This window comes from Rhizobium sp. G21 (assembly GCF_014158035.1).
GTDB lineage: Bacteria > Pseudomonadota > Alphaproteobacteria > Rhizobiales > Rhizobiaceae > Rhizobium_E.
Map to the genome: position 1 here is coordinate 1,471,237 of NZ_JACFXW010000001.1, position 229,602 is coordinate 1,700,838.

The 229,602-nt window shown below is 62.2% G+C and carries 201 protein-coding genes, 2 tRNA genes, 35 pseudogenes and 1 riboswitch (1 of these 239 only partly in view); of the genes and pseudogenes, 83 read left to right on the forward strand and 155 right to left on the reverse strand.

Annotated features, from left to right (window positions below):
- The 5 genes in view from H2O14_RS07575 to aroC are tightly spaced (at most 10 nt apart) and all read right to left on the reverse strand, a layout consistent with a single transcriptional unit that may run on beyond the window.
- Positions 1-833 carry the 5' portion of a hypothetical protein gene (locus tag H2O14_RS07575; RefSeq protein ID WP_182827163.1) on the reverse strand. The gene continues 247 nt to the left of window position 1, outside the view, so only the first 833 of its 1,080 coding nucleotides appear in the window; it begins with the start codon at positions 831-833; its stop codon lies beyond the left edge, outside the window.
- A gap of 3 nt (positions 834-836) precedes the next feature.
- Entirely contained in the window at positions 837-1,181 is a 345-nt protein-coding gene (locus H2O14_RS07580; RefSeq protein ID WP_182827164.1) for a hypothetical protein, read from the reverse strand.
- 4 nt (positions 1,182-1,185) lie between these two features.
- Positions 1,186-1,926, reverse strand: coding sequence for a hypothetical protein (locus tag H2O14_RS07585; protein WP_182827165.1), 741 nt, complete (start codon positions 1,924-1,926; stop codon positions 1,186-1,188).
- Positions 1,926-3,026 (reverse strand): 3,4-dihydroxy-2-butanone-4-phosphate synthase, encoded by a 1,101-nt coding sequence (gene ribB, locus H2O14_RS07590; RefSeq protein WP_182827166.1) that lies wholly within the window; start codon positions 3,024-3,026, stop codon positions 1,926-1,928. Before ribB ends, H2O14_RS07585 begins: the two co-directional genes overlap by 1 nt.
- 10 nt (positions 3,027-3,036) lie before the next feature.
- Positions 3,037-4,134: a chorismate synthase gene (aroC, locus tag H2O14_RS07595; RefSeq protein WP_182827167.1), complete on the reverse strand. Its 1,098-nt coding sequence runs from the start codon at positions 4,132-4,134 to the stop codon at positions 3,037-3,039.
- Between the two features lie 264 nt (positions 4,135-4,398).
- On the opposite strand from aroC, the gene H2O14_RS07600 reads away from it, so the two are divergent.
- The 3 genes from H2O14_RS07600 to H2O14_RS07605 all read left to right on the forward strand — a co-directional run bounded on the left by H2O14_RS07600 (position 4,399) and on the right by H2O14_RS07605 (position 5,710).
- On the forward strand, positions 4,399-4,659 hold the full coding sequence (locus H2O14_RS07600) for a DUF1344 domain-containing protein (RefSeq protein ID WP_182829300.1): 261 nt from the start codon (positions 4,399-4,401) through the stop codon (positions 4,657-4,659).
- Positions 4,660-4,730: 71 nt separating this feature from the next.
- Positions 4,731-5,012 (forward strand): hypothetical protein, encoded by a 282-nt coding sequence (locus tag H2O14_RS29345; RefSeq protein ID WP_409526906.1) that lies wholly within the window; start codon positions 4,731-4,733, stop codon positions 5,010-5,012.
- Entirely contained in the window at positions 4,952-5,710 is a 759-nt protein-coding gene (locus H2O14_RS07605; RefSeq protein WP_409526907.1) for a polysaccharide deacetylase family protein, read from the forward strand. Before H2O14_RS29345 ends, H2O14_RS07605 begins: the two co-directional genes overlap by 61 nt.
- 74 nt (positions 5,711-5,784) lie before the next feature.
- Here H2O14_RS07605 and pdxH read toward each other — a convergent pair whose 3' ends face one another.
- Positions 5,785-6,399: a pyridoxamine 5'-phosphate oxidase gene (gene pdxH, locus H2O14_RS07610; protein ID WP_182827168.1), complete on the reverse strand. Its 615-nt coding sequence runs from the start codon at positions 6,397-6,399 to the stop codon at positions 5,785-5,787.
- A 117-nt stretch (positions 6,400-6,516) separates the two neighbouring features.
- Here pdxH and H2O14_RS07615 point away from each other — a divergent pair, with 117 nt between their 5' ends.
- From H2O14_RS07615 to H2O14_RS07635, 5 genes and pseudogenes are all read left to right on the forward strand, one after another.
- A complete protein-coding gene (locus tag H2O14_RS07615) occupies positions 6,517-6,906 on the forward strand; it encodes an RT0821/Lpp0805 family surface protein (protein ID WP_312858566.1) in 390 nt (129 codons plus the stop codon).
- A gap of 53 nt (positions 6,907-6,959) precedes the next feature.
- Positions 6,960-7,142, forward strand: a pseudogene (locus H2O14_RS27240) (DnaJ domain-containing protein); the annotation flags it as partial.
- Between the two features lie 92 nt (positions 7,143-7,234).
- Positions 7,235-8,035 (forward strand): J domain-containing protein, encoded by an 801-nt coding sequence (locus H2O14_RS27245; RefSeq protein ID WP_246697320.1) that lies wholly within the window; start codon positions 7,235-7,237, stop codon positions 8,033-8,035.
- Positions 8,036-8,257: 222 nt separating this feature from the next.
- Positions 8,258-9,031 (forward strand): enoyl-ACP reductase FabI, encoded by a 774-nt coding sequence (fabI, locus tag H2O14_RS07630; protein WP_409526908.1) that lies wholly within the window; start codon positions 8,258-8,260, stop codon positions 9,029-9,031.
- Between the two features lie 19 nt (positions 9,032-9,050).
- Positions 9,051-9,635: a histidine phosphatase family protein gene (locus tag H2O14_RS07635; RefSeq protein WP_182827170.1), complete on the forward strand. Its 585-nt coding sequence runs from the start codon at positions 9,051-9,053 to the stop codon at positions 9,633-9,635.
- A gap of 13 nt (positions 9,636-9,648) precedes the next feature.
- On the opposite strand, the gene H2O14_RS07640 is transcribed toward H2O14_RS07635, so the two are convergent.
- Positions 9,649-10,566 carry a hydrogen peroxide-inducible genes activator gene (locus H2O14_RS07640; RefSeq protein ID WP_182827171.1) on the reverse strand — a complete coding sequence of 306 codons (918 nt, stop codon included), beginning with the start codon at positions 10,564-10,566 and terminating at the stop codon, positions 9,649-9,651.
- 94 nt (positions 10,567-10,660) lie between these two features.
- Between H2O14_RS07640 and H2O14_RS07645 the strand changes: the two genes are divergently transcribed.
- Positions 10,661-10,885 carry a YdcH family protein gene (locus H2O14_RS07645; protein ID WP_182827172.1) on the forward strand — a complete coding sequence of 75 codons (225 nt, stop codon included), beginning with the start codon at positions 10,661-10,663 and terminating at the stop codon, positions 10,883-10,885.
- Between the two features lie 115 nt (positions 10,886-11,000).
- Here H2O14_RS07645 and H2O14_RS07650 read toward each other — a convergent pair whose 3' ends face one another.
- Both H2O14_RS07650 and H2O14_RS07655 read right to left on the reverse strand, forming a co-directional pair.
- The gene (locus tag H2O14_RS07650) at positions 11,001-12,251 is read right to left on the reverse strand and encodes a class I SAM-dependent RNA methyltransferase (protein WP_182827173.1); all 1,251 of its coding nucleotides are present in this window, start codon (positions 12,249-12,251) and stop codon (positions 11,001-11,003) included.
- Positions 12,248-12,979, reverse strand: coding sequence for a TlyA family RNA methyltransferase (locus H2O14_RS07655; protein WP_182827174.1), 732 nt, complete (start codon positions 12,977-12,979; stop codon positions 12,248-12,250). Before H2O14_RS07655 ends, H2O14_RS07650 begins: the two co-directional genes overlap by 4 nt.
- A 261-nt stretch (positions 12,980-13,240) precedes the next feature.
- Between H2O14_RS07655 and H2O14_RS07660 the strand changes: the two genes are divergently transcribed.
- From H2O14_RS07660 to H2O14_RS07690, 7 genes are all read left to right on the forward strand, one after another.
- On the forward strand, positions 13,241-15,187 hold the full coding sequence (locus H2O14_RS07660) for a methyl-accepting chemotaxis protein (RefSeq protein ID WP_182827175.1): 1,947 nt from the start codon (positions 13,241-13,243) through the stop codon (positions 15,185-15,187).
- A gap of 284 nt (positions 15,188-15,471) precedes the next feature.
- A complete protein-coding gene (locus tag H2O14_RS07665) occupies positions 15,472-15,975 on the forward strand; it encodes a hypothetical protein (RefSeq protein WP_182827176.1) in 504 nt (167 codons plus the stop codon).
- Positions 15,894-17,429 (forward strand): methyl-accepting chemotaxis protein, encoded by a 1,536-nt coding sequence (locus H2O14_RS07670; RefSeq protein WP_182827177.1) that lies wholly within the window; start codon positions 15,894-15,896, stop codon positions 17,427-17,429. The genes H2O14_RS07665 and H2O14_RS07670 overlap by 82 nt, the downstream gene beginning before the upstream one ends.
- 120 nt (positions 17,430-17,549) lie before the next feature.
- Positions 17,550-18,473 (forward strand): pirin family protein, encoded by a 924-nt coding sequence (locus H2O14_RS07675; RefSeq protein WP_182827178.1) that lies wholly within the window; start codon positions 17,550-17,552, stop codon positions 18,471-18,473.
- Positions 18,474-18,625: 152 nt separating this feature from the next.
- Positions 18,626-20,539 (forward strand): 1-deoxy-D-xylulose-5-phosphate synthase, encoded by a 1,914-nt coding sequence (gene dxs, locus H2O14_RS07680; protein ID WP_182827179.1) that lies wholly within the window; start codon positions 18,626-18,628, stop codon positions 20,537-20,539.
- A 170-nt stretch (positions 20,540-20,709) separates the two neighbouring features.
- On the forward strand, positions 20,710-21,081 hold the full coding sequence (locus H2O14_RS07685) for a DUF930 domain-containing protein (RefSeq protein ID WP_246697321.1): 372 nt from the start codon (positions 20,710-20,712) through the stop codon (positions 21,079-21,081).
- 75 nt (positions 21,082-21,156) lie between these two features.
- Positions 21,157-21,396, forward strand: a complete 240-nt coding sequence (locus tag H2O14_RS07690) for a type II toxin-antitoxin system ParD family antitoxin (RefSeq protein ID WP_182827180.1) — start codon at positions 21,157-21,159, stop codon at positions 21,394-21,396.
- A gap of 53 nt (positions 21,397-21,449) precedes the next feature.
- Here H2O14_RS07690 and H2O14_RS07695 read toward each other — a convergent pair.
- From H2O14_RS07695 to H2O14_RS07705, 3 genes and pseudogenes are all read right to left on the reverse strand, one after another.
- Positions 21,450-22,488, reverse strand: a pseudogene (locus H2O14_RS07695) (DUF4424 domain-containing protein).
- A 74-nt stretch (positions 22,489-22,562) separates the two neighbouring features.
- Positions 22,563-22,814, reverse strand: coding sequence for an exodeoxyribonuclease VII small subunit (locus H2O14_RS07700; RefSeq protein ID WP_182827181.1), 252 nt, complete (start codon positions 22,812-22,814; stop codon positions 22,563-22,565).
- Positions 22,811-23,740 carry a histone deacetylase family protein gene (locus tag H2O14_RS07705; protein ID WP_182827182.1) on the reverse strand — a complete coding sequence of 310 codons (930 nt, stop codon included), beginning with the start codon at positions 23,738-23,740 and terminating at the stop codon, positions 22,811-22,813. Before H2O14_RS07705 ends, H2O14_RS07700 begins: the two co-directional genes overlap by 4 nt.
- 154 nt (positions 23,741-23,894) lie before the next feature.
- Here H2O14_RS07705 and H2O14_RS07710 point away from each other — a divergent pair, with 154 nt between their 5' ends.
- Positions 23,895-24,491, forward strand: coding sequence for a biotin transporter BioY (locus tag H2O14_RS07710; RefSeq protein WP_182827183.1), 597 nt, complete (start codon positions 23,895-23,897; stop codon positions 24,489-24,491).
- 25 nt (positions 24,492-24,516) lie between these two features.
- Entirely contained in the window at positions 24,517-24,948 is a 432-nt protein-coding gene (locus H2O14_RS07715) for a DUF1284 domain-containing protein (RefSeq protein ID WP_246697552.1), read from the forward strand.
- Between the two features lie 4 nt (positions 24,949-24,952).
- On the opposite strand, the pseudogene H2O14_RS07720 reads toward H2O14_RS07715, so the two are convergent.
- Positions 24,953-25,710, reverse strand: a pseudogene (locus tag H2O14_RS07720) (crotonase/enoyl-CoA hydratase family protein).
- 10 nt (positions 25,711-25,720) lie between these two features.
- Positions 25,721-27,499, reverse strand: a complete 1,779-nt coding sequence (locus tag H2O14_RS07725) for an acyl-CoA dehydrogenase (RefSeq protein WP_182827185.1) — start codon at positions 27,497-27,499, stop codon at positions 25,721-25,723.
- 195 nt (positions 27,500-27,694) lie between these two features.
- Between H2O14_RS07725 and H2O14_RS07730 the strand changes: the two genes are divergently transcribed.
- The 3 genes from H2O14_RS07730 to H2O14_RS07740 all read left to right on the forward strand — a co-directional run bounded on the left by H2O14_RS07730 (position 27,695) and on the right by H2O14_RS07740 (position 30,904).
- Entirely contained in the window at positions 27,695-28,774 is a 1,080-nt protein-coding gene (locus H2O14_RS07730; RefSeq protein WP_182827186.1) for a cache domain-containing protein, read from the forward strand.
- On the forward strand, positions 28,734-29,834 hold the full coding sequence (locus tag H2O14_RS07735) for a neurotransmitter-gated ion-channel ligand-binding protein (protein WP_182827187.1): 1,101 nt from the start codon (positions 28,734-28,736) through the stop codon (positions 29,832-29,834). Before H2O14_RS07730 ends, H2O14_RS07735 begins: the two co-directional genes overlap by 41 nt.
- 74 nt (positions 29,835-29,908) lie before the next feature.
- Positions 29,909-30,904 carry a transporter gene (locus H2O14_RS07740; protein WP_182829303.1) on the forward strand — a complete coding sequence of 332 codons (996 nt, stop codon included), beginning with the start codon at positions 29,909-29,911 and terminating at the stop codon, positions 30,902-30,904.
- A gap of 4 nt (positions 30,905-30,908) precedes the next feature.
- On the opposite strand, the gene H2O14_RS07745 is transcribed toward H2O14_RS07740, so the two are convergent.
- The gene (locus H2O14_RS07745) at positions 30,909-31,502 is read right to left on the reverse strand and encodes a short chain dehydrogenase (protein WP_182827188.1); all 594 of its coding nucleotides are present in this window, start codon (positions 31,500-31,502) and stop codon (positions 30,909-30,911) included.
- A 211-nt stretch (positions 31,503-31,713) separates the two neighbouring features.
- Here H2O14_RS07745 and H2O14_RS07750 point away from each other — a divergent pair, with 211 nt between their 5' ends.
- The 6 genes from H2O14_RS07750 (at position 31,714) to H2O14_RS07775 (ending at position 36,862) form a co-directional block, all read left to right on the forward strand.
- Entirely contained in the window at positions 31,714-32,223 is a 510-nt protein-coding gene (locus H2O14_RS07750) for a cupin domain-containing protein (protein ID WP_246697553.1), read from the forward strand.
- A 73-nt stretch (positions 32,224-32,296) separates the two neighbouring features.
- Positions 32,297-33,328, forward strand: a complete 1,032-nt coding sequence (locus H2O14_RS07755) for a glycoside hydrolase family 25 protein (RefSeq protein WP_182827190.1) — start codon at positions 32,297-32,299, stop codon at positions 33,326-33,328.
- 48 nt (positions 33,329-33,376) lie between these two features.
- Positions 33,377-33,979, forward strand: a complete 603-nt coding sequence (locus tag H2O14_RS07760; RefSeq protein ID WP_182829304.1) for a DUF6656 family protein — start codon at positions 33,377-33,379, stop codon at positions 33,977-33,979.
- Positions 33,980-34,043: 64 nt separating this feature from the next.
- Positions 34,044-35,015, forward strand: coding sequence for an L-threonylcarbamoyladenylate synthase (locus H2O14_RS07765; RefSeq protein ID WP_182827191.1), 972 nt, complete (start codon positions 34,044-34,046; stop codon positions 35,013-35,015).
- Positions 35,016-35,042: 27 nt separating this feature from the next.
- On the forward strand, positions 35,043-36,464 hold the full coding sequence (locus H2O14_RS07770) for an FAD-binding oxidoreductase (protein ID WP_182827192.1): 1,422 nt from the start codon (positions 35,043-35,045) through the stop codon (positions 36,462-36,464).
- Positions 36,461-36,862 (forward strand): winged helix-turn-helix domain-containing protein, encoded by a 402-nt coding sequence (locus tag H2O14_RS07775; RefSeq protein ID WP_182827193.1) that lies wholly within the window; start codon positions 36,461-36,463, stop codon positions 36,860-36,862. The genes H2O14_RS07770 and H2O14_RS07775 overlap by 4 nt, the downstream gene beginning before the upstream one ends.
- Here the strand turns inward: H2O14_RS07775 and modC are convergent.
- The 5 genes and pseudogenes from modC to H2O14_RS07795 form a co-directional block, all read right to left on the reverse strand.
- Positions 36,847-37,926, reverse strand: a complete 1,080-nt coding sequence (modC, locus tag H2O14_RS07780) for a molybdenum ABC transporter ATP-binding protein (RefSeq protein ID WP_182827194.1) — start codon at positions 37,924-37,926, stop codon at positions 36,847-36,849. The two genes, H2O14_RS07775 and modC, sit on opposite strands and share 16 nt — an antisense overlap.
- Positions 37,923-38,618, reverse strand: coding sequence for a molybdate ABC transporter permease subunit (modB, locus tag H2O14_RS07785; RefSeq protein ID WP_182827195.1), 696 nt, complete (start codon positions 38,616-38,618; stop codon positions 37,923-37,925). The genes modC and modB overlap by 4 nt, the downstream gene beginning before the upstream one ends.
- A 7-nt stretch (positions 38,619-38,625) precedes the next feature.
- Positions 38,626-39,410 (reverse strand): annotated as a pseudogene (gene modA, locus H2O14_RS07790) (molybdate ABC transporter substrate-binding protein).
- A 96-nt stretch (positions 39,411-39,506) separates the two neighbouring features.
- The gene (locus H2O14_RS29350) at positions 39,507-39,734 is read right to left on the reverse strand and encodes a hypothetical protein (RefSeq protein WP_409526909.1); all 228 of its coding nucleotides are present in this window, start codon (positions 39,732-39,734) and stop codon (positions 39,507-39,509) included.
- Positions 39,658-41,678 (reverse strand): annotated as a pseudogene (locus H2O14_RS07795) (DUF1217 domain-containing protein). The gene H2O14_RS29350 and the pseudogene H2O14_RS07795 overlap by 77 nt, the downstream one beginning before the upstream one ends.
- Positions 41,679-42,009: 331 nt before the next feature.
- Here H2O14_RS07795 and H2O14_RS07800 point away from each other — a divergent pair.
- A pseudogene (locus H2O14_RS07800) lies at positions 42,010-42,575 on the forward strand (DUF6101 family protein).
- 51 nt (positions 42,576-42,626) lie between these two features.
- Here the strand turns inward: H2O14_RS07800 and H2O14_RS07805 are convergent.
- The 4 genes from H2O14_RS07805 to H2O14_RS07820 form a co-directional block, all read right to left on the reverse strand.
- Complete coding sequence (locus H2O14_RS07805; protein WP_182827197.1) at positions 42,627-43,241, reverse strand: calcium-binding protein; 615 nt, start codon at positions 43,239-43,241, stop codon at positions 42,627-42,629.
- Complete coding sequence (locus H2O14_RS07810; RefSeq protein WP_182827198.1) at positions 43,162-45,792, reverse strand: calcium-binding protein; 2,631 nt, start codon at positions 45,790-45,792, stop codon at positions 43,162-43,164. Before H2O14_RS07810 ends, H2O14_RS07805 begins: the two co-directional genes overlap by 80 nt.
- A 146-nt stretch (positions 45,793-45,938) precedes the next feature.
- A complete protein-coding gene (gene ubiA, locus H2O14_RS07815; RefSeq protein WP_182827199.1) occupies positions 45,939-46,892 on the reverse strand; it encodes a 4-hydroxybenzoate octaprenyltransferase in 954 nt (317 codons plus the stop codon).
- A 51-nt stretch (positions 46,893-46,943) separates the two neighbouring features.
- Entirely contained in the window at positions 46,944-47,750 is an 807-nt protein-coding gene (locus H2O14_RS07820; RefSeq protein ID WP_182827200.1) for a MipA/OmpV family protein, read from the reverse strand.
- A gap of 188 nt (positions 47,751-47,938) precedes the next feature.
- On the opposite strand from H2O14_RS07820, the pseudogene purD reads away from it, so the two are divergent.
- Both purD and H2O14_RS07830 read left to right on the forward strand, forming a co-directional pair.
- Positions 47,939-49,208, forward strand: a pseudogene (purD, locus tag H2O14_RS07825) (phosphoribosylamine--glycine ligase).
- An 80-nt stretch (positions 49,209-49,288) separates the two neighbouring features.
- Complete coding sequence (locus H2O14_RS07830) at positions 49,289-49,756, forward strand: plant virulence effector HPE1-like domain-containing protein (RefSeq protein WP_182827201.1); 468 nt, start codon at positions 49,289-49,291, stop codon at positions 49,754-49,756.
- On the opposite strand, the pseudogene H2O14_RS07835 reads toward H2O14_RS07830, so the two are convergent.
- The 5 genes and pseudogenes from H2O14_RS07835 to H2O14_RS07860 form a co-directional block, all read right to left on the reverse strand.
- Positions 49,757-50,244, reverse strand: a pseudogene (locus H2O14_RS07835) (DUF523 domain-containing protein).
- Positions 50,237-50,785 (reverse strand): molybdenum cofactor biosynthesis protein B, encoded by a 549-nt coding sequence (moaB, locus tag H2O14_RS07840; RefSeq protein WP_182827202.1) that lies wholly within the window; start codon positions 50,783-50,785, stop codon positions 50,237-50,239. The pseudogene H2O14_RS07835 and the gene moaB overlap by 8 nt, the downstream one beginning before the upstream one ends.
- 1 nt (position 50,786) lies before the next feature.
- Positions 50,787-51,691, reverse strand: a pseudogene (locus H2O14_RS07845) (4-(cytidine 5'-diphospho)-2-C-methyl-D-erythritol kinase).
- A 335-nt stretch (positions 51,692-52,026) separates the two neighbouring features.
- A pseudogene (locus H2O14_RS07855) lies at positions 52,027-53,885 on the reverse strand (tetratricopeptide repeat protein); the annotation flags it as partial.
- A gap of 177 nt (positions 53,886-54,062) precedes the next feature.
- Positions 54,063-55,079 carry a polyprenyl synthetase family protein gene (locus H2O14_RS07860; protein ID WP_182827203.1) on the reverse strand — a complete coding sequence of 339 codons (1,017 nt, stop codon included), beginning with the start codon at positions 55,077-55,079 and terminating at the stop codon, positions 54,063-54,065.
- Positions 55,080-55,209: 130 nt separating this feature from the next.
- On the opposite strand from H2O14_RS07860, the gene H2O14_RS07865 reads away from it, so the two are divergent.
- The 4 genes from H2O14_RS07865 to H2O14_RS07880 all read left to right on the forward strand — a co-directional run bounded on the left by H2O14_RS07865 (position 55,210) and on the right by H2O14_RS07880 (position 57,381).
- Positions 55,210-55,416 carry a DUF2007 domain-containing protein gene (locus H2O14_RS07865; protein WP_210275519.1) on the forward strand — a complete coding sequence of 69 codons (207 nt, stop codon included), beginning with the start codon at positions 55,210-55,212 and terminating at the stop codon, positions 55,414-55,416.
- Positions 55,413-56,237, forward strand: coding sequence for a tRNA1(Val) (adenine(37)-N6)-methyltransferase (locus H2O14_RS07870; RefSeq protein ID WP_182827205.1), 825 nt, complete (start codon positions 55,413-55,415; stop codon positions 56,235-56,237). The genes H2O14_RS07865 and H2O14_RS07870 overlap by 4 nt, the downstream gene beginning before the upstream one ends.
- 70 nt (positions 56,238-56,307) lie before the next feature.
- A complete protein-coding gene (locus H2O14_RS07875; protein ID WP_182827206.1) occupies positions 56,308-57,171 on the forward strand; it encodes a S49 family peptidase in 864 nt (287 codons plus the stop codon).
- Between the two features lie 9 nt (positions 57,172-57,180).
- On the forward strand, positions 57,181-57,381 hold the full coding sequence (locus tag H2O14_RS07880) for a hypothetical protein (protein ID WP_182829471.1): 201 nt from the start codon (positions 57,181-57,183) through the stop codon (positions 57,379-57,381).
- Here the strand turns inward: H2O14_RS07880 and H2O14_RS07885 are convergent.
- Both H2O14_RS07885 and H2O14_RS07890 read right to left on the reverse strand, forming a co-directional pair.
- Complete coding sequence (locus H2O14_RS07885; protein WP_182827207.1) at positions 57,378-57,698, reverse strand: type II toxin-antitoxin system RelE/ParE family toxin; 321 nt, start codon at positions 57,696-57,698, stop codon at positions 57,378-57,380. The genes H2O14_RS07880 and H2O14_RS07885 overlap by 4 nt on opposite strands.
- Before the next feature lies 1 nt (position 57,699).
- Positions 57,700-57,993, reverse strand: coding sequence for a type II toxin-antitoxin system ParD family antitoxin (locus tag H2O14_RS07890; protein WP_182827208.1), 294 nt, complete (start codon positions 57,991-57,993; stop codon positions 57,700-57,702).
- 122 nt (positions 57,994-58,115) lie between these two features.
- Here H2O14_RS07890 and H2O14_RS07895 point away from each other — a divergent pair.
- The 3 genes and pseudogenes from H2O14_RS07895 (at position 58,116) to aroA (ending at position 60,886) form a co-directional block, all read left to right on the forward strand.
- Positions 58,116-58,498 (forward strand): annotated as a pseudogene (locus H2O14_RS07895) (VOC family protein).
- 95 nt (positions 58,499-58,593) lie between these two features.
- Positions 58,594-59,541, forward strand: coding sequence for a glycine--tRNA ligase subunit alpha (locus H2O14_RS07900; protein WP_182827209.1), 948 nt, complete (start codon positions 58,594-58,596; stop codon positions 59,539-59,541).
- Between the two features lie 86 nt (positions 59,542-59,627).
- Positions 59,628-60,886: pseudogene (gene aroA / locus H2O14_RS07905) on the forward strand (3-phosphoshikimate 1-carboxyvinyltransferase).
- Between the two features lie 3 nt (positions 60,887-60,889).
- Here the strand turns inward: aroA and H2O14_RS07910 are convergent.
- Both H2O14_RS07910 and H2O14_RS07915 read right to left on the reverse strand, forming a co-directional pair.
- The gene (locus tag H2O14_RS07910; RefSeq protein ID WP_182827210.1) at positions 60,890-61,291 is read right to left on the reverse strand and encodes a response regulator transcription factor; all 402 of its coding nucleotides are present in this window, start codon (positions 61,289-61,291) and stop codon (positions 60,890-60,892) included.
- Positions 61,288-63,339 carry a PAS-domain containing protein gene (locus H2O14_RS07915; protein ID WP_182827211.1) on the reverse strand — a complete coding sequence of 684 codons (2,052 nt, stop codon included), beginning with the start codon at positions 63,337-63,339 and terminating at the stop codon, positions 61,288-61,290. Before H2O14_RS07915 ends, H2O14_RS07910 begins: the two co-directional genes overlap by 4 nt.
- Before the next feature lie 208 nt (positions 63,340-63,547).
- Here H2O14_RS07915 and glyS point away from each other — a divergent pair.
- Positions 63,548-65,663, forward strand: a pseudogene (gene glyS / locus H2O14_RS07920) (glycine--tRNA ligase subunit beta).
- A 66-nt stretch (positions 65,664-65,729) separates the two neighbouring features.
- Here glyS and H2O14_RS07925 read toward each other — a convergent pair.
- The gene (locus H2O14_RS07925; protein ID WP_182827212.1) at positions 65,730-67,541 is read right to left on the reverse strand and encodes a methyl-accepting chemotaxis protein; all 1,812 of its coding nucleotides are present in this window, start codon (positions 67,539-67,541) and stop codon (positions 65,730-65,732) included.
- 128 nt (positions 67,542-67,669) lie between these two features.
- Positions 67,670-68,200, reverse strand: a complete 531-nt coding sequence (locus H2O14_RS07930) for a glycosyl transferase (protein ID WP_182827213.1) — start codon at positions 68,198-68,200, stop codon at positions 67,670-67,672.
- Positions 68,201-68,320: 120 nt separating this feature from the next.
- On the opposite strand from H2O14_RS07930, the gene H2O14_RS07935 reads away from it, so the two are divergent.
- From H2O14_RS07935 to bluB, 3 genes and pseudogenes are all read left to right on the forward strand, one after another.
- Positions 68,321-69,478, forward strand: a complete 1,158-nt coding sequence (locus H2O14_RS07935) for a PA0069 family radical SAM protein (protein WP_182827214.1) — start codon at positions 68,321-68,323, stop codon at positions 69,476-69,478.
- Between the two features lie 165 nt (positions 69,479-69,643).
- Positions 69,644-70,287, forward strand: a pseudogene (locus tag H2O14_RS07940) (ribonuclease HII).
- 40 nt (positions 70,288-70,327) lie between these two features.
- Positions 70,328-70,504: riboswitch (cobalamin riboswitch) on the forward strand.
- A 42-nt stretch (positions 70,505-70,546) separates the two neighbouring features.
- Positions 70,547-71,272 carry a 5,6-dimethylbenzimidazole synthase gene (gene bluB / locus H2O14_RS07945; protein WP_182827215.1) on the forward strand — a complete coding sequence of 242 codons (726 nt, stop codon included), beginning with the start codon at positions 70,547-70,549 and terminating at the stop codon, positions 71,270-71,272.
- A gap of 79 nt (positions 71,273-71,351) precedes the next feature.
- Here the strand turns inward: bluB and H2O14_RS07950 are convergent.
- The 10 genes and pseudogenes from H2O14_RS07950 to H2O14_RS07995 form a co-directional block, all read right to left on the reverse strand.
- Positions 71,352-71,844, reverse strand: a pseudogene (locus H2O14_RS07950) (F0F1 ATP synthase subunit B).
- An 11-nt stretch (positions 71,845-71,855) separates the two neighbouring features.
- A complete protein-coding gene (locus H2O14_RS07955; protein WP_182827216.1) occupies positions 71,856-72,458 on the reverse strand; it encodes a F0F1 ATP synthase subunit B in 603 nt (200 codons plus the stop codon).
- A gap of 82 nt (positions 72,459-72,540) precedes the next feature.
- Entirely contained in the window at positions 72,541-72,765 is a 225-nt protein-coding gene (locus tag H2O14_RS07960; RefSeq protein ID WP_137156613.1) for a F0F1 ATP synthase subunit C, read from the reverse strand.
- A gap of 87 nt (positions 72,766-72,852) precedes the next feature.
- Entirely contained in the window at positions 72,853-73,611 is a 759-nt protein-coding gene (locus tag H2O14_RS07965) for a F0F1 ATP synthase subunit A (RefSeq protein WP_182827217.1), read from the reverse strand.
- Between the two features lie 34 nt (positions 73,612-73,645).
- Positions 73,646-74,007 (reverse strand): annotated as a pseudogene (locus H2O14_RS07970) (AtpZ/AtpI family protein).
- A 245-nt stretch (positions 74,008-74,252) separates the two neighbouring features.
- Positions 74,253-75,422, reverse strand: a complete 1,170-nt coding sequence (locus H2O14_RS07975) for a cell wall hydrolase (protein WP_182827218.1) — start codon at positions 75,420-75,422, stop codon at positions 74,253-74,255.
- A gap of 175 nt (positions 75,423-75,597) precedes the next feature.
- Complete coding sequence (locus H2O14_RS07980) at positions 75,598-77,508, reverse strand: potassium transporter Kup (RefSeq protein WP_409526910.1); 1,911 nt, start codon at positions 77,506-77,508, stop codon at positions 75,598-75,600.
- 14 nt (positions 77,509-77,522) lie between these two features.
- Positions 77,523-78,503 carry a magnesium transporter CorA family protein gene (locus tag H2O14_RS07985; protein WP_182827219.1) on the reverse strand — a complete coding sequence of 327 codons (981 nt, stop codon included), beginning with the start codon at positions 78,501-78,503 and terminating at the stop codon, positions 77,523-77,525.
- A gap of 214 nt (positions 78,504-78,717) precedes the next feature.
- Positions 78,718-79,866, reverse strand: a complete 1,149-nt coding sequence (gene apbC, locus H2O14_RS07990; protein ID WP_182827220.1) for an iron-sulfur cluster carrier protein ApbC — start codon at positions 79,864-79,866, stop codon at positions 78,718-78,720.
- A 623-nt stretch (positions 79,867-80,489) separates the two neighbouring features.
- Positions 80,490-81,227, reverse strand: coding sequence for a helix-turn-helix transcriptional regulator (locus H2O14_RS07995; RefSeq protein WP_182827221.1), 738 nt, complete (start codon positions 81,225-81,227; stop codon positions 80,490-80,492).
- Positions 81,228-81,643: 416 nt separating this feature from the next.
- Between H2O14_RS07995 and H2O14_RS08000 the strand changes: the two genes are divergently transcribed.
- The 5 genes from H2O14_RS08000 (at position 81,644) to H2O14_RS27250 (ending at position 87,957) form a co-directional block, all read left to right on the forward strand.
- The gene (locus tag H2O14_RS08000) at positions 81,644-82,408 is read left to right on the forward strand and encodes an SDR family NAD(P)-dependent oxidoreductase (RefSeq protein WP_182829307.1); all 765 of its coding nucleotides are present in this window, start codon (positions 81,644-81,646) and stop codon (positions 82,406-82,408) included.
- On the forward strand, positions 82,408-83,325 hold the full coding sequence (locus H2O14_RS08005; protein ID WP_182827222.1) for a 2-dehydro-3-deoxygalactonokinase: 918 nt from the start codon (positions 82,408-82,410) through the stop codon (positions 83,323-83,325). The genes H2O14_RS08000 and H2O14_RS08005 overlap by 1 nt, the downstream gene beginning before the upstream one ends.
- Positions 83,326-83,337: 12 nt before the next feature.
- Positions 83,338-83,970 (forward strand): 2-dehydro-3-deoxy-6-phosphogalactonate aldolase, encoded by a 633-nt coding sequence (locus tag H2O14_RS08010; protein WP_182827223.1) that lies wholly within the window; start codon positions 83,338-83,340, stop codon positions 83,968-83,970.
- A gap of 2 nt (positions 83,971-83,972) precedes the next feature.
- The gene (locus H2O14_RS08015) at positions 83,973-84,866 is read left to right on the forward strand and encodes an SMP-30/gluconolactonase/LRE family protein (protein WP_182827224.1); all 894 of its coding nucleotides are present in this window, start codon (positions 83,973-83,975) and stop codon (positions 84,864-84,866) included.
- Positions 84,867-85,026: 160 nt separating this feature from the next.
- Entirely contained in the window at positions 85,027-87,957 is a 2,931-nt protein-coding gene (locus H2O14_RS27250; protein ID WP_246697324.1) for an FG-GAP-like repeat-containing protein, read from the forward strand.
- A 15-nt stretch (positions 87,958-87,972) separates the two neighbouring features.
- Here the strand turns inward: H2O14_RS27250 and H2O14_RS29355 are convergent, their stop codons facing one another.
- From H2O14_RS29355 to H2O14_RS08055, 8 genes and pseudogenes are all read right to left on the reverse strand, one after another.
- On the reverse strand, positions 87,973-88,365 hold the full coding sequence (locus tag H2O14_RS29355; RefSeq protein ID WP_182829308.1) for a M10 family metallopeptidase C-terminal domain-containing protein: 393 nt from the start codon (positions 88,363-88,365) through the stop codon (positions 87,973-87,975).
- Positions 88,284-88,643, reverse strand: coding sequence for a hypothetical protein (locus H2O14_RS27260; protein ID WP_246697697.1), 360 nt, complete (start codon positions 88,641-88,643; stop codon positions 88,284-88,286). The genes H2O14_RS29355 and H2O14_RS27260 overlap by 82 nt, the downstream gene beginning before the upstream one ends.
- A 99-nt stretch (positions 88,644-88,742) precedes the next feature.
- A pseudogene (locus H2O14_RS29360) lies at positions 88,743-88,874 on the reverse strand (calcium-binding protein); the annotation flags it as partial.
- Positions 88,875-88,927: 53 nt separating this feature from the next.
- A pseudogene (locus tag H2O14_RS29365) lies at positions 88,928-89,029 on the reverse strand (hypothetical protein); the annotation flags it as partial.
- A 123-nt stretch (positions 89,030-89,152) separates the two neighbouring features.
- Positions 89,153-89,968 carry a transglutaminase family protein gene (locus tag H2O14_RS08040; RefSeq protein WP_182827226.1) on the reverse strand — a complete coding sequence of 272 codons (816 nt, stop codon included), beginning with the start codon at positions 89,966-89,968 and terminating at the stop codon, positions 89,153-89,155.
- Positions 89,969-90,079: 111 nt separating this feature from the next.
- The gene (locus H2O14_RS08045) at positions 90,080-90,220 is read right to left on the reverse strand and encodes a hypothetical protein (RefSeq protein ID WP_182827227.1); all 141 of its coding nucleotides are present in this window, start codon (positions 90,218-90,220) and stop codon (positions 90,080-90,082) included.
- Between the two features lie 21 nt (positions 90,221-90,241).
- A complete protein-coding gene (locus H2O14_RS08050; RefSeq protein WP_182827228.1) occupies positions 90,242-90,577 on the reverse strand; it encodes a hypothetical protein in 336 nt (111 codons plus the stop codon).
- A 226-nt stretch (positions 90,578-90,803) separates the two neighbouring features.
- Entirely contained in the window at positions 90,804-92,792 is a 1,989-nt protein-coding gene (locus H2O14_RS08055; RefSeq protein WP_182827229.1) for an acetoacetate--CoA ligase, read from the reverse strand.
- A gap of 134 nt (positions 92,793-92,926) precedes the next feature.
- Between H2O14_RS08055 and H2O14_RS08060 the strand changes: the two genes are divergently transcribed.
- The gene (locus H2O14_RS08060) at positions 92,927-93,181 is read left to right on the forward strand and encodes a hypothetical protein (protein ID WP_182827230.1); all 255 of its coding nucleotides are present in this window, start codon (positions 92,927-92,929) and stop codon (positions 93,179-93,181) included.
- A 14-nt stretch (positions 93,182-93,195) separates the two neighbouring features.
- On the opposite strand, the gene H2O14_RS08065 is transcribed toward H2O14_RS08060, so the two are convergent.
- The 5 genes from H2O14_RS08065 to H2O14_RS08085 all read right to left on the reverse strand — a co-directional run bounded on the left by H2O14_RS08065 (position 93,196) and on the right by H2O14_RS08085 (position 98,885).
- Positions 93,196-94,011: an ABC transporter permease gene (locus tag H2O14_RS08065; protein WP_182827231.1), complete on the reverse strand. Its 816-nt coding sequence runs from the start codon at positions 94,009-94,011 to the stop codon at positions 93,196-93,198.
- Between the two features lie 10 nt (positions 94,012-94,021).
- The gene (locus H2O14_RS08070) at positions 94,022-94,927 is read right to left on the reverse strand and encodes an ABC transporter permease subunit (RefSeq protein ID WP_182827232.1); all 906 of its coding nucleotides are present in this window, start codon (positions 94,925-94,927) and stop codon (positions 94,022-94,024) included.
- An 11-nt stretch (positions 94,928-94,938) separates the two neighbouring features.
- A complete protein-coding gene (locus tag H2O14_RS08075; RefSeq protein ID WP_182827233.1) occupies positions 94,939-96,099 on the reverse strand; it encodes an ABC transporter ATP-binding protein in 1,161 nt (386 codons plus the stop codon).
- A gap of 120 nt (positions 96,100-96,219) precedes the next feature.
- Positions 96,220-97,287, reverse strand: a complete 1,068-nt coding sequence (locus H2O14_RS08080) for a polyamine ABC transporter substrate-binding protein (RefSeq protein WP_246697326.1) — start codon at positions 97,285-97,287, stop codon at positions 96,220-96,222.
- Between the two features lie 188 nt (positions 97,288-97,475).
- Positions 97,476-98,885, reverse strand: a complete 1,410-nt coding sequence (locus H2O14_RS08085; RefSeq protein ID WP_182827235.1) for a short-chain fatty acyl-CoA regulator family protein — start codon at positions 98,883-98,885, stop codon at positions 97,476-97,478.
- 219 nt (positions 98,886-99,104) lie between these two features.
- Here H2O14_RS08085 and aceA point away from each other — a divergent pair.
- Both aceA and H2O14_RS08095 read left to right on the forward strand, forming a co-directional pair.
- A pseudogene (gene aceA, locus H2O14_RS08090) lies at positions 99,105-100,393 on the forward strand (isocitrate lyase).
- Between the two features lie 196 nt (positions 100,394-100,589).
- Positions 100,590-100,823 (forward strand): hypothetical protein, encoded by a 234-nt coding sequence (locus H2O14_RS08095; RefSeq protein WP_182827236.1) that lies wholly within the window; start codon positions 100,590-100,592, stop codon positions 100,821-100,823.
- 66 nt (positions 100,824-100,889) lie between these two features.
- Here H2O14_RS08095 and H2O14_RS08100 read toward each other — a convergent pair whose 3' ends face one another.
- From H2O14_RS08100 to H2O14_RS08110, 3 genes and pseudogenes are all read right to left on the reverse strand, one after another.
- On the reverse strand, positions 100,890-103,418 hold the full coding sequence (locus H2O14_RS08100) for a HAMP domain-containing methyl-accepting chemotaxis protein (RefSeq protein ID WP_182827237.1): 2,529 nt from the start codon (positions 103,416-103,418) through the stop codon (positions 100,890-100,892).
- A gap of 260 nt (positions 103,419-103,678) precedes the next feature.
- Positions 103,679-104,550 (reverse strand): annotated as a pseudogene (locus tag H2O14_RS08105) (LysR family transcriptional regulator).
- 299 nt (positions 104,551-104,849) lie between these two features.
- Positions 104,850-106,290: pseudogene (locus H2O14_RS08110) on the reverse strand (glutamine synthetase family protein).
- A gap of 183 nt (positions 106,291-106,473) precedes the next feature.
- Here H2O14_RS08110 and H2O14_RS08115 point away from each other — a divergent pair.
- The 12 genes and pseudogenes from H2O14_RS08115 (at position 106,474) to H2O14_RS08165 (ending at position 123,763) form a co-directional block, all read left to right on the forward strand.
- The gene (locus tag H2O14_RS08115; protein ID WP_182827238.1) at positions 106,474-106,614 is read left to right on the forward strand and encodes a hypothetical protein; all 141 of its coding nucleotides are present in this window, start codon (positions 106,474-106,476) and stop codon (positions 106,612-106,614) included.
- 299 nt (positions 106,615-106,913) lie between these two features.
- On the forward strand, positions 106,914-109,439 hold the full coding sequence (locus tag H2O14_RS08120) for a methyl-accepting chemotaxis protein (protein WP_182827239.1): 2,526 nt from the start codon (positions 106,914-106,916) through the stop codon (positions 109,437-109,439).
- Positions 109,440-109,575: 136 nt separating this feature from the next.
- The gene (locus H2O14_RS27275) at positions 109,576-110,292 is read left to right on the forward strand and encodes a Cache 3/Cache 2 fusion domain-containing protein (RefSeq protein WP_246697327.1); all 717 of its coding nucleotides are present in this window, start codon (positions 109,576-109,578) and stop codon (positions 110,290-110,292) included.
- A 2-nt stretch (positions 110,293-110,294) separates the two neighbouring features.
- The gene (locus tag H2O14_RS28815; RefSeq protein ID WP_312858570.1) at positions 110,295-111,422 is read left to right on the forward strand and encodes a methyl-accepting chemotaxis protein; all 1,128 of its coding nucleotides are present in this window, start codon (positions 110,295-110,297) and stop codon (positions 111,420-111,422) included.
- Between the two features lie 249 nt (positions 111,423-111,671).
- Positions 111,672-114,200 carry a methyl-accepting chemotaxis protein gene (locus tag H2O14_RS08130; RefSeq protein WP_182827240.1) on the forward strand — a complete coding sequence of 843 codons (2,529 nt, stop codon included), beginning with the start codon at positions 111,672-111,674 and terminating at the stop codon, positions 114,198-114,200.
- A 159-nt stretch (positions 114,201-114,359) separates the two neighbouring features.
- Positions 114,360-116,921 carry a HAMP domain-containing methyl-accepting chemotaxis protein gene (locus H2O14_RS08135; RefSeq protein WP_210275428.1) on the forward strand — a complete coding sequence of 854 codons (2,562 nt, stop codon included), beginning with the start codon at positions 114,360-114,362 and terminating at the stop codon, positions 116,919-116,921.
- Between the two features lie 156 nt (positions 116,922-117,077).
- Entirely contained in the window at positions 117,078-118,364 is a 1,287-nt protein-coding gene (locus H2O14_RS08140; protein WP_182827242.1) for an NAD(P)/FAD-dependent oxidoreductase, read from the forward strand.
- Between the two features lie 127 nt (positions 118,365-118,491).
- Entirely contained in the window at positions 118,492-119,961 is a 1,470-nt protein-coding gene (gene zwf, locus H2O14_RS08145) for a glucose-6-phosphate dehydrogenase (protein ID WP_182827243.1), read from the forward strand.
- Between the two features lie 22 nt (positions 119,962-119,983).
- Positions 119,984-120,681, forward strand: a pseudogene (gene pgl / locus H2O14_RS08150) (6-phosphogluconolactonase).
- Between the two features lie 56 nt (positions 120,682-120,737).
- Positions 120,738-122,555: a phosphogluconate dehydratase gene (gene edd, locus H2O14_RS08155; RefSeq protein WP_182827244.1), complete on the forward strand. Its 1,818-nt coding sequence runs from the start codon at positions 120,738-120,740 to the stop codon at positions 122,553-122,555.
- A 171-nt stretch (positions 122,556-122,726) separates the two neighbouring features.
- Positions 122,727-123,227 (forward strand): GNAT family N-acetyltransferase, encoded by a 501-nt coding sequence (locus H2O14_RS08160; protein ID WP_182827245.1) that lies wholly within the window; start codon positions 122,727-122,729, stop codon positions 123,225-123,227.
- Between the two features lie 20 nt (positions 123,228-123,247).
- Entirely contained in the window at positions 123,248-123,763 is a 516-nt protein-coding gene (locus H2O14_RS08165) for a GNAT family N-acetyltransferase (RefSeq protein WP_182827246.1), read from the forward strand.
- A 21-nt stretch (positions 123,764-123,784) separates the two neighbouring features.
- Here H2O14_RS08165 and H2O14_RS08170 read toward each other — a convergent pair whose 3' ends face one another.
- The 40 genes and pseudogenes from H2O14_RS08170 to flgF all read right to left on the reverse strand — a co-directional run bounded on the left by H2O14_RS08170 (position 123,785) and on the right by flgF (position 156,913).
- On the reverse strand, positions 123,785-124,684 hold the full coding sequence (locus tag H2O14_RS08170; protein WP_182827247.1) for a bifunctional methylenetetrahydrofolate dehydrogenase/methenyltetrahydrofolate cyclohydrolase: 900 nt from the start codon (positions 124,682-124,684) through the stop codon (positions 123,785-123,787).
- Between the two features lie 130 nt (positions 124,685-124,814).
- On the reverse strand, positions 124,815-125,417 hold the full coding sequence (locus H2O14_RS08175) for a hypothetical protein (protein WP_182827248.1): 603 nt from the start codon (positions 125,415-125,417) through the stop codon (positions 124,815-124,817).
- Between the two features lie 73 nt (positions 125,418-125,490).
- Positions 125,491-126,336 carry a WecB/TagA/CpsF family glycosyltransferase gene (locus H2O14_RS08180; RefSeq protein ID WP_182827249.1) on the reverse strand — a complete coding sequence of 282 codons (846 nt, stop codon included), beginning with the start codon at positions 126,334-126,336 and terminating at the stop codon, positions 125,491-125,493.
- A 453-nt stretch (positions 126,337-126,789) separates the two neighbouring features.
- The gene (locus tag H2O14_RS08185; protein ID WP_182827250.1) at positions 126,790-127,326 is read right to left on the reverse strand and encodes a hypothetical protein; all 537 of its coding nucleotides are present in this window, start codon (positions 127,324-127,326) and stop codon (positions 126,790-126,792) included.
- A 6-nt stretch (positions 127,327-127,332) separates the two neighbouring features.
- On the reverse strand, positions 127,333-127,713 hold the full coding sequence (locus H2O14_RS08190) for a hypothetical protein (RefSeq protein ID WP_182827251.1): 381 nt from the start codon (positions 127,711-127,713) through the stop codon (positions 127,333-127,335).
- Between the two features lie 37 nt (positions 127,714-127,750).
- Positions 127,751-128,299 (reverse strand): rod-binding protein, encoded by a 549-nt coding sequence (locus tag H2O14_RS08195; RefSeq protein WP_182827252.1) that lies wholly within the window; start codon positions 128,297-128,299, stop codon positions 127,751-127,753.
- A 94-nt stretch (positions 128,300-128,393) separates the two neighbouring features.
- Positions 128,394-128,798, reverse strand: a complete 405-nt coding sequence (locus tag H2O14_RS08200) for a hypothetical protein (RefSeq protein WP_182827253.1) — start codon at positions 128,796-128,798, stop codon at positions 128,394-128,396.
- 3 nt (positions 128,799-128,801) lie between these two features.
- Entirely contained in the window at positions 128,802-129,548 is a 747-nt protein-coding gene (locus H2O14_RS08205) for a flagellar biosynthetic protein FliR (protein WP_182827254.1), read from the reverse strand.
- Positions 129,545-131,517 (reverse strand): annotated as a pseudogene (flhA, locus tag H2O14_RS08210) (flagellar biosynthesis protein FlhA). The gene H2O14_RS08205 and the pseudogene flhA overlap by 4 nt, the downstream one beginning before the upstream one ends.
- A gap of 210 nt (positions 131,518-131,727) precedes the next feature.
- The gene (gene fliQ / locus H2O14_RS08215; protein ID WP_182827255.1) at positions 131,728-131,994 is read right to left on the reverse strand and encodes a flagellar biosynthesis protein FliQ; all 267 of its coding nucleotides are present in this window, start codon (positions 131,992-131,994) and stop codon (positions 131,728-131,730) included.
- A 24-nt stretch (positions 131,995-132,018) separates the two neighbouring features.
- On the reverse strand, positions 132,019-132,549 hold the full coding sequence (flgD, locus tag H2O14_RS08220) for a flagellar hook assembly protein FlgD (RefSeq protein ID WP_182827256.1): 531 nt from the start codon (positions 132,547-132,549) through the stop codon (positions 132,019-132,021).
- Complete coding sequence (gene flbT / locus H2O14_RS08225) at positions 132,540-132,989, reverse strand: flagellar biosynthesis repressor FlbT (RefSeq protein WP_182827257.1); 450 nt, start codon at positions 132,987-132,989, stop codon at positions 132,540-132,542. The genes flgD and flbT overlap by 10 nt, the downstream gene beginning before the upstream one ends.
- Positions 132,986-133,333, reverse strand: a complete 348-nt coding sequence (gene flaF, locus H2O14_RS08230; RefSeq protein WP_182827258.1) for a flagellar biosynthesis regulator FlaF — start codon at positions 133,331-133,333, stop codon at positions 132,986-132,988. Before flaF ends, flbT begins: the two co-directional genes overlap by 4 nt.
- Positions 133,334-133,465: 132 nt before the next feature.
- The gene (locus tag H2O14_RS08235) at positions 133,466-134,524 is read right to left on the reverse strand and encodes a flagellar hook-associated family protein (RefSeq protein ID WP_182827259.1); all 1,059 of its coding nucleotides are present in this window, start codon (positions 134,522-134,524) and stop codon (positions 133,466-133,468) included.
- 8 nt (positions 134,525-134,532) lie between these two features.
- Positions 134,533-134,730, reverse strand: coding sequence for a flagellar basal body rod C-terminal domain-containing protein (locus H2O14_RS08240; RefSeq protein ID WP_182827260.1), 198 nt, complete (start codon positions 134,728-134,730; stop codon positions 134,533-134,535).
- Complete coding sequence (flgK, locus tag H2O14_RS08245; RefSeq protein ID WP_182827261.1) at positions 134,685-136,022, reverse strand: flagellar hook-associated protein FlgK; 1,338 nt, start codon at positions 136,020-136,022, stop codon at positions 134,685-134,687. Before flgK ends, H2O14_RS08240 begins: the two co-directional genes overlap by 46 nt.
- Positions 136,023-136,047: 25 nt before the next feature.
- Complete coding sequence (locus H2O14_RS08250) at positions 136,048-137,334, reverse strand: flagellar hook protein FlgE (RefSeq protein WP_182827262.1); 1,287 nt, start codon at positions 137,332-137,334, stop codon at positions 136,048-136,050.
- A gap of 115 nt (positions 137,335-137,449) precedes the next feature.
- Entirely contained in the window at positions 137,450-138,124 is a 675-nt protein-coding gene (gene rem, locus H2O14_RS08255; RefSeq protein ID WP_182827263.1) for a transcriptional activator Rem, read from the reverse strand.
- Positions 138,125-138,404: 280 nt separating this feature from the next.
- Positions 138,405-138,965, reverse strand: coding sequence for a transglycosylase SLT domain-containing protein (locus H2O14_RS08260; protein WP_182827264.1), 561 nt, complete (start codon positions 138,963-138,965; stop codon positions 138,405-138,407).
- A complete protein-coding gene (locus H2O14_RS08265; protein WP_312858663.1) occupies positions 138,910-140,040 on the reverse strand; it encodes a flagellar hook-length control protein FliK in 1,131 nt (376 codons plus the stop codon). Before H2O14_RS08265 ends, H2O14_RS08260 begins: the two co-directional genes overlap by 56 nt.
- Positions 140,041-140,293: 253 nt before the next feature.
- A complete protein-coding gene (locus H2O14_RS28820) occupies positions 140,294-141,358 on the reverse strand; it encodes a hypothetical protein (RefSeq protein ID WP_312858571.1) in 1,065 nt (354 codons plus the stop codon).
- A gap of 8 nt (positions 141,359-141,366) precedes the next feature.
- Positions 141,367-141,786 (reverse strand): hypothetical protein, encoded by a 420-nt coding sequence (locus H2O14_RS08270; RefSeq protein WP_182827266.1) that lies wholly within the window; start codon positions 141,784-141,786, stop codon positions 141,367-141,369.
- A 3-nt stretch (positions 141,787-141,789) separates the two neighbouring features.
- Complete coding sequence (locus H2O14_RS08275; RefSeq protein ID WP_182827267.1) at positions 141,790-143,223, reverse strand: MotB family protein; 1,434 nt, start codon at positions 143,221-143,223, stop codon at positions 141,790-141,792.
- Positions 143,220-143,870: a hypothetical protein gene (locus H2O14_RS08280; protein WP_182827268.1), complete on the reverse strand. Its 651-nt coding sequence runs from the start codon at positions 143,868-143,870 to the stop codon at positions 143,220-143,222. The genes H2O14_RS08275 and H2O14_RS08280 overlap by 4 nt, the downstream gene beginning before the upstream one ends.
- Before the next feature lie 306 nt (positions 143,871-144,176).
- On the reverse strand, positions 144,177-145,139 hold the full coding sequence (locus tag H2O14_RS08285; protein WP_182827269.1) for a flagellin: 963 nt from the start codon (positions 145,137-145,139) through the stop codon (positions 144,177-144,179).
- A gap of 353 nt (positions 145,140-145,492) precedes the next feature.
- Positions 145,493-146,458, reverse strand: coding sequence for a flagellin (locus tag H2O14_RS08290; RefSeq protein WP_182827270.1), 966 nt, complete (start codon positions 146,456-146,458; stop codon positions 145,493-145,495).
- 257 nt (positions 146,459-146,715) lie between these two features.
- Positions 146,716-147,681, reverse strand: a complete 966-nt coding sequence (locus tag H2O14_RS08295; protein ID WP_182827271.1) for a flagellin — start codon at positions 147,679-147,681, stop codon at positions 146,716-146,718.
- 273 nt (positions 147,682-147,954) lie between these two features.
- Positions 147,955-148,710 carry a flagellar type III secretion system pore protein FliP gene (fliP, locus tag H2O14_RS08300; RefSeq protein WP_182827272.1) on the reverse strand — a complete coding sequence of 252 codons (756 nt, stop codon included), beginning with the start codon at positions 148,708-148,710 and terminating at the stop codon, positions 147,955-147,957.
- A pseudogene (locus H2O14_RS08305) lies at positions 148,707-149,212 on the reverse strand (flagellar basal body-associated FliL family protein). Before H2O14_RS08305 ends, fliP begins: the two are co-directional and overlap by 4 nt.
- 40 nt (positions 149,213-149,252) lie before the next feature.
- Entirely contained in the window at positions 149,253-149,963 is a 711-nt protein-coding gene (gene flgH, locus H2O14_RS08310; RefSeq protein ID WP_182827273.1) for a flagellar basal body L-ring protein FlgH, read from the reverse strand.
- The gene (locus H2O14_RS08315) at positions 149,960-150,499 is read right to left on the reverse strand and encodes a MotE family protein (RefSeq protein ID WP_182829309.1); all 540 of its coding nucleotides are present in this window, start codon (positions 150,497-150,499) and stop codon (positions 149,960-149,962) included. Before H2O14_RS08315 ends, flgH begins: the two co-directional genes overlap by 4 nt.
- A 5-nt stretch (positions 150,500-150,504) precedes the next feature.
- Positions 150,505-151,620 (reverse strand): flagellar basal body P-ring protein FlgI, encoded by a 1,116-nt coding sequence (locus H2O14_RS08320; RefSeq protein ID WP_182827274.1) that lies wholly within the window; start codon positions 151,618-151,620, stop codon positions 150,505-150,507.
- Positions 151,617-152,087 (reverse strand): flagellar basal body P-ring formation chaperone FlgA, encoded by a 471-nt coding sequence (flgA, locus tag H2O14_RS08325; RefSeq protein ID WP_246697328.1) that lies wholly within the window; start codon positions 152,085-152,087, stop codon positions 151,617-151,619. Before flgA ends, H2O14_RS08320 begins: the two co-directional genes overlap by 4 nt.
- A 28-nt stretch (positions 152,088-152,115) precedes the next feature.
- Positions 152,116-152,904, reverse strand: coding sequence for a flagellar basal-body rod protein FlgG (gene flgG, locus H2O14_RS08330; RefSeq protein WP_182827276.1), 789 nt, complete (start codon positions 152,902-152,904; stop codon positions 152,116-152,118).
- A 9-nt stretch (positions 152,905-152,913) separates the two neighbouring features.
- Entirely contained in the window at positions 152,914-153,234 is a 321-nt protein-coding gene (locus H2O14_RS08335) for a flagellar hook-basal body complex protein FliE (protein ID WP_182827277.1), read from the reverse strand.
- Positions 153,231-153,650 carry a flagellar basal body rod protein FlgC gene (flgC, locus tag H2O14_RS08340; RefSeq protein ID WP_182827278.1) on the reverse strand — a complete coding sequence of 140 codons (420 nt, stop codon included), beginning with the start codon at positions 153,648-153,650 and terminating at the stop codon, positions 153,231-153,233. Before flgC ends, H2O14_RS08335 begins: the two co-directional genes overlap by 4 nt.
- Positions 153,651-153,653: 3 nt before the next feature.
- Positions 153,654-154,037 (reverse strand): flagellar basal body rod protein FlgB, encoded by a 384-nt coding sequence (gene flgB / locus H2O14_RS08345; RefSeq protein WP_182827279.1) that lies wholly within the window; start codon positions 154,035-154,037, stop codon positions 153,654-153,656.
- Positions 154,038-154,209: 172 nt separating this feature from the next.
- Complete coding sequence (locus H2O14_RS08350; protein ID WP_182827280.1) at positions 154,210-154,773, reverse strand: flagellar protein; 564 nt, start codon at positions 154,771-154,773, stop codon at positions 154,210-154,212.
- A gap of 2 nt (positions 154,774-154,775) precedes the next feature.
- The gene (gene fliI, locus H2O14_RS08355; RefSeq protein WP_246697558.1) at positions 154,776-156,128 is read right to left on the reverse strand and encodes a flagellar protein export ATPase FliI; all 1,353 of its coding nucleotides are present in this window, start codon (positions 156,126-156,128) and stop codon (positions 154,776-154,778) included.
- Between the two features lie 59 nt (positions 156,129-156,187).
- On the reverse strand, positions 156,188-156,913 hold the full coding sequence (gene flgF / locus H2O14_RS08360) for a flagellar basal-body rod protein FlgF (RefSeq protein ID WP_182827282.1): 726 nt from the start codon (positions 156,911-156,913) through the stop codon (positions 156,188-156,190).
- A 219-nt stretch (positions 156,914-157,132) separates the two neighbouring features.
- On the opposite strand from flgF, the pseudogene motA reads away from it, so the two are divergent.
- The 6 genes and pseudogenes from motA (at position 157,133) to H2O14_RS08390 (ending at position 162,222) form a co-directional block, all read left to right on the forward strand.
- Positions 157,133-158,007 (forward strand): annotated as a pseudogene (gene motA / locus H2O14_RS08365) (flagellar motor stator protein MotA).
- A gap of 17 nt (positions 158,008-158,024) precedes the next feature.
- Entirely contained in the window at positions 158,025-158,957 is a 933-nt protein-coding gene (locus tag H2O14_RS08370) for a FliM/FliN family flagellar motor switch protein (protein ID WP_182827283.1), read from the forward strand.
- Between the two features lie 48 nt (positions 158,958-159,005).
- The gene (fliN, locus tag H2O14_RS08375; protein WP_182827284.1) at positions 159,006-159,584 is read left to right on the forward strand and encodes a flagellar motor switch protein FliN; all 579 of its coding nucleotides are present in this window, start codon (positions 159,006-159,008) and stop codon (positions 159,582-159,584) included.
- Between the two features lie 43 nt (positions 159,585-159,627).
- Positions 159,628-160,659, forward strand: a complete 1,032-nt coding sequence (locus tag H2O14_RS08380; protein ID WP_182827285.1) for a flagellar motor switch protein FliG — start codon at positions 159,628-159,630, stop codon at positions 160,657-160,659.
- Positions 160,660-160,674: 15 nt separating this feature from the next.
- Positions 160,675-161,756 (forward strand): annotated as a pseudogene (gene flhB, locus H2O14_RS08385) (flagellar biosynthesis protein FlhB).
- Positions 161,722-162,222, forward strand: a complete 501-nt coding sequence (locus tag H2O14_RS08390) for a hypothetical protein (protein ID WP_182827286.1) — start codon at positions 161,722-161,724, stop codon at positions 162,220-162,222. The pseudogene flhB and the gene H2O14_RS08390 overlap by 35 nt, the downstream one beginning before the upstream one ends.
- 17 nt (positions 162,223-162,239) lie before the next feature.
- On the opposite strand, the pseudogene visR reads toward H2O14_RS08390, so the two are convergent.
- The 13 genes and pseudogenes from visR to H2O14_RS08455 all read right to left on the reverse strand — a co-directional run bounded on the left by visR (position 162,240) and on the right by H2O14_RS08455 (position 174,235).
- A pseudogene (gene visR, locus H2O14_RS08395) lies at positions 162,240-162,949 on the reverse strand (transcriptional regulator VisR).
- Between the two features lie 33 nt (positions 162,950-162,982).
- Positions 162,983-163,636, reverse strand: coding sequence for a transcriptional regulator VisN (gene visN / locus H2O14_RS08400; protein ID WP_182829310.1), 654 nt, complete (start codon positions 163,634-163,636; stop codon positions 162,983-162,985).
- 314 nt (positions 163,637-163,950) lie between these two features.
- Complete coding sequence (fliF, locus tag H2O14_RS08405) at positions 163,951-165,660, reverse strand: flagellar basal-body MS-ring/collar protein FliF (RefSeq protein ID WP_182827287.1); 1,710 nt, start codon at positions 165,658-165,660, stop codon at positions 163,951-163,953.
- A gap of 156 nt (positions 165,661-165,816) precedes the next feature.
- Entirely contained in the window at positions 165,817-166,206 is a 390-nt protein-coding gene (locus H2O14_RS08410; protein WP_182827288.1) for a hypothetical protein, read from the reverse strand.
- A gap of 17 nt (positions 166,207-166,223) precedes the next feature.
- Positions 166,224-166,772 (reverse strand): chemoreceptor glutamine deamidase CheD, encoded by a 549-nt coding sequence (gene cheD, locus H2O14_RS08415; RefSeq protein ID WP_182827289.1) that lies wholly within the window; start codon positions 166,770-166,772, stop codon positions 166,224-166,226.
- Positions 166,769-167,158, reverse strand: a complete 390-nt coding sequence (locus tag H2O14_RS08420) for a response regulator (protein WP_137156717.1) — start codon at positions 167,156-167,158, stop codon at positions 166,769-166,771. The genes cheD and H2O14_RS08420 overlap by 4 nt, the downstream gene beginning before the upstream one ends.
- A pseudogene (locus tag H2O14_RS08425) lies at positions 167,158-168,217 on the reverse strand (chemotaxis response regulator protein-glutamate methylesterase). The gene H2O14_RS08420 and the pseudogene H2O14_RS08425 overlap by 1 nt, the downstream one beginning before the upstream one ends.
- Positions 168,218-168,224: 7 nt before the next feature.
- Positions 168,225-169,114, reverse strand: a pseudogene (locus tag H2O14_RS08430) (protein-glutamate O-methyltransferase); the annotation flags it as partial.
- 2 nt (positions 169,115-169,116) lie between these two features.
- Positions 169,117-169,584, reverse strand: a complete 468-nt coding sequence (locus H2O14_RS08435) for a chemotaxis protein CheW (protein WP_182827290.1) — start codon at positions 169,582-169,584, stop codon at positions 169,117-169,119.
- A gap of 30 nt (positions 169,585-169,614) precedes the next feature.
- Positions 169,615-171,924, reverse strand: coding sequence for a chemotaxis protein CheA (locus H2O14_RS08440; protein WP_182827291.1), 2,310 nt, complete (start codon positions 171,922-171,924; stop codon positions 169,615-169,617).
- Between the two features lie 13 nt (positions 171,925-171,937).
- Positions 171,938-172,303 (reverse strand): chemotaxis response regulator CheY1, encoded by a 366-nt coding sequence (gene cheY1 / locus H2O14_RS08445; RefSeq protein ID WP_137156722.1) that lies wholly within the window; start codon positions 172,301-172,303, stop codon positions 171,938-171,940.
- Complete coding sequence (locus H2O14_RS08450; protein WP_182827292.1) at positions 172,300-172,593, reverse strand: STAS domain-containing protein; 294 nt, start codon at positions 172,591-172,593, stop codon at positions 172,300-172,302. The genes cheY1 and H2O14_RS08450 overlap by 4 nt, the downstream gene beginning before the upstream one ends.
- 43 nt (positions 172,594-172,636) lie before the next feature.
- Positions 172,637-174,235, reverse strand: a complete 1,599-nt coding sequence (locus H2O14_RS08455; protein ID WP_210275429.1) for a globin-coupled sensor protein — start codon at positions 174,233-174,235, stop codon at positions 172,637-172,639.
- 481 nt (positions 174,236-174,716) lie between these two features.
- Here H2O14_RS08455 and H2O14_RS08460 point away from each other — a divergent pair, with 481 nt between their 5' ends.
- The 3 genes from H2O14_RS08460 (at position 174,717) to H2O14_RS08470 (ending at position 176,430) form a co-directional block, all read left to right on the forward strand.
- Positions 174,717-175,175 carry a YbaK/EbsC family protein gene (locus H2O14_RS08460; protein ID WP_182827293.1) on the forward strand — a complete coding sequence of 153 codons (459 nt, stop codon included), beginning with the start codon at positions 174,717-174,719 and terminating at the stop codon, positions 175,173-175,175.
- A 19-nt stretch (positions 175,176-175,194) separates the two neighbouring features.
- Positions 175,195-175,587, forward strand: coding sequence for a hypothetical protein (locus tag H2O14_RS08465; protein ID WP_182827294.1), 393 nt, complete (start codon positions 175,195-175,197; stop codon positions 175,585-175,587).
- Between the two features lie 90 nt (positions 175,588-175,677).
- Positions 175,678-176,430 (forward strand): Crp/Fnr family transcriptional regulator, encoded by a 753-nt coding sequence (locus tag H2O14_RS08470; RefSeq protein WP_312858573.1) that lies wholly within the window; start codon positions 175,678-175,680, stop codon positions 176,428-176,430.
- A 26-nt stretch (positions 176,431-176,456) separates the two neighbouring features.
- Here H2O14_RS08470 and H2O14_RS08475 read toward each other — a convergent pair whose 3' ends face one another.
- The 4 genes from H2O14_RS08475 to H2O14_RS08490 all read right to left on the reverse strand — a co-directional run bounded on the left by H2O14_RS08475 (position 176,457) and on the right by H2O14_RS08490 (position 179,213).
- On the reverse strand, positions 176,457-177,464 hold the full coding sequence (locus H2O14_RS08475; protein ID WP_182827295.1) for a sensor histidine kinase: 1,008 nt from the start codon (positions 177,462-177,464) through the stop codon (positions 176,457-176,459).
- A 90-nt stretch (positions 177,465-177,554) separates the two neighbouring features.
- Entirely contained in the window at positions 177,555-178,364 is an 810-nt protein-coding gene (locus H2O14_RS08480; protein WP_182827296.1) for a response regulator, read from the reverse strand.
- Between the two features lie 92 nt (positions 178,365-178,456).
- Entirely contained in the window at positions 178,457-178,768 is a 312-nt protein-coding gene (locus tag H2O14_RS08485) for a hypothetical protein (RefSeq protein ID WP_182827297.1), read from the reverse strand.
- A 118-nt stretch (positions 178,769-178,886) separates the two neighbouring features.
- The gene (locus H2O14_RS08490; protein WP_182827298.1) at positions 178,887-179,213 is read right to left on the reverse strand and encodes a DUF883 family protein; all 327 of its coding nucleotides are present in this window, start codon (positions 179,211-179,213) and stop codon (positions 178,887-178,889) included.
- Between the two features lie 443 nt (positions 179,214-179,656).
- Between H2O14_RS08490 and H2O14_RS08495 the strand changes: the two genes are divergently transcribed.
- From H2O14_RS08495 to H2O14_RS08505, 3 genes are all read left to right on the forward strand, one after another.
- Complete coding sequence (locus H2O14_RS08495) at positions 179,657-180,790, forward strand: PQQ-dependent sugar dehydrogenase (protein ID WP_246697329.1); 1,134 nt, start codon at positions 179,657-179,659, stop codon at positions 180,788-180,790.
- 103 nt (positions 180,791-180,893) lie between these two features.
- Complete coding sequence (locus H2O14_RS08500) at positions 180,894-181,097, forward strand: NepR family anti-sigma factor (protein WP_281409981.1); 204 nt, start codon at positions 180,894-180,896, stop codon at positions 181,095-181,097.
- A 2-nt stretch (positions 181,098-181,099) separates the two neighbouring features.
- Entirely contained in the window at positions 181,100-181,666 is a 567-nt protein-coding gene (locus tag H2O14_RS08505; protein WP_137156732.1) for an RNA polymerase sigma factor, read from the forward strand.
- A gap of 102 nt (positions 181,667-181,768) precedes the next feature.
- On the opposite strand, the gene H2O14_RS08510 is transcribed toward H2O14_RS08505, so the two are convergent.
- From H2O14_RS08510 to H2O14_RS08530, 6 genes are all read right to left on the reverse strand, one after another.
- A complete protein-coding gene (locus tag H2O14_RS08510) occupies positions 181,769-182,800 on the reverse strand; it encodes a histidine kinase dimerization/phosphoacceptor domain -containing protein (protein ID WP_182827299.1) in 1,032 nt (343 codons plus the stop codon).
- 13 nt (positions 182,801-182,813) lie between these two features.
- Positions 182,814-183,251 carry a response regulator gene (locus H2O14_RS08515; RefSeq protein ID WP_182827300.1) on the reverse strand — a complete coding sequence of 146 codons (438 nt, stop codon included), beginning with the start codon at positions 183,249-183,251 and terminating at the stop codon, positions 182,814-182,816.
- Positions 183,248-184,051, reverse strand: coding sequence for a HAMP domain-containing sensor histidine kinase (locus tag H2O14_RS27285; protein WP_312858574.1), 804 nt, complete (start codon positions 184,049-184,051; stop codon positions 183,248-183,250). The genes H2O14_RS08515 and H2O14_RS27285 overlap by 4 nt, the downstream gene beginning before the upstream one ends.
- Before the next feature lie 77 nt (positions 184,052-184,128).
- Positions 184,129-184,743 carry a CHASE3 domain-containing protein gene (locus tag H2O14_RS27290; protein ID WP_246697330.1) on the reverse strand — a complete coding sequence of 205 codons (615 nt, stop codon included), beginning with the start codon at positions 184,741-184,743 and terminating at the stop codon, positions 184,129-184,131.
- Between the two features lie 162 nt (positions 184,744-184,905).
- Positions 184,906-187,506, reverse strand: a complete 2,601-nt coding sequence (locus H2O14_RS08525) for an EAL domain-containing protein (RefSeq protein ID WP_246697331.1) — start codon at positions 187,504-187,506, stop codon at positions 184,906-184,908.
- Between the two features lie 242 nt (positions 187,507-187,748).
- Positions 187,749-188,060, reverse strand: coding sequence for an SH3 domain-containing protein (locus H2O14_RS08530; protein WP_182827302.1), 312 nt, complete (start codon positions 188,058-188,060; stop codon positions 187,749-187,751).
- Between the two features lie 191 nt (positions 188,061-188,251).
- Here H2O14_RS08530 and H2O14_RS08535 point away from each other — a divergent pair.
- Positions 188,252-188,915 (forward strand): annotated as a pseudogene (locus H2O14_RS08535) (sulfite oxidase-like oxidoreductase).
- Between the two features lie 3 nt (positions 188,916-188,918).
- Here the strand turns inward: H2O14_RS08535 and H2O14_RS08540 are convergent.
- The 4 genes from H2O14_RS08540 to H2O14_RS08555 all read right to left on the reverse strand — a co-directional run bounded on the left by H2O14_RS08540 (position 188,919) and on the right by H2O14_RS08555 (position 194,097).
- Positions 188,919-189,110, reverse strand: a complete 192-nt coding sequence (locus H2O14_RS08540) for a hypothetical protein (RefSeq protein ID WP_182827303.1) — start codon at positions 189,108-189,110, stop codon at positions 188,919-188,921.
- Positions 189,111-189,181: 71 nt separating this feature from the next.
- Positions 189,182-190,294 carry an ABC transporter permease gene (locus H2O14_RS08545; protein ID WP_182827304.1) on the reverse strand — a complete coding sequence of 371 codons (1,113 nt, stop codon included), beginning with the start codon at positions 190,292-190,294 and terminating at the stop codon, positions 189,182-189,184.
- Between the two features lie 3 nt (positions 190,295-190,297).
- Entirely contained in the window at positions 190,298-193,033 is a 2,736-nt protein-coding gene (rbbA, locus tag H2O14_RS08550; RefSeq protein WP_182827305.1) for a ribosome-associated ATPase/putative transporter RbbA, read from the reverse strand.
- On the reverse strand, positions 193,030-194,097 hold the full coding sequence (locus tag H2O14_RS08555) for an HlyD family secretion protein (RefSeq protein ID WP_182827306.1): 1,068 nt from the start codon (positions 194,095-194,097) through the stop codon (positions 193,030-193,032). Before H2O14_RS08555 ends, rbbA begins: the two co-directional genes overlap by 4 nt.
- A gap of 340 nt (positions 194,098-194,437) precedes the next feature.
- Between H2O14_RS08555 and H2O14_RS08560 the strand changes: the two genes are divergently transcribed.
- A complete protein-coding gene (locus H2O14_RS08560; RefSeq protein WP_182827307.1) occupies positions 194,438-194,734 on the forward strand; it encodes a DUF6894 family protein in 297 nt (98 codons plus the stop codon).
- 6 nt (positions 194,735-194,740) lie between these two features.
- On the opposite strand, the gene H2O14_RS08565 is transcribed toward H2O14_RS08560, so the two are convergent.
- The 24 genes and pseudogenes from H2O14_RS08565 to H2O14_RS08675 all read right to left on the reverse strand — a co-directional run bounded on the left by H2O14_RS08565 (position 194,741) and on the right by H2O14_RS08675 (position 212,799).
- Positions 194,741-195,367 (reverse strand): hypothetical protein, encoded by a 627-nt coding sequence (locus tag H2O14_RS08565; protein WP_182827308.1) that lies wholly within the window; start codon positions 195,365-195,367, stop codon positions 194,741-194,743.
- 41 nt (positions 195,368-195,408) lie between these two features.
- Complete coding sequence (locus H2O14_RS08570) at positions 195,409-195,873, reverse strand: MarR family winged helix-turn-helix transcriptional regulator (protein ID WP_182827309.1); 465 nt, start codon at positions 195,871-195,873, stop codon at positions 195,409-195,411.
- A gap of 2 nt (positions 195,874-195,875) precedes the next feature.
- Positions 195,876-197,240, reverse strand: coding sequence for a hypothetical protein (locus H2O14_RS08575; RefSeq protein WP_182827310.1), 1,365 nt, complete (start codon positions 197,238-197,240; stop codon positions 195,876-195,878).
- Positions 197,241-197,331: 91 nt separating this feature from the next.
- Entirely contained in the window at positions 197,332-198,033 is a 702-nt protein-coding gene (locus tag H2O14_RS08580) for an ABC transporter ATP-binding protein (RefSeq protein ID WP_182827311.1), read from the reverse strand.
- Positions 198,033-198,764 (reverse strand): ABC transporter ATP-binding protein, encoded by a 732-nt coding sequence (locus H2O14_RS08585; protein ID WP_182827312.1) that lies wholly within the window; start codon positions 198,762-198,764, stop codon positions 198,033-198,035. Before H2O14_RS08585 ends, H2O14_RS08580 begins: the two co-directional genes overlap by 1 nt.
- Positions 198,752-199,102 carry an ABC transporter permease subunit gene (locus H2O14_RS28430; RefSeq protein ID WP_281409982.1) on the reverse strand — a complete coding sequence of 117 codons (351 nt, stop codon included), beginning with the start codon at positions 199,100-199,102 and terminating at the stop codon, positions 198,752-198,754. Before H2O14_RS28430 ends, H2O14_RS08585 begins: the two co-directional genes overlap by 13 nt.
- Before the next feature lie 122 nt (positions 199,103-199,224).
- Positions 199,225-199,710: pseudogene (locus tag H2O14_RS28435) on the reverse strand (ABC transporter permease subunit); the annotation flags it as partial.
- Positions 199,707-200,588 (reverse strand): branched-chain amino acid ABC transporter permease, encoded by an 882-nt coding sequence (locus H2O14_RS08595; protein WP_182827313.1) that lies wholly within the window; start codon positions 200,586-200,588, stop codon positions 199,707-199,709. The gene H2O14_RS08595 and the pseudogene H2O14_RS28435, both read right to left, overlap by 4 nt.
- A 106-nt stretch (positions 200,589-200,694) precedes the next feature.
- Positions 200,695-201,980, reverse strand: a pseudogene (locus H2O14_RS08600) (ABC transporter substrate-binding protein).
- A 580-nt stretch (positions 201,981-202,560) separates the two neighbouring features.
- The gene (rfbA, locus tag H2O14_RS08605; RefSeq protein ID WP_182827314.1) at positions 202,561-203,424 is read right to left on the reverse strand and encodes a glucose-1-phosphate thymidylyltransferase RfbA; all 864 of its coding nucleotides are present in this window, start codon (positions 203,422-203,424) and stop codon (positions 202,561-202,563) included.
- A 41-nt stretch (positions 203,425-203,465) separates the two neighbouring features.
- A complete protein-coding gene (rfbD, locus tag H2O14_RS08610) occupies positions 203,466-204,353 on the reverse strand; it encodes a dTDP-4-dehydrorhamnose reductase (protein WP_312858575.1) in 888 nt (295 codons plus the stop codon).
- Positions 204,350-205,405: a dTDP-glucose 4,6-dehydratase gene (gene rfbB / locus H2O14_RS08615; RefSeq protein WP_182827316.1), complete on the reverse strand. Its 1,056-nt coding sequence runs from the start codon at positions 205,403-205,405 to the stop codon at positions 204,350-204,352. Before rfbB ends, rfbD begins: the two co-directional genes overlap by 4 nt.
- Before the next feature lies 1 nt (position 205,406).
- Complete coding sequence (rfbC, locus tag H2O14_RS08620; protein ID WP_182827317.1) at positions 205,407-205,985, reverse strand: dTDP-4-dehydrorhamnose 3,5-epimerase; 579 nt, start codon at positions 205,983-205,985, stop codon at positions 205,407-205,409.
- Positions 205,986-206,529: 544 nt separating this feature from the next.
- Positions 206,530-206,757: a hypothetical protein gene (locus H2O14_RS08625; RefSeq protein WP_182827318.1), complete on the reverse strand. Its 228-nt coding sequence runs from the start codon at positions 206,755-206,757 to the stop codon at positions 206,530-206,532.
- A gap of 139 nt (positions 206,758-206,896) precedes the next feature.
- Positions 206,897-206,972 (reverse strand) — tRNA-Phe (locus tag H2O14_RS08630).
- Positions 206,973-207,115: 143 nt separating this feature from the next.
- Positions 207,116-207,346 carry a DNA gyrase inhibitor YacG gene (yacG, locus tag H2O14_RS08635; protein WP_182827319.1) on the reverse strand — a complete coding sequence of 77 codons (231 nt, stop codon included), beginning with the start codon at positions 207,344-207,346 and terminating at the stop codon, positions 207,116-207,118.
- Positions 207,325-207,948 (reverse strand): Maf-like protein, encoded by a 624-nt coding sequence (locus tag H2O14_RS08640; protein WP_182827320.1) that lies wholly within the window; start codon positions 207,946-207,948, stop codon positions 207,325-207,327. Before H2O14_RS08640 ends, yacG begins: the two co-directional genes overlap by 22 nt.
- Before the next feature lie 27 nt (positions 207,949-207,975).
- Positions 207,976-208,194, reverse strand: a complete 219-nt coding sequence (gene infA, locus H2O14_RS08645) for a translation initiation factor IF-1 (protein ID WP_004435948.1) — start codon at positions 208,192-208,194, stop codon at positions 207,976-207,978.
- Between the two features lie 151 nt (positions 208,195-208,345).
- A complete protein-coding gene (locus H2O14_RS08650; RefSeq protein ID WP_182827321.1) occupies positions 208,346-208,810 on the reverse strand; it encodes a low molecular weight phosphatase family protein in 465 nt (154 codons plus the stop codon).
- A 5-nt stretch (positions 208,811-208,815) separates the two neighbouring features.
- On the reverse strand, positions 208,816-209,292 hold the full coding sequence (locus H2O14_RS08655; RefSeq protein ID WP_182827322.1) for a UPF0262 family protein: 477 nt from the start codon (positions 209,290-209,292) through the stop codon (positions 208,816-208,818).
- 2 nt (positions 209,293-209,294) lie between these two features.
- Positions 209,295-210,593, reverse strand: coding sequence for a histidinol dehydrogenase (gene hisD, locus H2O14_RS08660; protein ID WP_182827323.1), 1,299 nt, complete (start codon positions 210,591-210,593; stop codon positions 209,295-209,297).
- A gap of 45 nt (positions 210,594-210,638) precedes the next feature.
- Positions 210,639-211,076 carry a DUF2948 family protein gene (locus H2O14_RS08665; RefSeq protein ID WP_210275430.1) on the reverse strand — a complete coding sequence of 146 codons (438 nt, stop codon included), beginning with the start codon at positions 211,074-211,076 and terminating at the stop codon, positions 210,639-210,641.
- Between the two features lie 91 nt (positions 211,077-211,167).
- The gene (murA, locus tag H2O14_RS08670) at positions 211,168-212,460 is read right to left on the reverse strand and encodes a UDP-N-acetylglucosamine 1-carboxyvinyltransferase (protein ID WP_182827324.1); all 1,293 of its coding nucleotides are present in this window, start codon (positions 212,458-212,460) and stop codon (positions 211,168-211,170) included.
- Between the two features lie 165 nt (positions 212,461-212,625).
- Positions 212,626-212,799, reverse strand: a complete 174-nt coding sequence (locus H2O14_RS08675; protein ID WP_182827325.1) for a hypothetical protein — start codon at positions 212,797-212,799, stop codon at positions 212,626-212,628.
- A gap of 204 nt (positions 212,800-213,003) precedes the next feature.
- Here H2O14_RS08675 and H2O14_RS08680 point away from each other — a divergent pair.
- Positions 213,004-213,078, forward strand: a tRNA-Thr gene (locus tag H2O14_RS08680).
- A gap of 252 nt (positions 213,079-213,330) precedes the next feature.
- Here the strand turns inward: H2O14_RS08680 and H2O14_RS08685 are convergent.
- On the reverse strand, positions 213,331-214,380 hold the full coding sequence (locus H2O14_RS08685) for a porin (protein ID WP_182827326.1): 1,050 nt from the start codon (positions 214,378-214,380) through the stop codon (positions 213,331-213,333).
- 327 nt (positions 214,381-214,707) lie between these two features.
- Positions 214,708-215,769 (reverse strand): porin, encoded by a 1,062-nt coding sequence (locus H2O14_RS08690; RefSeq protein WP_182827327.1) that lies wholly within the window; start codon positions 215,767-215,769, stop codon positions 214,708-214,710.
- Positions 215,770-216,321: 552 nt separating this feature from the next.
- Between H2O14_RS08690 and treZ the strand changes: the two are divergent.
- Positions 216,322-218,102, forward strand: a pseudogene (treZ, locus tag H2O14_RS08695) (malto-oligosyltrehalose trehalohydrolase).
- 3 nt (positions 218,103-218,105) lie between these two features.
- On the opposite strand, the gene H2O14_RS08700 reads toward treZ, so the two are convergent.
- The gene (locus tag H2O14_RS08700) at positions 218,106-218,243 is read right to left on the reverse strand and encodes a hypothetical protein (RefSeq protein ID WP_182827328.1); all 138 of its coding nucleotides are present in this window, start codon (positions 218,241-218,243) and stop codon (positions 218,106-218,108) included.
- Positions 218,244-218,354: 111 nt separating this feature from the next.
- Here H2O14_RS08700 and H2O14_RS08705 point away from each other — a divergent pair, with 111 nt between their 5' ends.
- The 6 genes and pseudogenes from H2O14_RS08705 to H2O14_RS08730 all read left to right on the forward strand — a co-directional run bounded on the left by H2O14_RS08705 (position 218,355) and on the right by H2O14_RS08730 (position 229,479).
- The gene (locus H2O14_RS08705) at positions 218,355-219,218 is read left to right on the forward strand and encodes an SDR family oxidoreductase (protein WP_182827329.1); all 864 of its coding nucleotides are present in this window, start codon (positions 218,355-218,357) and stop codon (positions 219,216-219,218) included.
- A gap of 27 nt (positions 219,219-219,245) precedes the next feature.
- Positions 219,246-222,481, forward strand: a pseudogene (locus H2O14_RS08710) (maltotransferase domain-containing protein).
- A 10-nt stretch (positions 222,482-222,491) separates the two neighbouring features.
- Positions 222,492-225,770 carry a maltose alpha-D-glucosyltransferase gene (gene treS, locus H2O14_RS08715; protein ID WP_182827330.1) on the forward strand — a complete coding sequence of 1,093 codons (3,279 nt, stop codon included), beginning with the start codon at positions 222,492-222,494 and terminating at the stop codon, positions 225,768-225,770.
- Positions 225,767-227,973 (forward strand): annotated as a pseudogene (gene glgB, locus H2O14_RS08720) (1,4-alpha-glucan branching protein GlgB). The gene treS and the pseudogene glgB overlap by 4 nt, the downstream one beginning before the upstream one ends.
- Before the next feature lie 78 nt (positions 227,974-228,051).
- Positions 228,052-228,885: a TIGR02587 family membrane protein gene (locus tag H2O14_RS08725; protein ID WP_182827331.1), complete on the forward strand. Its 834-nt coding sequence runs from the start codon at positions 228,052-228,054 to the stop codon at positions 228,883-228,885.
- Positions 228,886-228,909: 24 nt separating this feature from the next.
- Positions 228,910-229,479 (forward strand): hypothetical protein, encoded by a 570-nt coding sequence (locus H2O14_RS08730; protein WP_182827332.1) that lies wholly within the window; start codon positions 228,910-228,912, stop codon positions 229,477-229,479.
- The last annotated feature ends 123 nt before the right edge of the window (positions 229,480-229,602 follow it).

The window sequence follows — 229,602 nt, forward strand, 5'->3', positions numbered from 1 at the left end:
GAGAACCACGGCGCGGACCGCTCGAAGCGCAAGAAGCTGCGACTGTCGGCGCCGAGGCGCGCCACCGTTTCAGCGATCTTCGCCATATCCGTCGCATCATGCGAGCGCAGGAATCGTCGCCAATAGAGGATGTCGCGGGGTCCTGAATCGGCTCCGCCCGCCTTGGAGAGGATGCGCAGATAGTCATAGATCTCCGGGGCAAGCCGTTCGTTGCGCGTCGCCGGCGCCGCCGGTCGGAGACCCTCGATATCGAGAATTTCGGCGCAGAACGCCGTGAAGATGTCGATCTTTTCTTTCCGGATTTGCTCGAAATCGAGCACGGTCAGCTTAAGGCGCGGCTCGGCCAGGAGGGGACCGAGCTCCACCAGGCAGTTGAGCGCCATGGACGTTTCGGGAGACGCGACTTGCCGCTCGGCATAGGCCGACAACGACCGCGTGGCGCCGCCCTTGACCGCTTCCGCCCAGAGGGACGGCATCAACGACAACGGGTCGCGCAAAACATAGGCGATGCGGACATCGTCCTGTCCGAACAGCGCCCCGAGCGCCAGAAAATCCGCCGGGCTCCAGCGAAAGAAACTTTCGGTCGAGACGAGAATATTCGCGTCGTGCGCGGCGGCGCGGCGGCCCGCCTTGCGGATCGCCTCCACCATCGGTCCTCGGCCGGAGCGGATATCCTCGACGCTGGAGCCGATTTCGTGATGGGCGTTGCGAACCTTCAGCGACAGGACGGGATAGAGCCAACCCTTCCGCCAGAGCAGCTTGCGGCTGCGGTAGAAATTGGCCTGCAGATAGGTCGAAGCCGTCTTTCTCGGACCGACATGGATGACCAGCATGGCTCAGCCTCGCAGGCGCTTGACGAGGCGGCGCCAGCCTATCAATCCGCCCCGGGCGGCGTTGGCGAGCACGACCCGCGGCCCTGACGGTCGAAACACATGGCTCATGCGATCCAGAAGCGCGGCGACGCCGGGATCGGCCAGCAATTTATCCTCCCGGTAGAAATCGCAGACCTGCACTCCGTCGAGAAACAACCGATCGCCGGCGGGCTGGGGGATCAGCCGGTGGCGATGCTCGGCCAGCAATCGTTTTTCAACCCGCCTGAATACGAGATGCCGGCGCGGCACCTTGGTGCTCATACGCGCGTTGGGAACGGCGCTCACCGTGGCGATGATGTCGCGCCGCACGTCTTCATTCAAGAAGTGCTGGAACATCCGGCCGATATTGACGCTGGAAAAAGGCCCGCCAGTCGCCGGCGCGGATCAGCATCAGCCGCATGAATTCGGCGAGTTCCAACGGCAGTCGATCATTGCTCGTCGCGCCCTCCTCGACATGCGGCAGGGCCGGAAGCCCGAGGATCTCCGTTACGAAGACATCGAAGATATCGAGGTCGCGGCGGCGGATTTCATCATAGGCGAGCAGGGTCAGACGGGAGTCCGGGATTTTGACGAGCCTCGCGACCTCGACCAACGGATTGAGAAGACGCGATTTCATCGGCGCCTTGAAATGCTGCTTCCGAAAGGCGGGAAAGGACAGTTTCTGGCCTGTCTTGATCTGTTGCGCCCAGAAGGAATAGAGAAGCGACGCCGGATCGCGCAGGCAGTAGACGATCCGCATCTCCTGTCCCACGACGTCGCGAAGCCGGATGATCTGCTCCGGTTTCCAATTGCGAAATCCTTCCGACGACAGAAGCAGGTTCAAGCCCTGCGCTTTGGCCTTCTCGGCGATGCGGCGGATCTCCGCGACCTTGGCGGAGCCGTCGTCGAGGATGTCGGCGGCGTTGTCGGAGAGGTCGTGATGGGCGACGCGAACGCGTTCGCCCGTCTGCGGATAGAGCCAGCCCGCGGCTTCGAGCGCGCGGGCGTTGGCGTGGAAATTGTGCTGCAGCCAGGTCGTCGCGGTCTTGTGCGGACCGACATGCAGCACGAACATCAGGTGAGCTCCGTGCGCGCGATCTTGATGCCGAAGCCTTCCAGGCCGACATAGTGACGCTCGCGCGAGGCCATCAACTGGATCGAACTGATGCCGAGATCCTTGAGGATCTGCGCGCCGAGGCCGATTTCCAGCCATTCGCTGTCGCGCGCCTGGGCCTGTTCATGGCCTTCGCGGCCATGGCCCAGCTTGCGATTGTGCTCGGCGGCGCCGACGCCCACGGAACCTTCGCGCAGATAGACGATCACGCCGCGGCGAGCGCTGGCGATCTTTTCCATGAACTTGCGCACGGGCCGGGCGGCGCTGAATACGTCGCCGGCGACATTTTCGGTGTGCAGGCGGACCAGCACGTCCTCGCCGTCGCGGATATCGCCGAAGACGACGGCGAGATGCTGCATCGGATCCCAGGGAAGCGTGAATGTATGCGCCTTGGCGGGACCGAATTCGGTGTCGACGTCAAAGCTCGCGACGCGCTCGACCAATGTTTCCTTGCGCTGGCGATAGGCGATGAGATCGGCGACCGAGACCTGCTTGAGGCCGTGCTGCTCGGCGAAGGAGGCGACCTGCGGGCCGCGCATCACCGTGCCGTCGTCATTGACGAGTTCGCAGATCACGCCGATCGGCGGCAGGCTGGCGAGCTTGCAGAGGTCGACGGCCGCTTCCGTGTGGCCCGAGCGCATGAGAACGCCGCCCTCGCGCGCCACCAGCGGAAAGATGTGGCCCGGACGGACGAAATCGAAGGCCGAGGCGTTGGGATTGGCGAGATTGCGCACGGTCAGCGTACGGTCCTCGGCCGAGATGCCGGTGGTCGTGCCATGCTTGAAATCGACGGTCACGGTGAAAGCCGTCGTGTGGGCGCTGTCGTTCTCCGCCACCATCGCGTTGAGGTTCAGGCGCTTTGCTTCTTCGCGCGGCATCGGCGTGCAGACGATGCCCGACGTATGACGCACGATGAAGGCCATCTTTTCCGGCGTGCAATGGACGGCGGCGACGATCAGGTCGCCTTCGTTCTCGCGATCGTCGTCATCGGTCACGACGACGATCTCACCTTTTTCAAACGCCCGGATGGCGTCGACGACGCGCTTCTGGTCATAGGCCATTGGATACTCCCTATTTCAAACGGCCCGTCTGGCCCCTGTCCCGCAGATAATGATCGGCAATCGCGCAAGCCAGCATCGCCTCGCCGACAGGCACCGCCCTGATTCCGACGCAAGGGTCATGACGGCCCTTGGTGCGGACATTGACCTCGCGGCCCTCGGCGTCGATCGAAGCGCGCTCGGTGAGGATCGACGAGGTCGGCTTGACCGCAAAACGCGCCACGATCGGTTCGCCGGTGGAAATGCCGCCCAGCACGCCGCCGGCATTGTTGGACAGGAAGACCGGCTTGCCGTCGGCGCCGATGCGCATTTCGTCGGCGTTTTCCTCGCCGGTGATTTCGGCCGCGCCGAAGCCGTTGCCGATTTCCACGCCCTTGACGGCGTTGATCGACATCAGCAGCGAAGCGATGTCCTGGTCGAGCTTGGCGTATATCGGCGCGCCGATGCCGGCCGGCACGTTTTCGGCGACCACTTCGATGACGGCCCCGATCGAGGAGCCCTTCTTGCGGATATCGGACAGATAGTCTTCCCAGACCGGGACCATGGCCGGATCGGGACAGAAGAAGGGATTGCGGTCGACCTCGGCCCAATCCCAATTGGCGCGATCGATCTTGTGGACGCCGATCTGCACCAACGCGCCGCGCACGATCACGCCCGGGACGACCTTGCGGGCCAGACCGCCGGCGGCGACGCGGGCGGCGGTTTCACGGGCAGAAGAGCGGCCGCCGCCGCGATAATCGCGAATGCCGTATTTGACGTCATAGGCGTAATCGGCGTGGCCCGGACGATATTGGCGGGCGATCTCGCCGTAATCCTTGGAGCGCTGGTCGGTATTCTCGATCATCAGCGAAATCGGCGTGCCCGTCGTCACATAGGTTTCGCCGTCGGCCTCGGGCATGACGCCGGAGAGCACCTTGACCAGATCCTCTTCGCGACGCTGCGTGACGAAACTCGACTGACCGGGTTTGCGCTTGTCCATCCAATGCTGGATCTCGGCGAGCGTGAAGCGAATGCCGGGAGGGCAGCCGTCGACGACGCAACCGAGCGCCGGACCGTGGCTTTCTCCCCAGGTGGTGACGCGAAACAGGTGGCCGAAAGTGTTGTGCGACATGAACTGATTTCTTCCGAACGAGGCGGCTTTGTCCGCCACAGCGGCGCCGTCGGCACACATAGAGCGTCATTTCAGAAATTTGAAGCTTTTTCGACGGCCAAAAACGGCAAATCGGCAGATGCGCCCAGAAGCGCCTGCTTGCATCCGCCCCTCCGCATGCTAACGCTTTCCCCGAGAAATATTCAGATCAAGGAAAATTTTCGCCACATTTCCGGGAGACATAAAATGTATCTGTTGATGAAGACCATATTCGTGGGGACGAACATGCGCATTCTGATCGCCATGTTGATGGGAGCGGCCTTCTTTTTGTTTCCGCAGGCGAGTTCCGCCGAAAGCGCCGATGTCGAAGCCGTGATCGACAGCGTCGATGAAAACGACCTCACGCTGAAGCTCGGCGATGGAAAGACCTATATCGCGCCCGAAGAATTCAACTTCGACGGTCTCAAGAAGGGCGTGAAGGTCGTGGTCTTCTATACCGAAACCGACGGCAAGCGCGTCATCAACGATCTGCAGATCGTCGAGTGAGAGTTTCAATCTTCAATTAACGGCCGTGCGATAAAACCAAGAGCAATCGCTCATTTTTAAATGGAATTTTCATGACGGACGGAATCGTACAAAGGTTCAGGCCCGTCGCCCGACAGGCCGCCATCACTGCGGGGCTCGAGCTCGCGGCCATTATGTCGCGCTTCGGCGTCGGCAAGGATGCGGCGGGCGACGGCCTGATTTTCACGCTGCATCATGTGCGGCCGGCCACCGCCGCCGCGTTCCAGCCCAACCGCATCCTCGATGTGACCCCGGATTTCTCGATGCGGTTCTCGTGGCGCTTCGCGAGCTGGACTATGACTTCATTTCGCTCGAGGAGGCAGCCGACCGGTTAAGGGCGTCGCCCACAGGAAAGCGCTTCGCCTGCTTCACGCTCGACGACGGCTTCCGCGACAACGCCGTTCACGCCAAGCCGGTCTTTGCGGCGCATGGCGCGCCTTATACGATCTTCATCGCCAAAGGCCTGAGCGAAGGCAGCCATAGCGCGTGGTGGGAAACGCTGGCGGCGCTGCTGCAATCCGTCGACCGCATCGAGTTCGATTTCGGCCGCGGCAACGAAAGCTTGCCGACCGCCACCACGGCGCAGAAGATGGTCGCCTTCGAGAGGCTGTCCCAATTCGTCAACCGCATCGACGAGGCTCAGGCGGTGGCGGCGATCGATGCGCTGGCGGCGCGCCATGGCGTCGATCCGCTTGTCGTCTGCCGGGATCTCGTCATGACGCCGGCGGAATTGCGGGTCCTCGCCGAAGACCCGCTCGCTCATTATGGTGCGCATACCATCAGCCACCGCGGGCTGGCGCGGCTGGACGACGCGGAGGCCGAAGCGGAAGTGGCGGACTCGGCCGCCTATGTCGCCGAAATCACCGGCCGCGCCTGCCGCACCTTCGCCTATCCCTATGGCGACGCCCGGTCCGTGTCGACACGCGAGCGTGAACGACTGAAGCGGCGCGGGCTGATCGGCGTCACTACCCGTCCAGGCACGCTGCGGGGGGCGGGGTGGCCGACATGCAGGCGCTGCCGCGCGTGTCGCTGAACGGGCTTTACCAAAAGGCGCGCTATGTGCGCGCCCTGGCGTCGGGTCTGCCGTTCAAGCTGATGGGCTGAACGTTACGGATATTTCCGCACCTTCTCCCAGCCGGCCTCCGCCCGCTTGAACTCCACCCGGTCATGCAAGCGGAAGGGGCGGTCGTGCCAGAATTCGATCGACACCGGCTTCAGCCGGAAGCCCGACCAGTAATCGGGGCGCGGGATGGAGCCGATGCCGAACTTGGCGGTGTATTCGGCGACCGCCTTTTCAAGCGCGAAGCGGCCTTCGAGCGGGCGCGACTGCTTGGACGCCCAGGCGCCGATTCGCGAACCCCGCGGACGGCTGTCGAAATAGGCGTCCGCCTCGGCTGCGGAGACCGGTTCGATCGGGCCGCGAATGCGGATCTGCCGGCGCAGCGACTTCCAGTGAAACACCATGGCCGCCTTCTTCTGGCCCAGAAGCTCCCTACCCTTGGCGCTCTCATAATTGGTGTAGAACACGAAGCCATCGGCGTCGAAGCCCTTCAGGAGAACCATGCGCACATTCGGCAGACCATCCTCGTCGACGGTGGCCAGCGCCAAGGCGTTGGGATCGTTGATTTCGGCGGCTTCGGCATCCTTCAACCATGCGCCAAAGAGAGAAAAGGGCTCATTTTCTTCGGTGAAGTCACCGCTTCTTAACTCATTGTCGCTCATAGTCCGCCAAATGCCTTATCATAAGTTTGAGTAATCGGGCCGTAGCTGTTGCGACACATATCAAAGCGAACCGGCGCCCAAAAGGGTCATTTTGTCGCCGTCCTCCGGGCGGCAGCGGTGATTCTGGCGCCTGTCTGCCTGTCGGGCTGCTTCGGCGGCGGCATGATGCCGGGCCTCGACAGCGCCGATCGTTCTCTCACCACCAGTTCCGTGACGTCCGCCTCTCCAGCGCCGACGGAAAAGGAATCGGACGAAATCACCGTCCGCAACGCCGTGAGTTCGGTCGACATGTCCAAAATGGGAACGGCGTCCATACCCTGGGCGAATGCGAGCACCGGCAGCGCCGGCGTCATCAGTTCGATCACGGAAGAAGCGGAAGGCGATTACGCCTGCCGGACATTCATGACGACGCGCCATTCCTATCGCGGCATCTCCAATTTCTCCGGCAAGGCCTGCCTGGTCGGCGAGGGAGAATGGCGCCTGGTGAGTTTCAAAGAAGCCGGCTGACCGCCCGTCGAAAGGAGCGGCGAAGGCGGCGGCGTTAGTCAGGGTGGAAAGTCATGCGTGATCCCTATTCGGTTCTCGGCGTCAGCCGCAACGCCGACCAAAACGAAATCAAGGCCGCCTGGCGCGCCGCCGCCAAGGCGTTGCATCCCGACCAGAATCCGGACGATCCCACCGCCGCGAGCCGCTTCAGCGAAGTCGGACGCGCCTATGACATCCTGCGCGACCCGGACAAGCGCCGCCGCTTCGACCAGGCCCGCGCCCGCTCCTCCGGCCAGAGCACGGCGGCCAAGGAAAAGACCTTCATGGAACAGCGCGCCGAGCGCGCCGGATGGAGGCCGAAGCCCGCGCCGCCCGCGCCCGCGCGGCGGCGGCCGCTGCGGCGCTGGACGCCGAACTGGCGGAAAAGGGCGCCGACAAGCATGAAAGCGCCGAAGATGTGCTCGCCAAGATGTTCGGCGGCAAAAAGGCGCCCGAACAGGCCACTGGCGGCGCCGACAGAAAGGCCGAGCCGCGCGCCGAGCCGAAGACGGAGCCCGACGGCGGCGAACCGAAAGTGTCGCCGGCGCTCGATCTCATCTCCTACGTGTTCAAGCGGTTGATCCGGCCGGCGGCGGCGCCCGAGCGCGCGCCGGACCTGGTGCTGGACGCCGCCGTCAGCGTCGAGGACCTGCTCAAGCGCCTCAACCCGACTGTGACGCTGCCCGACGGCAAGATGATCAGCATCCCCCTGCCCGAGGACGCCCGTGACGGCAGCGTGGTCCGGGTGGAAGGCTATGGTCATCGCCTGCCGGGCATGAAACGCGGCGACGTGGTCGCCACGCTGCGCATCAAGCCGCATAAATGGTTCCGCTGGGACGGCGACGATCTGTTGACCTATGTCGACATCGACATCGAAAACGCCGTTCTCGGCTGCGAGGCGACGGTGACGACGCCGGACGGCGAAACGAAAGTGACGATCCCGCCCTGGTCAGGCTCGCAATACAAGGCGCGCATCGCCGGCAAGGGCCTGCCCAAAAACAAGACGGAGCGCGGCGACCTGATCGCCGAAGTGCGGGTGCTGCTGTGGGACCATCCGGACCAGAAAGTCATCGATCTCATGCGTTCGATGAAGAACGGCCTCTATCTGTGACGTTTTTGTGAAAGAATTCAGCGTTCGCAACGCCAAGCTCGCCCGTGGCGGCATGTCTAGGGCGGGAAATAGCCAATTCTTACATTTGCAAACAATTGATGAACCGGGCGGCGCTTGAACCGCCTGCCTCCCTGTGCCATAGGCCTTCGACATTCGTCTTATGTGGAGAGGTCTTCATGGTACAATCTGCCGGACTGATGATGGGGCAAGCGCGGCGTCATCATGGGCGTCGCCAACAACCGTTCGATCGCCTGGGGCATCGCCAAGGCCATCCATGCGCAGGGCGGCGAAATCGCGCTCACCTATCAGGGCGAGGCGCTGAAGAAGCGCGTCGAGCCGCTCGCCGCCGAAATCGGCGCGATCGTGGCCGGGGACTGCGACGTCTCCGACGAAGCCAGCATCGACGCCGCCTTCGCCGAAATCGAGAAGATCTGGGGCAAGATCGACTTCCTGGTGCACGCGATCGGCTTTTCCGACAAGGACGAACTGACAGGCCGCTATGTCGACACGTCGCCCGACAATTTCGACAAGACCATGCGCATCTCGGTCTACTCCTTCACCTCCGTCGCCCGTCGCGCCGAAAAGCTGATGACCGACGGCGGCGCCATGGTGACGCTGACCTATTACGGCGCCGAGAAGGTGATGCCGAACTACAACGTCATGGGCGTCGCCAAGGCCGCGCTCGAAGCGTCGGTGAAATATCTCGCCGTCGATCTCGGGCCGAAGAACATCCGCGTCAACGCGATCTCGGCCGGCCCGATCAAGACGCTCGCCGCCTCGGGCATCGGCGATTTCCGCTATATCCTCAAGTGGAACGAGTATAACGCGCCTCTGCGCCGCACCGTGACCATCGAGGAAGTCGGCGATGTCGGCCTTTACCTGCTGTCGGACCTGTCGCGCTCGGTGACCGGTGAAACCCACCACGCCGATTCCGGCTATCACGTCGTCGGCATGAAGGCGGTGGACGCGCCCGACATCAGCGTCGTCAAGGACTGATCCTTTTTCGGGAGCGCCTGTGAGCCTCTACATCATCCGCCACGGCCAGACGGCCTGGAACGCCGAGTGGAGGCTTCAGGGCCAGAAGGATATTCCGCTCAACGATCTCGGCCGCCGGCAGGCGGCCGAAAACGGTTTGGCGCTCGCCCGCCTGGAGGCCGATCTGACCGGCTTCCACTTCGTCTCCAGCCCGCTCGGCCGGGCGCGCGAAACGATGGAAATCCTCCGCCGCTCCGCCGGCGTCGACCCAACAGCCTACGAGATCGAAGACCGCCTCAAGGAAATCTGTTTCGGCGACTGGGAAGGCCGTACATCGGCTGAGATTTCCGTCGACACGCCCGACAGGGTGAAGGCGCGCAAGCGACAAAAATGGGATTTCATCCCGCCCGGCGACAATGCCGAAAGCTATGAAATCCTCTCCTGGCGCGTCGGCTCCTGGTACCGCGCCATTGAACGCCCCACCGTCGCCGTCTGCCATGGCGGCGTGATCCGCTGTCTGTTCAAGCTGTCCGGCACGCTGGACAAGGACGCCGCCGCCAAGATGGAGGTCCCGCAGGACAAGATCCTGCGCCGGGCGGATGACGGCACGCTGGAATGGGTGTGATCGGCAGGATCACCTAATCTCGCCCCAACAGATCCCTTGCCGTCGCGCGCGCCATCTCCGCCAGCACTTCATAGTGTGGTTTGCGGGCGCTGGAGGCGCGCCAGTAGAGGCCGACGTCGCGCCAGATCGGCCAGTCGCGAATGCGGGCGAGCGCGACATTCTGCTCCTTGGCGAATTCAGAGCGAACATAGAGTTCGGGAAACAGCGACATGCCCATGTCGATCGCCACCATCTGGCGGATGGCGTCGAGGCTCGTGCCTTCGTAATTCTCCGCGAAAACGGCGCCCGACGCCTCCGCCAGGCTGCGGACGTTTTCGAACAGCCTGTGGCCGCGGCCCAGCGTCAGAAGGGTTTCGCCGGAGAGTTCGGCGAGCGCAACCTCGTCTTGGCCGGCCAGCCTGTGGCCGCTCGGCAGGCCGAGCATGATTTCTTCCCGGCAGATCGGCGCATAGGCGAAACTCGTCTCGTCGGCGGGACGAGGACCCAGCGCGCAATCGATTTCTCCTGCGCGGATGCGGTCTTCGAGCGCCGTCGGCCGGTCTTCGCGCAGATGCACTTTCAGCGCTGGAAAACGGGCGTGCAGCGGCGGCAGAAAGTAGGGCATCAGATAGGGACCGACCGTCGGCGCGATGCCGAGGCGGATGAGACCGCCGAGATTCTTGCGTCCCGACGAAGCGAGCGAGACGATCTCGTCGAGACCGAGCAGCAGGGTTCGCGCTGCGGCGATGACGTCCTCCCCGATCGGCGTGGGGACGATCTGCGAGGCGGAGCGGTCGATGAGGGTGACGCCCAACTGCTTCTCCAGCAGCGCCACCTGCACCGAAAGGGTCGGCTGCGAGACATGGCAGCGCCGGGCAGCCTCGCCGAAATGCCTGACATCGCCCAGAGCGACGAGATATTCGAGCTGCCGATGGGTGGGGCGATAGGGCATTCGATAGCTCCTCTCTATCGAATTCATATAGTCAATCAATTGGCGCAATCAAGCAATGCGACCCATATTCATAGTCGTAACCAAGGAGACCGATATGAACCCGCTGATGAAAGCGTTGCGCGTGCGTCACGAAATCCTTCAGAGCAAGATCGAGGGCGAGATGAAAGCCAAACAGCCCGATACGCTCAGGATCACGGCGCTCAAACGCATGAAATTGAAGCTGCGCGATCAGATCGCCGCGCTGGAGCGCGCGGGCGCGGCCTTCCAACAGGATCGTCTGAACCGCCGCCACGTAAGGACGATCCCGATCAAGGCGTAAGCCCTCGGCCCGGTTCCTTGCCCGGGCCTTCCCCCAGCATACCAAGGCGCCTTGGTATCAGGCTACGCCTGCCGCCCCTCGCCTCCAAAACGAGGGGCGTTCTTTTTGTGAGGCGTCACCGCTCCAACAGCGCCACCGCCTCGACATGCGACGACCACAGGAACTGGTCGATGGGGGCCACGCTTTTCAGCTTGAAGCCGCCGTCGATGAGAATAGCGAGATCGCGCGCGAGCGTGGTCGGGTTGCAGGACACGGCGGCGATGCGGGCCACTTTCGAACGCGGCAGTTCACGCACCTGGGCTTCGGCGCCGGCGCGCGGCGGATCGAAGACGAGCGCGTCGATCTGCTTGAGATCCATCGCCTGCATCGGCCGGCGGAAGAGATCGCGGCGCTCGATGGAGACCGGCTTGAGACCCTGCGTGTTGCGGGCGGCGTGGTCGAGCGCAGCAAGCGCCGGACCGTCGAATTCCACCGCATGCACATGCGCCTTGCGCGCCAGACGCAGCGAGAATGTGCCGCAACCGGCGAACAGATCGGCGACGCGCTTGGCCTTGCCGACATGGGCGACAACCAGTTCGGCCATCGCCTGTTCGGCGCGTTCGGTGGCCTGCATGAAGCCGCCCGGCGGCAGCACCACCGGGATTTGGTCGAACATGACGACCGGCTTATGCGGCTCGACCAGAATCTCGTCGGCGACGGAGATGCGGGCCACGCCCTTTTCCTTGAGACAGAGATCGATGGCGACCTGGCGCTTTTTCTGGTCCGGCTTCTTCATATCGTCGAAAGCGAGGTCGAGGCCCGACGCCGTCAGCTGGATCGTCACCCGAAAGGGATCGGCGCCCGAGGCCAGCGCGCCGGCGATACGGCGGATGGCCGGCAGGCGACCGACGATGCCCGGATGGGCGATGGGACATTCCTCGACGGCGATGATGTGATGGCTGCCGGCCTGCATGAAGCCGAGCATCAGCCCCTTGTCGGTCGGCCTTCCCGACATGGTCACCCGGCGGCGCTCGCCCGGCGCGCAGGCGAAAAGCGGCAGCACCTCGGTTTCGATCCGGTGCTGGCGCAACGCCTGGATCACCAGATCGCGCTTGTAAGCCTGATAGGGTTGATCCGCCCAATGCTGCAGGGAACAGCCGCCGCAGGCGCCGCCCTGGCCTTCCGGACCAAAATGCTTGCAGGCCGGCTCGCGTCGGTCCGCCGACAGCTTCGACCAGGACAGAGCCGTCGCCTGGTTCTTGACGCGCGCCACCGCCACGTCTTCGCCGGGCAGGGTGAAGGGCACGAAGACGGGACCGGCTTCGCCGCGGGCGATGCCGTCGCCTTCCGCGCCGACAGCGTGAATGGTCAATTGTTCTGTGCTCATGTTTTCCGTCCGGCCAGGAGATATTCGGAATTTCCGTCGCCGCCGGAAATTGGAGACGGGCTTACACCGAGGCTTTCCCATCCGCCAAGCGAATTCAGCCATACGGACATATCCACGGCGGTTTTCTCGGCCAGTCGCTTGTCGCGCACGATGCCGCCCTTGCCGACGCCGTCGCGACCGACCTCGAATTGCGGCTTGACCAGCAGCAGGCACCAGGCCCCCGGCGCGGCGAGATCGAGCGCCGGCGGCAGCGCGAGCCTCAGCGAAATGAAGGAAACGTCGGAAACGACGGCGCCGATCAAACGCCCGCCGAGTTGCGCCGCCTCGAGCGCGCGGGCGTTGACGCCTTCGAGATTGGTCACGCGGGGATCGTCCGCGATGCGCGGATCCATCTGCCCATGACCGACATCCACGCCGATGACATGGCGCGCGCCTTCCTCGAGCAACACTTGGCTGAAGCCGCCCGTCGAGGCGCCGATGTCGAGGCAATCGAGGCCCGCAGGCGTGAGCCCGAAGGCGTCCAACCCCGCCTTGAGCTTGAGGGCCGCGCGGGAGACATAGGCGCGGGCGGGATCGTCGACGGTGATCTCCGCCTCATCGGACACCAGAGCGCCCGGCTTGGCGACGATCGCGCCATCCACGGCGACCGCCCCGCGTTTGACGGCGTCGGCGGCGCGGGAGCGGCTGTCGAACAGGCCGCGTTCGATGAGAAGTTGGTCGAGGCGCATCTATGAACCTGTGGCGTTGGTCGACATCGATCCTGGCGCTCATCGATGTCGGTGAAAGCAGGCAGATACACGCTCGAACTTTTCGACGCTACAATTTTGCGGCGCCGGCCCGTCGTTCGCAATGTCTTCAGCAAACTTCTTTCGTCAGCCCACCCTTAGATAAGCGCCCATTAATTTGTTACCGCTAAATCTAACGGCCGTTGAAATTCTTTGCAAATGCAGGATGGTTCGCGTCACGAGCCATCGAACAAGGGGCCGGGAATGAAGAGACCATCTGTCAAAACCGCGATGATCGGCATGCTGTGCGCCATCATGGCGTCCGTCGCCACCCTTTCGGCGGTGTCGCTGTCCAGTGTGTCCTCGTTAGGCGCTGCGACGGAAACGATCGGCAATTACTGGTTTGAACGGTTGCTGACGGCGCGGGAGATCAAGGGCGCCTTCGCGAATGTCCGCTTGGTGCTGGCGCGTCATGCGATGATCGTCAACACCAGCGACTTCGAAGCGGAACAGAAAAACTACAGCGAGGCGCAAGCGGCGCTGGACAAGGCGATAGCCGCCTATGAGGCCGGCGCGCGCACCGAAGAGGGTCGAGCGCTGATCGCCGACATCAAACCGCTGATCGCCGATTATTACGCCGCTGCGGCGGATTTCGCCGAATTGATCAAGAACGACAAGAAATCCCAGGCTTTCCCGGTCTTTAAGACGGCGTTGAAGCCGAGGGCGGACGCGGTCAACGAAAAGATCGGCCAACTCGTCGACTTCATCGCCATGAGCGCCAAGCAGAACGTCGACGGAGCCAATGACGCCGCCCGCTCCGCATTCGCCTGGACGTCGGCAATCGCCCTGGCCGCCTTGGCCATGGCCGCCGCCGGCATCTATTTCGCTGTTTTCGGGGTCGCCAATCCCATCCAGCGGATTACCGTGTCGATGCGCAATCTCGCGGGCGGCGACGCGGTGTCCGAGATTCCCTTTGCAGGCCGCGCCGACGAAATCGGCGCCATGGCGGGCGCAGTCGAAGTGTTCCGCCAGAACGCCATCAACAATCGCCGGCTCGAAGAGGAAGCTTCCGCCAACCGCAACCAGACGGAGCAGGCTCGTCTCGCAGAACAGCAGCGCATCGCCCGGGAAGCCGAGCAGTTGCGCATCGCCACATCGACGCTCGGCGAGAGCCTGAAGCGCCTCGCCTCCGGCGACCTGACCTGCCGGATCGAGACCGCGTTCGCCGCCGAATATGAAAGCCTGCGCGGCGACTTCAACGCCACGGTCCAGCAGCTGTCGCAAGCAATCTCTTCCGTGTCGATCGCGGTGCGGAATATGGACAGCGGCACCCGTGAGATTTCCTCCGGCGCCTCCGATCTCTCCAAGCGCACCGAACAGCAGGCCGCGTCGCTCGAGGAGACCGCAGCCGCGCTCGATCAGATCACCGCCAACGTGTCGAGCTCCAGCAAGATGACCGACGAGGCGCGCGGCGTGGCGCAGTCGGCCAATCAGAGCGCTGCGCAATCGGCGCAGGTGGTGGCGCATGCCGAAGAGGCCATGCAGCGCATCGAGCAATCGAGCCAGCAGATCTCCAACATCATCGGCGTGATCGACGAGATCGCGTTCCAGACGAACCTGCTCGCGCTGAACGCCGGCGTCGAGGCGGCGCGGGCCGGCGAGGCCGGCAAGGGTTTCGCCGTCGTCGCCCAGGAAGTGCGCGAGCTTGCCCAGCGCTCGGCCCAGGCCGCCAAGGAAATCAAGGGCCTGATCCAGAACTCGACCTCGGAAGTGGAAAGCGGCGTCAAGCTGGTGCGCGACACCGGCGAGGCGTTGAAAACCATCGGCGGCTATATCGGCACGATCAACCGCCATATGGAATCCATCGCCACCTCGGCGCGGGAACAATCGACCGGCCTGGCCGAAGTCAACGTCGCCGTCAACCAGATGGACCAAACGACGCAGCAGAATGCGGCGATGGTGGAACAGTCGACGGCCGCCGCCGCGTCGCTTGCCCAGGAGGCCGGCAAGCTGCGCGACCTCGTCGCCCAGTTCCGCCTGGAGCATGGCGCGGCCGTGCAGACGGCGGCGCTGCGGCAGACGGCGACAGCCATGGCGCGGCCCGTTGCGGCGCCCCGCCCCGTCGCCGCCCGCCCGGCTCCGGCTCGCGCCGCCGCCAAGGCCGTGTCGCACGGCAATGCGGCGATCAAGGACGAGTGGGAAGAGTTCTGAGTTCACCCATCACGCGACTTCACGACATGGCGCGGGGCTCGGGTCCCGCGCCATGCTTTTTCGCGGCCGTGACTCGGCGGTGTTGCAAGGCCGTCGCGCCTAGCGCACGAAAGCTGATCATGTGCAATTTTATATTGTTTTTACAATAATTTGCTCGGTTAGCAAGAAAAGTAAATTCACATGACGAACCAACTATTCCTTAATTTTCTATGGTTATTACTTAGTCAGTTTTGACAGGGCTTGCGCTTTGTCAAGCAAGTCATTCGTGTTGGGGCGGAGCCATCGTGAAATCCATCATCAATTCTCTTCCGTTGTCGGTGCAGATCATCGGCAGCGTCGCAGCCGTTCTGGTTCTCGTCGGCGCGGCCAATCTCGCCTATGAGATTTCGCAGCAAAACGCGTCGATCGAAGAAAACGCTCAAAAGCGTGGGAACGCGGCGTTGGACATGCTCGAATCCGTGCATGTCAGCGCCATGCTGAACCGGGACAAGGTGGCGGACGGCGACCCCGCGATCGGCACGCTCGACGGCACGATGGAACGCTTCTCGTCACAGAGCCAGGGCGTCGATCTGTGGCTGGTGATGGGTCGAAGATCGTCGCCTTCCAGAAATCCGAAGGCGCCGAAGAAGTCGAGGGGCCGAAAGACGCCGTCGACGAAAAGACGATTTCGGACAAATCCCCACAAGTCACGGTCACAGGCGACCATATGCGCATCACCCGCCCAGTCATTCTGGGCCAGGGCTCGGCCGCCGACCCGGCCTGCGCCGCCTGTCACACCGCCAAGATGAACATTCAGGCCGGCGAAATCGTCGGCGCCTATAGCGCCGCGGTCGACCTGGCGCCCGATCGGGCGGCCGTGTTCGCCGCAATCAAAGCAAAGCTTGCGATCGGCTTCGCGGTTCTGGCCGTGGCGCTCGGCGCCATAACCGTTCTGCTGCGGCTGACCGCGATCCGTCCGTTGCGCAGACTCGCCGACGCCACCGAACATCTCGCCAAGGGCGACATTTCCGTGGATGTGGACGGCCAGAACCGCTCCGACGAAATCGGAGCCATGGCGCGTGCGCTCGACGTGTTCCGCGACGCCTTCCAGCGCAATCGAAAACTCGAGTCCGAGGCGGAGGGAAATCGTCAACTGATGGAGCGCAATCGCCTGGAGGCGCAGGCTCGCGCCGAAGCGGACGCGGCCGCTCGACTGAAGCAGGCGACGTCGGGTCTCGCCGGCGGCCTCAGGCGTCTCGCCGATGGCGATCTGGCCTTTGAACTCACCGAACCCTTCTCGCCCGATTTCGAACCGCTGCGCCACGACTTCAATTCGTCGATCAAGCAACTCGGCGACGCGCTGTCTGCGATCCAGGCGAGCGTCGGCGTCATCGACGCCGGTTCGCGCGAAATCGCCACCGGCGCCGCCGACCTCGCCAAGCGCACGGAATCGCAGGCGGCCTCCCTGGAAGAGACCACGTCCGCGGTCGAGCAGATCACCGTCAACGTCTCCAATTCGACTCATCTGACCCAGGAAGTGCTGGACGAAGCGACGGTGGCCAACACCGACGCCGGCAAGTCGGGCGCGATCGTCGCCAATGCCGAAGCCGCGATGCAGCGCATCGAAGACTCCTCGGGCAAGATCGCCAGCATCATCAGCGTGATCGATGAAATCGCCTTCCAGACCAATCTTCTGGCGCTGAACGCCGGTGTCGAAGCGGCGCGGGCCGGCGAAGCCGGCAAAGGCTTCGCGGTGGTGGCTCAGGAAGTGCGCGAACTCGCCCAGCGTTCCGCCAACGCCGCCAAGGAGATCAAGGGGCTCATCCAGAACTCGTCCAACGAAGTCGGCAACGGCGTGAAACTGGTGCGCGACGCCGGCGCCGCGCTCAACGCCATCGGCGGACATATCCAGACGATCAACCGCAAGATGGAGGAAATCTCCACCGCCTCGCGCGAACAGTCGATCGGGCTCAAGGAAGTCAACGCCGCCGTCTCGACGATGGATCACTCGACCCAGCAGAACGCCGCCATGGTCGAACAATCGAGCGCCGCAGCCGCCACGCTCGCCCAGGAGGCGGCCAAGCTGCGCGATCTCGTCGCGCGGTTCTCGCTGACCCAGGGGTCGAACCCCGCCAGCCTGCTGCGTCAGACCGCTTCGCGCATGGCGAGCCCGACCTTCGGCGCCCCGCAACGGAGCCGCAGCGCGGCGTCGCGGCCGGCAAGCGGCAACCTTGCGGCAAAGGACAACTGGGAAGAATTCTGACCGGCGCTCCCTGCCCCAAAACGCCTCCCCCGGACGGTCCGCCGTCCGGGGGTTTCATTTTGAACGCTGGTCAATTCGTCGATCCTCGGCCATAATCGTCGCGTCACAAGGAGCCCGCCCATGTCCTTCTTTCCCGGCCACGACCCCGAGCCCGGCGATGCGCATGCCGTCGATCAGGTCGAACTGCTGATCGTTCCGCGCTCCTCGGACATCGGCAGTTTCGAAGTGCGCCGGGCGCTGCCCTCCGCCAAGCGTCGCATGGTGGGGCCTTTCATCTTCTTCGACCGCATGGGGCCAGCCTTGTTGCGCGCCGGCCAGGCGATGGATGTTCGGCCGCATCCGCATATCGGACTGTCCACCGTCACCTATCTGTTCGACGGCGAGATCCATCATCGCGACAGCCTGGGCACCGGCATGGTGATCAAGCCGGGCGACATCAACCTGATGACGGCCGGGCGGGGAATCACCCATTCGGAGCGGACGCCGGACAAACTGCGGGGCAAGCCCTTCTCGATCTCCGGCCTGCAGACCTGGCTGGCGCTGCCGGAAAGCCATGAAGAAATCGATCCGGTGTTTGCCCATACCAGCGTCGACGCGCTGCCGACATTCGAAGACGGGGCGACGCGCGGCCGGGTGGTCATCGGCGGCTGGGAAGGCCTCGTCTCGCCGGTGAAGACGCCGACCGACACCCTCTATGTCGACCTGACGATCGGGGCAAACGAGACTTGCCCCTTCCCCGCCGGCGCCGAAGAACGCGCGGCCTATGTGCTCGAAGGGTCTGTATTCATCTCGGGCATAGAACATCCCGCCGACCAGTTGCTGGTGTTCCGGCCCGGAGATGCGATCGACCTCACAGCGGGCCCGACGGGTTGCCACATCATGCTGTTCGGCGGCGAGACCATGCCGCAAAAGCGTTATATCTGGTGGAATTTCGTCTCCTCCTCCAAGGAGCGGATCGAGCAGGCCAAGGAAGAATGGCGCACGGGCAAATTCGACATCGTGCCCGGCGACGAAGAAGAATTTATTCCTCTTCCCGCATCATGAACGGACGAATGCCGGCATAGCTTGGCGAATGCGCCGGAAAGGTCTAGTATCCGCCGATGGACGCCTCATTTTCAGCGTTGTTTGCTGTTGAAAAAGGCGCAAAGAGCGATAATAAGGCCGGCTCGAACTTTGTCCGGTGACAGGATCAGCCCGTGAACGCATTGCCCCAGACGCCGCTCCTCGACAAGGTCAGCTTTCCGGCCGATCTGCGCAAACTCGACGACAAGGAGATGCCGCAGCTCGCCGCCGAACTGCGCGTCGAGATGATCGACGCGGTGTCCAAGACCGGCGGCCATCTCGGGGCCGGGCTCGGCGTGGTCGAGCTGACGATCGCGCTTCACAAAGTGTTCGACACGCCCGACGACCGCATCATCTTCGATGTCGGCCATCAGTGCTATCCGCACAAGATCCTCACCGGCCGGCGCGAGCGCATCCGCACGCTCCGTCAGAAGAACGGTCTGTCCGGCTTCACCAAGCGGGCGGAAAGCGAATATGATCCGTTCGGCGCGGCGCATTCCTCGACCTCGATTTCCGCTGGGCTGGGCATGGCGGTGGCCGCGGATCTCGATGGCCGCAGGCGAAATGTCATCGCCGTGATCGGCGACGGCGCGCTGTCGGGCGGCATGGCGTTCGAAGCGCTCAACAATGCCGGATCGCTCGACGCCCGGCTGATCGTCATCCTCAACGACAACGACATGTCGATCGCGCCGCCGACAGGAGCGATGAGCGCCTATCTCGCCCGCCTCGCCTCGGGTCGCACCTATCTCGGCTTCCGCGAACTCGGCAAGAAGCTCACCGCCTATCTCGGCAAGAAGGTCGACCGCGCCATCACCCGCGCGGTGGAGCATGCCCGCGGTTATGTGACCGGCGGCACGCTGTTCGAAGAGCTCGGCTTCTACCATATCGGCCCGATCGACGGTCATTCCTTCGATCACCTGCTGCCGGTGCTGCGCAATGTGCGCGACAATTCCACCGGCCCGGTGCTGATCCATGTCGTCACGCAGAAGGGCAAGGGCTATGCCCCCGCCGAGGCCGCCGCCGACAAATATCACGGCGTCAACAAATTCGACGTCATCACCGGCGCCCAGGCCAAAGCCAAGCCGAATGCGCCGTCCTACACTTCGGTCTTCGCCGATGCGCTGATCCAGGAGGCCGAACACGATTCGAAGATCGTCGGCATCACCGCCGCCATGCCGACCGGCACCGGCCTCGACAAATTCGGAGAGCTGTTTCCCAAGCGCTGTTTCGATGTCGGCATCGCCGAACAGCACGCCGTGACTTTCGCGGCCGGCCTCGCGGCGGACGGCTACAAGCCGTTCACCGCGCTTTATTCGACTTTCCTGCAGCGCGCCTATGACCAGGTGGTGCATGACGTGTCGATCCAGTCGCTGCCGGTGCGCTTCGCGATCGACCGCGCCGGCTATGTCGGCGCCGATGGTCCGACCCATGCCGGATCGTTCGACACGACCTTCCTCGCCACACTGCCGGGCATGGTGGTGATGGCCGCCGCCGACGAAGCTGAGCTGAAACATATGGTGCGCACCGCCGCCGCCTATGACGACGGCCCGATCTCCTTCCGCTATCCGCGCGGCGAAGGCGTCGGCGTCGATCTTCCGGAGCGCGGCGAGATCCTGCAAATCGGCAAGGGTCGGGTCGTCAAGCAGGGTTCGAAAGTGGCGCTGCTTTCCTTCGGCACCCGCCTTTCCGACTGTCTTATGGCGGCGGAAGATCTCGACGCGGCAGGACTGTCGACGACCGTGGCCGACGCCCGCTTCGCCAAGCCTTTGGATCTTGAGCTGATCCGGCAGCTGGCGCGGCATCACGAGGTGCTCGTGACGGTGGAGGAAGGCGCGATCGGCGGTTTCGGCGCACATGTGCTGCATGCGCTGGCGACCGAAGGCCTGCTCGACGGCCGCCTCAAGGTGCGGCCGCTGGTGATGCCCGACATTTATATGGACCAAGCCAAGCCGGAGGCGATGAATGCGTATGCGGGTCTCGACCGCAAGGGCATCGTGAGCGCGGTGTTTTCGGCTCTCGGCCGCGAGATGGCCGAACGCCTCGCCTGAGCGGAGACGGCAACGCGCCGTCAAATGGGGCGCCTGCCCCATTCTTGCCCGACTATGGTGAAATTTGGGATGCGCATCGCACGTTTCGATGCGCCGATCGTCGCTCGACGACCCCTTGCCGTCGCTTTGCCGACCGCTTTTCAGCAGACTGAACGAGGATGAACATCGGAATGAACATTTGCAGAATGGCAGCCTTGGCCGCCAGTCTCCTCGCGCCTTTGTCGGCCCACGCCATCGACCAGAAAATGCTCAGCCAGATCAAGCGCCTGGCGCCACGCGACCAACTGGAGCAGCGCTGCGACACGGAAGGCATGGCCAAGGTGAAAGGCGACAAGGTGATCGCCTACACTTTTTCGGACCCGCATTACCGCAAAGCCCATATCGACGCCCCCGGCGCCGTTTTCCGCCGCAACGGCGAATGGTACCGGCTGTCCTATAGCTGCACCACCAGCCCCGATCATGTCGCGGTCATCAGCTTCAAATACAAGATTGGAAGCAGGGTTCCACGGGAGGAGTGGGAGCAGTATCAGCTTTATGATTGAGAAGGATCTGCCGGTCGCGGAGCTTCTTGCGGACACGCCGGCAAGCGTGGCATAATTCCTGGACGGAGAAAAACGATGCCGCGCAGTGACAATCTCGGCCCTCAGTTGGAAAACTATGTGGCTGACCTCGTGAAGTCAGGACGCTACACATCCCGGAGCGACGTTCTCAGGGAGGGTGTTCGTTTGCTCGAAGAACGCGACACTCGGCTGAGCGCCCTGGACGCGGCAATCGCTCGTGGCCTGGCCGACGCCGACGCTGGGCGGGTTAAATCCGTTGACAATGTTGCGGACCGCCTGAGCGAGAAATACGTCTAGAGACGTTTAGCGAGAGCCCCTCATCCCCCAGCCGGATTTTCACGCTCAAACGATCAACCCGGATTGGCTGCAGGATCGTTGTAGTTCAGGATCAGCACATCGAGATCCTTCTCCGGCCAGAAGTCCGTCGCTTTCATCTCAAAGGTCGTCGGGCCGATCTTCTTGACGCCGGTTCCGCAGAAGCTGACGTAGTTGTCGGTCGAGCCCTTGTCGACGATGAGGGTGAAATCCTTGATCGGCCCGGCCCAGTTGGCGCCGGTGGTCAGGACGTAGGAAATCCAGGATTCATAGTGGTAGGCTTTGCCGTCCATCATGGCTTTCAGCGATTTCTGCGCTGCGCACGAAAGCGTCGTCGACGCAGTATTTGGCCTTGTATTCCTCGTAATACTGGCCCTTGGGCTCACGATTTTCATCGAGAAACGCCGGCTGCACCGTGCCGCCGACGCTGGGTTTGTAGGTGTGGGAGACCTTGATGTCGACTCCCGGCTCATAGCGCGCGCGCCAGTAATAGGCGGATTTCAGCGTCCAGACCGGAATGTAATGGGTCTCTTCGCCATTGCCCTGGTCCCAGCTGTCGATGCGCACCAGACCATCGGTCACCCATTGGTCGAGCGTTTCCTTTGGCAGGCTGTCGACCATCTTCTGGGTCGCTTCGCTGTTGGGCAGCAGCGGCACGCCGGCCGCCTTGATCTGTTCGGACACGTCGAGCGCATTGGCCCAGGCGCGCTGCTGCAGCTGAGGCTCGATCGCCGCGCCATCCTGGGTGACCGTGAAGTCGAGGAAATTGTCGCGGTTCTGATCGCCGGAGGAGACGTCCGACATCGGCCCGCCCTCGATATCCGGCATCGGGAAGGCGACCAGCGTGTCGATCGCCTTGTCGGAGGAATTGCGGAACACGTAATCGACGCGGATTTGCTTCATGGAAATGAAAAGGACTTCCTTTTCCATGGAGATGTCGACGCTGCGCGTGAATTCCAGCCCGCCCGTCTTTAGAACCGCGGTGGTGTCATTGGCGAGAGCGGTGCTCGCGCCAAACGCAAACAGCCCGGCGGCCAAGGCGCAATTTCGGATCATGGGGTCCCTCCTGAACATGGGGCGGGACGCTATCGGGCTCGGCGTCGGGGGTCAACGGCCCCCGAGCTATGAAGTCGCAGCTGCGCGGCGGATCAGGCCGGATCGAGCGGCTCTACGCCCGCGGGCTTGCCCGCGCGGTCGAGGCGGATCTTCTCGATGCGGGATTCGGCTGCGCCGAGCAGCGTTTCGCAATGCTTCTTGAGCGCCTCGCCGCGCTCATAAATGGCGATCGACTGGTCGAGCGGCACATCGCCGCGTTCGAGACGGGCGACGATCGATTCCAGTTCCTGCACGGCCTGTTCGAAGGTGAGGCCGGAAAGTTCTGTCGTTTCGGTCATCGTCATCCCCTCATCAGTCTAGCGATATGCAGGCCGGCCGATTCCGCCAAGCCTTCGAGGTCATAGCCGCCTTCTAGCACGCTGACGAGACGGTTTGAGGCATATTTCCCCGCGATTTCCATCAGCCGGCCGGTGATCCAGTCGAAATCGTCGCCGACCAGATTGATCTGGGCGAGCGGATCGCGGTGATGAGCGTCGAAACCGGCCGAGATCAGCAGGAAATCGGGCTGGAAATTTTCGAGCGCCGGCAGCACGCGGCTCTTCATCGCCTCGCGGAAATGATCGCCGGCGGAATTGGGGCTGAGCGGCGCATTGACGATCGTGCCTTGCGCGCCCGTCTCGTCCTTGGCGCCGGTGCCGGGATAGAGCGGCATCTGATGGGTCGAGCAAAACAGCACCGACGGGTCGTTCCAGAAAATATCCTGGGTGCCGTTGCCGTGATGCACGTCGAAATCGACGATGGCGACACGTTCGACGCCATAAGTCTTCTGCGCATGACGGGCGGCGATCGCCACCGTGTTGAAGAAGCAGAAGCCCATGACCTTGTCATGTTCGGCGTGATGGCCGGGCGGACGACCCGCGACGAAGACATTGTCGGCCTTACCGGCGAAGACGTCGTCGACGCCGGCCATGGCGCCGCCGATGGCGGTGAGCGCCGCCTTCAGGCTTTCGGGGCTCGCATGGGTGTCGGCCTCGATCTGTTTGATCCCCTCTTCGGGCATCGAGCGCATCACGGAGAACAAATGCTCCTCGGGATGGGCGAGCAGCACCGCGTCCTCATTGGCGATCGGCGCTTCCTTGCGGTCGAGCGTGGAGAAATGCGGATGCTCGAGCGCCGCATTCAGGGCGCGCAAGCGATCGGGACGTTCCGGATGGCCCTCCGGAACATGATGGGCGAGAAAGACCTGGTGTTCGTAGAGGCGTGTCGTCATGGCGCCTGATATAGCCTTTCGGGGCCTGCGGGTCCACCTTTGCCGGCGCCGCAGCGCGGGATAAAATCGTTGACCCGACCTTAGGACGGATTGACAAGGCGAGACCGGTTTGTGACAGAAGGAGCACCATATTTCGCAGGAAGGGAAATTTCCGATGGCAAATCTCGCTCTCTCCTCGGGCGCCCAGACGCTCGACACGCTGTTCGGCTCGACGCTCGTCCGCAAGGCGGCCATCGCTTTCGGCGGCAGCCTGTTCCTCGCCGCCATGTCGCAGATCGCGATCGGCTGGCCGGTGCCGACCACGCTGCAGACGCTCGCCGTGATCCTGATCGGCCTGACCTTCGGCCATCGCCTCGCCGCAGCCTCGCTCGGCCTCTACCTGCTCGAAGGCGCGATGGGCCTGCCGGTCTTCGCCCAGTTCAAGTCGCTGATGCCGCTCGGCCCGTCCGCCGGCTATCTCGCCGGCTTCTTCCTGCAGGCCGTGATCATCGGCTGGATGGTCGATCGCGGTTTCGCCCGCGGCTTTATCGGCGCGGCTGTCGCCGTGGTGATCGGTGAAGCGGTGATGTTCGCCTGCGGCGTCGCCTGGCTCTCGACCTTCATGGGCCAGCCCACCCTGATCGAAAACCTCAAGGCTGCATTCGCAGTCGGCGTGGTTCCGTTCATCGCCATCGACCTCGTCAAGGCCGCGCTCGCGGTCCTCATCGCCAAGGGCGTGATCTCCGGCGCTTCGCGCCTGATCCGTGGCTGATCGAGAAGACATTCGCTTGAATGACATGGTGCCCGTGCGTTTGCGCGGGCATCATTTTTTATGCGTGCTGACCTATCGCGGCTATGGCTATACGCCCGCCTTCGTCGCCAATATGAGCCGGGTGGTCGCCGCGATCAAAGCCGGCGCAGCGGTGGAGCTCACAGAAGGTCCGGACGACATCTGCAACGGCTTCACGAGCGCCTGCCGCGAGATCTCCGATCACGACTGTTCGCTGGCGTCGACGATGGAAATGGACCGGACGGCCATAGCTTCGGTCGCGCGCCTGCTGCCCGATATCGCAGACAAGAGCTCCGCCATCGTGCTGACCGCGGAGCGGGTCGAGGCATTGCGCGTCGCCTTCGCATCAGGCGACAACCGTCAGGCCTGCAAGGACTGTTCCTGGGCGGAGTTCTGCACGGCGATCGCCGCCGACGGCTTTTCCGGCACGAAGCTCTGACCCGTTACCCCTTCTTGGCGAAGAAGCCGGCATAGACGGCTGCGGCTTCCTTTGAGCGCAACTGGGCGAGGAAATGCTTCATCTCCTCATCCATGTGATCGCGCAGCGCATCGACGTCGCCCTTCAGCAGCCGGCGCGAGATCGTGAGCGAGTCGCGCGGCTTGGCGGCCAGTCGGGACGCGGCGGCGAGTGCTGCGCCTTCAACCTCGTCTTCCGGCAGAACCTTCCAGATCAGACCGGCTTCGCGGGCCTCCTCCGCGGAGAAGCCCTCCCCATCGCCAGCATCGCGAAAGCGCGCTGGTAGCCCATTATGCACGGGCCGAGCAGCGACGAGCCGGCTTCCGGCACGACGGCGAGATCGGTGAACGGCGTCTTGAACACAGTGCGCGTCGAGGCGAAGGTCAAGTCGCAATGCATATGCATGGTGACGCCGACGCCGATGGCGATGCCGTCGACCGCCGACAGAAGCGGTTTGGTGAAGCGGGCGAGTTCATGCAGGAAAGCGATGACATTCTTGGCTTCGCCTTCGGCGGCGGCGATCTGGATGAAATCGGCGAGATCGTTGCCCGACGAGAAGCAGCCGGGCCCGCCAGAGAGAACGACGGCGCGGATGGCGTCATCGGCGTCCGCTTCGGCCAACGCCAAGGCCATCTGGCCGTACATGTCGCGGGTGATGGCGTTTTTCTTGTCGAGCCTGTTCATGCGGATGACGGTGACGCCGGGATGCGCCTCGGGACGTTCGATCAGGATATTGTCGGTCATGTCAGTCTCCTCAGGCAAGGGCGGCGCGAACGGCGGCGAGGCTTTCGGCGCCGTGCATCACACGATCTTTCAGCGCCGCGGTCTCGGCGATCAGGTTTTCTGCGGCGAAGCGTGCGAGCGCGACGCGCGTCTCACCCTTGCCGTCGTCAACCGGGGTGATGGCGGCTTTGGCGAGATAGACGCCGGTGAGTGTAAGCCCGAACTGGCGCTGATAGGGCGTGGCGCCGGCCAGCGCCTCGGTCATCTTCCCCTCGCCCATGCTGGCAAGCAGCCAGGCGGTAGCTTCGCGGAGATCGGCGAGCGCGGCGTCGAGCTTATCTGCGGTGCGGCCGAAGGCGGGATCGTTGGAGGCGCGGACCAGATCGACCGTCACGGCGAGCTCGTCGATGAAGCCGAGCACATGCGCGCCGCCGGATTGCGGCAGCTTGCGGCCGATGAGATCGATGGCCTGGATGCCGTTGGTGCCTTCATAGATCGGTGTGATGCGCGCATCGCGATAGAGGCGGGCCGCGCCGGTTTCCTCGATGAAGCCCATGCCGCCATGCACCTGCACGCCGAGCGAGGCGACCTCGACGCCGCAATCGGTGGGAAAGCTCTTGGCGATGGGCGTGAGCAGATTGGCCCGCTCCTGCCAGTATCTGCTGTCGTCGCCTTCGGTCACATGCGCCATGTCGATGGCGTGGGCGCAGGCATAGGCGATGGCGCGCGATCCCGCCGTCAGCGCTTTCATGGTTGCGAGCATGCGCTGAATGTCTGGATGTTCGATGATCGGGCTCATGCCCGCGCCGGTCCAGCCGGGGGCGCGGCCCTGCGTGCGCTCTTTCGCATAGGCGGCGGCTTTCTGGGTCGCCGCTTCGCAAATGGCGACGCCCTGCATGCCGACGGCGAGACGGGCGTTGTTCATCATGGTGAACATGCAGGCGAGGCCCTTGTTCTCCTCGCCGATCAGATAGCCGATCGCGCCCTTCTCCTCGCCGAACTTGCCGTCGCCGAAAATCATGGTGCAGGTGGGCGAGCCGTGAATTCCGAGCTTGTGTTCGACGGAATGGCAATAGACGTCGTTGCGGGGGCCGAGCGAACCGTCCTCGTTGACCAGGTATTTCGGCGCCAAGAACAGCGAGATGCCGCGCGAGCCGGCCGGCGCGTCCGGCAGGCGGGCGAGCACGAGATGGACGATATTGTCGGTGAAATCATGCTCGCCGAAGGTGATGTAGATCTTCTGGCCGAAGATGCGGTAGGTCCCGTCTTCGCGGCGCTCGGCGCGCGTGCGCATGACTCCGAGATCGGAGCCGGAATGCGGCTCGGTGAGGTTCATCGAGCCGGTCCACTCGCCGGAAATCATCTTGGGCAGGAATTTCTGCTTCAGCTCTTCCGTTGCATGCGCCTCGATCGCCTCGATCGCGCCGATGGTCAGCGTCGGGCAGAGCGAAAAAGCCAGCGAGCCGCCGTTCCACATTTCCAGCGTCGCGACCAGCAGCATATGCGGCAGCGCCTGGCCGCCATAGGCTTCCGGCGCGGTGAGCGAGTTCCAGCCGGCGGCCGACCAGGCCTTGTAGAGATCGGCCCAGCCGTCGGGCGTCTTGACGGCGCCGTCGATCAGGCGCGACCCCTGCCTGTCGCCGACCTCGCCCAGAGGCGCCACTGCGTCGCTTGCGAATTTTCCGGCCTCTTCGACGATGGCGTCTGCGACATCTGCTGTGAGCTCCGCATAGGCGCCGCGTCCCAGCGCGCTGTCCAGCCCCTGCGCCTTGAGCGCAGCCAGAATATCTCCCACGGGCGCCTTGTACATTCCGCTCCTCCAAGCTGATCGTCCCGCCGCAGCCTAGCGCACGCCGCGGCCCTTCGGAAGCAGGTCTAATTGATTTTTACGTAAACGTCAATTAAGCCTAATTGTGGAATGCGCCCTTCCGCATAGTTCACCGCCGTCGACAAGTTTTCCTGCGCCCGCTAACGCTCTCGGCGTTAACTCCATCGCGGGACGACCATGAAGCTCGAGCGCAGAATATCCGTCATCGCCAGCCTCATCCTCGGCGCCACTTTGGCGATCGGCGGCTGGATCCTCTATTCCGACGGGCGCGCGGCGCTTTCCGACAGCGAGAAGAAGGAGATCGAGGCCACCAGCCTGGTGCTGACCACCGCCATGAGCCAGGCGGAAAATCTGACCGTGAGCCATTCGGAGCTGATCGCCCAGAACCCCGATGTGGTGGCGCTTCTGAAAGCTGGCGACCGGCCGGCGCTGCTCGAAAAGATGAAGCCGGTGCTCGCCAGCCTGAAGCTGGAAGCCGGCGTGGACGTGCTGCATTTTCAGACCGCGGACATCAAGTCCTTCCTGCGCGTCTGGGCGCCGGAGGATTTCGGCCAGGACCTGTCCAAGATCCGCCCGATGGTGCTGGCCGCCAATCGCAGCGGCAAGCCGCAGAAGGGACTGGAGATCGGCCTCAAGGGCCTGAGCCTGCGCGCCGTCTCGGCGGCGATCGATGGCAATCGGGTGATCGGCACGGTGGAAGTCGGCGTCAGCCTGAAAATGCTGATGGAAGCGTCGAAATCCTCCAGCGGCGCGGATTTCGCGATCTTCCTCGATCCGCAATATATTCCCACCGACAAAGGCGGCTTCGGCGACGGCGGCGGGAAGCTGCGGCTCGACGCCTCCACCAACAGCGCGCTCTTCGACGGGCTGCAGCAGGCGGGACTGATCAAGCTGTCGCGCGGACCGGAACTCGCCATCACCAAGCGCGATGCGGCCACCATCGGCGTCATGACCCGGCCGCTGCTCGACTATTCCGGAAAGGTGATCGGCGCGATGATCGTCGCCCGCGATTTTTCGGCGGAAGAAGGCGCGTTCCGCGCCACGCTGGTGACCGTGATCGTGGTGGCGCTGTCCGGCCTGATGATCGCCTTCGGCGTGATCATGGCGACGCTCAGAGCCTTCGTCTTCCGCCCGCTCGAAGAACTGGCCGATGATCTGCAGGGCGGCCGCATCGGCGCGCCCACCACGGCGCTTGCCGCATACCTGAAAATCCGCGATGGCGCAGGCCGGACGCTGCGCAGCGGCGGAGACTCCTGATGATCCGGCTGGGAACGCTTTTTCGCTCCTCCTGTTGCTCACGTGCCTGGCGCCGCACGCCTTTGCCGCCGCGCCGCCGCCATCCCTGCCCGGTCGGGTGCATCTGCCGATCGAAACCCATCTCTCGGTCCGGCTTCTCAACATCACCCGGCTGGAAGAGACCAAGGGTGAGATTTCGGCGCGGGTGGAATATACCCAAGGCTGGAAAGATCCGAACCAGGCCTTCGATCCTTTGGCCGCCGGCGTCTATCGCCATGACTACTTCGGCGAGGAAGCCGAGGCCAAGATCGCCGCGATCTGGACGCCCGACGTCACGATCGCCAACCAGATCGACGAGCCGCGATCGCGCTCGGTGGCGCTGTCGATTTCCGCCGATGGGACGATGTCGCTGATTCGGCAGCTGGACGCGGATTTCCGCATTTCCGTCGATCTCGCCGCTTTTCCCTTCGACCGACAGAACATCGATTTCGTCTTCACCGCCCCGCGCTATTCAGCGAGCGACCTGATCTTCGTGGTCGACGATCGCGACCGCGAGATTTCCGCCATCGCCGACCAGATCTCGATTTCGGACTGGCGTCCGGAGCGGCTGTCCTTCGCGCTGACGCAATTCTATGGCTGGAACGCCAAGCCTTTCGTGCGCGCCACGGTGACTGCGACCGTGAGCCGCGAATGGCCGCGCTATCTGCTGCGCATCTTCATCCCGTTTGCGGCGGTGGTGTCGGTGTCGCTGTTCATTCTCTGGGCGCCGGATAAGGTCAAGGTCGATCACGCCGGCATCACCTATTCGGCGCTTCTGGCGCTGGCGGCGCTGTCCTTCACTTTCGAATCGAGCTTTCCAGGGTCGATGTCGGTGAATTCGCCGATCGCCTTCATGATCTCGCTCGGCTATTTCTATCTGGTGCTGACATTGCTCGTGCATCTCGGTCTACAGCATGCGGAGTTTCCCGCCGCGCGCCGCAACGCCTATCTCATCGAGGAAATCCATCGCAGCGTCCGCTTCACGCTGCCGGCGATCTTCACGCTGATCTGCATCTGCTCGGTCGTGCGCTCGCTGTCATGATTGTGTAGCAAAACTGTCATGTCGGCGACCTAATGCTGTCCGAGCGCATTTTCGGACAGAAGGACGTCGCCAGCATGGAGCTTCCCGTCTCCGCCATTCCCGGTTTCGTCTGGGCGACGCGTTTCGAACCGGAAAGCGGCGCGAGCACACGATTGCCGCCCGAGACCGAGCTCGACACGCTTCTGGCACAAAGCGGATTTCTTTGGCTGCATCTGGGTTTGTCGGATGCGCGGGTGCCGCATCTACTCGAACGCATTCCCGACCTGACTCCGGAAGCGGTGCAGGCGCTGACCAGCCGCGATGCGCATGCGACGCTTTCGGTGTCGCCGGAGATCGTTTGCGGCACGATCATCGATCTGCAGCGCGGCTTCGACGAAATGACCTCCGAAATCGGCTGGCTGCATTTCGCCATCACCGACCGGATGATCGTCACCACACGCCTGCATCCGCTGCGCAGCATCGACCGGGCGCGGCAGGCGCTGGAGAAAAACAGCGCCCGGATTTCGGGCCCGATGGATGTGTTCTCGACACTGGTGATCGAATTCCAGCGCACCGTGATGGCCATGGCGCAGGAGATCAACGAGGAGCTCAACCGGATCGAGGATTTCGTCTATGAAAACGCCGAGAGAGACGAGCGCCACCGGCTTGCCCCCGCCCGGCGCTCGATCGTCAAGCTCTATCGCCATCTGCGCACCGAACTGGCGCTGCTCCGCCGCGCCGCCGCCTCCGACGACGACGAGGCGCCGGAAGGCTTTCAGGAAATCGCCCAGAAATTGACCGAGCGGATCGAGGTGGTGGAGCGCGACGTCTTCTCGCTGCAGGAACGGGCTAGGCTTCTGCATGAAGACATCGATTCCCGGGCGCAGGCCGAGACAAACCGCCACCTCTATATCCTGTCTCTGCTCACAGCCTTCCTGATGCCGCCGACGCTGGTGACGGGCTTTTTCGGCATGAACACCGAGAACCTGCCTTTCGCCCATACCGAAGGGGGCACCTTTTTCGCCGGCGTGCTGATCACGCTGTCGATCGGCGCCGCCTGGATGCTGCTCAAGAAAGCGCGGATCCTGTAACCGTTCAGACCCGGTAGATCTGTCCCGTCTGGGCGCCTTCGACGCTCTTGGAATAGGCGAGCGCGGCGTCGGCGACGGGAACCGGCTTGTAGCCGCGGAAGAACGGGCCGTAGCCTTCCATGGATTCCTCGAAGACGGTCGGGCTGATCGCATTGATGCGGATGCCGCGCGGCAGTTCGATGGCGGCGGCCTTCACGAAGGAATCGATCGCGCCATTGACCATGCTGGCGCTGGAGCCGGCGCGGATCGGATCATGGCCGAGAATGCCGGAAATCAACGTGAAGGAGCCGCCGTCGCGCACATAGGACACGCCTTCGAGCACGAGATTGACCTGGCCCATCAGCTTGTCCTTGATGCCGACCGCCATCAGGTCGGCGGTCATATCCTTGAGCGCGCCGAAATGCACCTTGCCGGCGGCGGAGACCACGGCGTCGACCTCGCCGACCGTCTTGAACATGGCGCGGATGCTGTCGACATCCTTGACGTCGACCTTGACGTCGCCACCCCGCGAGGCGGAAATCACTTCGTGACGCACCGACAATTCGCGCGTCACCGCCGAGCCCAACACGCCGCTCGCGCCGATCACCAAAATCTTCATGCCGGTTTCTCCCTTGGCATTGTCTCATTCGCCCCATGGGTAGCGAAAGCCGGAAGCCGGGGCAAGCTGATCCATTTCAGCACAGACCGGGGCGCTTTGGATCGATCTGCTCGGAAATAATGCGAAACCCGTAAAAGTTTAGCGAGGGCGTCAAAGGTTCACCCATGCTTCTGTGCGATGACGGTTCAATCGGGAGAAAGGGAATTTGGCGATGGTTCAGGCGAGCGCAGGCGTATTGAAAGCATTGGACGGGTCGTTCGTGGCGGGCCGTCCCGAGGACGTGGCGCTCGTGGACGCGCCGATCGATCCCGCCTGGATCGTATCCGGCGCGCCCAAGGCGCGCGCCGGTCTGCATTCGCCGAGCGTCGACGGCCGCGCGGAAACCAAGATCTGGGAATGCAGCGCCGGAAGCTTCTGGTGGACCTTCCATGACGAGGAGACGGTGGTCATTCTCGAGGGCGCGGTGCGGGTGACGACGGAAGACGGCGGGATGCGCATGCTGAAGGCCGGCGACATCGCCTATTTCGCCCAAGGCAGCCGTGCGCTGTGGGAAATCGAGGACTATGTCCGGAAGATCGCTTTCTGCCGCCGCAAATATTCGGCCCATGTGCTGATGCTCCGGACGATGCTCGGAAAGCTGAAGCGCCGCAGCGTACCCTATATCCTGCCTCCGGCCATCGTCGGCTCCATGGCGCTGATGTTGACGCCGGACTTTTTCTAGAGACCGTCGCATTCTCACCACTTGTTAACCTTACTGGCGCACGCTTTGCTTTCAACACAACGGCAAGGCGAGCATGAGATTATTCCGCACGATCACCCTGGCGACAGCCCTTCTGGCAGGCATCCCAGCCGCGCGCGCGGCCGACGACGAGCCCTGGAAGGACCCGCGACAGGCGATCGTGCTCGACGCTTACGAGTTGAATATTCTCGACTGGGAAAAGCTGTTCGCCAACAAGCGCATCGCCGGCTTCATCTCCAAGGCGTCGGACGGGCTGCCGGAAGTCTATGACTGCTCCAAGCCCCACAAGGGCGACACCACCGCGCATTGCAAGACGATGTGGCGCAAATACGCTGTCAGCCGCGAACTCTACCAGACGCGACGGCTTCTCGCGCGCCAGAACGGCCTGCTCTGGGGCGCCTATCATCTGGCGCGACCCGGCAATCCGATCGACCAGGCCAATCATTTTCTCGACTACGCCCGCCCCGAGCCAGGCGACCTGATGGCGCTCGACATCGAAGGCCTCGACGACGAGAAGTTCATGTCTTTGGACGACGCGGAGATCTTCGTCCGCCACATCAAGACGCGGACCGGGCGCTATCCCGTGCTCTATACCAATCACGATACGGCCAAGCTGATCGCGCTGAAGCGCGAGGATTATCCGCTCTTGTCGCGCCTGCCGCTCTGGTATGCGCGCTACAAGCCGGAGATCAAGGGCGTGTTCCCAATGGGTCATTGGGAGAACTATTTCCTCTGGCAATTCTCCTCCATCGCCAATTGCGACGAAAAAGCCTGCCCGATGCGCATCGACGGCGCCGAGGAGGACATCGACGTCAATGCGACCGGCGGCGACCGGGCGACGCTGGCGCGCGCCTGGAGCCGCGGCGATCTACTGCCGGAACGGCCGCCCGTGCTGCAATATCTGGTCAGCGCGCCGGGGGCGCCTCGGCGTCAGCCATATCGGCGGGGCGACATATACCCTCTCGGGACGCGAACAGGCGGCTTCGGAGACGCGGACGGCGCAATATTTTCGTTGAGTTTCACGGCTTTGGGGCAAGCCTCGCGTAATCATGCGCCTCTAGGCTGCGAGCTCAGTAACAGAGCGTAGAGCGAGCGAATGCAAGCGCAGGACCAACAAACAGCCAAGACCGAGATGATTGCGCAACTGCGCTATTTCGAGGAAAAGAAGACGGTGGAGCAGGCTCCCAAGAAGCCTGCAGTCCATTCCGAATTCCTGCGCACCGGCCGCATCGACCGGAACCGCCCCAATTGGGACGGCGTGCAGAAGCGCTATCTGTCCTATGAAGAAGTCGCCGAACGCGCGGGCAAGCAATTAACGGCGGCGGGCGAGCGTACGCATGAGCGGCTGAACGGCTTTCATCGTTCGATCCGCTTTCCCAAACTGGTCTTCCATCGCACGCTCAAGGGCACGCCGCATCTCGGCTATTGTCACGTCACCGCGGCCAAGACCAGTTTCGCGGAATTCAAGGACGTGAAATGGGCCTTCTACATCGCCAATTTTTTCGCCGACATCGAAGCCGAGCACCTAACCTTCGAGAAGATCAACATGCGCGCCGAACGCATGTATTTCGCCGTTGCGGTCGAGAAGGATGAAGAGCAGCAGAAGCTCACCATCGACACCAGCGTGCGCGGCAACGGATTGCTGTTCCGCACGCAGGACCCCAAGGTCGCCTTCAAGAATGTGTTGATGCTGGGCGCCAAGCAGGACCAGCTGCGCCGGATCATCCAGGCGCTTTGACGCCGGCGAACTTGGCAAGCCGTTCCGCCCGCGCTATAGGCGGGGCCTGACGAAAGACGGCTTCATGGCGGATATTATCGACATCGGCACCCAGAGGGACGCGGCGCTCGCCCGCGCCGTCGAAATCCTGTCCGCGCGCGAGCCGGTGGCTATGCCGACCGAGACCGTTTACGGGCTCGCCGCCGATGCGACCAATCCCGACGCGATCGCCCGCATCTATGAAGTCAAGGGCCGGCCGCGGTTCAATCCGCTGATCGCCCATGTCGCCGATCTCACCATGGCCGAGCGGCATGCGCGGTTCGATCCGCTGTCGCGAAAACTCGCGGAAGCCTTCTGGCCCGGGCCTCTGACGCTGGTGCTTCCGCTGACGGCCGAGAGCGACATTCACGATCTCTGCACCGCCGGCCTGCCGACCGTGGGCCTGCGCTGCCCGCGCGGCTTCGCCAGTGAGCTGATCGCCGCCTATGGCAAGCCGCTCGCCGCGCCCTCGGCCAATCGCTCCGGACGGATCAGCCCGACCTCGGCGGCGCATGTGGCGGACGATCTGGGCGACCGTATCCAACTGGTGCTCGACGGAGGCTCGGCCCCGGTCGGCGTCGAAAGCACGATCGTCAAGATAGAAGATGGCGAAGCCAGGCTCCTGCGCCCCGGCGGGCTCGACGCCGCCGAGATCGAGGCCGTGCTCGGCATGACGCTCATTCGCGCCGATCATGGCGCGGCGATCGAGGCGCCGGGCATGCTGGCCTCGCATTATGCGCCCGACGTCGGCGTGAGGCTCGATGTCGACTGCGTCAAGCCCGGCGAGATCCTGATCAATTTCGCCGGCCAGGACATCGCCGGACGCGACATGGCCGTAGAAGAACTGGATCTCAGCCCGCGCGGCGACCTGCGCGAAGCGGCCGCCAATCTCTTCGCGATGATGAAACAGGCGGATGCGCTCGCCCCTGCCGCCATCGTCTTCGCGCCCATTCCGACAGACGGATTGGGCGAGGCGATCAACGACCGGCTTTCCCGGGCGGCGGCGCCGAAAGGCTGATTGAGGCGAAAGCCGAAAGGACAAGGCATGCTCGACCAGACGCTTCTCGACCGTTTCAAGGCCATTGTCGGCGAGGCCTATGCGATCACCGATCAGACGGAGATCGCCCCGCATCTGAAAGAGACACGCGGCCTCTATTTCGGCGCCTCCCCTCTCCTGCTCAAGCCGGGCACGGTCGAGGAGGTCTCGGCGATCATGGCGCTGGCCAGCGAGACCGGCACGGCCATCGTGCCGCAATCGGGCAATACCGGCCATGTCGGCGGCCAGACGCCGCGCGAGGGCGGTTCGGACGTGCTGCTGTCGCTGGCGCGACTCAACCGCATTCGGGAAGTCGATGTCCCCGCCAATACGATGACGGTCGACGCCGGCTGCATTCTCCAGACCATCCAGGAAGAAGCGGAGCGCCACGACCGGCTGTTTCCGCTGTCGCTGGGGTCGCAGGGCTCCTGCCAGATCGGCGGCAATCTCTCCACCAATGCCGGCGGCACGCAGGTTCTCGCCTATGGCAATATGCGCCAGCTTTGCCTCGGGCTCGAAGTGGTGCTGCCGACCGGAGAGATCTGGAACGGGCTGCGCAAGCTGAAGAAAGACAATACCGGCTATGATCTGCGCGACCTGTTCATCGGCGCGGAGGGAACGCTCGGTGTGATCACCGGAGCGGTGCTGAAGCTGTTTCCCCGTCCGCGCGGCCATCAGGTGGCGTTCGCCGGGCTCGACAGCGCCGAAGCGGCGCTTCGACTGTTCGAACGCGCTTCCGCCGTATGCGGCTCCTCGCTCACGGGTTTCGAGCTGATGGCGCGGATCGGCGTCGAATTCACCGTCAGGCATATCCCGGGCGTTCGCGAGCCGCTGGATGTGGCCTATCCCTGGTATGCGCTGATCGACATTTCGACCTCCGACAGCACTGAGGCCGCCCAGGCCATGATGCAGAATCTGATGGAAGAGGCTTTCGAGGCCGGCCTCATCAGGGATGCGACGATCGCCGCCTCGACCCAGCAGGCGCGCGATTTCTGGCGGCTGCGCGAAAGCATGTCCAACGCCCAGAAGCCGGAAGGCGGCTCGATCAAGCATGACGTCTCGGTGCCGGTGTCGGCGATACCCGCTTTCATGGCGAAGGCGGAACAGGCGGTGATGGCGGCGATCCCCGGCGCGCGGATCTGCGCTTTCGGCCATCTGGGCGACGGCAATATCCATTATAACATCTCCCAGCCGGTGGGCGCCGACAAGCAGGCCTTCATTGACCGCTGGCGGGAAATAAACGCCATCGTGCATGCGCTGGTGCTGGATTTCGGCGGCTCGATCTCCGCCGAGCACGGGATCGGACAATTGAAGCGCGACGAGCTGGCCGAGATCCGCCCGGACATCGAAATCGACCTGATGCGGCGGATCAAGACAGCGTTCGACCCGGCGCTGATCATGAATCCCGACAAGGTGATCCGCACGCCATGACCGGCCGTATCCGCACCAATCTGCGCTTCACCTTCCCCGGCGGGGCGCCGCTCAGCCACGGCAAGGCGCAACTGATGGAACTGATCCGCGAAACCGGCTCGATCCGTCAAGCGGCGCAGCGCATGGATATGTCCTATCGGCGCGGCTGGCTGCTCGCGGATGAGCTCAACCATCTTTTCATCGAGCCTGTCATCGCCACCAAGCATGGCGGTAAATCGGGCGGCGGCGCGTCGCTCACGACCTTCGGGCAAGAGCTGTTGACGCGCTTTCGGGCGATTGAAGCCCGCACCGCCGCGGCGTTGCGCGACGATCTCGCCTGGATGGAAGAGAATATGCGCAATGAGGATGCAGCGTGCGGCGCTTCGGATCGCGACGAGCCGGATCAGGAGTCCCGATAGACGCCCGCAGCCTCGCCCGTCACCGCCTTGAAGACTGCGTGGATCACCTCGCCCGGCGCGAGCTCCAGCCGCTCGGCGGAGAGAAGCGTGACGCGCGCCAGAAGCGTCTGCCCATGACAATCCAGCGTGACGAGAACCTGCCGTCCCTCCGCCGCGATGGTTTTGATCGTGCAAGGAAGAATGTTGAGCGCACTCAACCCTACCGGCCGCGATTGCGACAGCACGACGTCCGTGGCGGGAATGCGAAGCCTGAGCATCGCGCCGATCGGCGCCGCCACCGCCTGAATGGTGATCAGATGCGCGCCGATTTCGGCGATGCTGACGCCGTAATAGGGATCGTGGCCGACCAGGCGCGCCTCGATCACCGCCTGCGGCGCGAGCGGCTCCGTCAGCCCACCGACGCCCGCCAGCACATCGGCCGGCGCGCCGACCGCCTTCACCCGTCCTTCGTCGAGCAGCACGATGCGGCTGGCGAGCCGCGCCACTTCCTCGACTGAATGGCTGACATAAACGATCGGGATGCCGAACTCGTCGCGGATGCGCTCGATATAGGGCAGGATTTCCGCCTTGCGCGCCCGGTCGAGCGCCGACAGCGGCTCGTCCATCAGGATCAGTTGCGGGTTGGAGAGAAGAGCGCGCCCTATGGCGATGCGTTGTTTCTCGCCGCCCGAAAGCGTGGCGGGCCGCTGCGTCAACAATTTCGACACGCCCAGGAGATCGACGACGTCGTCCTCCCGGATGCCGCTCGCGCCGCGCGAGAAGAAGCGTCCGTAGAGCAGGTTTTGCCGGGCGGTGAGATGGGGAAAGAGCAGGCTTTCCTGGAAGACATAACCGATGCGGCGGCGATGTGGCGGCGTGAAAAGGCTGTGTTTCGCGTCGCTCCAGACGGCGCCGTCGAAGCGGATCACGCCTTCATCCGGACGCGTCAGCCCGGCGAGCATGCGCACCAGCGTCGTCTTGCCCGAGCCCGATGCGCCGAACAGCGCCGTCAGTCCGCCATCCACGGTGAAGCGGGCGGCGAGATCGAAATCGCCTTGGCGGTGTCGGATATCGACCTCGATCATGACCGCGCTCCGAGCCGCGCCGCGACGTAACGCGAGATGAAGCCGGAGAGAAAGATGGCGAGCATGGACAGCGCGATGGAAAGAAGCGTCAGGCGAAAGGCCTGTGGTTCGCCATCCGGATCCTGGAGCGCGGTATGGATGGCGGAAGCCAGCGTCTGGGTTTCGCCGGGGATAGCGGAGACGAAGGTGATGGTGGCGCCGAATTCCCCCAGGGAGCGGGCGAAGGCGATCACGACGCCGGCGATGACGCCCGGCAGACAGAGCGGCAAGGTCACGGTCAGGAACACCCAGAGGGGCGAGGCGCCGAGTGTGCGAGCCGCCGCCTGCTCCAGGCGTTGGTCGATGGCTTCCATGGAAATGCGGATCGCTTGCACCAGAAGCGGAAAGCCCATGACGGCGGCCGCGAGCGCCGCGCCCGTCCAGCGGAAGGAGAGTACGACGCCGAGACTCTCCAGCGCGCCGCCGAGCGCGCCCTTACGCCCGAAGGCGATGAGCAGCAGATAGCCGGTGACCACCGGCGGCAACACCAAAGGCAGCGACACCAGACCCGAAAGCAGCGTCTTGCCCCAGAAATCCCGACGCGACAGCAGATAAGCGACGGCGATACCGAAGGGAAGACTGAGCGTGACAGCCAAGGCCGCCACTTTCAGGCTCAATATGATTGCAACCCATTCTTCATCCGAAAACGTCATGCCTCGATCATGACCCGGCGAGAACAGTAAATCCAGCCTGCTTGAAGATAGCCTGCGCTTCCGCGCCGTTCAGGAAGGACAAGAATTCCTGCGCCGACGCATTGGTCGAGGCGGCGACGGGCGCAATCGGGTAAATGATCGGAGCGTGGCTTTCCTCGGGGAAGACGCCGATCACCCTGACGCCCGCTTCCGCCTTGGCGTCAGTCTCATAGACGATGCCGAGCGGCGCCTCGCCGCGAGCGACCAGTTGCAGCGCGGCGCGGACATTGTCGGCGGCTGCGACTTTCGGCTCGACGGTTTTCCACACACCGTAATGTTCGAGCGCCTCGCGACCATATTTGCCGGCCGGCACGCTCTTCGGCTCGCCCATGGCGATGCGACCGTCGCCGAGCGCCTCGGCCAACGGGAAATCCTGACCGATGGTCAGCGGCTTGAGAAATCCGGCGCGCCGACCAGGACAAGTCGGTTGCCGAGCAGCTTGACCACCTGCTCCTTCTTCACGAGGCCCTTGTCGACCAGATAGGTCATCCATTTGAGATCGGCTGACAGGAAGACATCGGCCGGCGCGCCGGCCTCGACCTGCTTGGCGAGCGCCGAACTCGCTGCGAAGGAAATTGCGACGTCGACGCCGGTCTTGCCCTCATAGAGACTTGCGGCCTTGTCGAGCGAGCCTTTGAGACTGGCGGCGGCGAAGACCGTCAGGCTCTTCGCTTGCTGGGCCATCGCTGAACCGCCGCAGGCTAAAACTGTCATCACCGCGACAACGACACTGAACAAACCCCGACGCAACATCCCATTCGCCTCCCATTCGTGATATCCAAATGGATATATCGGTGATCATGGCGACGCAATCGGAATCTTTTCGACAGACGCCGCGGGACAGTGAAATCAGCTGTTCTTGAGCTGTGCGATGGACAGAAGCGTATCGGCGCTGATCGACGACGCGGATCTGCTGAAGAGGCTCACCAGCGGATCGCTGCCGGTGTCGTTCTGAAGGTCATACATGGCCGCAAAGCGGGTGATGAATTTCTGGAGCTCTTCAGGATCCTGAAGTTCTTCGAAATCCATGTATTTCTCGACGAGCGCGCTCTGTTTGTCGATGTCCATCGACGACATTTCCGCCGGCCGGCAGCTGGTAAGCGGTGCGGAAGACTTCGAGCAGGGCCTTGTCGCCGAGAATGTCGAAGGCGGTGTTGACGCTCGGGAACATGCGTTGGAAATACAGCGCGAGCTGGCGCCGACGCTGCCTGCCCCCGTCTCGTCTTCCAGGCTCTCCTGGAGATAGAGATATTCCGTGGTCAAGCGGCCATGTTCGTCCTGGACGCCCGGCTCCTTCGGGGCTACGCCGCCCTCTTCGGTGAAATTATACATTGAGGCCATCTCCGCGAAACGGTGATCGGCCTGCTGGTTGGCGAAACTGTCGGGATCCGACAGATCCGACGTCATGACCTGCTTGAGAAAGTCCGCACTGACGTCCTTGGGATCGAGCCCGAAGGATTCGAGCATGATCCCGGTCAGGCGGCTGTCCTTGAGGAACTGGTCGCGGCTGGTGATCGACTGCATCGTCTTGGTGTAATAACTGGCTTCCTCGGTGGCTTTCTCTTTCTCGTCCTCATTGCCGAACCGAGTCTTGCGGACGACATAATCCTTGGCGACCTGCTGGAGATTGGCCTGCGACTGCGCCAGGCTCGGCGCGTCCATGTTGCCGTCCTCATCGAAGTTGAAGGCTCCGGCCAACGCTTCGAAACGCTTGTCCTTGTTGGCGGCGGCGAAGCTCGCGGGGTCCGAAAGCTCGCTGGTCAGCGCTTTCTCGATATCCTTCTTGCGCGTTGCGCCATCGAAACCGAAGGCGGCGAGCACGAAATTATAGAGTTTGGCGGTGCCTTCGAGGTCGTCGATGCTTTCCACCGTGCTGATCGTCCGGCGGTAATAGCTGTACAGATCATCGTCGGTCTGCTGCTGCCGGTCGTCGTAGCCGATGAGATAGCCCGCCGACGTCTCTGCACGCTGGGTCGTGGTCTGCGCGCCGCCCGTCCCCTTGATCGTTCCATCCGTATTGAAATTGAAAGCCGCGGCGACCTTTTCATATTTCGCTCCGCCCATGGTGCTGGCGTAATTGGCGGGGTCGGACAGGTCCGATGTCAGAATGTTCTTGAGCGTGCTGCGCAGGGTCACATCCTGAAGGCCATAGGCATTGCGGACGTAATCGAACATGCGGCTGTCGTTGACGAGTTCGTCGACCGAGGTGATCGTCCCGATCTTGGCCTCGTAATAATCCTTGTTGAGCGCGGCCAGGGCCGGGGTCGTGCGGCCCGGCACGGTGCTCGTATAGGCGAACATGGTCTCGGCGGTCTGGTCGGTGGTCTGCGCCGCATCGCCGCCGTCGAGCGCGCCCGCCGCGTTGAAATTGAAGGCGCGCGCCATCGCCTGGTAATTCCGACGATCGGGGGTGGTCAGCTGATTGACGAAACTCGCGGGATCGTCGACGTCGCTGGTCAGAACCTTGGTGAGGAAGTCCTTGCTCCAATAAGGAGAATCCACTCCGTAAGCCTTGAGCGCGTAGTCGCGGAGGCGAGAATTGTCGAGCAGGTCATCGACCGTCTTTACGGTGGATATCGTCGCCTTGTAATAGGCGTTGGCGGAGGCGGTCTCTTCGTTAGTCTTGTCGATCTCGTCCTGATAGGCGCCGATGACCCCGTCGATCTGGGTACTGGTCTGGACGATCGCCGTATCGGTCGTCGAGAATTTGAACGCGGCGGCGAAGTCGCGGTATTTCTGATCGGCCAATTTGTTGGCGAAGGAATTGTCGTCGGTGAGATCGCTGTCGAGCACTTTCTTCATGAAGGCGGTCGCATAGGTCATGTCTTCCAGACCATAGGCCTTCATGGCGTAGGAATAGAGGCGATAGTCGTCGACGAACTCGTCGACGGTTTTCACCTTGCCGATATTCTCTTGGTAATATTGCGCTTCGCGGGCGGTCGCGGCGTCGTTCTTCACCCGGTCGAGACTGGCCTTGTAGTTCCGGTTGACGGTTTCATAGGTGAGGAAAGTGGAGACCATGGAGAGCCCTTCGCGCGCGCCTTCCGATTGTCTCACAGAGTTCTTATCCGAAACTTACCGGCGGCGCCAGGTCCCTCCGGGACACTGTCGGATCTTGTCGGGGATGCTTGACGACCGGTGGACAGATCTCGAACAATTGCAGCCCGAGAGTAAACCCGAATGAAACCAATTCAGGTGGGCAATTGCTAACCATTTGTCGGAACAAAGGTTTTTAACCAGAGTTTTTAAGTCGGCTCATACGGACGCCGCCTATCCTGACCCCATCAAAGAGGACGCAAAGTCCCAACGCAGAGAAGAGCAGAAGCTCTCAAGCTAAAACAGGGTCAAGAAAATGCAGAACACCGTCATGCAACCGTCGTGGGCTTCCGATGTCTTGAGGCTCGATCCGGGTCTCTTCCCCAGCAACTGACCTATGAAGTGGGCGGCACTGACGACAAGGTGTCGGTCACGCTCGACGAACGCGGCGCCGTGATGCGGCGTTTGCTCCCCGGCAGCGGTCTGCCCCTCAGCATCGCTCTTCCTTCCCGCGTCTTCGCCGGCGTTGCGGCCCGCGCCATCGATCACGGAAACGGCGAAGTCACGGTGACGCTAGAGCTTCACCACACCGACCCGAATTGCTGCGTGCCGCTTCTGGTGGCGCATGATCTCTACGACATCGCCGCCGATTGGCGCGCCTGGTCGGAAGCCTATCGCATTCCCATGTTGATGGTGGAAGCCGACGGCGTGGCGCGACAGCTCGACGATCATCTGTTGAACGTCGCCTCCCGGCCCGCCAAGCCGCGTCGTCGCCACTCCTATTTCGCCAGCCGCCGCCCTCGCTTCCTGGTGCGCCGCAAGACCGGCGACTTCGGCGTGAGCATGAAAATCCAGGGCCGGGAAATCTTCGCCCGCGACTGAGCGCATCCCGACAGAAGAATGGCGCCCCGACGGCGCCATTCTTGGTCACGGTCAGAACGAGAAGTTCGACGAGGTCAGATTGATCGATCCGTCGAGCTGGATCTGCATGTCGACGACGCCGTCGCCATTGAGATCGAGTTGGACGAACGTGTCGCCCGACAATTTCTCGTAGCGGATTTCGGCAGTGCCGCCGCCGGTGAAATCGTCGTCGCCCTTGAAGACGAACTCGTCGGCGCGGCTGAACTCGCTGAAATCAAACTTGTCCTCAGCGAGATTGAAGTCGGAGATGAAGTCCAACAAATCGACTCGACCGCTGTCCTTGGTCGAGCTGTAGAGATAGACGTCCGCGCCGCCGCCGCCGGACATGAAATCCGCGCCCGCGCCGCCGGTGATGGTGTCGGCGCCCTCGCCGCCCGAAATCGTGTCGGCGCCGGAGCCCCCGTCGATCACGTCGTTGCCGGCTTCGCCATAAATGGTGTCGACGCCGCCGCCGCCAGTCAGGATGTCCTTGCCGTCGCCGCCATAGAGGTAATCCGAGCCGTCGCCGCCGGACAGCGTATCGTTGCCCAATCCGCCGACGATGCGATCATTGCCCAGCCCGCCGCTGAGATCGTCGTTGCCGGCGCCGCCGTCGAGATCGTCGTTGCCCGCGCCGCCGTCGATCATCGTTGCCGTCGTCACCATCGATCGAGTCGGCGCCGTCGCCGCCGTTCACGGTGTCGTCGCCGAGACCGCCCGACACGGTGTCATTGCCGGCGCCGCCGTCGATGAGGTCGGAGCCGTCGCCGCCCGTCAGACGATCGTCGCCGTCGCCGCCGTTGATCACGTCATTGCCGGCGTCGCCGTTGATCGTGTCGGAGCCGGCCTCGCCATACAGCTTGTCGGCGCCGTCACCGCCATAGATCCGGTCGTCGCCGTCGCCGGCTTTGACGAAATCGGCGCCGGCGCCCGCGTCGATGTAATCGTCGCCCGCCCCGGTTTCGACCCGGTCGGCGCCCATGCCCGCGAGAATGGAATCCACGCCCGCGCCGGAGATGATCGTATCGTCGCCGACCCCGGCCGCGATCGTGCTGCCGCCGTCGCCGACATGGATGACGTCGTCGCCCTCGCCGCCATCGACCGTATCGAACCCGGATCCGGCGGTGATCCGGTCGTCGCCGTCGCCGCCATTGATGGAGGAGCCGCCGTCGCCGACGCTGATGACGTCGGATCCGGCCGCGCCGATGACCGTATCGAAGCCCTTGCCGAGAATGATCGTGTCTGCGCCGTCGCCGCCATCGACGGAATTATCGCCATTGCCCAGAACGATGCGGTCCTTGCGGTCGCCTCCGACGACCGTGTGGTCGCCGGCTCCCGCGGTAATGCGGTTTGCGCCTGCGCCGGCGTCGAGGAAGGCGTCGCCGGCGCCGATCGTGATGATGTCGTCGCCGGTTCCGCCGAGAATCGTGTGGGATTTGCCGTCGCCGACCGTGATCGTATCATCTCCGGCGCCGCCGGAGATCGATGCGCCGCCGTCGCCGGCTGAAATCGTGTCGTCGCCATCGCCGGCCACGATCGTATCGAAGCCCTTGCCGAGCTTTATCGTGTCGGCCCCTGCGCCGCCGAAGATCGAATTCTCGCCGTCGCCGAGCTCGATCCGGTCGTCACCCTCGCCGCCAGTGACGGTATGGTCGCCCGCGCCGGCGATGATCCGGTTGGAGCCCCTGCCGGCGTCGAGAACGCCGTCGCCGGCGCCGACCTCGATCCGGTCGTCGCCTGCGCCGCCATAGATGCTGTGCAGATCGCCGTCGCCAGCGGTAATTTTGTCATCGCCGTCGCCGCCCGCAATCGACGCGTCGCCGGCCCCAGCGTCGATGTCATCGTCGCCTTCGCCGCCGATGATCGTGTCGGCCCCCGCTCCGGTGACGATCTTGTCGTCCCCCGCCCCGCCATCGATGGAATTCGCGCCGTCGCCGGCCTTGATGACGTCGGCGCCGTCGCCGCCGTCGATCACGTCGGCCGCAGCGGCCGTGGTGATGGTATCCGCGCCGGCGCCGCCGAAGATCGTGCTCACGCCTTCGCCGCCGTCGATGACATCATTGCCAGCGCCGCCGTCGATCGAATCCAAACCGGCTCCGCCGTCGATCGTGTCGTCGCCGGATCCGCCGTTGATGACGTCGTCGCCTTCGCCGCCATCGATCGAATCCGCGTCCGCGCCGCCGTCGATCGTATCGTCGCCCGCGTCAGCGACGATCACGTCCTTGCCGGAGCCGCCGTCGATCTCATTGTCGCCAGCGCCCGCGGTTATCGCGTCGGCGCCTGCGCCGCCCGTCAACGTGTCGTTGCCCTTGAGGCCGATGATCGTGTCATCGCCGCCGCTGCCTTCGAGGATGTTGTCGCCGTCGGTGCCGGTGATCGTATCCGCGCCGGCCGAGCCGACGATGTTTTCGACCTCGGTAATTTCCACCCAGCCGCCATAAGCGCCGAAATTCGACCAGCCGTCGAGCTTGACCTCGAAGCCTTTGCCTTCCTGCAGGATCAGCGTATCGGAGCCCTCGCCGCCGGACACGCGGTAGCTGTCTGACACGAAGCGATCATCGCTCTGGGCGGATGTCGTGAAGATCCGGTCATCTCCGCCGCCGAGATTCATCTTGCGGTAAAAGCCGTTCAGGCCGAAGTCCCCGGCGGAGTCGCCGAAATCATGGCTCATGCGCCGTTCGTAATAGAGGCTCTTGAGATAGGTGTATTTGCCGGGGTCATCTTCCGGGAAGGTCGGCTCCGGCACGGCTTTGTTCGCGAAGGAAGAGACGATTTCGCCGTCCCAGCGCACATAGTCGCCGTCCGATTCATCCTCGGCGTCCTTGTCTTCGACCTCGTCGGTCGTCGTCTCATCGGCATCGTCGCCATTCTGGTCGGAGGAAGCGCTCGAAATGGAGGAGGAATCGACGGCGGCAGTCTCTGCGCCGTCTTCGGACCCAGCGGCCTGCGGCGCGACGTCGACCGTCAGATCGGTGTCGGACATCGAGTTGGACGCGGCGGAGACCAGGCTCGTCAATTCGCTCGAAACCTCTTCTTCGTCTCCCGACGACAGGACGGAGGTCAGAGCCTCGACGTCATAATCGGTCGTTTCCAGCGCATCGAGAAGATCGGCCAGCCAATCGACGCCGTTGGCATCGACCAGATCGGCGAAATAAGGAATATCGAGAAGTTTATTTATGAGCGTTTGAGAATTGGACATGCGCCCCGAAACCCCGGCAAATCACGGAAAAAATTAACCGTTGTTTCCCATAGGGTCGATAGGCTGTCAATTTAACCATACGGGATGACAGAGCTTTTCCAAATATCCCGTCAGTTTCACACAATTATGCAACAGAGCCGAAAGCCTCACGCAAGGGGAAGAGATAGAAACAATCCCGCGAAGACAACAGCCCCGACAATGGAGTTGAACTTGAACAGATCAAGGCACTGACTCGCGTCGTCGATATCGAGAATCAACAATTGCCAGCCGAACAGAACGGCGGCCACGACAAGGCCGAGCCATGCCGGGAAAGACACGCCGGCCGCGCCGAAGGAGAAGGCGAGCAAAACGAGGGTCAGCGCAAAGAAGATCGTCAGCCAGATCTTGGTCGCGTCGCCGAACAGGCGTGCAGTGGACCGCACGCCGACAAGCGCATCGTCTTCCTTGTCTTGATGCGCATAGATCGTGTCGTAACCGATCGTCCAGGCCACCGCCGCCAGATAGAGCCAGACGGCCGCCCAAGACAGACCGCCGAACACGGCCGCCCATCCCATCAGACCGCCCCAGGAAAAAGCGAGACCCAGGAAGAATTGCGGCCAATCGGTAAAACGCTTGGCGAAAGGATAGACGGCGACCACGCCGAGCGAGAGAATCCCGAGCAGGATCGAGAAGCCGTTGAAGCTGAGCAGCACGAGGAGGCCAGCGAAGGCCTGCAGCGCCAGAAAGATCTTGGCGTTCAGGCGGCTGACGCGTCCGGACGGCAAAGGCCGCGAGCGAGTGCGGGCCACCGCCATGTCGATCTCCTGGTCGACGAGATCGTTATAGGTGCAGCCGGCGCCGCGCATGGCGACGGAGCCGATGAAGAACAGAACGAGGTGCCCGATCATCTGCCAGAAGGCCGGGCGTCCGTCGGAGAGCGCGGCATTTGCCGCCAGCGTCGCCGACCAGAAACAGGGCCACATCAACAGCTGCCAGCCGATCGGCCGGTCCCAGCGCGCCAGCTGCGCATAGGGCCAGGCCCAGCGCGGCAAGGCGCGGTAAACCCAGTTGTCGGAAGGCGCGTCGGCCACGCGGCCGTTGTCGGAAATATGGCTGGTCATGACCTAAGCCATGACCACGACATCACGCAGGCGTCAAGCGCGCATTCCGCCTCAGGGCAGCGTGAAGCCGAATTTGTAGCTGGTGGAGATGCCGACCACGAACTGATCCCTGGAGCCGCGCTCTTCGACCAGGCTCGAATCGGCGGCGGAGCCGACCAGTCGGTTGTATTGCCCGAAGACGCCCGCCTCGATGCGATCGGTGGCCTTCCACACGACTTCCGAGCCCAAGCCGACCGACTTGAAGCCGCCGTCAGGATCGTAGGCCGACAGGCCATGCTTGGCGCTGCGCTTCTTGGTCACCTTGTAATAGGCGTCCATATAGTCGTCGGACGCGATGGAGGCGCGCGGGCCGGCAGACACACGGACCGTATCGGTCACATCCATGAAGGCGTCGAGCGCGAGATCGGCGACCACGCCGTTGTGGCTGCGAATGCCGTGGCGGATGTCGGTGCGGAAGCGCATCCAGTCGGTCGGATAGATTTCGCCGAACACGCCGGCTTCGAGGCCGAATTTGACCGCTTTCAGCGCCTTGAGATCATCGGACGTGTCGCGATCGCGCGGCATGACCAGCTTGCCGGTCACGCCGGCGCGGATCATATCGTTTTCGAACACGGCGAAAGACGCATTGTCGTCGCGCGAGGAAAAGCGCGGCGCCGTGGCGGATTGACGGCTGAGCGAAATGATCGGCGAGGCCTGCAGGATATAGCTCTTGGATCCTTCGAAACGCGGCGCAACGAAGCCGGCGGCGCCCGCTTTAAGATACCAGTCTCCCGACCAGAAATATTGGCCGTCTTCCGCAAGAGCGGAAAGCGGAAGCGTGGCGAGAACAGCGGCGAGAACTACGGCGCGACGGGACAAGGAAACCTCCTACTGGCGTTCGCCTCATTGAGACGGAGCCTGTTATGCCGGCATTTACGATAAAACCTTCCTAACGGATTTGGTTACCAGATGTCTAACGCTGAGTTGCGCATATCCCGATTAAACCAGGCCTTGACCTTTCCGTCCGCCGGGTTAAACCGCCGGATAGCTGGAAAAGGAGACTGCGCATGAAGGTTCTGCTGATCGGTTCGGGCGGGCGCGAACACGCTTTGGCGTGGAAACTGGCGCAATCTCCGCTTCTCGGCAAACTCTACGCCGCGCCCGGCAATCCCGGCGTCGCCGATCACGCCGAGCTGGTCGACCTCGATGTCGACGATCACCGGGCCGTCACCGCCTTCTGCAAGAGCATGGCCATCGACTTCATCGTGTTCGGCCCGGAAGCGCCGCTGGTTGCAGGCTTGAGCGACGTGTTGCGCGCCGAGGGCTTCCTTTGCTTCGGCCCGTCGCAGGCCGCCGCGCAGCTCGAAGGCTCCAAGGGTTTCACCAAGGATATCTGCGCCCGCTTCAGTATTCCGACCGGCGCCTATCAGCGCTTCAACAATGCGCCAAAGGCCAAGGCCTATGCGCGCGCCCAGGGCGCGCCGATCGTCGTCAAGGCCGACGGCCTCGCCGCCGGCAAAGGCGTGACGGTGGCGATGACCGTCGAGGAAGCCTGCGCAGCCATCGACGATTGCTTCGAAGGCGCATTCGGCGCAGCCGGCGCCGAAGTGGTGGTCGAGGCGTTTCTCGACGGCGAGGAAGCGAGCTTCTTTGCGCTGTCGGACGGCAAAACGGCGCTGGCGCTGGCATCGGCCCAGGACCACAAGCGCGTCGGCGACGGCGACACCGGCCCCAATACCGGCGGCATGGGCGCCTATTCCCCTGCCCCGGTCATGACGCCGGAGCTCGTCGAACGCACGATGAAGGAGATCATCGAGCCGACCATGCGCGGCATGTCGGAGATGGGGCATCCGTTCAGCGGCGTGTTCTTCGCCGGCCTGATGATCACCGACAAGGGTCCGGAGCTGATCGAATACAATGTCCGCTTCGGCGATCCCGAATGCCAGGTGCTGATGATGCGGATGAAATCCGATCTGCTTCCGCTTCTGCTGGCGGCCGCCAAAGGCGAACTCGACAGCGCTCATGTCGAATGGCGCGACGAGACGGCGCTGACGGTCGTCATGGCCTCCAAGGGCTATCCCGGCTCCTATGACAAGGGCACGGCTATCGAGGCGCTGCCGGAGGATGCGGCGGACCTGCATGTCTTCCACGCCGGCACGGCATTGAAGGACGGGCGTCTCGTGGCGACGGGGGCGGGTGCTCAACGTCACTGCGCTGGGCGACAGCGTGTCGGAGGCGCAGGGCAAGGCCTATCGCGCCATCGACGAAGTCCGTTGGGACAACGGATTCTGCCGCCGCGACATCGGCTGGCGCGCCGTCGCGCGCGAGAGAAAGTAACGATCTCTTAACCAGCGTTGCTGACCGGACTTTAAGAGATTTTTCATATGCTCCCGGAAATTGGTTTTCGGGAGCCCGTCATGCGTCTGGCCATCATCGCCGCACTCGCCGCCGTATCCGCTCCGGCTCTCGCCGGGTCGATCGACGTGAAGTCGACGGATCGCACCAATCGCAGCGTCGAGTTCATTCGCTGCGACGTCTGCGACTCCGAAGCCGACGCGGCACAAGAGGCCGAGGCGACCGGACCTGTTCTCAAGCCCGGCGAGCAGAAGATCGAGATCCGCACGGTCAACGGCCAGAAGATGATCTATCGCACCGAAGCGTGGATGGGCGGATCACCCGTGGTGATGGTGAGCAAAGTTCCGGCGAGCCTCGACGCCGCCGTGGCCGATACCGAGCCCGCTCCCGCCGAGACGCCGACCATCGATCGCGACGCCACGACGTCGGCGGTCAGCGCCGGCATGCAGGAAATGCCGCCGGCAATCGGAGAAACCAAGGCCGCGGCGCCGGCCTTCGATCCCGGCGCACTGCAATTGCGGCTGCCCTGATCAATCCAGCGACAGACGCGCCGCCAGCCGGTCGATGTCGACGGGCGCAAAGACCTCGACGCCATGGGCCGACAGCAACGCTGCGGTGACGCCCCGCCCGGCGTGACGTCCTCCCGAAAACCGGCCGTCATAGATGTTGAGCGAACCACAGGACGGACTGCCGTCGATCAGCAGCGCATAACGACAGCGTTCCGCGCGGGCCATGGCGAGGGCGCGGCGCGCCCCTCCACGAACATCTCCGTCACGTCGGCGCCGTCGATATCGATCACTCTGCCCTCACCCGCGAGCACCGCGTCTCCCGTCGCTTCGTCAGCGATCTCAGCGGGAGGGCGCGGCGTTTGGAATCCGCCCGCCAGTTCCGGACAGAAGGACACGAGACGGCCTTGGCTTCGCCACCGGTCGATCAGCGGATGGGCGAGCGGCTTTCCCTTGCCGTCGTAACGGACCGGCGCGCCGAGAAGGCAGGCGCTGATCAGGATCTTATCCATTGCCGCGCCTGAGATGCTCGTCGAGCCTCGGCATGATCTCCACGAAGTTGCAGGGCATATGGCGGTAGTCGAGCTGCAGCTTGAGAATGCCGTCCCAGGCGTCCTTGCAGGCGCCGGGCGAGCCCGGCAGCACGAAGATGAAGGTGGCGTTGGCGACGCCGCCGGTGGCGCGGGACTGGATGGTAGAGGTGCCGATCTTGTCGTAGGAGATGCGGTGGAAGACCTCCGAAAAGCCGTCCATGCGCTTCTCGAACAGCGGCTCCAGCGCCTCCGGCGTCACGTCGCGGCCGGTGAAGCCGGTGCCGCCCGTGGTGATGACCACATCAATGCGTTCTTCGAGCGTCCAGGCTCTAACTTGGTCGAAAATCGCCTGCTTGTCGTCGGGGACAATGGAGCGGGCTTCGAGCCGATGTCCAGCCGCCTCGATGCGCGCCGCCAGCGTGTCTCCCGAACGATCGTCGGCGAGGCTGCGGGTGTCGGAAACGGTCAGAACGGCGATGCCGACCGGCACGAAAGGCCTGGTGTCGTCTATGCGAGACATGTCAGAATTCTCCCGTGGATGCGCAAGCCTGCCAATACCAGTCTGGTCGCTCCGCCTCAAGCGCGCGGGCCGCGGCCGATAGTCTCTCTCGATCGGGATAGAGCGCAAAACAGGTGGCGCCGGAGCCGGACATCCGGGCGAGAAGCGGTTCTGTCGACGTCAACAGCGCCATGGCCTCTGCAATCTCCGGGGCCAGATGTTCGGCCGGCGGCTGGAGATCGTTGCGGGTAGCCTGGAGCGCGGTGATCCAGTCGGAGAACCCTGCTTCTTCGCCGGGAAGGCTGAGAGTGGGGTTGGTCTTGTTCGTCAAACGCTTGAAGATCGCCGGCGTCGACACCTCCACCAGCGGATTGACGAGCAGCATATGAAGCTCGGGAAACCGCGCCAGAAGCGTGATGTCCTCGCCGACGCCGCGCGCGACCAGCGGCCGGCTCTCCACGCACATCGGCACATCCGCGCGCCGAGAGGCAGCCCGAGATCCCGCAGCTCCCCCATGCCGAAACCGAGGCTCCACAATCTGTTCAGGCCGCGCAAGACGGCCCCGGCGTCGGCCGAGCCGCCGCCGATGCCCGAGGCGATCGGCAGGTTCTTTTCGAGATGGATATGGACAGGACCGGCGTCGCGGCCGATGGCGGCCGCCTTCGACCGCAGCGCGTCGCGCGCCCTGAGCGCCAGATTGCCGGGATCATCGGCAGACAAAGCCGGCCCGAAACGGCCGGACAGGCTGAACCGGTCCTGTTCGGCGGACGCGATGGTCAAGCGGTCGCCGGCGCTTGCGAAGACCACCAGCGAATCGAGCAGATGATAACCGTCGGCGCGCTGACCGGTGACATGCAGCGCGAGGTTGATTTTCGCGGGCGCGAATTCTTCGATCATTACGGGACCTCGGGCGCTTGCGCGCCTCATGCAAAAAGGCCGCCTCTGCGGCGGCCCCTCTTCATTCACTTCGCCGCTGGCAGCTTCAACACCTGGCCGGGCTTGAGAGCGCCTGGCCTGCGCTTCAAATCCGGATTGAGATCGAGGATCTCACGGAAACGATCGCCGTCGCCGAGGCGGTCGCGAGCGATGGTCCAGAGGCTGTCGCCGTTTACGACCGTATGCGTGGCTTCAGCTGCCCCTGGCATGGCGGCGGGCTCGGTGACGGCCGGGGTCGCGACCGGTGTCGCGGCAGGCTTTTCTTCCGCCTTGGGCGCGACGGCAGGCTGGGCGGGAACGGGCTCGGCCGACGGCGCGTCGGCGGCAGGAGCCTGTTTGGCCGGCTCGCTCGCCTCGGCTTCGGCAGCCTTCTTCTCGACCGCGGTCACCGATTTGGTCGTTTCCGCGCTGGCCTGGACCGGCGGCAGGCCATCGCGAATCTTCTTTTCGATCTTGGGGATCAGGTCCGCGTCGGGCTTGAGTTCGAGCGCGGTCTTCCACTGGAAAATCGCTTCGAGCTTGCGGCCGACCTGCCAATAGGCGTCGCCGAGATGGTCGTTGATGGTGGCGTCGGAGGCGCGCAGATCGGTCGCTCGCTCGAGTTCCGACACCGCGTCGTCATAACGGCCGAGGCGATAATAGGCCCAGCCGAGCGAATCGACGATATAGCCGTCGTCCGGGCGCAGATCGACGGCCTTGCGGATCATCTCGAGGCCTTCCTCGAGATTGATGTTCATATCGACCCAGGAATAGCCGAGATAGTTGAGCACCTGAGGCTGGTCCGGATAGAGCGCGAGCGCCTTGCGGAAATTCGGCTCGGCGATGTCCCACTTCTTCAGACGCTCATAGGCGATGCCGCGCTGAAAGAAGATCGACCAGTCGGTGCGCTTGGGAATGGGTCCGATGACTTCGACCGCCTTGTCGTAATTGGCGGCCATCTCGGCATATTCCTTGTTGTCGGACAACAGGCTGCCATAAGCGAGATAGGCGCGGGTGTCGCGCGGGTCTGCGGCGATCGCCGCCTTCAGATGCTCGCGCGCTTCCTCGATCTTGCCGGTGCCGGCCAGGTTGAGGCCGAGCTGGAGATCGGCGACGCGGCGAAGAATCGAATTTTCCGGCACTTTGCGATACCATTCGATCGCTTTTTCCGGCTTGTCGTTGGCTTCGGCGAGACCGCCGAGCAGAACGGCGGTGTCGGCATCCTCGGGCGACAGCGCATTCGCCGTCACCAGATAAAAGGTCACGATATCCTGAGCGCTCGCCCGGTCGGGCGCGCTCGACAGTGACTGGTTGAGAGCGCCGCCGACGGAGAACAGCACGGACGCCATGCCTTGGGTGGCGTCGGTGATCGCAAATTCCGGCTTCTCGCCGGCTTCGATCTTCTTGCGGAACGCCTGCAGCGGAATATAGCCGGGCGCAAAGGCTTCGCCGGCGGAAATGGCGTCGAGCGCCTTCTGGCGGTTGCCGGCCCGGGCTTCGAGCGTCGCCAATGCGATCACGCCGCGCATATAGGTATCGCTGGCCGCCGTGCCCTCTTCGCGATTGGCGACGGTTTCCGCGAGTTTCTTGCGCGCGGTCTCGATATCGCCCGAGGCTGCGGCGATCATGCCTGCCGTGTAATTGCGGAACACCGAAAACCATTCCGGGCCTTTGAGGCCATTGGCGGAGGCGATGGCCTCCTTGGTCTTACCCTCGCCGAACTGCCCCCAGGCCACGATCAGCGAATTGATCATGCGGTCGAGCTCGTTCGGGCCTTCGTATTTCAGGAATTTATAGGCCTCGGTATAGTCCTTCTTGCGGATGGCGTCGATGCCGCGGGCGATTTTGGCGATGCGTTCGACAGCCGGATCATCCTTGAGCTTGACCGCCTCGGCGACGCCCTCGTCGAAGTCGCCGTTCATGAACAGGCAGATCATCAGCCGTTCGCGAACTTCGAGGTTGGACGGATCGAATTTCAGCGCCGTGCGATAAAGCTTGATCGCGCTTTCATAATCATAATCGCCATCGGCGGTGCGTCCGGCGAGAAACGCCCCGGAAAACGTTCGACGCTCGAAATATCGAACTTGACCTCGGGGGCCGCCGCGTCCGGCTTGGCGGCTTCGACGGCGAGGACCGGCGTCGACAGACTAAGAAGCAGCCCAAGAGCCGTGCCGAACTTCAACCGACCGATGTTCAAGAATGCCATTCGACAGCCTTTCATTGATGCGCTCCGCGCATTCCGCCTTGCGCATGTGGCGACGCCGGCAGCGGCATGCAAGCCGACGACGCAAATCATGAGCGTCCTTAAGACCACAATTCGCCGACCCTCACAAGAGATCCGGATAGGCGCTCCGATTCCGGCGATATACGGCGAAACGGGCTTTTAGTTGACGCGCGCGATGCAAAATTCGATCACGTCGATCAACGCCGATTTGAGCGGCGAAGCCGGCAATGCAGCGATCGCGTCATGCGCCATGGTGCCATAATGATTGGCCCGGGCGATTGTGTCGGAGAGCGAGCCGTATTTGGTGATCAGGCCCATGGCGCGTTCGAGATTGTCCTTCGTCGACTCGCCGCCTTCGATGGCTTTGCGCCAGAAAGCGCGTTCTTCCTCCGACCCGCGGCGCCAGGCAAGGATGACCGGCAGCGTAATCTTGCCTTCGCGGAAATCGTCGCCGGTGTTTTTGCCGAGCTCGGCCGCCTTGCCGCCGTAATCCAACGCGTCGTCGACCAGTTGGAAGGCGAGGCCGAGATTCATGCCATAGGAGCGGAGCGCGGCGCGATCGGCCTTGCCGGCGCCGGCGATGATCGGGCCGACTTCGGCGGCGGCGGCAAACAGCGCCGCCGTCTTGGCGCGGATGACCTGGAGATAGTCGTCCTCGGTCGTTTCCATATTCTTGGCGACCGACAATTGCAGCACTTCGCCTTCGGCGATGACGGTGGCGGCGGTGGCCAGCACGTCGAGCGCATCGAGAGAACCCACTTCGACCATCATCTTGAAGGCCTGGCCGAGCAGGAAGTCGCCGACCAGCACGCTGGCCTGATTGCCCCAGAGGATTCGCGCCGTCTTGCGGCCGCGGCGCATGTCGCTTTCATCGACGACGTCGTCATGCAGCAGCGTCGCCGTATGCATGAATTCGACGCTCGCCGCGAGCTTGATATGGCCCTCGCCCTTATAGCCGAACAGATTGGCCGCAGCCAGCGTCAGCATCGGGCGCAGACGCTTGCCGCCCGAGGAGATAAGATGGTTGGCGACTTTCGGGATCATCTGGACGTCGGAACCAGCCTTCGACAAAATGAGTTGGTTCACGCGCTCCATGTCGCCCCTGGTCAGATCGACCAAAGGCTTGATGGAGGCCTGTTTGTTTTTGCTTTCATCAAGCGGTATGACCACGCCCAAGGAACCGGCTCCTGTTGAATTCTTTGGGCGGACCATAAAAACCAAGGGGCCGAGCGGCAAGAGGCGAATTGCCCCGGCGCCCATGAATTGACGAAATTTGACCCAGAGGGAGCGTGAAGTGATCGAAATCATGCGCAGCAACGACCCGGTGGCCATGTCCTACGCCGTGAGCCTGCTAGAGGACCGCGACATCGTCTGCTTCATTGCGGATCAGGGCATGAGCGTGCTCGAAGGTTCGATCGGCATTCTGCAGCGGCGGCTGTTGGTGGAGGACGAGCGCATCGACGAGGCGCGGCGGACGCTTCATGACGCCGGACTGGGCGGCGAACTCAGATGAATGTCGGTCTGCCGCAAACGCTGGAACGCGATGACGACAAGCCCGTCGTCGACACGATCGACGCGTTCCATTTCGGCCGTTTCTTCCTCGTCCAGCCCAAAGGGCGCGGCCATCGCTCCGGCGTGGACGCGATGCTGCTGGCCGCCATGGTGGATGCGGACGGTCCGATCGAACTCGCCGATCTCGGCGCCGGCGCTGGCGCCGCGGGTCTCGGCGTCGCGGCGAGACTTGAACAGGCGCGCGTGACGCTGGTCGAGAAATCGCCAGACATGATCGCCTATGCGGAGAAGACGCTGGCGCTGCCGGACAATGCCGCCGTCGCGGCCCGAGCCCGCCTGCTTGCGGCCGATGTGACCCTCAAAGGCCGCGAGCGCGTCGCCGCAGGGCTGCCGGACGACATTTTCGACCATGTGATCATGAACCCGCCCTTCAACCATGCCGGCGACCGGCGCGCGCCGGATGGCCTGAAGGCGGAGGCGCATGTGCTGCAGGACGGGCTGTTCGACGCCTGGATCCGCACCGCCGGCGCCATTCTGAAACCCGGCGGACAGATGTCGCTAATCGCCAGGCCGGAATCGATCGCCGAGATCATGGACGCCTGCGGCAAGCGCTTCGGCGGGTTGGAATTCACGATGATCCATCCGCGACAGGGAGAAAGCGCCATCCGCCTGCTGGTGAGCGGCGTCAAGGGTTCACGGGCGCGGCCAGTGTTTCGCGCGCCGATCTTCATGCATTCCGAGGGGTCGCACAGGTTCCTGCCCGAAGTGGACGACCTCAACAATGGCCGCGCGTCCTACCGCCGGCTCGCGCCGCGCCGCTAGGGCCTTCCAAAGGGGCTCGCGCGCTCCTATATCGGTCTCAACCACCGCACGCCAGGATCAGGAACAATCAATGGGTTTTCTCAGCCGTCTCATTCCCGCCCGCTTCCGTAAGAAAAAGGTCAAGATCCCCGTGGTGCGGTTGTCGGGCGTGATCCAGGCGGGCGGGAGCCAGTTCCGACCGGCCCTGAACCTGGCCAACATCGAAGAATTGCTCGAAGAAGCCTTCGAGACCAAGAAGGCGCCGGCCGTGGCGATCGCCATCAATTCGCCCGGCGGATCGCCGGTGCAATCCCGGCAGATCTTCTACAAGATCCGGGCGCTCGCCAAGAAGCACGAGAAAAAGGTGCTGGTGTTCGTCGAGGATGTCGCGGCGTCCGGCGGTTATCTGATCGCGCTCGCCGGCGACGAGATCATCGCCGATCCGACCTCGATCGTCGGCTCGATCGGCGTGATCTCCGGCGGCTTCGGCTTTACGGAACTGATCAAGAAGGTCGGCGTCGAGCGCCGCATCTACACCGCGGGACAGAACAAGTCGGTGCTCGACCCGTTCCTGCCCGAGAAGGAAAGCGACGTCGCGCATCTGAAATCTTTGCAGCTCGACGTGCACCGCGTGTTCATCGACATGGTGAAGGAGCGCCGCGCCGGCAAGCTGGCCGAAGACGACACGCTGTTCACCGGACTGTTCTGGTCCGGCGAGAAGGGTTTGGCGCTCGGTCTCGTCGACGCACTCGGCGACATGGAAACCGAGCTGCGTTTGCGCTATGGTGACGAGGTCGAGATCGAGCCTGTGGAGGCCTCGCGTGGATTTGTAGCCCGGATGATTTCGGGACGCTCCGCCACGCCGCGGCTGGGCGGAGAGATCGGCGCGGGCGCTGCGGAAGCGGCGATTTCGACGGCGGAGGAACGGCTCTGGTGGAGCCGATACGGACTTTAGGATTTCAAAGTGGGTTTATCGAAGATCGTCTTCGTCGTCGTGATCGGACTTGTAGGCTGGATGGTCTACAAGAAGTTCGTCGCCGACGCCTTGAAGCTCGCCAAGGCCAACGCCGCCAAGCGGCGCGAAGCGGAAACCGGCGCGATCGGCACGCTGGTCAAGGATCCGGTCACCGGCGAGTATCGCCTGCGTAAGGAAGAAGACCGCTAAGGCTCCTCGCGCCCTCGCGCAAGCGTCTGCCAATCCTGCCCCGCATAGGCGACGCAGATGATTTTGACGACGCGCGCGGCGTCATCGACGGTGAAGCAGATGACTGCGCGACGAGAAACCGGAAGAACGCGCAGACCCGGCATGACCTCCGACCGAGGGCTTCCGATATACGGATGAAGCCGCAGCATCGCCAGCGCCTGTTCAATTTTGCCAATCTTATCGTAAGCCGTCTGATATCCGGCGAAATTACCGATGAGATCGACGATCGCAGCGAGATCGAACTTGACGTCTTGGTGGCGGACGATGCGGTAGGTCACATCAGAGGCCTGCCTTGATCTTTTCTCGGGCTTGGCGTCTGAGATCTTGGAACATGGTGTCGGCCTCATCCACTGTAATCCATTGATCGTCCGGCAAGGACGCCCTGTGCCGGATCTCCTCCGCCATGGCTGTCACAGCGTCCGCCTCCCCTTCCGGCTCTTCCACTTCCAGCATCAGGTCGCGGATTTGATCCTGCACGAGTTCCGAGATCGAGGCATAGTCGCCCCGGCTCACCAAACGTTCGGCGAATTCCAGCTGCTGTTCGGAAAGCTCGATCGAGATCTTCACATTCATGGCTGCCTCCGGCTTTGCATGCCGCGATCATAAGCCCCAATGACCTTGCGATCAATCAAAACGGCGTCTTGACAAGATCAGGCGCCACGTGAACATATAGGGAACATAAAAAGGAGGATACTATGCTCGACCATATCGGATTTCCCGTGGGGATTATGCGCGCGGCCGCACTTTTTACGACGCCGTGATGCCGGCGATCGGCGCGAGCCGGATGATGGAGGTAACGGCTGAGATGACCGGCGGAGCGGCGCATGCCGGCTATGGCGTCGACAAGCCGGATTTCTGGATCAGCAGCGGCGGGCCGGTGACCGGCGCGCTGCATATCGCCTTCCAGGCCAAGGACCGGGCTGCTGTGCGCGCCTTCTATGATGCGGCGATGGCGGCGGGCGCAAAGGACAATGGCGCGCCGGGGCTGAGGCCGCATTATCACGAGAATTACTACGGCGCTTTCGTGCTAGATCCCGACGGCCACAATATCGAGGCCGTGTGCCATCGGCCGGAGTGATGGCGGCGGGACGCCGGCGCTTGACGCGGCAAGGGCCTTGACCCTTCCCGCCCGCCATGGCACTCAGCCGCCAGCAATTGCCGAGGGTGTATGTCATGTCCGCGATCCCAGATCATATGAATCCCAAGCGCTCGTTTCAGGCGCTGATCCTGACCCTGCATAACTACTGGGCGGACAAGGGTTGCGCGGTTTTGCAGCCTTACGACATGGAAGTGGGCGCCGGCACGTTCCACCCGGCGACCACGCTGCGCGCGCTCGGCCCGAAGCCCTGGAAGGCCGCCTATGTGCAGCCGTCGCGCCGCCCCTCGGACGGGCGCTACGGCGAAAACCCGAACCGCCTGCAGCATTATTATCAGTATCAGGTGATCCTGAAGCCCAATCCGTCCAACCTGCAGGAGCTCTATCTCGGCTCGCTGGCGGCGATCGGGCTCGATCCTCTTCTGCATGATATCCGCTTCGTGGAAGACGACTGGGAAAGCCCGACGCTGGGCGCCTGGGGCCTCGGCTGGGAATGCTGGTGCGACGGCATGGAAGTCAGCCAGTTCACCTATTTCCAGCAGGTCTGCGGCATCGAATGCTCGCCGGTGGCGGGCGAACTGACCTATGGTCTGGAACGTCTCGCAATGTATGTACAGGGTGTGGACAATGTCTACGACCTCAACTTCAACGGCCGCGAGGGCGCCGAGAAGATCTCCTATGGCGATGTCTTCCTGCAGGCCGAGCAGGAATATTCCCGCCATAATTTTGAATACGCCAATACCGAGATGCTGCACCGGCATTTCATCGACGCCGAGAAGGAATGCCAGGCGCTTCTCGCCGCCGGCGCGCCCGGCGATCAGGACGCTCAGCGCCTGCACAAATGCGTGCTGCCGGCCTATGACCAGTGCATCAAGGCGAGCCATGTGTTCAACCTGCTCGACGCGCGCGGCGTGATTTCAGTCACCGAGCGGCAGAGCTATATCCTGCGCGTCCGCACGCTGGCCAAGGCCTGCGGCGAAGCCTTCCTGCTGACCGACGCCGGCGGGGTCAACTGGACGGAATAAGCCGTCCGCCGCAGACAATTCGCATCCGGCCCTCGCCGTGAGATCGACGGGGCCGGCTTCCACGCACCGCCCTTTCGGATCGCCTGATGACGCTCGAGAAACTCACCATCGTCCCGACCTCCAAGCCGCTCGAAGGCCGCGTGAGCCCGCCGGGCTCGAAGTCGATCACCAATCGCGCGCTGCTCGTCGCAGGCCTCGCCAAGGGGGCGTGAGCCGGCTGACCGGCGCGCTGAAAAGCGACGACACCCGCTATATGGCCGAGGCGCTGCGCGCCATGGGCGTCACCGTCGATGAGCCGGACGCCACCACCTTCGTCGTCACCAGCGACGGCGTCTGGAAGGAGCCTTCCGCTCCCCTCTTCCTCGGCAATGCCGGCACGGCGACCCGCTTTTTGACGGCGGCGGTCGCATTGGCAAAGGGCCGTTTCGTGGTGGATGGCGACCAGCATATGCGCAAGCGGCCGATCCTGCCGCTGGTCGAGGCGCTGCGCTCGCTCGGCGTCCAGATCGAGGCCCCGACCGGCTGCCCGCCGGTGACTGTCGACGCCGAGGGACGCTTCACCACCAATCGCGTGGTGATCGACGCCGGGCTTTCCAGCCAATATGTGTCGGCGCTCCTGATGGCCGCACCGCTCGCGAGCGAGCCCTTCGACATCGAACTCGCCGGCGCCGAGATCGGCGCGCGCGGCTATATCGACCTGACGCTGGCCTCAATGCGCGCTTTCGGCGCCGAGGTCGAGCAGACTTCGCCGGCCACCTGGCGCGTGCAGCCCACAGGTTACGTCGCCGCCGATTACCATATCGAGCCCGACGCTTCGGCCGCCACCTATCTCTGGGCGGCGGAAGCGCTCACCAGCGGCAAAATCGACATCGGCGTGGATGCCGGCGCTTTCACCCAGCCGGACGCCAAGGCTTATGAGGTCATCTCCGCCTTCCCGCATATCCCCGCCCTCATTGACGGTTCGCAGATGCAGGACGCGATCCCGACCATCGCCGTGCTCTCCGCCTTCAACGAAACGCCGGTGCGCTTCGTTGGCATCGCCAATCTGCGCGTCAAGGAGTGCGACCGCATTCGCGCGCTGTCATCGGGCCTCAACGCCATCCGTCCGGGACTGGCGACCGAAGAGGGCGACGACCTGATCGTGGCCTCCGACCCCGGCTTGATCGGCCAACGCCTGCCGGCGGACATCGACACTTTTGCGGATCACCGCATCGCCATGAGCTTTGCGCTTGCGGGTCTCAAGATCGACGGCGTCACCATTCTCGATCCGCTCTGCGTGGGCAAGACCTATCCGGATTACTGGAAGGCTCTGGGCGCGTTGGGCGTAGAGATCATCGAAGGCTGAGCCTCAGAATTCAAGCCCCGCCGCGACCCGGTTTTCGATCCGGAGCGCCAGCCCCTGGATCTTGGCCATCAGCACGTCGAAATCGATCGGCTTGGTCATGTAGTTGTCGGCGCCGGCGCGCATGCCTTCGAGCATCTTTTCCCGGTCGGCGAGCGCGGTCAGGAAGATGAAAGGCATATTCGAGAATTGCGGATAATTGATCTGCAATTCCGCCAGAAGCTCCGTGCCGTCCATCTCCGGCATGGTGATGTCGGAGATGACGATATCGGGCCGGTGGCGCAGGATCAGTTCCAGCCCTTCCTTGCCGTTGGAGGCCTGAAGCACGCGCAGGCCTGCGTCTTCCAACTCCTCGGTGATCAATTCGCGGACGTCCATTTCGTCTTCGACGCAGAGAATGGTGATCATGCCGATATCCTTTCGTCTTGCTGGGCCGGACGGATGGGCGCGCTTGCGCGGTCCGCCTGCGGCTTGGTTGCGGGTCCATGCACGGGCAGGATGAGGGTGAAGGTCGACCCGTCGCCCCGCTCGCTTTCGACCCTGATGTCCCCCTCATGCAGATCGACGATCTGCTTGACGAGGTTGAGCCCTATCCCCGTTCCGGCGATGCCCGTGGAGGTGCGGGCGCGAAAATAGAGCGAGAACATTTTCGGGATGTCGTCGGGGTCGATGCCGACGCCATGATCGCGGAAGGAGATCACGGCGTAATCGCCTTCGTCCCAGCCGGTGATCTCGATGTCGGGCGCATGCGGCGAGTATTTCACCGCGTTCGACAGCAGATTTGTGATCGCCTGTCCTATGCCGAGCGGATCGCAGCGGATCTTGTCGGGCAGGAATTGCAGGTCGACATGGAAACGATGGCGCTTGGAGAATTCGCGCTGACGCTCCACCGCCTGTTCGATCAGCGTCTTGATCGAGCAGTCGGCGAGATTGAGCTCGATCTTGCCCGTGGTCATGCGGCCGGCCGACAGGAAGCTCTCCATCAATTCCACCATGCGCGCCACGGAGGCGCGGATCTGGCCGGTTTTTTCGGCCAGGAACTCCTGATCGACAGCACCCCTCTTGCGGATGAGCCGCTGGGCGGCGCCGTCGATGATGGCGAGCGGGGTGCGGAATTCGTGGCTGGTCATCGAGACGAACTGACGCTGCAGCGCATTGATCTGTTTCTCGTGATTGAGCGCCACTTCGAGAGCATGCGCCTGGGCTTCGATTTCCAGCGTGCGTTCGCGGACCTGATCCTCCAGCTGGTCGCGATGGCGGATCAGTTCGATCTCTGCCTGCTTGCGCACGGTGATGTCGGTGTAGCTGAGAATATAACCGCCGGCGGCGAGCGGCTCGGCGCGCACGGCAAGCACGCGGCCATTGGCGCTGACACGCTCGAAACTATGCGGCAGGAACAGCCGGGCGTGATTGACCCGCTCCAGAACCAGGGCGTCGATGTCGCCGTCGCCATATTCGCCGCGCTCGGCATTGATGCGGATGAGGTTTTCGAAGCTCGCGCCCGGTGGAAAGGCGTCGGGCGACACATCGAGCAGATCATAGAGATGCCGGTTGGCGATCATCAGATCGAGACGATGATCGAAGACGGCGATGCCGCCCGGGAAAGCCTCGAAGGCGGCTTGCAGAATGCCGAGCATCTTGCGCTGTTCTTCGGTCGTGTCGAACACGACTTCGGCGAGGCATTCCCCCTTTTCGCCCCTGAGAGAGATGACCTTGACGGTGACGCGGTACTGGCTGCCGTCGCGGCGGGCGTGGAAGGTCTCGAAGGTCACGAATTTCTCGCGCCCCGAAATCACCGGATTGATCAGAATGCGATATTCGTCGAGCGTCAGATCGGGCTTGAGCGACACCGGCGTCATCCGGATCAACTGGTCTTCGCGGTAACCGGTCTTGATCGTCGCCGTGCCGTTGGCCCGGAAGATCTCCAGCATTTCGGGATCGATGAGGTAGATTTCGTCGGTCGAGATCTCGACGAGATCGGCGAACTGGTGGTCGGCGTCGGCGCGGCGGCGAGACAGAACGATGTCGGCGAGATCGCAGATCAGCAGCCGCAGCACCGCCATCCGCTCCTCGTCCATGCGGCGGCGACTCTTACCGAGGAACAGCACCGAGCCGAAAATCGCCCCCGAACTGCGGTCTATCAGCGGCAGGAGATAGGATCGCGCCCGATCTTCCGCGCAGAGCGGCTGCGCCTGGCCCGACTGGGGGTCGTATTCCAGGGGAATGGTGCACCAGTCGGCCTGGGTGTGATAAAGCAGCTTATGCCGTCCGCCATAGGGCGTTTCGTTGAATATGGCGGCGCAGGGACCGAGGTCGAATTCGCGCGTGGCGATGATCTCGTTGAGGACGCCGGAGAGAACCTCGTCGCGGCTCTTGTCGCTCAGCGTCCAGCGCAGCATGGCGCGGGTGGCGACGAGACCCCAGATGGGCATTGCATTCCAGACTGCCTGCGGCATATGGGGATTCCCCTGAAATGGCTTGGAGGATCAGATTAGGTCATGCCCGCTAATGAAGCTTGCAAGGCTGTGTTAAAACTTTAGCGAGGCCTGATATTTCGCGCTTTCCGAGCATGCCGCCAGGCGCAATTCAGGCATGACAAGCGCCGCGGAACTTGCTAGGTCCGGCGCGACATTTCCCTATCCGCCCGCGAAAGCGAAAGACACCATGCCCGATCTTCTTCTTGAACTCCGCTCCGAGGAAATTCCCGCCAGCATGCAGCGCAAGGCCGCGGGCGATCTGAAAAATCTGTTGACGGATGCGCTGGTCGAGGCGGGCCTCACTTACGAGGGCGCGCGGGAATACTGGACGCCGCGCCGGCTGACGCTCGACATCCGGGGCCTGACCGCCCGCTCCGCCGACCAGCATGAAGAGCGCAAGGGACCGAGCACGAAGGCCCCGCAGGCGGCCATCGACGGCTTTCTGCGCTCCGCAGGCCTTTCTTCCATCGATCAGGCTCAGGTGAAATCGGACCCGAAGAAGGGCGATTTCTATGTGGCGATGATCCACAAGCATGGGCGCGCCGCCGAAGAGATCATCACCGAGGTGATGCCCGGCATCATCCGCAATTTCCCCTGGCCGAAGAGCATGCGCTCGGGCTTCGCCTCGGCCAAGCCGGGTTCGCTGCGCTGGGTGCGTCCGCTGCAATCGATCGTCTGCACCTTCGGACCCGAGCATGACGAGCCGGTGGTGATCCCCTTCGAAGTCGACGGCATCACCGCCTCCAACGTGACCTATGGTCATCGTTTCCACGCGCCCGATGCGATCACCGTCAAGCGCTTTTCGGATTACGTCTCCGCGCTCGAAAAGGCCAAGGTCATTCTCGACGCCGACCGCCGCAAGGAAATCATCCTGGCCGACGCCAAAAAACATCACCTTCGCCTCCGGGCTCGATCTCGTCGAGGACGAAGGGCTGCTCGAGGAAGTCTCCGGCCTGGTGGAATATCCGCATGTGCTGATGGGCAGCTTCGAAGAGGATTATCTGAAGATCCCCGCCGAAATCATCCGGCTGACCATCAAGACCAACCAGAAATGCTTCGTGACCCGCCTGCACGGCCAGGAGGCGCTGTCGAACCATTTCATCCTCGTCTCCAATATTGAAGCCAAGGACGGCGGCGCCGAGATCATTCACGGCAATGGCAAGGTCGTGCGCGCGCGCCTGTCGGATGCGGCGCATTTCTACAAGCGCGACCAGGGGGATCTGCCCGATCTCGACACGCTCGAGGCGTCGGCGGCGAAATTTGGTCTCGACCTTTCCAAGCCGCTCGACCAGCGCATGGCCAAGCTCGATCATCTCAATGTGACCTTCCACGCCAAGCTGGGCAGCCAGGGCGAGCGTGTGACGCGCATTCGCGCGCTGGCCGCCAAACTGGCTGAGGTTACCGGCGCCGATCCCATTCTCGTTGACCGCGCCGCAGTGCTTGCCAAGGCCGATCTGCGCACCGAAGCGGTGGGCGAATTCCCGGAACTGCAGGGCATCATGGGCCGCAAATATGCGGGCTTGCAGGGCGAGGACGCCGCCGTCGCCACCGCCATCGAGGATCACTACAAGCCGCAAGGCCCCTCCGACCGCGTGCCGACCGACAAGGTCGCCGCCACCGTGGCGCTGGCCGACAAGCTCGACACCCTGGTGGGCTTCTGGGCGATCGACGAGAAGCCGACGGGTTCCAAGGACCCCTATGCGCTGCGTCGCGCAGCGCTGGGGGTGATCCGGATTATTCTGGAGAACAATGTTCGCCTCAGACTGTTAAGCGTGGCTTCCGACCGCGACCTCCTCTCCTTCTTCCACGATCGCCTGAAAGTCTATCTCAAGGACGCCGGCCGCCGTCACGACATCGTCGATGCGGTGCTCTCCGAAGACGCCGACGATCTCCTGACCATCGTGCGCCGCACGGAAGCGCTGTCGGCCTTCATCGGCACCGAGGACGGAAAGAATCTGCTGGCGGGAACCAAGCGCGCCACGCAGCTGCTGGCCGCCGAGGAGAAGAAGGGAACCAAGGCCGCCGAACGGATCGATCTCAGCCTGCTGAAACTGCCGGCCGAGACGGCGCTGCATCAGGCGATCGTCAACGCCAGCCAGAGCGCTGCCCAGGCCGTGGCGCGCGAGGATTTCGCCGCCGCCATGGAAGCGCTGTCCAGGCTGCGCGGCCCTGTCGACGCGTTCTTCACCGATGTGCTCGTCAATGACGAGAACCCTGACATCCGCGCCAATCGCCTGGCGCTTCTGGCCGCCATCCGCAGCGCCACCGGCACGGTGGCGGATTTCAGCAAGATCGCCGGGTAAGAACGCATAGCCGCGAAAACGAGACCGGCCGCTTTGGCGGCCGGTTTCGTATGTGGGCGCCGCGGTTCACGCCGCCTGTTTGTGATGCGCGCCCGCATTGGGGTGGACACGGAAGGCGCTGATCAGTTTGACCAGCTCTTCGGTGTCGTCTGCCAGCACCTGAGCGGAGGCGGTGGTCTCTTCGGCCATCGCGGCGTTCTGCTGGGTGGCGAGATCCAGCTGGTTGACCGAACTCGCGATGCTTTTCAGTGTCGCATCCTGTTCCTGGGCGCTGTGGGCGATCTTGTCGACGATGGCGTTGGCGGCGGCGATCTGTCCGGAAATACGCTTGAGCGCCTCCCCCGCCTGACCGACGAGATCCACGCCTTCGGCGACCTGGGTCGAGGAACGCGAAATCTGCTCCTTGATCTCCTTGGCTGCGGCGGCGGAGCGCTGGGCGAGTTCGCGCACTTCCTGCGCGACGACCGCGAAGCCCTTGCCGCTCTCGCCGGCCCGGGCCGCCTCGACGCCGGCGTTCAGCGCAAGGAGATTGGTCTGGAAGGCGATCTCGTCGATGACGCCGATGATCTTGGTGATTTCGCTCGAGGATTTTTCGATGCCGCTCATGGCGTCGATGGCGCGGGCGACGATCTGGTCTGAACTGTTGGCGTCGGAGCTGACCGTCGAGACGCGATTGGCGGCCTCGCGCGCGCCTTCCGCAGTTTGGCGGACGGTGACCGACAATTCGTCGATCGCCGCGGACGTCTCTTCGAGATTGGCGGCCTGACGCTCGGTGCGGAGCGCGAGCTCGCCGGAGGCGCGACGGATCTCGTCCTTCGACGCCCCGATGTCTGAGCTCTTGCGATTGACCTTCGACATCGCCCCTTCGAGCTTGGACAAGGATCTGTTGAGGTTGAGCCTGAGCAGATCGTATTTGGCGCCGAGATCGCCGCAGCGGACGGTCAGATCGCCGGTCGCCAATTGCTCCATCGTGTCGCCGATCTCATAGATCACCCGCTGCAGCGCCTCGGCCTCCTGATGCTCGCGCTCGACATTGGCCTCACGTTCGGCGGCGAGTTCCTGCTGCTGGCGCGCCTCGCGCTCGGCGAGGTCGTGGCGCTCACGGATCTTGGTCTGCAGCGCCGCGGTCGCCTGCGCCATCATGCCGATTTCGTTGGAGAGGCCGGCGTGAGGCACGGAAATGGCGGTGTTTTCGTCGGCCACGTCGCCGAGGGCCTTTCGAACCTCTTCGAGGGGTTTGGTGATAGACCGCATGATGACATAGGCCAGCGCCGCGCCGAGCGCGAAAATAGCCAGCATGACGCCGACCGCCTTGGCAATCATGGCGTTCACCTGTGCGTCGAGATCGTCGACATAAAGACCGGTGACGACGACCAGCTTCCAGGGCTCGAAGGCGAGCGCATAGGCGCTCTTGCGGAAGAAGGCGTCCTTCGGCTCGCCGGGCTTGGACGCATCGAAATCGGTGCGCCCGCCGCCCGCCTGGCCCAGCTTCAGCAGTTCCTCCCGGTAGAGCTTGCCCTTGGGATCCGGCTTGCCGCGCAGATTCTTGCCGACCTTGTCCTTGTCGTAATGGAAAGCCATGTTGAGATCGTAGTCATAGGCGAAGAAATATCCGTCGGGCGAATATTTCATGCCGTTGACGATCTGATAGGCCTGGGCGCGGGCCTGTTCTTCCGTCAATTCCCCGGCGAGTTGGCGCTCGTGGAACTGCTTGAGAATGGAGACGGCGGACTCCGTCTCGGTCCGCAGCATTTCATAGCGTTCATGATAGACGGCGTCTGCGGCGGCGCGGATCTCGAAGGTCACCGCCACGGCGAACGCCGCCATCAGCGCGAAAACCAGCAGGTAGAGTTTATGCGCAATCTTCAGGTTGATCATCAGGCCCCCTCGGCGTCCCAAACCGCGCGGAAACAGGACGGTCTCCGGCGTTTGTCCCCAAATTTAGGGGATTACGCTTAAGCATCCCCTAACTTTAGCGCGCCGATCACCGAATTCCCGCGCGTCGTTCAACGCTCGGCCTTGGCCCGACCTTTCTGAACCGCGGCCGGAATCAACTCCGTCCGCAATCGGAGCCGCGGCGCATTCCGGGCGAACCGCGCCAAATCGACGCCCGCGTCCAGCGCGGCGAGCAAATCGCGCTTCTGCACCAGAAGACCGTATTCGAATGGCTTGCCTGGTTGCGCAAGGCGCCGGAACCAGGGTTGACGGTGGCGACGCGAGGCCGAGAATCGGGCCGCCTTTCCGCCGATCGCGGCATATTCCAGCACTTCCTCAACCCAACCATTTTGCGGCCGGGCGCCGGGTTCGAGGAAGAGCAACCACTCGCCTCGCGCACGACGCACGGTGTCCGACAGCGTCCAGCTCTGCAGATATTTGCAGCCCGCGGCGTCGGCGAGCCGGGCGGTGCCATCCTGCGACCCCCTGTCGAGCACGATGACTTCGCTGACGACGCCGTCGACCGCGCCCGAAACGAGCACGGAGAGGGTATAGGCGAGCTCTGGCTCGCTGTTCTCGCATTCCAACATCACCGTCAGCATGGCCTAGCTTTACCGAAAGCCGCGCGCGATTGCCAGCCGCATTTTGTTCTTGCATTGTTCTCTTTTTCACGATAGGAAAATTGTCATCAGGCGGTCAGCTGACCGCACCGGAGAAGCCCAATGATCAATCTGTCCCTTTCGCGGCAGGCTGCCTTCCAGCCTGCCAACACGGCGGAGCTTGCCGATGGACTGCTCAAGGAAAGCGGTGTGAGGATCGACATCGACCGCCGTCGCGGCCGCGGCGCGGGCCTCAATCCGGCGGGCCGTTTCGAGTCGAAGGAGCGCGAGGCGCTGGACGACGGCTGGCAGACACTCGAAAGCCTGGAGCCGTTCCGCACCGAGGTTCAGGTCGAGAAGCCGCGCAGCATCATCACGCGCAACGACAGCCCCGACGTGCCGTTCGACCGGTCGATCAATCCCTATCGCGGCTGCGAGCATGGCTGCGTCTATTGCTTCGCCCGACCGAGCCACGACTATATGGGTCTGTCGGCAGGCCTTGATTTCGAGGCCAAACTCTTCGCCAAACCGGATGCGGCGCGTCTTCTCGAGCGGGAACTGTCGAAGCCGGGCTACAAGCCGAAGACGATCGCCATCGGCACCAATACCGACCCCTATCAGCCGATCGAAAAAGAATGGCGCATCATGCGGCAGATCCTCGAAGTCCTGTCGACGGCCAATCATCCGGTCTCGATCGTGACCAAATCGGCGCTGGTGATGCGCGATATCGACCTGCTGTCGAAGATGGCCGAGAAGGGCTTGGCGAAAGTCGCGCTGTCGGTGACGACGCTCGATCGCAAGCTCGCCCGGCTGATGGAGCCGCGCGCCTCGACCCCGACGCGGCGACTGGAGGCGATCCGGGCCCTGACCGAAGCGGGCGTGCCCACAGCCGTGCTGGCCGCGCCGATGATCCCGGCGCTCAACGATCACGAACTCGAACGCATTCTCGACGCCGCGGCCGCCGCCGGGGCCAGGGAAGCCAATTACATCCTGCTGCGCCTGCCCTTCGAAGTCAGCCCGTTGTTTCGCGATTGGCTGCTGCGCAACTATCCGGATCGCTACCGGCACGTGATGAACCTGGTGCGCTCCATGCGCGGCGGAAAGGACTACGACGCCGAATTCGGCAAACGCATGAAGGGCGCCGGTCCCTATGCTTGGCAACTGCATCGGAGGTTCGAACTCGCCGCCAAGAAGCTCGATCTCAGGCGGCGCGGCATTCAGCTGAACACCGATCTCTTCGTGCCTCCGTCCGGCTATGGGGTGCAACTGAGCCTCCTCTAGTTCTCAGCATCGGATGCTGGGCCCGGCATGTCCCTGAAGCCGGACCCAGCGTCGACCAGCGCCCTCCGTCGAACCGCAACGACGGATGGCGCCCGCAAGCATCCCGGGCCGCCGCCCTCGATCCGGGACTTGCGAGGAATCGGCGGGATATGCCACAAACCCCGCATGACGCGTCCCGCCGATTCCCTACCTTTCTTGTTTGAAGACGTCGCCCCGACTTTCGCGATCGAGGAGGCGTTGATGCGCGACGGCTACGACCGCATCGTGGGCCTGGACGAGGTCGGCCGCGGACCGCTCGCGGGACCCGTGGTCGCTTGCGCGGTTGTGCTCGACCCCGCCCGTATTCCGACCGGCCTGAACGACTCCAAACAACTCTCGCTCTCCGAACGCGAGAGGCTCTATGCGGAGATTCTGGGAAGCGCCGAGGTCGCCATCGCCTCGGTCAGCGCCTTGGGCATCGACCGGACGGACATTCGCAAGGCCAGCCTCGAAGCCATGCGGCGGGCGACCCTTTCTCTGTGCAGGCGGCCCGATTTCGCAGTCATCGACGGCCGCGATGTTCCCCCGGCCTGCCCTGCCCCGGCAAGGCCTTCGTCAAAGGCGATTCCCGCTCGGTCTCGATCGCCGCGGCGTCGATCGTCGCCAAAGTCACCCGCGACCGGATGATGGAGGCGGCGGCGCATTCTCATCCGGGCTACGGCTTCGAGAAGCATGCGGGCTACGCCACCGTCGTGCACCGCCGCGCCATCATCGAACTCGGCCCCTGCCCCCTCCACCGCATGAGCTTTCGCCCGCTGCGGAAAGACTAGTTCTTGTCGCGGGATGGATTGCCGCGGGGACACTATTTCAGCTACATCATTGTCATCCGGCGCCCGCTCGCGCGGGAGAATCGGGAAGCCGGTGCGAAACCGGCGCGCGCCCAGCGCTGTAAGGCGGATGCCGCTTCGAGACGCCACTGGGAGACCGGGAAGGCGAAGCGGCAGATGAAACCGAGCCAGAAGACCGACCGGACCACATAGCCCGACGCGCGAGGACGGCGCAGCGGGCACGCCAGACGCAGGGGGTAACATGCTTGGCGCCGCTCATCGCGACCTCACGGCCGCGGGTCCGTTTTCCGATGCCGACAAAGACGCGGTCTACCGCGCCATCCATACGCGGCGCGACGTCCGCAACGAGTTTCTTGCCGATCCGATCGATACGACGCTGCTCGACCGACTGCTGGCGGCTGCCCATGCCGCCCCTTCGGTGGGGCTGACACAGCCGTGGAATTTCATCCTGATCCGCGAGGAAGCCAATCGCCGCGCCGTCCACCGATTGTTCGAGGAGGCCAACAACGAAGCCACCGACCGGTTGGAGGGCGACGTCAAGAAGAAGTACCGGGCGCTCAAGCTGGAGGGGATACTCAAAGCCCCGCTCAACATCTGCATCACCTGCGACCGCAAGCGCGGCGGCGAGTTCGTGCTCGGCCGCACGCATCATCCCGACATGGACATCTATTCGACTGTCTGCGCAGTGCAAAATTTCTGGCTGGCCGCACGGGCGGAGGGCATCGGCGTCGGCTGGGTGAGCATCTTCGACCATCGCCGCCTGGCCGCGTTGCTGGGCATACCCGACAGCGTCGAAATCGTCGCCTATCTCTGCGTCGGCCATGTGTCGGAGCTCTACAGAAAGCCGGAACTCGAAACCAAGGGTTGGCGTGACCGGATGCCGCTCGACCGGCTCATCTTTTCGGAACGCTGGCCTGAGGAGTCGCATGTGCTGCGGCTCTATCGCGAAATTGCGATGAAACCGTAACCGCCCGCCTGAAACGCGACAGCGCCCATAAAAAAACCCGCCTCGCGGCGGGTTCTTCAATCCAGGCTCCGAGACTCGCTCAGTTGAGCCGGGACTTCACTTCGCCTACCGCGTCGTTGAACAGCGCGTTGGAGAGCGAGGCGTCGGTCTTGGCGGCGATCAACTTTTCCGCGGCGGCGACCGCGAGGTCGACGGCGGCGGAACGAACAGCGGCCACAGCTTCGGCTTCCGCCTGCTTGATCTTCTGTTCGGACATCAGAGTGCGGCGAGCCACGTAATCGGCGGTCTTCTGCTTGGCCTCCTCGGCCAGAGCATCGGCTTCCCGCTTTGCGGCGGCGACGATTTCGGCGGCTTCCGCTTCGGCGGCGGCGCGCTTCTTCTGGTATTCGGCCAACAGGGCCTGCGCTTCGTCGCGCAGTTTCTTGGCCGAATTCAGTTCAGATGCGATCTTCTCCGCGCGCGAATCGACGCGCGCGGGTGACCATGCCGGGAACCTTGAGGTAAATGATCACCCCGAGGAAGATCAGAAGCGCGACTTGCGCCCAGATCTGCGCCCAAAATGTTGCATCCATTACGAGCCTCCTCAGCCTTTCACGGCGTTGACCGCGTCAGCGGCTTCGCCCGAGTTGACGGAAACGCCGGTGAGCCGGTTGACGATCTCCGCTGCGGCGTCCTGCGCCACGGTGGAGACTTCGCCCAGCGCAGTCGCCTTGATGGCGGCAATGCTGGCCTCTGCTTCCGAGATCTTCCTGGCGAGATCGGCTTCGAGCTGCTGGCGCTCGGCGTCCGACTTCACTTTGGCGGCGTCACGAGCTTCGGCTGCGATGCCCTGCGCCTTTGCGCGAGCTGCGGCGAGTTCCTGCTCGTATTTGGCGACTGCGGCGTCGGCTTCGTCCTTCATCCGCCGCGCCTCGGCGAGATCGCCGGCGATGCGGGCTTCACGGGTCTCGATGATCGAGCCGATGCGAGGAGTAATCAGCTTCGACACCAGGAAATAGAAGGCGCCGAAGGTAACCGCCAGCCAGAGAAGCTGCGATGGATATTGGGTCGCGTCGAAGGGAGGGAACACATCGGCGTGGCCGGCGTCGTGCGGAACACCGGTTTCGGTGTGCACTTCGGCTTCCGTCGACTGCACTGCCCCTTCCACCGCCGTGGCGGACAGAACATAGGCTGTCGTCACAAACATTCCTTCCTCCAGGGCAAGGATACGGTATCAAAAAACGGGCCACGGCCGAACGCCATGGCCCGATGGTTTTTTGAGACGCCGATCAGCCGAAGAGAGCGAGAAGAGCGACGAGCAGCGAGAAGATGCCCAGAGCTTCCGTCACGGCGAAGCCGAAAATCAGGCGGCCGAACTGGCCGTCGGCTGCAGACGGGTTGCGAAGCGCGCCGGCGAGGTAGTTGCCGAAAATGTTGCCGAGGCCGAGGGCTGCGCCGCCCATTCCGAGGCAAGCGATACCGGCGCCGATGTACTTTGCTGCTTCAGCTTCCATTGTAGAACTCCTTCAGTGTTTTCGTTTGGTGGCTGTTAATCAGGAGCGCCGGTCAGTGTCAACCGACGCCGAACTCTACTCACGACCTTAGTGGCCCGGATGAACCGCGTCGTTGAGATACATGCAGGTCAGAACCGCAAACACATAGGCCTGCAGGAAGGCGACCAGGAATTCGAGACCGGTGAGACCGATGGTCATCAGCAGCGGCAGGATGGCGCCGACGATGCCGATCGGGCCGAGCACGCCGAGCGAGACCACGAAACCGGCGAAGACCTTGAGCGTGATGTGGCCGGCGAGCAGGTTCGCAAAGAGACGAACCGAGAGGCTGACGGGGCGCGACAGGAAGGACACGACCTCGATCATGGTCACCAGGGGAACGACGAGCATCGGCACGCCCGACGGGACGAACAGACCGAAGAAGTGGAGGCCGTGCTTGTAGAGACCATAGAGCACCACGACCAGGATCACGAGCAGCGCCAGAGCGAAGGTGACGATGATCTGGCTGCCGACAGTGAAGAAGCCGGGCACCATGCCGAACAGGTTGGACACCAGCACGAACAGGAACAGCGAAAACACGAAGGGGAAGAACTTCATGCCTTCCTTGCCCGTCGAGTCCTTCAGCATCTTGGCGACGAATTCATAGGCCAGTTCGGCGATCGACTGCATGCGGCCCGGCACGATGGCGCGCGGGGCGGACGCCCAGACGAAGAACAGCGTCGCAACGACGACTGTCAACACCATGAAGAGAGCGGAATTGGTAAAGTGAAAGCCGGTGCCGCCCACATTCTCCCAGAGCGGGACAATATGGAACTGATGGATCGGATCTACCTTATCGCTGGTCGCCACGTTTGTTCTCTCTCGTTTTCATCACGGCCGCGCCTCAGGGCTTCGGCCTCTTGTCCTTGTTGCGGGCTTCCCCGATCCTGTCCACCGGATGCGGCGCGGTCACCACGCCCACCACTCTGAGGACATTGAGGATGCCCGCGCAAAATCCCAGGAGCAGAAAAATGACCAACCCCACGGCTTGGTGGGCAGGACCAGATCCAGAAGATAGCCCAGCATCGCGCCGACGATGACGGCCGCAATGAACTCAGAGGAGATTTTCAGCGCCTGCGAATAACCTTTCCGGTCATTGTCGCTGGCCGCTCTCGCTGCCTCCTCGGGGCTGCCTTGCGCGTGTCCCAACTCCTTGTGGAGTTTCTCCATGCGCGCTTCCAGACTGTCCTGGCGGTCGGTTTCCATTCTCGCCTCCTCACGGGCAGGGGCATTAACCCAGCATATCTGCTCGCGCAAGGCTGAAAATTGGCAAGTTCCAAACTGGAGACCCCCGCTCTCAAGCCGCGTGCACCATAGTTTCGACCTTTTTGGGAGTCAAGGCGAGCCCGCGCTCGGCATTCATGTATTTTTAACCTGAAAATTCAGGATGTTACAGACAAGTCAGCGGGTTTTGGAAACTTTGCGCGCAATTGCCGCGGCCCTAAAGCCTATCAGACCCAGCCGCCGCGATAGGTTCTGTAGAATATGTGAAGACCGATGCGGCTGACCCGCTTCATGGTGCGCGCCCAGTTCGGCCGGACATAGACGGCGTGATAATGGGTCGAATCGCCGACTTCCTTGAGGTAGATTTTGCCGGCCGTCACGGCGAGCGCCACTTCCTTGGCGGCCTCCAGGCGCGAACGCGACCAGATGATGTCCGGAATGCGATCACAGGCGAAGGAGAACTGGCAGCGATTGCGCCAGTCCTCGTTCTGATAGACCACGCCGCAGATCGTGTTGGGGAAAGCCGGGTTGCGCACCCGGTTGAGGACCACCTGCGCCACGGCGGCCTGCCCCTTGAGGGGCTCGGTGATGGCTTCGAAATAAATGGCCTCAGCCAGGCATTTCTGTTCCTTCTCGCTGAAGACGGTCGCCGGCAGCACGTTGGCCGCCCAGCCATGCGCTTCCTTTCCGGCGTCCGGAACGAAACGGTCGCCCTGAGGCTTGGCCAGAATGGAATCGAAGGGCGATTGTTCGGCGTAATCGGGTTCCGGATCGGCGTAGGCGGTGGCGAGGCTGTCGCCCTTTTCGTTGGTGATCAGGCTTGCCAGCATGGCGGGGACGCCATGGTCCTGAACGCGCGGCTTCACCTCATGAAAGGCGAGAGCGATCTCGATCTCCTTGCCCTTGATGGTGGGCTTCTGGAACAGCGTTACCCGCTCCTCCGTCAGTTCGGGCGCGAGGAGATGCGCCTGACGGTCGAGAATGCTGCCGGCGGTGAAACCTTGTGGGGGTCTGACGCGTTCAGACGCCAGGACCCTGCCCTTCTTGAGGCTGCGGGTTATGCGCGCCTCATCCGGCGTCTCGGGCTCTTCGCGCTTGTCGGACGACAGGGCGACCTTCTGGCCGCCGGCAAGCACGAGACCGCGATTGGCGGGATCGTAGGCGCGGCGATCGGCGTTCTTGAAGACGATTTCGGCGCTCTGGATCGAGCCGGCGCCGATGGGGGCCATGTAGCTGCGCCAGGATGCGGCGCCGGCCGGAGCGGAGACGAGGCCGGTCACGTCGGCCTCCGCCGCGATGGTTGGGAAGAACAGCAGACCGGCAAGCGCGAAAACGCTGGGGCCCGCCCAGTCGGACGGTGTGCGCGAACGGCGCGCGGCCAAGGAACGCTTCAACACGTGAACGCTACTCCACAGGGACTGAAAATCATTGGCCAGACAATGCGCTATTAACCTTGATGTTTGGTTAATCCCGGGATTTGTGGCCTTTGCGAGGCGCGGGGCTCTCCTCAAACGTAAACGGGCGGCCTCAAGCCGCCCGAAAAATTCCGTGATCCGGAGAGCAACCGATCGCCTAAACGGTCACATGAGCGCCCAATTCCACGACACGATTGGCCGGAAGCCGGAAATAATCCGATGGATCGGTTGCGGCGCTGGCGAGCGCGATGAACAGGCGATCCTGCCAGGAGGGCATGCCGGAATTCGCGTCGGGGATCAGTTTTCGCCGTCCGAGATAGAAGGACGTCGACATGATGTCGAATTTCAAGCCGGTTTTCCTGAGATGGGCGAGCGCCTGGGAGACGTTTTGCGTTTCCTGGAAGCCGAAACTCAGTTCCAGAAGCTGGAAATGTTCGGAAATCCGTTCGATTCGCCCGCGTTCCTCGATCGGTACGCGCGGTCGGTTCTGCGTCTTGATCGTCAGAATGATGTTCTGGCTGTGCAGAACATGGTTGTGCTTGAGATTGTGCAGCAGCGCCGCAGGCGTCGAGGTGGGATCAGAAGTCAGGAATATGGCCGTGCCCGGGACTTCGATCGGGCCATGCTCGCTCTTCTTCTCGAGCGACTTCACGAAAGTGCCGAGCGGAATATGCGTACGACGCGTTTTTTCGAACAGGATTTTCGTGCCGCGACGCCATGTCCACATGATGACCACGAAGCAACCGGCGATCAACACCGGCACATATCCCCCATGGTGGAGCTTGGTCAGGTTCGAACCGAGGAAAATCGATTCGATGAACAGCAGCGGCGCGATGACCAGGACGGCCTGGAGCCGCGGCCATTTCCAGAAAGACCGCACGAAATTGTAGAGAAGGATGGTCGACACCACCATGTCGCCGGTGACCGCGATGCCATAGGCCACCGCCAGCGATTCCGACGACTTGAACATCAGCACCAGCGCCATGACGCCGAACATCAGGATGGTGTTGACCGCCGGCAGATAGATCTGGCCGGTATTGGTGTCCGAGGTGTGGTAGATCTCCATGCGCGGCAGGAAGCCCAGATGGATGGCCTGACGCGACAGCGAGAAGGCGCCGGTGATGACCGCCTGGCTGGCGATGATGGTGGCCACGGTGGCGAGAATGACGGCGGGAAGGCGCAGATATTCCGGAAACATCAGGAAGAACGGATCGGACAGCCCTTCCGGATTTTGGAGCACATAGGCGCCTTGGCCGAGATAATTGAGCGTGAGAGCCGGAAAGATCAGACCGAACCATGCGAGACGGATGGGCGCGCGGCCGAAATGGCCGAGATCGGCGTAAAGCGCTTCGGCGCCGGTGACGGCGAGGAACACCGAGCCGAGCACGATGAAGCCGACCAGGCCGCTATTGGCGAGGAACCAGACGCCGTAATAGGGGTTGAAGGCGGCGAGGATGCTGAGATCGTCGAATATGTGGTAGACGCCGATGCCGCCGAGGGTCAGGAACCAGAAGGCGGTGATCGGGCCGAAAAAGGCCGACACCGCGCCTGTGCCGCGCGATTGCACCGCAAACAGAAGGATCAGGATTACCACGGAAATCGGCACCACATAGGGATTGAGCGCCGGCGTTACGAATTTCAGGCCCTCGACGGCCGAGAGCACCGAAAGCGCCGGTGTGATCATGGCGTCGCCCAGAAACAGCGCCGCGCCGACGATGCCGATCAGCAGCAGGACGCTGGCCCGACGTTCGGACACCGCCTTGGTCACGAGAGACAGCAGCGACAGCGTTCCGCCTTCGCCGTCATTGTCCGCCTTCAACAGAAAAACGACATATTTGAGCGTGACGATCACCGTCAGGGCCCAGATGAACAGCGAGATCAGGCCGATGATCTCGATGCGGTCGACGCCGTCATGCGAGACAGGCCGCAGCGATTCGCGGAAGGCGTAGAGTGGTGACGTGCCGATATCGCCGTAGACGACGCCGACTGACCCCAGCGCCAGCGCCAGAAGCTTCTTTTGGGACATGGGGCCCGAGTGGCCGCCCGAATGCAGATGTGTGTCCGACATGGTCAGTTTCAGGCTTAAAGCCAGCCTTTCCAACGAAAGAAGAAGAAGGGGATCACTGCCGAGACGATCATCATGATGATCGCGGCTGGATAGCCCCATGTCCATTCCAGTTCGGGCATGAAACGAAAATTCATGCCGTAGATTGAGGCGATCAGGGTCGGCGGCAAAAGCACCACCGATGCGATCGAAAAGATCTTGATGATGGCGTTCTGCTCGACATTGATCAATCCGAGCGACGCGTCGAGCAGGAAGGTGGTGTTCGACGATATGAATGCCGCATGTTCGGACAGCGTCTGCAGATCATGAACGACCGACTTGCACAGCGACCTGGCTTCGGCGTCGCCCTGGATGACCGGCGAGCCGGACAGAAACGTCATCAGCCGCGACAGAGAGGCCATGCTGTCACGCGCCTTGGAGATCAAGCGATGGTGATAACCGATTGCCGACAGAAGATTTTCGAGGAACCTGGGAGGGCGCCGCTTCACCGCCTGCTCGCCGTCGCCGAAAATGGCCAGCAGCAGCGCCTCGCCCTTCATTTCCGCCCGTTCCAGTATCTCCGCCGTCCGGTCGGAAATCGTCTCCATCAGCCTGATCAACACGGCGTGCGGCGCGCAATCGCCATTCGACATGCGACCGAGGGCGGCTGAAAACAGCTTGAAGGATTTCGGCTCGTCATAGCGCACCGTCACCAGATGCCGCTCGGTCAGCACGAAGGCGATGTCCGCCAGCTTCGGCGTCGCCGTATCGGCATGACAGAGCAGAGACGCCGTCATGTAAAGCGCCCCGCCTTCGGCGTAGAGACGGCTCGACGGTTCGATATCGTGCAGGTCCTCCCGCGTCGGAACCTCTATGCCGGTCAGGATCTGGGCGTAATGATCCTCTTCGCGCGTCGGATGAGCGAGATCGAGCCATACGACGTCGGCTGGAAGAGTCTGCAATTGCTGATCCACCGGCAGCACCATCGACTCACCGTTCGAACGGTAAGCAATGATCATGAGCGATAAGCTCCGGACATGGTCATTCCGCGCCCCGATGGCATTGGTCGCAATCGCCCCGCGCGCCTGCGAAATGGTCAAATGTGGTCACGCGGCAAAACCCCGCGTCCGTTCAGCGAGGTTGGTATCGCGCAAAACGCGCCTGTAATCAAGACATAACGAGCCCGCGGCCCCGCCGGGGCCGCACGCGTCCAGTTTCAAGTCAGACTGGATCTCATTCGAATATGATCGAGGGCGCGGCGCGGGCGAGCGGCTCATTGCTGAACAGTCTGGCGGCGATGGCGCCGGCGATCTCGCGATAGACCCGCGCATGCGGTCCATCCGGCTCGGTGACGACGACCGGCGCGCCGGCATCGGATTTTTCGCGGATCGTCATCGCCAGCGGCACTTCGCCCAGGAACGGCGCGCCGATCTTTTCCGCCTCCGCGCGCGCGCCGCCATGGCCGAAAATGTCATGCGTTGTTCCACAATTGGGGCAGATGAAATGGCTCATATTCTCGACGAGACCGATCAACGGCACTTCGACCTTCTTGAACATGTTGATCGCCTTGCGGGCGTCCAGAAGGGCGAGATCCTGCGGGGTGGAAACGATCACCGCGCCCGAGAGTGGCGCCTGCTGGGCGAGCGTCAGTTGCACGTCGCCGGTGCCGGGCGGCATGTCGATCACCAGCACGTCGAGGTCGCCCCAGGCGACTTCGCGCAACATCTGCAGAAGCGCGGACTGGATCATCGGTCCGCGCCAGATCATCGCCACGTCCTCGTCGACGAGAAAGCCCATCGACATCGCCTTGAGGCCGTAATTCTCCATCGGCTTGATCAGCCGACCATCGATCTGCTGCGGACGCCCGGACAGACCGAGCAGCCGTGGCACCGACGGACCATAAATATCGGCGTCGAGAATGCCGACCTTGTAGCCCAGCGCCTGCAGGCCGAGCGCGATGTTGACCGATGTCGTGGACTTGCCGACGCCGCCCTTGCCTGAGGCGACCGCTATCATGCTCTTGACGCCTGGAATGCTTTGCTTCGGCGCGGCGCCGCGCGGCGGATGCGGATGCGCGTGACCCTGCTGAGGCGGCGCCTGCGGTCGCGGCGGGGTCGGCTGCGAACCCGCCTTCTTGTCCGCCGTCAGCGCGGCGAAAGCGCCCTTCATGCCCGGCATCTCCTTGACTACGCGTTCCGCAGCCAGGCGCAACGGCTCAAGATCCTTGGCTTTGTCGGAGGGCACAGTGATGGAGAAATAGGCTTTGCCATCCGAGATGAACACCTCGGACACCATGCCGAGATCGACGATATTGCCCGTCATGTCCGGGCCCCGCACGCTTTTCAGTCGCTCGAGGACATCTTTGCTGGTCACATCGCTCATCACAGGCCCCTTGTCTCGGTTTGGCCTGTAGATAGTGGAACCGCAAGGGCGCGCCAACCCGGCTCGGGAGACAAATTTCCAGTTTGCCCTCCGCGTCACGACCATTGCCGGGATGCAGGTTCGTTGTCTGGCCCGAAACAAGTTCCGCCTTCCATGCCGGCGTCGCGAAATGCGGCGGCATGAAAGGCGGCTTGCCTTCGCGCATCCTGTTTTCGGATGCTTTTTCCAGTCCCCTCCGGACCTGACAATTGGAATGCACGAAGCGTGCCAGACACACAATCCGGTGAAAACCGCCGCGATCCATGAGAATGCCCGGCAGCGAAGCCGGCGCAGCGCTCCTGAAGAAGCAAAATCGGTGAAGGAAGACGAAAAATAGGCGCCCAAGAAAGAACCCGCCCGGCAGGGCGCGGGCGGGTTTCTCTACATGGCGTCCCAGGACAAGCCCAGGAGGGGTATCGCCATGAAAACAATCGGTCGACATGCGCGTCGGCCGTGGTGACCGCGCGGGGCGTGACCGCGCATATTCATTCTTGGAAACTAAACCGTCGCTTGCGCGGCGTCATCCCCCAAATGGGGTATAAATGCGACGCGGAGATGAAGCGGGCGGACTGCCGAGGGCTAAATCAGGAGATAATGCCCATGCGGAGCGCTTTCGCGACGGCTTGCGTCCGATTGACAGTGTCGAGCTTTTTCGTCGCCCTGTTGAGGTAGTGGTTGACGGTGTGTTCCGACAAATTGAGAATGTTGGAAATTTCCATGCTGGTCTTGCCCGCCGCCGTCCAGGTCAGACAGTCGATCTCGCGCTGCGTCAGGTCTTCGCCGCCTTTGCGATCCTTGCGCGCCAATTGATAGAGGCGATCGAACACGCAGGTGGAAATCATATGGAGCTGCAGCATTTCCTGATTCGCGAAAGGCTCGCGCTCGCCGGAATAGCCGATGGCGCCGCGATCTCCGCCCGCGTCACAGACCGGAAAATAAGCGCCCCGGATCAGGCCGTACTGCTCGAACAGTTCGACCGCCCGATCGGTCTTACCGTCCCGTCGCTGCTGGTTGATGGCGTGGATGTCGTAGGAGAACGGCACCGTCGACGTGCGGATGTGGTTGAGCGCAGGGCTATCCGCCAGCAAGCCGTCAGCATCGTATTTCGCAATCAGTTCCGACGGCCAACTGGTGATCACCGAGGCCGATTGCAGCGCAACCGCCGTGGATGTCGGCACGCGCAGAACGATGAAGGCTCTGGCGCCGAACATCTCGGTCGTCTTCTTTAGAAATCGCAGAATATCGAACTGCGTCGACAGTCCGGCTAACTCCGAGATCAGAGCTTGGTGGTTCACCGGTTTGGCTGTCTGTCGATCAAGCATCTATCAGTCTGTCATACCGTTTATCGGCCGGGCCTGAAGCCGCCACGCAAAGTCGGAAAGAAACCTTCAGCTCGACGAGCTGACGCATTGCGAAGCATGTCCGCGAAAAACTCGCGCCACGACGGCGATTTCGCAAAACAGCCTGTGCGCCGTCCATGATTCGCTCCGCAATCGTTTACATAGCAGATATCTGCGCCAGCTGACCGAAAAAAGAACAAGTAACGGCATTTTGGCCGCCCCGAAGAGTTTCCACAGGATCGGTCTTAAACCATAAAAATCCGCGATATTGCTAAAGTGTGATTTTTTTTTTTCGGGAAGGGGTTTTCCCTCGGTCGCTTCAGGAATATACCACACCGCACAGTCCGGAGCCTGTGAGGGAGCGGCGCTCGGCGCCCAGAATGAAGAGAGGTGGACCCGTGGTCTCGCAATCCGCGCAGTTCGAGGATTTGCGCTCTGCCCGCGTGCTGATCACCGGCGGCGCATCCGGCATCGGCGCTGCGCTGGTCGCCGGCTTCGCGCGGCAGGGAGCGAAAGTCGCCTTCGTCGATATCGACGGCAAGGCGGCGGAAACGACGATAAAGTTCGTGGACGCTCCGTACACGCCCCGGTTTCGGCCTGTCGACGTCTCCGACATCGAAGCGACGCGAGCCGCCGTCACCGACTTGATATCGACGCTCGACGGGCTCGACGTGCTAATCAACAATGTCGGCTGGGACGATCGTCACGATGCGGAGCAGGTGACCGAGGCCTATTGGGACCGCAACATGTCGGTCAATCTGCGCGCCGCCTTCTTCATCTCGCAGACCTGCCTGCCCGCTCTGAAAAAGTCGGGTCGCGGCGCGATCATCAATTTCTCGTCCATCGCCTTTATGATGAACCTGCCGGATCTTCCCGTCTATCTCACGGCGAAATCCGGCATGATCGGCATGACCAAGGCGCTGGCCGGCCAGTTCGGCAAGGACAATGTCCGTGTCAACGCCATCTTGCCCGGCATGGTGCTGACCGAACGGCAGAAAGAACTGTGGATTTCCGACCAGGCCGAGGCCGCGCATCGCGATCGGCAATGCCTGAAATTTTCCCTGACCGCCGAAGACATGGTCGGACCATGCCTCTTCCTGGCGTCAGACAGCGCGCGGGCGATCACCGCGCAATCCTTGATCGTCGATGGAGGCTATTTCTGATGGTGAAACCGCAATTTGCAGCGGTAGACTGGGGCACGTCGAGTTTCCGCCTGTGGCTGATTGGCGAAAACGACGTCGTGATCGGCGAAAGCCGGTCGGGCGAAGGCATGACGACGGCCCGGGAGGCCGGCTTTGCCGAGGTGCTCGGCAAGCATCTCGACCATGTGCAGGCTCCGGCCGACATTCCGGTCATCGTCTGCGGCATGGCGGGCGCCAAGCAGGGCTGGGTGGAAGCGGGCTATCTCGACGCGCCGGCGCGACTGGCCGACATTGCCGAAGGCGCGATCCGCGTCGAGGGACAGGACCGCGACATCCGCATCCTGCCGGGGCTGGCCCAACGCGATCCCAACGCCGCAGACGTGATGCGCGGCGAGGAAACGCAGCTTCTAGGTTGCGCCCAGAGAATCAAGAACAGCGATTGCCTGGTCGCCATGCCCGGCACCCATTCCAAATGGGTGCGCGTGGTCAAGGGCGAAGTGCTGGGTTTCGCCACCTTCATGACAGGCGAACTGTTCCAGGCGATTTCGCAGCATACGATCCTGCAGCACGCCATCAAGGATTCGCCCGGCTTCGACGGCGCCAATCCGGCCTTCGTCAACGCCGTGCATGCTGCTTTCAAGGAACCGGAACTGACGACGAACCGTCTCTTCTCGGTGAGAGCGCGCGGCCTGCTGTTCTCGCTCACCAATTTCGAGGCGGAGGCGACGCTGTCGGGCACGATGCTCGGCCTCGAACTCGCCGGCGCGCTGAAATCCGCGCCGAAGGACACGCCCGTGGTGCTGGTCGTCTCCGGCAAGCTGAGAGGTCTCTACGAAGCCGCCTTCCATCGCGTGGGCCTGCAATTTTCGACCGTGGACGCCGACGAGGCGGTGCGGGCCGGCCTGACCCAGGCGGCCCGCAGCCTGTGGTCCTTTTAAGAAAGAAGTGAAATGAGCCGTATTCCCTTTCCGGACATGAAATATCCGCTGGTCGCCATTCTGCGCGGCCTGACGCCGACCGAGACGCCTGCGGCGATCGAGGCCCTGCTGAACGCCGGCTTCCGCGCCATCGAGATTCCGCTGAATTCGCCGGAGCCCTTCCGCTCGATCGAGATCGCGGCGAAAATGGCCCCCGCGGATGCGCTGATCGGCGCCGGCACCGTGCTGACCGAGGAAGACGTCGACCGTCTCGAAGACGCCGGCGGCCGCCTGTTCGTGAGCCCGAATGTCGACGCGCCCGTGCTCTCCCGCGCCGTATCGAAGGGAATGGTGACGCTTCCAGGCGTCTTCACCCCCACCGAGGCGCTGGCAGCCGCGAAGATCGGCGCGACGGGTCTGAAATTCTTCCCGGCCGGCGTGCTGGGCGCTGTCGGCATAAACGCCATCAAGGCGGTGCTGCCCAAGGATCTGCTGCTTGCGGCGGTCGGCGGGGTCTCCGACGAGAATTTCGGTGAATACGCCAAGATCGGCATCAAGGCCTTCGGCCTCGGCTCCAGCATCTACAAGGAGGGCATGGACGCCGCCGACATCGCCCGCCGCGCAAACACCACGATCGACGCCTATCGCCGCGTTTTCGGAGCCTGATCATGACGGATATTCAAGACTTCACGGGCAGCATCCTGTCGGACACGTCCGCACTTCTCGGCGAAGGCCCGACCTTCGATCCGACCACCAACACCGCCTACTGGTTCTCGATCCTCGACTGCGAACTGCACGAACTGGCGCTCGACACCAACGAACTAAGGATCCACAAGCTGCCTTTCATGGCGAGCGTCCTGGCGCGCATCGACGACGAGCGGCAGCTTATCGTCTCCGAAAACGGCCTTTATATTCGCGAGAAGGCGACGGGCGCATTGTCGCTGGTGACGCCGATCGAGAACGATATGCCGCATATGCGCTCGAACGACGGCCGCACGCATCCATCGGGCGCGCTTTGGTTCGGCACGATGACCAAGACCGGCGAAGGCCGCAAGGGCGCGGGCAAGATCTACCACGTCGCCGGCAGCACGGTGACGACGCTGTTCGAGGGCGTGTCGATCCCCAACGGAATCTGCTTCTCGCCGAACGGAACGATCGGCTACTGGGTCGACACGATGGAGAACCGTTACATGCGCGTGGCGCTGGATGCGCTGACCGGCCTGCCGCTAAGCGAGGCCGAAGTTTTCTCCGACGAAGCGGGCTTGGATGGCGGCATCGACGGCTCGGTCTGCGACGCCGAAGGCTATGTTTGGAACGCGCGCTGGGGCGTGGGCGAAGTGCGCCGTTACAGCCCCGCCGGCGAGGTCGTGGCGATCTACAAGGTTCCGGCCGCGCAGACCACCTGCCCCGCCTTCATCGGCGCGGACGGCGACCGCCTGCTGGTGACCTCCGCCCGCGAAGGAATGTCGGCGGAGGAGCGAGCCGCAGATCCCAAGGCCGGCTTCACCTTCGATCTCGGCGTCAGCGTGAAGGGCGTCTTCGACGCCCCCTTCAAGCTCTGATCACGCATTCGGGGCGCGCCGACACCATCGCGCGCCCTGCTGTCTCGATGGAGATTGCACATTCGGCTCTTCCGCCGGCCGCCCCTTGCGAATTGCCTCCCCTCTGTGCTTAATCGTTTGAAACCGTCTTGGGAGAGACGATGACAGGCTCGGGGAGTTCATGAAAACGATATTGCGCGCGGTCCGATTCTGGATCGCGATTTTTCTCACCACCTTCTTGATCGCCAGCCAAAGCGCAGCCCAGGCCGCCGTCAAAGCGCCGGAAGACGTCGTTCAGGACTGGTACAAACTGATCCTGGAACTGGTCCGCCACACGCCCAATTATTCGCCGCCAGTGGCCAGCCGGTCCTTCGCCTATATCGGCGTAACCCTTTATGAAGTCACCGCGAGCGGCAAGAGCGACATGGTTTCGCTGGCCGGCCAGCTGAACGGGCTGACAGAGACGCCAAAGCGCGAAGCGAGCGCCGTCTATGACGAATCGATCGCGCTCAACGCCGCGATGAATTTCGCCGCCCAGAATTTCTTCGATCGCACGGGGCCGACCGGCCAGCGCGCGCTCGCCAGTCTCGGCAAGAAGATGCACGCCAAAGTGTCTACCGGCGCGCCGGACGATGTGTCGAAGCGCAGCGAGGCCTATGGGCTCGCCGTCGCCCGGCATATTCTCGAATGGTCGAAGAGCGACGGCGGCGCACTGGTGGAAAACATGGGCTTTCCGCGCGAATTCAAGCTGACGCCCGGCCCTGCCCATTGGGTTCCGACCAGCAAGATCGCCCAGCAACAAATGCCGCTGCTGCCGGACTGGGGCAACAATCGCCCCTTCGCCATGCCGTCGGGATCGACCTGCCCACTGCCGCCCGCGATCGCCTATAGCGAAGCGCCCGACAGCGATTTCTACAAGGAAGCCAAGGAAGTCTACGACGCCGTCAACGGCCTGACCGCCGAGCAGCGCATCATCGCGCGCTTCTGGTCCGACGATCCCATGTTGTCGCCGACGCCGCCCGGACACTGGCTGTTCATCGCGCTCGGCATCCTCAAGAAGGAAGACGCCGGAATCGAAAAGACGGTGGACGCGCTGGCGCGTCTGGGCGTGGCGGTGGCGGACGGCTTCATCGGCTGCTGGGACGCGAAGTTCAAGCATGATCTCGTGCGTCCGGTCACCTATATCAAGCGCGTGATCGATCCCAAATGGGAGCCGATCCTGATCACCCCGCCCTTCCCGGAATATCCGAGCGGCCACAGCACGCAATCGGGCGCCGCCGCCGCCGCTTTGACCGCCGTGTTCGGCGACGATTACGCGTTCGACGATCACACCCATGAAGACGACAATCTGCCCGTCCGGCATTTCAAAAGCTTCAGGGCGGCCGCCGAGGAGGCGGCGATTTCGCGTCTTTCTTTACGGCGGCATCCATTTCCGCGCCGCCATCATGCGTGGTTTGGAGCAGGGCGAGTGCATCGGCGCCTATGCGGTGAAGCTGAAGACGCGGGTCGGCGCATGAGACGGCTGGCCCTCACCCTTGCGATCGCGAGCGCCCTGACGCCGCTTTCGGCTCACGCCGGAACAGATGTCGCGCAACCTCGCTTCGAGGAGGAAACGGAGACCGCCGGCGTCAACAGCGTCTATGCCGGCGACTGGCAATATATGGTCGGCGGCGGCGCGGCGAGCTTCGACTGCAACAGCGACGGCTTCGAGGATCTCTGGCTCGCCGGCGGCGAAGGCAGCTCCAAGCTTTTCGTCAACTCATCGAAGCGGGGCGGCGACCTTAAATTCGAGGAAGCCAAAAGCGGAGCGGAATTCGATGCCACCACCGGCGCTTATCCGATCGATATCGACGGCGACGGCAACAAGGATCTCGTCGTCCTCCGCATCGGTGAGAGCGTCGCGCTCAAGGGGCTGGGCGGCTGCAAATTCGAGCGCGCCAACGAGGCCTGGGGATTCAGCGGCGGCGACGCCTGGTGGACTTCCTTCTCCGCCACCTGGGAGCGCGGGTTGAACTGGCCGACACTGGCGCTCGGCGCATATGTCGACCGCAACGAGGACACTTATCCCTGGGGCACCTGCACCGACAACTGGCTGCTCCGGCCGGAAGGCGCCGGCACGCGTTTCGCCAAACCCTTGCCGCTGACGCCGAGCTTCTGCCCGTTGTCGATCCTGTTCACCGACTGGAACCGGTCCGGAACTCCCTCGCTTCGCGTTTCCAACGACCGCGAATATTACAAAGGCGGCCAGGAGCAGATGTGGAAGATCCCATCCGGTGAGCCGCCGAAGCTCTTCACGCAGGAGGAAGGCTGGAAATATCTACGCATCTGGGGCATGGGCATCGCGAGTTACGACGTCGATTTCGACGGCTATCCCGAATATTTCCTGACCAGCATGGCGGACAACAAGCTACAGGCGCTGGCTGCCATCCCGAAAGACGGCAAGCCGAAACCTGGTTACGCCGACATCGCCTTCGCCAAGGGCGCGACCGCGCATCGCCCCTATACCGGCGGCGAGTGGAAGCCCTCGACCGCCTGGCATACGGATTTCCAGGACGTCGACAATGACGGCCGGGTCGACCTGTTCATCGCCAAGGGCAATGTCTCGACCATGCCGGACTTCGCCATCAAGGATCCCAACAATCTGCTCGTCCAGCAGCCGGACGGCAAATTCGCGGAGATGGGCGACAAGGCCGGGGTCGACAGCATGAAGACCTCGCGCGGCGCGGCGATGGCCGACTTCAATCTCGATGGCCTCGTCGATCTCGTCGTCGTCAATCGCTGGGAGAACGCCCAGGTCTGGCGCAACGTCACCAAGGACGCCGGGCGCTTTATAGAGTTGCAGCTACGCCAGGACGGCGCCAATCGAGACGGCATCGGCTCCTGGGTCGAGGTCAAGCTCGGCGACCGCGTGCTCCGCCGCGAAATCACCATCGGCGGAGGACATGCCGGCGGATCGCTCGGCTGGATTCACTTCGGCGTGGGCGTGCTCGACAAGGTTCAGCTGCGGGTGATCTGGCCGGATGGCGAGGCGGAGCCGTGGCGCGACGTGGCGACGAACCGCTTCTACACGGTCATGCGCGGCAAGGCGCCGGAGGCTTGGGAGGGGGAGTAACCCCTCCCCGCCTGCTCACAGGATGAAGTCTGAAAGCTTCAAAGAATCGACATCGACGCGAATGGAAAAGTCGGCGACCCGGTCGCCGTCATCGTCGCCATACAGCACGCCTTTCGACAGACGCAATTCGCCGGCGTCGCCACTGAAGGCTGCGCCGCCGATATAATCGAATTGTTGGCGTCCGCGATATTCGGTATCGGCGTCGATCGAATGCAGGTCGATCAAATCGCCGTCTTTTCTGCTGAAATCGGTGATGGTGTCGCGGTGTTTTGTTTCGGGTCCATCTGCTGAATTGAAGTGGAATATGTCCGCGCCAGCGCCGCCGGTCAGGATATCCGCGCCGGCGAGACCGTCGAGGAAGTCGTTACCCTTGCCGCCGGACAGCTTTTGACGGCTTCGCCGCCCCAGAGCGTGTCGTTGTAATGCGAACCGATGGCGTTCTCGATATTGTTGTGATAGCGCTCGCCGGCGGCGGCCCCGCCCGGCTCGATCAGTTTGCCCTCGTAGTAAAGGGTGAAATAGTTCAGTTCGGTGACGACGCCGTCCTTGGCCTTGATGAAACTGATCGTGTCGTTGCCGGAACCGCCATCGAGGCCCGACACGTAAGACTCCTTCATCGGCTTGCCCATGCCGGCGTAGATCAAGTCATTGCCGGAGCCAGCATCCACCGATGTGCCTTTGGTCAAGACATACAAGGTGTCATTGCCACCGCCGCCATTGAGAACGCAATTTCCGAGCGTGCTTTTTCCGAGCGTCGTCGAGCCATAGAGAATGTCGTTGCCGGCGTCGCCGCTCAGCTCGTCGTTGCCATCCCCTCTGTTTTCTCCCGCATAAAGAACGTCATTGCCAGCGCCGCCCGAGAGTTCGTCTTCGCCCGCGTCGCCATGCAGAATATCATCGCCGGCATTGCCTTCCAGCGTGTCGTTGCCGGAGCCGCCGTAAAGACGGTCGGCGCCGCCGCGCCCTCGAGAGAGTCTTGGCCGGCGTAACCGTAAATCCTGTCTGCGCCTGCCGTCCCGTACAGGATATCCAGACCGTTCGTTCCTTTGATGGTGTTGTATCTTCCAGCCATATCATCACCTTTTAAAAACAAAACAGCGATGATGTCCTGACCGAGGAATATGACCACACAGCGGCGGTCGACACCTTAGATGTGCATTAGGTTTTTTTGCTCTTTTTAGTATATATTGCGCCCTCAAAGCGGAGGCGCATCTACTTCATAAGTCCAGACCCTAAAGCCCTTGAGAAGGTGGGGCCCGAAAGAATTGACCAATGGGATGTCCGCAGCGTCTCGACCGCGGGCGACGACGATGCGGCCGATACGGGGGATATTGTTGCGCGGATCGAACGTCACCCAGCCGCAATCGAGATAGACTTCGATCCAGGCGCTGAAATCCATGGGATCGACCACGGGCACGCCGATGTCGCCGAGATGGCCGTTGATATAGCGGGCCGGAATATTGAGGCATCGGCACAGGGTGAGCGCGAGATGGGCATAGTCGCGGCAGACGCCGACTTTCTCCTCGAAGGCCTCGAAGGCGGTGCGGGTCGACCGGGCCTTCATATAGTCGAAGGCGATATGATTGTGCACGAAATCGCAAATGGCCTGCACGCGCCCCCAGCCGGCGGGAACGGCGCCAAACATGTCCCATGCCGCCTGGCTCAGGCGATCGGTCTCGCTGTAGCGGCTGCCCATCAGATAGACGAGGCACTCATCCGGCAGTTCCGCGACCGGAACCTCCCGCGCGTCGAGCCTTGCCTGTTCGGGCAGGCCGCTGTCTCGGATCGTGGCGTCGCCCCAGATCGTCAGGTCTCCGGCCGGGGCCAGCAACCGACGGCACTTATTGCCGAACATGTCCAGATAGGTCGTAATCGGGAGCGGCGGCTGCGTGAAGGTCGTCTCCGGCGCGATCAGGTCGCCGGCGCGGTCCTCGTGGACCGAGAGAAGGCAGACGAGCGGGGTGGGATTCTCGCAATGAATGCTGATTTCATAACCGTAACGGATGAACATGCGATCACTTTCAAAATCAATGGACGGCGAACAGCGCATGGCGACGGCGCAGAAGATGGGCCGCCTCGTAGTCGCGAGAAGCGCTGCAGGCCCAGGCGGCGCCGCGAAGCGTCAACGTTTTCCCTGCGGCGCCTTTGCGTCTGCGCCGGCCAGCTTCACCTGATTGCCGAACGCGACTTCCTGCTTGGGCGCCGGCTTGTCCTTCTTGGGCTTGCGAATTTCTTTGGAGCTGTGTTTTTGACCTTTGGCCATCGGCGTCGTCCCTCTCTTGAATTACGCCCTGCGGCGGTCTTGTTCCAGCGCTGCGTCGAGCACACCGGCGCTGATTTTCGGGAGGCGGCCAGAGGGCCCGCGCATGCCGATCGCCGGGATATGCATGACCGAGTCCACGCGCCGCCAGACGGCGCCCTCGTCGCCGACACATCGAACTTCATTGTGAATCACGTGATATTCGCCTTCGGGCAGCGCATGCTCGACCCCGGAAGTTGGAACGAGCCATGAAAGCGAACCGTGGTCGACCTGCTGCGTTTGTTCATATTTTGTTCTTTCCAGCCTTCGGAGACGCAATCCCCGAGGCGACGCGAAGTGCGGCGACTTGTGGTGATACAACGTCACATGCGGCTTAATGTTTCGGTACGAATAAAATTGCGCCGACGCGGCGCAGTCTCTTGGCATTCACAGATGAGGCGCAACCCAGGAGCCGTGCCTTCCGAGGAGAATCCAAATGCCGGCTCGCATGTGCAAGCGGACGCAAAGATCGACCCGCCGACTGTACATGGCGCATGGCCGGCAGGCAAGGCGTGACGCGACGAAGCGCCCTATAGGGGATCGCAGGTCAGGTCTTCAACGGCTCGAGACCGGCATAGAGGTCCAGCGCTTCCGGATTGGCGAGCGCTTCCTTGTTCTTGACCGGCCGGCCATGGACGACCTCGCGGACGGCGAGCTCGACGATCTTTCCGGATTTGGTGCGCGGGATGTCGGCGACCTGGATGATCTTGGCCGGCACATGCCGCGGCGAGGCGCCGGTGCGGATCTTGGTCTTGATCTTCTTGTCGAGATCGGCGTCGAGCGTCACGCCCGGCTGGAGGCGGACGAACAGAATGACGCGGACGTCGTCTTCCCAATCCTGACCGATGCAGATCGATTCCGCCACCTCCTCGAGTTGTTCCACCTGATTGTAGATCTCGGCCGTGCCGATGCGCACGCCGCCGGGATTGAGCGTGGCGTCGGAGCGGCCATGAATGATCAGGCCGCCATGCTTGGTCCATTCGGCGAAATCGCCATGGCACCAGACATTGTCGAAGCGCTCGAAATAGGCCGCCTTGTATTTGGCGTCGTCCTTGTCGTTCCAGAAACCGACAGGCATGCAGGGGAAAGCCTTGGCGCAGACCAGCTCGCCCTTTTCGCCGCGTACCGGCTTTCCTTCGTCATCCCAGACGTCGACGGCGAGACCGAGGCCCGGGCCCTGGATCTCGCCGCGCCAAACCGGCTTCACCGGGTTGCCGAGCACGAAGCAGGAGACGATGTCGGTGCCGCCCGAGATCGAGGCGAGCTGCACGTCGGGCTTTGCGGCCTCGTAGATGAAGCTGAAGCCTTCGGGCGACAGCGGCGAGCCGGTGGAGGTGACGGCGCGCAGGCTCTTAAGATCATGCGTTTTGATCGGCTCGATGCCGCTCTTGCGCACGGCGTCGATATATTTGGCCGAGGTGCCGAACACGGCGAAGCGCTCGTCGGCGGCGTAATCCCAGAGAATCTCCCCGCTCGGGGCGAAAGGCGAGCCGTCGAACAGGCAGAGCGTCGCGCCGCTCGCCAGTCCCGAGACCAGCCAGTTCCACATCATCCACCCGCAGGTGGTGAAGTAGAAGAGCCGTTCACCCGCGTGGAGATCGAGATGAAAACGCTGTTCCTTGAGGTGCTGCAGCAGGGTCCCGCCCGCCGAATGGACGATGCATTTCGGCACGCCGGTGGTGCCCGACGAAAACAGGATGTACAGCGGATGGTTGAAAGGAAGCGGCGTGAACTCGACCGCCTCGGCCGGATAGGGCGCGATGAATTGCGCAAGAGTCCGTCCATCGGCGAGCGAGGCGGCCAGGCCATCGGCATCGCCGGTATAGGGAATGACCAGCACCGGCGCGCCGAGTTCCGGCTCGACGGCCCGGACCTTTGCAGCGACATCCTGAAGCTTGCCGTTATACCAGTAGCCGTCGCAGACGATGAACAGTTTCGGCTCGATCTGGCCGAAGCGGTCGAGCACGCCCCGCTCGCCGAAATCGGGCGAGCAGGACGACCAGATGACGCCCATGGAAGCGGCCGCCAGCATCAGCGCGATGGTCTCCGGCATGTTGGGCATCATAGCCGCGATACGGTCGCCTTTTTCGAGGCCCATGGCCCGGTAGGCCTGTTGAAGGCGCGAGACCATCGCCGCAAGGTCGTCCCAATTCCAGCGATAGGATACCTTGTCCTCGCCGCGAAAGATCAAGGCTGCGTCGGCGCCGGTCTGCGACAGCAGATTCTCGGCGAAATTGAGCGTGGCGTCCGGGAAGAAGCGGGCCTTCATCATGTCGTCGCCGTCGATGAGATCGCGCGCGCCCTTGTCGCCCTTGACTCCGCAATAGTCCCATACCGCCGACCAGAACGATCCCCGCTCCGTAATCGACCACTGATGGAAGGCGTCATGATCGGGCAGGTCGACGCCGAACTTTTCCGCGCACCAGCGGCGGAACAACGTCATCTGGCTCTTCTCGATCTGTTCGTCAGACGGCGTCCAGAGCGGCTTGACTTCCCCATGACTTCTCTCCTCAAACGCCCCTGAAGCGGGGTCCATTTGCGCCGCAATGCAGCATAAGTGCGCGGCGGTGGCAATCCCGCGTCCACAGCTGATCGACGCGCGCGAAGAGGCGAAATAAAGCAGTTTTTACCAAGCTGCTTTACATTTTCGGCAGTTCTGCGGAGGGCCCCATGCCCCACATGATCATCGGTGTGTTGAAGCTCATTCTGGCGAGCCTGATTCTCGGCGCGGCCATGAATCTCCTCGGCCTGTCCGCCGAGCGGATCCTCGCGGGCTTCGGCATGTCGCCCGCCGACCTCTGGCTGCTCCTGCAACGATGTGTCGTCTGGGCCCTGCCGAATATCGGGCTGGGGGCGGCGGTGATCCTTCCGCTTTGGCTGCTCACCTATCTCTTCCTGCCGCCCCGCAGCGGATATGACGAATAAGGACCCGACCGCCATTACGCCTGGGCGGCTGCGGCGCGTTCGTCTCGCTCGCGTTGCGCTTCCTGACGTTTGGTGGCCAGGGACGCCGCGATCACGCCCAGCGTCACGAAGCCGATCAGGATTGTGCAGGCGGCGTTGATCTCGGGCGTTACGCCGAGCCGCACCTGACTATAGATCTTGATGGGCAGCGTGGTGGCGCCCGGGCCGGTGTTGAAGCTGGCAATCACCAGATCGTCCAGCGACAAGGTGAAGGCCAGCATCCAGCCCGACACCACTGCCGGCAGGATCAGCGGCAGGGTGATCTTGAAGAAGGTCTTGACCGGCGGGCAACCGAGATCGAGCGCCGCTTCCTCGAGGCTTCGGTCGAATGTCAGCAGCCGCGACTGAACGACGATCGCCACATAGCACATGGTGAAGGTGGTGTGGGCGATGGTGACCGTCCAGAAGCCGCGATCGATGTTGATGGCCACGAACAGCAGCAGCATGGACAGGCCGGTGATCACCTCCGGCATGACGATCGGCGCATAGATCATGCCCGAAAACAGCACCCGGCCGGGAAAGCGGGCGAAACGCGTCATCGTCAGCGCCGCGAGCGTTCCGAGCACCGTGGCGATGGTGGCGGAGAGCACGCCGACGCGGGCCGTGACCCAGGCCGCGTCCATCAGCGCCTGGTTCTGGAACATGGCCACGTACCAGCGCGTGGAAAAGCCGCCCCAGACCGTGACGAGCTTGGAGGCGTTGAAGGAATAGATCACCAGGATCAGAATCGGCACATAGAGGAAGGCGAAACCGATCGTCAGGAAGGTCGTATCGAATTTACCGGGTTTCATGGCTCGATCCTCACGCAGCTTTCTGCTGCTGATTCTGGTAGATCACGATCGGGATCACCAGCATGGCCAGCAGCACCACCGCAACGGCGGACGCCAGCGGCCAATCGCGATTGCCGAAGAATTCCACCCAGAGCGTCTTGCCGATCATCAACGTATCGGCGCCGCCCAGAAGGTCGGGGATCACGAACTCGCCGGTGATCGGGATGAAGCAGATCATCGACCCTGCGATCACGCCGGGAAGCGACAGCGGGAAAGTGATCTTCCAGAAGGCTTTCCAGGGCGGGCAACCGAGATCGCTCGCCGCCTCCAGCAAGGTGCCGTCGAGCTTCTCGAGCGCCGAATAGAGCGGCAGCACCATGAAAGGCAGGTAGGAATAGACAATGCCGATGAACACCGCATATTCGGTGCGGAACAGTTGCACCTGCTGGTCCGGCCCGAGGAAATGCAGAGATTGCAACAGCATGGTCAGAAGCCCCTCGGGCTTGAGAATACCGATCCAGGCGTAGACGCGGATGAGAAAGGAGGTCCAGAACGGCAGGATCACCATCATCAACAATGTCGGGCGGATCTTGGCCGAGGACCTGGCCATGGCGAGCGCCATGGGATAGCCGATCAGCAACAAAAGCAGCGTGGAGATCGCCGCGATGCGGAGCGAGGACAGATAGGCCTTGATGTAGAGCGGGTCCTCGGTGAGGTAGAGGTAATTCTCGACATCGAGCTGCGACAGGAAATCGCCCAACTGCGAGAAGCCCTCGAACACCGGCGTGTAGGGCGGCATGGCGATGTCGCTGTCCGACAGCGAGATCTTCAGGATGATGAAAAAGGGCGCGAGAAAGAACAGCGCCAGCCAGAGATAGGGGATGACGACGACCAGCCAGCGGCTGGGACGGCTGTGGGAAACGGCGCTCGGCTCCATAATCCCCTCCCCTATCGCGTCAGCACGAGGCCGGCGTCCGCCGACCAGGAAAGCCACACTTTGTCTTCGAAGGTGATCGGCCGCTCGACATGGCGGGAGACATTGGCCTGTGCGGCGCGCAGCACGCGGCCGTCGGGCGTCTCGACGATAAAGACCGAGAAGTCTCCGAGATAGCCGATATCGATGACTTCGCCGGCGATGCAATTGGGGCGGCCAGTCTCAGCGGGCGGATCCAGCGAAATATGGACCTTTTCCGGCCGGATGGCGAAGGCGACATTGGCGCCTGAGACTGCCGCGCATTCCTGCTCGACCTCGATCTTCAACTCGCCGGAACTCAGGCTGACCACGCCATGCTGACTGGCCGAACCTGTATTGGCCGAGACCACGCCTTCCATGATGTTGATGTCGCCGATAAAATCGGCGACGTAACGGCTGTTCGGCGCCTCGTAGATTTCGGCCGGGGTCGCCACCTGCACCACGATGCCCTTGTCCATCACCGCAATGCGATCGGACACGGTCATGGCCTCTTCCTGATCATGGGTGACGATCAGAAAGGTGAGGCCGAGACTGTGCTGGATGTCCATGAGTTCGAACTGGGTTTCCTCGCGCAGCTTGCGATCGAGCGCGCCGAGCGGCTCGTCGAGCAGCAGCACCTTGGGGCGCTTGGCGAGCGAACGGGCGAGCGCCACCCGCTGGCGCTGGCCGCCCGACAGCTGGCTCGGCTTGCGCTTGGCGAAATCGGTGAGCTTGACCAGCCTCAGCATTTCCTCGACGCGAGCGTCGATCTCGCTTTTGGCCATATTGTCCTGTTCGAGGCCGAAGGCGATGTTCTTGGCGACCGTCATATGCGGAAACAGCGCATAGGACTGGAACATCATGTTGGTCGGCCGCTTATAGGGCGGCGTGCCGGAAATGTCCTTGCCCTGAAGCAGGATGCGACCTTCCGTCGGCTCCTCGAAGCCCGCGAGCATGCGCATCAGCGTGGTCTTGCCGCAGCCGGAGGGGCCGAGCAGCGAGAAGAACTCCTTCTCGTAGATGTCGAGGGTGAGATTGTCGACGGCGACGAAATCGCCGAACCGCTTGGTGACATTCTCGAACCGGATGAACGGCTTTTCGCTCTTATCCATCCATGGGCTGAACTTACGCTTTACGGGCCCCAGTGTCTTCGCCATTTTCCCCTCTGTCCGCTTTCCCGCGCCCGCGGTTGATCCGCATATGCGCGCGCTCATCTATCGAGCGCCTTAGTCTCGAAAGCGGCGGGGCTACGGCCCCGCCGCAAGCCCCTGGAAGGGTTACTCGCCTGTTTTGATCTGCGTCCAGATCCGGTTCAGCACACGCTGTTCCTTCGGCGCATAAGGCGAAATGGTGAAGAGCTTCGCCAGAGTCTCTTCGGTCGGATAGACGGATGCGTTCTTGAACACGGCTTCGTCGAGCAGCTTCTGCGATTCCAGATTGCCGTTGGCGTATTGGACATAGTTCGACGACTTGGCGATCACGTCGGGGCGCATCATGAAATTGATGAATTCATGCGCTTCCTCGACATGCGGCGCATCGGCCGGAATGGCGAGGTTGTCGAACCACATATAGGTCCCTTCCTTGGGGATCACATAGTCGATATTCACGCCGTTCTTGGCTTCCTCGGCGCGGCTTTTCGCCTGCAGAACGTCGCCCGACCAGCCGATGGTGATGCACACGTCGCCATTGGCGAGGTCGTCGATATAGGCGGACGCATTGAAAGTGCGCACGAAGGGACGGATCTTCTTGTAGACTTCGCCGCCGGCTTCGAGATCGGCGGTCTTCTTGCTGTCGCCGCCGAGGCCGAGATAGTTCATGGCGATGGCGAAGGTTTCGTCCGACGCGTCGAGAATATTGATGCCGCAGGACTTCAGCTTCTCGGCGTTTTCGGGCTTGAACAGCACATCCCAGCTGTCGATCGGCATGTCGCCGAGCGCGGCCTTCACCTTGTCGACATTATAGCCGATGCCGGTGGTGCCCCACATGTAGTTGACGGCGTATTCGTTGCCGGGATCGTATTTTGCGAGACGTTCGGAGACGACCGGCCACATATTCTTGAGGTTCGGGAGCTTGGACTTGTCGAGCTTCTGGAACACGCCGGCCTTGATCTGGCGGGCGAGGAACGGCCCGGTCGGCACCACCACGTCATAGCCGGAACCGCCGGCCAAGAGCTTGGTCTCCAGCAGATCGTTGGAGTCGAAGACGTCGTAGACGACCTTGATCCCGGTCTCCTTGGTGAACTCCTCGAGGACGGAGCTATCGATGTAATCGGACCAGTTGTAGACGTTGACCACCCGATCCGCCGCCTGGACGGACGGACCAGCCGGCAGACATGGCGAAGGCAACCCCCGCCGCGAGACCAACCAACTGTTTTTTCATGATAAACTACTCCTGTTTTGTCCGGATCGGTTTTCGATTTATGATGTCCCGGCTTCCCCGCTGTAAACAGATTAGAAAGGATTTTGCAGCGCGACAACTGAAAAATGGAAAGGTTTGAACAAGTTGATGAGCGGGTGTGTTTTCAACACGATGTCTACTGGAAATCGAACACGCTCAATCCCGCCACCATCTCGTCCAGTCCCAGCGGGCGGGTGAGCGGCGGCTCGGCGCGAGCGAGGCAGCCGGCGCGTTCGCAGAGACGACAGCCTGCGCCGATCGGCAGGGGCTCCGACGCTTGGCGGCCATAGACGATCTGGCCGGCATGCGCCGCATCACAGCCGAGCAGCAGGGCCGTGCGTCTGACGCGTTCGCCATAGCCGGCCACCGGTCCCTCCAGCGTGCGCGCCACGGTGAGAAAGCGGCCGCCATCCGGCATTTCGACCATTTCCGACAACACCTGCCCGGGTGAGGCGAAGACCGCATGCACCGAGAGTTTCGGGCAGGCGCCGCCGAAGCGGATATGCGGATAGCCCTCTGCGCCCAACGTGCGCACTCGGTTCCCCGCCGCATCCACCTCCATGAGGAAAAACGGCAGCCCCGCCGATCCCGGTCGCTGAAGCGTCACGAGCCGGCTGGCCGCCTGCTCGAAAGAAGCCTTGAAGCGTGCGGCCAGCAGGCCGATGTCATAGGCGCCGCGCTGCGCCGCCGTCAGCATCGCGCCATAGGGCATCATCAGCGCATGGGCCGCATAACGGCCGAGTTCGAAACGGCCGATGCGACGCGCTTCGGCGGACGACAGAGGCAGCGCCTCGAGCGCAGCGGCAATCTCCACCCGGAGCGCGATCTGGCAGGCTTCCTGCGCCATCTCGCGCAATTGATCATGCGGATAAAGGCGTTCGGAGAGAAACAGGCGCTGCGAATGCCGGTCGTATCGGCGACGAAGATTGGGCATGGCGTGGATCGGCAGCGTGCGCACCACGACGCCATGCTCGGCGCGCAGCCATTCGCGCAGCGCATGGGCCAGGTCCTCGCCCGGATCGAGCCTGGCGTGAAAGGCTTCGGCTGCGGCGTCCACCGCCTCGAAGTAATAGGGCATTGTCGAAAACACCTCGCGCGCCTCGTCCATCGGCAGGCGCGCGGAGGCGAGCGGCGCGTCATGGCCGGCCTGGGCCAGCATGCCGGCGAGATCGGAGAGCCGGGCCGCCTGCTCGCGATAGGCGCGGTAAAGCTTGATCAGCCCCTGAGCGGCGTTGGGCGCGGCGTCGGCGACTTCGACCAGCTCCTCAGAGCCCGGGATTTCACCCTGAAGCAACGGATCGGAAAAGACTTCCCGAAGCTCCCCGACCACGCTTTTCGCCTCGCCGCGCAACTCCTCGACATCGATCTTGTAGACGGAGGCGAGCTTGAGGATCAGTTGCACGGTGAGCGGCCGCTGATTGCGCTCGATGAGATTGAGATAGGAGGGCGATATGCCCAGCGCCTGGGCCATCGCCGTCTGCGTGACGCCGAGGCCATTGCGGATGCGCCTTACGCGCGGCCCGGCGAAGATCTTCATCTCCGACATTTGTCACTCCTTTTACAAAAGATCCATCGGTGACGAACATTTACAGACTTTACAAATTTACAGCATGTTCTTGTAAATCTCTCAACACTATAACCCGTTCTCAGAGCTGATTTCCATCTATTTTCTGGATTTTTTTGCGCTGCAATGTAAATTCCTCTTATCAACGAGATAGCAAGCAGCTCTCGCAGCATTAACTGCCCAGAATGAATGGAGGAAAATATGACAGACTTTTACAATCTCATCCCGAACGCTCCCAAGGGCCGCTATGACGGCATCGAGCGCAGCTACACGGCTGATGACGTCAAGCGTCTGCGCGGTTCGGTCGAGATCAAATATTCGCTCGCCGAAATGGGCGCCAACCGGCTGTGGCAGTTGATCCACGAAGAGGATTTCGTCAATGCGCTCGGCGCTCTCTCGGGCAACCAGGCCATGCAGATGGTCCGCGCCGGTCTGAAGGCGATCTACTTGTCGGGCTGGCAGGTCGCCGCAGACGCCAACACAGCGTCGTCGATGTATCCAGACCAGTCCCTTTATCCGGCCAACGCCGCCCCCGAGCTCGCCAAGCGCATCAACAAGACGCTGCAGCGCGCCGACCAGATCGAGACCCAGGAAGGCAAGGGCCTGTCGGTCGACACCTGGTTTGCGCCGATCGTCGCCGACGCCGAAGCCGGTTTCGGCGGCCCGCTGAACGCCTTCGAGATCATGAAAGCCTTCATCGAGGCCGGCGCCGCAGGCGTGCATTATGAAGACCAGCTGGCGTCGGAGAAGAAATGCGGCCATCTCGGCGGCAAGGTCCTGATCCCCACCGCCGCCCATATCCGCAACCTGACCGCGGCGCGGCTCGCCGCCGACGTGATGGGCACGCCGACGCTGATCATCGCCCGCACCGATGCGGAAGCGGCCAAGCTCCTGACCTCCGATATCGACGAACGCGACCAGCCCTTCGTCGATTACGACGCCGGCCGCACCACCGAAGGCTTCTACCAGGTTCGGAACGGCATCGACCCTGCATCGCCCGCGCCATTTCATATGCGCCCTATTGCGACATGATCTGGATGGAAACCTCCAAGCCCGATCTCGAACAGGCGCGCAAATTCGCCGAAGCGGTGCACAAGGTGCATCCCGGCAAGAAGCTCGCCTATAATTGCTCGCCGTCGTTCAACTGGAAGAAGAACCTCGATGACGCGACCATCGCCAAATACCAGCGCGAGCTCGGCGCGATGGGCTACAAGTTCCAGTTCATCACGCTCGCCGGCTTCCACCAGCTGAATTACGGCATGTTCGAACTGGCGCGCGGCTACAAGGACCGGCAGATGGCCGCCTATTCGGAGCTGCAGGAGGCGGAATTCGCCGCCGAGATCAACGGCTACACCGCCACCAAGCATCAGCGCGAAGTCGGCACCGGCTATTTCGACGCCGTGTCCATGGCGATCTCGGGCGGTAAGTCCTCGACCACGGCGATGAAGGAATCCACCGAGCACGACCAGTTCCGCCCTGCGGCGGAGTAACCAAGAAGATCCCTCCCCAGCCCCTCCCCATAAAGGAGAGGTGTAACCCGCGGCACTGTTTGCTCCCGATCATCCGAGCCAATCGCTGAACGATCGATCGGGGCAGGCAGGCGCAGCAATCCAAGCTCCTCCCCCTTGTGGGGAGGGGTTTAGGCCCTCAATCATGAACCCCTGAACAAAGAAGAGGAGAAATGCCATGACCGTCCAGACCCGCGTCAAGGAACGCGCCGAAGAACAAGCCATCACCATGACCGCCGAGCAACAGGCCGCGATCCGCATGCTCGCCAATGACCTGCACAGGCTCAACCACACCGTCATGAAGGCGGTCGACGCCGGCGTCTCGGTCGAACTGATCCGCTCGGCGCGGCATCACAACGAGGGCAACTGGGGCGATCTGATGATCCCGGTGATCGTCACGCAAGGCGCGTGAGCAGTGTTGAAGCGGCGGGATCCCAGGGCAAGGGGATCCCGCCGCTGTCATCTGTAAACAGGCGGCTTACGCGGCGCGAAGCCTACGGCTTTCAGCGCGCTCGAGTTCGAACCGGCCAACGAGCGACATCAGCCGGTCCGCCTCTCCCGACAGGGCGAAGGTAGCTGCCTCGGTTTCTTCGGCCATGGCAGCGTTGCGCTGGGTCAATTGATCGAGCCGTCCAACAGCTTCATTGACCTCGGCGATCGAAGCCGACTGCTCCCGGCTGGACTGGGCGATGCCGCCGATCTGGGCGGAGATGCTGGTGATTGCGTCAGATATTTCCAGAAGCGCGGCCCCCGTGCGGCTGACGAGATCCGCGCCGATTTCGACCTCGCGGGTCGAATTGCCGATGAGATCCGATATCTCCTTGGCGGCCACGGACGAGCGATGGGCCAGTTCGCGCACTTCTTGAGCGACGACGGCGAAGCCACGTCCGGCCTCCCCCGCCCGCGCCGCCTCGATGCCGGCGTTCAGCGCAAGGAGATTGATCTGGAACGCGATCTCGTCGATCACATCGATGATCCTTGCGATCCGTCCCGAGGTCGACTGGATGCGCTGCATGGCGCGCGTGGCGTCGTCCACCACGATGCTGGAATTCTCCGCCGCGCGACGGGCGGATCCGACGGTCAGATCCGCATTTCCCGCCTGTTGGGCCGAGCGTCGCACCGTCGTGTGAATGCCGTCGACGGCGGCGGCGGTTTCCTCCAGCGACGCCGCCTGCTGTTCGGTGCGGACCGCCAACGCCTTGGCGCTCTCCGTCATCTGCACGCCATTCTCCTGGATCTGGACCGAAGCGCCGCGGATCTCGACGAGCGTGTCGCGCAATCCGCCGACGGAGGCGTTGAAATCCAGACGCAACTTATCGAGCTGCCCTGCAAACGGCGTGTCGAGCGAAATCGCCAGCCTGCCGCGCGCCAGCGAATCCAGGCCGAAAGCCAAGGCTTCGACCGCTTCGGCGATCTCGGCGTTACGGCGCTCTCTATCGGCTTCGTGCCGCCGCCGCTCGGTTTCGGTTTTCAACTGTTCTTCGACGCTTCGGCGCTCCAGATCCCGCTTGGTCAGCGCGTTGGATTTGAACACGTCGAGCGCGCGCGCCATGTCGCCGATCTCGTCGCGGCGGTCGCTGCCGACGATCACGGTGTCGAGCGCGCCGTCGGCGACGCGGCGCATGGCGCCGGTGATCCGCTCGATCGGGCCCCGCAGGGTGTAGACCAGAGCGCCGCCGGAGAGAATTGCGATCGCCACGCCCGCCAGACTGGCGACGAGCGACAGCGCATTGGCGGCGCTGCCTTCCTGCTCCGCAGCGATCTTCTGATTTTCGGCGAAGCCGGCGAGTTGCATCCCGACGGCGTCGATTCCGCGTGTCGCTTCGGCGAATAGTCCGGCCCGCTCGGCGGTCGTGCCGATCAGGGCCGCGCTGTCGCTATCGATCGCGTCGAGCGCGGGCAGAAGCAGCGCCGATTGCTGTTTGGCGAAAGCGAGGTCTCCGGCTGTGCCTTCCAGCGAGAACATCGCTTTGCGGCAGAGCGCGATCTGTTCGGCGAGCGCGTTACGCTTGGTTTCCGATCGATCGAGCATGAAGCTGGAATAAGCGATACGGGCGAGGAAGGCGGCGTCGACCACCCTGCGCGCATCCTGCGTAACGAGCTCGGACTTGGCGAGTTGGCCTTCCAGCTCCGCGAATGTCGCCGACACGTCTTTCATGCGCGTCGTCGCAGCCGCGTCCAGCATCGGCGACAGCGTCATGAGGCCGTCGAGCTCGGCCAGCGCCCCGGCCGCGGCATCCGGCGCACGCGGCTCGGCGTCGAGCAGGGCTTTCAGCGTCTTCAAGCGCTTCGAGAAATCTTTACCCGCCGCCTTGGCGTCTTTCGGCAGCGCCGCCGCCATCAACTTGTGGCGCAGTTTGAGCTCGTCCAGATTCGCCGCAAGTGCTTTCAGACGGGCGGCGTCGTCGGACGCTTGGAGGAAATCGCGACGCAAGACGCCCGCCAGGGCGGTTGCCGCGAGGATCTTGTCGGCCTGCCTCAGGCGCTCGCGTGCGTCCTGTTCGGCAGCGCGGATGGTTTTCTCGTAAGCCGCCGCCTCCTGTTGCAACACGGCCTGAGACGACACTACCACGGACATCGCCGCATTCAGCTTGTTCTCCAGAGCCTGCTCGCGCCGATGGACCTGCCATAGCGTGTCCATGCGGGCGCGGATGGCGCTGACCTGTGCGAGGGCGTCGGCGAGATCCGACACGCCTTCGGCTTTTCCATTCAGGCCGATCCGGGCGATGTCGAGGGTCTTTTCCTGTTCGGACAGCCTTGACTGGAGAGCAGCCCGGCTTTGCTCGCTCGTGTCGGAAAGAAATGCAATCATCGCCGCATAGACATCCTTGAAGCCGCGCAACGATGTCGTCGCGGCGCTGGCGACCGCAATGCGATTTTGCAGGGCCGCCGAGGAGAGAACGCCCACCAGCCCGACCGCGGAGATGCTGAGAACAAAGGGCAGAACCAGCACCACGACCTTGGTGCGGATACTGAAGCGCGATAGAATACGATCGATCCAAATCATGATCCAAATCCCGAATGAGGATCGCCGCCTCCCTTCGCACGACCCCTGAATTTCCACGGGAGATAGCAATGCGGGCCGTGAAGACGCGGTTAATGGAACTTGGACAAACGCAAATGTCATGAAATCTTCACAAGCACTGAAAAATCAGCGGCATGACTGGCGTCTGAGCGTGATGGACCGTCACATTACGACACAAAATTTGCACTTTCGAGCCAGACCGTTAACTGCCGGATTCGCGTCTCGTCGAGGCGGCCGGGCGTTCAGATCTGAGAGCGCGCGTTTTTTCCGCCGCTGAACAGCTCCGCATGCGCCTTGAGCAATTTGGCCAGACGATCGGCGACCAGGCGAATTTCGCGTCTGGCGCGATCGTCGCTATGCGTCACCAGCCATTGGCGATGGCGCAGCGAGATGATCTCTTCGCCGGCCCGCTCCAGTTGCGGATCGCGGTCGCCGATGAAGCAGGGCAACACGGCCATCCCGGCGCCGGCGCGAATGAGATCGAGAAGCGAACGTGGGCGATTGACGGTCATCGAGATAGCCCCGGCTTTTCCCTATGCGGCCATTGCAGATAGGCGGAATGCGCTTCCGCCTCCTCCACCGCGATCCAGCGATCATAGTCCACGCCGTTGCGCCGCCGAAAGGGCGCATAGGCGACTTCGCTGATCAAGCGGGCGGCGAGATTGGGTTCCTCGGGCTCGTGGGCGCGCATGCCGATATGATGCTCACGATGGCTCAACTGCGACCGCTGCTCGCCGATCGACAGGTCGAGCCGGATCGGATCGCGCCGGGTCACGATAGAGCCGACATTCTCCGACACGAACAGGCCGATCCAGCTGCCGAGCGCAATGCGGATCGTCACCGCGCCCTTGGCCTCACTCTGCCATTGTTCGACGCGGCGAGCGGCGCCCTCCATGACGAGAAGCTCCGAAAACAACGCCTGGCCATCCGACGTCAGCGCATAGCCGGTCGGGCTGCGATGAAAGAGCGACCGACCCAGGCGCTCTTCGAATTGCAGCACACGGCGACCGAGAGTGGCGGCGCTGAGGCCGGTGGCGTGCGCCGCGCCCGTCAATCCGCCATAGCGGGCGACGGTCAGAAAAATCTGATAGGCGTCCCAGGGAATGTCTTTCATTCTTGAAAAACCGATCTCGATTCTGGAGATATATACCTCTCATTTTGAATGACAGTCTGCAAGCGTCGCCAATGAGATTGGCTCCATGAATGGAGGAGAGACGCGATGCACGAGATTCTGACCGCCTTTTTCTACGCCCGCCACTGCGAGATGATGCGAGAGCGCCGCCGGTGGCGGGAGCCTTGCCCGCAACAGGCCCGGCCCTCGCTTCTCGCTCGGCTGCTGCGACGAGGTCATTAAACAAAAAATGCCCGGCGGGATGCGCCGGGCATTTGGGAAGCGATCGTGGATGACGCCGATCAGACGTTCAAGAGCAGATATTCCCGCTCCCACGGGCTGATCACTTGCATGAAGGTCTCGAATTCGCCGCGTTTGACGCCGGCATACATGCCGATGAACTCGTCGCCGAACACGTCGCGCAGAGCAGGTTCCGTCTCGAGCTGCGACACGCCCTCCAGCAAGCCGCGCGGCAGTTCGACGGAGCCTTCATTGGCCGTGCCGTCGGACGGCGGCGTCGGCTCGAGCCCCTTGACGATGCCGAGATAGCCGGCCGCGAGCGAAGCCGCCAGCGCCAGGTAGGGATTGGCGTCCGAACTCGGCAGACGGTTCTCCACGCGGCGCGCGGCGGCGTCGGACACCGGCACGCGGAAGGCCGTGGTGCGGTTGTCGTTGCCCCAGGCATTGTTGACGGGGGCGGCCATGCCCCGGCGTCAGCCGCCGGTAGGAATTCACATAGGGCGCCATCATCACCAGCGTCTTCGGCACATATTGCTGCATGCCGCCGATGAAGTGATAGAATTCCTTGGACGCCGAACCATCCGGATTTGAGAAGATGTTCTTGCCGCTCTTGGCGTCCACCACCGACTGATGGATGTGCATGGCCGAACCCGCCTGGCCCTGCATCGGCTTGGCCATGAAGGTCGCGTAGATGCCATGCCCCAGCGCCGCCTCGCGGATGGTGCGCTTGAACAGGAAGACCTGGTCGGCCAGCTCGATCGGATCGCCGTGACGCAGGTTGATTTCCAGCTGCGCCGGCCCCTCCTCGTGGATCAGCGTATCGATCTCGAGGCCCTGCGCCGCGGAGAAGTGGTAGATATCGTCGATCAACTCGTCGAATTCGTTGATGCCGGCGATCGAATAGCCCTGCCCGCCCTGGATGGAGCGGCCGGACCGGCCCTGCGGCGGCCGGAGCGGGTAATCGGGGTCGTCGTTCTTGGCGACGAGATAGAACTCGATTTCCGGCGCCACCACCGGCTTCCAGCCGCGCTCCTTATAGAGATCGAGCACGTGCTTGAGCACGTTGCGCGGCGTATAGCGCACCGCCTTGCCCTCGGTGTCGACGATGTCGCAGATCACCTGGGCCGTGGGATCGGTTTCCCAGGGAACGACCGAAAGCGTCGACAGATCCGGAACCAGCTTGATGTCGCTGTCGCGGGAATCGTAGCGAAACTCCTCCGTCTCGTCCGGATACTCGCCCGAGATCGTATGACGGAAAATCGCCGACGGCAGCGCCAGCGACGTGTTGGACGTGAATTTCGACGTCGGCATCATCTTGCCGCGCGGAACGCCGGCGAGATCGGGCGTGATGCATTCGATGTCCTCGATACCACGGGCGCGAAGCCATTCGGCGGCTTCCTTCCAGGTGTCGACGCCGCGCAGGCGAGAGATTTTGGGCGATGGCTTTGGAGGAAGAACGGTCGAGGCTTTTGCAGTCTTTGTATGCGCTTTCCTAGCGGCCATGATACACCGGTTTGAGGTTTATGATGGGGCGATCATAGCGTTTCCCGCGCATTTGGCGAGGGGGCAGCCACTTTTTGGGCAAAGTTTTAACCGAACCTACGGCTGAATCGGTATTTTAATTCTTTCTTGAGAAAGACTGCGGATCGTAGTCTAATCATGGCGGCTCATGAACAGGAGTGAAGAATGGCAGGACATCACCATCGCCGGCGCGCAGTCGCGATCGCCAAGGCGGAGAAGGCCGACACCACCGCCCGGCTGTTCTGGATCGCGACGCTCTCGGCGGGTTTCGCCGCGCTTTACGTGATCTCTCTCTTCCTCGCCTGAACGGCAATACATCGCTTTTCGACGCGCCGCCTTACGCGGCGCGGCTCTCCGGGCTTGCCGTCGAGGCTGCCCCGCAGTCGCTCGAGGGGAGACGACCACAGGTTGGATTCCTCCCGCTTATATAGGTAATCCAAAATTAACAGGAACTGTGGATATTGCCAGGATCGACGATGATGTCGACTGACCGTAAACCACTTTCGCAATGACTGCGACGTGACGGCGCCGGAACCGGCCTGCGCGGAGCTTTGTCGCCTGGCATGATCGACGCAACGGTCAAATGCCTTGGCGAGGAGCACCTGATGAACATCGACCGTATTTTGTCCCGGTTCAAGATTCAAACCAAAGTCCTGATCTTCATTCTCCCGTTCGTCGTGAGCATCACGGCTGTCGGCTTGACTGGGCTATACGCCTCGGGTCTGCTCCAGGAGCGCATGGAAATTTCCAACAGCGTGCTGCAGAGCCTGAGCGGTTTCCGCGACGTGTCGGACAAAATGAACAAGTTCCTGGACGAAACGACGCCGGAACTGCGCGATACGGTGAAGAATCAGCTGATCGTCCAGCGGGATCTCTTGAACCAGATGCTGTCGCAGCTGGATGAGAACGCCGAGGGCTGGTCCGATCTCTCCGAAGCGACGAAATCCATCAACGGCGTGATCGAACGCTTCGATGGCCTCTGGGCGCTGCACGAGAAAGAGGAAGCGCTTAAGAAGGCGATCCGCGACGGCGAAAACGTCATCGTCGGCTCGCAGATGAAACTCAACGAGTCGGCCACGGAATTGCAGCGCGCCGTTCGCACCGATGAAAGTGCGGCGAAATCCATGCTGCGCGAAGCGGAGCGCATCACCACGTCGGCGGCGTTCCTCAGCGATCTCGCCAGCAAATATACGCGCCAGAAGAGCCCGGAAGAGAAGCTGAAATTCGTCCAGGGCAACCTGGACGAACTCAAGAAGCGGGCGCGCATCCTGCGCGCCGCGCTCCCGGCCAAGAACAAGGCGGTCTCACAATCGCTGCAGACTGCCGTCGGCGATCTCGCCGCCCTTTCGTCCGCCACCGCCGCCACCGACGACCTCGCCGCCAAGATGAACACCAAACTGTCGAGCTTTAGGCAGATCTCCGTCTATCTCGGCCTCGCCGCGTCGCAGAAGATGAAGGAGGCCACGCTGAAATTCGCCGAACTCGACCAGCCGCTGGTCAAGGCCGAAGGCGTGCTCGGCGACAGCCGCAAGGTCGTCAGCGCCGGCTACTCCATTCAAATCGAACTCGCCCGCTTCATGATCGCCCCCACGGCCGAAAATCTCGCGCGCCTCAAGAAGGAATTCGACATCGTCAAGACCGACATGGTCGCCCTGTCGGGATCGGCGCATGATCTCGACTTCTTCAAGAAGCTCGAAAGCGCGCTTCTGCCCGCCGTCGCCAAGATGGACACGGACAGCAAAGCGCTGGTGTCGGTGACCGACGAGCGCATGGGCCAGTTCACCGCCGCCGCCGCCGATATCGACGCGATCTGGAAGCAGCTGACGGCGTTTGCCGAACTGCAGAAGGAAAGCGCCGGCAAGGAGCGCGACAGCGCCAACTCCATCTCGGTCGGCGCCACCATCACCGGCATCCTCATCGCCATCTTCGCAGGCATCGGCCTGGTCATGACCTTCAAGGGTCCGATCGGCCAGATCACTTCGGCGATGCGCAAGCTCGCCGAGGGCGTGCTCGACACCCGCATCAACGGCGAGGCCCGCATCGACGAAATCGGCGAAATGGCGCGCGCGCTCGGCGTCTTCAAGCAGAACGCTCTGTCCAAGATCGAGATCGAGCAGCGCTCCGACGCCGAACGCGCCGCAGCCGAAGAAGAACGCCGCCGCAACGACGCCGAGAAGCTCGACGTCGACCGCCAGATCGACTTCGCGGTGAATGCGCTCGCCGCCGGGCTGGGCCGTCTCTCCCAAGGCGACATTTCCCAGACGATCGAAACGCCGTTCTTCGGCAAGCTGGAGACGCTGCGCGCCGACTTCAACTCCTCGCTGTCCAAGCTGCAGGACACGATGGCGCGCATTCGCGAAAACACCGAGATGATCCAGCACAACGCCGGCGAGATGAGCGCCGCCGCCGACGATCTCGCCAAGCGCACCGAACAGCAGGCCGCGGCGCTCGAACAGACCGCCGCCGCCGTCGAGGAGATCACCGTGACGGTGAAATCCTCGGCAGAGCGCGCCGAAGAGGCCAATCGCATCGTCGGCGAGACCAAGAAGAGCGCCGACGCCTCCTCCACCGTCGTCTCCTCCGCCATCGACGCCATGGGCCGCATCGAAGACGCCTCCAACCAGATCGTGCAGATCATCGACGTCATCGACGACATCGCCTTCCAGACCAACCTGCTCGCGCTCAACGCCGGCATCGAGGCGGCGCGGGCCGGTGAAGCCGGCAAGGGTTTCGCCGTCGTCGCCCAGGAAGTGCGCGAACTGGCGCAACGTTCGGCCGGCGCCGCCCAGCAGATCAAGGATCTGATCGGCAAGTCGAGCACGGAAGTCTCCTCCGGCTCGCGGCTGGTGCAGCAGACCGGCGAGGTTCTGGCGGAAATCTCGCACAAGATCGTCACCGTGTCGGAGCGGGTCGAGGCCATCGCCATGGCCAGCCGCGACCAGTCCAACGCGCTGGCCGAGGTCAATTCGTCGGTCAATTCGATGGATCAGATGACCCAGCGCAACGCCGCCATGGTGGAGGAGACCAACGCCGCCACCCGCCAGCTCGCCGACGAGGCCGACAATCTCATGGGCCTCGTCCAGCAGTTCCGACTGGCCGGCCAAAGCCATCAGGCAAGACGGGCGGCCTGAGTTCCAACCTGGCGAAAACCCCAAAAAAACGCGGTCAAGCCGCGTTTTTTACGTTTTGCGAGACGAGTAGATTCACCATTTCTAAAACGTAAAATGAGACCCTCGACTTGTTTTCTATCAATTCGAGGCCCGGTCCATGCTTTCCGTCTTTCGTTCCTCCGCCGCAAACCGCCTTGCCGCGATCAATGTGCTGGCCGTGCTGGTGACAGCGGTCGTCATCGCGATGGCGATGATCGTCAGCCTGAGAAGTTTCGTCATGGACGACGCGGTCGCAGATTCCCGTCAGGCGGCCGGCATCTTCAGTCAGTTCTATGAAATGGACCAACCCGGCGCCGAGACGCTTTCCGAAGGAGGCGCTCCAGTGAGCGTCAGAGTCGATAAGGTGGTCGTCAAGCCCGACTTCGTTCTGGTGGACCGGGTCGCCCTCGCCATCTCCGGCGTCGCGACCATTTTCGAACGGCAGGGCGGCGATTTTGTGCGCGTGTCCACCAATGTGAAGAAGGACGGCAAGCGGGCCGTCGGCACGAAACTCGCAGCCGATCACCCGGCGCAAGCGCCGCTCGCCCGCGGAGAAGCCTATTTCGGTCCCGCCACGCTGTTCGGCAAGAATTTCATGACCGGCTATGTGCCGATGAAGGGCGCCGACGGACAGACGGTCGGCATCCTGTTCATCGGCATCCCCATGGATGTCTATGAAGCCCAGATCGGCTACCTCGCCTGGCTGGCCGCGAGCGTCGGCGCCGCTGCGGTGGCGGTGTTCGGCCTGGCCGCATTCCTGACGGCCCGGCGCATCGTCTCGCCGCTCTCGGGTCTTTCGACGTCGTCATCAATCGCGTCGCGGGCGGGGCGTTGAACGTGAACGTCCCCTATCTCGACCGATCGGATGAATTCGGGAAGATCGCCCGGACCATCGACATCTTCAGGGCCGGCATCGCGCACAAGGCGGAATTGGAAGCCGAGGCTCGGAGTTCGGCCGAGAGACTCAAGGCGTCGCAGGAGCAGGCCAATTTCGAGAAGCGGACAGAGGAAGAGAAACTGAGCCGCGCCGTGGATCTTCTCGCCGGCGCGCTCGGCCGTTTCGCCCAGGGAGATCTCGACTGTCGGATCGAGACAGCATTCGAAGGGCGCATCGAGGCGCTGCGCCGGGACTTCAACGCATCCGTGGACCGCATGGGAGAGACGCTCGGCGGCATCCAGGGCGCCACGCGCAACATTCACGCCAATACGGGGATGATGGCCAATGCGATCGGCGATCTGGCGCGCCGCACCGAGCAGCAGGCCGGTTCTCTCGAAGAGACCGCGGCGGCCGTGCAGGAAATCACCCATAATGTGCAGAGTTCCTCCGCCCGCGTCGAGGAAGCGTCGCGGATCATCGGCAAAGCGCGCGCGACCGCGGACAATTCCGCCTCGATCGTCCAGAACGCCGTCTCGGCGATGGTCCGCATCCGCGACGCGTCCGACAAGATCAGCCAGATCATCAGCGTGATCGATTCCATCGCGTTTCAAACCAACCTGCTGGCGCTGAACGCCGGGGTCGAGGCCGCCCGCGCCGGAGAGGCCGGCAAGGGCTTCGCCGTCGTCGCGCAGGAAGTGCGCGAACTCGCCCAACGCTCCGCAAAGGCCGCCAAGGAGATCGGCGACCTCATCGGCAACGCCACCCAAGAGGTGTCGACGGGGTCGGACTTCGTCGAGCAGACCGGTTCCGCCCTGATCGAAATCTCCAAGCAGATCGTCGACATCGCCGGACATGTCCAGACCATGTCGACGGTCGCCCGGGAGCAATCTTCGTCGCTCCAGGAAATCAACGCCACGGTCACCAGCATGGATCAAATGACCCAGCAGAATGCGGCGATGGTGGAAGAGACGAATGCGGCAACGCGGCAACTGGCCGACGAAGCGGACGGACTGATGCAAATGATCGAAAAGTTCAAACTGATGCGCAGACCGAACATGACCAACGCTCATATTCGAACAGCCGCATAAATCACCAATCTGCTGAAACAAAGAGCAAGGCGCGATTATATCGCGCCTTTTTTTAACTCTACCTAATTTTTATGCGGATGTTGTCATGTAATTTTATTGAAACATCCGGCTATGCCGTTAGCGCAACCTTAATCTCTGGATGCAACTGTCGGGACGAATATCGGCAAACCATCTTCGCCGCGCGCGCAGATGCGAACATCTGTTTCATCGTCATCGACGCAGACCCAAGCAGCTCCAAGGGTTTTTTCAATGAATATCGACGCACTCCTCTCGCGCTTTCGAATCCAGACGAAAGTCCTGATTTTCATTCTCCCATTCGTCGCCGCGATCTCCGCAGCAGTTGGTCTGACCGGACTTTACGCATCCGGTCTGCTGCAGGCGCGCATGGAGGTCTCCAACCGGGTTCTGCAAAGCCTCAGCGGCTTCCGCGATCTGACGGCGGCGATGAACGCGTTTCTGGATGATGCGTCCGACGAGACGTATTCGGCGACCGTGAGCACCCTGTCGCAGCAGGACGGCCTTCTCAACGACATGTATGCCCAGATGCGCGATGGCGAGGCCGGCAAGACCGAATTGGCCGAGGTCATCTCGGCCATGGGCAAGGTCGGGCCCCAGATCGAGGCTTTGAAGGCGCTGCACGAGAAGGAAGTCGGCATCGTCAAGACCCTCAACCAGAACATCAGCGACATCGGCTTCGGTAAGCTGGAACTGAACACGTCCGCAAACTCGATCGAGCAGCAGGTGTCGCGCGACGACGAGGAGGCGAAGACGATGCTCGACGACGCCTCGCAGATCACCGGAGGCGGAGCGCTCGTCAACGACATCGCCAAAGCCGCGGCCCTGAAGCCGTCGGCGGCTGAGAAGCTCGCCTATGTCGAATCCAGGATGAAGGACCTGAAGGCGCTGAAATACCGGCTCGCCGCGCTGATCGGCGATCCGAATGCGGTCGCCGCCAAGAAGCTCGGCGAAGCGGTCTCAGCCGTCGAAGCCGTGCTGGCGGAGAAGCAGGTGACCGACGAGGCGGCCGCCAAACTGATGACCAAGCTGAACGCCCTTCGCCAGGTGAATGTCTTCATCGGGCTCGCGGCTCAACAGAAAATGAAGAATGCGACCGAGCGTTTCGCCGCGCTCAAGACCGAGATGAAGCGCGCCCAGACCATCGTCCGCGACGGCCGGGCGGCGGTCGAGGCCACCTTCCTGATGGAAACCGAAATCGCCCGCTTCATGACGGCGCCCTCGGAGGCCAATCTGTCGACGCTTTCGCCGATGATCATCCGGCTGCGCACCTCGCTCGCCACGCTGGCCATGAGTGCGAAGGGAACATCGCTCGCCACGAGTCTCGACATGAGCTACGCTCCGGCGATGAAGACGCTCGACGCCAATGCAAAGGCCTTGCTCGACGTGTCCAAGAGCCGCAACGCGGCCTTCACCGCCGCCGCCGCCGATATCGACGCGATCTGGAAGCAGCTGACGGCGTTTGCCGAACTGCAGAAGGAAAGCGCCGGCAAGGAGCGCGACAGCGCCAACTCCATCTCGGTCGGCGCCACCATCACCGGCATCCTCATCGCCATCTTCGCAGGCATCGGCCTGGTCATGACCTTCAAGGGTCCGATCGGCCAGATCACTTCGGCGATGCGCAAGCTCGCCGAGGGCGTGCTCGACACCCGCATCAACGGCGAGGCCCGCATCGACGAAATCGGCGAAATGGCGCGCGCGCTCGGCGTCTTCAAGCAGAACGCTCTGTCCAAGATCGAGATCGAGCAGCGCTCCGACGCCGAACGCGCCGCAGCCGAAGAAGAGCGCCGCCGCAACGACGCCGAGAAGCTCGACGTCGACCGCCAGATCGACTTCGCGGTGAATGCGCTCGCCGCCGGGCTGGGCCGTCTCTCCCAGGGCGACATTTCCCAGACGATCGAAACGCCGTTCTTCGGCAAGCTGGAGACGCTGCGCGCCGACTTCAACTCCTCGCTGTCCAAGCTGCAGGACACGATGGCGCGCATTCGCGAAAACACCGAGATGATCCAGCACAACGCCGGCGAGATGAGCGCGGCCGCCGACGATCTCGCCAAGCGCACCGAACAGCAGGCCGCGGCGCTCGAACAGACCGCCGCCGCCGTCGAGGAGATCACCGTGACGGTGAAATCCTCGGCAGAGCGCGCCGAAGAGGCCAACCGCATCGTCGGCGAGACCAAGAAGAGCGCCGACGCCTCCTCCACAGTCGTCTCCTCGGCCATCGACGCCATGGGCCGCATCGAAGACGCCTCCAACCAGATCGTTCAGATCATCGACGTCATCGACGACATCGCCTTCCAGACCAACCTGCTCGCGCTCAACGCCGGCATCGAGGCGGCGCGGGCCGGTGAAGCCGGCAAGGGTTTCGCCGTCGTCGCCCAGGAAGTGCGCGAACTGGCGCAACGTTCGGCCGGCGCCGCCCAGCAGATCAAGGATCTGATCGGCAAGTCGAGCACGGAAGTCTCATCCGGCTCGCGGCTGGTGCAGCAGACCGGCGAGGTTCTGGCGGAAATCTCGCACAAGATCGTCACCGTGTCGGAGCGGGTCGAGGCCATCGCCATGGCCAGCCGCGACCAGTCCAACGCGCTGGCCGAGGTCAATTCGTCGGTCAATTCGATGGATCAGATGACCCAGCGCAACGCCGCCATGGTGGAGGAGACCAACGCCGCCACCCGCCAGCTCGCCGACGAAGCCGACAATCTCATGGGCCTCGTCCAGCAGTTCCGACTGGCCGGCCAAAGCCATCAGGCAAGACGGGCGGCATAATCGCCTCCGACCGGCGAACGGATCCGATCGCCGGTCGTTTTTCGTCTAAAATAATACGCTCGGTCAGATTTACGGGCAGGATGGCCACCGGCGTTAGGTCGTCCTTAATTCCCCGATGCAACACTCCCTGATTACATCACACGACGCAACCTACGCTCGATGAGCGGCCGCGTCGCTGTGGCACAGGAGGGGATTGCCGTGATCGACAGATTTATGTCGCGTTTCAAGATTCAGACCAAAGTCATTGTACTCGTCGCACCGTTCGTTCTCAGCATCTCCGCGGTCGGAGCGACCGGGCTTTACGCCTCCGGCCTGCTGCAAGGCCGCATGGAAATTTCAAACAGCGTGCTGCAGTCGCTGAGCGGCTTCAAGAGCGTGTTCGCCAGCATGAGCGACTTTCTGCGCACGCCGTCCGACGCGACGCATGAAAAGGCGGCTTCCGATGTCGCCGCGCAACTTTCGTTGCTTCAGCAGACGGCGGACGACCTCCGCGCCGAAACCGACGTCACCCTTCTGACCGAGGCGCTCGAACAATCCAAGACGATTTCCAGCAATGTCGAAACGCTGTGGGGGCTGCAATCCAAGCAGAACAGCATCATGGCCAGCGTCGCCAAGGCGCAGGAAACTCTGACCGCGGTTCAAGGCGATATCGGCAAGAAATCCTTCAAACTGATCTCGGAAGCCAAGAAGAAGGAAAAGGCCGAAAAGAAGGGCTTGAACAATGCGGTGGAGATCGACCGGATCGCGACCGCCCTCGACGCCCTGATCGTCGACTACAACAAGGTGCTGGGCGACGCCGACAAATTGGCGGTGCTGAAGAAATACGCGCCGACCCTCGAGACGAGCGCCGCGAAGCTGGCAACCGCCGTGCCGAAAGCCAAGCTTCCCTACGCCAAGAAATACGAAAAGCTGCTCGCGCCCGTACTGGCGCAGATCAAGTCGGGCGACCTGAGCCCCGCCGCCATGACCAAGACCAATGGCGCGATCAATAGCTTCCGCACGCTGGCCACGATGTTCAAGCAGTTCGGCGCCGACCTGATGCGCCAGTCGATTCTCAATCTGGCCGCCGCCGACGCGCAGATCACCAAGGCGGACAGCGTCGCCAACAAGCTGCGCTCCATCGTCAACAACAACAACGAGATCCGCGTCGTCTTCGCCGAACTGGTCGCAAAGCCCGACCAAGCGGGCGTGAAGAAGGTTCAAGAGTCGCTCTATATGTACAATACCGAGGTGCAGCGTCTGGCGAGCGCGGTCAAGGACGACGCCTTCTTCCAGGGTCTTCCCGAAATCGTCAAGCCGGTGACGACCAGCCTCGACCAGAGCGCCGCCGACCTTGCCGCCAACGCCCGCAGCAAGGAAACCGAATTCGCCGCCGCCGCCCAGCAGATCGACCAGACTTGGAACAAGTTGACGCAATTTGCCGAACTGCAGCGCGACAGCGCCGGCGCCGAGCGCGACCAGGCCAATTCCATTTCGATCGGCGCCATGGCGCTCGGCGTGTTGATCGCCATGGGCGCCGGCGCTGCGCTGGTCATCACCCTCAAAGGTCCGATCCTCGCCATCACCGGCGCCATGCGCCGCCTGGCCGACGGCGCGCTCGACACCGCCATCACCGGCGACCGGCGTCCCGACGAAATCGGCGAGATGGCGCGCGCGCTCTCGGTCTTCAAGAGCAACGCCCAGCAGAAGATCGTCATGCAGGAAGAAGCCGAACGCAATCGCCGCGTCGCCGAAGACGAACGCCTGCGCAACGAGGCGGAAAAGGCCGAGACGGCTCGTCAGGTCAATTTCGCGGTGCGCTCGCTCGCCGAGGGTCTCGGCAATCTCGCCCGCGGCGAACTTCGCTTCACCATCGATACGCCGTTCGGCGGCGAACTCGATGCGCTGCGCCAGGACTTCAACAGTTCGATCGCCGGGCTGCGCAACACGTTGTCGGAAATCCGCAACGCGTCCGACCTGATCCAGGACAACGGCCGGCAGATGGCCGACGCCGCCGACGATCTGGCCAAGCGCACCGAGCAGCAGGCGGCGTCGCTGGAGCAGACCGCGGCCGCCGTCGAAGAAATCACCGCCACCGTCAAGACGACCTCGGGTCGCGCAGGTGAGGCCCAGCGAATCGTGGAGACCGCCAAGAAGAACGCCGAGAGTTCTTCCGACGTGGTGCAGAACGCCGTTTCCGCCATGGTCCGCATCCGCGACGCGTCCGACAAGATCAGCCAGATCATCGACGTCATCGACTCCATCGCCTTCCAGACCAATCTGCTGGCGCTCAACGCAGGCGTCGAAGCGGCCCGCGCAGGCGAAGCTGGCAAGGGCTTTGCCGTCGTCGCCCAGGAAGTTCGCGAGCTCGCGCAGCGTTCCGCCAAGGCGGCAAAGGAGATCGGCGATCTTATCGGCAACTCCGCCCAGGAAGTGTCGACCGGCTCGCATTACGTCGAACAGACGGGCGAGGCGCTGATGACGATCGCCAAGCAGATCGTCGAGATTTCGGGACATGTCGACCTGATCGCGACATCGAGCCGCGAGCAGTCGTCGTCGCTGTCGGAAATCAACGCGACCGTGAACGCCATGGACCAGATGACCCAACGAAACGCCGCCATGGTGGAAGAGACCAACGCCGCCACGCGGCAGTTGTCGCAGGAGGCCGATCTGTTGCGCGAACTCGTCGCGCGCTTCCAACTGGACGGCGCGAGAGCCCCAGAGGGCCGCCGGGCGGCCTGACGGGATCAATTGCCGAGAGACGGGGAAAGCGGGCGCATCGTGGCCCGCTTTCTTTTTTTGCGCTTAGAGGCCGCAGGCGCGCGGCTTGCCGCCATACTCCTTTTCACGCTATCAAATGCCGTCCGGCAGGACCGGATGCAGCGACAAAGGTTCATCATGGCATGGCAAAGCCCGATCTCTCCCGGCATCTCCTGGTATGAAGACTCGGTTGGAGATCGACCCGAATACCCTCCCCTCGACGGCTCGGTGAAGACGGACGTCGTCATCATAGGCGGAGGCTTCACGGGGCTGCAGGCGGCCTATAACCTGGCCCGCGCCGGCGTGGATGTCAGGCTCATCGAAGCCCATCGCCTCGGCGACGGCGGATCCGGACGCAATGGCGGCCAACTCGGCACAGGTCAGCGTTGGTGGCCCGAAGAGGTCGAGGCGGAATGGGGCCTCGAACGTTCACGCGCTTTGTTCAATATGGGCGAAACCGCCAAGGCGCATCTGTTCGATTTCGTCGCGCGCGAAAATATCGACATGGATTACCAGCCCGGCCACATGATCGTGGCGCACAAGGCGCGCATGGAGACGGATTTCCGCGCCAATGCGGAGATCGCGGCGGAACGCTACGACTATCCGCATCTGCATTTCATGGACAAGGCCGAGACGGATCGAAGGGTGGGCTCGCGCCGGTTCCATTTCGGCGTCCATGACGCCGGGACCGGCCATGTTCATCCGATGAAACTGCTGGTCGGTCTGGGAAAAGCCGCGGCGCGGGCCGGAGCGACGCTGCATGAAATGACCGGCGCGAGCGCAATCGCCTCCGAAGGCGGCAAGGTGCGGGTCGAGACGCCGCGCGGTGTGATCACCGCCGGCAAGGCGCTGATCGCCACAAACGCCTATATCGGCAATCTCGAACCCGCCACGGCCGCCCATGTGATGCCGATCGGCTCCTTTATCGGCGCGACGCCGCCGCTCGACGATTTTCCCGACGTCATTCCGGACGGCGAATCGGTATGCGATTCACGCTTCGTCGTTCGCTATTTTCGCAAGTCTAAGGACAACCGGCTGCTGTTCGGCGGGCGCGAAATCTATTCATCCGAAAAGCCAGACGACATCACCACCCATATCCGCCGGCAGATCACCGAGATCTATCCGCAGCTCAAGGACGTCAGGCTCACCCACGGCTGGGGCGGATATGTTGGGATCACCCTGCCCCGCCAGCCCTTCGTGCGCGAGGTGATGCCGCATGTGACCTCGATCGGCGGATATTCGGGCCATGGCGTGATGCTGTCAAACTATTGTGGCAAACTCTATGCCGACATGATCTCGGGCGCGGCCACTGATCTCGAGCTCTACCGGTCCCTCGACGTGCCGCCCTTCCCTGGCGGCGCCAAATTCCGCGCGCCGCTCCTGTTCCTGGCGCTCACATGGTTCTCGATGCTCGACCGCCTTTGAGCGCGGTTCGAGACGAGACGCCCAACCTTCCCCCGGCGCTTTTCGAGAGAAAAGCGCGTCAGGGCACTGGAATTTTTAAATCGATTAGATTATGACAACCACGCCTGATCAAGAGAAGAGAACGCCCATGAGCAGCCAGATCATTCCCGTCGAACCATTCGATTACGTCGTCTTTGGCGGCACGGGCGACCTCGCCGAGCGGAAGCTTCTGCCGGCGCTCTTTCATCGCCAGGAGGCAGGCCAATTCACCGAGCCGACGCGCATCATCGGCGCATCGCGCGGCGATCTCAGCCATGACGATTACCGCAAATTCGCCACCGAATCGCTGAAGAAATTCCTGAAACCCGGCGAATACACCGAAGAGGCCGTGGCGCGCTTCACCGCGCGGCTGTTCTACGTGTCGGTCGACGCCGGTTCGGAAAAGGGATGGGACAATCTCCGCAAGCTTCTCGACGAGGGCAAGGACCGCGTGCGCGCCTTCTACCTCGCCGTCGGACCGGCCATTTTCGGACCGATTTCCGAGCGCATCCGCGATCACAAGCTGATCACCAAGAACACCCGCATCGTTGTGGAAAAGCCGATCGGCCGAGATCTCGCTTCCGCGCTCGAACTGAACGACACGATCGGCAAGGTGTTCCGCGAAGAGCAGATCTATCGCATCGACCACTATCTCGGCAAAGAGACCGTGCAGAACCTGATGGCGCTGCGCTTCGCCAACGCGCTCTACGAGCCGCTGTGGAACTCCGCCCATATCGACCATGTGCAGATCACCGTGGCGGAATCGGTCGGCCTCGAAAATCGCGCCGGCTATTACGACAAGGCCGGCGCGCTGCGCGACATGGTTCAGAACCATATGCTGCAGCTTCTCTGCCTCGTGGCGATGGAAGCCCCCTCCTCGATGGCGGCGGAAGCGGTGCGCGACGAGAAGCTCAAAGTGCTCCGGGCGCTCAAGCCGATCGACGCCAACAATGCCGACAAATTCACCGTACGCGGCCAGTATCGCGCCGGCGCTTCGGACAAGGGCGCGGTGCGCGGCTATCTCGAAGAGCTCGAAGGCGGCGTGTCCAACACCGAGACCTATGTGGCGATCAAGGCCGAGATCGGCAACTGGCGCTGGGCGGGCGTGCCCTTCTACCTGCGCACCGGCAAGCGTCTGGCGGCGCGCGTGTCGGAAATCGTCATCACCTTCAAGCCGATCCCGCATTCGATCTTCGATTCGTCGGCCGGCCGGATTTCGGAGAACCAGCTGATCATCCGCCTGCAGCCGGATGAAGGCGTCAAGCAGTCGCTGATGATCAAGGATCCGGGTCCGGGCGGCATGCGCCTGCGCGAGGTGTCGCTCGACATGAGCTTCGCCCAGGCCTTCGACGTGCGCAATCCGGACGCCTATGAGCGCCTGTTGCTGGACGTCATCCGGTCGAACCAGACGCTGTTCATGCGCCGCGACGAGGTCGAGGCGGCATGGCGCTGGGTCGACCCGATTCTCAAGGCATGGGATGAAACCGGACAGCCTGTGCAGGGTTACACCGCCGGCACCTGGGGACCGAGCCATTCGATCGCGCTGATCGAACGCGACGGCCGCACCTGGCACGAATGATCGAGAAGACGGGAACCCGCTGATGGCTCATCAAATGCATATATTCGACAATGGCGCGGCGCTGGCCGAAGCCCTTGCCGGACGCGTGGCGGGAGCCCTGTCCGAGGGCGTCGCGACGCGCGGGGCCGCCTCGATCGCCGTCTCCGGCGGCTCGACGCCCAAAGCCTTCTTCAAGGCTCTGTCGACGGCCGATCTCGACTGGTCCAAGGTGACGATCACGCTGGTGGATGAACGCTTCGTGCCCGAAACCAACGAACGCTCGAACCACAAGCTGGTCGCCGACAATCTGATGGTCGGGCGCGGCGGCGCGCGAGATTCGTGCCCCTCTATCACGCCGTCGCCGATGCCGAAGACGCGGCGATGGTGGCGACCGGCGACGCCGACCGGATCGTCAGGCCGTTCGACGTGGTGATCCTCGGCATGGGCGGCGACGGACATACGGCGTCGTTCTTTCCCGGCGGCAACAATCTCGCACAGGCGCTGAACCCGCGGACGCGCCGCGGCGTCATTACCATGGAAGCCGACGGCGCCGGCGAAACGCGGCTGACCTTCACCTTTTCGGCGCTGCAGGACGCGCGCCTGCTGGCGCTGCATATCGAAGGCGCCGCCAAGAAGCCGGTGATCGACCAGGCGCTCGCAGAAGGCGCGGAAAGCGCGCTGCCGATCGGACGCGTCATTGCGACGGCGGCGTCCGAAACCCAGATCTACTGGGCGCCCTGACGGCGCCCCATCAGGCGGGGTTCGACTTCGCCGACCGAAAGCCGAAAGGAACCATCATGGCAGCCGACAAGAGAATCGCGGCCATCACGGCCCGGATCGTGGAACGTTCGAAGCCCGCGCGCGAGGCCTATCTGGGCCGCATCCGCGCAGCAGCAGCCAGCGGCGTGCATCGCTCGGTGTTGGGTTGCGGCAATCTCGCCCATGGCTTCGCCGTCTGTTCCCCCGCCGAGAAGGAGATGCTGGCCGGAGACCGCGTCGCCAATCTCGGCATCATCACCGCCTATAACGACATGCTCTCGGCGCATCAGCCTTACGAGACCTATCCGGCGCTGATCCGCGAGGCCGCCCGCGAGGCCGGCGGCGTGGCGCAGGTGGCGGGCGGCGTGCCGGCGATGTGCGACGGCGTCACCCAGGGCCAGCCGGGCATGGAACTGTCGCTGTTTTCGCGCGACGTGATCGCCATGGCGGCGGGCATCGGCCTCAGCCACAACATGTTCGACGCGGCGGTGTTTCTCGGCGTCTGCGACAAGATCGTCCCCGGGCTCGCCATCGCGGCCCTGACCTTCGGACATCTGCCGGCGATCTTCATTCCGGCGGGGCCCATGACCACTGGTCTGCCGAACGATGAAAAGGCGCGGGTGCGCCAGCTCTACGCCGAAGGCAAGGTCGGCCGCGCCGAGCTTCTCGAAGCCGAATCCAAGTCCTATCACGGGCCCGGCACTTGCACCTTCTACGGGACCGCCAACTCCAACCAGATGCTGATGGAGATCATGGGCCTGCACACGCCCGGCTCGTCCTTCATCAATCCCGGCACGCCGCTGCGCGACGCGCTGACCAAGGAAGCGACCAAACGGGCATTGGCAATCACCGCGCAGGGCAACGAATTTACACCCGTGGGCGAGATGATCGACGAACGCTCGATCGTCAACGGCGTCATCGGCCTGCACGCCACCGGCGGCTCCACGAACCATACGCTGCATCTCGTGGCCATCGCCCGCGCGGCCGGCATTCACCTGACCTGGCAGGACATTTCGGACCTCTCCGACGTCGTGCCGCTGCTCGCCCGCGTCTATCCGAACGGACTTGCCGACGTGAACCACTTCCATGCGGCGGGCGGCCTCGGCTTCCTGATCCGCGAGCTGTTGAAGGACGGCCTGTTGCATGACGACGTGAGGACCGTGTTCGGCCACGGCCTTCAGGCCTATACGGTCGAGGCGCGTCTCGGCGACGGCGGCGCGGTGATCCGCATGCCGGTGGCCGAAGAGAGCGGCGACGCCAAGGTGCTCACCACCGTCGACAAGCCGTTCCAGGCGACCGGCGGCCTTAAGATGCTCAAGGGCAATCTCGGCACCGGGGTGATCAAGACCTCGGCCGTCAAGGCGGAACGCCATGTGATCGAGGCCCCGGCGCGGGTGTTTCAGGATCAGCAAGGCCTCAACGACGCCTTCAAGAACGGCGAACTGACCGGCGACTTCGTCGCCGTCGTGCGTTTCCAGGGACCACAGGCCAATGGCATGCCGGAACTGCACAAGCTGACCACCGTGCTCGGCATCCTGCAGGATCGCGGCCAGAAGGTGGCGCTGCTCACCGACGGCCGCATGTCCGGCGCATCCGGCAAGGTGCCGGCGGCCATCCATGTGACGCCGGAAGCCAAAGCCGGCGGATTGATCGGCAAGATCCGCGACGGCGACATGATCCGCATCGACGCGATCAACGGCGCGATCGAAGCATTGGTCAGCGATGCGGACCTGGCGGCGCGCCCGCAGGCCGAAGCCGACCTTTCCGGCAACGATTACGGCATGGGCCGCGAACTGTTCTCCATCTTCCGGCAGATGGCCGGCCCCGCTGATCACGGCGCAGGCGTCCTGGCCTGACGGTTTCAGGGACGGGCGCGCAGACCGCGCCCTCCCCTCCCCTCGCAATGGGCCGGAACCGTGCGGTTTCGATGGCTGCATCATATTCGACGGGTCGGTGACGTGTCATCGGCTTCCGTGCTAGAAATCCTTCGCCGGGCCTCATCCTCCGGAAGAATGCAGGGATTTTCGATGACCGCACAGATATATCTCCGCCGCGCGACCGACGCCGATCTGGCCCGCATCATGGAGATCGAGCGGACGCCGGGATATGAGACGGTGGTCGGCAGGTCCTCCGCCGAATTTCACGCCCGCGCGCTCGTCGATCCCGATTACGCCTATCTGGTCGCCGTCGACGAGGCCGGCGCCATCGGCGGCTTCGCCATCCTGCGCGATCTCGGCAATATCATGGGCAACACCTGCCTCAAGCGCATCGCCGTGGCCCATCCCGGCAAAGGTCTGGGCCGCCGGCTTCTGACCGACGTGATCGGCTGGGTTTTCACCGAAACGGCGACGCACCGCTTCTGGCTGGATCACATCATCGGCAATGACCGGGCGCGGCGGGTCTATGAGGCCTGCGGCTTGACCCGCGAAGGCGTCATGCGCGAGGCCTATGCGCTGCCGGACGGCCAGCGGGTCGATCTGGCGTTGATGTCGCTGCTTCGAACGGAATGGGCGGCGAAGTCCGGCTGAAGCGGCGAAAGGACAAGGCCATGTGGAGCCGGCTCGGAGATCTCAGGCGCGCAAATGCAGCCGATATCGAGGAGATCATGGACATCGAGCGCCAGCCCGACTACGACCGCCTCGTGGGCCGCTGGACGCGGATCGAGCATGAGCGCAATCTCGCGCGGCCCGGCTACGTCTATCTCGTTCATGACGACGCAGAAGGCCGTCCCGTCGCTTTCTTCGCGCTCAGCGGGCTCGGCAATCACGACGGCGATGCGATGATGAACCGGATGATCCTCCGACATCCCGGCCGGGGGCTCGGTTCGCGGTTGCTGCCGCGGGTGATGCGGCTGGTTTTCGAAGGTTTCGGCGCGCGCAAATTCTGGCTGCGGGTCGCGCCGTATAACGAGCGCGCAATCCGGCTCTACCGCCACTGTGGTTTTCAGGATGAAAAGCTGCTGCCGAAAGCAGGGCGGCGTCCCGATGGCGAGCAGATCGATCTCCTGTTGATGTCGATCGATTGGGAGGCCTGGGACGAACAGGAAAATGCCGCGACATCCTGAGCGGAGTTCGCGGCGGCCGGATCAGAATTTCGGCGCGGTTTTTCCGAGCTTTCGATGCGCGGCGATCACCGTATTGGCCATCAGCATGGCGATCGTCATCGGGCCCACGCCTTTCGGCACCGGCGTGATGGCGCCGGCCACCAGCTCGCAGGAAGCGAAGTCGCAATCGCCGACCAGTTTGGTCTTGCCCTCGCCCTTTTCAGGCACAGGCACACGGTTGATGCCGACGTCGATCACGGTGGCGCCGGGCTTGACCCAATCGGCCTTGACCATTTCCGGACGGCCGACGGCGGCGACGAGAATATCGGCCGTGGCGCAGACCCCGGCGAGATCCTTGGTGCGGGAATGGGCGGTGGTGACCGTGGCGTTGCGGGTCAGCAGAAGCTGCGCCATCGGCTTGCCGAACAGATTGGAGCGGCCGATCACCACGGCGTTGAGGCCGGAAAGGTCCTCACCGCGCACCGAGCGCACCAGAATAAGCGCGCCAGCGGGGGTGCAGGAGATAAGCCCGGTGTCGATATCGCCGGTCGCGAGCTTGCCTGCATTGACCACATGCAGTCCGTCGACATCCTTTTCCGGCAGGATCGACTGAATCACCGCTTCGGAATCGAGATGCTTGGGCAGCGGGAGCTGCACGAGAATGCCGTGAATGGACGGATCGCCGTTGAGTTCGTCGACCAGCGCTAGCAGGTCCTTCTGGGTCGTATCGGCGGGCAGCGAGTGCTGGACGGACTTGAAGCCGCATTCCTTGGCCATCTTGCTCTTGGCGCCGACATAGGCCTGGCTGGCGGGATCTTCGCCGACGAGCACGACCGCGAGACCCGTCTGCACGCCGGTGTCGGCTTGCAACGCCGAAGCGGACGATTTCACCTTATCGATGACGGCCGCCGCCGCTTCGACGCCATTAATGATGTGAGCCAAACTACCCTCCTTCACCGTGCAGTCCCGTCCTTGCGCGCGATCCTAATCGCGCTCGCCGTTCGGCGATTGTCTCAACGCGCCCCGGACCGGCGCATTGGTGACATGGGCGACGGAGGCGATCAAGACGGGATCAATGGGAATCGCGCTTCGGCGACAGTTGTGAGAGCGTTTGACGCAATTGCTCGACCTCTTTCCAAAGCCGATCGAGATCCATATCGGTGGAGCGTGGCGCGGCGGCGGGTGACCGGACTATCGCGCGCGGCTCGCGTTCCGGTGACCGGGCGGGACCGAGGCGATCGTCGTCATGGCTGCCTGCGCCGCCGCCCGCCATGAACTTTTCCGCGGCGCGCCCCAGCAACTGTACGGCCTCGATGAATTTGAGCAGGTCGTTGTCGGCGTGCTCGACCGGCGGCTGAAACGAGGCCATCGGCGCGATCGACGGCGGCTCGACCCAATCTCGCGGCGCGAGAGGCGGCGGAGGGGTGGTGCGTTTGGGCTCGGGAGCAATGCCGCGACTGCGGAGAATGGACGATATCTCATCCCGCAAAGCCCGGCGATCCTGGCCTTCATGAGGCGCGGCCTGGCGCGCTTCGGCGCTTCGGAGATCCATGAGGCGTCGCTCGAGATCCTCGAGCCGCTCGAAGATCGAAACCCAGTCGCGCCTATCACGGCGCTCGACATGTCGGGCGCGCTCGGCGTCGGATAGATAATCGAGCAGGGAGCGCGCGTGCATTCGCCGTCTCAGTTCGGGTTAAACAATCGTCTTCGACTTTACCCATTGTACATTCATTTTGGTAAATGAAGCCTTAATCCCGCTTGCCGGGGTTTGTGATCAGCAGGGGCCTGCGCACGCGCTGGGTCGGGGCCTTTGCGGTTTTGCCGGCTGCGAGGCGTCGCGCGGTATGCGCCACGACATGAAACAGAAAGACAGGCCCGCCGATGAAGTAGCGGCCCGCGAGGCGGCGCGGCTCCTGCAGGAAGCGATAGAACCATTCCACCCGCATCTTGCGCACGAATGCCGGCGCGCGAGGCACTTCCCCCGCCACGAAATCGAAAAGAGCGCCGACGCCGAGCACGAGGCGCGCGTGTTCGGGCCTGATATGGCGATCGATCCATTTTTCCTGGCGCGGCGTGCCCATGGCCACCAGGAGAATGTCCAGCTTCATCGCCGCAGCTTCGGCCAGGATTTCGCTGGACTGGTCCTCATGAAAATAACCGTGATGAATGGGAATGATCTCGTGCCAGGGCGCATGCTGTTCGAAATTGCGGCTGGCGCGCAAGAGGATCTCCGGCCGCGCGCCGATCAAGCCGATCCGCTTGGGCCGCGTCATGTAGGTCAGTAGCGACGGCACGAAATCGGTGCCGTTGAGATTGGCGGGGAAAGACGCCCCATGCGCCAGGATCGATGCGATGTCGACGCCGATGCCGTCGGGCAGCACCAGATGGCGATCCAACGCCTCGCGATATCCATGGTCGCGAAACATGATGTTGGCGTTGTGGGCGTTGATGAAGGAGATCACCGTCTGTCCCACCGGGACCTCGGCCAGCGCGTTCACGAATGTAAAGGCGTCCGCCCAGCCCAGATCGCAGACCGGAAGACCGAGAATCTCCCGATGCGAACTGAACACCGCCATATTCGAAACGATATTCATGCTGCTACTCCTCACGCGGACACAAGCGGCTGGACCCATCAGCCGGCTCAGAAGGTCGCGGTCGGGAAAACAACACCCCGGAAGGCACAGTCATCCGCCCCGTCTTCACTGTCGATGAAGTAACACGGGGCGCTAAAATGGCCTTTAAGTAAATTGATAGAATGCCGCGCGAGCAGCTAACGATGAGTTTACCATCGTATATTATGTATATATATCAATAATTTATACTGAAGTTGCCTCGATCTCTCGTCGCAGCCGTCCAAATAAATATCCGGCGCGCCTATCTCATCGCGATCAAAATATGTTTCGTTATAGTTCAAAACATGTATCGAAACAGGATATATCCAATATTTAGACTTATTTTAGTCGATGACGCAAGGAAATCTTAACGATCATCTTGCGCCAGCAGGCTGCGCGTTGGCTGAAGTTAACGGACGCAGCCCCGATCGCGTCTCAATGGCCGCCCTCGGCGGCCTTGCCAGCCGGAATATCCGCCGGCGGCGTTTCGTGAACGATGTTCTGCGTTTTGTCCGCCCGCTGCTGGCGTAGATCTTCCTTGGAGAGATAGTCGATCTGCTCGAAGACGACGTCCACCACGACCTCGGACCCCAGCCGCTTGTTGAGCGCGTTCTTGATGCGCTCGCGGAACGCCTTGACGTCGAGCTCCCTGTTGTCGCCGACACGGATGATCTGATCGCCGACGAGGGCGGTGTAGAGTTCATCCGTCAGCACCGCCGGGATCGGCAGCGTGACTTCGCCCATCTTCGACTTGTCGACGATGTAGGACGTCTTGGTCAGAAAATAGCCTGCCACATCTGCGTTCTTGATCACCGGCAAGGTGACCATTTCGCCATGGACGAGTTCCTGCACCGCCTTTTTCTTTTCGGCCTCGGCGTTGGGATCTTCCGGCTTGGCGAGCTGGATCGACCCGTAGACCGCGCCCAAAGTGACGATGGCGACCCAGACTCCCGTGGCGATGAGTTTGATCATGACGTGTTAGATCTCGCCGTAACGAAACTGTTCCTGGGTATAGGTGCCGTCGCCATCCTGTTCGCGCGCCGCCGTCTTGAGGATGTCGGTAACGGTGCGCACCGCGTTGAGATGCGCTTCCAGCCGCCGTGCGTTGAGCATCAGCTTCTGCTTGAGGAATTTCATCTGCGTGGACAGGCCGTTCGGCAGTTCGCTCGGCGCGCTGTCCTTGCACAGCATCGTCAATTCATACAGGCAACGGCTCTTATGCGCGTTCGACGCCTTGATGTCGAATTCGACGTCCTTGCCGATCCGCTCGTTCTCGTTGTCGATGATCAGCTCCAGCCGGCCGAGCACGGTCTTGATCCGCATTTCCTTGAAATTGTCTTCAGTGAGCGCCGTCGCCATTATGTTCGTTCTCCAATGTCGCTAAGCATGGGGATACTCAGACACGCTTCTTCTTGTCGTCTTCGGCGAAGGAGCCGGGCAGAAATTCGTCCAGCGCCTTCATTTCAAACCGTTGAAGGCTTCGGGACGTCATGCTCTGGCGCTCCGACAGCTCGGCCTTCTCGACCTCGGGAGTCCTCTGCGCCTGGCGGGAAGCAAGCTGCTCGGCGATGCCGACGCCGCGGCCCCTCGAAATCTCGTTGCCCATCTGCTCGGCCATCATGCTTTTCCAGATCTCGCCGGCGGAGCCCTTGCCGTAGACCTCCTCGCTGTCGGGCAGCATGGTCTTGATGAAGTTCTGCAGCACCATGGCTTCGAACTTGCGATAGGGCTCCGGGATGTCCTTGTCCTTGCCGCTCGGACCGCTGCTGGTGCGAATGTGGTCGCGGACGATATTCGAGTCGAACCCGGCATCGGCGCCGTTCAGCTTGCGGGCTTCGGCGACCGCGATGCCGGCCTTGAGTTTCGCCTGGGCGATCTCGACCTGCGCCGGATCGGCGGCGTTGATCACGTCCTGGATGATGTCGGTGGGAGGATTGATCGCCATGGAGAATGAGACGCCGTCATGCTTCAAGAATTTGCTGAAGAACACAATGGCCTTTCAAGCTTGACCGTGGCTTATCGCCATATCAGCGGCGGCGTCAGGGCCGGTCGAAGCCGTCCAGAAGCGTTCTCTGCTCGATGAGATCATAGATCGCGTTGTCGTCGGCCTCGCGGCGTTCGTCGGTCAGCGCCTCCTTGCGGTGCTCGTCGAGCCGGTCGCCCTTGGCGCGTTCCTTGCGCATCCGCCCTTCATGGATCTCCTGCACGGTGGCGAGATGCTGGTCACGGGCCGTGAGCCGGCCGATCTGGCTGGCGTAGAGGCTCGTGAAGACCTGATGCACCGGCGAGAGAGAGCCCAGCGCCTCCACCGTCACGTCGAGGCTGCGCTGGATCTCCGCCCGTGCGCGGGTGGTCGACGCGAGATCGGCCTGCGCCATGTTTTCCAACTGCCGCTGCACGCGGACGAGACGAGCGAGCTTTTCCGACCGCGGGAGTTTCGCCATGCGTCACCTCAAGATCTGGCTGAAGCCGTCGCCGAACAGAGACAGCATGGCCGCAGCGCCAAAATAAAGCAGGATCGTACCGCCAAGCACCATGTATGGCGTGGAGATGAAGAACACCGGCACCACGGGCGCGAGCTTGTTGATGAAGCCGATCGCCATGTTGAACAAGACGTTGAACAGGATGAAAGGGCTCGCCAGCCTCAGCATGATCGCGAAGGTGGTCGACAGCGTGTCCACCAGAGACACGAGCGCCTTCTGGGCTTCGAAGCCCGTCCCCGGCGGCCAGGTCTTGTAGGATTGGGCGATAGCGAGAAACAGCTGGTGATGGAAATCCAGCATGAACAGCACCATCAAGCCGGCGAAGGTGAGCAAATTGGTGAGCTGGCCTTCGCTGGTGTCGTCGAGGATGTCGTTTGCGGGCGGGGTGTTCAAGCCGATCATCATGGTGATGACGGTGCCGAGAAACTGCAGTCCCAGCGCATAGAATCGGGTGATCAGCCCCAGCACGACGCCCGTGAGCGTTTCCATCGCGATCAGACCGACATAGCTGGCGATGCCGCGACCGATATTGGGATAGACGTCGTTCCACATCAGCGGCAGAAGCGCCAGCGAGACGGTCGCGGCGATGAACAGCCTGATCATCACGGGAACGCGGGCCGTCGAGAAGCCCGGCAGGACCATGATGCAGCCCCCGATGCGGCAGAACACCACAACGAGGGCCAGCACCAGACCTTCGGGATCCTGGATCATGAAATGGTTCCGAGGATCTTGATCTCGATGCCCTTGGCGAGCTCCACATGCGACAGCACCGGCAATGTGGCGAACAGCCGTTCGATGATCATGCGCACATAGGAGCGGGTTTCCGGCGAGGTGACCAGAACGAAGGGCAATCCGCGGTCGAGATATTCGCGCACCACCTTGGTGGCCTGTTCCGAGAATTCCTCGAGGTGGCGCGGATCGATGTCGAACTCGATGATCTCGCCCTTGGCGTCGCGCTTGATCGCCTGGTGAAACACCATGTCCCATTTGTTGCCGAGCCGAAGCACGCGCAACACGCCATTGTCCGACAGGTCGCCGCAGATCTGCTGCGCCATGCGCACGCGGACATGTTCGACGATCTGCTCGGTCTTGCGCACATGCGGAGCGAGTTCGGCGACCGCTTCGAGGATGAGATGCAGGTTGCGGATCGAGACGCGCTCGGCCAGCAGCAGCTTGAGCACCGCCTGCAGGCCCGAATAGGACATGTGCGTGGTGCAGATTTCGTCGGCCAGTTTTTTGTATTCCGGATCGAGCCGGTCGATGAGGATCTTGACGTCCTTGTAGGACAGAAGCTGCGGCAGGTTGTTGCGGATGACTTCCGACAGATGCGTGAGCACGACCGAGACGTTGTCGATCGGATGGAAGCCTTCGCGCTTGAGTTCTTCGGTGAAGGTTTCGACCACGGAGACGGCCGGCATGCGAAGGCGGGTTCGCGCACATCGTCGCCCGGCACCGTCGGTCGGCGTCCGCCGCCGGTGATGACAAGCACTTCGCCGACACGCAGCAGATTCGAGGCCACTGTCGTGCCGTGGATGCGGATATGATAGGACTTGTCGGGAATTCCGAGCTCGTCCGACACCTTGATTTCTGGCACGACGAAGCCGTACTGGCTGGCGAATTTCTTGCGCATCTTGCCGACGCGGAAGGCCAGTTCCTGGTGCGCGCCCAGCAGGCGGGTGGAGACCTGCTTGCCGAGCTGCAGCTCGATCTCCGGCGTCCTGAGCGCGTTCTTGACGGAATCCTTGTCCTGCTCCTTGACCTCGGAGGCTTTCTTCTGCTCCTCGACCATGCGCTTGGCCTGGTTTTCAGCCTCGATGCGGCGCGGGATCACATAGCTGCCGAACGCGAGAATCACGCCGAGAGCGGTGAAGGGAAAGAAGGGAAGCCCCGGCACCAGCGCCAGCGTGAAGACGAGACCCGCCGACATTGCGAGCGCGCGGGGATAGCCCGCCAGCTGATCGACGACAGCCTTGTCGGTGGTGCCCGTCTGGCCGCCGCGCGACACCAGCAAGCCCGCCGCCAAGGAGATGATCAGCGCGGGAATCTGAGACACGAGACCGTCGCCGACCGACAGCTTGACGAAGACGTCGGCGGCTTCGGTGAGCTCCATTCCGTGGCGGAAATAGCCGATGATGATGCCGCCGAAAATGTTGATCGCGGTGATCAGGAGACCCGCGACGGCGTCGCCGCGCACGAATTTCGAGGCGCCGTCCATGGCCCCGAAGAAGGAGCTTTCATCCTCGAGTTCTTTTCTGCGCCGGCGCGCTTCGCTTTCGTCGATCATGCCGGCGGACAAGTCCGCGTCGATAGACATCTGCTTGCCGGGGATGGCGTCCAAGGTGAAGCGGGCGCCGACTTCGGCGATGCGGGTCGCGCCCTTGGTGATGACGATGAAGTTCACTACGATCAGGATCAGGAAGACGATCAGACCGATGACGAAATCGCCCGACATCACCAGGCTGGCGAAACCGGCGATGACATGACCCGCCGCCTCGTGGCCTTCATTGCCGTGCGACAGGATCACGCGCGTCGTGGCGATGTTCAGCGACAGGCGCGTCATCGTCGCGATCAGCAGGATCGTCGGAAAAGACGAGAAATCCAGCGGCTTCTGGATCCAGAGAGCCACCATCAGAATCAGCACGGAGAAGGAAATCGAGAAAGCGAGGCCCAGATCGATCAGGAATGCCGGTATCGGCAAAAACAGGATCGACAGGATCGCGATAATACCGATCGCGAAGCCGATATCGCGCCCTTTTGGGGCGACTTTTGGAACTGTAATCGACTGAACATCAGCCATAAATCTTCCGCCTCTTCATGAAGCCGCTATTCCACGAGATAGCGGATAGCAGCGGAAGCTTGCGCGAAGTGTTCGGCGTCCGGCCTTCGGGGGCTAGAAGCCGCTTTGCACGCGCGAGAAGATCATGGTCGTGAAGATGGACATCTGCGATCCGATGAACGGCGCGGACAAAGCCACCGCCGCGAAGACCGCGAGGATTTTCGGCACGAAGGTCAGGGTGATTTCCTGAACCTGCGTCAGGGCCTGCAGCAGCGCCACCACGACGCCGACGATCATTGCGGCGAGAACGGCGGGGCCGGAAGCCACGAGAACCGTCCAGATCGCGGCTTGCACCATATCCAGGGCGTCAGCCTCATTCATAGCCGGTCCTCTTGCGCTGTCGTCTCAGGTTCCGTCCGAACCGTCGTTATTGTTGTCTACACCACCCGTCGAGCTTTCACCATTGTCCCCGGAGGAATCGTTGGTTCCATCGGAAGAGGAGCTTGCGGAGAGAATTGTGATGCCCTCCGCGAGCGTCACCTCCTCGCCGGATTTCAAGGTGGCGACGATGCCGTCCGCCTTGATCGCGATGGATTCGACCACGCCGCTGGTTTTTCCGTCGGCGCTCTCGATCGTCTTGCCGATATAGTTGGCGGCTGTGGCGAGCGAATTCTGCGAGATTACGTTTTCGAGCGCGGTGTTCGTCTTGATCTGCTGTTCGACCTGCGAGAACGACGCGAGCTGCGCCATCTGTTCTGTGGCGTCCATCGGATCGGTCGGATCCTGGTTCTCCATCTGCGCGACGAGAAGCTGCAGGAAGTTATTGTAGTCCAGCGTCGCCGCTTTCGCGTCGGCATTTGTCGTCGACGTCGTGTTGGTGGGCGGCGTCGTGCTGGTCGACGTCGCCGAAAGCGCCGTCAGCGCGCTCATTGCCATGGAGCGATCTCCCTGCGGATATTTTCGCGAACCGCCGGCGTCATTTCCTGATTGCTGAGGATCTTCTCCTCGATGGCGTAGAGGCCGCGGATGGCTTTGAGCGCCTCGAAGGGCTTGCCCGAGGTCACGATCGCATCGACGCGCTTCAGCTCCGCCAGGATCTCTTCGTTCTGGAAGCTCGCGAGCAACATCACGATCGACTTCTTGAACATCTGTTTGGACTGTTCGGCGCCTTCGGGATTGATGAGCATCATCTGAACGATGAAGTAGAGCTGCTTGAGCGGCGTCGTCGCGCCTTCGGGCTGCAGCACGTGGTTTTCGAGCAGGAAGGTCACATCGTTGAGGAACTCGATGGCGACTTTGCGATCAACCCTGAGAACAGCCCCATTGATGAAAATCCGCTCTCCGGATTTGAGAGAAATACGCAAAGTGCTCTTCATTTCAGTCCATCCCTGATGATGGTTATGATATCCGCAATACCTTTGAAATTTACGGACTGTCGCATTCTGATCCGGTCAACCTCCTTGAGGATCCAGATCCCTATGGAGATCAGGTCCGCCTTGAGATTTGCGGGCAACTGGTTGTCGGCGAGCCGGAGGTCATCGATGAGAGCCACCCAAACTCGCCGGGTGTAATAGAGCGCCTCGACGGCCTCCCGGGATTCACGGCCCTTATGTTCGGCGGCACGCAAGAGAGTCACGGCGCGATCAAGAACCTGCTTTTCGCGTTCCCGCGAGTCGGCGACATCATCCGCCATAATTTCTGCGTAGGAAAACTGGTACATTCAGCCCCTCATATTCCGGTCATTTTTGAAGCGTATCTGGTTTGCCTGAAGCCAAGCTTACGCTTCCAGAAAAGGTTCGTTTCATAAAGTCCGAGAAACGTCCGGCGCGGCCTATCCAACCGCGCCAACTCCTTACAATGCGTTTACGAGACTCAATTCGTTGATGCGCGCCGTCAGCGAATAGGAGATTTCCATCTGATTGCTCAGCGCGGTGATTCGATTGGACGCCTCATAGACGTCGACGCCTTCGAGATCGTCGAGATTGAGCTTCACGATGTCGATTTGCGCCTGCAATGTTTCGTTCGCCTGCTTCACGCGGTTCTGCGACAGGCCGAGCTGGCTTCTGTCGGCGTCGACGCCGGAGATCGCCTGCCCCATGAACGAAATCGCGGTGTTGCTGACGACATTGCGCGAGGCGATCGAAAAATCGGAGTTGAGCATCTCGATCGCCATGACGGAGGCCATCGCCATATAGCGGAAGCCGTCGGTGATGGTCGTCGACGAACTCTGGATCACTTCCGTCCGTGAAATGCGCGCCGTGGTCGGCGTGCTCGAAGCGTTGGACCAGTTGGTTTCCCAATCACCGCCGACCGTCAGGAACATCGGCTCGAGTTCGTCGGTGATGAAGGCTTCCATATCCGCCGCCTGGATGCTCCCCACGCCGGGATCTGTCGGGGCGAAGCCGAAATGATTGGTGAAGGCGTCCACGAAGGCCTGACGCGCCGGACTGCCGTCGGCCATGTAGTCCGCCAGCGGCGCCTCGTCGGTGTTGATGCCCGAAAGCACATATTCGCCGTTAACAGAGGTGTTGCCGGCGGAAATCGCCTGTTCCAACACGTCGGTCATCGTCCTCTTGACGGTCATCAGCTGCGAATCGTCGTTGCTGCCCGAGAGAGCGACGAGCGTGTTGAGGCCGGTCTGCGCCGAACCCGCGATCGTGTCGAGGGCCGTCTGCGTCGATGAAAGCCGCTGCTCCACGACCGCGTTGGTCTTGAGCAGGTTCTCCATCATGTTCACTTCGGAATGGAGATTGAGACTACGCGTCGTGGTCGCGCCGAGTTCTTTGCCGACGTTGGAATAGACGCCGCTGACCACTTCCCTCTGGGCGTCGATCAATTCGGCCTGAACCGAATTGATGGTCGAGCGCATGGCGTTCTGAACCGAGATGTTAGAAATGAAGGAGGTCTTCATGATCTATCCTAAACTGCATCGAGCAGGGTCTGAATCATCGTATCGACGGCCGTCACCAGCTTGCTCGACGCTTTGTAGCTCTGCTCGAGATCGAGCATCAGCGACATTTCCTCGTCGAGGCTGACGCCGGTGGTGTTGGACAGCGACTCGGTGATCCGGGTCAGCTGCGCGTCCTTGTTTTCCTTGGCCGTGGCGCTTTCGGACACCAGTTGCTCCAGCCAGCCGATCGACGCTTGGCGTAGCCCACGATCGAAATGCTGGTGTCGAGATAGGTGTCTTCATGGAAATCCTGGTCCTTCGACATCGACGCGACGAGCCCGTCGAGGATTGCGGAATAGCTCGCGTCGTCATCGGTGTTGCCGAGGTAATCCGGGCTGGCGACCGATTGACCGTCGACATCGTAGCCGCCGTCGCGCAAATCGGTCGGATCCCCGCCCTTGGTCTTCACCAAGGCGTCGTTCACCTTGATCAACGCGGCGAGGCCATTTTCGATGTTGGAGCCGTCCGGTATCGAATCGCCGGCGGTGTAACCGGTCCAGGTGAACAGGCCCGGCATATCGTCCTGGCCCGAACCGCTCATATCCACCTGAGCGAATGTGGAGATCAGACCGCGCGCGGTTTCATCGAGCTGCGACTGATAGAGTGGGATGATGCTGTCGCGGACCTGCAGCAAAGCGGCGAGGCTGCCCTTGGCGGTGGAGTTGCCGCTCGAGCCCGCATTCATGGCCGCGCCGTCCACGATCAGGGGATTGCCGGTCGTCGACGCTCCATAGGCGGGAACCGGCGTAAAGATGATCTCGCGCGGGCTCGTGTCGAGCAACATGGTGCCGTCCGCCGTATAGAGGACCATGTCGTTGTTTTCGCGCGTGAAGGACCGGACGCCGATGATCTCCGAAATCTGGCGCAAATAGCTGTCGCGCGCGTCGAGTTCGTTGTTGATGTCCATTCCGTTCGCGGTGCCCTGGCGCACCGTGTCGTTGACCGACTTGAACTGGACGAGGAGATTGTTGAGCTTGTCGATCTGATCGTCGATTTCCTGATCGATGACGCCCCGCATGCCCTGGATTTCCTGGGATACGGAGTTCAACGAGGTCACGACGTCCTGAGCGCTGGACACGACGGTCGCGGCGAGCGTCGATTCGTTGGGCTTGGTGGCGTAGGCCTGGAGATCGTCGCGCAGCTTGCTGATATAGGTCGACGGCGCTGTCTCGTAATTGTTGCCGCCCAGAAGCGTCCGAATGTCGGTGAGCTTCTTGTCGATCGTGTCCTGTGCGCTGGATTCCGCCGTGGAGGCCATCGACTGCTTGATCAGGCCGTTGTCGGCGGCGCGCTGGATCTTCAGCACCTGAGCGCCATTGGAATCGAGCGTCAGAATGCCAACCCGGCGCGAATAGTCCGGGTTGGATGCGTTTGCAATGTTGGTGGACAAAGCCGCCGTCTGCAAACCGGTGTTCGAAAAGATCGTTTGCGCGGTGGTGATGGCAGACGATAGCGACATAACGATCTCCTAGGCGACGACGGTGTCAGCGAGCCAGATTCACGAGGGTTTCCAGAAGGTCCGAACCGGCCTGGAACACCTTGGAATTGGCGGTGTAGCTTCGTTGCGAAGCGATCATCGTCGTCAGTTCGTTGGCGAGGTCGACATTGGAGTCCTCCAAGGCGCCGGAGATGATGTCCCCGAAGGCCGAGGTTCCGGCGAAACCCATTTGCAGATCGCCGGATTCGGCGCTCGGCGAATAGACGTTGCCGGAGATGACTTCCATGAGATCCGGGCTGGTCACGGTGCCCAGAGCCAGCTTGTAGAGCGCGGTGTTGTCGCCGTTGTCGTATTTGGCGGACACCGTGCCGTCCGAGCCGATCTCGACGCCGGTCACGATCGACGCGCCATTGCCGTTGACGTCGGCTTCGGTGACCGAGAACTTGTAGCCGAGCTGGGTCATGCCGGCGAAGTCGATCTCGAAGGGATTGGGCATGTTGGGCAATTCGTCGCCCGGGATCGTCAGCTTAGACGTCGATCCGCTCGCCAGCGCGCCGGTGTTCGGATCGAAGGTCAGTGTCTCGGTATAAGCGGCAGCCGAATAGGGGAACGAACCTGAATCGGGGTCGGCATTGGCCTTGTTGAAGACCGCGACTTCCCACTCGGTGTCGCTCGTCTTCGTGAAGTAAACGTCGAGAATGACTTCATTGCCGAGGCTGTCGAATGCCGTCAACGAACTCTTGTGCGTGTAGTCGACGTCTTCGACCGCGCCGCTGTCACCGACGGCGACCGGCGAACGCGCAGCATCTTCCACCGGCTGCCCGGCATCGAGATTCGCCGAGAAGATCGCATCCGTAGACGCGTTCGCCTGCATGTCGGTGGAGCTGACATTGATGGCCTGCAGGCCTGCGAAACCATTGGCGACCACCGAAGGCTCGTCCGCGCCATAGTCGTAACCCATCAAGGTATAGCCGCCGGCATTGACGAGGTTGCCTTCCGAATCCGGCTGGAAGGAGCCGGCGCGGGTGAGGAACGTCTGACCGGACGCATCCTGAACAAGGAAATAGCCTTTGCCGTTGATGGCGAGATCGGTGTCGGAGGTGGTGTAGGTCAGCGAGCCCTGCTGCGAGATCGAGTACCGGGTTTCGGTCTCGACGCTGCCCGAATTGTAGCTGCCGTTGGTCTGCGGCATAAGAAGGGACGAGAACTCCGTCGACGCCCCTTTATATCCAGTCGTGCTGGAATTTGCGATGTTGTCGCTGACAGTGCTCAACCGGTTGGCTTGGGCGTTCATGCCCGAAACACCAGTTCTCATCATTCCGTAAAGGCTCATCTCGGATCCTCTTTTCCGTAATATTTACAGACTAGAAGACGTGCCTTGCGTGAACCTTTGCGGGTGATGGGCCAATTCTTTTAATGCGCGCCGCGCAAACGCGACGCGCGCATTTTCACTGCCAGTCGATGCAATAGCCGAGGAAGCGCTTGGAATCGATCGGATCGACGCCGAGCTTCTTGCGCAGCTTCTTGCGCAGCTTGCTGATGTGGCTTTCGACGACGTTCTCTTCGACGTCTTCGTCGAAGATGCCATAGATCGCATTGAAAATCTGCGTCTTGGACACGCGCCGGCCGCGATTGGCCACGAGATATTCCAGGATGCGACGCTCGCGACGCGGCAATGGGAAGACTTCGCCATTGATTTCCGGATCGCGGCCATCGGAGAAGACTCTGATGGCGCCGACGTCGGTATATTTGACGTCGGTCGCTTTGTAGCGCCGACGGATTGCCGCAGCGCGTGCGAGGATTTCTCGCGGGTGTACAGGTTTGCGCACCACGTCATCCACCCCACAATCAAAGAATGCAAGGGTCATCTCCAGAGAGGGAGAATCAGACACGGCAATCACAGGAGCCTGGCTCCGATCCCTGATCGCCTTCGGCAGGCCGAGCGCGAGCTCGGACTGACCGATCAGGAATGCTTCGACTGCGTCGATATCAGAATCCGCAGCCGTATTGACCCACTCCCCGAATTCGTGAGGGTCGAAGCCCGTAGAGGGCACGCCTTCCCGACAAAAAAGTGAGGTATATCCATCTTTTACGAGCGCTCGCTCGTCTACCACTACGATCATCGTCCGCCTCCGAATCAGTGTAGTGAAACAACACCCCATTCGTACGAATCGGAAGACTCCCGAGCAACTAGAGCTAATGACAGGGTCAAATTAACAGTTGATTAAGAAATGTGGGGCGATTTGATCCATATGTAGTATGCGTTTCGAAACGGCACACAAATTTAAATGGGGAAAAGTTAACGTATGGTTAATCGCGTCAATGGGGCGTCTTGACTCCCCAATGTCACCACAAAGAGACCAAAAATTCGCCAGATTCAAATGTACTCGGAAAAGACAACCGTCAGTTGCTACAAAAATCCAGCGCCTTCGGCGTCCAAACGCCATACCCCGTCGCGACGAGGTTCGAAATCACCCTGCAGACATAGCGCTTCTGGGCTGGATTATTGTTCGGCCCGGCATGATAACGCGCAACGGCCATGGTCCATGTAACATGCTTCGCATGCAGTTGCGCGAGAAATCGTGCGGCGTAATCGACATTTTTCTCCGGGTCGAGCATGGCGTCCAGGGATGAAAATTGATCGCCATGGTAGCGCTGATTGATTTGCATGCATCCGAGATCGATCAGTTCCGCGCCGCGCGCGCGGGCGTCGCGAAAGGCCTCGAGAGCCTCATCCGGCGAGCGGGCGAAAACAGCCTTGCCCTCGATGTTCAACGCCCAGGGCTGAAGTGAGCCTTTGCGACCGGTTTCGGTGAGGCCCACCGAATACAGGATACCCTCCGGCACGCCGTATCGCGCCGCAGCGCGCGCAATTTCCCGTTCGCAAAGTCCCGAACTGGCGCGCGCGTCAGAGGTAGAGACCGTCGCCAGAATCGCCAGAGCCGCCGCCGCCGTCAGGCTCATGCGAGGCGCGTTGTTCACCGATCGCGAGCCGCTCGCTGCGTGGGACAGGACGCCCATCGCCACTTTGCTGACGCTGAGCGTCACCCTGTCCTTCGCGCAGGTTCTGGTTCGAGCCATTCTGTCCCTGATCCTGTTGCTGACTTTCCGTCCTGGGAGACGGGTTGAGTTGGATGCTGACCTGGTCGACCGAGAAACCCTGGTCGCGCAGCGACTGGACGATCGCGGAGTGGTCCTTGGCGAGGTGGCGATATCCCTCGATCGTATCGACCGTGACTTCGACGGAGAGATCTTCACCCTTCAGTCTCAGAACTGCCGTCATCGTGCCGAGATGTTCGGGGTTCATTTGTATTTTCAGAGTGTTGACGGTCGTCGCGGTGGCTTGGGCGCTCATATCCGGCGTGGTGGCGTAGGGTGCGAGCGCCCGGCCCGCCTCACCCGCCAGCGCCGCCGTCAGCAGCTTGGCGTTGTCGCCGCCGAAGCCGAGATAGCGACGGGAGTCGAGCACCGTCAGCTGATCAAAACCGGTGAAATCGACATCATCGCCTTTTCCGCCTCGCCTGACCGTTTCATCGCCGACCGGGTCGGATGTCATCGGATCGCCTTGCTGAGGCTGGGTGGAAACCTGGGCCAGAGCATCCCTGACGCTGTCGGTTCCGCGCGGACCAACGGCGTCAGAAAGATCCGCCGACTTGGCCGCGGTCGACGCCGCTTGTCCCACGTTCGGTGCGAGAACCGAAGCGAGCTCATCGCCGCCTTCGTTTGAGGACTCGACGATCGGCGCCGCATCCTCATCATCTTCCTTCAGGCCTTTCGACAAAGCCGACAGCAGATGATGGGCCGCGCCCTGATGTTCGGTCAGCTGCGCCTCGTCGAGCAACATCGCGATCGGGTCGGTCTCGGGGAGGACAGACGTTTCGATCTCTTCGGACGGCGCGGCCATCTGTGCGTCGACCTGAACATCGACGGCGATCGTCGGCAGGTCCTCCGTCGTGTCGGCGCCGTCAGCGCCGACGAGCAGGGCAACGAGACGCGCATCATCCATGTCGAGCGCATGGCCAGGAAGCCTGCCGACCATCGGTCCGGCAGTCGAATGAGAGGCAGTCTCGCCGGTTTGCGCCAAGTGCGGCGGGATAACCTCTTCCGCGCCAGGCAACGGCGTCGCGGCGGCATCGGCCGGCCCCTCGGGGAGCGCCGCCGGAGAGGTTGCGGCTTGCTGGGTGAGCTTCGGACTGGCCTGGACGACGGCGAACAGGCTGATGATCGAGCGCGCCAATTTGTCGTCGCCCGCTTCCACGCCGCCGTCGCCGATCGCGTCGCCTGCAACGTCATCACCCGTGGTTTCGGAGCCGACGGAGCCGGACGACGCCTCTTCGAGAAAATCGCCGAAACCCAGTCCCTGGCCCTGGGCGCCGCTTTCGTCCTGAGAGCCGCTGGTTTTCAGTCCGCTCGCAGCGCCAGCGCCGCGACCGATGGCAAGTGCCGAAGCATCGATCATGATTATTCGCCTTCCTTCGCCAGGAGCGCATCGATGTCCTTGAGCCGGGCCCGACCGGAAGCGACGAGATTTTCCGCCTGATCCATCCGCGCATCCAGGGCTTGGCCGCGGGGGCCGTTTCCGATCCCGTCGGCTGTTGCAAATCTGGAGCTGGTTGTGGGTCGGTCGATCCCGTCGTCTCTGCATCGAGCGCCAGTTCGGACATTCTGTCCCGGTATTCCTTGTCGGACATATCTCGATTTGCTTGTGCGAGACTGTCAGCATCCGGAGGAGCCATGACTTCCTCGGCGACGATTTGCGCCGCGTCGCGCAAGAAGCGATCCTTCGGAGACAGATCCTGATCGGCAATGCCGCCCAGACGGGTCAACACGTCCTCGATGCCGTCGCTGGGAATGTCGACGAGACCGCTATAGAGTTTGGCAAGCGCCAACGGCGACGTTTCGTCCGGTTCAGACAGAGCCTTCGCGCGAGCGGTGGCGAAATCGGTCAGCGGCTTGTCGCCGTTGATCGCCGCGCGGCGGGCGAGTCGCAGATAGATCTCGCGCTGGCGGCGACGTTCGACCAGAGACAGCGCCGCTTCGATTTCCTCCGGCGGCAAGGCCTTGGGATGGTCGATGGCGAGCGCCACGAACACATCGGCGAATTGAGACGCATAGGGTGAATTCATATAGCGACGCGCATAGCGACGCGCGTAAGGCAAGGCGGCCGTGGTGTCGCCCGACCGCGAGGTCATCATCAGGGCGCGGCGCAAGGCCGCTTCCTCGATGATCGTTCCCGGCGCCTCGAGGCGCGCCCAATCGAAATATTTCAGCGCGGTTTCCTTGTCGGTCTCCATCATGGCGTTGGCGCCGATGAGCTGCAGATAAGGGCCGATGGTCGTGAAACGATATTCCGGCACCACTTCCTTCAACTGCTTGACGGCGCCCCCGCGCCGCGGCCGTTGAGATAGCGGCGCAGGATGCTCGTGACGCGATTGTCGAAATTGCCGCTCACATCGCGCTGGGCGAGAAGATCGAGCGTCGACGGATTGCCGCCGCTCATCGCATAGATCAATGCGGCGTCGACGTTTCGCGTGTCGTCGAAGACAGAGGCGCTCGCCTCCCTGAGACGACGATCGATTTCCCCGAGCAGGAACCGTTGCATGTCCAGCGCCGTAATGTCGCCCGAGATCACCTGGTCCTGAATGTTCTGCAACGAGCGAACGAGCCGGTAGGGTTCGGCGGCGTCCGTGGTGGACGCCTCCTCGGCCCGCGCGCCGGCGCCCAGCGCCAGCAGGCTCACACCGATCGTCAGAAACGCCCTGCGCATATGGACCGAAAACGGCATCCGTCAGCCCTCGGTCGCCTGGACGAGAATCTCGATGCGGCGATTGCCGGCGTCGAGCGGCTTCTCCGGAATTCGCAGGCGCTTGTCGGCAAAACCAGAGATCTGCGATACGCGCGCCTCCTGTACGCCCGCCCTTTTCAAGATGAAATAGGCGCTCTGGGCGCGGTCGGCCGATAGCCGCCAGTTGTCGTAACCGACCGCCTTGAAGGGCCGCGCGTCGGTATGGCCGCGTATCGCGATCTGGCCGGGCCGGCCCTTCAGCAATTTGCCGATCTGATCGATGGCGACGACGGTCTCCTTGGTGGGAATCGACGAGCCGATCTGGAACATCGGAGTCTTGACCTGATCGCTGATGCTGATCAGCAGGCCGCCTTCGGCTGGGGTCACGATCAGGCCTTCGGCGAGATAGCCGACCTTGCCCTTGAGTTCCTGTTTCAGCTGCTTCTCGAGATTCTCCGCCTCCCGGGCGGCGGAAGCGACCTTTTCGCCGGATTGGTCGGCTTTGCCGTTCTTGTCCTTGTCGCTCTTGCCGGTGAGCGCCTGATCGGACTGGCCCTGCTCCTTCTTGTCCGTCTTGCCGGTTTCAGACATGTCGCTCTTGCCCTTGCCGATCTTGTCGGTCGAGCCGTGCTTGTCCATGTCCGAGCCTTCGCCGGCCTTGTCCTTCATGCCGTCGCTGTCGGTCAGTCCCTCGCCGGCCTTGGCTTCGCCGCTCGGCATATCGCCGCCCTTGCGGTCGCCGCTCAGGGCCTCGCCCGTTTTGGACGAATCGATGTTTTCGGCGTTCTCCACCATGCCGTCGCCGGGCAGGCCCGAGATCTCCGCCGGTTGCTGCGACGGATCGGCGCCCTCCTGTTGGGACACTTCGACCTGCTGTGTCCAGAAATCCGGATCGAACGGATCGCGAAAGGCTTCGCCGCCGTCTGCGCCGGTCGCGGGTCCCGCCGATTGCGCGCCGCCGTCGCCCTTGGCGGAGACATTGGCCTTGTCGTCGGTCTCCTGGGCGATCTCTGTGATCACCGCGTAGGGATTTTCGAAATAGTCGGCTTCGGAATACTGGATCTGTTCGCCGGCTGTGGAGGTTTCGTCCGTGCCTTCGGATTCCGCTTGGCCCGCCGCCTTCTTCTCGCCCTCGCTATCGGACTTGTCTTGAGTGTTCTCGCCCTGGGCCTGCTTGTTCGGCTTCTTCAAGCCCTTTTCCGCCGGCGTCGAATCCGTGAGTTTGATCGGGTTGAAGTAGCTCGCGACGGCCGCCTTGGTCTTTTCGTTGGCGGCATTGACGAGCCACATGATCAGAAAGAACGCCATCATCGCGGTCATGAAGTCGGCATAAGCGATCTTCCAGGCGCCGCCATGAGCGCCCTCGTGACCGCCGCCATGCCGCTTGATGATGATGATCTCGTTTTTGCCGTGGTGGTGGCTTTCGTTCTCGCTCATTCGACGCCCTCAGCCAGGGCCTGCGCCCAGGTTTCCAGACGCGTCACCAGAACGGCGTCCTCGATTTCGACCGTGAGGTCGGCGGATTGGTTTTCGATATATCTCGCTTCGACGGCGTCGGCCTCCATGAGAGGCTTGAGGCGACCGACCAGACGCGCATCGCCGCGCACCGTCACCTGCGCTGCCTCGCGATCCTTCAACGCCTGCTTGATGAGGTCGTGAAGGTCGGTGACGGCCCGATCCGCGAGCGTCGCGCCGAGCATGGGCATGAGGATCTGCAGGGTGCTGTCGGCGACCGCCTGGGCGATTTCGCCCGTCATCTCGTGGAAACGGGTATGGATCATCGCCACCGTTTCCTGTTCGTGGCGCGCCATCAGCTCGGCGATCTCGACGGCGTGTTTGCGACGCTCCTCGGCGAGCGCCTCTTCGTGCGCATGCTCGGCAGCCGCCGCCGCTTGCGCATACCCCTCGTCGAAAGCCGCCTTGCGCTCCGCCTCGAGGTCGACGGTCGGTTCCGGCTCGAAAGAAAACGCCGAAGACGATCCGCCATCGTCGAGCGAAAAGGCGGACGGAAACGCGAGATCGTCGACGGGCGGCGGCGGCGGCGCGCTGAAATCTTTGAGATATTTGGTCAGGATTGCACTCATTGCAGACCGCCGTTTCTGGAGACATACGGGCGCGGGCCCTCTATGGGAAAGCCTATCGGGAGAAACTTGCGCGAAAATGAATGCGTTGGGCCGCGCCAGGGCAATAGCGCGGCCCAACTCGTCCTACCGTGGCGATGACCGGCGCCGCAGCAGTATCTGGAGAAGATCGAGGAGAGAACGTCCTGACGCCGTCGTCGAGCAGAGGCGGCGAAGGCCCTTTCGCCGATCGCGGACGCCGGCGTTCTTCGCTCCGAAACGTTCGCCCTCAGCGGCCGGGCGCGACGCCCGGCCGCGTGGGCCTCAACGTTACTTGAACAGCGAGAGGATGTTTTCGGCGTTGGTGTTGGCGATCGACAGCGACTGGATGCCGAGCTGCTGCTGGGTCTGCAGCGCCTTGAGCCGCGTCGATTCTTCGTTCATGTCGGCGTCGACGAGGCGACCGATGCCCTTGTCGATCACGTCCATGAGGGTCGCGACGAAGTCGTCCTGCATATCGATGCGGGAGGAAATAGAACCCAGAGTGGCGGCGGAGTCGGTCAGGTTGCTCAGCATCTTGTCGACGGCCGAGATCATCCCGTCGAGCTGGAAATTCGTCGTCGAGGTCGACAGCGTCACTTCCGTGCCGGTGGCGACGGTCGCCGCGCCGGTATTGATGAGGAAGTAGCTGGCGGTAGTAGTGGTGGTGCCGGTTTTCACCGTCGCCACCGTGGCCTTGGTGAGAATGCCGTTGTTGGCGTCGGTGGCGTCGATCAGCGTGGAGGTGGCGGTGTCGAAATCGAGCGTCTCGATGGACACGGTGCCGCTCGAAGCGCGATTGAACGAGGACACGAGTTCGACGGTCGTCGGCGGCACGCCGGTGTCGTTATAAAGCCAGTTTTCCCCGGAGAACGAGGCCGACTCGGCGATGGATTCGAGCTGGTTCTTGAGTTCGCGAAGTTCTTCGTTGATCTTGTTGCGATCGACGCCGGGCTCACGCGCCGCGACGAGCTTGGCCTTGATTTCGGTCACGACATCGATTGCCGAACCGAGACCCGTGTAAGCGGTGTCGGTCTTGGCGGCGCCCAGACCCAACGCATCCTGCACGGTCGACAGGGCCTTGTTGTCCGAGCGCATGGTGGTGGCGATCGACCAATAAGCGGCGTTGTCGGACGCGGTCTCGACCCGGTAGCCCGAGGAGATGCGCTGCTGCGTGGTTTCCATGTTGTTGTTGATGTCGCGGAGGGTCTGCAGCGCAGCCATCGCTGCGGCATTGGTCATGATGCTCGTCATAGGTTTGCCCTAGAATATCGTTTTCGGGAAACATCCGGTCACGCTACCGGCAAAGACAGGAGAGCATCATGCTTGCGACCACGTTTTGCCCTGGCGGTCGCTCCGTCAGTTATGAACATTATGTAAATGAGCATGGTTAATCAAGCGTTAACCGCCATTAGGATTTTTTAACGTCGATGAAGGAAAGCTTAAGGCAAGTTTCGCGGCGGGGAAATCTCTGCGGCGTCATGGAGTAAAACGCCGACGCGCCCGACCGGATCAGGCGGACCGCAGCTTCAAAGAGAACCGCAAACGCAGAAAAGCCGCGACCGGATTTTCCGGCCGCGGCAGATATTCGTCGTCTCTCGTCAGTCTTAGTTGCGGAACAGCGAGAGGATGTTTTCGGAGTTGGAGTTGGCGATGGACAGAGCCTGAATGCCGAGCTGCTGCTGCGTCTGCAACGCCTTGAGCTTGGTGGACTCTTCGTTCATGTCGGCATCGACCAAGCGACCCACGCCCTTGTCGATCACGTCCATGAGGTCGGCGACGAACTCGTTCTGCATGTCGATGCGCATGTTCGTCGAACCGATGACGGCTGCGGCTTCGGTCATCTGGGTCAGCATGTCGTCGACGACCGAGATCATGTTGTCGATCTGGTAATCGGCCGTGCTGTTGGTCAGTTCGACCACTGAGCCGTTCTGCGTGTTGCCGCTATCGATGGCGATCAGATAGTAGGCGCCGGTCGACGTGGTGGTGCCGGTCGGATAGCTGGTGAAATTGGCCGCGGTCAGGATGCCCAGGGTCGGATCGACATTGTCGATGAGCGTGGAATCGGCGGTATCGAAGGTGATCAGTTCGACGGAGACGCCGCCGGTGGAGTCGCGAACGAAGGAACCGACCATGTCGACGGTCGAGTTTACGGTCGTGTCGTTGTTGTAGAGCCAGTTCTGCCCCGAGAAGGAGGCGGACTGGGAGATCGACACCAGCTGGTTCTTCAGTTCGGAGAGTTCCGAATTGATCTTTTCCTTGTCGACGCCCGGCTCGCGCGCGGCGACCAGCTTGGCCTTGATTTCGGTGACGACGTCGATGGCGGAATTGAGACCTGTGTAGGCCGTGTCGGATTTCGCCGCTGCGAAGCCGAGGGCGTCCTGAACAGTCGAGAGCGCCTTGTTGTCCGACTTCATGGTGGTCGCGATCGACCAGTAAGCAGCATTATCCGACGCATCCTGGACGCGATAACCGGAAGACACCCTGCCCTGCGTTTCTTCCATGCCTGCGTTGATCGACCGAAGAGTGTCGAGAGCCGCCATAGCCTGGATATTGGTGACGATGCTAGTCATGGTTGTTTTGCCCCTCATACTACGGGAAAAATTTAAAGGGACATTCCGGGATTGCGTCCGGTAACGAAAGGCCGCGTCATGCGTGTTAACCCTCAATCAGGGTTAACCTGTCGTTTCGATGAAGGTAGATAAACACGCCCATGGTTAAAGAACCCTTTCCCGCTCGTGAAATTAACCAAAAACCTTCACCACGTTTTTCGGACGCAAAAAAGCCGCCGGTTTCCCGGCGGCTCTCGAACTCAGTTTTGGTTGTACTCTTAGCGGAAGAGCTGGAGGATGCTGTCGGAGTTGGAGTTCGCGATCGACAGCGACTGGATGGCCAGCTGCTGCTGCGTCTGCAACGCCTTGAGCTTGGTGGACTCTTCGTTCATGTCGGCATCGACCAGCTTGCCAACGCCCGAGTCGATCGTGTCCATGAGGTCGGCGACGAACTCGTCCTGCATGTCGATGCGGGAGTTGGTGGCGCCGAGGGTCGCGGCTGCGTCGATCATCTGATCGAGCATGTCGTCGACGACGGAGATCATGTTGTCGATCTGGTAGTCGGCCGTCGAAGACGACAGGGTGATTTCGGTGCCGCCCTGGGTAACCGAGCTGTCGTCGGTCGCGATCAGGAAGTAGGAGCCGGTCGCCGTGGTCGTGCCCGTCGCATAGGACGTGAAGTTGGCGGCCGTCAGAATGCCGTTGGCCGTGGTCTTGTTGTCGATCAGGGTCGATTCGCCGGTGTCGTAGCTGATCAGGCCGACGGAGACGCTGCCCGACGAGTCGCGAACGAACGAGCCGACCATGTCGACGGTCGCGTTGGCGGTCGAGTCGTTGTTGTACAGCCAGTTTTCGCCCGAGAAGGAAGCCGATTCGGAGATCGACGACAGCTGGGACTTGAGCTCGGTCAGTTCCGAGTTGATCTTGTCTTTGTCGACGCCCGGTTCGCGGGCGGCCACGAGCTTGGCCTTGATCTCGTTGACGACTTCGATCGACGCATTCAGACCGGTGTAAGCGGTGTCGGTCTTGGCGGCGGCGAGACCGAGCGCGTCCTGAACGGTGCTCATGGCGGTCTTGTCGGAACGCATGGTGGTCGCGATCGACCAATAGGCGGCGTTGTCCTTCGCGGTGTCGACGCTATAGCCGGTGGACACAGCGTTCTGTGTATCTTCCATGCTGCTGTTGATGGAGCGCAGCGTGTTGAGTGCCGCCATGGCGGACGTGTTGGTGACGATAGAACTCATTTGAGTGTCCCTTTTTAACGAGTTACAGGATTAGGGACATGCCGGGCTCGATTTCCTTACCGGTCACGATGTTCGGCCTCATGCCATTCGAAGCGTCTCCCTCAAGACCTTCGATCACCGTGTATGAGGGGAGTATCGGGGCCCAGTACTTTCGAAAACCTTAAACGAGACATTTCCGCCGACGCCGCCGCGAAGTATGGTTAACAAACGGAAAACGGGGCCCTTTCGCGCCCCGTTGTTTATTTTCTGATCATTTCGCTCGTAAATCTTGCGTCAGTTGAAAGACCTGACCAGGCTTCCCACCAGCAGGTTCCAGCCGTCGATCAGCACGAAGAAAAGGATCTTGAACGGCAGTGAGATCGAGGTCGGCGGAAGCATCATCATGCCCATCGCCATGGTGATGGTGGCCACGATCAGGTCGATCACGAGAAAGGGAAGAACGATCAGGAAGCCGATCTCGAACCCGCGGCGAATTTCGGAAATCATGAAGGCCGGCACCAGCACGCGGAGGTCCGGAGCCCCTGCGGTGGCGGCGGTCTGTCCCTTCTCCGTCGCGATATCGGCGAAGAGCTTGAGATCCTTGTCGCGGGTGTTGGCGGCCATGAAGTCCCGGAATGGCACGGAGATCCGGCGCAGGGCCTCCGTTTCGTCAATCTGCTCGGCCAGAAGCGGCTGAACGCCGTCCCGCCAGGACCGCTCCAGCGTCGGCGACATGACGAAGAATGTCATGAAGAGCGCCAGGCTGGTGAGAATCATGTTGGACGGCGTAGTCGCCAGGCCCATGCCGGAGCGCAGAATCGAAAAGGCGATGATGAAGCGCGGAAAGCTTGTCACCATCACCAGAATTCCGGGCGCGATCGACAGGACCGTCAACAGCCCGAAGACGCGAATGATCCAGCTGGCCGCCGAGCCGCTGACCGGCGTGTTGAAAATGTCGGGCGCCGCCGTCTGCGCAAGCGCCGCGCCGCCGGCGGCGATCGCGATCGTCGCGGCCAAAGCGATGACGACTGTTTTCCTAAGGGCGGTCATTCGATCACAAAGGTCCTGAACATGATTTTCTCGACCTTTCCTTCCGACAGGAGATCAGCCCTCTCCTCCAGATCTTCCTTGAGATACTGGAACCCGCGCGGACCCTCGATCTGCTGCAGCGTCACGGTGCGCAGATAGCGTGCGATATCCTGGTTGATCGTTTCTGCGATCTTCACATCCGGCTTGTCCTTGAACAACAAGGCGACCTCGAGCCGTATCCATCGGTCGGCCGGAAAAGCGAGATTGGTGGTGATCGCCTCGAGCTGCACCACGCCGTTTTCCTCGGTCGAAATCGCAGGCAGGCCCTCGCCTTCCTTTTTTCGCCTTCGGCCTTCTTTTCCGCCACTGGCGGTTTCGGCGCGTTCACCGCCGGGGCGAGCATGCCGCCGAGAAACCATCCGGCGCCGGCGGCGATCACGGTGACGACCACCACCGGAACGATGGTCATCACCAGGCCCGACTTCTTTTTCTCGACCGGAGGTTCTTCCGCAATATCGACCATTTCGTCTCCTCAGACCCGGCGCGCGACAGATTTCGAACCGTCAGAACACGCCGAAGATATCGACGGCCTGCTGGCCGACGGGCGGGTTCTGGATTTCCGACAGACGACCGCGGCCGCCATAGGAGATGCGGGCTTCGGCGATCTTGTCGTAGGACAGCTTGTTGTCGGCATTGACGTCCTGCGGACGCACGATGCCGGCGAGATTGAGCACGCGGATTTCCTGGTTGACCCGCACTTCCTGCGAACCGCTGATCAGCAGATTGCCGTTGTCCAGCACCCCGGTCACGACCACGGCGAGTTGCAGCGACAGCTTTTCCTTGCGCTCGATGGAGCCGTCGCCGGTCGAAGACGACGAAGAACTGTTGCTCATTTCCCCATTCACATCGACGTCGGCAATGAGGCCCGTGTTCTTGACATTATAGTCCTTGGACCATGAGCTGTCGCGGCTGCGGTCGGTCTTGTTGTCGAAGGTCGCCGAATCGTCGATTTCGATGGTCACCGTCAGGATATCGCCGACCTTGAGGGCGCGCGCGTCTTTGAAGAGCGCAGCCTTCGAATCGCTCCACAGGGAATAGCCCGTCGCGATTTGAGCCGGTTGCTTGGGGTATTGTCCCATTTCGTTGTTCTTGGTGAATTGCAGGCCGGTGCCGATAGGACTCATGGCAGGCGCTCTGTTGAGCTCCTTGACCGACTTTGCGTTGCATCCCGCGACGACGACGAGGCCCGCCAACAAAAAGAGTTTATAATTCATGACGGGTCTCTCGATGTACTGCGATTGCCGGCCGCGGAAATGATCGATGCGACCATCGCCGCCTGCTTGGCTTCCATCTCGGTCAGGATCAGGCTCGACTGACGCGGGCTGAGCTTCATGATGATCGCCGACGACAGGTTCGGGTCCATGAGTTCGAGCTGCTGGGCAGCAGCGTCCGCGGCCATTTTCTTATAGATTTCGACGAGACCGGCCTCGGCCTGTTTGGAGAAGGCGTCACGCTTCTTCATCCATTCCTCATACTCCGCCTTTCGCGTTTCGAGGATCGTGATGCGGTCGTCGACCTGCGCCTGGAGCTTTTCGAGCTCGATCTTCTGAAGGGCGAAGCGCTGGTCCCGCGCGGCGTCGGCGATATTGGCGCAAAAGGCGCGGATCTCTTCGCGCGCCGTCTTGACCGCCGGCTTCGGCGCGGATTTTTCGTGGTTCTCTTCCGCCGACATCGCCGCCATGGGCCCGATGCCCAGGCAGAGGCCGATCACCACGCAGGTTTTTGCGATGGTCTTGGACAGTCCCGTCATTCCGGTCATTGCAACACCAACTCCGCCTGCAGCGCGCCCGCCTGCTTGATGCCCTGGAGAATGGCGATGATGCCGTCAGGCTTCACGCCGATCGAATTCAGTCCCGAAACCAGGGTCTTCAGATTGGAGCCCTTGATGATCGCCACCTTGCTGTTGGCTTGCTGCGCGATGATGTCCGTCTGCGGCTGCACCGCCGTCTCGCCGTTCGAGAACGGCAAAGGCTGCACCACGGTGGGGTTTTCGCTGACCTGAACCGTCAAGGTGCCGTAGCTGACCGCCACTTCGGAGATCCGGACATCGGCGCCGATCACGATCGTGCCGGTGCGCTCGTTGACCACCACCTTGGCCGGCGTGTCGGTGTCGATGGGAAGGTTCTCGATCTCCGCCATCAGTCGGGCGAGATCGGCGCGACGCGGCTTTTCCACGACCACTTCCTGGGAATCGTTCACCGTGGCGATCGGCCCGCCATAAGCCTGGCTCGAGAATGCGTTGATCGCGTCGGTCATGCGCACCGCGGTCGAAAAATCCGGGTTGCGCAATTGCAGGACGAGATTGACCGAATCCTTGAAGCGGGACGGCAGGGGACGTTCGATGATCGCGCCGTTGGGCACGCGGCCGGCGGTCGCCACGCCCTGCGTCAACTGGGTGGCGTCGCCGGTGGCCGAGAAGCCGGAGACGATCAGCGGGCCCTGCGCCACGGCGTAGATCTGCCCGTCCGCGCCGGTCAGCGACGTCATCACCAGCGTGCCGCCGCGGAGCGACGTGGCGTCGCCGAGCGAGCTGACGGCGACATCCATGCGGCTGCCTGGGCTCGCGAACGGCGGCAGCGTAGCGGTGACCATGACCGCGGCGATATTCTTGGACCGGTTTTCGCCGCCCTGGGTGGAGATGCCGAGATTCTGCAGCATCGCGCGGAGCGATTGTTCGGTGAAAGGTGAAGAGCGGAGACTATCGCCCGATCCCTGCAGGCCTACGACGAGACCGTAACCGATCAACTGATTGTCGCGGCCGGCCTGCAGCGACGCCACGTCCTTGATGCGGGCTGTGGCCGCCGCATGCGACGGCGCCGCAGTCGACAAGGTCATCAGGCTGGCCAGGATCAGGGCGAGGAGTTTCTTCATTTCTGCACCACGAGGATCGAACTGTCCGGTCTGACCGTGCCGGAGATGATCACGCCGGTGTCGGTGTTGCGGACCTTGACGAGGTCGCCGACGACGCCGTCGTTGAGCGGCGTGCCGGCCGCGGTGATCTTCAAGCCGCCGCTGTCATAGACCAGCACGATCTTGTCGCCGCGACGCACCGTCCACGCTTCGCGCAGCGAACCGAGCATGATCGTCCGGTTGGGCAGAAGCGTTCTCGTCGTCACCAGACCGGCGACATCGGACAGCTTCTGCGCATAGCCCGGCGCAATGTTCGGATTGGTCACGGGTACGGTTTTCACCTGGCTCTCGGTGATCTCCTGGCCGGGATAGATGATCTGAGTAGGGACGACCGCCATGCCGAAGTCAGCAGCCGTCGCCGAGCCCATCATCGCCAGGGACGCGAAGGCGAACGCCAGCGTCTTCAGCCCATGTCTCTTATGCCGCATGTTTGCCATCATGGTCGTCCGCTCCTCCTTACTTCATGCTCTGGCTCACCGTCTTGGACATCTCGTCCGCGGTGGTGATGACCTTGGAGTTCATTTCGTAGGCGCGCTGGGCCGAGATCAGGTCGGTGATTTCCTTGACCGAATCGACGTTGGAGCTCTCGAGATAACCCTGCTTGACATAACCGAAGCCCGCGTCGTCGCCGACGCCGACGATCGCGGCGCCCGAGGCGGTGGTTTCCTGATAGAGGTTGCCGCCGAGTTCCTTGAGGCCCGCTTCGTTGACGAAGTTCGCGAGCTGGATCTGGCCGAGCTGCTGGGGCGCAGTCTGGGCGCCGATCGTGGCGTAGACTTCGCCCGACCGGTTGATAGTGATCTGGGTGGCGTCGTTGGGAACAGTGATGGTGGGGATGACGAGATAGCCGTCGGCAGTCACCAGCTCGCCGTTTTCATTTTTGTTGAAGGCGCCGTCGCGCGTGTAGAGCGTCGTGCCGTCGGGAGCCTGGATCTGGAAGAAGCCGCGCCCGACGATAGCCATGTCGAAGTCGTTGCTGGTCTCGCTGAGATCGCCCTGCTCGAACAGGTTGCGCACCGCCGCGGTCTTGACGCCGAGGCCGATATTGATGCCTTCCGGCACCGTCGCCTGGTTCGCAGTGTTGGCGACGCCCGCCGCCCGATCCGTCTGGTAGAGAAGATCGGTGAATTCGGCGCGCGCGCGCTTGTAGCCCGTCGTGTTGATGTTCGCGATGTTGTTCGCGATCACCTCGAGATTGGTCTGCTGTGCGTTCATGCCGGTCGCGGCGATCGATAGCGCTCTCATTCGTTACCCTCAGATGTTCATCTTCACGATGTCGAGATAGGCCGAGACAACCTTGTCGCGGAACGCCATCGCCGTTTGCAGTGTCTGGTCGGCGGTCATGACGGTCTCGACGACCTCGCGAACGCTGGCTTTGCCGAGCATGCCGTCCATGGACTTGGTTTCGGCGGCCTTCAGATTATCGACGAAGGACGCGCCGATATTGGACATGAAATCCGTGAAGCTGGCGCCTGCCGCGCCGGCTTCCATAGAGGGCTGGGTCGCGGCGGTCTCCGCGATCTTCTTGGTTTCGGACGCCAGGGAGGCGCTCAATGCGCTGATAGGTTCAATCATTGCGAGGACTTCAGAAGATCGATGGTTGCGGAAATCAGATCACGTGTCTGACGAATGGATTGCAGATTGGCCTCGTAGGAGCGGTTGGCTTCCCGCATGTCGGCCATTTCGAGCAGGACGTTCACGTTCGGATATTTCACGATGCCGTTGGGGTCGGCGGCCGGATTGCCCGGCTCGTATTCGGTGAGGAAATCCGACGTATCGACGCCGATCCGCTTCACCTTGACCTTCTCGACGCCGGAAGTGCGGTCGAGTTCGTCCGAGAAGCTGATGGTCTTGCGACGGTAGGGATCGGCGCCTGGCGTGTCGCCTGTCGAACGCGCATTCGCGAGATTTTCCGACACGACGCGGAGACGCGTCGACTGGGCGGAAAGACCGGAAGCGGAAATCGTGAGGGAATCGGAAAGCGGATCCATGGATTATCCCTTCCTCACGGCCATCAGAAGCATCTTGTTGAAGGCTTTGACGACGGCGGTGTTGAGATCGTAATCGCGGCGGATCTGGCCTTGCTTCATAAGCTCTTCGGACAGGTCGACGGAGTTTCCGGACAGTTTGGCGACCGCCTTCTTGTCCTCGTCGGACTGGACCACGTAGGTCGCGGCCGGCGTGTCGGTGAAGTGCCGCGCATTGGTGGCGGCCATCGGCGTCGCCTGATTTTGCAACACGAATTCGAAGGGCTCGACGTCTTTGGCCCTGAAGGCCGGCGTGTTGGCGTTGGCGATATTTCCGGATACGGCGCCTTGGCGGACCGAAAGCCATTCTGCCTGTCGCGACGCCAATTCAAATAGTTGAATCGGTTGCATGGGTGTTCTCCGTCTTCATGACCGAACTTTTGTCTTCATGACACCACGGACCATAGAGGGAGAATCTTGCGCGGGACTTGTCCCAAAAGCCGCAATTTTCAGGGTTCGCCGGAAAACGCGAAAAGGGCGGCACCGGCCGCCCTTTCCCACTTGCCCGTCCTTGAACGGCGCGTCAGTTGCCCACGCCGTAGACCGTTCCCTTGTCCGTCACGACGACCCATTTGCCCTCGCGCTGTTCGAGCGCCGCCACTTTGGACGCGTCCGGCAAAAGCGAGCCGGGCTGCACCAGGTAGACCCCGCCTTTGTCTTCGATCATGGCGCGACCATTGGCGACATGGAGGACCTTGAACCTCATGGCGTCGCCCGGAAAGGCCTGGTCGAGAGCGGATGCGGCGCCGTCGTCGCCGATATCCTTGCCGATGTCGGGGACGGAGCCGGTGATGATCTTCTCGCCGGCCAGCGGGTCGCCGCTCTTCTCGTCGCGGTCCACGATCGCCGCTGGCGAGGGATTGACGATCGCCCGACCCGCCCATTCGGGAAGATCGCGGGACAATTCTTGCACCGCGACGCGTATGCCGAACTTGTCCTCGTTGAAGAAGACATACCAGGGGAAAAACGCTGCGGTCATCGCGAGCGCTGCGCCCGACCAGCCAATGATGCGGTCCACGGTCCAGAAAGGCTTGCGCAACGCCTTCTTGGGCGGTTCGACGGGTTCGTCGGCGTCAAAATCGGTCATTGTCACCTCGGGCGCCCGTTGGCGCCGTTACCCGGCTGGTTGGCGTTCTTCAGAGCCGAGGCCAGATCGGCGAAGGCGTCGCGCGCCGGCCTTTCCCCAGGGGTCTGCTTCAAAATTTCATAGATCGGCGGCACCTGCTTGACCGCCATGTCGAGGTCGGGATCCGCGCCGGCGCGATAGCCGCCGATCAGGCGAAGATCCCGCGTCTCCTCGAATTTATGGATGAGCGTCTTCAGGCGAGACACCAGTTTCTCCTCGTCCGGCGTCCACGCCTTGCGGGCGAGACGCGAGATCGATGCGAGCGGATCGACGGGCGGGTACCGCCCCTCTTCCGCCAGGGCGCGATCGAGCACGATATGGCCGTCGAGAATGCCGCGGGTCGCATCGGCGATCGGGTCGTTGTGGTTGTCGCCGTCGACGAGGATCGAGATGATCGCCGTGATCGCGCCGGCGCCTTCCTGTCCGGGGCCCGCCCGTTCGAGCAGTTTCGGCAGTTCGGTGAACACGGATGCGGGATAGCCGCGAGCCACAGGCGGCTCGCCCGACGCGGTCGCCACCTCGCGGATCGCATGCGCGAAACGGGTGACGCTGTCGACGATCAGCAGGACGTTCTTGCCTTCGTCGCGGAAGTGTTCGGCGATGGTGACGGCCGAGAGCGGCGCCATCTTGCGCAGCATCGGGCTCTCGTCCGATGTCGCGACCACCGCCACGGATTTCTTTAGATGCGGCCCGAGCGTGTCTTCGATGAATTCGCGGACTTCACGGCCGCGTTCGCCGACCAGCGCGATGACGACGCGATCGAAAGCGTCGGCGCGGGCGAGCATCGACAGAAGCGTCGACTTGCCGACGCCGGACCCTGCGAACACGCCGAGACGCTGACCGTGGCAGAGAGGCGCGAAGATGTCGATCGCCCGCACCCCGGTGCGAAACCCTTTCGAGACGCGCTGGCGCGTCATCGACGGCGGCGCCGTATTGGAGATGGAACGGGCGACGCGACCTTGCGCGATCGGTCCGAGACCATCGATCGGTTCGCCGAGCGAATTGACCGTGCGGCCGCACCAGCTGTCGTCGGGATTGAGGCGGAACGCTCCGCGTTTCAGAATGATGTCGTCGATGCCGATGGGATCGCCGGGTTCGATGGGGCAGACATAGACGAGATCCGGCTCGACGCGAACCACCTCGCCGAGATGGATGCCGGACTCGCTGCGATGGGCGACGAATTCTCCCAGGCGCACATGACGGGACAGCCCCGTCACGGTGTAGTGGCCCGCCGCGATGGTCTTGACGCGCCCGGCATGCGCCACCAGCGCGCCGGGCTGGTTGAAGCGCTGGAACAGGGCGCCGATGGCGGCCATTCGGTCGCCGGTGGTCCCCGTCTTGTCTTGCATCGCCCTATCCATTCAAATCCGCCCGGTCAGGACGCCCCGCCCAGTGTCTTGATTGCGCCGGTGAGCGAGTTTTCGTTGTCTCTCATCAGCTGGGTGACATAGTCGAATGTCCGCTGCACGGTGATCATTTCGGTCATCTGCTTGAGCGGGTTGACGTTGGCCTGCTCGACGTAACCCTGCAGCACGCCTGCGTCGGGGCGGTCGACGACCGGCTGCGGCGCTTCGCCCGGAATCACGGCCGTGTTTCCGGCGCGGATGAAGTTGGCGCCGATATTGGCCGACATCAGCCCGAGCGTCGCGACCGGTCTGCCATCCTGATAAAGTATACCGTCGGTGGAGGCCGTCGGCGGCCCGCCCTGGGCGTTGAGCTGGATCGGCGCGCCGCCGGCGTCGAGAACGGGGTAGCCTTCCAGCGTCACGAGATCGCCGGTTTCCAGCATCGAAAAGCGACCGTCCCGCGTCACGGCGTTGCCGGATGGAGAGGCCACATGAAACCAGACGTCGCCCTTGGCGGCGAAGTCGAGCGGGTTGCCGGTCTGGGTGATGGCCCCGTTGTCGGTGGAGAGAAACTCCTCGCCGGGAGACACATAACCGACGCGGGCGCCCTCCGCCTTGGTCATGACCTCGTCGAACTTCACCTGCGTGGCGCGAAATCCGACCGTATTCATATTGGCCAGATTGTCGGCGATCGTATTGAGCCGCTTTTCCAGCGACAGCTGCGACGACAGCGCAACGTAAAGACTCGTTTCCATGCTCGCCCTCTGACCGGGTCTCATACCCGGCGTAACACTGCCTCGAGCGAAAGCCGCGCACGCCGCGACTCTCCTTGTTTGGCGAAAGCATGTTCGGGCTCGCTTGCGCGAACCTGTCGCCGCAGCGCGGAAATCCCGCAGGGCGCCCAACAGCTTCACACAAGCAAGAAACCGTATCCAAAGCTGGATTTATTGTGAGATCAGCGCGGGCGGCGTCGTATGAACATCATTATCGGCTTGGTCATTGTTTTCGGCTGCATCATCGGCAGCTTTCTTGCGACGGGCGGCCATCTCGAGGTGCTCTGGCAGCCTTATGAATTCCTCGTCATCATCGGTTGCGGCCTCGGCGCCTTCATCGCCGGAACGCCGATGAAGGTCATCAGGACTCGGGCAAAGCGATCGGTGAGGCGTTCAAGAATTCGGTTCCCAAGGAACGCAACTATCTCGATACGCTCGGTTGCCTCTATGCGCTGATGCGCGATCTGCGCACCAAGTCGCGCAACGAAATCGAAGCGCATATCGACAATCCCGACGAATCCATCATCTTCCAGAATGCGCCGTCGGTCCTCAAGAACAAGGAACTGACCGCTTTCATCTGCGACTATGTCCGACTGATCATCATCGGCAATGCGCGCAGCCATGAAATCGAGGCGCTGATGGACGAGGAAATCCAGACGATCGACCACGACAAGATGAAGGCCTTCACGCAGTTGCAGAACATGGGCGACTCCTTCCCGGCCATCGGCATCGTGGCCGCCGTTCTCGGCGTCATCCACGCCATGGGCGCGATCACCGAACCGCCGGAAGTTCTGGGACACCTGATCGGCGCGGCTCTTGTCGGAACGTTTACCGGTATTCTACTTTCCTACTGCATCATGAATCCGCTGATCTATATGATCAAGGCCGTTCGTAGTAAGCAGCTTCGTCTGTATGTGATCGTCAAGCAGACGCTGATCGCCTATATGAACGGATCGGTTCCGCAAGTTGCTCTCGAATACGGCCGCAAGACCATTTCCTCCTACGAACGTCCGTCGATCGACGCGGTCGAGCAGGAAATGATGAATCCGGGCGGCGGCGGCGAAAAGGCGGCATGATGACGGAGGGTGTGGCAATGCGCACGCGAGCGCCGGCGATAGATCCCAAGATCTACGCCCTGCTGACAGGAGAGCTGGGCACCAACCAGGCGGTCTCCAAAGTGTGCCTCGAACTCGGCCAGGTCCTGACTGCTTTCCTTCCCGATCTCGTGGAAATGGAAACGCAGCAGAAGATGAGCTTCTATTTCGAGCGCTGCGAAACCGGTTACAAGAACGAACTGATTTCGGAAATGGCCCCGGGCACGGTGCTGATGGACGGATCGCTGAAGAACTGGTGTCCGGACTTCACCATAGCCTGCTCGTCTTCGGCGATCATCGCCCTGGTGGAAACCCTGATGGGCGGGGATCCGTCCACGCTCGGCAATGTCGAGGCGCGGCCGGCCTCTTCCATCGAGCTCGAAATGGCGCCGCTGATCATGGAGAAGATCGCCCAGGTGATCAAATCCGCCGTCGACGCGCCCGGCAATTACGAACCGATCCTGACCCGGCCGGTCAACCTCAAGAACCGTCCCAAGCCAGCCGAAGACTATGTCGACATGTTCGCGGCGCTGATCAGGATGAAGATCGAATTCGGCAGCCTTACGTCCTTCTTCGAAGTCGTCATCCCGCAAAAAACGCTGCTCAAGACCAAGGTGCGGGCTCCGACGGCCAGCGCCGCGGCAAAATCGGTGAACGATTGGGCCGACATCCTCGAAGACCAGGTCAAGCGCTCGGACGTAAAGGTCGAGGCGCGCATCCATCTCACGCCGCTGACGCTCGGCGTCATCGCAAAGCTTCAGCCCGGCGACGTGATCCCTTTTCTGGACACGGACGATGTCCGCGCTCAGGTCAGCGCCAACGGGCGCGATCTCTACAGCTGCGAATTCGGCCGGGCCGGCAACAACTACACCGTTCGGGTCAAGGAGTCGTCTGGTTCCGACCAGGACCTCCTGAGGGATCTGCTCTCCTGATCAGGCTCAGAAAAGCCTTGCGCAAGATTTAACTGGAATGATGATCGTATGGCACCGAAGAAAGCAAAAATCGAAGACGAAGCACTCGAAACCGGCGATGCAAACGCCGAGCTCGATCAGGCGATCGACGACCTTCGCGGCGTTCTGAAAGCCGACGAAGCCGGCCTCTCCGATTTCGGAGAGGATTTCGGCGCAGAATTCGGCGGCGGAGACGCCGGCGTGGATACGCCGATGGGGACGAATTTCGGCGGCGGTGCCGATTTCGACGGCGGCGGCGGCTTCGGCGGCGACTTCGGTGATTCGGCTTTCGGCGGCGACGACTTCGGAAGCCGCGCGTCGATGGGCGCGTCCGCCGAGCCCGGCAGCGCGCTGCATGCGAACCTGGATCTGATCAAAGACATCCCAATTGATGTTCAAATCATTCTAGGAACTAGCAAAATGCAGGTTTCCGGCTTGATGAATCTGACCGAAGGGGCCATTATCGCCCTTGATCGGAAAATTGGCGAACCGGTCGATCTGATCGTCAATGGAAGGCTCATCGGGCGTGGTGAAATCACCGTTTTGGAGAATGATGAAACCCGTTTCGGCATCAAACTGTTGGAAGTTAAACCGAGCGGCAGGCCTTAGAGTATCAGAGTTACAAACCGGAATGATTCCGGGGAGCGTCGATATGTTCGACTTCGACAGTTTTGAGACCACGTCTGCGAGCACGCTGACGCCGCCGGAAAAGGCGGCGGCGGTTCTGCTCGCCATGGGCAGACAGGTCGCAGGAAAATTACTTAAATATTTTACTCAAGCCGAATTGCAGGTCATCATCCACTCGGCCCAGCGGCTGCGTCAGATTCCGCCGAACGAATTGATCGACCTCGTCAACGAGTTCGAGGATCTGTTCACCGAAGGCGCCGGCCTTATGGACAACGCCAAGGCGATCGAAGGCATTCTCGAAGAGGGCCTGACGCCCGATGAAGTCGACGGCCTGCTCGGCCGGCGCGCCGCCTTCCAGGCTTACGAAACGACGATCTGGGAGCAACTGGAAAGCGCAGAACCGGCATTCGTCGCCAAATATCTGATCAACGAGCATCCGCAGACCATCGCCTATATCATGTCGATGATGCCGTCCTCGGCCGGCGCGAAGGTGCTGCTGGAAATGCCGGAAGCGCGCCGCGCCGATATTCTAAACCGAACGGTCAACCTCAGGGACGTCAATCCCAAGGCCGTCCAGGTGATCGAGAACCGCGTGCAGGACATCATCCGCGACCTCAACGCCGAGCGCAACGCGCCGGGCACCATGAAGGTGGCGGAACTGATGAACGAACTCGAGAAGAACCAGGTGGAAAACCTGCTCGATTCGCTCGAAGCCATCAGCCAGGAAGCCGCAAAGAAGGTGCGCCCGAAGATCTTCCTGTTCGAAGATCTGTTGGTCATGCCGCAGCGCAGCCGCGTCATGCTGTTCAACGACATCGCCGGCGACGTCATCACGATGGCGTTGCGCGGCGCATCGATGGACATCCGCGAAGCCGTGCTGTCCTCGATCGGCGCGCGTCAGCGCCGCATGATCGAATCGGATCTCGGCGCGCCCGACACGACGGCCAATCCGCGGACGATCGCGATCGCCCGTCGTTCGATTGCGCAAGAGGCGATTCGGCTCGCCGCCAACGGCCAGATCCAGCTCAAAGAATCCGGAGCGGTCGAAGCGGCCTGACGAAAGTAGACGGCCATGGCTGAAGACGCCGACAAAGACAGTAAAACGGAAGCGCCGACCCAGAAGCGTTACTCCGAAGCCGCCGAGAAGGGCAATGTGCCTTTCTCGCGCGAGATTACCGTCTTCGCCTCCACGCTCGGCATCTATGTCTATTTCGTATTCTTCCTGCCCAGCGGCGTCTCGAAGCTCTGGGACACGCTGCGCGGGGTGTTCGAAAAGCCGGAGCAATGGCGCTTCGAAACCGGCACCGACATCGTCGCGCTGTTCGGCCGCGTCTTCTGGGAATCGGCCGCCATCGTCACGCCGGCGTTCATCCTCATGGCGACGTTCGGCATCGCCGCCTCGATTCTACAGAATCTCCCGACACCGGTTCTCGAACGAATCGCCCCGAAATTCTCGCGTCTCAATCCGGTGAGCGGCTTCGGCCGCCTTTTCGGCATGCCCGGCATGGTCGAATTCGGCAAATCGCTGATCAAAATTCTTGTCGTCGGACTGGTGGTCGGCCTGAGCCTCAGATCGGAATATTTCAAATCGCTCGACGCGATGTATGCGGATCCAGACTTTCTCCTCAAGCGTCTGTCGTCGGATGTCAGGACGATCCTGGTCATCATCCTGTTCTCGGCGGCGATCATCGCCATCGCGGACTATTTCTGGACTCATCATCATTGGTATGAAGAGCTCAAGATGACCAAGGAGGAAGTCAAGGAAGAGCGCAAGCAGACCGACGGCGATCCGATGATCAAACAGCGTCAGCGGTCCTTCGCCCGCGATCTCGCGCGCAAACGCATGATCAGTTCGGTGCCGCGAGCGACGCTCGTGATCGCGAACCCGACCCACTATGCGGTGGCCCTGCGCTATGTGCGCGACGAGGATCCGGCTCCGGTCGTGGTCGCCAAAGGAACGGACCTCATTGCCCTCAAAATACGCCAGGTGGCCGAAGAGAACGGCGTTCCGGTGTTCGAAGACCCCCTCTCGCTCGCTCCATGTTTGCGCAAGTCTCGGTGGATACTGTCATCCCGCCGGTCTTCTACAAGGCCGTCGCCGAACTGATACAACGCATTTATGCGTCCAAGAATAAAGCCAGACGGGTTCACTGAAAACGATGAAAAAAGCCCTTTCTCCATCGAACACGAAAAAATCGTGGCCGAGGCGTTGCGTCCCGTTGCAACAGAACTCAGGCTGATCGACGCTGCAGACCTCGTTTCGCTGCTGCGCTACGAGCGCTGGGGCAATATCGCGGATCTCGTCAATTCAGCGGCGGAACTCTATTTCCTGCCCGGCACAATCCGCTTCGGCATCGGCGGCAATTACGAGATGGACTGGAACAAGCTGCCGCAAATCTCGCTCGACCTCGAAATCATGGCCGACGCGGTGACCGTCTATGCGCAATTGTCGCTGACCGACGAGTTGGCGGGCATCGAGATCAACCATATCGCCTTTCATGAAGCGAATGACGATCCGGATCAGGATACGGCGCTCCTCGCCGAAAGCCTGCAGCGGGCACGCTTCATCACGCCGAAAATGCAGGCGCTCGAGGCGCATCCCACCAGCGCCCTGCAATAACGGCCGACATCGCGAATTCAGGCGATATAGCCGAGGCGATGGCCTTGGCGATCGCCTGAATACGATTGACCGAATCGAGTTTCACCGTGGCGGACGACAGGTAGGCGTTGACCGTGTGCACGGATAGACCGAGCTGCACGGCGATCTCCTCGCTGACCAAGCCGTCTCCGGCGAGCTGCAGGCAGGCGATTTCACGGCTCGACAGCACCTCGTCGGGCGCCGATCGGCGTTCGTCGAGCGTCAAGAGATCCATCATCAACTGATGTGATCGGGCGTGCAGATCGAGAATCGTCTCCCAGGCGAGATCGAGGTAATTGGCCGAAAACACGATGAAGCCATTGCCCATCGATCCCAGTCGAACCGGAAATGCGATTCCGCAAACCGGCAGGCTGCGCTGCTTAATCCGGCTCACGAAGCCGGTGAAATCCGGCGTCTCCGCAGTCTGCGCCTCTCCCAGTCCGTTCCAAAGCAGCGGCAACGACGATGTCTCGAGATGATCGAGGAACTCCTGGCTGTAATGCTCGAGGATCGAGGCCGCGGCGATCTGGTTGTCGGACTGGAAATTGTCGAGAATGCAGGCCAGCTTCCGCTTGCTGGGAAGACCCGAATTGTTGGTCTTGAAGACCGCGAAATTGCGGGCATGCGCGGTGCGCTGCATGGACACCAGCCTCGGAAAGAAATCCGAACGGCTGAGCGAACGGATGTTTCGCTTGCCGCCGCCATCCATGCCGGTCTTGCCATCCTTCACAGGCGCCGCTCCTCAAACAAGATTGTGTCGCACGGCATAGGCGATCGCCTCCGATCTGGTGCGGGTGGCGGTCTTGCGCATCACGCTGGTGATATAATTGTTGATGGTGTTCTTGGAGATGCCGATGATGGTGGCGATCTCGTCGCTCGTCTTGCCCTCGGCGATCCAGTAGAGACATTCCAGTTCGCGGTCGGTCAGATCCATGTCACGGGCGCTGCGGACCGCATCCCTGAACATGAGGCTGGCGAGGTAGCCGGCCAGAAGTCCCGTTTCCCGCAATCTCTGCTGCGACAGGATCACATCCGGCGGGCAGATGAACATCAGGCAATAGCGTGTCCGTCCGGCATTGAAGATGATCGTGCAATATTCGCGCCCCGACTGATCGGCGCCGTTCTTGTCGTCGACCAATAGGGAAAAGGCGGGGTTGAGCACGGACAGGCATTTCTCCAGCTCGGTGCTTCGCGACAGTCGCGCCAGGAGTTCGCGCCCGCGATTGCGAACGAGGTCGAACGGCCAATTTGAGGAAATGATGTTGTCGAGACCGGCTTCGCTGTTCAATTCATGACGGGCCAGCAGATACCCCTCCGCTCCGACATAGTCGCAGAGCGCCATTGCCGCGGAGGCGACGTCCTGGGCCGATATGCTTCTGTTCAAACGGTCCAGCATCTGGTCCGCGCTGATCGTGCCATTCACATGCGCCCGGACCGAGCCCGACGCTTCTGTCAACGATCCGCTGTCGCTTTTAGCGGTCACTTCACCACCCGGTCGGTTGCCGCGGGCCCGCGAAGAAAACGCTGCCCCGTTCATTGTCGTCATCACGATAGATCCGAACGCCTTCATGGTGAAACTGATTCGACCCCGAATACAATTTTTTAATCCTCCGGCTCAAGTAGCCTCACGATTTTCAGTGGTTTCCGAAGCCGCTGCAAACAGAAAACGCCGGCGCGAGGCCGGCGTTATTGTCGTTTCGATTTTTTGGGTTAGGCCGCTTGTTCCGGAATCGCCCACTTGCGGAGAATTTTGGCGGCTCTTTCTTCGCTGATCTCCACCATGCGGCCCAGTCGGCGCTCGGGACCTTCCTTGACCCGCTTGGCGAGTCCGGAGCCGTCGTCCTCTCCGGGGTTGAGGATGTCGTCGGTCGAATCGAAGCCGAAGTCGGAACCGAAGCCGTCCATGAGAGTGGCGCCCGGTCCGCCGACCGTCGGCGGCGAGAAGTCCGGCAGTTCCAGTCCGGCGCTTTCGCCGATGGGAACCGAGCCAGGGGCGCCGAGGGCCGCCGCGCCGAGTTCGGGACCGCCGATCGCCTTGATGAGCGGACGGAAGCCGAGCCAGACGATGAGGAAGGCGACGGCGACGAAGGCCAGCGCGTTGATCATGGTGCCCATGTTGCGCATGAAGATGTCCGCGAAGGATTCGGACGTCGCCGCTTCGTTCAGCAACTGGTTGTCGAGGAAGTCGATCGCCGAAACATTCACCACGTCGCCGCGCGTCGAATCGATGCCTGCCGCCGAGGTGACGATCTTCTGCATTTCCGCGACGATCTTGTCGAACTTCGCCTGATCGAAAGGCTCGCCGGCTAGCTTGGCGATGCGGCCGCGATTGACGACCACGGCGATCGACAGCTTGTCGATCGTATAGCCGTTGCGAACGGTGGCGACGGTCTTCTGGTTGATCTCGTAGTTGGTCTGTTCTTCCTTCTTGTTCGCCTGATCCGACGACTTCGGTCCGGCGCCGGCGCTCTCGTTGCCCTGGGGAACGTTCTGTTCGACCGTCGTCGCCTGCTCCTGGGACACCTGTTCGGACTTCTGGTCCTCCTTGGTGACGCGAACGGAGCGTTCGACCTTGGATTCGGGGTCGAAGATGGTTTCCTGGATCTGCTGGGCGTCTGTATTGAGCTTGGCGGTCACCGACGCGCGGAAATTGTCCATGCCGAGGAAAGGCGCCAGCGCATTGTCGATCTTGCTTTCGATTTCCTGCTGGACGTTCTGAACGATGCCGAGCGAGCGGTTCAGGGAACTGCTGGACGGATCGTCGCCGGATGCGAGCAGTTGGCCGGCCGAATCGAGGATGGTGACGTCGTCGACGTTCAGGCCCGGAACGGCGGAGGCCACCAGATGCCGAATGGAGGCCGCGGCCTGGCGGCCGACCTGTTCGGAGGCGCGAATCATGACGGACGCCGTCGGCTTCTGTTCCGACTGGCGGAAGGAGCCTCGATCGGCCATGACGATGTGAACGCGCGCGGCGTTGATGCCGTTGATGGTTTGGATGGTGCGGCCGATTTCGCCTTCCAACGCCCGAACCCGGGTGACTTCCTGCATGAAGGAGGTCAGGCCGAGCGATCCGACATTGTCGAACAATTCGTAGCCGGCGTTGGCGGAATTCGGAAGGCCGCGTTCGGCGAGAAACAGTCTCGCTTTTCCGGTCTGGCCGACGGGCACGGAGATTGAGCCGCCATCGGTTCCGACCTGATAGTCGAGCCCGCCTTCGGCGAGCGCGATTCCCACCTGATTGAGATCGGAAGCTTCGAGACCAACATAGAGGGTTTCATACCCTGGCTTGTTGACATAGTAGCTGCCGACGAGGATCGCCAGGAGGGTCAATCCGAAGATTGCGCCCAGGGCCACGAGCTTGGTCATGCCCAGCGACGTCAGGTTCTTGAGTATAGCTGTAAGCTGATTCAACAGATTCATTCTGTTCCCGCGAAGTTAAGCGCCACGAGGTCAAGGTATCATTCCTTGCCTACACTCTATGGCTTCAAACTTGCGCGAGGGTGATGTCGGGAGGTCAGCGGCCTCCGGATCTCCTACCCATTTTTCGCCCTTCCCCACGGGCCCGCATCAGCGGCGTCAGAACAGATCGCAGTCTCCCGCGGTCTTGATGATCGGCTGTGAATGGCCGCGGCGAGTGCCTCCGGAAAGGGCGCGCTGCATGTCCGCCAGCTTGACCAGGTTGAGCGCCGTGGTGATGTCGACCAAGGTTTCCTCCGGGATGGACGCCGTCACCGTATCGATGAACTCCGCGAGACCGCGGGTTTTCTGGACCGCGAGATCGATGCCCTGCAGAACCATCATGCGATCGGCCGCGTCCATGAAGTCCACGCCGTTCGAATTGGTCAGGAAGGGTTCGATGCGTTCGATCAGATAGGCGACGTCGTGCAGTTCGGAAACCACCCGCATCAGGATTTCTGGCAGCGACTCTTCGATCTCGGCCGTATGCGATACTACACTCGAATGCATGGCGTGATCCTTCCAGATCAGAAAAACTCGATCGACGACTCGGCGGGCTTCGGCGCTGGCACGGGGCGCGTTTCGAGCTGCACGGTCCGCTGCGTTTCGGCGCCGGTCAGCGCATATTGACGTGCCCGGCCGGAGACCGGCCAGAATTCGAGCTTGCGACCGGCGTCGCCGCCGGTCGACGCGCCTGCAATCTTGATGCCTTCGTCCTTGAGGAAGCGCATCGCGAATTCCGCGTTCTGCTGGCCGACATTCGAAAAGGACGCGATCGTCTTGGCGCCGCCGAAGATTTTCGCTTCGAGACGGTCGCGACGGGCGCCCTGCTTCAGCAGGCCGTTGATCAGCAGTTCCATCAGATGCACGCCGTAGCGGGATACGTCGCCGCCCTGCGCCATGGCCTCGGCGGAGCCGGGAAGGAGAAAGTGGTTCATACCACCGACGCCGACCACCGGATCGCGCAGACAGGCGGCGACGCAGGAGCCGAGCACGGTGGACAGAACCACATCCGGATCGCGCGAGACTTTCCACTCGCCTTGGATTACGTGAACTCGCTTGAAGCCATCGCTCATTTCAGGGATCCGAACACAGCCTCGATGGCCGCTTTCATCTTTTCGATGGTGAAAGGCTTGGCCAGGACGTTGTTGGCTCCCATCTGCGCCGCTTTCTGGACGAGCGCGCGGTCGCCCTGGGCGGTCAGAATGATGAAGGCAGCCTTCTTCGTGGCCGGGTTCGAACGGACGGCCTGCAGAAGTCCCAGGCCATCCATCTTCGGCATGTTGAAGTCCGAGATGACCAGGTGGTGAGGCTGCTGGGCCATGATCTGTGCGCCCTGTTGCCCGTCGCCGGCTGCCGTAATCTGCTTGAACCCGAGCTGGGTCAAAGCGTCACTGAGAAGCAAGCGGCTCGTTACCTGATCATCGACAATAAGGACTTTGATTTTTTCAGCGATAGACATCAGTCGCTCCCTTCTTTTCGGGCGGCAGTAAGTTTCAATATTTCTTCCCCGATGGCCGTCAGCGGAAGCTGCGTTTCCACAGCGCCGAGTTCGAAAGCACGCGGGGCATTCCATAGACCACGCAGGTCTTTTCATTCTGGCCGACGGTGCGCGCTCCGGCGTGACGCATCTTCAGTAGTCCCGATGCGCCGTCGCGGCCCATGCCGGTCAGGATGACGCCCACCGCGTTGCGTCCGGCAAGTTCGGCCACCGAATCGAACAGGACGTCGACCGAGGGGCGATGTCCGTTGACCGGCGGCTTCTCCAGCAGACGGCACACGGGCGCGTGGGCGTTTGCGACCGTCATGTGACGCTCGCCCCCGGAGCAAGATAAACGCGGCCGATTTCGAGCCGGGCTCCATCGGTCGCTTCCTGCACCTGAGGCGCACAGAGGCGGTTCAACCTTTCCGCGAAACTTTTCGTAAAGGTTGACGGCATGTGCTGGGTTATGACAGTCGGCGGGCAATTAACCGGAAATTTCTTAAGAACTTCTATCAGAGCCTCCACGCCGCCTGTGGAAGATCCGATCGCCACGACCTTGCGTCCGACCCGGTAGTCCGACGGTACTGCATTGATGTTGGCGGCCGGCGCCGGGTTCGCCGGTTTGCGCATGTATTGATAGCGATAGCTCGACTTGGCCGCCGCCTTGACCTTGTCGATCAGTTCATGGAACGGACGCGTATCGCCGGGAGCCGGCTTGCCGATGCAATCGAACGCGCCGATCTCCAAAGCCGCGATGGTGGCTTCCGCGCCGCGATGCGTCAGCGACGACACCATGATCACCGGCATGGGGCGAAGCTTCATGATCTTTTCGAGAAAATCGAGCCCGTTCATGTCGGGCATTTCGATGTCGAGGGTCACGACGTCGGGATTGAGTTCCTTGATGGCGGCGCGCGCCTCCATGGCGTCGCGGGCCTGCCCGATCACATTCACGTCGGGGTCGGAATTCAACACGGCCGAAATCAGCCCCCGCATCGTGGGAGAGTCGTCGACGACGAGTACGCGTGCTGGCGCCATCAGGTCTTCCTCCCCCTGACTTGCCGATGAACTTGTAGGTCGTGATTCCGGTATTGTCGAAGAAGGCCTTGGCCTCGCCCGATACGCGCTCGGAATGACCGATATAGAGATGACCGCCGTCGGTGAGAAGATCGGAGAAACGGTTCCAGATGCGGACCTGGGTCGGTTCGTCGAAATAGATCACCACATTGCGGCAGAAGATCACGTCGAACTTGCCCTTGAACGGCCAATTGGCCATGAGGTTGAGCTCGTTATAGGTGATCAGCCGCTTGACGGTGTCGCTGACCTGCCATTTCTGCTTGCCGTCGATATTCACCTCGGAGAAATACTGCTTGCGCATCTGCGGGCTGACGGTCTCGAGCGAACTGGCGTCATAGGCTCCGAGCCGGGCCGCGGCGAGAATCTTCGGATCGATATCGGTGGCGAGGATCTTGAAGTCGTAGTCGGCGATGTTCGGCATCACCGACAGCGCCGTCAACGCGATCGAATAGGGCTCCTGGCCATCCGAGGAGGCGGCGGACCAGATGCGCGCGCGTCCGCCCGATTTCAAGCGGCTGATCATGCCCGGCAGAACTTCGGTGCGCAGATGGTCGAAATGGTGGTTTTCACGAAAGAATCGCGTGAAGTTGGTCGTCAGGAAAGACAGCATTTCGCGGCGCTCGGCCGCGCCGTTCGGCGACGACACGAGTTCGCAATAGGTGCGGAAATCCCGAAGGCCCAGTTGCCGGATATGCTTGGACAGCCGCGAATAGACGAGCGAAGCCTTGGTCTCGTTGAGATAGATGCCCGCATCCGAATAGATCATCGCGGCGATCTCGGAGAGATCGCGGCGCGTCAACGGGAACTCACCCCTGCGAGGATCTCTTCCTGATTACGGCGCGGGTCAATGGCTAAACTCATGGTCACGCAGCTTCGCTTTCACTCTCGTGGAACAGGGCTTCCAGTTCCATCAGGCAGATCATTCTCCCTTCGATCGCGATGATGCCGCGAGCAAAGGATCGTTCGAGATCGGAGGCGATCTCCGGCGTTGGCTGGATCAGGTCGTCCGTCACCGTGAGGATGTCGGACACCGCGTCCACCAGCAGACCAACGATCTTGTCCCTCATCTGGGCCACGATGATGACGTGGCGCGCTGTAGGTTCGGCCGGCTTCATGCCCAGCCGGGCCGAGAGATCGATGATCGGCAGGACTGCCCCGCGCAGGTTGATCACTCCGCGCATGTAAGACGGCGTGTGCGGCATGGGGGTGGCAGGCGTCCATCCACGGATTTCGCGGACGGACATGATGTTCACGGTAAACTCCTGATCGCCGATCCGGAATGCGATGAGCTCGCGACCTTGCTGCGAAATGGCTTTTGCTGTGTACGACATTCTGACGAACCCATACTCCTCACATCATCTTCAACCCGTCGCGGCGAGCGCGCTCTCCGATCTCAAGGACTGACCTCGGGAAGCTGCGACCACCGCGTCCACGTCCAGGATCAACGCCACCCGGCCGTCGCCGAGAATGGTGGCGGCTGCGATGCCCGGAACATGCGTGTAATTGGCCTCGAGACTCTTGATGACGACCTGGCGCTGACCCTGGATCGCATCGACCATCAGCGCGCGCTGACCGCCGCCTTCCGACTCCACCAGCAGCGCGACGCCATCCACCGGATTGGCCGAATTGCTGCGATAGTTGAGGATACGGCCGACATCGACCAGCGGGCAGAACGAATTGCGGATAGCGATGAGTTTCTGATGGGCGCCGAAGGAGTGGATGGCGCTCGCCTCCGGCTGCAGCGTTTCCACGATCGCGGTCAGCGGCACGACCAGCGTCTGGTTGGCGACCGTCACCACCATGCCGTCGAGGACGGCCAGCGTCAGCGGCAGGCTCATGATGAAGGTCGAGCCCTGCCCCGGGCGCGACTGGATCGAGATGCGGCCGCCGAGCGCCTGGATGGAGCGCTTGACGACGTCCATGCCGACGCCGCGGCCGGACACGTCGGTGATCTTGTCGGCGGTTGAGAAGCCCGGCATGAAGATCAGATTATCGATTTCCTCGTCCGACAGATTGGCGTCGGCCGGGATGAGGTCGTTGTCGATGGCCTTCTGCTTGACCTTTTCGCGGTTGATGCCCGCGCCGTCATCCGACAGTTCGATCAGGATGCGACCGGAGCGATGCTTGGCGGTCAGCTTCACGGTGCCTTCGGCCGGCTTGCCGATGGCGGCGCGCTTTTCCGGGCTTTCGATGCCATGGTCGACCGAATTGCGGATCATGTGGGTCAGCGGCTCGGCGAGCTTGTCGATGACCGTCTTGTCGACTTCGGTGTTTTCCCCTTCCGTAACCAAACGGACGGACTTGCCCACCATGTCGGCGACTTCGCGGACGATGCGCGACATGCGCTGGAAGACTGGTTTGACCGGCTGGGCGCGGATCGCCATGACCGAATCCTGGATCTCGCGGGTGAGCTGCTGGAGCTCGTCGAGGCCCATATTGATGCCCTGGGTGCCGGTCGAGTCGTTCTCGATGACGCTCTGGGCCAACATGGCCTGATTGATGACGAGCTCGCCCACCAGGTTGATGAGGCGGTCGACGCGATCGAGATCGACGCGGATGGTCTGGTTGGCGCCGGCGGCCGAATTGGCGTCGGCGGCTTTCGCGGCGGCGGCGGCGGGCTCGCGCTTTTCAGCGGCGGGGGCTGCGGCGCGCTCGACCTTGGCGACGACTTCCGACGCGGCGGCGGCGGTCTGCCTGGCCATGGCGGCGGCGGCGGCCATCTCCTCTTCCGCGTGATGATCCTCGATCATCACGGCGGGCTCGTCGTCCTCAAGGATGCTGAGATCGAACGGAATGGGCACCATCGGCAATTCTTCGGCTTCTTCGTTGCCGATGCCTTCGCCGTCGCCCAATTGCCTGATGTCGAGTTCGCAGTCCCATTCGGCGAATTCGAACACCTGACGAACGGCGTCTTCGCCCTTGTCGGTCTTCAGCCAGACCTTCCAGGAGAAGTAGGCGTTTTCCGGCTCCATCTGGTCGAGAGCCGGGAGCGTGGTCATGTCGCAATGCAAGCTCATGTCGCCGAGGCGGCGCAGATCGCGCAGCAGCAGGGCGGCGTCGTTTCCCTTAGTGTAGAGCTCCGTGCGCGGCTTGAAGTTGATCTCGAAGGTCGGCGCGACGGCTTCGGGTTCGTCGCCGAAATCGTCGAAGGAGAACGGGATCGGCTGAAAGCCGCTGTCATCGGTCGGCGCAGGCGCGGCGGCCGCCGGCTTGGGCGCAGGCGCCGCGGCCTTGGGCGCGGGAGCGGCCTTCGGAGCGGGCTCCGCCCCGCCGGCGCTCGGCAGGGGCTCGCCATGGGCGAGCGCTTCGAGATCCTTCACGAGACCCGAGGTCCGGCTCGGATCGACCGAGCTGCCGTCGCGGGCGGCGTTGGTCAAGTCGGCCAGCGCATCCGCCGACTTGAGCATGACCTTCATGACATCGGGACCGGGATCCAGCTTGTTGGAACGAACGCAATCCAGAGTCGTCTCGAACACGTGGGCGAACGCCACGAGGTCGTCAAGACCGAAGGCGCCTGCGCCGCCCTTGATGGAGTGGACGGCTCGAAAAACGGCGTTGACCGTTTCAGGATCCGTGTCTCCATCATTCATCTTGAGCAGACCCGATTCCAGTTCCGCGAGCTGTTCCTCGCATTCCTGGAAAAAGATCTCTTTGATTTCGTTCATATCCATAGGATTGTTCCCGTTAAGCGGTTACGCGCTCGATGGCATCGATCAATTTCGTCGGGTCGAACGGTTTCACGATCCAGCCCGTCGCGCCTGCCTGGCGAGCGCGATTCTTCTTTTCCGCGTCACTTTCCGTCGTCAGAACCAGGATCGGGATCGCGCGGTACTTGTCGTTCTTGCGCACGCCTTCGATAAAGCCGAAGCCATCGAGACGCGGCATGTTGATGTCCGTGACGATCACGTCGGGATTGCAGGTTTCGAGCACTTCGAGACCTTCGACGCCGTCTTCGGCCTGGATGGTTTCAAAGCCTGCATTGTTGAGAGTGACCAGAAGCATGTTTCGGATGGTTCTGGAATCGTCCACCGTGAGAACGCGTTTCTTCATTGCTTGCTCTCCTTTGCGAGCATCATTTCGTGATTGACTCCGATGAGCTGCATCGTCTTGACGAGCGCGTCGGAGATGTTTGAGAACTTGAACGAGAGCTTTTCCTGTTCCCAGGTCTTGGATGCCGACATCAGCACCTGGATGCAGAGAGCGCCGCAACGCTCCACTGCGGATCCATCAATCGCGAGATCGCTGCCGCGCATCGACATCAGCTTGCCGTGCAGGGCGGAGGCCTCGTTCAGATCGAGGATCTTCTCCAGACTGAGTTTCTTCATTGCTTTGCCACTCATTGGGTCTTTCCCGTCGCTTTGATTTCAGGTCCCCGTTCATGCGTCATGACGCCACCCTTTCCTCGAGCAAGGCGAATGCCGTCGGTCCGGTGTCCGTCACGGGCGCAACGATCTGGTCGCTTCCTGTCCTCCGGGAAGGTCCCGAGACGCGGCCATGGTCGAATTGGCCGAGCCTGAACGCCCTGATCGTGTCGCCAAGCTCTACTATTACAGCCTTAAGGTTATCGGAGTGTTCACACGCGCCCGTCGCGACATGAGAAGTTTCGGTGAGCATGCGGCCAATCGAATTGGCCGCTTCCGCAAGGCTGGAGACTTCCGATGCGCATTCGCCCGTGTCGCGCGCAAGACGCGAAATCGCCGTATTGATCTCGGTGACCTGCGTGGCGATTTCACCGATCGCCCCTTGTGTGCGGTTGACCATCGCGACGCCGCTGTCGACCTGAGCCTTGGTGCCGGTGACGAGATCCTTGATCTCGCGCGCCGCGTCCGCCGATCTCTGGGCAAGTCCGCGCACTTCCTGCGCGACGACGGCGAAGCCCCGGCCGCTGTCGCCGGCGCGCGCCGCCTCGATGCCCGCATTCAAGGCGAGAAGATTGGTCTGGAATGCGATGTCGTCGATGACGCCGATGATCTGACCGATCTTTTCGGCCGAGCTTTCGATATCGGCCATGGCGTCGATGGCCTGTCCGACGATCTTGCCGCTTTCGATCACCGCGTCGCGGGCTTTTCCGGAAGCGCCCTCGGCGAGACCGGCGCGATCGGCCGCCGCCGACACCTTGGCGGCGAGCGCAGCGACGTCGGAAGCGACCTCGCCCAGCCGCCCTGACGCCTGATCACTGTTGGACGCGAGCGCCGACGCCGACAACGCAATGCGGCTCGCTCCGTCGCGCGCCAGTTCGGCCGTGTCCGAAGACCGCCGCAATTCTGCGCTGATGACCTGCAACGCGCCGTTCAGGCTATCCAGGAGGTCACGGTAATCTTCCGGCGCCTGCTCTCCGACCGGTTGGGAAAAATCCTTGCCGGCGAGCCGTTCGGCGATCTCGCCGATCAAGGCCCGGGTCTCGCCGCGACGGGCGGCGTCTTTCGCCGCCAGTTCCTTCTGGTGGTTCAGCCGGCTCTCGTTGAAGCGGAGCGAGGTGGAGATTTCGAGATCCACCATGACGGCGCGGATGAGCGCTGAGACGAGCCGCAGCGCCTCATCCCGCTTGCGGGCGCCGCCGAACCAGCTCTTCGGCCAGTTGTCGCGAAGAACGCCGGCGACGAGGTGCTCGAGAACGACCGCCTGCCCGGCGATACGCCAGCGCGGATCAAGCCCGCCTCGGCTCTCGGTGTCGGATAGCAGTTTCACGCGCTCGGCATAGAGGCTGTCGAACCGCGCATCGGTCAATACGTCCCAATGGGACTGACAGAGATCGTGGAGGCGATCGATCTGCCCTTCGCTCTGGAACTGGCGTGCGGCGTCGGGGAAGGTTTGGTAGCGCTGGAAGAGATCGCGGAGACCATCTTTCACATGAGGCAAAAGGTCGTTGCGGCGTTCGCGCAAAAGCGCGGCTTCTTCGGCGGCGAGCCCCGCGAAACGCAGGCGACCGCCGAGGCTTCCGCCTTCGCGTCTTTCCCTGTCCGCCGATGCAGCCCCGTCCACCACTTTAAATCCCCGTCACAACGCGCGACGCCAGCCGACGGGCTGACACGGCCTGCTTTGCACGGCTGCGAAAGATTTCCGCATTTCGCCGCGTAGAGCACGATCTCACAGAACATGTTCGAAAATCCGGACTTGATACCGGCACGGCGAAGCGGCTTCATGCCAATCGGACCACGCAGCGATCCCATTCCGGCGTAAGTAAAATGTTTATGGTTAATTCCTTGCCTGAAGGTTAACGCCATCCGCGAACACGCATTTTTCCTAAAATAAGAGCGCCGCCAACAGCGAACATCGACCGGCCAAGCCGGCAATTAATCGCCTCGGGCGCAGGATTTCCGTATGCGCGTCCGCGTGGGAGATACTTGTCGCATCGGCGGATCCACCTTCTCTGCCGTTAACCTTCTTCAACGCGCAATCCGGGCTTGCCAGCCGTATCGCCGCTTCTATGATCGTCGAGGCAATCATCCCGAACGGACCGCGTATGAGCCTCGACAGCGTCAAACAGTTTTTCCGCGACAACGCGCCGGACATCGAAGTCATCGAGTTGTCGGTCAGCACCGCCACCGTCGAACTGGCAGCGGCTGCGCATGGGGTCGAGCCGGGACAGATCGCCAAGACCCTGGCCATCCGGGTCGGCGAAGACGCCATCCTTCTGGTGACCATGGGCACGGCGCGGCTCGACAACAAGAAGTTCAAGGCGCGTTTCGCCGCCAAACCGCGCATGCTCGCTCTCGACGAAGTCACCGCCGAGACGAGCCATCCCGTGGGCGGCGTCTGTCCCTTCGGGCTGCCGAAGCCCCTCCGGGTCTATTGCGATATTTCGCTGAGGGACTACGCCGAAGTCGTGCCTGCAGCCGGGGACATTCACGCCGCCGTCAGGATCTCGCCCGAGCGCATGGCTGCTTTGGCAGGCGCCGAATGGGTCGACGTCTGCCAGTAGTCGGAGGACGTCTCAACTCTTGCCGGCCAAGGCCAGACCTCGCAAGACGGCGTCCAGCAACTGCCCTTCGATAAAGGGCTTCACCCAGAACCGGCCATTCCTGAAAGCCGGGCACGCCCTCGGCGAAGTCGACATGGCCGGTCAGAAACACCAGCGCCGATCCGGAAGCGAGCACGGCCGAAGCATTGCGACGATCCGTTTCGGGCGTTTCGCCCGTATCCAGGAGCACGAGATCCCACGACCGCGCGCGCAGCTTCGCGCCCAGTTCGATCAGCGACGCGATTTCGATATCTCCCGGCAACAGCCCTGCGAGCGCTTCCTTGACGTCCAGCGCGATGAGATATTCCTTTTGCACCACCAGAATCCGCAAATCACTCTCCGAGCCCGGTTTCAATGCCGCGCAATCAACTGATTTGGGTCGGGTAAGTCATTTAACTTTGACATGTCCGGAACTTTTACGGCCCAGCAACATTGATATGCTGCATTCTACGGAGAAGCCCGAGTGGAGTCATCATCTCGCCGCACAGTGCGGCACGACTGCGAAAAATGCTGGATCAGAAATCTCGAGACCTTCCGAGAATTTTCCCCGCCGGAACTCGATTTCGTTTCCGAATTCAAAAGTGGCGAGATGTTGATCGAGCCCGGCGCGACCGTGCTCAGCGAAGGCTCCCTCAGCCCTCACCTTTATACGGTGCTCTCGGGTTGGGGCTTCCGCTACAAGATCCTCGAAGACGGCCGACGGCAGGTGCTCAACTATGTCGCGACCGGCGACCTGCTCGGTTTGCAGGGCACGCTCATGGGGGAAATGCAGCATTCTGTGGAAGCCCTGTCGCCGCTGTCGTTGTGCGTATTCGAGCGGGAGCGGCTCGGCACGCTGTTTCGCGATCATCCCGGTCTCGCTTTCGACCTGACCTGGATAGCGGCGCGTGAAGAGCGCATTCTCGACGAGCATCTTCTGAGCATCGGCCGCCGCAGCGCCATCGAGCGCGCCGCCTATCTCCTCGCCTTCCTCGCGCATAAGGCGCGGGAGTCGGGAATGGCGGACACGAAGTTCATCAACCTGCCGGTCACCCAGTCGCATGTCGCCGACACTTTGGGACTGTCGATCGTTCACACCAACAAGACCCTGCGCAAGCTCGCGGAGCGCGGCGTCATCCGTTGGCTCGAGCGCGGCTGCGAAGTGCTGAACGAGGATGAATTGGCCCGGATCGCCGACTGGCGCCCGCCGGTGCCGAGACGCCGCCCCTTCATTTGAGGCGGCGGCTCGAGGCTGCCGAAGTGTCAGGCGGCCCGCCGCGCATCGGCGGGAAAAACCAGCCCGTAACGAACTTCGCTTTGCGATACGCTATATTCCGCTTTGCCGTTGACGGAGGCGGGAACGACCCGCTCGAGGATCGCGGTCCCAAGCCTGCGAACCGGCAGCGCAGAGTCCTGCCCTGCTTTGCGATAGGCCGCGTCCAGGGGTTCGCGCCAGGAAACACTGACGAAATCGCGTCCCTCACGCTCCTGCATCGCGATCGTCACCACGATCGTCTGGCCCGCCGGCAGGAAGCTGCCGAAATTGATGGCGTTGATCAACAATTCGTGGAAGGCGAGGCCGAGATGCATGGTCACATTCGGAGACAGCAACAGGTTTTCACCTTCGAACGTGATCAGCTGTTGGCCGTTTGGAATATAGGCCGAGACCTGCTGCTCCAAGAGCTCGCGCGCAAATGCGCCGCGCCAGCCGGAATCCGTCACCAGATCCTGTGATCTCGACAGGGAGAAGATGCGCCCCCTGAGCTTCTGCACATAGGCTTCGATCGAATCCGTATATTGCGAGGTCTGTGTGACGATGCTCTGGATGATCGCCAGAAGGTTTTTCGACCGATGGCTCACGTCCCGCAAGAGCGAATGAAGCACCTTTTCGCGACGTCGATCTTCGCCCCGATCGATGATTGTGGTGATGAACTGCATCTGCGCGCCATGGCCACTGAAGGCAAGCACCCGGAACTCGAAGACTCCGCCGTCTTCGAGCGTCACTTCGAGGATTTCGGTCTGACGGGTTTCGAGCGCACGCGACTTGGCGTCCGCCAATCGGGCGCCGATCTCCGCGCCGAAGACGGAACGATCGTCGGGCGCATCGTCGGATTTCAGGCGCCAGATATCCGGGAGGCCCGTGACACAGAGATAATTGTGGTCGCGGTCCTGCAAAATGAGGCTGGCGTTCATGTCGAGCAGGGCCGTGATGAAAAACGGGCCAAGCTCTCCCTCGTTGAGATCCTTGGCGTGCCAAAGGAATCGCCGCACCTTACACCTCGAAATTACGCGCCTGCAGCGGAAAGACCGATATCGCCTCTCCGTGCACCGCGCTTTGCCGGCTACTACGCGTCAAATCTGTCAGGCGGACATAGCCTGATAGGCCTTGTCGCCTTCATTGAAGAACAAGGCCTGACTGATCAATGCTTTCAGCATATCAGGATTATACGGCTTGGTGACAAGGAAAGTCGGTTCCGCACGCTCGCCTGTCAGCAAACGCTCGGGAAAAGCGGTGATGAAAATCACCGGAACGCTGGCGACCTTGAGAATGTCGTTGATCGCGTCGATGCCGGAGCTGCCGTCGGCGAGATGGATATCGGCGAGGATCATGCCCGGATTGCTGCGACGATAGAGATCGAGCGCCTCGGAATGCGTCCGGGCGATGCCGCTGACGCTGTGGCCGAGATCGAGCACGATGTGCTCGATGTCGAGCGCGATGAGCGGCTCGTCCTCGATGATCATGATCTCGGTGGTGATTTGACGGGAGATCTCCTGTGTCGCTTCGTCGAGAAGACGCTTCACGTCCTCGATGCCGACAGCCAGGATCTCGGCCGCTTCGGAAAAGGAAAAGCCTTCCACGGAGACCAGAAGGAAGGCGTGGCGCGCCTGCGTCGGCACGGCGGACAGATTGGCGACCGCTTTCTTCTCCCAGGCGAAGGGCGAAATGGCCTGCGGCACGTCGACCTGAGCCGACTTGAGGATGCGGACAAAAAGCTTATACAGCGCCACACGGTCCGACGACGCTTCCGGGAAGATACTGAGATCGGCGATCAACGCCTCGAGCGTCGCGACGACGACGAATGCATCGCCGGAGGTCTGAGATCCGGTGATCGCGCGCGAGTAACGGCGCAGGAACGGCAAATGGGCGGCCACGCGCTCGGTCAAGGTCATTCAGATGTTCTCCCCTTCTTGGATTCTGCTGACGCATTGGTAAATGCGAAGATAAGCAAAAGGTTCCGCGACTGTAAGTCGTCGCGATTAATTTATATCGTTCCTCGGCGACGCTCTGCCGGCGGTTCGCCATGAACCCGGCGCGCCGCAAAGAAAGCGCCAGCCGCGCACACGGCCAATATGGCCCATGGGTTCTTACGCATGAGGCCGGGCATAAGACCAAGCGCGAGGTCCACCTCCGATACCGGACGGATGGGAGCCTGTCGGATCACGACCCTGCGACGGCGCATCGTCATGGCGAGGAGGCCGACGATGGAGATGGCGATCAACACCGAGCCTGCGAACAACCAGCCGACCACCACGCCGTAGATATCGGATATGGCGATGGACGCTGCTGCCAGCAAAAAGCCAGACCGACCGCCAGCAATAAGGCGAAGGCTAGAAAAAGCCCTGCGCGCGCCGCAGCCCGACTGGCGCCATTCGCCAGATTACGCCCCGCCAGCGTGATGAAGTGTTGCATGCTCAGCCTCTGCGGGTCAGGAGAGCCGCGAGATAGCCGAGGCCGAGCGCCAGACCCACCGCCTGGAAAGGGCGAGCGCGTATTTCATCCTCCACGTCCCGGCCGAGAGAATAGGCTTCTTCACGGGCGTCGTTGAAAGCGCGGCGCGAAGCGGCGGCGGCATCGGCAGCCATGCGCTCGGCGCCGTCTCGGTAGGATTCCGCCTTTGCCGCGCCAAAGGCTGTCAGGGTCTTGGTCAACTCGGCGAGATCGCGCTTGAGATCGCCGATCTGCGCTTCGAGATCCTCGACGGTCGGCGCGTTTTTCTCATTCGCTTCGGAAAAAGCCATGATGTCATCCCTTCTGATGTAAAGACCCGCGCGGCCTCGACCGCACTCGCTCCGGAAAATGCACGGACGGGGAAAAAGTTCCCGAAAATAAAAAGGAGAGAACCATTCCGGCGGGAGGAAAGGTTCTCTCCTTTACGCGTCTGGCGCCTTCGGGGGGATGAAGGGGCGGATCCGGCGCCAGCTTCCGAATGGAGAGGAGGGGGCTCTGCATTCGACATCGGCAAAACGCCGCGTTCGACGTTTGGTTCCGCCAACATGGCTGAAACCTCGATTTTTCGCGTAATCCGGAACCGAGCAACATGCATGGGGTTACAAAATCGCGGAGACCTTCGGCGGCTTTGGACACCGTGTCACCGCCATCCTGGCGCAAAGTCCCCTCTGTTGCGCCGACGAACATCCGGACCGGGCGAAGTCGCGTAACAGATCTTCAAAAGGAGTTGAGCATGAAAGCAATGAAATGGCTTTTGGCGGGACTATCCGCCCTGCTGATCTCGGACGGCGCGACGGTCGCTTCGGAAAATGCCGGAAGCAAGGAAGCGACGAGCGACCTTCCCTTTTCCGCCACAGACGTCGCCGTCTTCGACACGCCTTGGGCTCTCGCTTTTCTCGACGAAGATGAGATGCTGGTGACGGAAAAAGGCGGGCGGATATGGCTCGTCACGACAGGCGGCGACAAAGTGCCGGTCGAGGGTGTTCCGGACGTGGTCTATCGCGGCCAACTCGGTTTGCTGGATGTCGCGCCCGCCCCGGACTTCGCCACGTCCGGGCTGGTCTATCTGACATATGTCGAACCGAACGCCGCGAGCGGATCTCTGGCGCTGGCGCGGGCGTCGCTGGCTCGCGGCGACGGTGAAGTCTCTCTCCAAAATTTCGACGTTGTCTGGCGTGACGACGCTTTACCCGGCGGCGGTCAGGCCGGCGGGGTGATCGCTTTCGCGCCTGACGGACGACATATATTCTTGACGGTGGGCGATCGGATGCGCCCGAAGCGCGCCCAAGATTTGTCGACGCCGCAGGGCAGCATCATCAGGCTCACGCTCGACGGCGAGCCTGCGCCGGGCAATCCCTTCGAGGCCCGCAGTCAGGCGCGACCGGAGATCTGGAGCTTCGGGCACCGCAATCCCTATGGTCTCGCCTTTGCCCCCAACGGACAACTCTGGGCCCATGAAATGGGCCCTCGCGGCGGAGACGAACTCAACCGCATCGAAGCGGGCGGCAATTACGGCTGGCCGCTTGTTTCCAATGGAGATCAATACAGCGGCGCGTCGATTCCGAGGCATTCGACGCGTCCCGACCTCACCGCGCCCTCGCTCTACTGGAACCCGGTGATCGCGCCGGCGGGGCTCGCTTTCTATACAGGCACGCGGTTTGCCGGTTGGAAAGACTCAGCGTTGATCGGAGGACTTGCCGGACTGAGCCTCAGCCGTATAACATTCGATCCGAGCGGCGCCGCGCATGAGGCGGACCGTTGGGACATGGAGGCGCGCATCCGCGACGTCGCGGTCGACCCTGACGGCTATGTTTGGGTGATCGAAGATGACGCCGAGGGACGACTGAGGCGTTTGGAGCCGAAATAGCCATTCAGTCGTTTAATTCTACGCCGGCATGGAACCAATGTCCGCCGAGGGCGTTCCCGCGAAGACCAGACGACAATCAGCGCAACCATGCGAGCCCGCACATATGAACCATGATGAATCAAACGGAATGGGGGATCCCGGCGTGCCGGGTCCGTTCGGCGAGATCCCCAAGAAGCTCAAGGAGTATTACGACTCCCTGCAGGAAGAAGCCATTCCGGCCCGCTTTCTCGACTTGCTCGAACAGCTGGACAAGGCGGAGCGTGTCCACGCCGCCGGCAAACAGTCCCTCCTGACTGGGGAAAGCTGATCATGACGCAAGACGAAGACAGCATCGAAAGAGATTTCAAGCGTACGATGCTCGCTTGCCTCGGCAGCTTGCGCGCTTTCGGCGTCTCGCTCACCGGCCGCCACGATCGAGCTGACGATCTCGTCCAGGACACGATCATGAAGGCTTGGGCCAAGAAGAGCTCGTTTGAGCCGGGCACCAATATGAAGGCCTGGCTGTTCACTATCCTGCGCAACGAGTTCTACAGCCAGATTCGCAAGAGCGGTCGCGAAATCCAGGATTCGGACGGCTTTTACACCGAACAGCTGTCGACCCATCCGGGACAGTATGGCGCGTTGGATCTGCAGGACTTCAAGGCGGCGCTCGAAAAGCTGCCCGACGACCAGCGTGAGGCGATCATTCTCATCGGCGCCTCCGGCTTCTCCTACGAGGAAGCGGCCGAGATTTGCCAATGCGCCATCGGCACGATCAAGAGCCGCGTCAACCGCGCGCGCAATCGGCTTGCCGAATTGCTGGCGGTGGAAGGGGACCGCGAATATGGTCCGGACTCCAGAGCACTCGCCGTGACGGGCCGCACCTTCGTGGGGTGATCCGGCCAGAACCGTACAACGACGCCGCCGGTTTCGCGACCGGCGGCTTTTTCATATGTACATGTCTCGAAGAGTGGCCTGCCCGGCAGGCGGAAACTACTGTCAGGGGATGGTCAGGCTGACCTCGGCGCGCGTTCCGCGCTCGCGCGGGACATAGCGGATGCCGCCGCCGACGGCTCGCGCCATGGAGGCGACGATTCGCGATCCCAGCCCGGTGCCCTGCGCCGGCTGAGACATCTCGATGCCGCGGCCGTCGTCCTCGACGACCAGAAGGGCTTCGCTGTCGTTGAGGCGGGTCAGCTCGACGCGGATCTCGCCGTCTTCCTCTTCGGGATAAGCGTATTTGATCGCGTTGGTCAGCAGTTCGGTGACGATCATGCCGGTCGAGACGGCGCGATCGGAGGGGAAGATCACGCTTTCGAAATGTGAGCGGATATTGGACTTGCGCCGGTCCTTGGCCATGGTCTCGGCCAGTTCCGAAATCAGCGTCGAGAGGTAGCGGCTCATCTCCACCTCGCGCACATCGTCGGACGTATACAGGCTGCGATGCATGCCCGCGATGGCCGAGATCCGCGCCTGCGTCTCCGACAGCGCATGACGAACTTCATCGCTTTCGCTGGCCGAAACCTGGAGACGGATGAGAGCGGCGACCAGCGCAAGGCTGTTGGCGACGCGATGATTGACTTCGGCGAGCAGAATTTCCGCCCGTTCCTTGCCGAGCCGGATCTCCTGCTCCGCCTCCTCGCGCGCAGCGCGGAGTTCTGCGTTTTCCAGCGCCTGCTGGAGCGCATTGCCGAGCAGCGGCCAGAAATCGTCGCCGACCGTCTTGATGACATAGTCGGCCGCGCCGGCTTTCAGAGCGTCGACGGCGATGGTCGCCTCGCTTGAGCCCGTGACGTAGACGACCGGCAACACGACCCCCTGCTCGTCGAGACGACGCATGAAATCCAGTCCGGTCGACCCCTGCAGGTAGTGATCGAGCACGATGGCGTGGAAATCTCCCTGCGCCAGGCGCTCCAGGCCCTGCACGGCGTCCTGGGCATGCTCGGCCTCGTATCCGAGGCGCCCGAGCGACTTCTGGGCTAGGCGGAAAAGCGCATAGTCGTCATCGATATAGAGGATCTTTTTCGCCATCGCCGGGTCGCTTTCAGGGAATTTGCATCACGGAAAAAAACAGCCCCAGCTGCCGGATGGCGTGCGCGAAGCTGTCATAGTCCACCGGCTTGGTGATGTAGACATTGGCGCCGAGATCGTAGCAGCGCTGGATTTCTCGTTCGTCATCGGTGGTAGTGAGGATGATCACCGGCAGACGCTTGGTGTGCGGATTGGCTTTGACCTTTTCGAGAATATCGATACCGGACATGTCGGGCAGGTTGAGGTCCAGTAAAATCAGCAGATACCGCCCCTCGCTCACCGACCCGGAGCGATCTTCGCCCAATATGAAGTCGAGCGCGGAATTGCCGTTTGCGAAAGGAATGATTTCATTGTTGACGCCCGCGCGCCGAACATTCTTTTCGATCAGGCGCGCATGGCCCTCATCGTCTTCGACCATCACGATCGTTACTTCTTTGCCTGCCGCCATCATTCGCTGATACTCCCTACAAAACGACTGAGATCCGAAGGCATCCGGATCATGAATGTCGAGCCCTTGCCCCGTTCCGATTTCAACTGGATGTCGCCGCCCATATTGCGCACGAGCGAACGGACATGCGCCAGGCCGATCCCCTCGCCCGGCTTGTCCTGCACGCCCGAGCGGCGGAACAATTCGAAGACGCGTTCATGATCCTCCGGCGCGATGCCGCGGCCGTTGTCGCTCACGTCGATGCCGACCGTGAAGGCGTTGACGCGGAAGGCGCGCACCGAAAGACGCAGAGGCCGCTCCGGCTCGCGATACTTGACCGCATTGTCGAGCAGATTTCCCAATGCCTGCTCGAGCGAGAAGCGGTCGGTGACGATGGTCTTCACATCGACCTTGATGCTGACCTCGCCGCTGGCTTCGAGCACCTGATGCTGGATCGCGGCGGCGTTGTGCTGAACGAGTTGCGCGACATCGATCCGCTCCGGCTTCAACTGCCGGCGTCCGTCGCGCGAAATCTTGAGAATCGCGTTGATCAACTCGTCCATCTTGCGCGTGGAAGAGCGGATGAAGCCTATGGCCTCGGGCAGATCCTCCTCGACGGCCAGCACCGTATCGGCCCGCGCCGTCTCGGGAGCGGAACCCGCCTCACCCTTGAAATAGGCCTGGATGGTCTTCAGCGCATTGTCCAGTTCGCTGGTGAAGCCCATGATGTTGACCAGCGGCGCCCGGAGATCGTGGGTGACGATATAGGCGAATCGCTGAATCTCCTGATTGGCCTGGATCAGGTCTTCGGTGCGTTCACGCACCCGCTGCTCCAGACCGGCGTTCAGTCCTTCCAGTTCACGTCGCGCCGCCAGAATCTCGCGAACATAACGGCGGATGATCAGAAAAAGATGACGAAGACGGCCAGGACGGCGATGACGCCCGCGATCGTCGCCATTCGAAGCCCCATGGCGAGATTGAGATGGCTTTGCAGTTGCAGGGCGATCTGCCGATCGGCCTCGGCGATGACGCCGCCGAGCGTTTCGCGGATATCGTTCATCAGCGACAGGCCGACCTGGTTTCTCACCATGTCGAGCGCATCGTCGCGACGGCCGGATTGTGCGAGCGACAGAGTCGCCTTCAACTCGGTCAGCTTCTGCGTGATGACCCGGCGCAGCGACTCGACATCGATTTCGGAGAAGCGGCTGCCGCTGATCGATGCCTCCAGAGCATCTTCGCGGCGCGATATCTCGTCGATGGAATCACGGTAGGGCTGCAGGAATGTCGGCTCCATGGTCAGCAGGAAACCGCGCTGGCCGCTTTCGGAATCCTGGATGGCCAGGAGAAGATCCGCCGCCGCGCTGCGGACCATGCGCGCTTCCGCGGCGCCGGCGACATATTGTTGCGTCTTGTAGACGAGATAGATTATCCCCGAAACGATCCCGACGAGGATGAAGGCGCTCGCCACCAGAGCGATGAACGTCGATCGGATCAACGACTGCTGTTGGTCGGACATTCAGGCGCCGCTCCCGCGCGATGCCGCCGCCGACCCGCTCGTCGGCGCTGCATGGGCGACTGCCGCCGCCTTTGCCAAAACCATATGCCCCTCTCACACTTCACCCGTGTCGACCACATTCAACGCGCGCGGAGGGAAGGTTCCAAAAATTCGCGAAAAAATTCAGCCGACCTCGTCGAGGCGCTGTAGCGGCATCCAACTGCGCGCCTTGAGGAAGGGGAGCAGATCGGCGGGGCTCATGGGGCGGGCAAGGGCGTAACCTTGCAGATAGTGGCAACCGAGGTCGCGCAGGATGTCCGCATGCTCCATGGTCTCCACCCCTTCGGCGACGATCTCGATGCCGCGCGAGCGGCCGATATCGATGATCGACCGCACCAATTGCTGCTGAGCCTTCGATTCCACGATCGGCTGGATGAGTTGCCGGTCGATCTTGAGCCGCCGTGGCGTCAGCTTCAGGAGAGTGACGATCGACGCATAGCCGGTGCCGAAATCGTCGATCTCGATGTCGATGCCGAGAGCGCGGATCTTCTCGATCTGCGGCACGAGCTCGCCGTCGTGACCGTCGAAGGAGATGGATTCCAGGAGTTCGAAAGACAGGGAGCCCGGCAGGATCGGCAATGCGGCCAGCCGTTCGATGAGACCCTCCTCGCGCAAACGCTGGGCGGAGATGTTGACCGACACCTTCTGCACCGGCATGCCGGCGAGCTTCAGGCGGTTGAGCTGCATCAGGGCCTGGTTGAGTATGATCTCGTCGATCGCAGCCAGGACCTTGAGGTTTTCGGCGATCTTGAGAAACGCGTCTGCCCCGAGCAGACCTTTGACCGGATGATCCCAGCGCGCCAGCGCTTCCAGCCCGACGACTTCCAGCGTCGCGGCGTCGAATTGCGGCTGGAAGAAGGAGATGAATTCGTTCTGCTCGAGCCCGCGCAAAATGTCGTCAGCCGTCTTCTTCGTGTGGACGGCGTTGAGCCGAAGCGTCTCGTTGAAGCGTTCGACGCGATTGCGGCCCCGTCTTTTAGCCTCGTAGAGAGCGATGTCGGCGTCGACGAGCAGTTGCTCCACAGGTTCCGAAGCATCCGTGCGCGAAGCGATGCCGATGCTGGCGCCCACGCGGCATTCGTGGCCCTCGTAATCGACAGGCTTGCTCAGGGCTTCGACGAGCCGGCTCGCCATGTCGGAATGCTCCTCGGCCGAGCCCGGCATGCGCGAAACCACGACGAATTCATCGCCGCCGATGCGGGCGACGAAATCGCTGCCGCGGACATTGAGTTTCAGCGCCTGGGCGGCGTGCTTGAGGATCACGTCGCCCGCGGCGTGACCGAGCGTATCGTTGATGTCCTTGAAGCGATCGAGATCGATATGCAGGACCGTGACGTCCATTTCGCCACCGGCGTCTTCCATATCGGCGAGGATCTGATCGAGATAACGTCTGTTCGGAAGGCCAGTGAGCGCGTCGTGCAGCGCAGCGTTCTCCATGCGGAGATGCGCCTTTTCGAGTTCGCGATGCTGATCTTCGGCTTGGCGCTTGGCGCGCCGGAGATCGGCCTGCAGGCGTATGTCTTGGGTGACGTCCCAGTTGACGCCGACGATCTTCTTGCGTCCCTTGCCATCCAGGTAGGCGTTGCCGATCGCGCGGATGAAGCGGATAGCGCCGTCTTTGCCGACGACGCGGAATTCGCTGCGATATTCTCCGCCGTTCGTCACCACTTCGGTGAATTCGCGCTGCGCCTGCGCAAAATCGGCAGGATGCAGCGTGTCCTTCCAGTCCTCGTAGGTGGCGGTGCGCGCATCCGGCGGCAATCCATAGAGCACCTTCATGCGTTCGTCCCAGACGAGCAGGTTGGCCGCGGGATCGAACTCCCACACGCCGATCTGCGACGTCTCGAGCGCCACCTGCAGGCGGCGAGAGAGAAGCCTCATCGCTTCTTCACGTTCGTGGATCGCCACCAGGTTGCGCTGCCGCTCCTGCATCAGTCGCCCGGCCCAGACCATCGGCAACACAACGATCGTCTCGGCGAGCAACAGTTGAAGGCGAAACAGCCAGACATCGGCGAGCGAGAGGCCGAAGCCGGATTTCGGGGCGGCGGAAATGATCCATGTTTCGCGCCCTACGTCCAGAGTCACCGACACACGGTCGGCGGACAACAGTGTCTCGTCTCCAAAAAAATGGTCCAGCTGCAACCCGTCCTCGGTCCGCGCGCCGATAGCCAGTCGGTCGGTATTCTGCGCGTCCAAGAGGCCGCTGCGCTCATACAGCGCGGCTAGATTGACCACGGAAGATAAAATGCCCCAGAACTCACGCCTGCCATTCTCCATCGGCAGGAAGACCGGCAGTCGGATGATGAGGGCCTCACCACCCTGAACCAGCTTGACAGGTCCGGTGATGACGGGAGCGCCACTGTCGCGCGCCGTCAGCACGGCGTCGCGTTGAGACGGAAGTTTCATGTAATCGAGGCCGATGACGGCGGTGTTCGGCGCATAGGGGTGAACCATGCGCACCACCAAACCAGGCGCAGCGGCGACGTTTATGATCTGGGACTGACCCTGGATCACCTGCGCCGCGATTTCGGAGAATTGCGCCTGCTGCATGGCGGGAAGCGCTTCTATGGTGGCGACGAGACCGCGCATCAGATGCAAATTGCCGCGGATATCGCTGTCGAGCCTGGAAGCGATCTGATTCAGGCGATCCAGGGAGGCGAGACGCTTTTGCTGATAGGCAGAGGATTGGTGCAGCCAGTCGGCGTAAACCAAGATGCCAACCATCGCCACGATAGCCACGAGAGCCGGCACATAGTGGAGAGACAAGAAGCCGAGAAGCCTTCTTCGTCTCCGAGTGGAATCCGCCGCCCCGTCAGACATTCCTTGTTACGCCCTTACAAATATACGGTATTTTGCCCCATTTGATCTCAGGTGTAACTTTGCCGTCTTAACAAGGGATTTCGACGCACTCCTAGATTTTGACTGGCGTGGAATGAGGGGAAACAAGGTTAAGTTTTACCGCCCGATCAGAGAACCAGCCTATACACATGGGTCGACTTGTCGATGACGGGCGCACGGTCCGGGTCCGGCCAGTTCATCGTATCGGACGGCACCCAACCGCGCTGGCCATCTGCGATGACCTCACACCAGCCGGTGTCGCGTTCGCAGCCGATCACCTTCAACCCCTGCCCCCAGGCGATCAAACCGATGCGCGGAAAATCCATGGAAGGGCCGCCATAGAGACGCATGGAATTCTTGGCGAGAGCGATGTCCTCTGCAAGCGCTGCAGACGGGGCGCCGATTGCGACGGCAAGCAAGATCGCGGACAGGATCTTCATTTTCCTATCTCCTGAAGCCCGAGTTTTTCAGGCGGTTGAGGTGAATTCTTCGCTGGGGAAATGCGGCGACGGCAGGAAGGTTCCGCGGCTTGACAGACTCACGAGGACGTGATCGGGCATACGGAAGCCTCGATCGGGAACTCTTGCGCGAACCGGGCTTTTGTCTGACAGTGCGCCGAAGGGAGCCCGACATGACGACAGACGATCAAGACATCGCCGACAGCAAACTGACGCGTTCGAAGCGTCGCTGGGCCGAGGAAGGAAAGTTCCTGACCGGCCGGATCTCCAGGCCCGAAGCCGAGCGCCTGCCGCCCGGTCAGCACCTCGTCAAAAACTGGCCGGTGCTGGATCTTGGCCAACAGCCGGAAATCCGGCTCGACAGTTGGAGACTGGATATCCGCGGCCTCGTCGACAGCCCCGTGACCCTGTCCTGGAAGAGTTTTCTTGCGCTCGACCAGTCGGAAAGCAGGAGCGACATCCATTGTGTGACGACGTGGTCGCGATACGACAACGACTGGCACGGCGTGCTGACGCGCGACCTTCTGGACGCGGCGCCGCCCAAGGCGGAGGCGACGCATGTCATGCTGACCAGCTATGACGGCTATACGACCAACCTGCCGCTCGAGGATTTCGCTTCAGAGGACGCGATCCTCGCGACGCACTGGCAGGGGGAGCCGATCACCACCGAGCATGGGGGCCCTGCGACTGGTCGTGCCGCATCTCTATTTCTGGAAAAGCGCCAAATGGCTGAACCGCGTCGAGTATATCGACGGAGATAAGGCAGGCTTCTGGGAGCGCAACGGCTACCACATGCGCGGAGATCCGTGGCGCGAGGAGCGCTATTCCGACGATTGAGGCTCAGATGCGCCGGGCGACGGCGAACAGGCCGAGCCCTGCCAGAATCATGCCGCCGCCCCACCAGATCCAGCTGCGATCATTGATCATGAAGCTCTGCTCGGGATAGGGAAACAACCCGCTTCCCTGTCCCATCCAGATCAGGCCCATCAAGGCGATCAGCAGGCCTGCGCCCATCAAAATCTTGCGCGTCATTCGACACCTCCGCTTTTAACATCCTACGCGTTTTCCCCGCCGGCGGCTCACCTTTTCGCGGTCGTCGGACGTTAGCGGAGGAAAGCGCGGAAGCGGCGCAAAGATATGGCGAACAGCACGCCGCCGATGGCGATCAGCGCCAGAAACTGAGGCCAGACCACTGAAAGACCGGCGCCCCGAAAGAGGATCGCCTGACCAAGCATGACGAAATGCGTGGTCGGCGCCGCCAGCATGATGTCCTGAATGATCATCGGCATGCTTTCGCGCGGCGTCACCCCGCCCGAGAGAACCTGGAGCGGGATCATCACCAGCATCAGCAGCATTCCGAATTGCGGCATCGAGCCGGCGGTGGTGGCGAGAAAGATGCCGAGCGATGTCGTGGCGAAGAGATGCAGCGCCACGCCGGCAAGAAACAGCCCGAGCGACCCCTGGATCGGCACGTCGAGAAGACCATTGATGACGACGGTGATCGAGAAGGCGGACGCGACGAGGACCGCAAGCCCCATCGACCAGATCTTGCTCAGCATGATTTCCGTGCTGGTCACCGGCATCACCAGGAGATGCTCCACCGTGCCGTGTTCGCGCTCGCGGATCAGGGCCGCGCCGGTCAAGACGATGGCCAGCATGGTGATGGAAGTGATCAGATTGACGATGGCGCCGAACCACATCGAGTCGCGCTGTGGATTGAAGCGGTTGCGCATCACGAGATCCGGGCCGACCCTCGCCGAACCGCGACTGTGATCGACGAATTCGTTGATCTCGGAGTTTACGATCGACTGGATGTAGCCATTGCCGCTGAAGGCCTGCGTCATGCGCGTAGCGTCGACGTTGAGCTGCAGCGTCGGCTGGCGGCCGGCCAGCAAGTCGCGCTGAAAATCGGTGGGGATGTCGAGCGCGAAAGTGTCGAGACCGGCGTCCATGCGTCGGTCCATCTCGGAAATATCAATCAGCTTCGGCGTCGTGAAATAAGGGGGATAAAAGGCGGTTTCGATGCGCCCCGACAAAGGCGATCGGTCCTCGTCGACGATGGCGATGGCGGCGTGATTGAGCGCGTCCGGCATGGCGCGGGAGGCCGTATAGACCGATATGGTGAAGGAATAGACGATCAAAATCATCAGCATCGTATCCCGGAAGAGGCCGCGGATTTCCTTGACGCCGAGAATGTAGATATTCGCGAGCCGCATGGGTCATTTTGCCTGTTTGTTGAGAAGACCGATGCTGAGCGCCATCAGCACGGGGATCGTCAGCAGGATCGGCCAGAAGGCGCCGGACAGGGCTTGAAAATCGAGCCCCTTGGAAAAGGCGCCGCGGGCGATGTTCATGAAATAGGTGGACGGATAGATCTCGCCGATGATCCGGGCGCTGCCCTGAAGCGAGGAGACCGGATCGATCATGCCGGAAAACTGGATGGCGGGAATAAGCGTCACGAGCGCGGTGGCGAAGACGGCGGCGATCTGGCTCGACATGAAGGTGGAAACGAACAGGCCCATGGCGGTGGTGGCTGAGACATAGATGAAGCCGCCCAGCACGAAGCCGACGAGGCTGCCCTTGAAGGGGACGCCGAACAGGAGAACGGCGACGACGCCCATCAACAGGCAGTTGAACATGCCGATGGCGATATACGGCGCCTGTTTGCCGAGCAGGAATTCCAGCCGCGTCGCCGGCGTCACATAGAGATTGACGATCGAGCCCAGTTCCTTTTCGCGCACCACCGACAGAGCCGTCAGCATGGCCGGTATCAGGATGAGCAAAAGCGCGATCACCGCGGGAACCATGGCAACGAGGCTCTTGATCCCGTGATTGTAGCGATATCGCGTCTCGATGGTGAAATAGTTCGACGTGGCGGCGTCGCCGAGGAGCAGGCGAGACTTGGCCGCCAGCCAGCTATTGTGGATGCCTTGGACATAGCCGGCCATGGTTTCTGCGCGGGACGGCATGGAGGCGTCGATCCAGGCGGCGACCGACACCGTGTCGCCGCGCAACACGTCGCGGCCGAAACCGGGCGGAATTTCGATCGCCAGGCTGATGTCGCCATTCTTCATGCGCCGGTCGAGATCGGCATAGTCGCGGATCGGCGACTTCTCGACGAAATAGCGCGAGCCCCTGATATCCAGCGCATAGTCGCGGCTGATGGAGGTGTCGTCGCGATCGAACACCGCAAAGGTAAGGTTCTCGACGTCGAGATTGATTCCATAGCCGATCACGAACATCAGGATCAGGCTGCCGAGCACGGCGAGCGTGGCGCGGATCGGGTCGCGCATCAGTTCCATGGCTTCGCGCTGGCTGTAGCTCAGGAGCCGCCGGGGGTCGAAGGCCCGGCGTTTCGGCATTTGAAAGACCGCTCTCGGTTGCGCCACAGGCTCGGGCGCTTCGGTTTTCGGCGCATTGCCGCTCGCGTCCTCCAAATAGGCGATGAAGGCTGTTTCCAGATCGGCGGCGCCCCGGCGTCGCATGATTTCCGCGGGCGTATCGCTGACCAGCACCTTGCCGCCATGCATCAGCGAAACGCGGTCGCAGCGGGCCGCCTCGTTCATGAAATGGGTGGAGATGAAGATCGTGACATTGTCGCGGCGCGACAGATCGGCCAGCACCCGCCAGAAATCGTCGCGCGCCACCGGATCGACGCCGGAGGTCGGCTCGTCGAGGATCAGGATTTCCGGACGATGGATCAGCGCCACCGCGAGCGAGAGGCGCTGGCGCACGCCGAGCGGCAAGCCGTCCGGCAAGTCGTCCATGATGGCGTCGAGGCCGAAGCGCCCGGCGAGTTCGACGATGCGCGGCTGGATGGTCTCTGCCGGCAAATGAAACAGACGCGCATGCAATTCGAGGTTCTGCCGGACGCTCAGTTCGGTATAGAGCGAGAAAGCCTGCGACATGTAACCGACCCGGCCGCGCGCCTCCATGTCGCCGGCGTCGATCTCGCGGCCGAACAGCCGCGCTTTTCCCTCGGTGGCCGGCAGAAGGCCGGTCAGCATCTTCATGGTCGTGCTCTTGCCGCAGCCGTTGGAGCCGAGAAAGCCGAAGATCTCGCCCCGCGGGATCGCGAAGCTGACATCGCTGACGGCGGTGAAATCGCCGAAGCGCATGGTCAGATGTTCCGCCTCGATGGCGAGGTCGCCGTCCGCGTTCTTGCGCGGCGGGATCGAGACGGGTTGGTGGCCACGACCGACCTCTTGGGGCAGTAGCGCAATGAAGGCTTCGTCGAGATCACGCGTTCCGGTGCGCGCCAGGATATCCGCCGGCGCGCCCTCTGCCAGAACCTTGCCGGCGTTCATCGCCACCAGCCAGTCGAAGCCTGCGGCCTCTTCCATATAGGCAGTGGCCACCAGCACGCTCATATTTGGCCGACCGGCGCGGATGACGTCGATCATCTGCCAGAACTGCCGGCGCGACAGGGGATCGACGCCGGTGGTCGGCTCGTCGAGGATCAGGAGATCGGGATCATGCACCAGCGCGCAGCACAGGCCGAGCTTCTGTTTCATGCCGCCCGACAGTTTTTCGGCAGGGCGATCGACGAAAGGATGCAAGCCGGTGCGTGTCACGAGATCGACGATCCGCGCCTTGCGCTCGGCCCCGCCCTGACCGAACAGCCGCCCGAAGAAATCGATATTCTCGTAGACCGACAGGGTCGGATAGAGGTTCTTGCCGAGGCCCTGCGGCATATAGGCGATGCGCGGGCAGAGATCGGCGCGAACCGACGGCCTGCCCATATCGCCGCCCAGCACCGTGACGGAGCCCGACTGGATGGCGCGCGCGCCGGAGATCAGCGACATCAGGCTGGATTTGCCGACGCCGTCAGGCCCGATCAGCCCTACCATGCGCCCGACGGGAATATCGAGCGTGACGTCATCCAGCGCCTGGGTCTGACCATAAGTGAGGCTGACGCCGGAGAGGCGGATCACGGGCTCCTCGGCCGAGGTCATTTGACGAGACCCTTATCGAGATCGGCGGGCCAGGCGACGGTTTTGTCGAGCCGAACATAAGCCACGCCCGGCAATCCGGTCTTCACATAGGAGATATATTTGCGCAGCAGGTCCGGCGAGATATGCGCGCGGACGCGGAACATCAGCTTCTGCCGTTCCTCCTCTGTCTCCACCGTCTTCGGCGTAAACTGCGCGACGTCGGAGACAAAGGAGACTGTCGCGGGAATGACGTATTGCGGGGCAGCATCGAGAACCAACCTGGCTTCCGCGCCGAGCGCCAGCTTGCCCGCCAGTTCGGATGGCAAAAAGAACGTCATGTAGACGTCGGTGAGATCGACCATGTTGACGACACGGCCGCCGCTGGCCACGACCTCGCCGGGCTCGGCGACGACGTATTGAACGCGACCGTCGCGCGGCGCCTTCAACACGCCGTCGCGGATCTGGGTATCGACGGAATCGATCGCAGCGCGGCCTGCGTCTACAGCAGCTTCAGCATCCACCACCAGGGCGCGCGCTGCGCCGATGGCGGCGTCGGCGGCCGCCACGGATGCTTCGGCGGCCGCGAGGGCGGCGCGAGCGCCAGCCGCGGTCGCCCGGTCGTCGTCGAGCACCTGCAGCGCCACGGTGTTGGTCTGAGTCAGTTTTTCCGAGCGGGCGAGGCGTTTTGCGGCGGCGTCCAGTTGCGCCTGGCGCTGGGCGACCGTGGCCTCATACGCGCGCTTTTCCGCAAGCCGCTGTTGGACCTGGCTTTTGGCCGTATCGACGCCGATCACGGCGCGGCGGAGATCCGCCTCTGCCTGGCGCTTCTGGGCTTCGAGTTGTTGGGTGTCGATCCGCGCCAGGATCTGGTCGAGATGGACGAAATCGCCCTCCTTGACCTCCAGGCTCGCGACACGCCCGGCGCTCTTGGCCGCGACATCGATCTCCACCGCTTCGATGCGACCATTTCCGGCGGCGACGCCGTCCGGCAACCCGTCTCCGGCATAGGTCTTGTAGCCGTAATAGCCGAATCCCGCCGCCAACGCAGCCGCAATCAGAAACGGCGTCATCCTCGAGGTCGCCATGATCATGCCCTTTCTGGCGTGAGATCGGCCTGCGCTCGTCGGCTTGCAGCTTTGACGCTGAGCTCATGCACGTGCCGGCACAACACCTCCGTGAATGTGGGGTCCCGCCTCTGGATGCCTGGCAAAAGGCCTCCGGCAGGGTGAGAGGGAGACTAGGGTGGGGCGGCGCTTCGGCCATGACATAAATCAAGCGCCGTGCAGTCGAGTTTGGACAAATGCGATCAAACGCCGCTGCGTCCCCGTCCGGAAGGTGAATGCCGGCTGAACGGCCGGTTCAGCCCCGGTTCGGAGGTCGCGTGTTTTACTCGGCTCAAGATCGGGGCGTCACGGGAGCCGGACCATGCAGACCTATTTCTTCGACATTCACTGGAACGGCGAGATGCTCCAGGACGAAGATGGCGCTGCGCATTTCGACGAGGGCTCGGCGCTCTACTACGCCCGCGTGATCGCCAACCGGCTGGCGCGCGGGGCCGACGAAGCGGCGATCCGCATACATATCCGCACCGTCGACGGTCGCCCTTTCGCGATCGTCTCGCCCACGCCGCGCGGTCCCCTGCCCGTCAATCAGGCGCGGGTGCGCGCGATCGTCGAACGCGATCTCGATCGCAGGCGTATGGCGGAGGTCGCCGCGGCATGACGGCAATCAACCGGCCGGTGGTCCGGCGCGGCGGGCCGGAGCGCGCAGCACCGCAATCGCCGTCAGCGCCGCCGCCGACGCCATGAGTAAAATCGTGGCGAACTTGCCGAAGCGCTGCCAGAGATAAGCGCCGACGGCGCTCCAGTCCGGGACTACCGGTGACGCCGTGTTGAAGCCTTCGGCGCTGAATTCGCATTGGATGAGCGCGGCGCCCGCCAGCGTCATATCGCGGTCGATGCGAGCCACAAGTTCGCCCGCCATCGGCTGCGCGGCCGGCAAGTCACGAAGCTTGAACAGCATCGTCTTGACGCCCGCAAGTTCGGCATGAGCGCATTCATTGAGCGGGTTCGCCTCGTCGGTGACGCTTCCCGGCACCAGGCCCCAGGCGCAATTGGCCGATTGCAGGCCGGTGAACATCACCAGCGCCCTGATATCGGCGTCGCCTTGCCCGGTCTCCTCGGCGAGTTTCATGACATCGCTGCGATAGCGTGACAGCACCGCCATCTCGCCATGCGAGATGGCGGGGACCGGAACCCCGCTCGCATCGGCCGGCGCCCCGAACACATGCGCCTGCGACTCCGTCGCCAGACTGCCGGCAAACAGTATCAACGAGACCTGTCGCATCATCTGCATGTCCCCATTTTCTCCCACCTTGCGCCATTCAAGGCCCTCGATCAATCCGACAGCTTTCGCAACAGATATAGCAGCGCCACGCGCTCGGCCGGATTGAGCGGGGCCATGGTCTGTTCCGAAATCGCGGGCCCGCGCGGCAGCATGGCGGCGAGCAGGTCTTTCCCTTCGCTCGTCAAGGACATGACCACTTTGCGCCCGTCGCTTTCGTCGCGCAGCACCTGCAGAAGTCCCCGCGCCTGCAGGCGGTCGACGATGCCGCGAATGGTCGCCTGATCGATGGCCGTCGCCTCGACCAGATCGCGCTGCGAGCACGGCCCGCGATCCGACAGCGCGCAGAGGGTCACGAATTGCATCGAGGTCAGGTTCAGATCCTCGGCGAGGTTCTGGAAGATCGCCAGATGCCGCTGATAGGCGCGCCGCAGCAAGTGGCCGACCTGCCGGGTGACGACATAGACGTCGTCTCCCGTCTTCGCCGCCTGTGGTTCTTCTTGTGATCGCTCATCCATGCTCAGATCCTCGCCGTAGACAGAAGCCAGAGACCGAAGCCGGTATAGGCGATCATCAAGAGCGCGAATGGGGTTTCGATCAGCAGTGTTTTCCGCCGGTCTCGCGCGATCGCATCGAGCAGCGCATGCGCCAGGATGACTGCGACGACATGGCCGAGCGTGACCGCCAGCGTCTGCGCGACGAAGATCATTCGCACGGTGGAATAGACGTTCAGGAACGATGTGCTGACCTGATAATCCGACACGCCGAAAAGATCCCAGCCCCGATGGAAGGGATCGGAAGCGGCCACGATGAAATCCTGAAGGCCGACCATGGCGAGCGTCAGATAATGCGCCGCCTGAAAGCCAAGCGAAATCGGCAGAATGGAGAAGATCAGCCGACCGGCGACCTCTCCGAAGCGGCGCTCGCCGGCCGCGAGGCAGCCAAGCGCGATGCTGCCGAAATAGGCGGGCGCCAAAGCCAGGAAGGTCACAATGAGGCCGAAGCTGGACGACAGCGTCACTTCGCTTCTGCCGGGAAATTCCAGCGGATTGACGCCGATCGCGGTCAGCCAGACGAAGGTGGACGACAGTCCGTCGAAAGACACCGTCGACAGCGTGAGCAGCACGAAGAGAACGCCGCTCGGGCTCATCGCGTCGCGGCGGACCAATTGCAGTCCCGGCCAGGCGAAATACAGTCGCAAGCGCCCTGCGCGCCGCTCCCAGCCGAACGGAGCCAGCCGGCCGATGAGATCGAAGAATATGCCGAAGGGCTCCGCCCTGCCACCCCATTGCCGCGCGCCGAAAAGGAAAAAGCCCAGCGCATTGACGAGCCAATAGGCCGAAACGGCCATGGCGAGACGGCGGGGATCTTCGGGGTAGAGATAGACGAGTTCGAACCAGGCGAAAGCTGAAAATTGCAGGATAGCGATGGCGTAGCCTAGCCGCGCCGGCAGCGTGAACCGTCCCTCGATTGCCCGGTCTTTCGACAGGCTTCTTACAACAGCCAGGGGTCCGGTCCAGGGATTGACGAAAGACCAGAGCCTGCCAGCCACCCCATGGGCGAAGACGAGGCAGACCCAGAACACCGTCCAGACGAATGCCGGCAAGGGATTGTGCGCAGGATCGACACTGCCGAAAAACCCGCACGTCACCATGAAAGCGAGCAGCGCGAAGGACAGGAGGCTAGGAACAACTGACGAGAAACCCGGAAGCGGGCCAAGCCAAAGCCGATTTTCATGCAACATGCGCATAGGCGCAGCCGGCGCGAGCGCCAGGATCAGGAATGTCGCGGCCACCGCCAGCACGCCGGCGAGAATGAAATAGCCTGTCGGCAACAGCAGCACCAACCCGCCTTCGGAACTGTGCGCCGCGGCGCTGGTCGCCATCCCCGCCAACGCAGCGCCGATAAGAAGCGCGGCCGGGCGGAAGGGAGTTTGGGGGCATTGCCGCGCCGTCGTCATTCCCCCTCCCCTGGCCTCAATGTCCGATACCGAGATATTTCTTGAGGATCGACGCGTCGGCGCGGACATCCTCGATGCCAAATTCGGCCTTGACCTCGCCATGGTCCATGAAGGCGATCCGATCGGCCACGGGCAGAACCGCATCGATGCGTTGCTCCACCAAAAGAACGCCGACGCCCTCGTCGCGCAGTTTGACGACCACGTCGCGGATCTTGGCGATCATGCTCGGCATCAGGCCTTCGGTCGGTTCGTCGAGAATGATGATCTTCGGCTCGATGCAGAGCGCCCGGGCGATCGCCAACATGGTCTGCTCCCCGCCCGACAGCGTGCCGGACCGTTGACCCATGCGCTCTTCCAGCACCGGGAAATAGGACAGCGCCTTGGCGAGCGCCGTTGCGCCGCTCTTGCGAGCCATCAGGCCTATCTCCAGATTTTCCCGCACGGTGAGTTCCGCAAACAGCCGCCGGCCCTGCGGCACATAGCCGACGCCGTGGGCGGCGATCTGATGCGGCGGCAAATTGGCGAGATCCACGCCGTCGAGCTCGATACGGGCGACCTTTCTGGTCACCGCGCCCATGATGGCCTTGAGCGCCGTGGTCTTGCCGGCGCCGTTTCGACCGAGCAGACAAAGCACTTCGCCGGGCGCAACGGTGATGGAGAAGCCGCGCAACGCCTGGCTCTGCCCGTAAAATGCGTCCAGTCTATCGATGTTCAGCATCACGACCCCAGATAAGCGGCTTGGACTTCGGCATTGTCGCGGATTTCCTCGGGCGTTCCTTCCGCCAACGTCTGGCCGCGCGAGAGAACGGTGATGCGATCGGCGAGCGACATCACCACATGCATATTGTGTTCGATCAACAGCACGGTGGCGTCCTTGGCGATGCGACGCACCAAAGTGAGGAAGTTCTCTATCTCGAGGTCGGAAAGCCCCTGTGTCGGCTCGTCCAGGATCAGAAGCTTCGGTCGCAGCGCGACCCCCATGGCGATTTCCAGCAGACGCTGATGGCCATAGGCCATTTCTCCGGCAATCGCTTCCGCCCTATCCGCGAGACCGACGGCGTCGAGCGCGGCGCGCGTCTCGCTGTCGAAATCCGGCCTATCGCCGCGAAGACGCTTCAGTCGGCTCTGCACCGCCATGCGCACATTGTCGGCGACACTCATCGTCTTGTAGATATTGGTGATCTGGAAGGTGTAGGCGATGCCGCGCTCCACCCGACGAAAGGCCGGCAGCCCGGTCACGTCTTCGCCGGCAAATGTGATCGCGCCGGCCGTCGGGGTCGTCCGGCCCGACAGCAGGCTGACGAAGGTGGTCTTGCCGGCGCCGTTGGGGCCGATGATGGCGCGGATCTCGCCTGTATTCAGGGTGAAATCGACGTCGTCGACCGCCCTCAGGCCGCCATAATAGCGCTTGAGGCCGCGAGCTGTCAGCAGCGGCGTTACATTAGCCATGGCGCCCACCTTTCACGGATCGTTCCCAAGAGACCTTTGGGGAACCAGAGCACCAGCGCGATCAACACCACGCCGATGACGAGGAGATAGGCGCTGGTCAATTCGCTGAGCTTGTCGATCATCGTCACCATCAGCACCACGCCGACCAGCGGCCCGAGCAGGGTGCCCGCCCCGCCGAGCAAGGTAAACAAAAGAGCCTCGATCGAATACTGAAACGACGCGAAGGTCGAGCCGACATAGCCGAACAACAGCGCATAGGCTCCACCCGCCGCTCCTGACAGCAGACCGGACAAGACGAACATTTCCAGCTTGGCGGCAAAAATGTTGAAGCCCAGCATTTCCGTGCGCTCTTCGTTTTCACGCACGCCGATCGCCAGCCGTCCGCGCCCCCTTTGAGATAGAGAAACAGGATGACGAGCGAAACGGCCACCAGCAGGAAGGCGATGTTGTAGCGCGTCACCGCGTCGGCGAGGTTGACGTCGAAACCGGCAAGCGTGAAGCGCCGCTGCGCCTCGGGCACCGACAGGCCCTCCAGACCATTGGTGTAGGCGGAGAAATACAGGCTCGCCAGATAGAAGACCTGGGCGAACATCAACGTCACGATCATGAAAGACACGCGCGCGGTCCGAAGCGCGATCGCCCCGATGACCGCGGCCAGCGCGGCGGAGGCGACCAGCGCCGCGACGAAGGCGGCGGGCGCGTCCCAGCCGAGATGATAGGAGGCGAGGCCGGCGGCATAGAGGCCGCAACCGAAAAACATCGCATGCCCAAGGCTGAGCAGCCCGACATAGCCGAACAGGGCGTTGAAGCCGAGCGCGAAGACGCCCAGCACCATCATGCGCGTCGCCGTCAGAACATAATAATCCGACAGCACGAATTGCAGCAGGAACAGGCCGATCAGCGTGGCCGCCACAAGGGCGAAATTCTTGGCGAGGGCCCGGGTCATCGCGCCGCCTTTCCGAACAATCCATTCGGGCGGAAGACCAGAACCAGCGCCACGAGCAGGGTCGACACCATCTTGGCGAGCGTCGGAGAAAACATCATCGACATGATCCCGTCCGACAGACCGATCAGCACCGCGGCGACGACGGCGCCGGACATCGAGCCGAGCCCGCCGATGATGACAACGATGAACGAGAGAAGAAGCGGATCGGCTCCCATCAGATAATGGGCCTGCTGGATCGGCACCACCAGCACGCCGGCCAGCGCCGCCAGCATGGCGCCGAAGGCGAAGACGAAGGCCGAGACCCGATCGACGGGTATACCGAAGGCTTGCGCCGTTTCGCGGTCATATTGGGCGGCGCGCATGACCAGACCAAGCTTCGTCTTGCGCATCAGGACCCAGATGCCGGCCATGATCGCGATTGCAGCGACGATGACGAACAGCTTATAGCCGGAATAGCCAAACCAGGGCAGTCGGATGGTGAAATAGAAGGGCGGCTCCACTGGGCGGGCATCCGGTCCATAAAGGATCAGCACGCCCTGCTGGAGAATGTAGAGAAGGCCGATCGTTGCGACGATCGTCGCTTCCGGATTGTAATCCAGCCTTTTCAAGATGAGGCGATCGCTGAGATAGGCGACGGCGCCGACGAGCAAGGGACTCGCCACGAGAGCGACGATGAAGCCGAGGGCAGGATGGCCCGAGATCAGGCTCGCAGCGAACCAGGCGATCACGGCGCCGAGCATGACGAATTCGCCATGCGCGACGTTGACGATGCGCATGACGCCGAACACCAGCGACAGGCCGGCGGCCATGATCGTCAGCACGGCGGCCTGCACCAGGCCTTCCAGCGTGGCGAGAAGAAGATAGGGGCCCATTCCCATGAAGGGACCTTTCGGTCATGCGGCGACGCGCCCCGGCTGACCAGCGCCGCCGCCGCGATTGAACATCCGCCCCCGCCAAAGCGGAGGGCCTTGCGGGAAAGAGCGGTCAGAGCTCCATCTTGGTGTAGTCGACGGTCGTCTCGTAACGGCCGTCGTCGATGGACGTGGTGTGGACGACTTTGAGCTTGCCGCCCTCGACCTTGAAATATACTGCTTGCCGAAGGCCTGATGGGTCTTGCCATCGAAGATCTTGGCGCCCTGCGGTCGTTCCTTGCCTTCGGGCAGGTCGGTGATGGACTCCATCGCCACGACCAGGTCCTTCTTGCTTTCCGGTCCCTTGTAGTTGGCCATTTCCATCGCCTGCTTCATGGCGAACACCGTCTCCCAGCAGGAGAACATATGCGAATAGGTGGAAATATCCTTGGGGTCGGAGAGGCTGGCGCCATTGGCGTCGACGCCGACCTTTTCGCGGTAGAATTTGTCGAACTCGCTTTGGTCGGCTTGGGCGTAGCGCGGGCTGGCTTCCCAGAAATAGGTGCCGTCGAGGAATTCCAATTGCGGCGTGGCGAGATCGACCGCTTCGAGCGAGTCGATGAAGCCGAAAATCTGCGGGCGCTGGCTGCCGAGGTAATCGCCCATCTCCTTGACGAAGGTCAGAACGGCCGGGCCCACCATGACATGGTAGATGACTTCGGTTTCCGGCGGGATCTGCGGAAAATAGCGCGTGAAGGTGGTTTCGGTCGGCGGAATGGCGATGACCGAAATAACCTCGCCGCCCTGCGCCTTGATGGCGGCGGTGAAGAAATCGCGATGATTATGCCCGAAATTATAGTCGGGAATGAACATCGTCACCTTCTTGCCGAGGGTCGAGCTCATCCAGGGAGCCATGGCGTGCACCTGCGCTTGCACATCGGTGATGCCGGGCTGGAAAACATAGCGGTTCAGCGCGCCCGACGGCAGCAAGCTCGCCTCCGAGCAGATGAAATAGGGCATCTTCAATTCGCCGGCGCGGGGCGCGGCGGCGGCGACCACATGCGAGAAGAGATGGCCGAACACGGCGTCGACCTTGTAGTCGGTGGCGAATTTCTCGATCAGTTCGGTGCCGCGCTTGGGATCCGTGCCGTCATCCTCGACGATCAGCTCCACCTCACGGCCATTGATGCCGCCGCCCTCATTGACCAACTTGATCGCCGCCGCCGCCGTCCGCTCATACCAACGCCCATAGGAGGCGCCGATGCCTGTGCGGTGGATCGGCGCGCCGAACTTGATCTTGCCATCGGCGGCAAGCGCGGGCCGAAGCACCGCGGGACTGGCGAGCGCAAGCGCGGCCGCGCCGAATGTCTTCAATGCGTCGCGTCGGTTGATGGCGAATGTATGGGATTCCCTGCTCATGTTTAGTTCCCCTTGCTTCTGTTCTCATGCGGGTCGGAAGCTGCGCCGCCGGATCTTTGCGACCTCTTGCGGCTGTTTCTAGCGTATGCGCTTGATTACAGAGAAGGATAACAAAGCCCAAATTGTTTGCAAGAGAATATTTTGGGCAACCGTCAAGTAAATTCTTGTTTTATTTAACTATTTTGAGAAAAACAGGAAAAGGCCGCAGAGAGCCGCGACGCAGACATCTGATATTGAGCGCTCACGCTTAAAATGTCGATGTCCGGACTCACAGCCGCAAACGGACATCATTTGCATGCAAACAATGTCTCCCGATGAAACCCAGTTGTCAAGTTGGCGAAACAGATAAAACCGCATCGTGAAAGGCGGCTATCACGCGGCAAAGACTCGTGTGAGTGATTGTCGCGCACAGCAGCGACCGAAGCCAGCCATGGGGTGACTGCAAGCCGCCGGCCTTTCGATGTGAACGGCGATGTACGGTCCCGCAGTCTACACCAACCGGCGTCGACGCCGGACGCGCCAATTTTCTGGCGGTCCCTGTCGCCACGCGAAGTCGAGTCTCGCTGATGCTCAAACGGTCCTATTTAAGAAGCGACATCAGATACTTGCCATAATCGCTCTTGCCATATCGCAAAGCGTGCTTCTCGAACGTCTCCCTCGACACGAAGCCCTGCAGCAGCGCCACTTCTTCCGGGCAGGCGATCTTGAAGCCCTGGCGCTTCTCGAGCGTTCGGACGAATTCGCCGGCCTCGATCAGGCTGTCCGGCGTGCCGGTGTCGAGCCATGCATAACCACGGCCCATGATCGACACTTTCAGCTTGCCCTGTTCGAGATAGATGCGGTTGACGTCGGTGATCTCATATTCGCCGCGCGCCGAGGGTTTGAGATTGGCGGCGATGTCGATGACCGAGGAGTCGTAGAAATAGAGGCCGGTCACCGCCCAGTTGGATTTCGGCGCCGCCGGCTTTTCCTCGATCGAGACGGCCTTCATCTTGTCGTCGAACTCCACCACGCCATAGCGTTCGGGATCGGCGACGTGATAGGCGAAGACATTGCCGCCGGTGAGATCGGCGCGGGCGTCGGCCATCAGTTTCGGCAGGCCGTGGCCGAAGAAGATGTTGTCGCCGAGGATCAGGCAGGAGGGGGACGAGCCGACGAAATCGGCGCCGAGCACGAAGGCCTGGGCGAGGCCATCGGGCTTCTCCTGGACCACATAACTCAGCGAAATACCCCATTGCGAGCCGTCGCCCAGCAATTTCTGGAAATGCGGCATGTCATGCGGGGTCGAGATGATCAGGATCTCGCGGATGCCCGCCAGCATCAGCGTGGTCAGCGGATAATAGATCATCGGCTTGTCATAGACCGGGATCAGCTGCTTGCTGAGCGCCAATGTCATCGGATGCAGACGCGTGCCGCTGCCGCCCGCCAGAATAATGCCCTTCATCGTCTTCCCCTCACACGCATCGGAACACTGATGCGCCCCGATCAACCCAATAACGTCGCGACCACTTTGGCGGTCGATTGCCGCCACGGCGGCAGCACAATGCCATAGATATGCTGCAGTTTTTCGCCCGACAGCCTGGAATTGGCCGGGCGCTTCACCGGCGATGGATATTGATCCGAGGTGATCGCCGTCACCGTCACCGGCTTGCGGCCAAAACCTTCGGCGCAGGAAAAGATCTCGCGCGCGAAATCGGCCCAAGTCGCCTCGCCAGACCCGGTGAGATGAAAGACGCCGCGATACGTCTCATCATTGCTTTCGACCATTTTCTGCGCCGCGAGGATCATGGCGCGGGCAATGTCTTCAGCCGAGGTCGGGCAACCGAACTGATCGCCGACGACCGAGAGCGCATCGCGCGTTTCGCCGAGCCGCAACATGGTCTTCAAGAAATTTGCGCCAAAGGGCGAATAGACCCAAGCGGTGCGGAAGATCGCATAGACATCGGTCGCCGCCGCCACCTGGCGCTCGCCCTCGAGCTTCGAGGCGCCATAGACCGAGGTCGGGCCGGTCGGATCGGTTTCCAGATAGCGCTCGGCCTTCGAACCATCGAAGACATAGTCAGTGGAGAGATGTAGCACAGGCACGCCCAAAGCCCTGGCCGCGTGAGCCACCGCGCCGGCGCCGGCGCCGTTGATGGCGAAGGCGGCGTCCTTCTCGGTCTCGGCCTTGTCGACCGCCGTATAGGCGGCGGCCGAGACGATCGCATCGGGCCGCGCCGCCTTGAGAGCCGGCAGAATAGACGCAGGGTTCTGCAAATCCACGTCAGGGCGGCCCACGGCGATGATCTCGACGCCCATGTCAGGGCCGAGCGCGATCATCGAGCGGGCGACCTGCCCCTCCTTGCCGGTGACGGCGATGCGGAGCGGGCTCACGCCTTTTTCTCCAGCGTGCCCAGGCGTTCGCCGGAATAAACGCCGTCGCGCAACGGACGCCACCACCATTCATTGTCGAGATACCAGGCGACCGTCTTCTCGATGCCGGTATCGAAATTTTCCAGCGCCTTCCAACCGAGCTCGGTTTCCAGTCGCGTCGCATCGATCGCGTAGCGCGCATCGTGACCGGGTCGGTCGGTGACGTATTTGATCAGCGCCTCATGCGGCTCAGCCTTGGGCCGCATTTTGTCCATCAGCGCACAGATGCGCTTTACCACGTCGATATTGCGCCGCTCGTTGCGTCCGCCGACATTGTATTTCTCGCCCAGCCGACCTTTCGAGGCGATCAGATGCAGGGCGCGGGCATGATCCTCGACATAGAGCCAGTCGCGGATGTTGACCCGGCCATAGACCGGCAGCGGCTTGCCATCGAGCGCGTTGAGAATGATCAACGGGATCAGCTTTTCAGGGAAATGATAAGGGCCGTAATTGTTTGAGCAGTTCGACACCACGACCGGCAGGCCATAGGTTCGATGCCAGGCGATGGCCAGATGGTCGCTGGCGGCCTTGGAGGCCGAATAGGGCGAAGACGGATCATAGGGCGTCGTCTCATGGAACAGCCCTTCGTCGCCCAGAGAGCCATAGACCTCGTCGGTGGAGACATGCAGGAAGCGGAACGCGTCCTTCTCATCACCATCAAGCCCGCCCCAGTAACGGCGCGCGGCTTCCAGCAGCATGAAGGTGCCCATCACATTGGTCTGGACGAATTCAGCCGCACCGGTGATGGAGCGATCGACATGGCTTTCGGCAGCCAGATGCATGATCCGGTCGGGCTTGAAGGAGGCAAAGGCCTCATTCATCGCCTGGCCGTCGCAGATGTCCGCCTTCAGGAAGCGATAGTTGGGCGCGTTTTCGATGACTTTCAGCGAGGCCTCGTTGCCGGCATAGGTGAGCTTATCGACATTGAGAACGTCGGCGCCGACGTCGCGGACCAGATGGCGGACAAGGGCCGAACCAATGAAACCGGCGCCGCCGGTGACCAGAATACGCATGTCAGACAGTCTCCCCGGGGGCGGCATAATGGAATGAGGGTGGAAGATCGGCCAGCTTCGGCTGGACCTTATCCTTGTCCGACAGCACGGCCGCGCTCACGTCGAACGGCCATTCGATGGCGATATCGCCATCGTTCCACAGCAGGCCGCGATCGTCCTTGGCGCTATAGGGCGCCGTCACTTTGTAGTGCAGAATCGTATCCGGAACCAAGGTCGCAAAGCCATGGGCGAAACCGACGGGAATCCAGAGCTGCGCGCCGTTCTCGGCGGAAAGCTCCGCGCCCACCCATTGCCCATAGGTCGGCGACCCCACGCGGATGTCAACGGCGACATCGAAAATCGAACCCTGAATGCAACGCACCAGCTTTCCTTGGCCGAAGGGCTCCAGCTGGAAATGCAGGCCGCGCACAGTGCCGGGCGTTGCGGAGAGAGATTGATTGTCCTGCACGAAGCTTACATCGGCGATGTTGTCGCGAAACCAGGCGTCCTTGAATACTTCCGAGAAGTATCCGCGATGATCGCCGAAGCGGGCAGGCGTGATCTTTACAACATCAGAAATAGCTAGACGTTCAAACTGCATCGACAATCTCCTGATCGAGCTAGCAATATTCGGACTCATCCGATCATTGCAAGTGCATAATGGCGCTTTACGATGAGGAGGCGACGGTTGGCGACTCCGGATATCACGTCCCTTGGATCGGTTGCTCCCCTGGTCTTGATTTTCGCCCCAGCGACTATCGAACATTTCCTTTGGGACGCCTGGATCGATCGTCGTCGCTCCAACGAGCGCCTCAAAACGAACCCTCCGCATATGGAGCGTCCGGATTTGAAAACGTATGATAGTTGCGCCCGACGGCCACGCCGCTGGGATCGGCGGATCACGAGCAGAGCGCCACTATCCCACCGTTCGACCGCCTTCCGAAGCCGCCTTGGGGAAACCCGTGAGGATCGCCGGCCGCTCGGGCAGGCGCCCTCTCCCTGATCGACTTCGCAGCGATGACGAAGCGCTGTTTGCCGGATGACATGCCCGAAAGGAAGCCGCCAAATCACCATCAAAGGGACAATCTTGAAATTTGAGCAACCGATTTGACCGGAGAACTTTTCTCTTCTCCTAATCTTCGAGGTCAATCGAGGACCACGACATATCCAAAATCCTCGGCGGCGTTCTTGCGATCGGCGTGATGCTGACGGCGGTTGGCGCCGGACATACGCCGCCTCTCGTCCGTTGCGACGTAAAAGGCAATATTCCCCACGATACCGGCGAGAGAATCTTTCATTCCCTGTGACAACAAAGTTACGCCGCAACCCGCATCAACATGCTTGACGGTGAACGCTGGTTTTGTAGCAAGCAAGCGGCGCGCGACGCCGCCTGGCGGAAAGCGCTTCGATAAAAACGCTGGTCAAAAAGCCGCGAACTTGCCTTTAGACGTGATGGATGCTTTTGACGCAAGGCGTCAAGCGGTACTGCGCGAGAATTCATATTTATTGAAATGGTGCCCGGGACCGGAATCGAACCAGTGACACGCGGATTTTCAATCCGCTGCTCTACCAACTGAGCTACCCGGGCAACGCGCTGTTCGGAGGCTTTCGTCTCCGCCGGAGCTTGGTTTTCTCCGGAAGCGAGCGGGGTTATAACACCTAATTTTTTGGGCGCAACCCCTATGACAGTTTTTTTCGGTTTTTCGTAAGTGCTTTTAAAAACTGGTATTTTCAGCCTTCGTCGCTGCGGGGAAGTCGGTAGTCGTCCTCCGCTTTGGACTCGTCCTCCGCCACCGGGATCGCATACGAACCTGAAAGCCAACGCGACAGATCGAGATTGCGGCAACGCTCCGAGCAAAACGGGTAGCAGTCCCGCGTCGAGGGCCTGTTGCATTCCGGACAGGGGCGCGCCTTGCGCAGCGGCGCGACGTTGGAGGCGGTCATGGCGCGCCCTCGCGCCATTTCTCTAGGAATTCGTAGCCTTCGCCGATCAGCAACTGCGTGGTCTCGTAGAGCGGCAGGCCGACGACGCCGGTATAGGAGCCGGCGATCTTCTGGACGAAGCTTCCGGCGAAGCCCTGGATGGCGTAACCGCCCGCTTTGCCGCGCCATTCGCCCGAGTCGATATAAGCCATGATTTCATGCGAGGTCAGGCGCTTGAAGCGCACCTTGGTCTCGACCACCTTGATGCGGGCCTGGCCGGCCGGGGTGATCAGGCAGAGGCCGGTATAGACCCAGTGACTGCGGCCCGACAGAAGATGCAGCGAGGCCGAGGCCTCTTCGACATAGTCGGGCTTGCCGAGAATGCGGCGCCCCACGGCCACCACGGTGTCGGCGGCGAGAATATAGCTGCCGGCCCAGGCCGGGTCGGTGCGCACCGCCTGGAATGCGGCTTCGGCCTTCTCATGGCAAAGCCGGCGCGCCAGAGAGCGTGGATGCTCGGCGCGTTTGGGGGTTTCGTCGAGATCCATGGGTAAGAGGCGATCGGGCGTTATGCCCGCCTGCGCCAGAAGATCGAGGCGACGCGGCGAGCCGGACGCCAATATCAGCCGCTGATTGAGCATGACAGGCGTCTCCCCTGGCGGCCGGGCTTACTTGAAGCGATAGGTGATGCGGCCCTTGGTGAGGTCGTAAGGCGTCATTTCCACCAGGACCTTGTCGCCGGCCAGAACGCGGATGCGGTTCTTGCGCATGCGGCCCGCAGTGTGGGCGATGATTTCATGCTCGTTTTCCAACTTCACGCGGAAAGTGGCGTTGGGGAGCAATTCGGTCACGACGCCCGGAAATTCCAGTACTTCTTCTTTCGCCATATTTGGGTGTGTTCCTAGATGGTTTGGCGGGCGGCAGAGAGCTCGCCCCCTTTGAATTGCGCGGAACCTACACAAAAGCTTGGGCTTTGTGAACAGGCCGGGCGGCGGTTTTAGGCCGAAAACGCCTGCGAAGCAAGAAGGCTCAAGGCTTTTACTCCGATGCCGGACTTTTGACCGCGAGCCTGTCGCGGATCAGGCGCGTCAGATGATCCCGGACCTCGCGATAGGCGGTGAGGATCTGCTCACGCGACCCCGTCGTCGCGGTCGGATCGGGCGTGGGCCAGTAGATCACATCAGCCGCCCAAGAGCGAGTGAAGTCGAGTGCGGCGTGATGAGCTTCCGGCGCGAGCGTCACGATCAGATCGAAGTAATCGTCTTCGAGATCGTCGAGCAGATGCGGCTGGTGCCGACCCAAGGACAGGCCGACCTCGTCGAGCACGATGTCCACGAAGGGATCGCGATCGCCGCGACGGACGCCGGCGGAGGCGACATAGACCTGCGGCAGATAGTGGCGGGCGATCGCCTCGGCCATCGGCGAGCGGATGGAGTTCATGCCGCACATGAACAGAACAGCGGCGCCCGGTTGTCTCGATGGCGCGGCAGTGTGGCTCTGCATCCGGTTCAGCCCCGCCAGTAAAGGACGCAGACCAAAGTGAACAGACGACGGGCCGTATCGAAGTCGATCGCGACCTTGCCCTTCAGCCGGTCTTCCAACGTCTGCGAGCCCTCGTTGTGGATGCCGCGCCGACCCATGTCGATGGCCTCGATCTGGCTCGGCGAAGCCGATCGGATCGCCTGGTAATAGCTTTCGCAGATCATGAAATAGTCTTTGATGATCCGCTTGAGCGGCGTCAGCGACAGGATATGCGTCGCCACCGCCTCGCCGCCCTCTGTGGCGATCGCCAACACCAGCTTGTGATCGATGAGGGAAAGCTTGAGCCTGTAGGGACCGCCGGCGTGGCCCTCGGGCCGGAAGCTGTTTTCTTCCAGCAGGTCGAAAATGGCGACGGCGCGTTCATGCTCGACATCGGGCGTCGAGCGCCCGATCGATTCATCGAGCGTGACATCCGATAGTCGAAACGCCCCCGCTCCCGTCATGATCACGCCTCGGGATTGAGCCGGATGGCGACGGAGCGCGCATGGGCGTCGAGCCCTTCACATTCCGCCAGCGCGATGGCGGCCGGCCCCAGCGCCCGCAACGGATCGGCCGTCAATTTGAGGATCGACGAGCGCTTCATGTAATCCAGCACCGACAGGCCGGACGAAAAGCGCGCCGAACGCGCCGTCGGCAGCACATGGTTCGAGCCGCCGACATAATCGCCGATCACTTCGGGCGTATGACGACCGAGGAAGAAGGCGCCGGCATTGCGGATGCGGTTCATCAACGCTTCGGGATCGGCGGTGGCGATTTCCAGATGCTCGGCGGCGATGCGATCGGCGATCTCCACGGAGGCGTCGAGATGCGGCACGAGGATCACGGCGCCGAAATCGCGCCAGGAGGCCTCCGCCGTCTCCGCGCGGCTCAAGCGTTTCAACTGACGCTCGACGGCCGCCGTGACGGCGCGGCCGAACTCGGCGTCGTCGGTGACGAGAATGGACTGGGCGCCGGTGTCATGTTCCGCCTGGGCGAGAAGATCGGCGGCGATCCAGTCGGGATCATTGTCCTTGTCTGCGATGACGAGCACTTCCGAGGGACCGGCGATCATGTCGATGCCGATGGTTCCGAACACCTGCCGCTTGGCGGCGGCGACATAGGCGTTGCCGGGGCCGGTGACCTTGGCGACGGGCGCGATTGTGGCGGTGCCGTAAGCGAGCGCGGCAATGGCCTGGGCACCGCCGATCCTGTAGATCTCGTCGACGCCGGCGATCCTGGCCGCGGCAAGCACCGCCGCATTGATCTCCCCGCGCATGGCGGGCACGACCATCACCAGGCGCGGCACGCCGGCGACCTTGGCCGGAATGGCGTTCATCAGCACCGAGCTCGGATAGCTGGCGCTGCCGCCGGGCACATAGAGGCCGACAGCCTCGATGGCGGTCCAGCGCGAACCGAGGGTGACGCCGAGCGCGTCCTCATAGACATCGTCCTTGGGCAACTGGCGGCGGTGATGCTTTTCGATGCGTTCGGCGGCGAGATGCAGGGCGTCTCGAACCTTCGGTTCGATGGCCGCATAGGCGGCGTCGAGTTCGTGCGCCTCGACGCGCATGGAGACCTGAGTGAAATCGAGTTGGTCGAAGCGTCGAGAATAATCAGCGAGTGCATCGTCGCCACGGGCGACGACATCGGCGATGATCGCCTTGACGGTCGCATTCACATCCTCGGAGACTTCCCGTTTCGTGGTCAGGAAGGCGGCGAACCGCGTCTCGAAATCCTGATCGCTGCTGTCCAGCCAAATCGCCAATGCAATGCCCTCTTCACCCCGCGCCCGGGCCGGTGAGCCCGCGCCTCACGCCGCCCCAGGATGCCGGGGCTTCATGGCGGTTTCCCATGCCCCGCCGGTATCCGCAAGCTGGGCTTCTATGCAGTCCACATGTAGCAGGATCGAACCGCCTCCGGAAAGCACCAGTTCGACCGAACCGTCCGGCCCCTCGCCTTCCTTGTCGAAGAGAATGGCCAGAAGCGACAGCACCGTGTCGGACGCCTTGCGGTCGAAGCCGATCGATCGGACCGATTTGACCTGCTTGAAACAGAGCGCGGCGCGTCTGCGCTCGAAGCCCTTCTCGCCGCGGTCGCCGGCCTCCCAGGCGAAGCGGTTGGCCGCCAGCATGAAATGGCCGGCGCGCGGCTTGAAATCGATGTCGCCGACCTTGAAGACGGCGTCCTGCATCTGCGCCGAGATCACGGTCAGGTCTTCTTCGTCGAGGGCGAGCAGTTTCAATGTCATGATGTCTGTCCAGTATTGTGGCCCGCATCCTGCGGCGGGCCTCTCTTACTGCCTCAGATAAGAGCGACCCGCCCGCTCCGCAACCGGCGGATCAATCGCTGATGCGCTCCACCAGCGCGCCGCAGCGCGTAAGCTTCTCTTCCAGCCGTTCGAAGCCGCGATCGAGGTGGTAGACGCGCGACACCATAGTCTCGCCTTCAGCCGCCAGGCCGGCGATAACCAGCGACACGGAAGCGCGAAGATCGGTCGCCATGACCGGCGCGCCCTTGAGACGCTCGACACCCTCGATCCGGGCCGTCTGGCCGTTGAGGGTAATCTTGGCGCCGAGACGGGCCAGTTCCTGCACATGCATGAAGCGGTTTTCGAAGATCGTCTCGGTGATGTGCGCCGCGCCGTTTGCGCGGGTCATCAGGCCCATGAACTGCGCCTGAAGATCCGTCGGGAAGCCCGGATAAGGGTCGGTGACGATGTCGACCGGCTTGATGCCGCCGCCATGGCCCACGACGCGGATGCCGCGCTCGGTGGTGGTGATTTCGGCTCCGGCGCGGCGGATCGCCTCGAGCGCGGTTTCGAGATAAGCGGGATTGGTGTCGACGATCTCGACGTCGCCGCCTGTCATGGCGACGGCCATGGCGTAGGTGCCTGTTTCGATGCGATCCGGCATGACTCGGTGCCGCGCGCCCGAGAGGGCGGAGACGCCTTCGATGGTGATGGTGGAGGTGCCGGCGCCCGAAATCTTGGCGCCCATGGCGTTCAGGCAATTGGCGAGGTCGACGACTTCCGGCTCGCGGGCGGCATTGCCGATCACCGTCTCGCCGCGCGCCAGGCTTGCCGCCATCAGCATCACATGCGTCGCGCCGACGGACACTTTCGGGAATGTGTAGCGCGCGCCGATCAGGCCGCCCTTCGGCGCCGTCGCATTGACATAGCCGCTGTCGATCTCGATCTCGGCGCCGAGCGCCCGCAGGCCCTCTATGAACAGATCGACCGGCCGCGTGCCGATGGCGCAGCCGCCGGGCAATGACACGCGCGCCTTGCCTTCACGCGCCAGAAGCGGGCCGATCACCCAGAAGCTCGCACGCATCTTGGAGACGAGCTCATAAGGCGCAATGACATCGGCCACGGTGCGGCAGGTAAAGTGTACTGTGCGGGCATAGGACCCGTCCTGATGCTCGCGACGGCCGTTGACGGAGATGTCGACGCCGTGATTGCCGAGAATGCGGATCAATTGCTCCACATCGGCCAGATGCGGCACATTTTCCAAAGTCAGCGTGTCGCTGGTCATCAGAGACGCGATCATCAGCGGCAGGGCCGCGTTCTTCGCTCCTGAAATCGGAATGACGCCATTGAGCGGCCGGCCGCCGACGATCCTGATGCGATCCATGAAATCCTATCCCCTGCGGAGCCGCCTGTTGCGCGCCCGCGAATAAACCTAGGCCCCTTTAGCGGATTGATCCCTGACATTCAAGGAACGCCGCCAAGGGCGGTTAATCGCGCAAATGGGAGAAAAGTGAGGCGAAGAGTTTGCGTCGCCGGCGCCGGCAAACGGTCAGCCTGTTTCGTCGTCAGCCCCTGGCATCAACGCGCCCGGGCGGACGTCTTCGGCCCCCTGGCGGCGTGCGCGCGCCTGCAGCTTGCGCTTGGCGAGGTTGGCGCGCAGTTCGGCCTTGAGCCTGTCTTCACGCTTCTGCCGCGGCGCGGCCGGCTGGCGGCGCTTTTCCATGTGATCGTCTTCATTATGCATGGTGAACATGTAACGCGGAAAGGCCTGTTCGCCAAGCTTCCGAGAGCAGGCGGCCAAAAAACTTTCGCAAAATGGAAATCGGCGCTTGCATGCCCCCTGAGTCTATGGCAATAGCCCGCCTACCGGACGACGAACGCGCCGCTTCGGTTCAAACGCTGAAACATCAAGCGTTTTCATGGTCATGCTGCCGTAGCTCAGTGGTAGAGCACACCCTTGGTAAGGGTGAGGTCGGTGGTTCAATCCCACTCGGCAGCACCATTTTTCCAGGCGACATATCAGGTTGATTTGATATCCGGGGCGAGGATCGCTGGTCCTCAGGCGAACAAGCGTTCCCGTTCAGCGCCTTGGATCGGTCAGACTGTCGTCGCACGCCGCGCCAACCCAATTCCGATATTTGCAGATCCGAAGAATGGCACAGTCAAGACTGCTCCGTGCTGTTCGACGATCGACAATGCGTCGCCGCAAACGCAAAAAGGGGGCCGAAGCCCCCTTTCCGCAATCCGGATTGGATTAGAACGTGCGCTCGAAGCGGAGCATGCCGTTCCACTGGTCGTTGTCGACCACCTTGTTGTCCCACTTCGTGTAGGTCACTTCCGGCATGATCAGGAGACCGGAAACCGGGTTCCACTTGAGGTTGGCGGCGGCAGCGAACGTGTCGTTGTCGGTTCCGGCAACCTGGAGGTTTGCAGCGAGGTTGTCGGCGGCCTTGTAGCCAACGCCAGCCCATGCAGCCCAGTCGCCCCAACCAACATACTGGTCGCCAGGAGCGTAGGCATTGACGCCGCCCGAGTTCCAGGCGCCCATCACGAAGGCCGAAACGGCGCCGAAGTTGCCGTCCAAGCGAGCCTTGACAGCGCCTTCTTCAGCACGCTCGTCATAGCCGCCGACGACGGTCACGCCGAAGGAGCCCATGGTGTAGCCAGCGCCTGCGACGAAATTCGGGACGTAGTCCTTACCGTTGACGACGCGGCCAGCGCCGTTCAGCGTATCGTCAGCTTCAACGGCCACGACAGCCTTGAAGCCAGCGCCGGAGTCATAGGTGTAGTTGATCTGGTTGACTTCGAAACCGCCGTAGGAGATCACGTCGTCGTTGATGATGTCGCCGGCGTAGTTGGTGAACGAGCTGTACACCGAGTCAGCGAGACCGACCTGGAAGCCGGCGAGCGAGATGTTCGCGGCGATCAGCTTGGTGGTGGTGTGCTGGCCATCGTTGTAGGTGCCGTCGAAATCGAAGCGGCCGATGAACTGGGTCTTCAGAGCGCCGTATTCGGTGTCCGAAGCGGAGTCCATGTAGATTTCGCCGCGGGTGCGGGTGTTGTAACCTTCCTGGCTCTTCACAGAGTAGGAGTCAGCAGCCTGAACGTCGAAGCGAACGCGACCGCCGACCTTGAGGCAGGTTTCGGTGCCCGGGATGTAGAAATAGCCGGTGCCGAACGCGTCGCAAACCTTGACATATTCCATGGGTTCCGGCTCGGCGGCAACCACGGCGTCGGCAGCCTGAGCGCCGGAAACAACCGCCAGAGCAGCTGCGGAGCCGAGAAGAAGGCTCTTGATGTTCATGAGTGTGAACTCCAGTTCGTTGTTATCTTTAGGTCAGGGCCACTATCGCGGAAAACCACGCCCAACCGCCCCTTTTTCGAAGAAGCGAGGTGTCTTGCCCCTTCGAGAAAAACCTTACCCGGCGATCGCGAATGACAAAATATGAAAGTGAGAAATTGCTGGGCCTGCTAAGCTTCGCTCCGCAAAGCCGTGGCGAATGCGCCACTTCTTTAATCGGATCAGATCAAACCGGTTGATCGAGTCTGATCGAAAGATGCAAGAAACCAAAAAATCACTTCAAATGCAGTGAAGGGGCCTCGCGGCCCCCTTCGAATCTCATCGATGAGATCAGAACGTGCGCTGGAAGCGGATCATGCCGTTCCACTGATCGCCGTCGGCCTTTTCGTTGTCGAACGACGTGTAGGTGACTTCCGGCTGGATCAGGAGACCAGCAACCGGGTTCCACTTGACGTTGGCGGCGATCGCCAGCGTGTCCTTGTCGGTGCCGGCGACCTGAGCGTTGAGCTTGACGTCGTCGGAGACCTTGTAGCCGACGCCGGCCCAAGCAGCCCAGTCACCCCAGGCGGCGCCCGAACCATCGCCCGGAGCGAAGTTGTTGACGTTCTTGCCCGAAGAAGACCAGGCGCCCATCACGAAGGCGGAGAAAGCGCCGAATTCGCCGTCGACGCGACCCTTGACCGCGCCTTCGTCACGACGCTCGTCGTAGCCGCCGACCACGGACACGCCAAAGGCGTCGGTGCTGTAGGCGAGGCCTGCGACCAGGTTCGGGATGTAGTCTTCGCCGTTGACAACCTTGGTTTCGGCGTCGTTGAGCGTATCGTCGGCTTCCACGGCGATCGCGGCCTTGAAGCCGGCGCCCGAGTCGTAGGTGTAGTTGATCTGGTTGACTTCGAACTGGCCGTAGGAGACCACGTCGTCGTTGATGATGTCGCCGGCATAGCCCGTGAAGGAGCTGAACAGCGTGTCGGCGAGACCGATCTGGAAGCCGGCGAGCGAGATGTTCGCCTGAATCAGCTTGGTGGTCGTGTGCGCGCCGTCATTATAGGTGTTGTCGAAGTCGAAGCGGCCGACGAACTTGGTCTTCAGAGCGCCGTATTCGGTGTCGGAAGCCGAGTCCATGTAGATTTCGCCGCGCGAACGCGAGTTCCAGCCCTTGTCGCTGTCGAGCTTGTAGGAATTGGCGGCCTTGAGGTCGAAGCGGACGCGGCCGCCGATCTTGAGGCAGGTCTCGGTGCCGGGGATATAGAAGTAGCCGGTGCCGTAGGCGTCGCAGACCTTGACATATTCCATGGGTTCCGGCTCGGCGGCGACGACAGCGTCGGCGGCCTGAGCGCCAGAAACGACCGAGAGAGCGGCGGCGGAGCCGAGGAGAAGGCTCTTGATAGACATGTTGACCTCCAGTCAAACTTTTCAATTTCGGCCAGGCCGCCTAAAGGCATTCCCCTGAGACCTGGCCACCCCGATGTAAAGAGAACGGCTTCCCGTCCTCTCGGGGCATGTCTTACCCAGCTTTTCAGAAGGCAAAATATCACAAATCTCAACTTGGACTTTTATGACAGGAGTTGCCGAGACCGCTGTGGCGCGGATGCAACAATCCTTGAAGCCGATCGGGATTTTCTCTAACAATATGAAAGATATATGACAGTTCCGTGACGAGAATGAGCAGCCTTACCGCTTCCCCGGCCGCCCGAACCAGTCTTCGAATCTTATTTTCGATATGTTCAATTATTGCTTATATATGCCCGTCTATCTCATTGTCGCGGCCTGGTCGCCCCCACATCCCTCTTTCATTCATCACTCGTTCTTCCTTGGGTGATGTCGAAGCCGGCGTCGAAAAATATCGACCGCTAAGCTTCTAGATCGGAGGAGCGATATGCCTAGGAACAGGCGCGCCGGCCGAACGTTTCACCCTCGATTGCTCACCCAAGGAGGCATGAACCATTGTCCCACTTCGCCTTTGGTCCCATCATTCACGAACAGGGCGTCCTTTTCAGGCTCTGGGCGCCGCTTCAGGAAAAGATCGGGCTCCGGATCGACGAGGGGCCTCTTGTGCCGATGACCGCGGCGGATGGCGGATGGCGCATTCTGGATGTGAAGGATGCGGGGGCCGGAACACGGTATCGATTTGTGCTCGAGGACGGCCTGGAGATACCGGACCCTGCATCGCGTCACCAGCCCGACGGGCTGAAGGGCCCGAGCGAAGTCGTCGACCCTCGCACTACCTTTGGCGTACGCCGGATTGGCGCGGTCGGCCATGGGAGGACAGTGTCGTCTACGAGTTGCATGTCGGCGCGTTCACGCCGGAGGGCACGTTCAAGTCGGCGGCGGCGAAATTGCCTTATCTCGCCGATCTCGGCGTCACCGTCATTCAGCTGATGCCGCTCGCCGAATTCCCAGGTCGCTGGGGATGGGGTTATGACGGCGTGCTGCATTACGCGCCCTATTCCGGATACGGCGCGCCGGACGATCTCAAGGCCTTCGTCGACGAAGCCCACCGCCACGGGCTCTCCGTCATGCTCGATGTCGTCTACAACCACTTCGGACCGGACGGCAATTATATGGGTCTCTACGCGCCGCTGTTCACCGAGCGACATCACACTCCATGGGGAGCCGGCATCAATTTCGACGACACCGATTCCAAACTGGTGCGCGATTATGTGATCCAGAACGCGATATATTGGATCGATAAATTCCGCATGGACGGGCTGAGGCTGGACGCGGTCCACGCAATCGACGACACCAGCGACGAGCATCTTCTTGCCGAACTGGCGCGTCGCGTGCGCGCAGCCGCGGGCGACAGGATCGTCCACCTCGTCGTCGAAAACGAGCATAACGATCCCACCCTTCTCGAACGGGACGGCTCCGGGATGCCGCTCGCCTACACCGCGCAATGGAACGACGACATCCATCACGCCCTGCATGTGGCGGCGACGGGCGAGACGGTCGGCTATTACGCCGATTATCAGGCGCTGCCCCAGGATCTCGGTCGGGCGCTTACCGAGGGCTTCATCTATCAGGGGCAGGAGATGCCCTACCGAGGTTCGACGAGAGGCGGCGCGAGTGCGCATCTGCCCGCGCAGGCTTTCATCGCCTTCATTCAGAACCACGACCAGATCGGCAATCGCGCCTTCGGCGACCGTTTGGTCGATTTCGCGGAAGACAATGCCCTCAGCGCCATTGCCGCAATCTATCTTCTGTCGCCCCAGATCCCGATGTTGTTCATGGGCGAAGAATGGGCGTCCGCCCGCCCGTTTCCCTATTTCTGCGATTTCGATGACGATCTGAACCAGAAGGTGCGCGAAGGTCGCGGCAAGGAGATGTCGCGGCTGCCGGGCTTCGAGCCTGAACATGCCGAAAAGATCCCCGACCCCCACATCCCGGAAGAGACGTTTCTGTCGGCAAAGGTGGATTGGGAGGAATGCGCGGACGACCTCGCCGGAAACTCCCTGGACTTCTACAAAACTCTGTTGGCGATCCGGCGAGAAAAAGTGATCCCTCTTCTCAAGCAGACTCTCCGGACGGCGAACTATCAGACCGAGGCGACACGGCTCGACGTCTCGTGGCGTTACGACAACGCCGTTCTAAGCTTGAGCGTCAATCTCGGCGCCGACGCCGTGCCGGCGCGCGAAGAAACAAAGGGCGACATCCTCTGGCGAAGCCATCGAGACACCGACGGCTTGCGGGCGCCTTGGTCGGTCATCTGGACGATCGAGGCCGCTTGAATCTTACTCGGTGCTGGCGGTCGGCTCCGGATCGATGGCGGGGTCGCCGCCGATGAGGCTGGAAAGGCCGTAGATGACGCCCGCCCAGACGAGCAGCGACAGGTTAACCACCAGGATCAGATAGCCCATCCGTCGCGTCATGCGTTCTGCACCTGTCTCTGTCCTCATCGTCCCAGCCACCGAGCGGCTCTTCTGCGGAACATTCCGGGCGGCGAAAGGTTCAAGGTAGGCAGGAATTACAGGAGCGAAAAGATGTCCGACACCCGCCGCCCCGAGCCTCCCTATCCCAAGCAGGAACAGGCCCCGCCCGGCGTGACGCCGAAGATGGATCCGCCGCCGGATCATGGTGAACACAGTTATCGCGGAAATGGGCGACTTGAAGGCAAGATCGCGCTGATCACCGGCGGAGATTCCGGGATCGGCCGCGCGATCGCCATCGCCTTCGCTCGCGAGGGCGCCGACGTGGCGATTTCCTATCTTCAGGAGCATCGAGATGCGGAAGACACTGCGCGCCTGATCGAGGAAGCGGGACGCAAGGCGCTGACCATCCCCGGCGATGTGTCGAAGGAAGATCATTGCGCCGGCGTGGTCGCAAAGGTGGTCGAGGAACTGGGCGGGATCGACATTCTGGTCAACAACGCCGCCTTCCAACGCACCTATGCCGATATCGCCGACATAACGGCGGAGGAATGGGACACGACATTCCGCACCAACATCTACGCGCCATTCTTTCTTTCAAAAGCCGCGATCCCGCACATGAAGCCGGGTTCGTCGATCATCAACACGACGTCGATCCAGTCCAAACAGCCATCGCCACAGCTGCTGGCCTATGCGTCCACGAAGGGCGCCATCCTCAATTTCACCGCCGGCCTGTCCGCCATGGTGGCCGACAAGGGCATTCGTGTGAATGCGGTGGCGCCGGGCCCCATCTGGACGCCTCTCATTCCCTCGACCATGCCGCAGGAAAAGGTCGAGAATTTCGGCAAGCAGACGGCGCTGGGTCGGGCAGGCCAGCCGGCGGAACTCGCCGGCGCCTATGTGCTGCTCGCCTCCGATCTGGGCAGCTACATGACCGGCGCCGTCATTCCCGTCACCGGCGGCGAAATGATGATCTGACGTCCACCCCGACAGTTTGGACTTGCCATGACACATTCGACTTCCATATCCGCTTCCCGTGAAGCGGCGGCTCCACCGCGAATCTATTTCGTCCATCCTCTGGCGTTGAACGGACTTGACGAGTGGCGGGGCGTATTCGCCCATGCCCGGGCGCTCGGCTTCGATACGGTGCTGACTGCGCCGATCTTTACGCGCCCCGATGGCGGCAGCGTGTTCGTGTCTGCCGATTTCGGCCGTGTGGATCCTGCGCTCAGGCTCGGCGACGACGCCGATGCGGCGCTGAAGCATCTTTCGGAGGCGGCGGCGGAAGAAGGCGTGCGGCTGATGATCGACATTGTAGTCGACGTGGAGCCGGACCCGCGCGGACCAAGACCCTTCGACCCCCGGCTCGGTCCAATGCGACGCGGCGGACACGAGGCGGCGCTCGACGAAAGTGAAGCGGCGGCGCAGTGGAGCAAACGATTGGCTCGCTTCGTCGAGGCCGGACTTTCCGGTTTTCGCTGCATGGGTCTAGGCCGGTCGAGCGCGCTGTTCTGGCGAGAGGTCATCGATCGTGTCCGCGCCAGTCGCGACGACGCCCTGTTCCTAGCCTGGACGCCCGGAACGGATTTCGAGATCCGCCGCAATCTTCGGCAGACCGGTTTCGACGGGTGTTTTTCGTCTTTCGCCTGGTGGGATCTCGAGTCGCCCTGGTTCGCCGAGGAGTACGAACTTCAACGCGCCCTGGGCTGGCAGATCGCATTTCCGGAAGCGCCTTACGGCAAACGCCTGGCGCATGGCGCGGAAAGCCGTGAAATCCTGGAGCGATCGGCGCTGCGCGCGCTGCGGCTCGCAGACCAGGTCGGCGATGGGCTGATGATCCCTATGGGATTCGAATATGGCGCGACACGACCGCTCGACCCCTTGAGCGGCGTCGGCGCCGACCCAACAAGCGCAGAACGCTCCGCCTCCTTCAATCTGACCGCGGATCTGCGCGGCTTGAATCAGACGGCAAAACAGTCCCTCGGCAGATCAAAAGGTCCGTTGCAGTTTCTCGCCGCGTCGGGAACCCCGTGCCTGACGTTGCTCAGAACCGACGGCCCGAGCTTTTCCGCCTCGGATATGTTGACGGCGATCGTGGTCAATCGCGATCTCCGGCGCGGCGTTTCCGCGCCGTTCCATGCGCTGCGCGAAGCTTCGTCCGGATTTCTTCCGCTGAAGTCCGGCGGCGGTGACGGCCCGGCGCTGAATGCGCTTGCGCGGCTTCGTCCCGGTGACCTCCGCATCTATGTCGGACAGCGCGGTCAGCCGATCCGTGACGCGGTTGCCGCGAAGGGCGCGCTCGCGGCGGGCGACGATCCGCGACTGGCGATCGAGGCGGTGACGCCGAGCGTCGATGGCGGTCGTTTTCCGGTAAAGCGCATCGTCGGTTCACTCGTCCATGTCGAGGCAGACATTTTCGGCGATGGTCACGATCCGTTGTCCGCCGCGCTGCTTTGGCGCGCCGCGGATGATACGGAGTGGCGGGAGACGCCGATGACGCTCGTGGTCAATGATCGCTGGACCGCTGAATTCACCCCGCAACGCCTGGGCCGGCACGAATTCATGATAGAGGCCTGGCGCAATCCCTTCGCGATCTATCGTTACGAACTTCAGAAGAAGCACGAGGCGCGACTGGATCTCACTCTCGAGCTGCAGGAAGGCGCCACATTGATCCGCAAGGCGGAGGAACAGGCGGAGGATCCACTGAAATCTCGCCTGCGCGCCTTCATAGAGCGCCTCGCTCAGGCCGAGAGCGGCGAACGTGTATCGCTCCTGCTGTCGGACAATGCGTTCAAGCTGATGGCGGAGGCGGATGCCCGACCCTTCCGGACTCGCTCGGCCGTTATTCCGCTCGACGCCGAGCGTCGCGAGGCGGCTTTTGCAAGCTGGTACCAGATCTTTCCGCGATCGCAGAGCGGCGATCCGCATCGGCACGGCACATTCGACGATGTGATCAAACGCCTGCCCGCCATCCGCGACATGGGTTTCGATGTCCTCTATTTCCCGCCAATTCATCCTCGATCGGCGCAACCAACCGCAAGGGACGCAACAATTCGCTGTCCGCGGGCCCAGACGATCCCGGCAGCCCCTACGCCATCGGATCGCCGGATGGAGGTCATGACGCCATCCATCCCGAACTCGGCACGTTCGATGATTTTCGTCGTCTTGTTTCAGCGGCGCGGGATCATGGACTGGAAATCGCGCTCGATCTCGCCATCCAGGCCTCGCCCGACCATCCATGGCTCAAAGAGCATCGCGGCTGGTTCGACTGGCGGCCCGACGGAACCGTGCGTTACGCCGAAAACCCGCCGAAGAAGTATGAAGACATCGTCAATGTCGATTTCTATGGCCCAGACGCCGTGCCCTCGCTGTGGACAACGTTGCGCGACATCGTCCAGAAATGGATCGACAACGGCGTTACGCTGTTCCGCGTCGACAATCCACACACCAAGCCCTTTCCCTTTTGGGAATGGCTGATCGCCGACATCCGCAATCGCCATCCCGAGGCGGTGTTTCTCTCCGAGGCCTTCACGAAGCCGAAGGTCATGTATCGGCTGGCGAAAATCGGCTTTTCGCAATCCTACACCTATTTCACCTGGCGAAACCTGAAATGGGAGCTGGAAGACTATATGCGCGAATTGACGGAGAAACCGCCGCGCGACTTCTTCCGCCCGCACTTCTTCGTCAACACCCATGACATCAATCCGGATTTTCTCCAGAACGCGCCGCGGCCGGCCTATCTGATCCGCGCCGCGCTCGCATCCACGCTCTCCGGGCTCTGGGGCGTCTATAACGGCTTCGAACTCTGCGAGGGCCGCCCCGACGCCAAGCGCAAGGAATATGCCGACAGCGAGAAATACGAGATCCGCGCTTGGGATTATGACCGGCCCGGCAACATCAAACGTGAAATCGCCATGCTTAATCGCATCCGGCGGGAGAACCCGGCGCTGCATTCGCATCTCGGCCTGACCCTGCTGGCTTCCTCCAACGACAATGTGATGTTTTTCGAAAAAGCCAGCGAAGGCCGCGAAAACGTCTTGCTGATCGCCGTGAGCCTCGATCCGCATGCGGTCCAGGAAGCGGATGTCGAAATACCCCTCTGGAAGTGGAACCTCCCGGACGATGGCGCGCTTTCGATGGAGGACCTGATCGGCGGCCATCGCTTCGCATGGCGCGGAAAATGGCAACGGCTGCGGCTCGACCCGCAAGCTTTGCCCTTCTCGATCTGGCGCGTACGGTGAGGAGACGCCTATGGACGAACATCTCGATCCGCTCTGGTATAAAGACGCAATCATCTACCAGCTGCACATCAAATCCTTCTGCGACGGAAATGGCGACGGCATCGGCGATTTCGCCGGCCTGAACCAGAAACTCGACCATATCGCATCGCTCGGCGCGACCGCCATCTGGCTCCTGCCATTCTTCCCCTCGCCTCGCCGCGACGATGGCTACGACATCGCCGATTACGGAAATGTCAGCCCCGACTACGGAACGATGGAGGATTTCCGCGCCTTCGTAGACGCTGCGCATGAGCGAGATTTGAAGGTGATCATAGAGTTGGTCATCAACCACACATCCGATCAGCATCCCTGGTTCCAGCGGGCGCGACAATCGCCGCCGGGCTCTCCCGAACGCGATTTCTATGTCTGGTCCGACACCGACCAGAAGTTCCCGGAAACGCGGATCATTTTTCTCGACACCGAAAAGTCCAACTGGACATGGGACACGCAGGCCGGCGCCTATTACTGGCACCGCTTTTACTCGCATCAGCCGGATCTGAATTTCGACAATCCCCTGGTAATGGAAGAGCTTCTCAGCGTCATGCGCTTCTGGCTGGAGACCGGTATCGATGGTTTCCGCCTCGACGCCATTCCCTATCTCGTCGAGCGAGAAGGAACCAACAACGAGAACCTGCCGGAAACCCACGACATCCTGCGCCGCATTCGCGCTGCGCTCGATTCCACCCATCCCGGCGTGATGCTGCTGGCCGAGGCCAATCAGTGGCCGGAGGACACGCGCGACTATTTCGGCGAAGGCGACGAGTGCCACATGGCGTTCCACTTCCCGCTGATGCCGCGCATGTATATGGCGATCGCCAAGGAGGACCGCTTCCCGATCACCGACATCATGCGCCAGACGCCGGAAATTCCGGACAATTGCCAATGGGCGATCTTTCTGCGCAATCACGACGAACTGACGCTCGAAATGGTGACCGACGCCGAGCGCGACTATCTGTGGAACATCTACGCCGCCGATCGCCGCGCCCGCATCAATCTCGGCATTCGCCGACGGCTTGCGCCGCTGATGGAACGCGATCGCCGCCGCATCGAGCTGATGAACGCGCTGCTGCTGTCGATGCCGGGAACACCGGTCATCTATTACGGCGACGAGATCGGCATGGGCGACAATATCTATCTCGGCGACCGGGACGGCGTGCGAACGCCGATGCAATGGTCGCCGGACCGCAACGGGGGCTTCTCGCGGGCCGACCCGGCGCGTCTGGTGTTGCCCGTGATCATGGACCCGCTCTACGGCTACGAGTCGCTGAATGTCGAGGCCCAAAGCGTCGATGCGCATTCGCTGCTCAACTGGTCGCGGCGGATGCTGGCGCTCAGGCGCAAGCACAATGCCTTCGGGCGCGGCAAGCTGACCTTTTTGACGCCGCAGAATCGCCGCGTGCTGGCTTATCTGCGCGAACATGAAGGCGAGACCATTCTGTGCGTCAACAATCTGTCGCGGCTGCCGCAAGCGGTGGAGCTCGACCTCTCCGCCTTCCAGGGGCGCGTTCCAGTGGAGCTGACGGGGATGTCGCCCTTCCCACCGATCGGCCAACTGACCTATCTGTTGACGCTGCCGCCCTATGGTTTCTATTGGTTCCAACTCGCGGCAGAAGCCGAAGGACCGGTGTGGCGGACCGAGCCGCCGGAGCAATTGCCCGATTTCACGACATTGGTGATGCGCCGCAACTTGGTCGACCTGCTCGATGATCAAAAGAGCATGACGGCGCTGAGCCGCGACATCCTGCCCGCCTATCTCGGCAAAAGGCGCTGGTTCGGCTCCAAGGGCGAACGGATGGTGAGCGCCGAAATCGTCGCCGCCAGCGAAATGCCGTTCTCCAACGACCTCGTGCTGGCGGAACTGCGCGTACAGCTGGAAGGTCATGCGGAGACCTATCTTCTGCCGCTGGCGTTGGCCTGGGACGATACGCAGCCGCAGGCGCTGGCCCAGCAATTGGCGCTGGCCCGCGTGCGACATGTCCGAAGGGTCGGCTTCCTCACCGATGGTTTCGCCGCCGAGGCCCTGGCGCGCGGCGTGGTTCGTGGCTTGTGCGAGCGCTCCGTGCTGTCGAGCAAGACGGGCTCTCTGGAATTTCTCGGCACCGAAGCGCTCGACTGCATGAGCCTTGTCGACGACATGCCGATCCGCTGGCTGTCGGCGGAACAATCCAACAGTTCTCTGATCCTCGGCGACATGGCGATGATCAAGCTCATCCGGCATATTTTTCCGGGCATCCACCCCGAAGTCGAGATGACCAGGCATCTGACCAAGATCGGCTACGCCAACACGCCGCCGCTTCTCGGCGAGGTCGCGCGCATCGACGCCGAGGGCGAGCGCTACACGTTGATGATCGTCCAAGGCGCCATTCGAAATCAGGGCGACGCCTGGACCTGGATGCTGAACGAACTCCGGCATCGCCTGGAGGACGTGATCGTCAACACTTCCGGCGAAGAGGAGACCAGTGAGGAGGAGCGAGATCCGTTCAGCGGCTTGATCGCCGTGGCCGGCGTCGTCGGCAAGCGGCTGGGCGAGCTGCATGCGGCGCTGGCGCTGCCGAGCGACGACCCGGATTTTGCGCCTTCGACGGCAGGCGAAGCCGAGGCGGAAACCTGGCGGAAAACGCTGCAGAAGGAACTCGGCGATTGCCTCGATTTGTTGTCGGATGTCAGGCCGCATCTCGATCCGGCTTGCGCCCAATATATCGATCCGCTGCTGGAACAACGAAATAGGCTGATGGAGGCGGCGTCCGCTCTGTCACGCTCCCTCGTCGGGGCGCTCGAGACGAGAGTGCATGGCGATTTCCATCTCGGCCAGGTGCTCGTCGCCGAAGACGATGTCTACATCATCGACTTCGAAGGCGAACCGGCGCGGGCGCTTTCGGAACGGCGCGCGAAAACCAATCCGCTCCGCGATGTCGCGGGACTTCTGCGCTCGATCAGCTATCTCGCCGCCTCGGCCGGATCGGACCGCGACACGGCGGCGGAAACCAGCGAGGATCATCGGACCAAGCTGACCGAACAGTTTGAACGTGAGGCGGAAACCGCATTCCTCGACCATTACGCCGCTGCGCTCGAAGGCAACGAGGCGCTCGCGCTGTCGCCCGAACGGCGAGCCCGCCTGATCGACCTGTTCCTGCTCGAAAAGGCGGCCTACGAAATCGGCTATGAGGCCCGCAACCGGCCCCAATGGCTTCCCATTCCGCTCAAGGGCTTCTCGGCCATTGCCAACAGACTGATGGAGGCGCATCGATGACAGCGCAGAACTTTCTCGGCGCGATCGATCCGCATGCGATCGCAGCGCTGGTCGACGGCCGTCATGGCGACCCGTTTTCCATTCTCGGCAAACACAAGGTCGGCGAGCAAACCGTGCTGCGGGCTTTGCTGCCCGGGGCGATGCGTGTCGATATCCTCGACGCCGACACCGGCGCGGAAGTAGGTCAGGCGGAAATCGTTCACCCCGGCGGCCTTTTCGCCGGACCGATGCAGCCGGTCAATCGCTATGTCATGCGCATCCACTGGCCGGACGCGACGCAGGAAACCGAAGACCCTTACTCCTTCGGCCTGCTGCTCGGCGAGCTCGACCTGCATCTCCTCAGCCAGGGCACGCATTACGATCTTGGGCGGACGCTCGGCGCGACGGTCACCGATGTCGGCGGCGTGCCCGGCGTGCGCTTCGCCGTTTGGGCTCCCAATGCGCAACGCGTTTCCGTGGTCGGCGATTTCAACAGCTGGGACGGACGGCGTCATCCGATGCGGCTGCGGCGCGACGCCGGGATCTGGGAATTGTTCGTGCCGCGCCTCGGTCCGGGCGACCGCTACAAATACGAGATCATCGCCCCCTCGGGCGAAATCCTGCCGCAAAAGGCCGATCCGGTCGCCCGCTCCAGCGAAGCCGCGCCCGCCACGGCCTCGATCGTCGTCTCCAGCACCCCTTTTCCTGGACCGACGAGGCATGGATGCGCAACAAGCGCGAACATCGCGACCTCAACGCGCCGATGTCGATCTACGAAGTCCATCTCGCATCCTGGCTCAGGGTTGCCGAGGAGGGCAATCGCTCGCTCAACTGGATCGAGCTGGCGCAACGGCTGATCCCCTATGTTCAGGATCTCGGCTTCACGCATATCGAAATGCTGCCGATCATGGAGCATCCCTTCGGCGGCTCCTGGGGTTATCAGCCGCTCGGGCTCTTTTCGCCGACCGGCCGACACGGAACGCCGGAAGATTTCGCCTTTTTCGTCGACCGCTGCCACGAGGCGGGCATCGGCGTTCTGCTCGATTGGGTGCCGGCACATTTCCCGACCGACGTCTGGGGCTTGGCGCGCTTCGACGGCACCGCGCTCTATGAGCATGAAGATCCGCGCGAAGGCTTTCATCGCGACTGGAACACGCTGATCTACAATCTCGGCCGCAACGAAGTGAAAGGTTTCCTGATCGCCTCAGCGCTGGAATGGCTGGATCGCTTCCATATCGACGGACTGCGCGTCGATGCGGTCGCTTCGATGCTCTACCGCGACTATTCGCGCGACGCCGGCGAATGGATTCCCAACCAATATGGCGGGCGCGAAAATCTCGAAGCCGTCGAATTCTTCAAGTATCTCAACAGCATCATTCGCCAGCGCGCGCCGCACGCCATCACGATCGCCGAGGAATCGACCGCCTGGCCGGGGGTGACGGCGCCGGTCGACCAAGGGGGCCTCGGCTTCGATTTCAAGTGGAACATGGGCTGGATGCACGACACGCTCGAATATATGCAGAAGGACCCGATCTATCGCGCCTATCATCAGGGGCAGATGACCTTCGGCATGGTCTATCAGTATACCGAGCATTTCGTGTTGCCGCTGTCGCATGACGAGGTGGTGCATGGCAAAGGCTCGCTCTATGGAAAGATGCCCGGCGACGACTGGCAGAAGCTGGCCAATCTTCGCGCCTATTACGGGTTCATGTGGGCGCATCCCGGCAAGAAACTGATGTTCATGGGCGGCGAACTCGGTCAACGCACCGAGTGGAGCCATGATGGCTCGGTGCATTGGGATCTCCTCGACGAGCGCGGTCACGGCGGCCTTCAGCGCGCCGTTGCCGATCTCAACCGCATTTATGCGCAGGAGCCGGCGCTGCAGTTCGGCGACCTCGACAGTCGCGGCTTCGAATGGGCGGCCACCGACGATGCGCAGAATTCCGTCATCGCCATGCTGCGTTACTCGGAAGATAGAAACGAGGCGGTGCTCGCGGTCTCGAACTTCACGCCAACGCCAAAGTCCGGCTACCGCATCGGCGTTCCCTTCCCCGGCCGTTGGACTGTGGTCTTCAACAGCGACGCGGAAATTTATGGCGGATCGAACCAGGGCGTCGTCGAAGCCTGGGCGGATCAGGAAGCGAGCCATGGGCGCGACTTCTCGATCGTGCTGACGCTTCCGCCGCTGGCGACCGTATATCTGAAGGGATCGCCCGAAAGCTGACGGCGAAGCCGGAACAAAACCGAACGGATTCCGTTGTTTTTCCGCGAGCGCGGAAATGCGAGGGGAGACGCGGTTTTCATGGGCATCAGGACGGCTTCGGAGCCCAGTCTCCGGCACTTCCTAACCGGCCTCGGCCGTGCGGCAGGCGGCGCGATCATTTTTGCGCTGCCGATGCTGATGACCATGGAAATGTGGGCGCTGGGCTTTACGCTCGACGTCTGGAAGCTTTGCCTGCTGCTGGTCGCCACGATCCCGGTTCTGCTCGGCCTGTCCTACTATGGCGGCTTCCGGTGTACTTTTTCGTTGAAGGACGATCTCGCGGACGTCTTTGTCGGCATGTTGATCGCCGGACTGATGTCGACCTTCGTGTTGTGGTTGTTCGGCGTCCTGACTCTGGAAACTTCGCTCCGGGAGGCTATCGGCAAGATCGCCGTTCAAGTCGTGCCCGGCGGCATCGGCGCCATGCTGGCGCGCAGCCAGTTCGGCGGGGACTCCGCGACCGACGATCTCCGGCGCGAAAGATCGTCCTATTGGGGCGAGCTCTTCATGTTGGCGACGGGCGCGCTCTTCCTCTCGTTCAACGTCGCGCCTACCGAAGAGATTATCCTCATCGCCTTTCAGATGGACGCCTGGCGGGAGGCGGCGCTCGCGCTGGCGTCGCTGCTCCTCATGCACGTCTTCGTCTACGTCTCCAACTTCAAAGGCGGCGATGAGCGCGGCGCCGCCTCGCATCTCTCGATGTTCCTGCGCTTCAGCCTAACGGGCTACGTGCTGTCGCTTCTGATCAGCATGGCGATGTTGTGGATCTTCGGACGCAGCGACGGCTTGAGCTTCTATTCTTTCCTGAGCGCCGCGCTGGTGCTCGGATTTCCCGCCTCCATCGGCGCGGCGGCGGCGCGCCTCGTGCTCTAGACGAGTTCAAAGGAGATCGACATCATGACGGATAAGTCCGAAGATCAGGAAGACCTGCCCGACGACACGCCTTTCGCGGAGTGGTTGCTCGCCGCAATTTCGGCCTTATTGTTCATCGGCGGCTTCGCCTATCTCGTCGCCCATGGGGTTGCCGGCGGCGATGGCCCGGCTGATCTCCGGATCGTGCATATGTTGGCCCAGCAGGATCCGCGTCGGGTGGATTTCACCCTCGTCAACATGGGCCAGAAGACCGCGGCGCAGGTTCAGGTCAAGGGTCAGGTGCTGGAGAAGAACGGCGCGGTGGCGGAGGAGAGCCATGCCGTGATCGATTATGCGCCCGAGGGCTCTAGCGTTCAGGGGAGCCTGGCATTCTATCGCGACATCAGGGGCTCGAATTTCGCATCACGACCGAAGGCTTCAACGAACCGTAGAGTGAAACATGCCGCAGCGGGCGCAGCCTATTGCCTCGATACCGAAGCCCGCTTCACGTCTGATGGAAACCTGAGAGACGATTGGCTCCGGAGCACCTGTCGGATTGGAAAGGCGCGGCGAATAGGCATCACTTCGCTACCTCGCCTCCCAGAGCTATACTGAACGCGTCGGGTTCCAGCTGCAACGCCATCGGAGGTGAAGAAAAGGAAGGATCGTTCTCCCTCGCGCCGGGCCAGGGGGAGTCCAAACCCGGCCAAGATCCGCAATCTACGCGCGGGAGAACGA

Bases quoted from the DNA above. Each gene is read 5' to 3' on its own strand.
- rfbB (WP_182827316.1), bottom strand. From the start codon at position 205,405: ATGCGTATTCTGGTCACCGGCGGCGCCGGTTTCATTGGTTCGGCCCTT.
- zwf (WP_182827243.1), top strand. From the start codon at position 118,492: ATGAGCAGCCAGATCATTCCCGTCGAACCATTCGATTACGTCGTCTTT.
- murA (WP_182827324.1), bottom strand. From the start codon at position 212,460: ATGGATCGCATCAGGATCGTCGGCGGCCGGCCGCTCAATGGCGTCATT.
- H2O14_RS08540 (WP_182827303.1), bottom strand. From the start codon at position 189,110: ATGACGCGCAAGATTTTGATGGGCGCAGGCCTGCTGATCGCCTTGATG.
- flgA (WP_246697328.1), bottom strand. From the start codon at position 152,087: ATGCGGCATAAGAGACATGGGCTGAAGACGCTGGCGTTCGCCTTCGCG.
- H2O14_RS08725 (WP_182827331.1), top strand. From the start codon at position 228,052: ATGGGCATCAGGACGGCTTCGGAGCCCAGTCTCCGGCACTTCCTAACC.
- H2O14_RS07745 (WP_182827188.1), bottom strand. From the start codon at position 31,502: ATGAAGATTTTGGTGATCGGCGCGAGCGGCGTGTTGGGCTCGGCGGTG.
- H2O14_RS07640 (WP_182827171.1), bottom strand. From the start codon at position 10,566: ATGCCCTATCGCCCCACCCATCGGCAGCTCGAATATCTCGTCGCTCTG.
- H2O14_RS07775 (WP_182827193.1), top strand. From the start codon at position 36,461: ATGACCGGCCGTATCCGCACCAATCTGCGCTTCACCTTCCCCGGCGGG.
- H2O14_RS08530 (WP_182827302.1), bottom strand. From the start codon at position 188,060: ATGAAGATCCTGTCCGCGATCTTGCTTGCCGTCGCAATCGGCGCCCCG.
- H2O14_RS08675 (WP_182827325.1), bottom strand. From the start codon at position 212,799: ATGGAAAAGCGCCGCCAGCCGGCCGCGCCGCGGCAGAAGCGTGAAGAC.
- H2O14_RS07890 (WP_182827208.1), bottom strand. From the start codon at position 57,993: ATGAATGTGAAGATCTCGATCGAGCTTTCCGAACAGCAGCTGGAATTC.
- H2O14_RS08410 (WP_182827288.1), bottom strand. From the start codon at position 166,206: ATGCATTCGAGTGTAGTATCGCATACGGCCGAGATCGAAGAGTCGCTG.
- H2O14_RS08280 (WP_182827268.1), bottom strand. From the start codon at position 143,870: ATGAGTGCAATCCTGACCAAATATCTCAAAGATTTCAGCGCGCCGCCG.
- H2O14_RS08555 (WP_182827306.1), bottom strand. From the start codon at position 194,097: ATGGCGACCTCGAGGATGACGCCGTTTCTGATTGCGGCTGCGTTGGCG.
- H2O14_RS27275 (WP_246697327.1), top strand. From the start codon at position 109,576: ATGCTTTCCGTCTTTCGTTCCTCCGCCGCAAACCGCCTTGCCGCGATC.
- H2O14_RS08200 (WP_182827253.1), bottom strand. From the start codon at position 128,798: ATGGCGAAACTCCCGCGGTCGGAAAAGCTCGCTCGTCTCGTCCGCGTG.
- flgB (WP_182827279.1), bottom strand. From the start codon at position 154,037: ATGCAACCGATTCAACTATTTGAATTGGCGTCGCGACAGGCAGAATGG.
- H2O14_RS07755 (WP_182827190.1), top strand. From the start codon at position 32,297: ATGAGATTATTCCGCACGATCACCCTGGCGACAGCCCTTCTGGCAGGC.
- H2O14_RS07765 (WP_182827191.1), top strand. From the start codon at position 34,044: ATGGCGGATATTATCGACATCGGCACCCAGAGGGACGCGGCGCTCGCC.
- edd (WP_182827244.1), top strand. From the start codon at position 120,738: ATGGCAGCCGACAAGAGAATCGCGGCCATCACGGCCCGGATCGTGGAA.
- fliI (WP_246697558.1), bottom strand. From the start codon at position 156,128: ATGGCCGCCATCGGCGCCCTGTTCCAGCGCTTCAACCAGCCCGGCGCG.
- H2O14_RS08165 (WP_182827246.1), top strand. From the start codon at position 123,248: ATGTGGAGCCGGCTCGGAGATCTCAGGCGCGCAAATGCAGCCGATATC.
- H2O14_RS08580 (WP_182827311.1), bottom strand. From the start codon at position 198,033: ATGCTGAACATCGATAGACTGGACGCATTTTACGGGCAGAGCCAGGCG.
- H2O14_RS08045 (WP_182827227.1), bottom strand. From the start codon at position 90,220: ATGGCCAAAGGTCAAAAACACAGCTCCAAAGAAATTCGCAAGCCCAAG.
- aroC (WP_182827167.1), bottom strand. From the start codon at position 4,134: ATGTCGCACAACACTTTCGGCCACCTGTTTCGCGTCACCACCTGGGGA.
- H2O14_RS08700 (WP_182827328.1), bottom strand. From the start codon at position 218,243: ATGACGCGACGGATGGGCTATCTGATCCTGGTGGTTAACCTGTCGCTG.
- H2O14_RS27250 (WP_246697324.1), top strand. From the start codon at position 85,027: ATGAAAACGATATTGCGCGCGGTCCGATTCTGGATCGCGATTTTTCTC.
- H2O14_RS08100 (WP_182827237.1), bottom strand. From the start codon at position 103,418: ATGATTTGGATCGATCGTATTCTATCGCGCTTCAGTATCCGCACCAAG.
- H2O14_RS07655 (WP_182827174.1), bottom strand. From the start codon at position 12,979: ATGCGCCTCGACCAACTTCTCATCGAACGCGGCCTGTTCGACAGCCGC.
- H2O14_RS08390 (WP_182827286.1), top strand. From the start codon at position 161,722: ATGCGTCCAAGAATAAAGCCAGACGGGTTCACTGAAAACGATGAAAAA.
- H2O14_RS08560 (WP_182827307.1), top strand. From the start codon at position 194,438: ATGCAGACCTATTTCTTCGACATTCACTGGAACGGCGAGATGCTCCAG.
- flaF (WP_182827258.1), bottom strand. From the start codon at position 133,333: ATGTACCAGTTTTCCTACGCAGAAATTATGGCGGATGATGTCGCCGAC.
- H2O14_RS07685 (WP_246697321.1), top strand. From the start codon at position 20,710: ATGAACATTTGCAGAATGGCAGCCTTGGCCGCCAGTCTCCTCGCGCCT.
- H2O14_RS08690 (WP_182827327.1), bottom strand. From the start codon at position 215,769: ATGTCTATCAAGAGCCTTCTCCTCGGCTCCGCCGCCGCTCTCTCGGTC.
- H2O14_RS08730 (WP_182827332.1), top strand. From the start codon at position 228,910: ATGACGGATAAGTCCGAAGATCAGGAAGACCTGCCCGACGACACGCCT.
- H2O14_RS08510 (WP_182827299.1), bottom strand. From the start codon at position 182,800: ATGGCGAAAAAGATCCTCTATATCGATGACGACTATGCGCTTTTCCGC.
- rfbA (WP_182827314.1), bottom strand. From the start codon at position 203,424: ATGAAGGGCATTATTCTGGCGGGCGGCAGCGGCACGCGTCTGCATCCG.
- H2O14_RS08115 (WP_182827238.1), top strand. From the start codon at position 106,474: ATGGCAGGACATCACCATCGCCGGCGCGCAGTCGCGATCGCCAAGGCG.
- H2O14_RS07705 (WP_182827182.1), bottom strand. From the start codon at position 23,740: ATGACGACACGCCTCTACGAACACCAGGTCTTTCTCGCCCATCATGTT.
- H2O14_RS08685 (WP_182827326.1), bottom strand. From the start codon at position 214,380: ATGAACATCAAGAGCCTTCTTCTCGGCTCCGCAGCTGCTCTGGCGGTT.
- flgF (WP_182827282.1), bottom strand. From the start codon at position 156,913: ATGGAAACGAGTCTTTACGTTGCGCTGTCGTCGCAGCTGTCGCTGGAA.
- flgK (WP_182827261.1), bottom strand. From the start codon at position 136,022: ATGTCGCTATCGTCTGCCATCACCACCGCGCAAACGATCTTTTCGAAC.
- H2O14_RS08055 (WP_182827229.1), bottom strand. From the start codon at position 92,792: ATGGACCCCGCTTCAGGGGCGTTTGAGGAGAGAAGTCATGGGGAAGTC.
- fliN (WP_182827284.1), top strand. From the start codon at position 159,006: ATGGCACCGAAGAAAGCAAAAATCGAAGACGAAGCACTCGAAACCGGC.
- H2O14_RS08260 (WP_182827264.1), bottom strand. From the start codon at position 138,965: ATGAGCCTGACGGCGGCGGCGGCTCTGGCGATTCTGGCGACGGTCTCT.
- H2O14_RS29350 (WP_409526909.1), bottom strand. From the start codon at position 39,734: ATGTCGTCGATGGACATCGACAAACAGAGCGCGCTCGTCGAGAAATAC.
- H2O14_RS07955 (WP_182827216.1), bottom strand. From the start codon at position 72,458: ATGTTTGTGACGACAGCCTATGTTCTGTCCGCCACGGCGGTGGAAGGG.
- ribB (WP_182827166.1), bottom strand. From the start codon at position 3,026: ATGGCCTATGACCAGAAGCGCGTCGTCGACGCCATCCGGGCGTTTGAA.
- H2O14_RS08005 (WP_182827222.1), top strand. From the start codon at position 82,408: ATGGTGAAACCGCAATTTGCAGCGGTAGACTGGGGCACGTCGAGTTTC.
- H2O14_RS07700 (WP_182827181.1), bottom strand. From the start codon at position 22,814: ATGACGATGACCGAAACGACAGAACTTTCCGGCCTCACCTTCGAACAG.
- H2O14_RS08270 (WP_182827266.1), bottom strand. From the start codon at position 141,786: ATGCCGTTTTCGGTCCATATGCGCAGGGCGTTTCTGACGATCGGTGTG.
- H2O14_RS07725 (WP_182827185.1), bottom strand. From the start codon at position 27,499: ATGTACAAGGCGCCCGTGGGAGATATTCTGGCTGCGCTCAAGGCGCAG.
- H2O14_RS08250 (WP_182827262.1), bottom strand. From the start codon at position 137,334: ATGAGCCTTTACGGAATGATGAGAACTGGTGTTTCGGGCATGAACGCC.
- H2O14_RS08570 (WP_182827309.1), bottom strand. From the start codon at position 195,873: ATGGATGAGCGATCACAAGAAGAACCACAGGCGGCGAAGACGGGAGAC.
- H2O14_RS08265 (WP_312858663.1), bottom strand. From the start codon at position 140,040: ATGGTCGGCAGGCTTCCTGGCCATGCGCTCGACATGGATGATGCGCGT.
- H2O14_RS08185 (WP_182827250.1), bottom strand. From the start codon at position 127,326: ATGATCAAACTCATCGCCACGGGAGTCTGGGTCGCCATCGTCACTTTG.
- H2O14_RS07750 (WP_246697553.1), top strand. From the start codon at position 31,714: ATGGTTCAGGCGAGCGCAGGCGTATTGAAAGCATTGGACGGGTCGTTC.
- H2O14_RS08275 (WP_182827267.1), bottom strand. From the start codon at position 143,223: ATGAGCGAGAACGAAAGCCACCACCACGGCAAAAACGAGATCATCATC.
- H2O14_RS07900 (WP_182827209.1), top strand. From the start codon at position 58,594: ATGTCCGCGATCCCAGATCATATGAATCCCAAGCGCTCGTTTCAGGCG.
- fliF (WP_182827287.1), bottom strand. From the start codon at position 165,660: ATGAATCTGTTGAATCAGCTTACAGCTATACTCAAGAACCTGACGTCG.
- H2O14_RS08440 (WP_182827291.1), bottom strand. From the start codon at position 171,924: ATGGATATGAACGAAATCAAAGAGATCTTTTTCCAGGAATGCGAGGAA.
- H2O14_RS08335 (WP_182827277.1), bottom strand. From the start codon at position 153,234: ATGATTGAACCTATCAGCGCATTGAGCGCCTCCCTGGCGTCCGAAACC.
- H2O14_RS07915 (WP_182827211.1), bottom strand. From the start codon at position 63,339: ATGCCGCAGGCAGTCTGGAATGCAATGCCCATCTGGGGTCTCGTCGCC.
- infA (WP_004435948.1), bottom strand. From the start codon at position 208,194: ATGGCGAAAGAAGAAGTACTGGAATTTCCGGGCGTCGTGACCGAATTG.
- H2O14_RS08595 (WP_182827313.1), bottom strand. From the start codon at position 200,588: ATGGGAATGGGCCCCTATCTTCTTCTCGCCACGCTGGAAGGCCTGGTG.
- H2O14_RS08370 (WP_182827283.1), top strand. From the start codon at position 158,025: ATGCGCACGCGAGCGCCGGCGATAGATCCCAAGATCTACGCCCTGCTG.
- H2O14_RS08120 (WP_182827239.1), top strand. From the start codon at position 106,914: ATGAACATCGACCGTATTTTGTCCCGGTTCAAGATTCAAACCAAAGTC.
- H2O14_RS08290 (WP_182827270.1), bottom strand. From the start codon at position 146,458: ATGACTAGCATCGTCACCAATATCCAGGCTATGGCGGCTCTCGACACT.
- flgG (WP_182827276.1), bottom strand. From the start codon at position 152,904: ATGAGAGCGCTATCGATCGCCGCGACCGGCATGAACGCACAGCAGACC.
- H2O14_RS07935 (WP_182827214.1), top strand. From the start codon at position 68,321: ATGATCAATCTGTCCCTTTCGCGGCAGGCTGCCTTCCAGCCTGCCAAC.
- H2O14_RS07690 (WP_182827180.1), top strand. From the start codon at position 21,157: ATGCCGCGCAGTGACAATCTCGGCCCTCAGTTGGAAAACTATGTGGCT.
- H2O14_RS07670 (WP_182827177.1), top strand. From the start codon at position 15,894: ATGCGCATCACCCGCCCAGTCATTCTGGGCCAGGGCTCGGCCGCCGAC.
- flbT (WP_182827257.1), bottom strand. From the start codon at position 132,989: ATGAAGAGCACTTTGCGTATTTCTCTCAAATCCGGAGAGCGGATTTTC.
- H2O14_RS07660 (WP_182827175.1), top strand. From the start codon at position 13,241: ATGAAGAGACCATCTGTCAAAACCGCGATGATCGGCATGCTGTGCGCC.
- moaB (WP_182827202.1), bottom strand. From the start codon at position 50,785: ATGTCTCGCATAGACGACACCAGGCCTTTCGTGCCGGTCGGCATCGCC.
- modC (WP_182827194.1), bottom strand. From the start codon at position 37,926: ATGATCGAGGTCGATATCCGACACCGCCAAGGCGATTTCGATCTCGCC.
- flgD (WP_182827256.1), bottom strand. From the start codon at position 132,549: ATGGCAATGAGCGCGCTGACGGCGCTTTCGGCGACGTCGACCAGCACG.
- H2O14_RS08235 (WP_182827259.1), bottom strand. From the start codon at position 134,524: ATGAAGACCTCCTTCATTTCTAACATCTCGGTTCAGAACGCCATGCGC.
- H2O14_RS08040 (WP_182827226.1), bottom strand. From the start codon at position 89,968: ATGTTCATCCGTTACGGTTATGAAATCAGCATTCATTGCGAGAATCCC.
- H2O14_RS07995 (WP_182827221.1), bottom strand. From the start codon at position 81,227: ATGCTTGATCGACAGACAGCCAAACCGGTGAACCACCAAGCTCTGATC.
- H2O14_RS08295 (WP_182827271.1), bottom strand. From the start codon at position 147,681: ATGAGTTCTATCGTCACCAACACGTCCGCCATGGCGGCACTCAACACG.
- H2O14_RS08130 (WP_182827240.1), top strand. From the start codon at position 111,672: ATGAATATCGACGCACTCCTCTCGCGCTTTCGAATCCAGACGAAAGTC.
- H2O14_RS08705 (WP_182827329.1), top strand. From the start codon at position 218,355: ATGTCCGACACCCGCCGCCCCGAGCCTCCCTATCCCAAGCAGGAACAG.
- H2O14_RS07715 (WP_246697552.1), top strand. From the start codon at position 24,517: ATGGTGCCCGTGCGTTTGCGCGGGCATCATTTTTTATGCGTGCTGACC.
- H2O14_RS07830 (WP_182827201.1), top strand. From the start codon at position 49,289: ATGCGTCTGGCCATCATCGCCGCACTCGCCGCCGTATCCGCTCCGGCT.
- H2O14_RS08460 (WP_182827293.1), top strand. From the start codon at position 174,717: ATGAGCCTCGACAGCGTCAAACAGTTTTTCCGCGACAACGCGCCGGAC.
- visN (WP_182829310.1), bottom strand. From the start codon at position 163,636: ATGCTGGACCGTTTGAACAGAAGCATATCGGCCCAGGACGTCGCCTCC.
- H2O14_RS08190 (WP_182827251.1), bottom strand. From the start codon at position 127,713: ATGGCGACGGCGCTCACTGAAGACAATTTCAAGGAAATGCGGATCAAG.
- H2O14_RS07740 (WP_182829303.1), top strand. From the start codon at position 29,909: ATGGAGCTTCCCGTCTCCGCCATTCCCGGTTTCGTCTGGGCGACGCGT.
- H2O14_RS07910 (WP_182827210.1), bottom strand. From the start codon at position 61,291: ATGATCACCATTCTCTGCGTCGAAGACGAAATGGACGTCCGCGAATTG.
- H2O14_RS08065 (WP_182827231.1), bottom strand. From the start codon at position 94,011: ATGAAACCCGGTAAATTCGATACGACCTTCCTGACGATCGGTTTCGCC.
- H2O14_RS07870 (WP_182827205.1), top strand. From the start codon at position 55,413: ATGAATGTCGGTCTGCCGCAAACGCTGGAACGCGATGACGACAAGCCC.
- H2O14_RS08060 (WP_182827230.1), top strand. From the start codon at position 92,927: ATGCCCCACATGATCATCGGTGTGTTGAAGCTCATTCTGGCGAGCCTG.
- H2O14_RS08435 (WP_182827290.1), bottom strand. From the start codon at position 169,584: ATGTCGTACACAGCAAAAGCCATTTCGCAGCAAGGTCGCGAGCTCATC.
- flgC (WP_182827278.1), bottom strand. From the start codon at position 153,650: ATGGATCCGCTTTCCGATTCCCTCACGATTTCCGCTTCCGGTCTTTCC.
- H2O14_RS08070 (WP_182827232.1), bottom strand. From the start codon at position 94,927: ATGGAGCCGAGCGCCGTTTCCCACAGCCGTCCCAGCCGCTGGCTGGTC.
- H2O14_RS08655 (WP_182827322.1), bottom strand. From the start codon at position 209,292: ATGACGGGAGCGGGGGCGTTTCGACTATCGGATGTCACGCTCGATGAA.
- H2O14_RS08565 (WP_182827308.1), bottom strand. From the start codon at position 195,367: ATGCAGATGATGCGACAGGTCTCGTTGATACTGTTTGCCGGCAGTCTG.
- H2O14_RS08315 (WP_182829309.1), bottom strand. From the start codon at position 150,499: ATGACGGGACTGTCCAAGACCATCGCAAAAACCTGCGTGGTGATCGGC.
- H2O14_RS29345 (WP_409526906.1), top strand. From the start codon at position 4,731: ATGACGGACGGAATCGTACAAAGGTTCAGGCCCGTCGCCCGACAGGCC.
- H2O14_RS08160 (WP_182827245.1), top strand. From the start codon at position 122,727: ATGACCGCACAGATATATCTCCGCCGCGCGACCGACGCCGATCTGGCC.
- H2O14_RS07960 (WP_137156613.1), bottom strand. From the start codon at position 72,765: ATGGAAGCTGAAGCAGCAAAGTACATCGGCGCCGGTATCGCTTGCCTC.
- H2O14_RS08075 (WP_182827233.1), bottom strand. From the start codon at position 96,099: ATGGCGAAGACACTGGGGCCCGTAAAGCGTAAGTTCAGCCCATGGATG.
- H2O14_RS08015 (WP_182827224.1), top strand. From the start codon at position 83,973: ATGACGGATATTCAAGACTTCACGGGCAGCATCCTGTCGGACACGTCC.
- H2O14_RS08640 (WP_182827320.1), bottom strand. From the start codon at position 207,948: ATGCTCAATCAGCGGCTGATATTGGCGTCCGGCTCGCCGCGTCGCCTC.
- H2O14_RS27245 (WP_246697320.1), top strand. From the start codon at position 7,235: ATGGAGGCCGAAGCCCGCGCCGCCCGCGCCCGCGCGGCGGCGGCCGCT.
- H2O14_RS07675 (WP_182827178.1), top strand. From the start codon at position 17,550: ATGTCCTTCTTTCCCGGCCACGACCCCGAGCCCGGCGATGCGCATGCC.
- H2O14_RS07735 (WP_182827187.1), top strand. From the start codon at position 28,734: ATGGCGCAGGCCGGACGCTGCGCAGCGGCGGAGACTCCTGATGATCCG.
- H2O14_RS08575 (WP_182827310.1), bottom strand. From the start codon at position 197,240: ATGGCGACCAGCGCCGCGGCGCACAGTTCCGAAGGCGGGTTGGTGCTG.
- H2O14_RS08085 (WP_182827235.1), bottom strand. From the start codon at position 98,885: ATGTCGGAGATGAAGATCTTCGCCGGGCCGCGCGTAAGGCGCATCCGC.
- fliQ (WP_182827255.1), bottom strand. From the start codon at position 131,994: ATGAATGAGGCTGACGCCCTGGATATGGTGCAAGCCGCGATCTGGACG.
- apbC (WP_182827220.1), bottom strand. From the start codon at position 79,866: ATGAGCGATGTGACCAGCAAAGATGTCCTCGAGCGACTGAAAAGCGTG.
- H2O14_RS07770 (WP_182827192.1), top strand. From the start codon at position 35,043: ATGCTCGACCAGACGCTTCTCGACCGTTTCAAGGCCATTGTCGGCGAG.
- ubiA (WP_182827199.1), bottom strand. From the start codon at position 46,892: ATGACCAGCCATATTTCCGACAACGGCCGCGTGGCCGACGCGCCTTCC.
- H2O14_RS07985 (WP_182827219.1), bottom strand. From the start codon at position 78,503: ATGATCATTGCTTACCGTTCGAACGGTGAGTCGATGGTGCTGCCGGTG.
- H2O14_RS07730 (WP_182827186.1), top strand. From the start codon at position 27,695: ATGAAGCTCGAGCGCAGAATATCCGTCATCGCCAGCCTCATCCTCGGC.
- yacG (WP_182827319.1), bottom strand. From the start codon at position 207,346: ATGGCGCGAGGGCGCGCCATGACCGCCTCCAACGTCGCGCCGCTGCGC.
- H2O14_RS08495 (WP_246697329.1), top strand. From the start codon at position 179,657: ATGAAAGCAATGAAATGGCTTTTGGCGGGACTATCCGCCCTGCTGATC.
- H2O14_RS08545 (WP_182827304.1), bottom strand. From the start codon at position 190,294: ATGCGGCTCGCGAATATCTACATTCTCGGCGTCAAGGAAATCCGCGGC.
- H2O14_RS08195 (WP_182827252.1), bottom strand. From the start codon at position 128,299: ATGGCGATCAATCCTCCCACCGACATCATCCAGGACGTGATCAACGCC.
- H2O14_RS08095 (WP_182827236.1), top strand. From the start codon at position 100,590: ATGACCGTCCAGACCCGCGTCAAGGAACGCGCCGAAGAACAAGCCATC.
- H2O14_RS07875 (WP_182827206.1), top strand. From the start codon at position 56,308: ATGGGTTTTCTCAGCCGTCTCATTCCCGCCCGCTTCCGTAAGAAAAAG.
- rbbA (WP_182827305.1), bottom strand. From the start codon at position 193,033: ATGACCTCGGCCGAGGAGCCCGTGATCCGCCTCTCCGGCGTCAGCCTC.
- H2O14_RS08420 (WP_137156717.1), bottom strand. From the start codon at position 167,158: ATGTCTATCGCTGAAAAAATCAAAGTCCTTATTGTCGATGATCAGGTA.
- bluB (WP_182827215.1), top strand. From the start codon at position 70,547: ATGCTTGGCGCCGCTCATCGCGACCTCACGGCCGCGGGTCCGTTTTCC.
- modB (WP_182827195.1), bottom strand. From the start codon at position 38,618: ATGACGTTTTCGGATGAAGAATGGGTTGCAATCATATTGAGCCTGAAA.
- cheD (WP_182827289.1), bottom strand. From the start codon at position 166,772: ATGAGCGATGGCTTCAAGCGAGTTCACGTAATCCAAGGCGAGTGGAAA.
- H2O14_RS08525 (WP_246697331.1), bottom strand. From the start codon at position 187,506: ATGGTTGGCATCTTGGTTTACGCCGACTGGCTGCACCAATCCTCTGCC.
- fliP (WP_182827272.1), bottom strand. From the start codon at position 148,710: ATGACCGCCCTTAGGAAAACAGTCGTCATCGCTTTGGCCGCGACGATC.
- H2O14_RS08350 (WP_182827280.1), bottom strand. From the start codon at position 154,773: ATGACCGATTTTGACGCCGACGAACCCGTCGAACCGCCCAAGAAGGCG.
- H2O14_RS08505 (WP_137156732.1), top strand. From the start codon at position 181,100: ATGACGCAAGACGAAGACAGCATCGAAAGAGATTTCAAGCGTACGATG.
- H2O14_RS08320 (WP_182827274.1), bottom strand. From the start codon at position 151,620: ATGAAGAAACTCCTCGCCCTGATCCTGGCCAGCCTGATGACCTTGTCG.
- cheY1 (WP_137156722.1), bottom strand. From the start codon at position 172,303: ATGAAGAAACGCGTTCTCACGGTGGACGATTCCAGAACCATCCGAAAC.
- H2O14_RS08140 (WP_182827242.1), top strand. From the start codon at position 117,078: ATGGCATGGCAAAGCCCGATCTCTCCCGGCATCTCCTGGTATGAAGAC.
- H2O14_RS07600 (WP_182829300.1), top strand. From the start codon at position 4,399: ATGCGCATTCTGATCGCCATGTTGATGGGAGCGGCCTTCTTTTTGTTT.
- H2O14_RS07980 (WP_409526910.1), bottom strand. From the start codon at position 77,508: ATGTCGGACACACATCTGCATTCGGGCGGCCACTCGGGCCCCATGTCC.
- H2O14_RS07810 (WP_182827198.1), bottom strand. From the start codon at position 45,792: ATGTCCAATTCTCAAACGCTCATAAATAAACTTCTCGATATTCCTTAT.
- H2O14_RS08285 (WP_182827269.1), bottom strand. From the start codon at position 145,139: ATGACGAGCATCATGACCAATGCCGCAGCGATGGCTGCGCTGCAGACC.
- H2O14_RS27290 (WP_246697330.1), bottom strand. From the start codon at position 184,743: ATGTCCGACCAACAGCAGTCGTTGATCCGATCGACGTTCATCGCTCTG.
- H2O14_RS07585 (WP_182827165.1), bottom strand. From the start codon at position 1,926: ATGTTCGTGCTGCATGTCGGTCCGCACAAGACCGCGACGACCTGGCTG.
- H2O14_RS08480 (WP_182827296.1), bottom strand. From the start codon at position 178,364: ATGACCTTGACCGAGCGCGTGGCCGCCCATTTGCCGTTCCTGCGCCGT.
- H2O14_RS08515 (WP_182827300.1), bottom strand. From the start codon at position 183,251: ATGATGGCGGCAGGCAAAGAAGTAACGATCGTGATGGTCGAAGACGAT.
- H2O14_RS08175 (WP_182827248.1), bottom strand. From the start codon at position 125,417: ATGCACGCGCGCTCCCTGCTCGATTATCTATCCGACGCCGAGCGCGCC.
- H2O14_RS08450 (WP_182827292.1), bottom strand. From the start codon at position 172,593: ATGAGTGGCAAAGCAATGAAGAAACTCAGTCTGGAGAAGATCCTCGAT.
- rem (WP_182827263.1), bottom strand. From the start codon at position 138,124: ATGATCGTAGTGGTAGACGAGCGAGCGCTCGTAAAAGATGGATATACC.
- H2O14_RS08490 (WP_182827298.1), bottom strand. From the start codon at position 179,213: ATGGCTTTTTCCGAAGCGAATGAGAAAAACGCGCCGACCGTCGAGGAT.
- fabI (WP_409526908.1), top strand. From the start codon at position 8,258: ATGGGCGTCGCCAACAACCGTTCGATCGCCTGGGGCATCGCCAAGGCC.
- H2O14_RS08585 (WP_182827312.1), bottom strand. From the start codon at position 198,764: ATGGCTAATGTAACGCCGCTGCTGACAGCTCGCGGCCTCAAGCGCTAT.
- H2O14_RS07925 (WP_182827212.1), bottom strand. From the start codon at position 67,541: ATGATCAACCTGAAGATTGCGCATAAACTCTACCTGCTGGTTTTCGCG.
- H2O14_RS07710 (WP_182827183.1), top strand. From the start codon at position 23,895: ATGGCAAATCTCGCTCTCTCCTCGGGCGCCCAGACGCTCGACACGCTG.
- pdxH (WP_182827168.1), bottom strand. From the start codon at position 6,399: ATGAGCGACAATGAGTTAAGAAGCGGTGACTTCACCGAAGAAAATGAG.
- H2O14_RS08135 (WP_210275428.1), top strand. From the start codon at position 114,360: ATGAGCGGCCGCGTCGCTGTGGCACAGGAGGGGATTGCCGTGATCGAC.
- H2O14_RS07645 (WP_182827172.1), top strand. From the start codon at position 10,661: ATGAACCCGCTGATGAAAGCGTTGCGCGTGCGTCACGAAATCCTTCAG.
- H2O14_RS08010 (WP_182827223.1), top strand. From the start codon at position 83,338: ATGAGCCGTATTCCCTTTCCGGACATGAAATATCCGCTGGTCGCCATT.
- H2O14_RS08665 (WP_210275430.1), bottom strand. From the start codon at position 211,076: ATGACATTGAAACTGCTCGCCCTCGACGAAGAAGACCTGACCGTGATC.
- H2O14_RS07865 (WP_210275519.1), top strand. From the start codon at position 55,210: ATGCGCAGCAACGACCCGGTGGCCATGTCCTACGCCGTGAGCCTGCTA.
- H2O14_RS08500 (WP_281409981.1), top strand. From the start codon at position 180,894: ATGAACCATGATGAATCAAACGGAATGGGGGATCCCGGCGTGCCGGGT.
- H2O14_RS08180 (WP_182827249.1), bottom strand. From the start codon at position 126,336: ATGAATATCGTTTCGAATATGGCGGTGTTCAGTTCGCATCGGGAGATT.
- flgH (WP_182827273.1), bottom strand. From the start codon at position 149,963: ATGAATTATAAACTCTTTTTGTTGGCGGGCCTCGTCGTCGTCGCGGGA.
- H2O14_RS08380 (WP_182827285.1), top strand. From the start codon at position 159,628: ATGTTCGACTTCGACAGTTTTGAGACCACGTCTGCGAGCACGCTGACG.
- H2O14_RS07650 (WP_182827173.1), bottom strand. From the start codon at position 12,251: ATGAGCACAGAACAATTGACCATTCACGCTGTCGGCGCGGAAGGCGAC.
- rfbC (WP_182827317.1), bottom strand. From the start codon at position 205,985: ATGCAGTTTGAACGTCTAGCTATTTCTGATGTTGTAAAGATCACGCCT.
- treS (WP_182827330.1), top strand. From the start codon at position 222,492: ATGGACGAACATCTCGATCCGCTCTGGTATAAAGACGCAATCATCTAC.
- H2O14_RS07805 (WP_182827197.1), bottom strand. From the start codon at position 43,241: ATGATCGACGGCGGCGCGGGCAACGACGATCTCGACGGCGGCGCCGGC.
- H2O14_RS08205 (WP_182827254.1), bottom strand. From the start codon at position 129,548: ATGATCCAGGATCCCGAAGGTCTGGTGCTGGCCCTCGTTGTGGTGTTC.
- H2O14_RS07930 (WP_182827213.1), bottom strand. From the start codon at position 68,200: ATGCTGACGGTGATGTTGGAATGCGAGAACAGCGAGCCAGAGCTCGCC.
- H2O14_RS08650 (WP_182827321.1), bottom strand. From the start codon at position 208,810: ATGCAGAGCCACACTGCCGCGCCATCGAGACAACCGGGCGCCGCTGTT.
- H2O14_RS28430 (WP_281409982.1), bottom strand. From the start codon at position 199,102: ATGCTGGGCTTCAACATTTTTGCCGCCAAGCTGGAAATGTTCGTCTTG.